Origin of the sequence: Wolbachia endosymbiont (group A) of Tromatobia lineatoria, from assembly GCF_964028565.1 — a bacterium.
GTDB lineage: Bacteria > Pseudomonadota > Alphaproteobacteria > Rickettsiales > Anaplasmataceae > Wolbachia > Wolbachia pipientis.
This window is the reverse complement of sequence record NZ_OZ034791.1, coordinates 1-230,686: the sequence shown is the minus strand read 5'-3', so window position 1 is coordinate 230,686 and position 230,686 is coordinate 1. Positions and strand designations below refer to the sequence as shown.

The 230,686-nt window shown below is 35.0% G+C and carries 212 protein-coding genes, 8 tRNA genes, 2 other RNA genes and 21 pseudogenes (1 of these 243 cut by a window edge); 130 read left to right on the top strand and 113 right to left on the bottom strand.

Annotated elements, in window-relative coordinates:
* On the top strand, nucleotides 1-449 hold the 3' portion of the coding sequence (locus ABWU48_RS01220) for an IS110 family transposase (RefSeq protein WP_353288272.1). Its footprint begins 898 nt before the window's first position; 449 of the gene's 1,347 nt are visible here — the last part of the coding sequence; its start codon lies beyond the left edge, outside the window; it ends in the stop codon at nucleotides 447-449.
* Here the strand turns inward: ABWU48_RS01220 and ABWU48_RS01215 are convergent.
* A pseudogene (locus ABWU48_RS01215) lies at nucleotides 438-1,104 on the bottom strand (IS4 family transposase); the annotation flags it as partial. The gene ABWU48_RS01220 and the pseudogene ABWU48_RS01215 overlap by 12 nt on opposite strands.
* Before the next feature lie 181 nt (nucleotides 1,105-1,285).
* Between ABWU48_RS01215 and ABWU48_RS01210 the strand changes: the two are divergent.
* From ABWU48_RS01210 to ABWU48_RS01180, 7 genes are all read left to right on the top strand, one after another.
* The gene (locus tag ABWU48_RS01210) at nucleotides 1,286-1,450 is read left to right on the top strand and encodes a hypothetical protein (protein WP_162829040.1); all 165 of its coding nucleotides are present in this window, start codon (nucleotides 1,286-1,288) and stop codon (nucleotides 1,448-1,450) included.
* A 412-nt stretch (nucleotides 1,451-1,862) separates the two neighbouring features.
* Nucleotides 1,863-2,516, top strand: coding sequence for a hypothetical protein (locus tag ABWU48_RS01205; protein WP_209472625.1), 654 nt, complete (start codon nucleotides 1,863-1,865; stop codon nucleotides 2,514-2,516).
* Nucleotides 2,513-2,860 carry a hypothetical protein gene (locus ABWU48_RS01200; RefSeq protein WP_010962849.1) on the top strand — a complete coding sequence of 116 codons (348 nt, stop codon included), beginning with the start codon at nucleotides 2,513-2,515 and terminating at the stop codon, nucleotides 2,858-2,860. The genes ABWU48_RS01205 and ABWU48_RS01200 overlap by 4 nt, the downstream gene beginning before the upstream one ends.
* Nucleotides 2,861-2,962: 102 nt before the next feature.
* Nucleotides 2,963-4,231, top strand: coding sequence for a proline--tRNA ligase (gene proS / locus ABWU48_RS01195; protein WP_022626352.1), 1,269 nt, complete (start codon nucleotides 2,963-2,965; stop codon nucleotides 4,229-4,231).
* Entirely contained in the window at nucleotides 4,228-4,599 is a 372-nt protein-coding gene (locus ABWU48_RS01190) for a holo-[acyl-carrier-protein] synthase (protein WP_010082456.1), read from the top strand. The genes proS and ABWU48_RS01190 overlap by 4 nt, the downstream gene beginning before the upstream one ends.
* A gap of 11 nt (nucleotides 4,600-4,610) precedes the next feature.
* Nucleotides 4,611-4,865: a hypothetical protein gene (locus ABWU48_RS01185; RefSeq protein ID WP_010962852.1), complete on the top strand. Its 255-nt coding sequence runs from the start codon at nucleotides 4,611-4,613 to the stop codon at nucleotides 4,863-4,865.
* A gap of 114 nt (nucleotides 4,866-4,979) precedes the next feature.
* Entirely contained in the window at nucleotides 4,980-6,476 is a 1,497-nt protein-coding gene (locus tag ABWU48_RS01180; RefSeq protein ID WP_010962853.1) for a proton-conducting transporter membrane subunit, read from the top strand.
* On the opposite strand, the gene ABWU48_RS01175 is transcribed toward ABWU48_RS01180, so the two are convergent.
* The 5 genes from ABWU48_RS01175 to ABWU48_RS01155 all read right to left on the bottom strand — a co-directional run bounded on the left by ABWU48_RS01175 (nucleotide 6,473) and on the right by ABWU48_RS01155 (nucleotide 10,087).
* Nucleotides 6,473-7,135: a hypothetical protein gene (locus ABWU48_RS01175; RefSeq protein ID WP_010082435.1), complete on the bottom strand. Its 663-nt coding sequence runs from the start codon at nucleotides 7,133-7,135 to the stop codon at nucleotides 6,473-6,475. The genes ABWU48_RS01180 and ABWU48_RS01175 overlap by 4 nt on opposite strands.
* A gap of 68 nt (nucleotides 7,136-7,203) precedes the next feature.
* On the bottom strand, nucleotides 7,204-7,998 hold the full coding sequence (locus ABWU48_RS01170; protein WP_022626354.1) for a hypothetical protein: 795 nt from the start codon (nucleotides 7,996-7,998) through the stop codon (nucleotides 7,204-7,206).
* A 73-nt stretch (nucleotides 7,999-8,071) separates the two neighbouring features.
* Nucleotides 8,072-8,893 carry an AAA family ATPase gene (locus tag ABWU48_RS01165; RefSeq protein ID WP_038199127.1) on the bottom strand — a complete coding sequence of 274 codons (822 nt, stop codon included), beginning with the start codon at nucleotides 8,891-8,893 and terminating at the stop codon, nucleotides 8,072-8,074.
* Nucleotides 8,894-8,910: 17 nt separating this feature from the next.
* Entirely contained in the window at nucleotides 8,911-9,498 is a 588-nt protein-coding gene (locus ABWU48_RS01160; RefSeq protein ID WP_006280292.1) for an L-threonylcarbamoyladenylate synthase, read from the bottom strand.
* A gap of 118 nt (nucleotides 9,499-9,616) precedes the next feature.
* Nucleotides 9,617-10,087 carry a hypothetical protein gene (locus tag ABWU48_RS01155; RefSeq protein WP_010082479.1) on the bottom strand — a complete coding sequence of 157 codons (471 nt, stop codon included), beginning with the start codon at nucleotides 10,085-10,087 and terminating at the stop codon, nucleotides 9,617-9,619.
* 75 nt (nucleotides 10,088-10,162) lie between these two features.
* Here ABWU48_RS01155 and miaA point away from each other — a divergent pair, with 75 nt between their 5' ends.
* A complete protein-coding gene (gene miaA, locus ABWU48_RS01150) occupies nucleotides 10,163-11,056 on the top strand; it encodes a tRNA (adenosine(37)-N6)-dimethylallyltransferase MiaA (protein ID WP_353288419.1) in 894 nt (297 codons plus the stop codon).
* Nucleotides 11,057-11,068: 12 nt separating this feature from the next.
* Here miaA and ABWU48_RS01145 read toward each other — a convergent pair whose 3' ends face one another.
* The gene (locus ABWU48_RS01145) at nucleotides 11,069-11,866 is read right to left on the bottom strand and encodes a hypothetical protein (protein WP_209472619.1); all 798 of its coding nucleotides are present in this window, start codon (nucleotides 11,864-11,866) and stop codon (nucleotides 11,069-11,071) included.
* A 296-nt stretch (nucleotides 11,867-12,162) separates the two neighbouring features.
* Between ABWU48_RS01145 and recG the strand changes: the two genes are divergently transcribed.
* The gene (recG, locus tag ABWU48_RS01140) at nucleotides 12,163-14,184 is read left to right on the top strand and encodes an ATP-dependent DNA helicase RecG (protein ID WP_209472617.1); all 2,022 of its coding nucleotides are present in this window, start codon (nucleotides 12,163-12,165) and stop codon (nucleotides 14,182-14,184) included.
* Nucleotides 14,185-15,007: 823 nt separating this feature from the next.
* Nucleotides 15,008-15,295 carry a hypothetical protein gene (locus ABWU48_RS01135; RefSeq protein WP_007549783.1) on the top strand — a complete coding sequence of 96 codons (288 nt, stop codon included), beginning with the start codon at nucleotides 15,008-15,010 and terminating at the stop codon, nucleotides 15,293-15,295.
* 15 nt (nucleotides 15,296-15,310) lie between these two features.
* Here the strand turns inward: ABWU48_RS01135 and ABWU48_RS01130 are convergent, their stop codons facing one another.
* From ABWU48_RS01130 to walE1, 4 genes are all read right to left on the bottom strand, one after another.
* Nucleotides 15,311-15,769, bottom strand: a complete 459-nt coding sequence (locus ABWU48_RS01130; protein WP_022626355.1) for a hypothetical protein — start codon at nucleotides 15,767-15,769, stop codon at nucleotides 15,311-15,313.
* A gap of 135 nt (nucleotides 15,770-15,904) precedes the next feature.
* Nucleotides 15,905-15,979: transfer RNA gene (locus tag ABWU48_RS01125), tRNA-Gln, on the bottom strand.
* A complete protein-coding gene (gene cutA, locus ABWU48_RS01120; RefSeq protein WP_006279213.1) occupies nucleotides 15,970-16,305 on the bottom strand; it encodes a divalent-cation tolerance protein CutA in 336 nt (111 codons plus the stop codon). The genes ABWU48_RS01125 and cutA overlap by 10 nt, the downstream gene beginning before the upstream one ends.
* Nucleotides 16,306-17,080: 775 nt before the next feature.
* The gene (gene walE1, locus ABWU48_RS01115; RefSeq protein WP_353288418.1) at nucleotides 17,081-18,604 is read right to left on the bottom strand and encodes an actin bundler; all 1,524 of its coding nucleotides are present in this window, start codon (nucleotides 18,602-18,604) and stop codon (nucleotides 17,081-17,083) included.
* A 155-nt stretch (nucleotides 18,605-18,759) separates the two neighbouring features.
* On the opposite strand from walE1, the gene ABWU48_RS01110 reads away from it, so the two are divergent.
* The 8 genes and pseudogenes from ABWU48_RS01110 (at nucleotide 18,760) to ABWU48_RS01075 (ending at nucleotide 27,920) form a co-directional block, all read left to right on the top strand.
* Nucleotides 18,760-18,975, top strand: coding sequence for a hypothetical protein (locus ABWU48_RS01110; RefSeq protein WP_006279848.1), 216 nt, complete (start codon nucleotides 18,760-18,762; stop codon nucleotides 18,973-18,975).
* An 82-nt stretch (nucleotides 18,976-19,057) separates the two neighbouring features.
* A complete protein-coding gene (gene hflK / locus ABWU48_RS01105) occupies nucleotides 19,058-20,092 on the top strand; it encodes an FtsH protease activity modulator HflK (RefSeq protein WP_010962866.1) in 1,035 nt (344 codons plus the stop codon).
* Nucleotides 20,093-20,094: 2 nt separating this feature from the next.
* Nucleotides 20,095-20,967, top strand: a complete 873-nt coding sequence (hflC, locus tag ABWU48_RS01100; RefSeq protein WP_353288417.1) for a protease modulator HflC — start codon at nucleotides 20,095-20,097, stop codon at nucleotides 20,965-20,967.
* A gap of 3 nt (nucleotides 20,968-20,970) precedes the next feature.
* Nucleotides 20,971-22,464 (top strand): DegQ family serine endoprotease, encoded by a 1,494-nt coding sequence (locus ABWU48_RS01095; protein ID WP_353288416.1) that lies wholly within the window; start codon nucleotides 20,971-20,973, stop codon nucleotides 22,462-22,464.
* Between the two features lie 116 nt (nucleotides 22,465-22,580).
* Nucleotides 22,581-23,318, top strand: a pseudogene (locus ABWU48_RS01090) (hypothetical protein); the annotation flags it as partial.
* Between the two features lie 397 nt (nucleotides 23,319-23,715).
* On the top strand, nucleotides 23,716-25,113 hold the full coding sequence (locus tag ABWU48_RS01085) for a hypothetical protein (RefSeq protein ID WP_353288415.1): 1,398 nt from the start codon (nucleotides 23,716-23,718) through the stop codon (nucleotides 25,111-25,113).
* A 325-nt stretch (nucleotides 25,114-25,438) separates the two neighbouring features.
* Complete coding sequence (locus tag ABWU48_RS01080) at nucleotides 25,439-25,654, top strand: hypothetical protein (protein ID WP_353288414.1); 216 nt, start codon at nucleotides 25,439-25,441, stop codon at nucleotides 25,652-25,654.
* Nucleotides 25,655-25,697: 43 nt separating this feature from the next.
* Nucleotides 25,698-27,920 (top strand): hypothetical protein, encoded by a 2,223-nt coding sequence (locus ABWU48_RS01075; RefSeq protein WP_353288413.1) that lies wholly within the window; start codon nucleotides 25,698-25,700, stop codon nucleotides 27,918-27,920.
* A gap of 208 nt (nucleotides 27,921-28,128) precedes the next feature.
* On the opposite strand, the gene uvrB is transcribed toward ABWU48_RS01075, so the two are convergent.
* Together uvrB and ABWU48_RS01065 are read right to left on the bottom strand one after the other, a co-directional pair.
* On the bottom strand, nucleotides 28,129-30,036 hold the full coding sequence (gene uvrB / locus ABWU48_RS01070) for an excinuclease ABC subunit UvrB (RefSeq protein ID WP_353288412.1): 1,908 nt from the start codon (nucleotides 30,034-30,036) through the stop codon (nucleotides 28,129-28,131).
* A gap of 395 nt (nucleotides 30,037-30,431) precedes the next feature.
* Nucleotides 30,432-30,704: pseudogene (locus ABWU48_RS01065) on the bottom strand (transposase); the annotation flags it as partial.
* Between the two features lie 133 nt (nucleotides 30,705-30,837).
* On the opposite strand from ABWU48_RS01065, the pseudogene ABWU48_RS01060 reads away from it, so the two are divergent.
* Nucleotides 30,838-31,651 (top strand): annotated as a pseudogene (locus tag ABWU48_RS01060) (IS982 family transposase).
* An 11-nt stretch (nucleotides 31,652-31,662) separates the two neighbouring features.
* The gene (locus tag ABWU48_RS01055; protein WP_353288411.1) at nucleotides 31,663-31,911 is read left to right on the top strand and encodes a transposase; all 249 of its coding nucleotides are present in this window, start codon (nucleotides 31,663-31,665) and stop codon (nucleotides 31,909-31,911) included.
* A 344-nt stretch (nucleotides 31,912-32,255) separates the two neighbouring features.
* Here ABWU48_RS01055 and ABWU48_RS01050 read toward each other — a convergent pair whose 3' ends face one another.
* The 3 genes from ABWU48_RS01050 to ABWU48_RS01040 are packed head-to-tail and all read right to left on the bottom strand — an operon-like array spanning nucleotide 32,256 to nucleotide 34,014.
* Nucleotides 32,256-32,642, bottom strand: coding sequence for a cytochrome c-type biogenesis protein CcmH (locus ABWU48_RS01050; RefSeq protein WP_015589263.1), 387 nt, complete (start codon nucleotides 32,640-32,642; stop codon nucleotides 32,256-32,258).
* Nucleotides 32,639-33,652, bottom strand: coding sequence for a hypothetical protein (locus ABWU48_RS01045; RefSeq protein ID WP_264705958.1), 1,014 nt, complete (start codon nucleotides 33,650-33,652; stop codon nucleotides 32,639-32,641). The genes ABWU48_RS01050 and ABWU48_RS01045 overlap by 4 nt, the downstream gene beginning before the upstream one ends.
* Nucleotides 33,653-33,654: 2 nt before the next feature.
* Complete coding sequence (locus ABWU48_RS01040) at nucleotides 33,655-34,014, bottom strand: ferredoxin family 2Fe-2S iron-sulfur cluster binding protein (protein WP_155969176.1); 360 nt, start codon at nucleotides 34,012-34,014, stop codon at nucleotides 33,655-33,657.
* A gap of 845 nt (nucleotides 34,015-34,859) precedes the next feature.
* On the opposite strand from ABWU48_RS01040, the gene ABWU48_RS01035 reads away from it, so the two are divergent.
* From ABWU48_RS01035 to ABWU48_RS01025, 3 genes are read left to right on the top strand one after another with little or no spacing between them, the layout of a single operon-like run.
* Nucleotides 34,860-36,413: a Mur ligase family protein gene (locus ABWU48_RS01035; protein WP_007549232.1), complete on the top strand. Its 1,554-nt coding sequence runs from the start codon at nucleotides 34,860-34,862 to the stop codon at nucleotides 36,411-36,413.
* A 6-nt stretch (nucleotides 36,414-36,419) separates the two neighbouring features.
* The gene (locus ABWU48_RS01030; protein WP_353288410.1) at nucleotides 36,420-37,010 is read left to right on the top strand and encodes a COQ9 family protein; all 591 of its coding nucleotides are present in this window, start codon (nucleotides 36,420-36,422) and stop codon (nucleotides 37,008-37,010) included.
* A 4-nt stretch (nucleotides 37,011-37,014) separates the two neighbouring features.
* Nucleotides 37,015-37,308, top strand: a complete 294-nt coding sequence (locus tag ABWU48_RS01025; protein ID WP_010082415.1) for a hypothetical protein — start codon at nucleotides 37,015-37,017, stop codon at nucleotides 37,306-37,308.
* On the opposite strand, the gene rsmD is transcribed toward ABWU48_RS01025, so the two are convergent.
* From rsmD to ABWU48_RS00985, 8 genes are all read right to left on the bottom strand, one after another.
* A complete protein-coding gene (rsmD, locus tag ABWU48_RS01020; RefSeq protein WP_010082416.1) occupies nucleotides 37,305-37,853 on the bottom strand; it encodes a 16S rRNA (guanine(966)-N(2))-methyltransferase RsmD in 549 nt (182 codons plus the stop codon). The genes ABWU48_RS01025 and rsmD overlap by 4 nt on opposite strands.
* A 122-nt stretch (nucleotides 37,854-37,975) precedes the next feature.
* Complete coding sequence (locus ABWU48_RS01015; protein ID WP_353288506.1) at nucleotides 37,976-38,608, bottom strand: hypothetical protein; 633 nt, start codon at nucleotides 38,606-38,608, stop codon at nucleotides 37,976-37,978.
* Nucleotides 38,598-42,305 (bottom strand): type IV secretion system protein, encoded by a 3,708-nt coding sequence (locus tag ABWU48_RS01010; protein ID WP_353288409.1) that lies wholly within the window; start codon nucleotides 42,303-42,305, stop codon nucleotides 38,598-38,600. The genes ABWU48_RS01015 and ABWU48_RS01010 overlap by 11 nt, the downstream gene beginning before the upstream one ends.
* An 89-nt stretch (nucleotides 42,306-42,394) precedes the next feature.
* The gene (locus tag ABWU48_RS01005) at nucleotides 42,395-45,373 is read right to left on the bottom strand and encodes a type IV secretion system protein (RefSeq protein WP_353288408.1); all 2,979 of its coding nucleotides are present in this window, start codon (nucleotides 45,371-45,373) and stop codon (nucleotides 42,395-42,397) included.
* Entirely contained in the window at nucleotides 45,370-47,757 is a 2,388-nt protein-coding gene (locus tag ABWU48_RS01000; protein WP_208571613.1) for a type IV secretion system protein, read from the bottom strand. Before ABWU48_RS01000 ends, ABWU48_RS01005 begins: the two co-directional genes overlap by 4 nt.
* A 9-nt stretch (nucleotides 47,758-47,766) precedes the next feature.
* Nucleotides 47,767-50,331 (bottom strand): type IV secretion system protein, encoded by a 2,565-nt coding sequence (locus tag ABWU48_RS00995; RefSeq protein ID WP_353288407.1) that lies wholly within the window; start codon nucleotides 50,329-50,331, stop codon nucleotides 47,767-47,769.
* Entirely contained in the window at nucleotides 50,324-52,729 is a 2,406-nt protein-coding gene (locus tag ABWU48_RS00990; RefSeq protein ID WP_010962886.1) for a VirB4 family type IV secretion/conjugal transfer ATPase, read from the bottom strand. The genes ABWU48_RS00995 and ABWU48_RS00990 overlap by 8 nt, the downstream gene beginning before the upstream one ends.
* A gap of 9 nt (nucleotides 52,730-52,738) precedes the next feature.
* The gene (locus tag ABWU48_RS00985; RefSeq protein WP_007548615.1) at nucleotides 52,739-53,035 is read right to left on the bottom strand and encodes a type IV secretion system protein VirB3; all 297 of its coding nucleotides are present in this window, start codon (nucleotides 53,033-53,035) and stop codon (nucleotides 52,739-52,741) included.
* Between the two features lie 108 nt (nucleotides 53,036-53,143).
* On the opposite strand from ABWU48_RS00985, the gene ABWU48_RS00980 reads away from it, so the two are divergent.
* Nucleotides 53,144-54,679, top strand: coding sequence for a lysine--tRNA ligase (locus ABWU48_RS00980; RefSeq protein WP_353288406.1), 1,536 nt, complete (start codon nucleotides 53,144-53,146; stop codon nucleotides 54,677-54,679).
* 693 nt (nucleotides 54,680-55,372) lie between these two features.
* Here ABWU48_RS00980 and ABWU48_RS00975 read toward each other — a convergent pair.
* Nucleotides 55,373-56,329: an IS5 family transposase gene (locus ABWU48_RS00975; RefSeq protein WP_209472359.1), complete on the bottom strand. Its 957-nt coding sequence runs from the start codon at nucleotides 56,327-56,329 to the stop codon at nucleotides 55,373-55,375.
* A 34-nt stretch (nucleotides 56,330-56,363) separates the two neighbouring features.
* Here ABWU48_RS00975 and ABWU48_RS06270 point away from each other — a divergent pair, with 34 nt between their 5' ends.
* Nucleotides 56,364-56,558, top strand: a complete 195-nt coding sequence (locus ABWU48_RS06270) for a hypothetical protein (protein WP_410542084.1) — start codon at nucleotides 56,364-56,366, stop codon at nucleotides 56,556-56,558.
* On the opposite strand, the gene ABWU48_RS00965 is transcribed toward ABWU48_RS06270, so the two are convergent.
* Nucleotides 56,509-56,652: a hypothetical protein gene (locus ABWU48_RS00965; RefSeq protein WP_153801319.1), complete on the bottom strand. Its 144-nt coding sequence runs from the start codon at nucleotides 56,650-56,652 to the stop codon at nucleotides 56,509-56,511. The genes ABWU48_RS06270 and ABWU48_RS00965 overlap by 50 nt on opposite strands.
* A 186-nt stretch (nucleotides 56,653-56,838) precedes the next feature.
* Nucleotides 56,839-59,472, bottom strand: coding sequence for an alanine--tRNA ligase (alaS, locus tag ABWU48_RS00960; protein WP_353288405.1), 2,634 nt, complete (start codon nucleotides 59,470-59,472; stop codon nucleotides 56,839-56,841).
* A gap of 165 nt (nucleotides 59,473-59,637) precedes the next feature.
* Here alaS and ABWU48_RS00955 point away from each other — a divergent pair, with 165 nt between their 5' ends.
* The 7 genes from ABWU48_RS00955 to gpmI all read left to right on the top strand — a co-directional run bounded on the left by ABWU48_RS00955 (nucleotide 59,638) and on the right by gpmI (nucleotide 65,752).
* The gene (locus tag ABWU48_RS00955) at nucleotides 59,638-60,081 is read left to right on the top strand and encodes a PAS domain-containing protein (protein ID WP_010962890.1); all 444 of its coding nucleotides are present in this window, start codon (nucleotides 59,638-59,640) and stop codon (nucleotides 60,079-60,081) included.
* A 98-nt stretch (nucleotides 60,082-60,179) separates the two neighbouring features.
* Entirely contained in the window at nucleotides 60,180-60,386 is a 207-nt protein-coding gene (gene rpmI, locus ABWU48_RS00950) for a 50S ribosomal protein L35 (RefSeq protein WP_007548610.1), read from the top strand.
* Between the two features lie 20 nt (nucleotides 60,387-60,406).
* A complete protein-coding gene (gene rplT, locus ABWU48_RS00945; protein WP_006279340.1) occupies nucleotides 60,407-60,772 on the top strand; it encodes a 50S ribosomal protein L20 in 366 nt (121 codons plus the stop codon).
* Nucleotides 60,773-60,784: 12 nt separating this feature from the next.
* Nucleotides 60,785-61,684, top strand: a complete 900-nt coding sequence (fmt, locus tag ABWU48_RS00940) for a methionyl-tRNA formyltransferase (protein WP_353288404.1) — start codon at nucleotides 60,785-60,787, stop codon at nucleotides 61,682-61,684.
* Between the two features lie 80 nt (nucleotides 61,685-61,764).
* Nucleotides 61,765-63,276, top strand: coding sequence for a bifunctional phosphoribosylaminoimidazolecarboxamide formyltransferase/IMP cyclohydrolase (purH, locus tag ABWU48_RS00935; protein ID WP_209472590.1), 1,512 nt, complete (start codon nucleotides 61,765-61,767; stop codon nucleotides 63,274-63,276).
* Nucleotides 63,277-64,126: 850 nt separating this feature from the next.
* Nucleotides 64,127-64,198: transfer RNA gene (locus ABWU48_RS00930), tRNA-Asn, on the top strand.
* A gap of 33 nt (nucleotides 64,199-64,231) precedes the next feature.
* Complete coding sequence (gene gpmI / locus ABWU48_RS00925) at nucleotides 64,232-65,752, top strand: 2,3-bisphosphoglycerate-independent phosphoglycerate mutase (RefSeq protein WP_341820502.1); 1,521 nt, start codon at nucleotides 64,232-64,234, stop codon at nucleotides 65,750-65,752.
* Nucleotides 65,753-65,791: 39 nt separating this feature from the next.
* On the opposite strand, the gene fabD is transcribed toward gpmI, so the two are convergent.
* The gene (gene fabD, locus ABWU48_RS00920; RefSeq protein ID WP_264373760.1) at nucleotides 65,792-66,772 is read right to left on the bottom strand and encodes an ACP S-malonyltransferase; all 981 of its coding nucleotides are present in this window, start codon (nucleotides 66,770-66,772) and stop codon (nucleotides 65,792-65,794) included.
* Nucleotides 66,773-66,900: 128 nt separating this feature from the next.
* Here fabD and rpmE point away from each other — a divergent pair, with 128 nt between their 5' ends.
* The 3 genes from rpmE (at nucleotide 66,901) to ABWU48_RS00905 (ending at nucleotide 69,385) form a co-directional block, all read left to right on the top strand.
* On the top strand, nucleotides 66,901-67,104 hold the full coding sequence (gene rpmE, locus ABWU48_RS00915) for a 50S ribosomal protein L31 (protein WP_007548602.1): 204 nt from the start codon (nucleotides 66,901-66,903) through the stop codon (nucleotides 67,102-67,104).
* 38 nt (nucleotides 67,105-67,142) lie between these two features.
* Nucleotides 67,143-67,937 carry an NAD kinase gene (locus ABWU48_RS00910; RefSeq protein ID WP_070356930.1) on the top strand — a complete coding sequence of 265 codons (795 nt, stop codon included), beginning with the start codon at nucleotides 67,143-67,145 and terminating at the stop codon, nucleotides 67,935-67,937.
* An 83-nt stretch (nucleotides 67,938-68,020) separates the two neighbouring features.
* The gene (locus tag ABWU48_RS00905) at nucleotides 68,021-69,385 is read left to right on the top strand and encodes a hypothetical protein (protein WP_353288403.1); all 1,365 of its coding nucleotides are present in this window, start codon (nucleotides 68,021-68,023) and stop codon (nucleotides 69,383-69,385) included.
* Nucleotides 69,386-69,625: 240 nt separating this feature from the next.
* Here the strand turns inward: ABWU48_RS00905 and ABWU48_RS00900 are convergent, their stop codons facing one another.
* The 6 genes and pseudogenes from ABWU48_RS00900 to ABWU48_RS00875 form a co-directional block, all read right to left on the bottom strand.
* On the bottom strand, nucleotides 69,626-69,790 hold the full coding sequence (locus tag ABWU48_RS00900; RefSeq protein ID WP_080717614.1) for an IS3 family transposase: 165 nt from the start codon (nucleotides 69,788-69,790) through the stop codon (nucleotides 69,626-69,628).
* Nucleotides 69,780-69,944 (bottom strand): DDE-type integrase/transposase/recombinase, encoded by a 165-nt coding sequence (locus ABWU48_RS00895; protein WP_156768661.1) that lies wholly within the window; start codon nucleotides 69,942-69,944, stop codon nucleotides 69,780-69,782. The genes ABWU48_RS00900 and ABWU48_RS00895 overlap by 11 nt, the downstream gene beginning before the upstream one ends.
* An 84-nt stretch (nucleotides 69,945-70,028) precedes the next feature.
* Entirely contained in the window at nucleotides 70,029-70,244 is a 216-nt protein-coding gene (locus ABWU48_RS00890; RefSeq protein ID WP_245836010.1) for an IS3 family transposase, read from the bottom strand.
* 147 nt (nucleotides 70,245-70,391) lie between these two features.
* A complete protein-coding gene (locus tag ABWU48_RS00885; protein ID WP_038198869.1) occupies nucleotides 70,392-70,676 on the bottom strand; it encodes a transposase in 285 nt (94 codons plus the stop codon).
* Between the two features lie 72 nt (nucleotides 70,677-70,748).
* Nucleotides 70,749-71,352 (bottom strand): annotated as a pseudogene (locus ABWU48_RS00880) (transposase); the annotation flags it as partial.
* A 33-nt stretch (nucleotides 71,353-71,385) separates the two neighbouring features.
* A complete protein-coding gene (locus tag ABWU48_RS00875) occupies nucleotides 71,386-71,751 on the bottom strand; it encodes a transposase (protein ID WP_353288402.1) in 366 nt (121 codons plus the stop codon).
* Between the two features lie 33 nt (nucleotides 71,752-71,784).
* Between ABWU48_RS00875 and ABWU48_RS00870 the strand changes: the two genes are divergently transcribed.
* Complete coding sequence (locus ABWU48_RS00870) at nucleotides 71,785-71,928, top strand: hypothetical protein (protein ID WP_353285498.1); 144 nt, start codon at nucleotides 71,785-71,787, stop codon at nucleotides 71,926-71,928.
* Nucleotides 71,929-72,414: 486 nt separating this feature from the next.
* On the opposite strand, the gene ABWU48_RS00865 is transcribed toward ABWU48_RS00870, so the two are convergent.
* Nucleotides 72,415-72,487: transfer RNA gene (locus ABWU48_RS00865), tRNA-Gly, on the bottom strand.
* Nucleotides 72,488-72,667: 180 nt separating this feature from the next.
* Between ABWU48_RS00865 and ABWU48_RS00860 the strand changes: the two genes are divergently transcribed.
* The 9 genes from ABWU48_RS00860 (at nucleotide 72,668) to radA (ending at nucleotide 79,770) form a co-directional block, all read left to right on the top strand.
* Nucleotides 72,668-73,288 carry a ribonuclease D gene (locus tag ABWU48_RS00860; protein WP_353288401.1) on the top strand — a complete coding sequence of 207 codons (621 nt, stop codon included), beginning with the start codon at nucleotides 72,668-72,670 and terminating at the stop codon, nucleotides 73,286-73,288.
* A 116-nt stretch (nucleotides 73,289-73,404) separates the two neighbouring features.
* Nucleotides 73,405-73,728 carry a thioredoxin gene (gene trxA / locus ABWU48_RS00855; protein WP_209472576.1) on the top strand — a complete coding sequence of 108 codons (324 nt, stop codon included), beginning with the start codon at nucleotides 73,405-73,407 and terminating at the stop codon, nucleotides 73,726-73,728.
* 42 nt (nucleotides 73,729-73,770) lie between these two features.
* Nucleotides 73,771-73,847 (top strand) — tRNA-Ile (locus ABWU48_RS00850).
* A gap of 70 nt (nucleotides 73,848-73,917) precedes the next feature.
* Nucleotides 73,918-74,574, top strand: coding sequence for a CADD family putative folate metabolism protein (locus ABWU48_RS00845; protein ID WP_022626367.1), 657 nt, complete (start codon nucleotides 73,918-73,920; stop codon nucleotides 74,572-74,574).
* Between the two features lie 39 nt (nucleotides 74,575-74,613).
* Nucleotides 74,614-75,000: a dihydroneopterin aldolase gene (locus ABWU48_RS00840; protein WP_353288400.1), complete on the top strand. Its 387-nt coding sequence runs from the start codon at nucleotides 74,614-74,616 to the stop codon at nucleotides 74,998-75,000.
* Nucleotides 74,997-76,277, top strand: coding sequence for a dihydropteroate synthase (gene folP / locus ABWU48_RS00835; protein ID WP_209472574.1), 1,281 nt, complete (start codon nucleotides 74,997-74,999; stop codon nucleotides 76,275-76,277). The genes ABWU48_RS00840 and folP overlap by 4 nt, the downstream gene beginning before the upstream one ends.
* Nucleotides 76,274-76,753, top strand: coding sequence for a dihydrofolate reductase (locus ABWU48_RS00830; protein ID WP_209472572.1), 480 nt, complete (start codon nucleotides 76,274-76,276; stop codon nucleotides 76,751-76,753). Before folP ends, ABWU48_RS00830 begins: the two co-directional genes overlap by 4 nt.
* Before the next feature lies 1 nt (nucleotide 76,754).
* Nucleotides 76,755-77,492, top strand: a complete 738-nt coding sequence (locus ABWU48_RS00825; RefSeq protein ID WP_264705944.1) for a putative folate metabolism gamma-glutamate ligase — start codon at nucleotides 76,755-76,757, stop codon at nucleotides 77,490-77,492.
* Nucleotides 77,493-78,426: 934 nt separating this feature from the next.
* On the top strand, nucleotides 78,427-79,770 hold the full coding sequence (radA, locus tag ABWU48_RS00820) for a DNA repair protein RadA (protein WP_264374231.1): 1,344 nt from the start codon (nucleotides 78,427-78,429) through the stop codon (nucleotides 79,768-79,770).
* Here radA and ftsY read toward each other — a convergent pair.
* On the bottom strand, nucleotides 79,757-80,668 hold the full coding sequence (gene ftsY, locus ABWU48_RS00815) for a signal recognition particle-docking protein FtsY (protein ID WP_010962907.1): 912 nt from the start codon (nucleotides 80,666-80,668) through the stop codon (nucleotides 79,757-79,759). The two genes, radA and ftsY, sit on opposite strands and share 14 nt — an antisense overlap.
* A 191-nt stretch (nucleotides 80,669-80,859) precedes the next feature.
* Here ftsY and iscU point away from each other — a divergent pair, with 191 nt between their 5' ends.
* The 4 genes from iscU to hscA are packed head-to-tail and all read left to right on the top strand — an operon-like array spanning nucleotide 80,860 to nucleotide 83,846.
* Nucleotides 80,860-81,243 (top strand): Fe-S cluster assembly scaffold IscU, encoded by a 384-nt coding sequence (gene iscU, locus ABWU48_RS00810; protein ID WP_007548853.1) that lies wholly within the window; start codon nucleotides 80,860-80,862, stop codon nucleotides 81,241-81,243.
* Nucleotides 81,244-81,255: 12 nt separating this feature from the next.
* Nucleotides 81,256-81,669, top strand: coding sequence for a HesB/IscA family protein (locus ABWU48_RS00805; protein WP_209472564.1), 414 nt, complete (start codon nucleotides 81,256-81,258; stop codon nucleotides 81,667-81,669).
* Nucleotides 81,662-82,120 (top strand): iron-sulfur cluster co-chaperone HscB C-terminal domain-containing protein, encoded by a 459-nt coding sequence (locus ABWU48_RS00800; RefSeq protein ID WP_209473383.1) that lies wholly within the window; start codon nucleotides 81,662-81,664, stop codon nucleotides 82,118-82,120. The genes ABWU48_RS00805 and ABWU48_RS00800 overlap by 8 nt, the downstream gene beginning before the upstream one ends.
* Complete coding sequence (gene hscA, locus ABWU48_RS00795) at nucleotides 82,098-83,846, top strand: Fe-S protein assembly chaperone HscA (RefSeq protein WP_353288399.1); 1,749 nt, start codon at nucleotides 82,098-82,100, stop codon at nucleotides 83,844-83,846. Before ABWU48_RS00800 ends, hscA begins: the two co-directional genes overlap by 23 nt.
* A 7-nt stretch (nucleotides 83,847-83,853) precedes the next feature.
* Here the strand turns inward: hscA and lepB are convergent, their stop codons facing one another.
* The 4 genes from lepB to ABWU48_RS00775 all read right to left on the bottom strand — a co-directional run bounded on the left by lepB (nucleotide 83,854) and on the right by ABWU48_RS00775 (nucleotide 87,667).
* A complete protein-coding gene (gene lepB / locus ABWU48_RS00790) occupies nucleotides 83,854-84,600 on the bottom strand; it encodes a signal peptidase I (protein ID WP_010962911.1) in 747 nt (248 codons plus the stop codon).
* 773 nt (nucleotides 84,601-85,373) lie between these two features.
* Nucleotides 85,374-85,505, bottom strand: coding sequence for a hypothetical protein (locus ABWU48_RS00785; protein ID WP_255317428.1), 132 nt, complete (start codon nucleotides 85,503-85,505; stop codon nucleotides 85,374-85,376).
* A gap of 45 nt (nucleotides 85,506-85,550) precedes the next feature.
* Nucleotides 85,551-86,438: an aspartate carbamoyltransferase catalytic subunit gene (locus ABWU48_RS00780; RefSeq protein WP_006280416.1), complete on the bottom strand. Its 888-nt coding sequence runs from the start codon at nucleotides 86,436-86,438 to the stop codon at nucleotides 85,551-85,553.
* A 203-nt stretch (nucleotides 86,439-86,641) separates the two neighbouring features.
* Nucleotides 86,642-87,667: an extracellular solute-binding protein gene (locus ABWU48_RS00775; protein WP_353288398.1), complete on the bottom strand. Its 1,026-nt coding sequence runs from the start codon at nucleotides 87,665-87,667 to the stop codon at nucleotides 86,642-86,644.
* 497 nt (nucleotides 87,668-88,164) lie between these two features.
* Between ABWU48_RS00775 and ABWU48_RS00770 the strand changes: the two are divergent.
* A pseudogene (locus tag ABWU48_RS00770) lies at nucleotides 88,165-88,708 on the top strand (DUF6444 domain-containing protein); the annotation flags it as partial.
* Between the two features lie 7 nt (nucleotides 88,709-88,715).
* Here the strand turns inward: ABWU48_RS00770 and ABWU48_RS00765 are convergent.
* Nucleotides 88,716-89,123, bottom strand: a pseudogene (locus ABWU48_RS00765) (IS4 family transposase); the annotation flags it as partial.
* A 216-nt stretch (nucleotides 89,124-89,339) separates the two neighbouring features.
* Between ABWU48_RS00765 and ABWU48_RS00760 the strand changes: the two are divergent.
* A complete protein-coding gene (locus tag ABWU48_RS00760; RefSeq protein WP_209472550.1) occupies nucleotides 89,340-90,287 on the top strand; it encodes an IS110 family transposase in 948 nt (315 codons plus the stop codon).
* Between the two features lie 193 nt (nucleotides 90,288-90,480).
* Here the strand turns inward: ABWU48_RS00760 and ABWU48_RS00755 are convergent.
* Nucleotides 90,481-91,463, bottom strand: a pseudogene (locus tag ABWU48_RS00755) (IS4 family transposase); the annotation flags it as partial.
* Between the two features lie 25 nt (nucleotides 91,464-91,488).
* Nucleotides 91,489-91,674, bottom strand: a complete 186-nt coding sequence (locus ABWU48_RS00750; protein WP_147155110.1) for a hypothetical protein — start codon at nucleotides 91,672-91,674, stop codon at nucleotides 91,489-91,491.
* Between the two features lie 33 nt (nucleotides 91,675-91,707).
* On the opposite strand from ABWU48_RS00750, the gene ABWU48_RS00745 reads away from it, so the two are divergent.
* The 5 genes and pseudogenes from ABWU48_RS00745 to ABWU48_RS00720 all read left to right on the top strand — a co-directional run.
* Nucleotides 91,708-92,649: an IS5 family transposase gene (locus ABWU48_RS00745; RefSeq protein ID WP_209472548.1), complete on the top strand. Its 942-nt coding sequence runs from the start codon at nucleotides 91,708-91,710 to the stop codon at nucleotides 92,647-92,649.
* Between the two features lie 54 nt (nucleotides 92,650-92,703).
* A pseudogene (locus ABWU48_RS06265) lies at nucleotides 92,704-93,003 on the top strand (tRNA pseudouridine(55) synthase TruB); the annotation flags it as partial.
* Between the two features lie 12 nt (nucleotides 93,004-93,015).
* The gene (gene rpsO / locus ABWU48_RS00730) at nucleotides 93,016-93,288 is read left to right on the top strand and encodes a 30S ribosomal protein S15 (RefSeq protein WP_006279944.1); all 273 of its coding nucleotides are present in this window, start codon (nucleotides 93,016-93,018) and stop codon (nucleotides 93,286-93,288) included.
* Nucleotides 93,289-93,302: 14 nt separating this feature from the next.
* A complete protein-coding gene (pnp, locus tag ABWU48_RS00725; RefSeq protein WP_353288395.1) occupies nucleotides 93,303-95,576 on the top strand; it encodes a polyribonucleotide nucleotidyltransferase in 2,274 nt (757 codons plus the stop codon).
* A gap of 205 nt (nucleotides 95,577-95,781) precedes the next feature.
* Nucleotides 95,782-96,165 (top strand): annotated as a pseudogene (locus ABWU48_RS00720) (IS66 family transposase); the annotation flags it as partial.
* A 28-nt stretch (nucleotides 96,166-96,193) separates the two neighbouring features.
* On the opposite strand, the pseudogene ABWU48_RS00715 reads toward ABWU48_RS00720, so the two are convergent.
* Together ABWU48_RS00715 and ABWU48_RS00710 are read right to left on the bottom strand one after the other, a co-directional pair.
* Nucleotides 96,194-97,004 (bottom strand): annotated as a pseudogene (locus ABWU48_RS00715) (IS630 family transposase).
* Nucleotides 97,005-97,093: 89 nt separating this feature from the next.
* A pseudogene (locus tag ABWU48_RS00710) lies at nucleotides 97,094-97,926 on the bottom strand (IS5 family transposase).
* A 63-nt stretch (nucleotides 97,927-97,989) separates the two neighbouring features.
* Between ABWU48_RS00710 and ABWU48_RS00705 the strand changes: the two are divergent.
* On the top strand, nucleotides 97,990-98,592 hold the full coding sequence (locus ABWU48_RS00705; protein WP_209472971.1) for a transposase: 603 nt from the start codon (nucleotides 97,990-97,992) through the stop codon (nucleotides 98,590-98,592).
* 124 nt (nucleotides 98,593-98,716) lie between these two features.
* Here ABWU48_RS00705 and ABWU48_RS00700 read toward each other — a convergent pair whose 3' ends face one another.
* The gene (locus ABWU48_RS00700) at nucleotides 98,717-101,515 is read right to left on the bottom strand and encodes a WPE palindromic element domain-containing protein (RefSeq protein WP_264329429.1); all 2,799 of its coding nucleotides are present in this window, start codon (nucleotides 101,513-101,515) and stop codon (nucleotides 98,717-98,719) included.
* A 99-nt stretch (nucleotides 101,516-101,614) separates the two neighbouring features.
* Here ABWU48_RS00700 and ABWU48_RS00695 point away from each other — a divergent pair, with 99 nt between their 5' ends.
* The 7 genes from ABWU48_RS00695 to ABWU48_RS00665 all read left to right on the top strand — a co-directional run bounded on the left by ABWU48_RS00695 (nucleotide 101,615) and on the right by ABWU48_RS00665 (nucleotide 110,153).
* The gene (locus ABWU48_RS00695) at nucleotides 101,615-104,713 is read left to right on the top strand and encodes a phosphoribosylformylglycinamidine synthase subunit PurL (protein ID WP_209473246.1); all 3,099 of its coding nucleotides are present in this window, start codon (nucleotides 101,615-101,617) and stop codon (nucleotides 104,711-104,713) included.
* 95 nt (nucleotides 104,714-104,808) lie between these two features.
* Nucleotides 104,809-105,321, top strand: coding sequence for a hypothetical protein (locus ABWU48_RS00690; RefSeq protein ID WP_264705876.1), 513 nt, complete (start codon nucleotides 104,809-104,811; stop codon nucleotides 105,319-105,321).
* 50 nt (nucleotides 105,322-105,371) lie between these two features.
* On the top strand, nucleotides 105,372-105,512 hold the full coding sequence (locus ABWU48_RS00685) for a hypothetical protein (RefSeq protein WP_010962923.1): 141 nt from the start codon (nucleotides 105,372-105,374) through the stop codon (nucleotides 105,510-105,512).
* A 343-nt stretch (nucleotides 105,513-105,855) separates the two neighbouring features.
* The gene (gene uvrA, locus ABWU48_RS00680) at nucleotides 105,856-108,651 is read left to right on the top strand and encodes an excinuclease ABC subunit UvrA (RefSeq protein WP_353288394.1); all 2,796 of its coding nucleotides are present in this window, start codon (nucleotides 105,856-105,858) and stop codon (nucleotides 108,649-108,651) included.
* Between the two features lie 181 nt (nucleotides 108,652-108,832).
* Nucleotides 108,833-109,033, top strand: coding sequence for a hypothetical protein (locus ABWU48_RS00675; protein WP_264705874.1), 201 nt, complete (start codon nucleotides 108,833-108,835; stop codon nucleotides 109,031-109,033).
* Nucleotides 109,034-109,300 (top strand): hypothetical protein, encoded by a 267-nt coding sequence (locus ABWU48_RS00670; protein WP_244663111.1) that lies wholly within the window; start codon nucleotides 109,034-109,036, stop codon nucleotides 109,298-109,300.
* A 121-nt stretch (nucleotides 109,301-109,421) separates the two neighbouring features.
* Nucleotides 109,422-110,153, top strand: coding sequence for a ComF family protein (locus ABWU48_RS00665; protein WP_264329435.1), 732 nt, complete (start codon nucleotides 109,422-109,424; stop codon nucleotides 110,151-110,153).
* Nucleotides 110,154-110,189: 36 nt separating this feature from the next.
* On the opposite strand, the gene ABWU48_RS00660 is transcribed toward ABWU48_RS00665, so the two are convergent.
* The 3 genes and pseudogenes from ABWU48_RS00660 to ABWU48_RS00650 all read right to left on the bottom strand — a co-directional run.
* Complete coding sequence (locus ABWU48_RS00660) at nucleotides 110,190-110,324, bottom strand: hypothetical protein (protein ID WP_256437791.1); 135 nt, start codon at nucleotides 110,322-110,324, stop codon at nucleotides 110,190-110,192.
* A gap of 7 nt (nucleotides 110,325-110,331) precedes the next feature.
* Entirely contained in the window at nucleotides 110,332-111,288 is a 957-nt protein-coding gene (locus ABWU48_RS00655; protein ID WP_209472359.1) for an IS5 family transposase, read from the bottom strand.
* Between the two features lie 85 nt (nucleotides 111,289-111,373).
* Nucleotides 111,374-111,871, bottom strand: a pseudogene (locus ABWU48_RS00650) (competence protein ComEC); the annotation flags it as partial.
* A 62-nt stretch (nucleotides 111,872-111,933) separates the two neighbouring features.
* Here ABWU48_RS00650 and ABWU48_RS00645 point away from each other — a divergent pair.
* A tRNA-Met gene (locus ABWU48_RS00645) sits at nucleotides 111,934-112,010 on the top strand.
* A 3-nt stretch (nucleotides 112,011-112,013) separates the two neighbouring features.
* On the opposite strand, the gene pdxH is transcribed toward ABWU48_RS00645, so the two are convergent.
* The 3 genes from pdxH to ABWU48_RS00630 are packed head-to-tail and all read right to left on the bottom strand — an operon-like array spanning nucleotide 112,014 to nucleotide 113,536.
* Nucleotides 112,014-112,607 carry a pyridoxamine 5'-phosphate oxidase gene (gene pdxH, locus ABWU48_RS00640; RefSeq protein ID WP_209472544.1) on the bottom strand — a complete coding sequence of 198 codons (594 nt, stop codon included), beginning with the start codon at nucleotides 112,605-112,607 and terminating at the stop codon, nucleotides 112,014-112,016.
* A gap of 16 nt (nucleotides 112,608-112,623) precedes the next feature.
* The gene (gene mutM, locus ABWU48_RS00635; RefSeq protein WP_264705866.1) at nucleotides 112,624-113,427 is read right to left on the bottom strand and encodes a bifunctional DNA-formamidopyrimidine glycosylase/DNA-(apurinic or apyrimidinic site) lyase; all 804 of its coding nucleotides are present in this window, start codon (nucleotides 113,425-113,427) and stop codon (nucleotides 112,624-112,626) included.
* Nucleotides 113,393-113,536 (bottom strand): hypothetical protein, encoded by a 144-nt coding sequence (locus ABWU48_RS00630; RefSeq protein WP_187296969.1) that lies wholly within the window; start codon nucleotides 113,534-113,536, stop codon nucleotides 113,393-113,395. Before ABWU48_RS00630 ends, mutM begins: the two co-directional genes overlap by 35 nt.
* A gap of 19 nt (nucleotides 113,537-113,555) precedes the next feature.
* On the opposite strand from ABWU48_RS00630, the gene ABWU48_RS00625 reads away from it, so the two are divergent.
* Nucleotides 113,556-113,628, top strand: a tRNA-Thr gene (locus tag ABWU48_RS00625).
* A gap of 46 nt (nucleotides 113,629-113,674) precedes the next feature.
* On the opposite strand, the gene ABWU48_RS00620 is transcribed toward ABWU48_RS00625, so the two are convergent.
* From ABWU48_RS00620 to ABWU48_RS00605, 4 genes are all read right to left on the bottom strand, one after another.
* Nucleotides 113,675-115,201: an acyl-CoA carboxylase subunit beta gene (locus ABWU48_RS00620; protein ID WP_353288393.1), complete on the bottom strand. Its 1,527-nt coding sequence runs from the start codon at nucleotides 115,199-115,201 to the stop codon at nucleotides 113,675-113,677.
* A 107-nt stretch (nucleotides 115,202-115,308) separates the two neighbouring features.
* Nucleotides 115,309-115,611 (bottom strand): hypothetical protein, encoded by a 303-nt coding sequence (locus ABWU48_RS00615; protein ID WP_231115838.1) that lies wholly within the window; start codon nucleotides 115,609-115,611, stop codon nucleotides 115,309-115,311.
* 24 nt (nucleotides 115,612-115,635) lie between these two features.
* Complete coding sequence (locus tag ABWU48_RS00610; protein WP_223823154.1) at nucleotides 115,636-115,992, bottom strand: hypothetical protein; 357 nt, start codon at nucleotides 115,990-115,992, stop codon at nucleotides 115,636-115,638.
* 32 nt (nucleotides 115,993-116,024) lie between these two features.
* A complete protein-coding gene (locus ABWU48_RS00605; RefSeq protein WP_255324782.1) occupies nucleotides 116,025-116,159 on the bottom strand; it encodes a hypothetical protein in 135 nt (44 codons plus the stop codon).
* Nucleotides 116,160-116,313: 154 nt separating this feature from the next.
* Here ABWU48_RS00605 and ABWU48_RS00600 point away from each other — a divergent pair.
* Nucleotides 116,314-117,457 (top strand): annotated as a pseudogene (locus ABWU48_RS00600) (transposase).
* Between the two features lie 23 nt (nucleotides 117,458-117,480).
* Entirely contained in the window at nucleotides 117,481-117,630 is a 150-nt protein-coding gene (locus tag ABWU48_RS00595) for a hypothetical protein (RefSeq protein WP_155975166.1), read from the top strand.
* A gap of 16 nt (nucleotides 117,631-117,646) precedes the next feature.
* On the opposite strand, the gene ABWU48_RS00590 is transcribed toward ABWU48_RS00595, so the two are convergent.
* The 7 genes from ABWU48_RS00590 to ABWU48_RS00560 form a co-directional block, all read right to left on the bottom strand.
* On the bottom strand, nucleotides 117,647-118,897 hold the full coding sequence (locus ABWU48_RS00590; RefSeq protein ID WP_264706185.1) for a citrate synthase: 1,251 nt from the start codon (nucleotides 118,895-118,897) through the stop codon (nucleotides 117,647-117,649).
* Nucleotides 118,898-118,977: 80 nt separating this feature from the next.
* Nucleotides 118,978-119,247: a 30S ribosomal protein S20 gene (gene rpsT, locus ABWU48_RS00585; RefSeq protein ID WP_012673338.1), complete on the bottom strand. Its 270-nt coding sequence runs from the start codon at nucleotides 119,245-119,247 to the stop codon at nucleotides 118,978-118,980.
* 51 nt (nucleotides 119,248-119,298) lie between these two features.
* Nucleotides 119,299-119,886, bottom strand: coding sequence for a lysophospholipid acyltransferase family protein (locus ABWU48_RS00580; protein WP_010081980.1), 588 nt, complete (start codon nucleotides 119,884-119,886; stop codon nucleotides 119,299-119,301).
* Between the two features lie 193 nt (nucleotides 119,887-120,079).
* Entirely contained in the window at nucleotides 120,080-121,066 is a 987-nt protein-coding gene (locus tag ABWU48_RS00575) for a tyrosine recombinase (RefSeq protein ID WP_353288392.1), read from the bottom strand.
* Entirely contained in the window at nucleotides 121,056-121,226 is a 171-nt protein-coding gene (locus tag ABWU48_RS00570; protein ID WP_007549057.1) for a hypothetical protein, read from the bottom strand. The genes ABWU48_RS00575 and ABWU48_RS00570 overlap by 11 nt, the downstream gene beginning before the upstream one ends.
* Nucleotides 121,227-121,431: 205 nt before the next feature.
* Nucleotides 121,432-122,067 carry a DnaA ATPase domain-containing protein gene (locus tag ABWU48_RS00565; RefSeq protein WP_006280257.1) on the bottom strand — a complete coding sequence of 212 codons (636 nt, stop codon included), beginning with the start codon at nucleotides 122,065-122,067 and terminating at the stop codon, nucleotides 121,432-121,434.
* A 129-nt stretch (nucleotides 122,068-122,196) separates the two neighbouring features.
* Nucleotides 122,197-123,261: an AI-2E family transporter gene (locus ABWU48_RS00560; RefSeq protein WP_353288391.1), complete on the bottom strand. Its 1,065-nt coding sequence runs from the start codon at nucleotides 123,259-123,261 to the stop codon at nucleotides 122,197-122,199.
* Nucleotides 123,262-123,524: 263 nt separating this feature from the next.
* Between ABWU48_RS00560 and ABWU48_RS00555 the strand changes: the two genes are divergently transcribed.
* Nucleotides 123,525-124,718, top strand: coding sequence for a bifunctional 2-C-methyl-D-erythritol 4-phosphate cytidylyltransferase/2-C-methyl-D-erythritol 2,4-cyclodiphosphate synthase (locus ABWU48_RS00555; protein ID WP_209472538.1), 1,194 nt, complete (start codon nucleotides 123,525-123,527; stop codon nucleotides 124,716-124,718).
* 896 nt (nucleotides 124,719-125,614) lie between these two features.
* On the opposite strand, the gene ABWU48_RS00550 is transcribed toward ABWU48_RS00555, so the two are convergent.
* Nucleotides 125,615-126,679 carry a 5-(carboxyamino)imidazole ribonucleotide synthase gene (locus ABWU48_RS00550; RefSeq protein ID WP_010082017.1) on the bottom strand — a complete coding sequence of 355 codons (1,065 nt, stop codon included), beginning with the start codon at nucleotides 126,677-126,679 and terminating at the stop codon, nucleotides 125,615-125,617.
* A gap of 96 nt (nucleotides 126,680-126,775) precedes the next feature.
* Here ABWU48_RS00550 and apaG point away from each other — a divergent pair, with 96 nt between their 5' ends.
* Both apaG and ABWU48_RS00540 read left to right on the top strand, forming a co-directional pair.
* A complete protein-coding gene (apaG, locus tag ABWU48_RS00545) occupies nucleotides 126,776-127,177 on the top strand; it encodes a Co2+/Mg2+ efflux protein ApaG (protein ID WP_007549064.1) in 402 nt (133 codons plus the stop codon).
* 177 nt (nucleotides 127,178-127,354) lie between these two features.
* Entirely contained in the window at nucleotides 127,355-128,260 is a 906-nt protein-coding gene (locus ABWU48_RS00540) for an Rpn family recombination-promoting nuclease/putative transposase (RefSeq protein ID WP_353288390.1), read from the top strand.
* Nucleotides 128,261-128,270: 10 nt separating this feature from the next.
* Here ABWU48_RS00540 and ABWU48_RS00535 read toward each other — a convergent pair whose 3' ends face one another.
* Nucleotides 128,271-129,869: an ABC transporter permease gene (locus ABWU48_RS00535; RefSeq protein WP_353288389.1), complete on the bottom strand. Its 1,599-nt coding sequence runs from the start codon at nucleotides 129,867-129,869 to the stop codon at nucleotides 128,271-128,273.
* Nucleotides 129,870-129,998: 129 nt separating this feature from the next.
* On the opposite strand from ABWU48_RS00535, the gene ABWU48_RS00530 reads away from it, so the two are divergent.
* Entirely contained in the window at nucleotides 129,999-130,826 is an 828-nt protein-coding gene (locus ABWU48_RS00530; RefSeq protein ID WP_264705861.1) for a rhodanese-related sulfurtransferase, read from the top strand.
* Here the strand turns inward: ABWU48_RS00530 and ABWU48_RS00525 are convergent.
* From ABWU48_RS00525 to terL, 3 genes are all read right to left on the bottom strand, one after another.
* Nucleotides 130,814-130,948, bottom strand: coding sequence for a hypothetical protein (locus ABWU48_RS00525; protein WP_255407365.1), 135 nt, complete (start codon nucleotides 130,946-130,948; stop codon nucleotides 130,814-130,816). The genes ABWU48_RS00530 and ABWU48_RS00525 overlap by 13 nt on opposite strands.
* A 56-nt stretch (nucleotides 130,949-131,004) precedes the next feature.
* Nucleotides 131,005-133,455 carry a type I DNA topoisomerase gene (gene topA, locus ABWU48_RS00520; protein WP_209472532.1) on the bottom strand — a complete coding sequence of 817 codons (2,451 nt, stop codon included), beginning with the start codon at nucleotides 133,453-133,455 and terminating at the stop codon, nucleotides 131,005-131,007.
* Between the two features lie 423 nt (nucleotides 133,456-133,878).
* Nucleotides 133,879-135,330, bottom strand: a complete 1,452-nt coding sequence (gene terL, locus ABWU48_RS00515) for a phage terminase large subunit (protein WP_353288388.1) — start codon at nucleotides 135,328-135,330, stop codon at nucleotides 133,879-133,881.
* Nucleotides 135,331-136,189: 859 nt separating this feature from the next.
* Here terL and ABWU48_RS00510 point away from each other — a divergent pair.
* Nucleotides 136,190-136,263 (top strand) — tRNA-Arg (locus ABWU48_RS00510).
* An 8-nt stretch (nucleotides 136,264-136,271) separates the two neighbouring features.
* Here ABWU48_RS00510 and ABWU48_RS00505 read toward each other — a convergent pair.
* Together ABWU48_RS00505 and ABWU48_RS00500 are read right to left on the bottom strand one after the other, a co-directional pair.
* The gene (locus ABWU48_RS00505; RefSeq protein ID WP_010082395.1) at nucleotides 136,272-137,222 is read right to left on the bottom strand and encodes a complex I NDUFA9 subunit family protein; all 951 of its coding nucleotides are present in this window, start codon (nucleotides 137,220-137,222) and stop codon (nucleotides 136,272-136,274) included.
* A gap of 50 nt (nucleotides 137,223-137,272) precedes the next feature.
* Nucleotides 137,273-138,781, bottom strand: a complete 1,509-nt coding sequence (locus tag ABWU48_RS00500) for a UDP-N-acetylmuramoyl-tripeptide--D-alanyl-D-alanine ligase (RefSeq protein WP_353288387.1) — start codon at nucleotides 138,779-138,781, stop codon at nucleotides 137,273-137,275.
* Between the two features lie 183 nt (nucleotides 138,782-138,964).
* Between ABWU48_RS00500 and ABWU48_RS00495 the strand changes: the two genes are divergently transcribed.
* The 7 genes from ABWU48_RS00495 to mdh are packed head-to-tail and all read left to right on the top strand — an operon-like array spanning nucleotide 138,965 to nucleotide 142,685.
* Nucleotides 138,965-139,645, top strand: a complete 681-nt coding sequence (locus ABWU48_RS00495) for a hypothetical protein (protein ID WP_353288386.1) — start codon at nucleotides 138,965-138,967, stop codon at nucleotides 139,643-139,645.
* 9 nt (nucleotides 139,646-139,654) lie between these two features.
* Nucleotides 139,655-139,912, top strand: coding sequence for a hypothetical protein (locus ABWU48_RS00490; protein ID WP_006279579.1), 258 nt, complete (start codon nucleotides 139,655-139,657; stop codon nucleotides 139,910-139,912).
* Nucleotides 139,913-139,915: 3 nt separating this feature from the next.
* Complete coding sequence (locus ABWU48_RS00485; protein ID WP_010082356.1) at nucleotides 139,916-140,284, top strand: HIT domain-containing protein; 369 nt, start codon at nucleotides 139,916-139,918, stop codon at nucleotides 140,282-140,284.
* 18 nt (nucleotides 140,285-140,302) lie between these two features.
* Nucleotides 140,303-140,656, top strand: a complete 354-nt coding sequence (locus ABWU48_RS00480) for an NADH-quinone oxidoreductase subunit A (RefSeq protein WP_006279576.1) — start codon at nucleotides 140,303-140,305, stop codon at nucleotides 140,654-140,656.
* A 3-nt stretch (nucleotides 140,657-140,659) separates the two neighbouring features.
* On the top strand, nucleotides 140,660-141,166 hold the full coding sequence (locus ABWU48_RS00475; protein WP_006279574.1) for a NuoB/complex I 20 kDa subunit family protein: 507 nt from the start codon (nucleotides 140,660-140,662) through the stop codon (nucleotides 141,164-141,166).
* Complete coding sequence (locus tag ABWU48_RS00470; protein WP_006279573.1) at nucleotides 141,159-141,731, top strand: NADH-quinone oxidoreductase subunit C; 573 nt, start codon at nucleotides 141,159-141,161, stop codon at nucleotides 141,729-141,731. Before ABWU48_RS00475 ends, ABWU48_RS00470 begins: the two co-directional genes overlap by 8 nt.
* Nucleotides 141,732-141,734: 3 nt before the next feature.
* On the top strand, nucleotides 141,735-142,685 hold the full coding sequence (gene mdh, locus ABWU48_RS00465) for a malate dehydrogenase (RefSeq protein WP_209472522.1): 951 nt from the start codon (nucleotides 141,735-141,737) through the stop codon (nucleotides 142,683-142,685).
* A gap of 27 nt (nucleotides 142,686-142,712) precedes the next feature.
* Here mdh and ABWU48_RS00460 read toward each other — a convergent pair whose 3' ends face one another.
* The 3 genes from ABWU48_RS00460 to ABWU48_RS00450 are packed head-to-tail and all read right to left on the bottom strand — an operon-like array spanning nucleotide 142,713 to nucleotide 144,575.
* On the bottom strand, nucleotides 142,713-143,480 hold the full coding sequence (locus tag ABWU48_RS00460; protein WP_010082353.1) for a TatD family hydrolase: 768 nt from the start codon (nucleotides 143,478-143,480) through the stop codon (nucleotides 142,713-142,715).
* The gene (locus ABWU48_RS00455; protein ID WP_007548581.1) at nucleotides 143,477-143,923 is read right to left on the bottom strand and encodes an RNA pyrophosphohydrolase; all 447 of its coding nucleotides are present in this window, start codon (nucleotides 143,921-143,923) and stop codon (nucleotides 143,477-143,479) included. The genes ABWU48_RS00460 and ABWU48_RS00455 overlap by 4 nt, the downstream gene beginning before the upstream one ends.
* Nucleotides 143,924-143,957: 34 nt before the next feature.
* The gene (locus tag ABWU48_RS00450; RefSeq protein WP_353288385.1) at nucleotides 143,958-144,575 is read right to left on the bottom strand and encodes a hypothetical protein; all 618 of its coding nucleotides are present in this window, start codon (nucleotides 144,573-144,575) and stop codon (nucleotides 143,958-143,960) included.
* Nucleotides 144,576-144,754: 179 nt separating this feature from the next.
* Here ABWU48_RS00450 and rsfS point away from each other — a divergent pair, with 179 nt between their 5' ends.
* From rsfS to ABWU48_RS00405, 9 genes are all read left to right on the top strand, one after another.
* Nucleotides 144,755-145,072 carry a ribosome silencing factor gene (rsfS, locus tag ABWU48_RS00445; protein WP_006279567.1) on the top strand — a complete coding sequence of 106 codons (318 nt, stop codon included), beginning with the start codon at nucleotides 144,755-144,757 and terminating at the stop codon, nucleotides 145,070-145,072.
* Nucleotides 145,063-145,302 (top strand): hypothetical protein, encoded by a 240-nt coding sequence (locus tag ABWU48_RS00440; RefSeq protein WP_010963049.1) that lies wholly within the window; start codon nucleotides 145,063-145,065, stop codon nucleotides 145,300-145,302. The genes rsfS and ABWU48_RS00440 overlap by 10 nt, the downstream gene beginning before the upstream one ends.
* A gap of 1 nt (nucleotide 145,303) precedes the next feature.
* A complete protein-coding gene (gene tyrS / locus ABWU48_RS00435) occupies nucleotides 145,304-146,554 on the top strand; it encodes a tyrosine--tRNA ligase (RefSeq protein ID WP_353288384.1) in 1,251 nt (416 codons plus the stop codon).
* 398 nt (nucleotides 146,555-146,952) lie between these two features.
* Entirely contained in the window at nucleotides 146,953-147,909 is a 957-nt protein-coding gene (locus ABWU48_RS00430) for an IS5 family transposase (protein ID WP_209472359.1), read from the top strand.
* Between the two features lie 371 nt (nucleotides 147,910-148,280).
* Nucleotides 148,281-148,610: an SWIM zinc finger domain-containing protein gene (locus ABWU48_RS00425; protein WP_353288383.1), complete on the top strand. Its 330-nt coding sequence runs from the start codon at nucleotides 148,281-148,283 to the stop codon at nucleotides 148,608-148,610.
* A gap of 862 nt (nucleotides 148,611-149,472) precedes the next feature.
* Nucleotides 149,473-150,045 carry a Holliday junction branch migration protein RuvA gene (ruvA, locus tag ABWU48_RS00420; RefSeq protein ID WP_209472514.1) on the top strand — a complete coding sequence of 191 codons (573 nt, stop codon included), beginning with the start codon at nucleotides 149,473-149,475 and terminating at the stop codon, nucleotides 150,043-150,045.
* Nucleotides 150,042-151,022, top strand: a complete 981-nt coding sequence (gene ruvB, locus ABWU48_RS00415; RefSeq protein ID WP_264705936.1) for a Holliday junction branch migration DNA helicase RuvB — start codon at nucleotides 150,042-150,044, stop codon at nucleotides 151,020-151,022. The genes ruvA and ruvB overlap by 4 nt, the downstream gene beginning before the upstream one ends.
* 77 nt (nucleotides 151,023-151,099) lie before the next feature.
* Complete coding sequence (locus tag ABWU48_RS00410; protein WP_353288382.1) at nucleotides 151,100-152,017, top strand: hypothetical protein; 918 nt, start codon at nucleotides 151,100-151,102, stop codon at nucleotides 152,015-152,017.
* Nucleotides 152,018-152,077: 60 nt separating this feature from the next.
* Nucleotides 152,078-152,617, top strand: coding sequence for a DNA-3-methyladenine glycosylase (locus ABWU48_RS00405; protein WP_038199418.1), 540 nt, complete (start codon nucleotides 152,078-152,080; stop codon nucleotides 152,615-152,617).
* Here ABWU48_RS00405 and purF read toward each other — a convergent pair.
* The 3 genes from purF to ABWU48_RS00390 are packed head-to-tail and all read right to left on the bottom strand — an operon-like array spanning nucleotide 152,599 to nucleotide 156,633.
* Nucleotides 152,599-153,984, bottom strand: a complete 1,386-nt coding sequence (gene purF, locus ABWU48_RS00400) for an amidophosphoribosyltransferase (protein WP_353288381.1) — start codon at nucleotides 153,982-153,984, stop codon at nucleotides 152,599-152,601. The two genes, ABWU48_RS00405 and purF, sit on opposite strands and share 19 nt — an antisense overlap.
* A 25-nt stretch (nucleotides 153,985-154,009) precedes the next feature.
* Nucleotides 154,010-155,113, bottom strand: coding sequence for a rod shape-determining protein RodA (gene rodA / locus ABWU48_RS00395; protein WP_253303503.1), 1,104 nt, complete (start codon nucleotides 155,111-155,113; stop codon nucleotides 154,010-154,012).
* A 53-nt stretch (nucleotides 155,114-155,166) separates the two neighbouring features.
* Nucleotides 155,167-156,633: a proton-conducting transporter membrane subunit gene (locus ABWU48_RS00390; protein WP_264705939.1), complete on the bottom strand. Its 1,467-nt coding sequence runs from the start codon at nucleotides 156,631-156,633 to the stop codon at nucleotides 155,167-155,169.
* Nucleotides 156,634-156,697: 64 nt separating this feature from the next.
* On the opposite strand from ABWU48_RS00390, the gene ABWU48_RS00385 reads away from it, so the two are divergent.
* The 3 genes from ABWU48_RS00385 to virB9 all read left to right on the top strand — a co-directional run bounded on the left by ABWU48_RS00385 (nucleotide 156,698) and on the right by virB9 (nucleotide 158,438).
* Nucleotides 156,698-157,012, top strand: coding sequence for an NADH-ubiquinone oxidoreductase subunit NDUFA12 family protein (locus tag ABWU48_RS00385; RefSeq protein WP_007548590.1), 315 nt, complete (start codon nucleotides 156,698-156,700; stop codon nucleotides 157,010-157,012).
* A gap of 2 nt (nucleotides 157,013-157,014) precedes the next feature.
* Nucleotides 157,015-157,470: an outer membrane lipid asymmetry maintenance protein MlaD gene (locus ABWU48_RS00380; RefSeq protein WP_010082331.1), complete on the top strand. Its 456-nt coding sequence runs from the start codon at nucleotides 157,015-157,017 to the stop codon at nucleotides 157,468-157,470.
* 185 nt (nucleotides 157,471-157,655) lie between these two features.
* Entirely contained in the window at nucleotides 157,656-158,438 is a 783-nt protein-coding gene (gene virB9 / locus ABWU48_RS00375) for a P-type conjugative transfer protein VirB9 (protein WP_010082330.1), read from the top strand.
* Between the two features lie 3 nt (nucleotides 158,439-158,441).
* On the opposite strand, the gene ABWU48_RS00370 is transcribed toward virB9, so the two are convergent.
* The 5 genes from ABWU48_RS00370 to der all read right to left on the bottom strand — a co-directional run bounded on the left by ABWU48_RS00370 (nucleotide 158,442) and on the right by der (nucleotide 162,966).
* Complete coding sequence (locus tag ABWU48_RS00370; protein ID WP_010082329.1) at nucleotides 158,442-159,038, bottom strand: ribonuclease HII; 597 nt, start codon at nucleotides 159,036-159,038, stop codon at nucleotides 158,442-158,444.
* 6 nt (nucleotides 159,039-159,044) lie between these two features.
* Complete coding sequence (mraY, locus tag ABWU48_RS00365; protein ID WP_209472500.1) at nucleotides 159,045-160,025, bottom strand: phospho-N-acetylmuramoyl-pentapeptide-transferase; 981 nt, start codon at nucleotides 160,023-160,025, stop codon at nucleotides 159,045-159,047.
* 580 nt (nucleotides 160,026-160,605) lie between these two features.
* Nucleotides 160,606-161,148 (bottom strand): demethoxyubiquinone hydroxylase family protein, encoded by a 543-nt coding sequence (locus ABWU48_RS00360; protein ID WP_006279362.1) that lies wholly within the window; start codon nucleotides 161,146-161,148, stop codon nucleotides 160,606-160,608.
* Nucleotides 161,123-161,644, bottom strand: coding sequence for a disulfide bond formation protein B (locus tag ABWU48_RS00355; RefSeq protein WP_010963042.1), 522 nt, complete (start codon nucleotides 161,642-161,644; stop codon nucleotides 161,123-161,125). The genes ABWU48_RS00360 and ABWU48_RS00355 overlap by 26 nt, the downstream gene beginning before the upstream one ends.
* Nucleotides 161,641-162,966 carry a ribosome biogenesis GTPase Der gene (gene der / locus ABWU48_RS00350; protein WP_353288380.1) on the bottom strand — a complete coding sequence of 442 codons (1,326 nt, stop codon included), beginning with the start codon at nucleotides 162,964-162,966 and terminating at the stop codon, nucleotides 161,641-161,643. The genes ABWU48_RS00355 and der overlap by 4 nt, the downstream gene beginning before the upstream one ends.
* A gap of 131 nt (nucleotides 162,967-163,097) precedes the next feature.
* On the opposite strand from der, the gene ABWU48_RS00345 reads away from it, so the two are divergent.
* Nucleotides 163,098-163,307: a hypothetical protein gene (locus ABWU48_RS00345; protein WP_010081834.1), complete on the top strand. Its 210-nt coding sequence runs from the start codon at nucleotides 163,098-163,100 to the stop codon at nucleotides 163,305-163,307.
* Nucleotides 163,308-163,316: 9 nt separating this feature from the next.
* Here ABWU48_RS00345 and ABWU48_RS00340 read toward each other — a convergent pair.
* Nucleotides 163,317-164,460, bottom strand: a pseudogene (locus ABWU48_RS00340) (transposase).
* A 296-nt stretch (nucleotides 164,461-164,756) separates the two neighbouring features.
* Nucleotides 164,757-165,149, bottom strand: a complete 393-nt coding sequence (locus ABWU48_RS00335) for a TraR/DksA family transcriptional regulator (RefSeq protein WP_010963040.1) — start codon at nucleotides 165,147-165,149, stop codon at nucleotides 164,757-164,759.
* Nucleotides 165,150-165,255: 106 nt separating this feature from the next.
* Between ABWU48_RS00335 and ABWU48_RS00330 the strand changes: the two genes are divergently transcribed.
* Entirely contained in the window at nucleotides 165,256-165,903 is a 648-nt protein-coding gene (locus ABWU48_RS00330) for a heme exporter protein CcmB (protein WP_010963039.1), read from the top strand.
* Nucleotides 165,904-166,379: 476 nt separating this feature from the next.
* Here ABWU48_RS00330 and ABWU48_RS00325 read toward each other — a convergent pair.
* The 3 genes and pseudogenes from ABWU48_RS00325 to ABWU48_RS00315 all read right to left on the bottom strand — a co-directional run.
* Nucleotides 166,380-166,700: pseudogene (locus ABWU48_RS00325) on the bottom strand (tRNA (guanine-N7)-methyltransferase); the annotation flags it as partial.
* A gap of 6 nt (nucleotides 166,701-166,706) precedes the next feature.
* The gene (locus tag ABWU48_RS00320) at nucleotides 166,707-168,053 is read right to left on the bottom strand and encodes an IS110 family transposase (protein WP_353288272.1); all 1,347 of its coding nucleotides are present in this window, start codon (nucleotides 168,051-168,053) and stop codon (nucleotides 166,707-166,709) included.
* 268 nt (nucleotides 168,054-168,321) lie between these two features.
* Nucleotides 168,322-168,672: pseudogene (locus ABWU48_RS00315) on the bottom strand (tRNA (guanine-N7)-methyltransferase); the annotation flags it as partial.
* Between the two features lie 139 nt (nucleotides 168,673-168,811).
* On the opposite strand from ABWU48_RS00315, the gene ABWU48_RS00310 reads away from it, so the two are divergent.
* From ABWU48_RS00310 to ABWU48_RS00300, 3 genes are all read left to right on the top strand, one after another.
* Nucleotides 168,812-170,461, top strand: coding sequence for a 30S ribosomal protein S1 (locus ABWU48_RS00310; protein WP_353288379.1), 1,650 nt, complete (start codon nucleotides 168,812-168,814; stop codon nucleotides 170,459-170,461).
* Between the two features lie 29 nt (nucleotides 170,462-170,490).
* Nucleotides 170,491-170,769 (top strand): HU family DNA-binding protein, encoded by a 279-nt coding sequence (locus tag ABWU48_RS00305; RefSeq protein WP_010963035.1) that lies wholly within the window; start codon nucleotides 170,491-170,493, stop codon nucleotides 170,767-170,769.
* Between the two features lie 72 nt (nucleotides 170,770-170,841).
* Complete coding sequence (locus ABWU48_RS00300) at nucleotides 170,842-171,168, top strand: cell division protein ZapA (protein WP_353288378.1); 327 nt, start codon at nucleotides 170,842-170,844, stop codon at nucleotides 171,166-171,168.
* On the opposite strand, the gene ABWU48_RS00295 is transcribed toward ABWU48_RS00300, so the two are convergent.
* Entirely contained in the window at nucleotides 171,143-171,421 is a 279-nt protein-coding gene (locus tag ABWU48_RS00295) for a succinate dehydrogenase assembly factor 2 (protein ID WP_006279484.1), read from the bottom strand. The genes ABWU48_RS00300 and ABWU48_RS00295 overlap by 26 nt on opposite strands.
* A gap of 99 nt (nucleotides 171,422-171,520) precedes the next feature.
* Here ABWU48_RS00295 and rseP point away from each other — a divergent pair, with 99 nt between their 5' ends.
* The 8 genes from rseP to surE all read left to right on the top strand — a co-directional run bounded on the left by rseP (nucleotide 171,521) and on the right by surE (nucleotide 183,674).
* Nucleotides 171,521-172,639, top strand: coding sequence for an RIP metalloprotease RseP (rseP, locus tag ABWU48_RS00290; protein ID WP_353288377.1), 1,119 nt, complete (start codon nucleotides 171,521-171,523; stop codon nucleotides 172,637-172,639).
* 8 nt (nucleotides 172,640-172,647) lie between these two features.
* Nucleotides 172,648-174,984 (top strand): outer membrane protein assembly factor BamA, encoded by a 2,337-nt coding sequence (gene bamA, locus ABWU48_RS00285; RefSeq protein WP_353288376.1) that lies wholly within the window; start codon nucleotides 172,648-172,650, stop codon nucleotides 174,982-174,984.
* On the top strand, nucleotides 174,985-175,536 hold the full coding sequence (locus ABWU48_RS00280) for an OmpH family outer membrane protein (RefSeq protein ID WP_209472492.1): 552 nt from the start codon (nucleotides 174,985-174,987) through the stop codon (nucleotides 175,534-175,536). It begins immediately after the preceding gene.
* A 4-nt stretch (nucleotides 175,537-175,540) separates the two neighbouring features.
* Complete coding sequence (fabZ, locus tag ABWU48_RS00275; protein WP_010082082.1) at nucleotides 175,541-175,972, top strand: 3-hydroxyacyl-ACP dehydratase FabZ; 432 nt, start codon at nucleotides 175,541-175,543, stop codon at nucleotides 175,970-175,972.
* Between the two features lie 45 nt (nucleotides 175,973-176,017).
* Nucleotides 176,018-178,900, top strand: a complete 2,883-nt coding sequence (locus tag ABWU48_RS00270) for an FAD-dependent oxidoreductase (protein WP_264705919.1) — start codon at nucleotides 176,018-176,020, stop codon at nucleotides 178,898-178,900.
* 303 nt (nucleotides 178,901-179,203) lie between these two features.
* Nucleotides 179,204-180,763: a proton-conducting transporter membrane subunit gene (locus ABWU48_RS00265; protein ID WP_353288375.1), complete on the top strand. Its 1,560-nt coding sequence runs from the start codon at nucleotides 179,204-179,206 to the stop codon at nucleotides 180,761-180,763.
* Nucleotides 180,748-182,091, top strand: a complete 1,344-nt coding sequence (ffh, locus tag ABWU48_RS00260) for a signal recognition particle protein (protein WP_095742798.1) — start codon at nucleotides 180,748-180,750, stop codon at nucleotides 182,089-182,091. Before ABWU48_RS00265 ends, ffh begins: the two co-directional genes overlap by 16 nt.
* Before the next feature lie 830 nt (nucleotides 182,092-182,921).
* The gene (gene surE / locus ABWU48_RS00255) at nucleotides 182,922-183,674 is read left to right on the top strand and encodes a 5'/3'-nucleotidase SurE (RefSeq protein WP_010081939.1); all 753 of its coding nucleotides are present in this window, start codon (nucleotides 182,922-182,924) and stop codon (nucleotides 183,672-183,674) included.
* Nucleotides 183,675-183,694: 20 nt separating this feature from the next.
* Here surE and hisS read toward each other — a convergent pair whose 3' ends face one another.
* Entirely contained in the window at nucleotides 183,695-184,921 is a 1,227-nt protein-coding gene (hisS, locus tag ABWU48_RS00250; RefSeq protein ID WP_353288374.1) for a histidine--tRNA ligase, read from the bottom strand.
* A complete protein-coding gene (locus tag ABWU48_RS00245) occupies nucleotides 184,918-185,481 on the bottom strand; it encodes a NifU family protein (protein WP_022626407.1) in 564 nt (187 codons plus the stop codon). Before ABWU48_RS00245 ends, hisS begins: the two co-directional genes overlap by 4 nt.
* A 160-nt stretch (nucleotides 185,482-185,641) precedes the next feature.
* Between ABWU48_RS00245 and ABWU48_RS00240 the strand changes: the two genes are divergently transcribed.
* Nucleotides 185,642-185,902, top strand: coding sequence for a J domain-containing protein (locus tag ABWU48_RS00240; RefSeq protein ID WP_227738613.1), 261 nt, complete (start codon nucleotides 185,642-185,644; stop codon nucleotides 185,900-185,902).
* A gap of 19 nt (nucleotides 185,903-185,921) precedes the next feature.
* Here the strand turns inward: ABWU48_RS00240 and ABWU48_RS00235 are convergent, their stop codons facing one another.
* Nucleotides 185,922-187,451 carry an N-acetylmuramoyl-L-alanine amidase gene (locus ABWU48_RS00235; RefSeq protein WP_223823148.1) on the bottom strand — a complete coding sequence of 510 codons (1,530 nt, stop codon included), beginning with the start codon at nucleotides 187,449-187,451 and terminating at the stop codon, nucleotides 185,922-185,924.
* A gap of 68 nt (nucleotides 187,452-187,519) precedes the next feature.
* Between ABWU48_RS00235 and ABWU48_RS00230 the strand changes: the two genes are divergently transcribed.
* The 5 genes and pseudogenes from ABWU48_RS00230 (at nucleotide 187,520) to truA (ending at nucleotide 191,346) form a co-directional block, all read left to right on the top strand.
* The gene (locus tag ABWU48_RS00230) at nucleotides 187,520-187,690 is read left to right on the top strand and encodes a J domain-containing protein (RefSeq protein ID WP_010082675.1); all 171 of its coding nucleotides are present in this window, start codon (nucleotides 187,520-187,522) and stop codon (nucleotides 187,688-187,690) included.
* Between the two features lie 104 nt (nucleotides 187,691-187,794).
* Nucleotides 187,795-189,024: a cytochrome b gene (locus ABWU48_RS00225; protein WP_006280242.1), complete on the top strand. Its 1,230-nt coding sequence runs from the start codon at nucleotides 187,795-187,797 to the stop codon at nucleotides 189,022-189,024.
* A gap of 347 nt (nucleotides 189,025-189,371) precedes the next feature.
* A complete protein-coding gene (locus ABWU48_RS00220) occupies nucleotides 189,372-190,130 on the top strand; it encodes a cytochrome c1 (RefSeq protein WP_010963022.1) in 759 nt (252 codons plus the stop codon).
* 284 nt (nucleotides 190,131-190,414) lie between these two features.
* Nucleotides 190,415-190,537: pseudogene (locus ABWU48_RS00215) on the top strand (IS630 transposase-related protein); the annotation flags it as partial.
* 71 nt (nucleotides 190,538-190,608) lie between these two features.
* The gene (gene truA, locus ABWU48_RS00210) at nucleotides 190,609-191,346 is read left to right on the top strand and encodes a tRNA pseudouridine(38-40) synthase TruA (protein ID WP_010963021.1); all 738 of its coding nucleotides are present in this window, start codon (nucleotides 190,609-190,611) and stop codon (nucleotides 191,344-191,346) included.
* 79 nt (nucleotides 191,347-191,425) lie between these two features.
* On the opposite strand, the gene dnaN is transcribed toward truA, so the two are convergent.
* The 4 genes from dnaN to ABWU48_RS00190 form a co-directional block, all read right to left on the bottom strand.
* Complete coding sequence (dnaN, locus tag ABWU48_RS00205) at nucleotides 191,426-192,583, bottom strand: DNA polymerase III subunit beta (protein WP_353288373.1); 1,158 nt, start codon at nucleotides 192,581-192,583, stop codon at nucleotides 191,426-191,428.
* Between the two features lie 123 nt (nucleotides 192,584-192,706).
* The gene (locus ABWU48_RS00200) at nucleotides 192,707-193,204 is read right to left on the bottom strand and encodes an invasion associated locus B family protein (protein ID WP_006279310.1); all 498 of its coding nucleotides are present in this window, start codon (nucleotides 193,202-193,204) and stop codon (nucleotides 192,707-192,709) included.
* A complete protein-coding gene (locus tag ABWU48_RS00195) occupies nucleotides 193,197-194,090 on the bottom strand; it encodes an RNA polymerase factor sigma-32 (protein ID WP_010963019.1) in 894 nt (297 codons plus the stop codon). The genes ABWU48_RS00200 and ABWU48_RS00195 overlap by 8 nt, the downstream gene beginning before the upstream one ends.
* A 318-nt stretch (nucleotides 194,091-194,408) precedes the next feature.
* The gene (locus ABWU48_RS00190) at nucleotides 194,409-195,122 is read right to left on the bottom strand and encodes a P44/Msp2 family outer membrane protein (protein ID WP_138264894.1); all 714 of its coding nucleotides are present in this window, start codon (nucleotides 195,120-195,122) and stop codon (nucleotides 194,409-194,411) included.
* Nucleotides 195,123-195,356: 234 nt separating this feature from the next.
* On the opposite strand from ABWU48_RS00190, the gene ABWU48_RS00185 reads away from it, so the two are divergent.
* Entirely contained in the window at nucleotides 195,357-195,479 is a 123-nt protein-coding gene (locus tag ABWU48_RS00185) for a hypothetical protein (RefSeq protein ID WP_261728921.1), read from the top strand.
* Between the two features lie 240 nt (nucleotides 195,480-195,719).
* Here the strand turns inward: ABWU48_RS00185 and ABWU48_RS00180 are convergent, their stop codons facing one another.
* The 3 genes from ABWU48_RS00180 to ffs all read right to left on the bottom strand — a co-directional run bounded on the left by ABWU48_RS00180 (nucleotide 195,720) and on the right by ffs (nucleotide 197,768).
* Nucleotides 195,720-196,052 carry a YbaB/EbfC family nucleoid-associated protein gene (locus ABWU48_RS00180; RefSeq protein ID WP_010963017.1) on the bottom strand — a complete coding sequence of 111 codons (333 nt, stop codon included), beginning with the start codon at nucleotides 196,050-196,052 and terminating at the stop codon, nucleotides 195,720-195,722.
* Between the two features lie 3 nt (nucleotides 196,053-196,055).
* Nucleotides 196,056-197,657, bottom strand: a complete 1,602-nt coding sequence (gene dnaX / locus ABWU48_RS00175; protein WP_353288372.1) for a DNA polymerase III subunit gamma/tau — start codon at nucleotides 197,655-197,657, stop codon at nucleotides 196,056-196,058.
* Between the two features lie 21 nt (nucleotides 197,658-197,678).
* An RNA gene (ffs, locus tag ABWU48_RS00170) (signal recognition particle sRNA small type) lies at nucleotides 197,679-197,768 on the bottom strand.
* 236 nt (nucleotides 197,769-198,004) lie between these two features.
* Between ffs and ABWU48_RS06260 the strand changes: the two are divergent.
* Together ABWU48_RS06260 and ABWU48_RS00160 are read left to right on the top strand one after the other, a co-directional pair.
* Nucleotides 198,005-198,121 (top strand): annotated as a pseudogene (locus tag ABWU48_RS06260) (WPE palindromic element domain-containing protein); the annotation flags it as partial.
* Nucleotides 198,122-198,228: 107 nt separating this feature from the next.
* A complete protein-coding gene (locus ABWU48_RS00160; protein ID WP_010081992.1) occupies nucleotides 198,229-198,882 on the top strand; it encodes a glutathione S-transferase family protein in 654 nt (217 codons plus the stop codon).
* Nucleotide 198,883: 1 nt separating this feature from the next.
* On the opposite strand, the gene ABWU48_RS00155 is transcribed toward ABWU48_RS00160, so the two are convergent.
* Nucleotides 198,884-199,531 carry an O-methyltransferase gene (locus ABWU48_RS00155; protein WP_010081993.1) on the bottom strand — a complete coding sequence of 216 codons (648 nt, stop codon included), beginning with the start codon at nucleotides 199,529-199,531 and terminating at the stop codon, nucleotides 198,884-198,886.
* Nucleotides 199,532-199,781: 250 nt separating this feature from the next.
* Between ABWU48_RS00155 and ABWU48_RS00150 the strand changes: the two genes are divergently transcribed.
* The gene (locus ABWU48_RS00150; protein ID WP_006279425.1) at nucleotides 199,782-200,060 is read left to right on the top strand and encodes a DUF2671 domain-containing protein; all 279 of its coding nucleotides are present in this window, start codon (nucleotides 199,782-199,784) and stop codon (nucleotides 200,058-200,060) included.
* 29 nt (nucleotides 200,061-200,089) lie between these two features.
* On the opposite strand, the gene ABWU48_RS00145 is transcribed toward ABWU48_RS00150, so the two are convergent.
* The 3 genes from ABWU48_RS00145 to ssrS all read right to left on the bottom strand — a co-directional run bounded on the left by ABWU48_RS00145 (nucleotide 200,090) and on the right by ssrS (nucleotide 201,490).
* Entirely contained in the window at nucleotides 200,090-200,794 is a 705-nt protein-coding gene (locus ABWU48_RS00145; protein ID WP_038199341.1) for a DsbA family protein, read from the bottom strand.
* A gap of 54 nt (nucleotides 200,795-200,848) precedes the next feature.
* Complete coding sequence (locus tag ABWU48_RS00140; protein ID WP_010963012.1) at nucleotides 200,849-201,310, bottom strand: type II toxin-antitoxin system RatA family toxin; 462 nt, start codon at nucleotides 201,308-201,310, stop codon at nucleotides 200,849-200,851.
* Between the two features lie 19 nt (nucleotides 201,311-201,329).
* Nucleotides 201,330-201,490, bottom strand: a non-coding RNA gene (gene ssrS, locus ABWU48_RS00135) — 6S RNA.
* Nucleotides 201,491-201,606: 116 nt separating this feature from the next.
* Between ssrS and ABWU48_RS00130 the strand changes: the two genes are divergently transcribed.
* Both ABWU48_RS00130 and ABWU48_RS00125 read left to right on the top strand, forming a co-directional pair.
* Nucleotides 201,607-202,197 (top strand): phospholipid-binding protein MlaC, encoded by a 591-nt coding sequence (locus ABWU48_RS00130; protein WP_010963011.1) that lies wholly within the window; start codon nucleotides 201,607-201,609, stop codon nucleotides 202,195-202,197.
* Nucleotides 202,194-203,483, top strand: coding sequence for a bifunctional folylpolyglutamate synthase/dihydrofolate synthase (locus ABWU48_RS00125; protein ID WP_022626401.1), 1,290 nt, complete (start codon nucleotides 202,194-202,196; stop codon nucleotides 203,481-203,483). Before ABWU48_RS00130 ends, ABWU48_RS00125 begins: the two co-directional genes overlap by 4 nt.
* Here the strand turns inward: ABWU48_RS00125 and ABWU48_RS00120 are convergent.
* Entirely contained in the window at nucleotides 203,451-203,873 is a 423-nt protein-coding gene (locus tag ABWU48_RS00120; RefSeq protein ID WP_353288371.1) for a hypothetical protein, read from the bottom strand. The two genes, ABWU48_RS00125 and ABWU48_RS00120, sit on opposite strands and share 33 nt — an antisense overlap.
* 49 nt (nucleotides 203,874-203,922) lie before the next feature.
* Here ABWU48_RS00120 and ABWU48_RS00115 point away from each other — a divergent pair, with 49 nt between their 5' ends.
* Nucleotides 203,923-204,072, top strand: a complete 150-nt coding sequence (locus tag ABWU48_RS00115) for a hypothetical protein (RefSeq protein ID WP_353288370.1) — start codon at nucleotides 203,923-203,925, stop codon at nucleotides 204,070-204,072.
* Between the two features lie 214 nt (nucleotides 204,073-204,286).
* On the opposite strand, the pseudogene ABWU48_RS06255 reads toward ABWU48_RS00115, so the two are convergent.
* Nucleotides 204,287-204,412 (bottom strand): annotated as a pseudogene (locus ABWU48_RS06255) (DnaJ domain-containing protein); the annotation flags it as partial.
* 624 nt (nucleotides 204,413-205,036) lie between these two features.
* Between ABWU48_RS06255 and recA the strand changes: the two are divergent.
* The 6 genes from recA (at nucleotide 205,037) to plsY (ending at nucleotide 211,176) form a co-directional block, all read left to right on the top strand.
* On the top strand, nucleotides 205,037-206,104 hold the full coding sequence (gene recA, locus ABWU48_RS00105) for a recombinase RecA (protein WP_010963008.1): 1,068 nt from the start codon (nucleotides 205,037-205,039) through the stop codon (nucleotides 206,102-206,104).
* Between the two features lie 187 nt (nucleotides 206,105-206,291).
* Nucleotides 206,292-206,984, top strand: a complete 693-nt coding sequence (locus ABWU48_RS00100) for a phosphatidylserine decarboxylase (RefSeq protein ID WP_007548750.1) — start codon at nucleotides 206,292-206,294, stop codon at nucleotides 206,982-206,984.
* On the top strand, nucleotides 206,981-207,751 hold the full coding sequence (locus ABWU48_RS00095) for a CDP-alcohol phosphatidyltransferase family protein (RefSeq protein ID WP_015589351.1): 771 nt from the start codon (nucleotides 206,981-206,983) through the stop codon (nucleotides 207,749-207,751). The genes ABWU48_RS00100 and ABWU48_RS00095 overlap by 4 nt, the downstream gene beginning before the upstream one ends.
* A 22-nt stretch (nucleotides 207,752-207,773) precedes the next feature.
* Nucleotides 207,774-209,117 carry an alanine/glycine:cation symporter family protein gene (locus tag ABWU48_RS00090; RefSeq protein ID WP_038199325.1) on the top strand — a complete coding sequence of 448 codons (1,344 nt, stop codon included), beginning with the start codon at nucleotides 207,774-207,776 and terminating at the stop codon, nucleotides 209,115-209,117.
* Nucleotide 209,118: 1 nt separating this feature from the next.
* On the top strand, nucleotides 209,119-210,585 hold the full coding sequence (locus tag ABWU48_RS00085; protein ID WP_155969383.1) for an alanine/glycine:cation symporter family protein: 1,467 nt from the start codon (nucleotides 209,119-209,121) through the stop codon (nucleotides 210,583-210,585).
* Nucleotides 210,586-210,597: 12 nt separating this feature from the next.
* Complete coding sequence (plsY, locus tag ABWU48_RS00080; RefSeq protein ID WP_010963004.1) at nucleotides 210,598-211,176, top strand: glycerol-3-phosphate 1-O-acyltransferase PlsY; 579 nt, start codon at nucleotides 210,598-210,600, stop codon at nucleotides 211,174-211,176.
* On the opposite strand, the gene ABWU48_RS00075 is transcribed toward plsY, so the two are convergent.
* From ABWU48_RS00075 to ABWU48_RS00060, 4 genes are all read right to left on the bottom strand, one after another.
* Nucleotides 211,167-213,041, bottom strand: a complete 1,875-nt coding sequence (locus ABWU48_RS00075; RefSeq protein WP_353288368.1) for a hypothetical protein — start codon at nucleotides 213,039-213,041, stop codon at nucleotides 211,167-211,169. The two genes, plsY and ABWU48_RS00075, sit on opposite strands and share 10 nt — an antisense overlap.
* A gap of 52 nt (nucleotides 213,042-213,093) precedes the next feature.
* Nucleotides 213,094-213,990, bottom strand: coding sequence for a cation diffusion facilitator family transporter (locus tag ABWU48_RS00070; RefSeq protein ID WP_006280506.1), 897 nt, complete (start codon nucleotides 213,988-213,990; stop codon nucleotides 213,094-213,096).
* 24 nt (nucleotides 213,991-214,014) lie between these two features.
* The gene (locus ABWU48_RS00065) at nucleotides 214,015-215,361 is read right to left on the bottom strand and encodes an IS110 family transposase (protein WP_264373686.1); all 1,347 of its coding nucleotides are present in this window, start codon (nucleotides 215,359-215,361) and stop codon (nucleotides 214,015-214,017) included.
* 285 nt (nucleotides 215,362-215,646) lie between these two features.
* Nucleotides 215,647-215,719: transfer RNA gene (locus tag ABWU48_RS00060), tRNA-Val, on the bottom strand.
* A gap of 250 nt (nucleotides 215,720-215,969) precedes the next feature.
* On the opposite strand from ABWU48_RS00060, the gene ABWU48_RS00055 reads away from it, so the two are divergent.
* The 4 genes from ABWU48_RS00055 (at nucleotide 215,970) to ABWU48_RS00040 (ending at nucleotide 221,113) form a co-directional block, all read left to right on the top strand.
* Nucleotides 215,970-219,104 carry a peptidase M2 gene (locus tag ABWU48_RS00055; RefSeq protein ID WP_353288367.1) on the top strand — a complete coding sequence of 1,045 codons (3,135 nt, stop codon included), beginning with the start codon at nucleotides 215,970-215,972 and terminating at the stop codon, nucleotides 219,102-219,104.
* Nucleotides 219,105-219,121: 17 nt separating this feature from the next.
* Nucleotides 219,122-219,277, top strand: a complete 156-nt coding sequence (locus tag ABWU48_RS00050; protein WP_153296799.1) for a hypothetical protein — start codon at nucleotides 219,122-219,124, stop codon at nucleotides 219,275-219,277.
* A gap of 368 nt (nucleotides 219,278-219,645) precedes the next feature.
* The gene (locus tag ABWU48_RS00045; protein WP_174517021.1) at nucleotides 219,646-219,789 is read left to right on the top strand and encodes a hypothetical protein; all 144 of its coding nucleotides are present in this window, start codon (nucleotides 219,646-219,648) and stop codon (nucleotides 219,787-219,789) included.
* Nucleotide 219,790: 1 nt separating this feature from the next.
* The gene (locus ABWU48_RS00040) at nucleotides 219,791-221,113 is read left to right on the top strand and encodes a collagen-like protein (RefSeq protein WP_353288366.1); all 1,323 of its coding nucleotides are present in this window, start codon (nucleotides 219,791-219,793) and stop codon (nucleotides 221,111-221,113) included.
* A gap of 1,079 nt (nucleotides 221,114-222,192) precedes the next feature.
* Here the strand turns inward: ABWU48_RS00040 and glyA are convergent.
* The 4 genes from glyA to ABWU48_RS00020 form a co-directional block, all read right to left on the bottom strand.
* Entirely contained in the window at nucleotides 222,193-223,470 is a 1,278-nt protein-coding gene (gene glyA, locus ABWU48_RS00035) for a serine hydroxymethyltransferase (protein ID WP_209472475.1), read from the bottom strand.
* A 40-nt stretch (nucleotides 223,471-223,510) separates the two neighbouring features.
* The gene (locus ABWU48_RS00030; RefSeq protein WP_010081954.1) at nucleotides 223,511-224,731 is read right to left on the bottom strand and encodes an MFS transporter; all 1,221 of its coding nucleotides are present in this window, start codon (nucleotides 224,729-224,731) and stop codon (nucleotides 223,511-223,513) included.
* 135 nt (nucleotides 224,732-224,866) lie between these two features.
* On the bottom strand, nucleotides 224,867-226,096 hold the full coding sequence (locus ABWU48_RS00025) for an MFS transporter (protein WP_010962993.1): 1,230 nt from the start codon (nucleotides 226,094-226,096) through the stop codon (nucleotides 224,867-224,869).
* A gap of 75 nt (nucleotides 226,097-226,171) precedes the next feature.
* Nucleotides 226,172-227,386 (bottom strand): MFS transporter, encoded by a 1,215-nt coding sequence (locus ABWU48_RS00020; RefSeq protein ID WP_174515889.1) that lies wholly within the window; start codon nucleotides 227,384-227,386, stop codon nucleotides 226,172-226,174.
* Nucleotides 227,387-227,874: 488 nt separating this feature from the next.
* Between ABWU48_RS00020 and ABWU48_RS00015 the strand changes: the two genes are divergently transcribed.
* The gene (locus ABWU48_RS00015; RefSeq protein ID WP_006280043.1) at nucleotides 227,875-228,363 is read left to right on the top strand and encodes a hypothetical protein; all 489 of its coding nucleotides are present in this window, start codon (nucleotides 227,875-227,877) and stop codon (nucleotides 228,361-228,363) included.
* Nucleotides 228,364-228,408: 45 nt separating this feature from the next.
* Here the strand turns inward: ABWU48_RS00015 and ABWU48_RS00010 are convergent, their stop codons facing one another.
* Both ABWU48_RS00010 and hemE read right to left on the bottom strand, forming a co-directional pair.
* The gene (locus tag ABWU48_RS00010; protein ID WP_010082012.1) at nucleotides 228,409-229,602 is read right to left on the bottom strand and encodes a pyridoxal phosphate-dependent aminotransferase; all 1,194 of its coding nucleotides are present in this window, start codon (nucleotides 229,600-229,602) and stop codon (nucleotides 228,409-228,411) included.
* 91 nt (nucleotides 229,603-229,693) lie between these two features.
* Nucleotides 229,694-230,644, bottom strand: a pseudogene (hemE, locus tag ABWU48_RS00005) (uroporphyrinogen decarboxylase); the annotation flags it as partial.
* Nucleotides 230,645-230,686 lie beyond the last annotated feature (42 nt).

The window sequence follows — 230,686 nt, the reverse complement described above, 5'->3', positions numbered from 1 at the left end:
GTATACAGGCTATCATTTCAGAAACAGGTATAAATCACAATAAATGGAGGACAGAAAAGCATTTTTCTTCCTGGCTCGGATTAAGTCCTGCTAATAAAATTACAGGAGGGAAAATTATTGGAACAAGAACTCGTAAAGTTGTTAATCGTGCTGCAACTGCCTTGCGACTTGCTGCTCATTGTGTATCAAGAAGCAACACTGCACTTGGTGCATACTGCAGGAGGTTAAAGAAGCGACTAGGGATACCAAAAGCGATCACTGCTACAGCAAGGAAATTAGCATGTATTTTTTATAATATGCTAAAATATGGACAAGAATATGTAGAAAAAGGAATGAACTATTATGAAACACTCTACAAAGAGAGAGTAGTCAAAAATTTGACTAAAAAAGCAAAGGAATTTGGTTATATACTAATGAAAGAGGAGCCGATAGATGAAGAAGGTTCTTAGGAGTTTCTTAGAAGATGATCTGGGACATCGAATGACATAAGCAATTTTTCTTTTTGTAAGGCTAGAAAGAAATTTATAAGATAAATATACAAATCAGTAAGTCATTAGTATTTACAACTTTAAGCATTTCATCTGCTAAGTTAATTTCATGAGTGTTACCTCTATCTAACACTGACCTTATGGCAACATTATTTAGCACATCTTAACAAACCGCAAAGGTTGCACTTGCATAATCACCTAAATCTTTTGGTTTTTGGTTACGTATTTTTCTTGAGCCAAATTCATTTTTTATTTCAACGCTTGTTGGTAAAATGATTTTGGAGGCATCAAGAGCTAACACTCTAAAGCCAAAACAAGTTTTAAATTTTTGGTCTTGGTAGTACAAGGAAACCACACCTTCGTTAATTTCTGAAAATGCACTGTGTTTCATTTTTTTTCTTGCTTGACTAAAAGCACTAGCAGTAACGGTATAGTCTTTTTTCCTATATAAAATAAATTCGTTTAGTATTACTTGCAGCGACTTTACACTTTTTCTTAAAATTAAGATAAATATGTCAATAAAAGATAACTTCCTCTTTCTCATAAAATCTTTTGAAGATGATTTATGGGATTCTATAAATTCTAGACTTGCCAATTCATTTTGAATAAATTTTATTACTGCCTTTTTTACTCATACTACCTTTAAACTTATTGGTATAAATCATTATCCCATAAAATCTATCTTTTTTCCTTAACTTAATGGCAGTGAGACGAGGTTATCGTCATGCCGCCACGAACCGTCATACCGCGATTCATTCGCGGTATCTCTTAGCCGCTAACAAGTAGCTGGATGACGATTGTCAGGGTGTAATCCCAGTGTCCCTATGATGTCATCCCAGTGCCCAGACACTGGGATCCAGGAAAGTTTGCTTGTAAGCAAGCAAACTAGCACAGAAAGTGGTTACAACATTTTCGATGAGATTATATGGAAAACTGGATCCCAGTGTCAAGCACTGGGATGACAAAAAAAGGAGCACTGGAATGGCACCATTTGTTATGTTTAACAAAGTTCGTACTTAGCTTCATGTTAGCCATAAATATTTAAGAAATTTACCAAATGGAAAAAAAGGCAAAAGAAGCCCCATGGTTAACTAGTTCTGACACTGGTTTCCATCCAAGACGGCAGTAGCCCCTTCGGTGTCATTCCAGTGTCAAGCACTGGAATGACAAAGGAGAGCAGTGTCAGCTACTTGGATGACACCTTTTTTCTACTTAGTGTGGGTTATACAAGAAGTCTATTGTATGGCTATTGCTGGTCGTATATTACTTATAGCTTATCTATTCAAATTGCAACTTTGTTTTTCATAATTAATTATTGACAGAAATTATTAATTGGGTTATTATTAAATTATCGTTAACAAGTGAGGCAAAGAAATGATGATATCCAATAATTCTTCATTGCTAAAAGATAGTCAGGAGCTTACTAAAACTAAGCAGACTATATGGAAACCTTTAATTGCTGTTTCATTATTATCTATATTTAGTTTCATATCTGGTCAATATCTTCCTTATGTTATTATAGCAGTTTCTGGTTCTGGTCCTATTGCAGCAGTTCCTTTAGCAATTTTTGCTGTTTCTACGGTTGTTGCACTTATTTCAGTGACATATCTTGTTAAACTGGCTATTTCTAGAGATGATAATAAGAAAGAAGTAGGTCTTAATGGACAGAAATTCGGCCATACTCCATCTCAAGAACCACAAAAATTTGTGTGTAAAAATTGTACTAATCTGGAGAATAAATCAAATGTACCTACTCCTCAATCACCTCCAGTAACGTTTGGAACACAACCAAATCCAAGTGTCAGTGTACCACCGCCGCCACCTCCTCCATTGCCACAAGATGCTGCACTACCACCTCCGCCTCCGCATTTTTTTACAGCTTCCAAGCGTACGGAGCAACCTAAGAATGATGCACCGAAGAAGGCTGGTGAACCTGAGAATAATAATCATTCTACTCTGTTTGAACAGATAAGAGGAGGTACTACGTTAAAAAGAGTGGGCAGCAACAAAATTTTACAAATGAATTGAAAGCAAAATTAGAAAGTAGTGGGGGCACTGACAAAAAAGAAACACCAGAAGAGTTTGCTGCAAGAATAGATAGGGAGCAAGCAGAGAGAAAGAAGTCGGATGATAATGATTCAGATTGGACAAAGAGACTTAAGGAGAGAGCAGCAGTCATGCAATTCTCAGATAGTGAAGAGGAGTCACCGGTACCGCCAAGTTCGTGTGTTGATTCACCACAAGTAAATAATGTTGACTCAGTGGATAATGAGGTGCAAGATTCACCTCCTCTTTCTGTTGAGGATCGCATAGCACAGTTTGGTGGAAAAGCGTTGCGATGCCAAAAGGAAAATGTTGTACAAGGACTATGATAACTATGAAATGGTCAGCCATGCACTTCCCTTCCTTTTCAAAATAAGTTTACCTACAGGTCTGATTGTATTAAGATTACTTAATACAATCAGATCTATTATATGCGCTTATCCAAATATTACCTGCCAACTCTAAAGGAAAAGCCTGCCCATGCTAAAATTATCTCCCATCAATATTCTTTGCGTGCAGGTTTAATAAAGCAGATAGCATCTGGCATCTATACGTGGTTACCACTTGGTCTCTTAGTGCTTAAGAATATTGAAGATATTATCAGAGATGAAATGAACAAATCCGGTGCTATTGAAGCATTAATGCCTTGTGTGCAACCAGCAAGTCTTTGGCGAGAATCAGGGCGTTACGATGATTACGGTAAGGAAATGCTACGCATAAAGGATAGGCATGAGGAAGATATGCTTTTTGGTCCAACGCATGAGGAGATAGCAACTGATTTAATTAGAGATGTGGTAAAAAGTTACAAAGATTTGCCACTTTGTTTATACCAAATTCAATGGAAATTCCGTGATGAGGTAAGACCACGTTATGGTGTTATGAGGGGCAGGGAATTTTTGATGAAGGATGCATACAGTTTTGATGTAGATTACGAAGGTGCACTGAATTCATATAATTTGATGTACAAAACTTACATAAAAATCTTCAAACGCATGGGATTTACTCCAATTGGAGTTCGAGCTGATACGGGGCCAATTGGAGGAAATTTGAGCCACGAGTTTCATATATTGGCAAACACTGGTGAGAGCACTTTATATTATGACAATAAATTTTCTGAACTACTAGAGAGTGAAGATATTGAAAGTTTAAAGAGTATATACGCAGTTGCAGATGATATGCATGATCCTGAGACTTGCCCTATATCACAAGAGCAGTTAAATGTTAGTAAAGGTATTGAAATAGGGCATATTTTTTATTTTGGCGACAAATATTCAAAGCCTATGAAGGCAAGTGTTACTTCTCAAGATGGAAAAAATGTCAATATACATATGGGTTCGTATGGCATTGGGGTTTCAAGACTTGTTGGTGCGATAATAGAAGCTTTTCATGATGATAAGGGAATTATCTGGCCGGAGGAGGTAGCTCCTTTCAGAATTGGTTTAATCAATTTACAAACGAAAGTAACGGAGGCTGCAGATAAAATATACAAAGCTTTGAAGAGCGATGAAGTGCTTTACGATGATACGGAAGGAAGTGTAGGAGTAAAATTTTCTAGAATGGATCTGATAGGCTTGCCGTGGCAAATAATTGTCGGAAAGAAAGCAGTAAGTGAAAATATAGTTGAAGTAAAAAATAGAGCAACTGGAGAGGTAAAGGAAATGCAGATTGAGGAAGCAATAAATCACTTTAGCGCAAAATGATACACGGTATCGGCACTGACATAGTATATATACCAAGAATATTGAGAATATTACAAAAATACGGGGAAAAATTTCTCAATAGAATCTACACTGAAAAGGAAATAGAGCTAAGTAGAAAGTATAATAGTCAAGAAATGCGAGCAAGGTATTTTGCTAAACGCTTTGCAGCAAAAGAAGCTTTTGTTAAAGCACGAGGTAGTGGTCAGGGTATTACAATGAAAGATATAGAAATATACAATGATGTAAGAGGCAAGCCATATCTTACCGTTAGCAAGGATTTTATCTCCAAAATTCATCTTTCTTTAAGTGACGATGGAGATTACGCTACTGCATTTGTTGTAATTTGCGTCTATAGCTCACACAGATAAAGTTTACTCTTTTGTCATCTTATGGCTTACTGTATGAACATTCATTTTTAAAGGTAAACTGCACAGCAAATGGTCAGTGCTTGACACTGTCCTCCTTTGTCATCCCAGTGCCCAGACACTGGTTTTCTGCAATCTCATCGAAAACGTTTTTCTATGCTAGTTTGCTTGCTCACAAGCAAACTTTCCTGGATCCAAGTAGTCAGGGCACTGGGATGACATCTTTGTTGTGTTTAACAAAAACAAATGTTCGTACAGTTGTGGAATGAATCGCAGTATAGCTATAGCATACACAAACGACTAGTTTGCCAAAAAAACATAGCGGTTTTTCTATGATTTTAGTATAATTCTAGCTTTACCTAAACAAAAAGATGAATTATTTAATGGACTGTGTTTTAACGTCTCTTTCCTTACCATTTTCAATTACTGAGAATTATTTATTAATTACTGCGTTGATTCCACTTTTAAGTGCGTTAGTTATTTTTTTTACTGGTAAATGGCCCGGAGTGAACAATAGTATTACTGTCACTTCTTCTGTACTTCTGTTTACGTATACGTGTCTGTGCACTTTATATTGGGTATATGGTGATCATTCTCAATTTATTCTCATGGATTTTGGTAATAATTTGCACATTAGTTTAAAGCTAGAGTCTACCGGAGTAATATTCAGTTTATTAATATCGTTTTTATGGGTGCTGACCAGTATATATGCAATATGTTATATGCAGAATAACTATGCTGATAGCAATCACTCAAGTTTTCTATGCTTTTTTTCAATATCGATTGGCTGTGCAATGTTTATTGCTTTTTCTGGAGACTTGCTCACTACATTTGTCTTTTATGAGCTTCTAACTATTAGTACATACCCTCTGGTTACTTACAACTCAACAAATGAATCAATGATTGCAGGACGCTATTACTTTGGCGTGCTATTTTTCTCTTCTTTGGTATTATTTTTTCCTGCAATAGGCCTTTTATATCATGAATTTCATACTTTAGACTTTGTAAGCGGTGGAATATTCAAATTTGATACTTCACTCATCACTTTCATTGCAGTGTGTTTTGCTATGCTGATTTACGGAATAGGAAAAGCTGCATTAATGCCAATGCATTTTTGGTTACCAAAAGCAATGGTTGCACCAACTCCTGTGAGTGCACTACTGCACGCTGTTGCTGTTGTGAAATCCGGAGTTTTCATCATCATAAAAGTTATATTATACACTTTCGGCGTCGATAATATGCAACGTTTTGTGCAGCAAAATTGGTTTGCTGGAGGGTGGCTTCCGTACGCTGCTGGATTTACTATTATTACTGCATCATTGATTGCACTAAAGCAAAAAGAATTAAAGAAATTGCTTGCTTACTCTACCATCTCTCAATTGTCGTATATTATATTATTCGCTTCAATTTTTAGTGATCTCAGCATGAGGGTTGCAATTTTTCAATTAGTTTGCCACGCATTTGCAAAAATCACTTTGTTTTTCGTTGCCGGAGCAATAATAACGAGAGCAGGTGAGAAATATATAGATAAGATTTACGGTATAGGACGCAGTATGCCAATTAGCATGACAGCATTTGCTATAGGTGCATTGTCTATGATAGGGGTGCCGCCTGCTCCGACTTTTTGGGGTAAATTTCTCATTTTTCAAGCTGTTTTCAACTCTGGCAATGTAATACTTTCTGTGTTTGTAACTCTAGTGTTAATTGTTAGTACTATACTCAACGCTCTGTACTTTTTACCGATAATTTACAACGCCTTTTTCTTAAAACCTTCTCAGAATTACTTTATTAAAAAAACACCAATTCTTCTAGTTTTACCTCCAGTTATTACTGCTATGTGCACTTTGGTTATTTTTTTTAGCTACCAAGTAATATTTTAAAATCTGTATTTATAACCATTAACAATAAATTTAAATGGTATTATACCAGCCAGAGTTGCTTTTATATTCGACAAAGTGAAGCTAATCTCCACAGTATCCTCCTTATTTTGCTCGGTTGTAAAAACTACAGTAGCATTTCCAGCAAATGTAACTAAGTCCTTGGTCGATCGATCAATAGATAATGTTATTACATTTATGTTGGCGATTTTTCTTTTAGATAAAGACAAATTACCAGCTTCATTATTCGTTTTTTCCTGAAAGCCTTGATAGATTTTATGTATAGAATTGTTTCTTATAAAATTTTCTTGGTACTTCGGTTCAACGATCTTAATGGACTCGTATATTTCAATGTATTTACTTATTAAGTACCTCGCTGTGGAAGTGTATTCATCTTCCTTTTTACTGAAACTAAGCTTATGCATTGCAGAGAACTCATCTTCTGTGTGGTTCATATACTTCACAAAATTTAAATCTTTTTTAATAGGAAATAACAGGTATATGTTTAATGTTAATAAACATAAGCATACTAGGAGAAGCGATACTATTAATGCCATCCAAGATCTTTCTGCTACACAAAACAGATACCTATGGCAGTACCATTCGACTGCTTTACTGAAATAACTTTTGTTTTTTACTGATTCAAGCAATTTATCTTCCATAACACAATACTACCAGACCTAATCGGATCATTATAATAACAATAAGCTTAGATACTCTAAAAAAAACTTTAAAATATGTCTAAATTTTCCCAAATAGGATGAATGATTATATCACCTTGTTCTGCAATGAGGTAGAATTTATCGATTTTGCTCACATCTATATTTATCATTTTTACACTGAAATTTTCAGGATCATAAGTATTACTTTCTACACTTTTGTGATAATTATAATAATGTAATTTATTTTGATCATCAAAATAACCAAATTCATCAGCAAAGGTTCCCACTTTTCTACCTTTACCACTTTTGACTAGCTCAAATAGATCAATTACATGGTTTTGGGATCCAGGCTCAATAGGCCCTTCTGCAGCAAAAAATTTAGGTGCATGACCAATGTATTCCTTAAATTTTAGATTATGAGTCTTTTTTACACTACCAAAATCCACAAATTTATATTCATCTGAAATACCAGAATATTGTGGATCATACTTTTTATATTCAAAAAACTCATTACCTAAAAAATTACAAAACGTTAATTTATAATTATCATGATCGGATTTTACGACTTTAAGGTAATGAAAATCTCCAGGAATCTTTACTTCCTCTTCCGTAATATGATTACGTACAACAAGCTCACCATTTAGCATATGATAGCCAATTTTTGGCAAAGTAGCTATATTGATTGTCTTGTTTAGCTTAAAATTTGCTTCATAAATGCCACTTAACAACTCCTTTCCTTTTTCTAGGGTTATGTCTTGATCTGAAGCTATATTCTTAATTAAGCTTAATTTTTTCTGCATGTTCAATATGGCTTTCGTCAAAACTTCTATTGATTGCCATACAGTTAATTTATTATCAGTCAAATTATATACTTCGAGTATTAAATTAACAGAATTTTATCATGAATTTATGTTAAAAGTATTATACTTTGTAAACTTATGTCATGATATTAACTACATTAGCTAAAACATGCTTTTTATCTAAGTGGAGTTGCTTTGCGGCAACGAAAAGTTCATCTATTTTTTTCCACTGACTTAGCAGAATTTCAACACCATTTACCTCTCTCTTTATGCTTTCTAAAATGAAGGCCTGAATTATATATGATGCTAGTTCTAGTTCGATTTCGCTATTAATTACTTTATTAATCATATTGGGATTCTTTAAATCATGAAGAAATTTATAAAAGCATTTGTATGCTTCATAAGCATCACTACTTATTGTATTTATTATCATTCCTGGCATTCCAGGAAATAAAGTAATCATTTCGTCAAACGTTTGATTATCAAATTTACATTGAGATGAAGCAACTTGCTTTGTTTCATCATAAGTTAATGGGAGTAAATTTAGCTGAAAGCACCTACACCGGATAGTGGTTTGTATATCATATGGCTTATGGCTAATTATAAATATCTTAGAATTTTTTGGCGGCTCTTCTAATATTTTCAATATTGCGTTTTTAGCGTTATTAGTCATTGCCTCTAAGCTATCTATTATAGCTATTTTGTGTTCTGATTGAATGGGACTTAAGTGTAGAAAGTTTTTCATTTCTCTGACTTTTTCTATTCCGATAGTATCACCTTCAACAATGTGTAAGTCCAATGCTACTTCATTATAGTTTTTTATGAGTAACCAATTGGAGAAGGATTTTGCAAGTGTTGCTTTTCCTATACCTTTTTTACCACAGATCAGCCAAGACTGAACAGATAAGTTGTTCATTATTTTTTTTTTGGCTTGGTTGTGGCCTATTACTTTTTTCATTCTTTCTCCTATAGATTTTAGTTTGAAAATGCGTTGTTTACTGTTTGTAATGAAATTGCACCTTCCCTTAAAACCTTAATCTTATCTTCGGTTAAGTCAATAATAGTAGATTCTATACCAGAAACTAGTTCGTCATCTTCAATCACTACAGATAAATGTTGCTTAATGGATTGTGGTATATCGTTTGCCTTACATACACTTTCTTTTCCTGAAATATTTGTACTAGTTGCAACTATTGGAACTTTCAGTTTGTTTAGTATTGAAATTGCAATAGGATGCTCAGGAATTCTGATACCTATACTATCTTTAAAGAATTCGTTTGGCAATATGTTGTTGTTTTTAAGTGGTAAAATATAGGTAATTGGTCCAGGAGAAAAGTGGTTTATTAAATCAATATATCTTTCCTTTACCTTTGCTATTTTTGTCAAATTGTAAATATCACTAACAAATATAGACAGTGGTTTATTTTGAGAGCGTTTCTTTATCTGATATATTTTTCCTATAGATTCATTATCTAGTGCATTACAAGCAAGAGCATACACTGTTTCTGTTGGAAAACACACTAATAAATTGTTCTGTATTGCATTTATTATTTTAGATACCATATAGCTAAAAACTTATTCATAACAACTAGATCAGTTTTGTTGCACTGTATCTTATATAGTAACTGCTAGTTTTTGTAAACGTAATGCAACGCAGCTTACCATTTGTTATGCAGATTTGCTACAACCCAAACTCTTCATTGACTTTATCAATTATTGCCTGTGGTGGATCCTCTCCCCATCCTGAATACAAAATCTCTCCATAGTCTGCAACATCTATAGAGCCAGTTCTGCTTTTTGCTAGAAACATTTCTCTTTTCTCTTTATCAACTAATACATAATGCCACGCTGATTTTCCACGATCTTTACCACGGACTAAGTATATAAGATCTGACCTACTTCTTTTTGTTGCATCAGCAAAAGATCTTTCATTGACAGTTCTGCTTTTACTTTTTATGCCGCCACTTTCAGAAAAAGCTTCCTTGGATTCGGTTTTTTTGCCTGCTAATTCAGAAATTTTTCCTTTTTCCCCTAATGCCCGTTCTTTGGTGTTTTGAGACGAATACTTACTGGAAAAACCTTCCCCTGTACCGCCAGGAGTCCTGTTTGTGAAACGCTTAGTAAATGAATTATTGTCGTTGTTTTCTGCCATAAAAATCTCCAAACTTTAGATTGTAGAATCCAAACTTTTACTACACTTTATCATATGTTAATTAAATTAATATAAATGAAAAATAATATAGTAATTATTACAGGAATTACGGCCTCAGGTAAATCAGAATTATGCGATAACCTGAGAGAAAAATATGGAAATATTAGTATAATAAATTGTGATTCAAAGCAGGTATACAAAGAAATTCCCATAATTACTGCTCAACCACTAAAGCAAGAAGAATTTTATAAATTATATGGTTATGTTTCAGCAAAAGAAAATTATTCCGTGGGTCTATGGTTAGAGGATTTAGAAAAAGAAGTTAATCACGCATTAGAAAATGCTCAAATACCTATCATCACTGGAGGAAGCGGGCTTTACATCAGCAGTTTAATCAAAGGCTTATCATCAATGCCACAAATAAGTCAGAAAGTAAGGAAAAATGTAAGCGAATTAAGGAAAAATTTAAGTAAAGAGGAGTTTTACAAATTAGTGCTAAGCAAAGATCCAAGGATTCAAGGTAAAGTATTCATGAATGACTCGCACCGCCTTTCAAGGGCACTTGAAGTTATCACTGAAACTGGCAAGTCGATTTTCGTATGGCAGAAAAATCGACAGCCTCCTTTATTCAATAATTTTAAGATATATACAATTTTGCCTAAACGTGAGGATGTATACCAAAAAATAAATTCTCGTTTTATCAAAATGATTGAAAATGGAGCAATTGATGAAGTAAAAAAGCTACTTAACATGAACCTAGCCCCATATTTGCCAGCTATGAAAGCACACGGAGTGCCAGAAATTATAAAGTACTTGAAAGGTGAGATTACTTTAGACGAAGCGATACAGATTGCTCAAACCAATACAAGACACTACGCGAAACGTCAGTATACTTGGTTTAAAAATCAATTTCCGAGTTCTAAAGTAATTGATTGTGCAAATAAGCTTACAGAGATTGAGATATCTTAATCATTATCAAGGCTAAGTCCTACCCTTATCGTGGGTAAGTGACTCTACACTGTTCACTTTCAGTTGCTTATCCAAGTCATGCTCTATTTTCAACTTAAATCCTAGCTTCTCGCAGAATTCGTAAAAATACTCCTTAATGACATCAAATAAATTTCTGCCATCAATTTTGTAATCTCTCAATTTTCGAGGAACAGTGAGCGACAATTTACCATCTTCATATGTTACATCTTTGTCACCTTGAGACTTAAGTGTGAATTCTAGCGAGCTATCCAATTTACATAATTCTTCTTCCAGTTCTGCAAAAGTGCGAACTGCAATTTTTTCTTCAATTCTGATTGCCGCATGACTTGGATCACTACAATTAATATGTGTTACATGATTAGACTGAAACAATAACCCATATGTTTCAGCTAAATGAAGGATAGGTCCTCCTTTACCATACAATGCACCCACATAAGCAGCCTGGTTACAATTAGTGATTAGTTCTTCTAGAATAGAATCATTTGGAACTTCTGCTTCAGCATATTCAAATAGCTCTGTAAAAACTTGTTTTACAAATTGGCGGTACTTATTTTTGTCATTTGAAATGAGGTTGGTATGTTTATTATATAATTCATCAACAAGCTCTTTTGTTATAACTTTGTTCTGAATAACAAGTTTCATTCTTGGAAGATCTACGTACATAGTTGCACCAGAATTCGCTTCAGCATTATCTTTACCAGCCCTCAACCTGCTAAAACCAAACTTTTCTGCTTGAGCTCTTAGTGTAACTATTGGATTTTCCTTTTCTTTTGGTGTAGAGCTGTTCATCATTAATACCTTGATATAGACTGCTAATGGTATAATAATACATAAAAATGATTAATAAGTTAATAAAATACCTACTATAAGCCCTATGATAGCAAATATAGTTAGGGATAACTTAGGCTTACCGACGATTTTAAAAACAACAAATTCGTCATTCCGTTACGTGTTAGCGGCTAAGATACCGCGAATGAATCGCGGTATAACGTTAGAGAGCTGTGCTAGCTATAGTGCATACCTGACCATAAGGTGACAAGATTTTAAAAAGGCTCTATAACAGTTTTACACATGTATGAATCTCAATGAGCAATCAGATTTTTCTAAATAGCAGGCTGGAGAATATACCTAAATTTCATTCCGCAATATTACCTAAACTTTGTGGTGGGGACAAGGTGGTGGATCTGCTGTTTTATAAGCCACTTAGTTATGTGGATAGAAGCAAGTTACTATCTGATGCTCGAGTTGGAGAATTTACAACTTTCATTGCAAAAGTTTATGAACATCAGTCGCCCACTTTTAGAGGTAGACCATATAAAATAGTCGTTGAAAGTGAGAGTCAGTATATATTCATAGTCTTTTTTAATTACTCAGTTAAGTATTTATATAAACTATTTCCAATTGGAGCGAATGTGATCATCAGTGGCAAACTCGAAAAATTTGCTGAACATTGGCAAATTACTCATCCAGATTACGTGTCGCTTGACATCAACCAATTTAAAGAAATAGCTTGCATAGAGCCAGTTTACCAATTATGCCGTGGCATTACCAATAAGCGCATTGGGAACATAATAAGCTCTAATCTAAAGGAATTGCCTGATTTACCAGAGTGGATAGATGATACATTAATCAAGCAAAAAAAATGGTTAAGTTGGAGGGAAAGCATCATAAAGTTGCACAGACCAAGCTCATTGGCGGAAGCTGAGGTTTGTAGAAAAAGGCTTGCTTATGATGAATTGTTTGCGTATCAGCTAGCGCTGAAACTTGCAAGAAAAAATCATGTGAAAGAAAGGGGAAGAGAATTTATAATATTAAGTAAATACAAAGAGCAAGTTTTAAATGAATTGTCGTTTCAATTAACAAATGATCAAACTCGTGCAATAGATGAGATCTCAGAGAGACAAAAATCCAAGTATCGCATGATAAGCTTGCTGCAAGGTGATGTTGGTAGTGGCAAAACCGTAGTTGCACTTTTTGCAATGATAAATGTGGTAGAAAACAACATGCAGGCAGCTCTAATGGCACCGACTACTATCTTGGCGGAGCAACATTATAATTGGATTGAGGAAGTTTTATCCTGTACCGATATAAAAGTTGCGCTGCTTACTGGTAAAACTTCGCGCAAGGAAAGAAAGATTATCATGAACGAACTTGCAAGTGGTGTTTTAAATATAGTGATTGGCACTCATGCACTATTTCAAGCTAACGTTACATTTAAAAATTTAGGGCTTGCAGTCATAGACGAGCAACAGCGATTTGGAGTGATGCAGAGAAATCGCTTGGTAGGAAAAGGAGAAAATGCCGATATACTTTTCGTTACTGCAACTCCCATTCCAAGAACCTTGCAGCAAGCTATGTATGGTGATGTTGAATGTTCAATTTTGAAAGAAAAACCAAAATCCAGATTGCCAATAAAAACTGTAACTATGAACATTAGTAGGGTGCCAGATGTTATTGAAAAGCTAAAAGGTGCTATAAACAGGGGCGAAAAAGCATATTGGATTTGTCCATATATAGAAGAAAACGAAGAGACCAATATTGCTGCAGCAGAGATGCGTTTTCAGGAATTACAAAAAACATTTCTTGATAAAGTCGGGATAATACACGGAAAATTGACTCAGGAGCAGAAAGATCAAGTTATGTTTTCCTTCAAAAGGAATGAATTTTCTCTGCTTGTTGCAACCACTGTGATAGAAGTTGGTATAGATGTGCCAGATGCAACCATCATGATTATAGAAAATGCAGAGCAATTTGGGTTATCACAATTGCATCAGTTAAGAGGCAGAGTAGGGCGAGGAAACAAGCCATCTTTTTGTGTATTATTATACGATAATTTAAGTAAAAGCTCATCTTCAAAGTTAAAGATCATGTGTGAGTCACAAGATGGATTTTACATTGCTGAAAGGGATATGATGCTAAGAGGCAGTGGAGATATTTTAGGCACAAAACAATCAGGATGTATGGAATTTAAATTTGCTGATTTATATCAGGACAAAGAGCTGCTCAATCTCGCGTATAATAACGCAAAAGGCGCAATGGCTGATTTTGAATTACTGCTTGATATATTTGAATATAGGAGTAGATTACATTTTTCAAAATTTCAGTAGAAAAACCAGGTAGCCCGCAGAAACAAAAAAACTTACTTGACACCCTTCGCCAACCCCCTTATCATGAAACTGAAGCTATTGTATTTGCTTTCGCCAATCTGCAGATTAAAAGGTAAGGATTACTTAATGTATCGGCGTCTTATGTTCAATTTTTTGCAGTATATAGATACTGTATGTCTTTACAAAACTTCATTTACATCTAGATTTTTATCTAAATAAGCTGAACGCGCTTATAAAGCGTTACAAGACATCAAAAAATGCCAATACTCGACAGAGATAGTAAAAGACTAGCTAACTCGGGGATTCTTTGTCTTTTTTTCTGCTTAGTAAATTTCTTAAACATTTGCAGCGTAAGTTAGTTGCAATTAAAAGCGGCTGAATCTCGCTTGTCAAGCGTTTAAAACATAAAAAACGCCAATATTTTAAAGCGGATAATAACCACGGGGCTTCTTTTGCCTTTTTTTTCATTTGGTAAATTTCTTAATGTTTATGGCTAAACGACAACCGTCATCCCGCTGCTTGTTAGCGGGATCTCTTGTTAGCGGCTGAGATACCGCGAATGAATCGCGGTATGACGTAGATTGCTGTCATTCCAGTGCTCCTTTTTTTGTCATCCAAGCAGCCTCCTATGGTGTCATCCCAGTGTCAAGCACTGGGATGACACCATAGGGGCACTGCCGTCATAAAGGAACCAGTGTCAGCTACTTGAATGACATCATAGGGGCGCTGGCCTGACAACCGTCATCCCGCTGCTTGTTAGCGGAATCTGCTGTGGCGACATAAACTCAAATCATTTCAAATTTCAATCCAAAGAGGTATCATTATGTCAAACAACTTCAATTTTAAAGAATTTTTTAACCACTATGAAACAAATAGTACGTCAGATGATATACAAAGGTATTATTTGCTGTGGAAATCAGTAATAGCGCAGGCAATGATTGATGCAGCAAGTCACTGCAAAAAAACAGAAAGCTTGGTAGAAAAACGTAAGGCAATTTCTTGGTTATCAGACTTTAGTCAAGATTTTGTGCACACATGTATATTGGCTGATTGTGATCCGGTATACGTAAAAAATAAAATACAGCCAACCTTAAAAAGCCTTACTAGATAAAGCCTTTTTATATACTTAATGAGGTTTACTCCTTTTACCGAAAAAAATATAATTCAATCTCCTATCTATAGTTGCCTCTATATCTTTGATTAATAGCTGCTTTATCATGTTCACTTTTCGCTTTGCATCTTGAGCTTGACGCTCATTGTTACCACTGTTATTGCTGTAATTATTCTTATCACTATAACTACTGCCACTTGGTTTGCTACTGTTACTGAACTCACTACCCTTTTTTCTTCTTGTGTTGAGTATCTGTATTATCTTTTCCTTTAAAAAGGACTTCCAGCCTGTGCCAAGTAATAATTTATAGAGAAAATGCGGAGTAAGAAACGCCACTAATATTCGAATAGAAATTCCGTAACCGAGATCTTCCCTATTTTCATAATACCACTTGCAATATTGAAACAAACGGTAAAACGCATTTTTGAAAGAGCAAAATTCTACAGCATACCAAAAACCATTGCTGAGAAACATGAGCACAATGCTGAATGTGTAAAGATACATTGTGAAGAGAAACAGTTTCACAATTATATCTTTGAGACTACCTAATATATAATTCAATAATCTTAATTTATAGAAAAGTGATATCATTTCACACCCACTTCAATATGGCTGGGGTGGAAGGATTCGAACCTTCGCGTGGCGGTATCAAAAACCGCTGCCTTACCACTTGGCTACACCCCAATACTACTTACATCAATAACACTATTAGCCCAATTAGTAAAAGATTTATTTGCTTTTTCTATGGGCATCACAGCAATAGCTGGCTGATCATAAGAATGCATTGCTTCGATTTTTTCTACAATTTTATCAACTTGATCATTCCTGCTCTTCATAATTGCCACTACTTCACAACTATTACTAATTTTACCTTCCCATAAATACAGAGAATTCACTTCGGGAAATATATTTACACATACAATTAATTTCTCGTTTAACAATTCTTCAGAAACAGTTTTAGCCTCCTCAAAATTTGAAAAAGTTGTATAAACCAAAACTAAATTATTCATTAGTAGCTACATAAATGCATTGCTACTATACTCTACCGAGATTTATTCATCAAGAGAAAATAACGCCAGCGCGTACTGTATGAACATTTGTTTGCAAAGGTAGTATGTTAAGTGTTATAGCTAGTTTGCCTCAAACGTAAAGGTGTCATCCCAGTGCCCCTGTGATGTCATTCCAGTGCTTGACACTGGAATCCAGTTTTCCATATAATCTCATCGAAAACGTTGTAACCACTTTCTATGCTAGTTTGCTTGTAAACAAGCAAACTTTCCTGGATCCCAGTGGGCTTTGTTGCATCGCTAGCTATGATGGATAAAGATAAAAAAGATAGCGAATATCAGTAGCTTATTATTCTGGTATTTATAACAAGAACGGTCAATGAATACCTAAATTTGAGTAAAAGAAATTTCACTACCATTTACCAATCCGGCTAAAATTCAAGAATTTCAATGCTTTAGCTATTTTCAATAGAATTAAATTTATTAATATAAATAACAAATTACTATTCTTAAATTTGATCAGATTGATTGCAAAAAAACAAGATTTTCAATAGGTTGCTTATAATCCTAACTATAGTTAGCCTTTCATAAGTAGCGATGCAACAAAGCCATCCCAGTGTCAGCTACTCGGATGACACCTTTCCTAGCAGAGAAATCACAATGTTCATACGGTTGTACGCATACCGCTGGGATCTAGGATTTTTCTATAGTTTAAAAACAAAAAAAGGACGTTACTCATTGAGTAACATCCTTTTGGAGAAGGTAGAAGTTTTACTTATTACACTGTTCCTGGAGTTGCTGTAGCTCTTGAGTTGACAGGTTCTGCACTAGGTTGATCTAGAGATGCGCGTCGTTTTGCCAACTTTTCTTCGAGTTCTCTATCAAATTCTTCTTTTAAAGGAAGAACTTGTTTTCTTGTTAGCGTAGAAGAACCAGAACCCATTCCACTATCAGTAGAATTACTGTGAGTGAGAGTTCTGTTACTCAAACTATCCAGGTTTTGCTTCACAATAGGATCACTGAGAACATCTTCACTGAAAGAACTTTGTCCATTTAAGTTAGTCAATGAGGCGCTTCTAGGTAGTTCTGGTGGAGCAACTGGAGTAAGCTTAGGAGTTAAGCTACTAGATGAATTGCTTCTACGGACTGTTGCAAAGTTCTGAGAATCTGAATCAGAGACAGTAGCAGTACTTTCAGTTCCTATAGAATTTAGTGAATTGCTTTTTGACAAGCTGTTAGATTGTTCAGAGCCTTTTCTTCCCAGTGAAGAGAATGATGATGACACAGACCTAGTTAAACTTTTGACAGAAGGCCTGTTAGCTTTTTTCTCTGCTCTGTCAAACATATTGCTTACGCTTGAGTACAAATGATTTTCTCTACATTCTTTAATAACCTTCTTAATTTCATCGTGATGTTCAGAGAAAACACTGTCGATGAAATAACTACCTTTAGGTAATGACCTTTGTGTTAACAAGTTATGCAAGCTTTTTTCATTTAAATTATTAATGAATTCTTTCTGTACTTGCCATCCAGAAGTATGTTCAATCTCCCCTGATTTTGCCTTCTCTGCCATTTTTAAATCAATTTCTGACGATATTCCAGAAAGTATATTTTTCACTAACCAAGAATTATTTCCTTTATCAGCAAAAATTGCTTTCATATCATTTCTTATTTCGTCAGATTTCTTAATTGCATCTGGAGTAAACCTTTTTACCTTATCTAAATAGTCCGTCTCACCAGATGCCTTATGGAACTTATTTGCCACTCCTTCGCCTACAAAACTAGCGCCTTTTTTCAGTGAATCTACTGAATGTTCATAACCTTCTTTCACCTTATCTTTAACATGCATAGCACCATCTCTAACTTTTCCGGCAGCGTATGTTGATGCGTCCTTAACTTTCCCAGCAGTATATTTCGCCCCATCAACTGTTTTTTCTGCTGACCACTTGAGCCCTTTATATCCAGATTGAACTGCTTTTACAGCGACTTTTACAGCGAAATATAAAGCAAGACCAACTATAGCACCCGGTATAGCAAGTGTTGCACCAACTGCCAAAAGTGGTAGTACTGCCGTAAATAACCCACTTGCTGTACTTACTACAAGAATCTTATCTCCTTGTTTCATCTTAGAGAATTCTGTATCTCCTTTTAACAGGTCAGTCATTCTTTCTTTTAGCTTCTTGTGATCATTAGCAATATCTGAATTTGGTAGATTTTGCATCGTTTTATTCAAATCAAAACTATCTTCTGGTTGGTTTTGTTGAGTTCCAACAGAATTTGATTTTTTTTCATTATGTAACATTTTAAACCTCACTATTAATTAAATATATTATATTGTACACCCTCGATTCTTAAGTTAGTGTTAAATTGATTGCCAGTATTTATTTGTCTTCAAATAATTTCGCTTGACGTGTTTTGTGGTAACATAGAAAATTAGGTCAAGAAGCTGCAGCATTTATGAAGTATAGAAAAAGAACACTCATCTTTTTGGCTGTTATAACTTTAATAATAATAGCTTTACTATTTAGATATAATTCCCATTTTCACAAAGACGTAGTGCACTTAAAGAGTGACAACAAAGAATTCAAAAAAAAGCCAGAAAATTCCATAGAGTCGACCATATTACATAGAGAAAAGGAAGTGTACGATCATGTTTTCCATCCTGATGATTAATTTGTAAATAAAATAGCAATTTATGTTTGCATTTTCTTATTAAAGAAGTAATATTAGCGTATTAATTATAGAACCAATCATTATGTTTGATGATAATAATCCTTGGAATCTGGGAAAGAAACCGGTAGGGAACAAAACTCCTAATAATGAAGATATTTTAAGTAAAGCTGTATCTGATATAAGGTTCTTTCTTAATGGATTAACCAGAAACAGGGGCAAAAAACCTTATTTCATCATTTTCATTATTTTGCTGTTCTATGCTTGCACTGGCTTTTATATTGTCCATCCTAGTGAAGAAAGTATAGAACTTACCTTTGGTAAATATTCTAATACAGAAACACCTGGTTTGCGTTATCACTTCCCCTACCCTATTGGCAAGGTTTTTAAAGTGAACGTTAAGGAAGTAAATCGTGAAGAAATTGGGGTAAGTAGTTCTTATGGGCGAGATACAGATCGCGGTGAAGGCGTGATGCTAACTGGAGATGAAAATATAGTCAACGTTAACTTCGAGGTTCAGTGGCGCGTTAGAGATGCTAAGGACTATTTATTCAAAGTGCGGGATTACAAACCCGGTTTCAGTGTTAAAAATGCTGCTGAAAGTGCCATGAGAGAAATAATAGGTAAAAATACGATCTCTTTTGCACTTGGTCAAGGCAGACCAGAAATTTCTAGAGATACTAGAATTCTATTGCAGCAGATTCTTGATGGATACCAAATGGGTATAGAAATTTTATCTGTTCAAATGAAAAAAATTGATCCACCAGAAAAAGTAATCAGTTCGTTTAGAGATGTACAAAGTGCTCGTGCAGACAAAGAGCGTACTATAAACGAAGCATATGCTTATAATAATGATATTATACCTCGAGCAAAGGGTGAAGCGATAAAGATAAAATTAGATGCACAAGCATATGAAAATGAAATAATAAATGAAGCAAAAGGTAATGCAAATCGCTTTTTATCTCTTTATGAGGAATATAGACAGAATCCTTCTCTCGTTAAGAATCGTATTTATCTTGAAACTATGGAAAATATTTTCAGTAAGGTAGACAAAGTTGTTGTAACTGATGATCTGAAAGGTATGTTTTCTTATTTACCTCTTACAAATTTAGGAAAATAACCATGAGTAGTAATATTAAAATTGTTTTTGTTTCTGTATTTGTTGTTTTATTGATTGTTTTATTTAATTCAATATTTGTTGTGCAAGAAACAAAGCAAGCGATAGTTATACAACTCGGTAAAGTTGTAAGGGATGTTAGGGAAAGTGGCTTATATTTTAAGTTGCCATTCATAAATAGTGTAGAGTTTCTTGATAAAAGAGTTTTAGATTTAAGTCCTGATAAGATCCCAAGGGAAGTGATAACAGCGGATCAAAAACGTATTATAGTAGATGCATATGCAAAATATAAAATAACAAATCCTGTTATTTTTTACCAGGCTGTGAGGAATGAATCAGGGCTGGTTAGAAGATTATATCCGGTTATAGAAGCACACATAAGAGAAAATATAGGCAGATTTTCGTTGATTAGCTTGTTGAATGAAAAAAGATCAGAGGTTATGCAATTGATTCAGCGTGGAGTTTATTCTGAAGCTGAAAAATTTGGCATAGAAATAATAGATGTAAGAATTAAGAGAGCAGACTTACCAGAAGAAAATAGTTCTGCAATATTTCGCCGTATGCAAACTGAAAGGGAAAAAGAAGCAAAAGAAATTAGAGCAGAAGGAGAGCAAGCTGGGCAGGAAGTTAGATCAAAAGCTGATAAATTAAAAAGGGAAATTATCTCTAGTGCAGTAAAAGAATCGTACGAAATAAGGGGCCGTGGTTATGCTGAAGCAACTAGAATTTATAATGAGGCATTTAAGGTCGATGAAGAGTTCTTTAACTTTTATCGCTCTATGAGCGCTTACAGTAAATCATTTGTCGAAAATAATACTAAATTTGTACTTTCACCAAACAATAACTTTTTAGATATTTTAAATAAGGGGTGGAAATAGTCTATGAAAAGTAAGGCATTTATTTTATCTATATTTGCATATTTTCTAATTGCGTTTTCTTCGTATGCTAATATGTTTGATTGGAATGCAAAAAAGGTCGTTGATGCTAGCACTACTGCATGCAACTGTAATCAAGGACTTGCCGATTTAGTGGAAGAACTCATTCCTGCGGTTGTAAATATTTCAAGCGAACAAATCATCAAACAAGAAAATAACAGCAGAACTAGAGTTCCATCTATGCCAGGAAATAATTTTTTTGATGATTTTAGAGAGTTTTTTGAGCATTTTGATCAGTTTTTTATGGATAGGGGCCCTAGTGTTAACAAAGAGGTGGTGTTGCTTGGTTCTGGGTTTATTATAGATAAAGGTGGAACTATAGTAACCAATTATCACGTTATTAAAAACGCCAAAGATATCACAGTTACTATGAACGATAATACTTATTTCAAAGCAGAAGTTTTAGGCTATGATGCAAGAACTGATCTTGCTGTGCTTAAGATTAATTCTGATAAAGATCTTTCTTCTGTTGCATTTGGTGATTCTGATAAAGCAAGGGTTGGTGATACGGTTATGGCAATAGGTAACCCATTTGGTTTGGGTGGCTCTGTAAGCACAGGAATTATATCTGCAAGGTCCAGGAACATTAGTATTGGCACTATGAATGAATTTATTCAAACTGATGCTGCAATTAATAGGGGTAATTCTGGAGGACCGTTATTTGATTTAAATGGAAAAGTTATAGGTATTAATACTGCTATCTATTCTCCATCTGAGTCTGGCGGCAACGTGGGTATAGGTTTTGCCATACCATCTAATTTAGCTATGTCAATTATTGACACATTAAAAAGTGGCAAAAAAATAAAACATGGTTGGCTTGGTGTGCAAGTTCAGCCTATAACGAAAGAATTTGCTGAGTCCTTGGGTTTAAAAGATATAAAAGGCGCATTGGTTGCAAGTATAGTAAAGGATAGTCCTGCAGAAAAAGGTGGGATTAAAGTAGGTGATATATTATTAGAATTTGACGGTAAAAAAATCGATAGAATGACACAATTACCTCAAATGGTTTCAAGAGCTGGACCTGAGAAAAAAGTGCAAGTTAAGTTACTTAGAAAGAGCAAAGAGGTTAATATTAAAGTTGTGATCGGAGAATCTACAAATGATGGCCAAGATAACAATCAAGAAGAAAATAAATCAACATCTGATTATGTAACCGGTTTAACTGTTTCAAATCTGCCAAAAGAATCAAAAGAAAGTAAAAATAATGTACCTACAAAAGGTGTGATAGTTACCAATGTAGATAGTAACAGTAATGCCACGTTGCGTGGTATTAAAAAAGGAGACATTATTATCCAATTAGATGGAACCGATATAGAAAATACTAATGATTTTCAAAAACAAGTTGATTCAGCAGTAAAGAAAAACGGTAAAGATTCAATAATGTTGCTCATTTACCGCAATGGAAATCAATTCTTTACTTCGATAAAGTTGAAGAAATAGCACTCGTAGGTTATTTACTAAATTAGCAGCATTGTAAGCCTGTCACTGTAACACCTCAATCTTACAAGACAAATCAAAACTATTAAAGTCTACATTCCATTCACTAAAATACACATATGGATAATATAAATTTTCTAAAATTCATTGAACTGTGCTTTCAAACAGTGGTGCCGGGATGTGAGTATAATGATTATCAGTACATAAAAGTCATAGCAGACAGGCTGGAAGCAGCGAATGCTGGCGAAGTAAGGCGCATAATATTCAATATGCCTCCGCGTTCAATGAAGTCCATATGTATGAGTGTTGCGTGGCCCGCATGGATACTGGGAAATCAGCCAACTGCAAGAATAATAGTTGCAAGTTATTCTAAGTTGCTTAGTGAAAAACATTCGCTTGATACCAGGTGCATAATGCAATCTGATTGGTATAAAGAACTATTTCCAGAGGTAGAACTATCCAAAGACCAGAACACTAAATATAAATTCCAAACAGTGCAGAGAGGATACAGAATCGCAACATCAGTTGGAGGAACATTAACCGGTGAAGGTGGTGACTCTATTATTGTGGATGATCCGCTTAACCCTGCTCAAGCTTTGAGTGAAACATTTAGAAAACGTGCCACAAACTGGTTCGATCAGACTTTAGTAACGAGACTCAACGATAGAAAAAAAGGAGTAATTGTGCTTGTGATGCATAGGCTCCACCTGGAAGACTTAACTGGGCACCTCTTATCTAAGCCAAAAAACATATGGCATCACATTTGTTTGCCAATGATTTCTGAAAATAAGGAGGTTATTTATTCAATTAATAACCATACTGGTGTCATTCCACCCCCCCCTCCTGTCATCCCAGTGCCCAGACACTTGTATCTGGGATCTCGTTCCTTAACTTTATAGTGTAAATTATTTCAAATTGTGTCTAGCTGCAAGTATAATAATTTCCATTTATAGATAAAGTATGTTGCAAATGTTATGCCAAAGAGTATAATAAAATCTATATCAAATACTTTACAAGAAAAAGTGGGATAGAGGCAAAAGCAAATATTAATAAGGATAATTTAAGAAAAGCGCATGCTAGAGTTTGAAGAAGCAGTAAAAATAAAAAATATTATTGAAAGGTTAAATAGCACATGATACAATATATATATATAGTGTAAAAATGTAAATAATTTTATTGACATCTTTACATTAATAGTTCTTAAATATTTAGTACTGTAGAATTAAATTATTAAGTTTTATGAAGGAAGTAAAAATGGTGGAAAGCTTTTCAGATAATAATAGAGATAGTAATTTTATTGAGGGAGCAAAAATAATGGAAAATTTTTCAGATAATAACGAAAACGGTAGCTCGATCTTCCAAGGAAAAATCAGGGAGCAAGATTTCTCTGCAGAGCAGAAGCTAAATGAACTAAAAGCAGCCATAGAGGAGCTCACCAGACAAGATTTGCTCAGGAGGCTCGAGTGTGAGCGTCAGGCTTCTAGTTGTATCGATGAAATGTCATCTCAAGCAGAGCTACATATCGGAGAAGGTGATGATAAGGATTACTTCACTGGTGAAAGAAGAGTACTCGGAGATTTCTGGAATTTCTTTGAATCTCTCTTCAACCTTTTTGAAGTAGATGTAGATGATCCGAAAATCTACCAAATGCTCAAAGAGAAGAAAGAAAAAAATTGGCTTCTTTCGATGATTAAATTTATGTGTGACAAGCTTAAGGAGTTAATCAAGAAGATTTTTGCACGCGATTTAAGTTTCAATCAGAGGTTGGACAAAGAGATAAAAGAATTGCAGGAAAAATTAGGCAGTGGTGAGTTATCAGAAGAAGAGTTTGCAAGGGCGTTAGAAAGATTAACTGCATTGCAAGATCTGAAACTCAGGTTACACATGGCCGTTGTCGGATGGATTGTTACAATGTTCGCAGAGATGTTTGGAGTTGAGTTGGCGGCTGCGGTAGAGGCATCTACAGAAAAAGAAGATAAAAAAGCAGAAAAAACATCATTAGAAGCAATTAAAGAAGTTCATAAAGACGTAGAAATCAAGGTAGATGAAAGAGAAAAACCTAAAGTGCCAGTTTTCCTTTTTGAAGTTTCACCAGGATTTGTAAGACCGGTTGTTCTGAGCAAACCAGAACTTGAAATTGCGTCAGATCCTTTGAAACATCTATTGCGTCTTACTGAGCTTGAAAGAAAATATCATGAAAATTCACAAAAACCAAAAGTGGAAGAAGAGAAAAAAGCGAAGCAGGAGGAACCGAAGAAAGAGGTGTGTCCACCTGCTCCAAAAACTGCAACGAATACGACGGGGACGGGGCAGAGGAGACAGGATGTTCAAGGATGCAATAGTAGTAAGGAAAGAAAGAAAAACCACGATGAAAATAATAATAAGCAAGCTCCAAACCAACCTACTCAAGGCTCTGTTCCTAACGGAAAAGCTTCGAACCAACCTATCCCAAAATCTATGTCTGACAGAAAGGCTTCAGAGCAATTTGTTAAAAATCCTGTTGCTGATTGTGAATATGATCTTACAGTTGGTTTTTGGAATGGTCCTGAGAATGAAGGTTCTGTGAGTAATGCTCAACCACCAAAAGAATTGACTAATGATGTAAAAGTTGAGAAATGTGCAGAAGGTCAGTCAGTAGGAAAGACACCATAGTGGGGATAGCTAATACTTAGATGACAAAAAAGGGTGTCATTCCAGTACTGGAATCCAGGGGCATATAGATAGATGTCGACAGTTCGTCATTCCGCTACGTGTTAGCGGAATCTATGCTTGAGATACCGCGAATGAATCGCGGTATGACGTAGGGAACTTAGGGTTGCCAATGACTTGTCATTCCAGCGCGTGACGCTGGAATCTTGAAATTTGTGTTTTATGAAAAAGAGTGAATAAAATTTTTTGAAAAAAAATATAAAAAAGTGCTTGCACTTAATTTTATTTTTAGTATATTAATTACATAATATTTTTACTGGAGGGTAATATGCCGAATGATAATGGTAAGGAAAGTTTTAAGGGAGAAAAAGAGTGGGATCTCCGGAACAAGGGGCTAGGTGGTGGAATAGTGACGCATGTTAAAGGAGCAAGGATTGATGATCATCGTGATGCACTTAAGGACGTGCGAGAGAAGCTACGTCAGCCTAGCAGTTCTATGAGCGGGTCAAGCTCTAGTAGAGTTGGTAGCGGTAATAAAAGGTAGTAATAAAAAATAGTTGTTGTAATTTAAAAATGGGGAGGTTGGTATGCCTAATATAGAAACAGTAAGGGCGTTGATTAACGCTTTTAATGTACATAATTATTTTTCTAATACAGTTAAAACTAATTTTAAGCTGCAAAGGGAGGGCAAGAAGAACTATATCGTAGTCTCATTTGATAAGAGTATGGATACGTATCAGTGTAGAAGATATCTGGACAGTATAAAAAGGAAGATAATACATGAATTCTACGGCATTGAGGAAAGTAATGATGCAGAAATATTGGATACAGCTAAGCTAATTTTTGATGTTAATTCTTTTCCGTTTGATATCAATGATAGAGACTGGTCTTGGGATGAACAGCATGGGTTTAAGTTTGTAACACCTGTAGATAAAGGTGTAATTTTTAATCTAAAGTCTCACTTAGCTTCTTCACTTAAAAAAGATGTTCTAGAAGGTATGCCAACTTGTAGCATATTCACTAATGCATTTGACAAGAAAAAATATTTATGGTGCGGTGAATTTGATAATGAAGAATTAAGTCAGCAATTTAAGAGTAAGTTTTTATCAAGGATGAGAGAAAGATATAAAAATGTTCCTAAGAGCCCTCTGAAGGTTGAAGGTAATGATGTATATATCAAAGATGTTTTTGATGACGCTCGTTTTATTGATAGTGTAACACGGTATAAGGCATGGCTTACAGGTATGGACCTTGGAGTTGGCAATGATGTTGATCATAGTGTGAAGTCATTTAAAAATATGATAATAAGATCTATTTATTCGGTGACAAAAGTGATGGTAGATGGTTTTATACTTGCTCCTCCTTTAAATGGGAGAGTAGTTTCAATTCTTACACCTATTACACAAAATGGTAAGGGGATTAAATTGTTAACAAAAGAAGAGGTACGTGCTATAAATCGTGCATTTAATCATGCTGTACTTGATGATATTAGTGGTAGAACTCAAGCAAAATTATCAGTGAATGGAAGCAGTGGAATATATGGCATAGACTTTTCCAATCCGTACATTTCTCACTGTGTGATAACCAAAATAATAAAAAACTCTGTAATCAACAAAGACCATGAACTGGCCATTGACCCTGAGCTTCGTTTTCGAGCATTGTCGCGATCACCATCGACTGAACTGTCAGATATGAAATGGGAGTCTCCCACGCGGAGTCAGGGTGGAGTAAAGGATTCTCCCAGGCAAGGATCAGAAAGAGAGAAAGAAACAGAGCCTTTTCGGGGGGTGCTGGGGGAAGAGATAGGTCAGGCTAGTACTTCTTCTCAGCAAACGGACATGCCATCCAGTTCATACACGTACATAGATAAACGAGATGAAAGTATGCCAGAGGATTCGTACTTTTTGCCATCAACGTTAACTTCTTTTCCACGTGTTATAACTCCTCCAGTTCATTACACAATATCGACGAAACCAATTCTACTTACGACAAAGAATGATCAAAAGTCCTCAAGTCTTGAGTTTTCTGCACGTTCTCCATGTTTGAAAGATGTGAACATTTTGGGTATGAAATCTGAAGAACATGATAAAAGCGAGCAAGGGGCTTGCTCACAGGTGGGTGTGAGAGCATTGGAAGGTGATCAGGCAGATGATGAAAGTATGCTAATAAAGATTCAGGGTCAGCAAGTGAGCTATAGGCCATCATTGACTCCTTTTCCTACAGCATGGGATAATTCAACATTCTTAAATCTTGAGGTTTCTAATGAGGAATCTGAAAAACAGCAAGTTACTGATAAAAGTGATCGAAAAAGTAGTAATGAGTGTTTTAAAGCGAAGCCACAAAAGAATGAATCTTCGAAGCAACATGGGGGTGGTGTTCAAAAAATGAAAAAATGGCTCTCTTCAACTTTTAGTAAGCAATATGACGTAAACCTTAAGCAACATGATGAAGGGCGTGGTACAATGCGAAGTACTCCTGAAACTTCTGTAACTAAAAAATTACCTGTGTCTAGATTATTTTCTTCATTGTCAGATATAGTAAGAGCAGAAAATAATTCACCCTCAAAAGAGACTTCTCTTGTAAGTTCTCTAGATGGTGATCCAGGCCCGTCACAAGGTACTATTTCGGGGAAAGGGGAGGTACTACCTGTAGAGCATAGATCTGATAACTCTAGTTCTAAAACAGCAGTTGATAGAGATAGTGGTTTTTGTTCTACGGGTTCTCCTGCTGCGCAACATAAGGGAAGTGTCTCTTCAGAGCTTAAACATCTGCAACAGGTAAAGAATATATCAGAAGCTTTGAGGAAATAAATTTAGGTTTTTAGATATATCTTAACCATCTAAATGGTTTATTAGGGTTGGGGCCAAAGTCCCTGACCCTGAAAGCACTGGTGTTAGTTTTTCTCATCCATTGCAGATATTGCGCGGTACTAAATGTTTAAAAAGTATTAATATAAAGATATCAATAAAATTATTTACACTTTCATGCTATGCCCATAGCATCATATATTACTTAACCTTACAATAATTTTTTTATTCTTGCTGCTTCTTCAAACTCCAAATTTTTAGCATGCTCTATCATTTGCTTTCTCAAATCATCCTTATTAGTATTTACTTTCGGTTCTGCTATTGCCCTCTCTTGTAAGGTGTTTGATATAGGTTTTATTATAGTCTTCGGGATAATATTGTGCAATATATTATGTTCTTCTTGTTTTTTTCTTCTTCTTTCGGTCTCTCTTAATGCACGGTCCAGAGAACCAGTGATTTTATCTGCATACAAAATTACTCTACCTTCAGCATTACGCGCAGCACGACCGATCGTTTGAATTAATGAAGTTTCCGATCGCAAAAATCCTTCTTTATCAGCATCCAAAATTGCAACCAACCCACACTCTGGAATATCAAGACCTTCCCTCAGCAAGTTAACACCTACTAAAACATCGATTTCTTTAGATCTCAATTTGTATATAATTTCTATTCTCTCCAGCGCAGCAATATCAGAATGCAAATAACTCACTCTCATATTCAATTCACTCATATATTCAGCTAAATTTTCAGCCATTTTTTTCGTCAATGTAGTGATTAAAACACAAAATCCCTTCCCTATTGTCACTTGTGCCTCATGAATTACATCATCAATTTGACTCTCTATTGGTTTTACAATGCAGATTGGGTCTATAAGCCCTGTTGGACGGATAACTTGCTCTATAAATACATTACTGGTCTTTGCCAACTCATACTTTCCGGGAGTGGCTGAAATGTAAACAGTCTGCGGCCTAACTCCCTCCCACTCTTCAAATTTTAATGGACGATTATCAAAAGCGGAAGGGAGCCTGAAGCCATAGTCGATCAATTTCTTTTTACGCGCCTCATTACCACTATACATCTCACCAACCTGAGGAACGGTGACATGACTCTCATCAACAAATAAAATTACGTCTTTGGGTAAATATTCAAACAAAGTAGGCGGTGGATCCCCAGCTTCCATTCCATAGAGATAACGCGAATAATTTTCAATACCTTTACATATTCCTGTTGTTCTCATCATTTCGATATCAAAATTAGTGCGTTGCTCGAGGCGCTTTGCTTCAACAATTTTTTTCTGTGAATAGTAATAATCCAAGCGTTCATGCAGCTCTTTTTTGACTAGTTCAATTGCCTGCAACAAAGCCTCACGCGGGGTTATGTAATAGCTATTTGGAAAAATGGTGATTTTATTTACGCCTTTGGTAACATTGCCCGTTATAGCATCAACTTCAGAAATTTCTTCTATTTCATCGCCAAATAACGATAAACGCCAAGCTTTATTTTCATAATGGGAAGGAAATATATCAACAATATCGCCGCGCACTCTGAAATATCCTCTCTCAAACCTGGCATCAGAGCGCTTGTATTGAAGATCAGTTAAGTTGCTCAGGAAATCATTAATACGAATTTTATTTCCAACACTAAGCGGTATGATCATGCTGCGGTAGCTCTCAGGCGAACCAAGACCGTATATGCAGGAAACACTGGCAACTACGATCGTATCCCTGCGCTCCAAAAGGGAGCAGACGGTGGAATAACGCAGCATCTCAATTCTTTTGTTAATTGCAGAATCTTTTTCGATATAAGTATCAGTTTGTGGTAAATAGGCTTCAGGTTGATAATAATCATAATAAGAAATGAAGTATTCAACAGCATTATGGGGAAACAATCCTTTCATTTCCTCATAAAGCTGTGCTGCTAAAGTTTTATTGTGTGCCATAATTAATGCAGGCCTGTTTGTCCTTGCAATAACATTTGCCATAGTAAAAGTTTTCCCAGAACCAGTAACTCCAAGCAAAACCTGATCTCTTTTATTGCTATTTAGCCCTGCAATTAAGCTATCGATTGCCTGTGGTTGATCCCCAGCCGGTTGAAAATGTGTAGCGATTTGAAATTCCATAGACTTTACTTACTATCTTTGATTCATTGTATAGTAAACACTATATTGCTTTTAAGATAAGTTGTATAGCTATCGTAAAGCCATAAAATATTAACCAACAATGTCATGCAAGTAGCTGACACTGGAATCTTGTTTCAATGTTAAACAAAATACCATAGAATTCAAGAAGACAATTCCTAAAAAATCCCTACATCCAAAAAAAGGCAAAATGCTGCTTGAATAAGCTAAATTTTTTTAGATGCAAAAACAATAAAACATAGTTGATACTAAAGTTATAGTACTCCTATGACAACGTTACAAAAATTAAGGAAATGGATAGCTCTGATCAATTGGAATAGTATTTTCAGGTACCGGTGGTCAATATGACATTTTTAAAATAAAGATTTAGAACCTGTTTAAAATCTTCTCAATAGAAGAGAAATGAAGGAAAGAACGACCATTTGTAGGCTAGTGTTAAGTTTTCGCTCGCAATTTTTCCACAATCGTCTGCATTTTTCTAACCAAGCGAAAGATCGCTCTACAACCCATCTTTGTGGCAATACAGCAAAGGAATGTAATTCACTTCGTTTTATTACTTCTACAGTTGCTCCAATAATCGTTTTTATTTGAGTTGCAAAATTTTCTCCTGTATAACCTGCATCAACCAGTATATTTTTAACTTCCGAGAGGTTTTCTTTTGCGCTTTCAACCATTCTCACAGCACTGCTAACCCCAGTTGTAAATTAGAAAAAATAGAAAAGGTAAGGAAATAGGGTAAACTCCGAGGTATTTGATATTCATTCCTAAAATAGGAGGTTACCAATGAAAGAGAAAGTAACAGAAATCTTTTGTATAGTCGATGATTTTTGCAATACAGTCGATGAAAATTTTGCAGAAAAACTTCTACCAAGTGGTAAAAAACCAACCAGGACGCCAGAGATTACGCATTCAGAGATTTTTACCATAATATTGCTATATCAAGTGCGACAATTTTAAAATTTTCTATGTGCATTATTTGAAATTATTATACGAATCAGCGTTTCCAAAATTGCCATCCTATAGTAGGTTTATCAGGCTAAAATCGCGGGTTTTATGGTATTTAGCGCTCTTAATGCAATGGTTTTGCGAACAGTCAAAAGTGACAGGGATTTCGTACATAATCTATCGCTGTTTGCCATCCAAAAAGGACCTCGAGAAACAAAGTTTTCAAAGGGTTGGCAAAGATTGGAAAGACTACTTATGGGTGGTTTTTCGGTACATCTAGTAATCAATGAAACTGGCGAAATTCAAGGGGTTACGGTGATAAAAGGCAACGTTGATACCTGTGCCAAATTTAACTAAGAAATTGACTGGATTATTGTTTGGAGATAAAGGATATATCAAAAAAGATCTTTTTCACGAATTATTCGATAGAGGGTTAAAGCTTGTAACCAGTATAAAAAAGGGTATGAAAAACTCATTAATGGCGCTAAATGAGAAGATTTTGTTAAGAAAAAGATCGATTATTGAGACAGTTTTTGGCTCTCTGAAAAACAAATTTGAGATTGAGCATACTCGCCACAGATCACCGATAAATTTTTTGGTACACATTTTTTCTACGCTTGTTTCATATTCCATGCAGCCGCTGCATTTCTAAGCTTTACTTCGTTGGCTAATCCGCAACTGGGGTATATAGGGTTGACACCAAGGCAATATTCTTCTGGAGAAGTTGATCGGCATGGCAGCATATCAAAGATGGGACCAGCGGAATGTAGAAGTATGTTATATGAAGCTGCACAAACAATGCTTACAGTTACCAAGAGGACATTTAAATTAAAAAACTGTGGTTGCGAAGAAAAAAGGAATGAAAAAAGCAATTGTAGCAGTAGCAAGAAAATTAGCTGTAATTATGCATAGGATGTTGGTTGATAAAACAGAATTTTATTATCAATAAACATCAAAAGAGCATAGGACAATAATTTTATTGAAAATAAAGATAGCAATGCCGATGGAAGGGACAAGCAAGAACTTAGTTAGACTTCGTGGTAAACATGTTGCCGTCCACTTCCGCCTAACAAGTATAATGCGGCTTGACAAATTTATTGTCATCTCAGACCGCGGAGAGAACCATATGCTACTTTTAACTTATGTAAAATTACCAAGGATTATGGAGAAGATATGCTGTTTTGATTTGTGTGAAAATTATTGTTGACTTATGTGCAATTAGAGAACCTAAGTCACTTTAGCTATATATAAAAGGTTTAAGTGGTTGTATTGATGTATCTTTGTATTAAAAAACACCCAATAAGCAGAGTTGTAAGTGGAATAAACCACAAAATGTAAGTGCTAGATTTTATAGGCGGTACGATTATAATTGAATTGCCGTAAGAATTTTTTAACTCTGAGATTATCTCTTCATCTGTGTATCCATCATTGATTTTTTTACGAATTGCTTCTCGCATATCATACGCGATCTGAGATCCAGATTCAGACAATGATTCGCCAGAACATATTGGACACCTTATTATTTCAAATAAACTTGTTGCTCGTTTTTCCATGCTTTTATCTCTGAGTTTATTATCCAGAGTAAAAGCATTTACGCCTGAGTGAAATATCAATATGAAAAGTAAACTAACTACTGCTCTCATCCTTGGTTAATTGGGTTGAGTTGGTTCATAAAATCAGTGATGGATAACTTTCCAATAAAGCTTGACCCTACATCATCATCGTACTTTATTGAAAATTGAACGCTGTCATCAGTTGTTTTTTCCGATAAGGAAGATATTAATTTTTCGAACGCATCTGAAATTTTTGAGTCATCAGTCATAACCGAGATTAATTCTTTATAATTTGATATGGCCACGTTAATCTTGTCTTGAAATGAAGACGTAACCAAATTGTAATTTTGCACTCCACCATCTGCAGCAAGAGAAAAATTATTACTTTGAATTAAAAATTTTTCTATATTGAAATTAATTCTGGAAGCTGAGATGTGGTTTACAAATTCAAAATCAAATTTAGTGTTGATACAACTTTCAGGACTTGCAGTACTTTTATACCGATAAGTATAAAAATCAAATCCTAGCTTAATATTTCCATTCAGTTCTTTATTGAGATGAAATTGAATGTAATTACTTTTATCATTCACCTCGGTTATAACACTTTGCTGATTTTCTGAAACATCACATTGTAATCCATAATCTTCGTAACGAAGTGTATCTATATAGTCTATTATTGTACTATTTCTATCAAACCTTAGCGAAGATGGTAAATCATTTAGTCTAACAACAAAGTGGCTGCTATCGTTTGTGTGGCATTTTATATTCTTTTTCTCATCACCATGAACAGTAATATCAACTTCATTACTTGGTGTATAAATATATACTGATTTATCAAATAATCTATTTTTTATCAATAAAGCATCAGATGAGATGGTTAATTGCTCATTGGAAAATTTTGGGTTTGTCACACGAAAAATTAGGTTAGAAGGAAATCCACTAAAATCATGTGAAATATCAAATTTTTCGTCGTTAATGTATAGTATTGTTTCAGCTAAAAGATTTTTTACCTTACATGCAGAAAAATACCAAAAACCACTATACGCTACAGGAATAAACAAAAGTAAAGAGATGATAATATAGATAAAAATCTTACGCATAGCTAATCACTCCCCTGTTTATCCAATGATATATTTCTTGTACCCCTTGGTATGGTTACACACAAGCCGTCGATATCTTTTGTGATTTTTATTTGGCACCCAAGTCTTGATGTCTCTGTTAAGCCGAAAGCTAGGTCTAACATATCATTTTCCTCATCAGATATGGGATTATGCGTTTCTACAGCATCATAAGATTTTGGATCAACAATCACGTGGCATGTAGAACAAGCAAGAGAGCCTTCACATGCACCTTCAAGCAGATCTGGATCACTTCTATGGGCTAAATTGAGCAGAGTTTCTCCCTCTGCAGCTTCATAGCTTTTCTTACTCCCATCAGGTAAAATAAAAGTAACAGATGGCATATTATTCCTATTAAAATCCTTACTAATTTCTCTATATCCTACAGGTAATAACTAATATTTGCAAACTCTTTACAATTCCAGTGCCTATTTTTTGTTATCCAAGTAGCTGACACTGGTTTCCATCCAAGACGGCAGTGCCCTCTTCTTGTCATCCTAGTGCCTTCTTCTTGTCATCCCAGTGCCCAGACACTGGGATCCAGGAATTTTATTAAGTTAGTAAGCATAAAAGTATAGCTAACGCGAGCTCTACGTCATACCGCCGCGGTATCTCTAGATCCCGCTAACACGTAGCGGGATGACGGTTGTTGTTTAGCTACAAACGTTAAGAAATTTACTAAGCGAAAAAAAAGGCAAAAGAAGCCCCGTGGTTGGCTAATTACTTACATTATACTTTCAAGTATGGCGTTTTTTTATTCTAAACGCTTAATAACCGCGATTTAGTTGCTTTTAAGCCGCAACTAATCTAAATTATAAACATTAAGAAATTTACTAAACAGAAAAAAAGGCAAAAGAAACCCTAGGGTAGCTAGTTATTCACTATCCATTTTTTAAATCGGCGTTTTTTGATGTTTTAAATGCTTTATAAGCGCATTTCAGCTTATATTAGGTAAAAACCTAGAAATTTTATAAAGACATAAGGTGCACATAGTGCAAAAAATTAAACATGGGACGCCAGATACGTGAGTTTTTTTGTCATTTAATCTGTACAGAGAAGATAAATAAATAGCTTCAGTTTCATGATAAGGGGGCTGGCGGAGTTTGTCAAGTAAGTTTTTTGTTTCTATTGAATGACAGTTGTAACCTACGAAAGAAGTCTGTTGTAATTTGTACGATATCTTTATAAAATGGTTCGCATAAGTTATCTAGCAGTGCAACTAAACAAATACAAAAATCAAAACGTCGCGGTTTTTGGTCTTGGTAAAACTGGTTTATCCGCCATTAACGCTCTAACAAAGAGTGGTGCAAGAATATATGCATGGGATGATCATGAAGAGCAAATAGCAAATGCAAAAATGATGTATAAAAAATGTAATTTTATTCATCCCAAGGAATACAATTGGCATGAGATCAGTGCATTGGTTTTAAGCCCTGGAGTGCCAACAGAGCCACATTGGATAGTAAAACTTGCAAGGAGATTTGATTGCAAAATAAAATCAGACATTGAGCTATTTCTTGAAGCTAAAACTACGAACCAGAAGGTAATAGGCGTCACAGGAACAAATGGTAAATCAACCACTACATCACTAATAGGGCACATATTAAAATCTGCAGGGAAAAAAGTAGCTATTGGTGGAAATTTAGGCGTTCCTGTTTTGGATCTAGAAAGAGATGCAGAAATTTATGTAATCGAACTCTCCTCTTTTCAATTGGAGTTGATGAATGAAATTAACGTGGACATTTCAGCACTGCTCAATATTACACCAGATCACATAGATAGGCATGGAAGTATGGAGAACTACATAGCAACTAAATTAAAACTGATAAACGGTAGTGAGGTTGCCGTAATAGGATGTGACAATGAGATTACTGCTGATATATTCAACAAATTCACTGGAGACAAAATTCCAATCTCAGTAACATATTCCCCGATGTCATTCCAGCGCGTGACGCTGGAATCCAGAAAAGAAAAACCATTGCCAACTACTCAGATGACAGAGGGTGGTGCAAGAGATCTAATATCATTGGCAGGTAACAATTTGCTTGATTATAGTGAACAGATTACTGGTATAGATCGAAATTATCTGGATCCCAGTGTCAGCTACTTGGATGACAAAAGGGGCACTGGGATCCAGAAGATCTCGTTAAAACTAGAGAATCATAGCTTATCAGTAAGCGACGTGAAAATAAACCTAATATCCAACGCAGAAAACATAGCAGCCACATATGCCGTATGTAAGGTACTTGGAGTAGATAGCAACACTATTATCAATGGAATCAAGTCCTTTTCAGGACTGAGGCATAGGAATGAACTGCTTGGCAAAATAAGAAATGTGTTTTTCGTGAACGATAGCAAAGCAACTAATGCAAAATCGAGCGAAAAGGCGATCTTATCTTATGAAAACATAAATTGGATCGCTGGTGGAAGAAGCAAAAAAGGTGGAATAGAATCATTAAGCAAGCATTTTACAAGGGTTAGAAAAGCTTTTCTTATTGGAGAATCAACCGAAGCTTTTGCAAATGTTATGGAGAATAAAGTAGATTATGTTAAATGTTGCAATCTAGAAGATGCATTCAGATTGGCTTTTGAAGAGGCCTTAAATAGCGCAGAAGAAGTAACAATATTACTTTCTCCCGCGTGTGCTTCTTTTGATCAATGGAAAAATTTCGAGGAACGTGGTGAAGCATTTTGTAGAATGTTTGAAAATCTCAGGTACAATCACACATGCTGTTTAGTATGATGTTGCGTGGAACAAAAGTTAATAATAGATAAGCTAATTAGGGTTATTCCATTTGAAGGGATAAGCGATGAAACCCTATTAAAGGTGTGCACTGACCTTAATCTAGCTAATAGCTTTTGCAAATTTCAGAATGGAATATATAGCGCTTTGGAGCACATAGCAGAGGACTTAAATAGCTCAATGGAAGCTGAATTAAGAAATTCTAATTTAGAAGATATGAAAGTGCGAGAGCGAGTAAAGTTAGCTATTCAAATACACCTTTCAAACTATGCTAAGCTACCGAATTATAGAGAACTTTTAAAAAATGTTTTATCATTCTCCGTATCACCAAAAAATACATATTTTTCTAGTAAACTTTTATACAGAACTATTAGTGCGATTTGGTATGGCATTCATGACCAATCAACAGATTTTAACTACTATACAAAAAGAGCAATATTAGCTGGAGTGTACTTAAGTACGATACTTTTTTTTATCAATGATTATTCAGAAGATTTTGTGGATATTTTATCGTTTCTTGATAACCGTATCAACAATGTCATGACATTTCAAAAATTCAAAACTCGCTTAAAAGGAATCATAGGAAATTTCTCATAAGCTATTGATTGTTGGTAGAAAAGTACTTGAGCACGATCCTGAAAAGGTTTGTGAAAATAAAAATATTCATGCTGATCATAAAGAACATTTAGTTTATTGTGAGGATAATAATGGTACAACAAAATACACCAGTTACGAAGAAAAAGAAAATAAATTTATTGAAGAAGCACATGAATATTTAATAGACTCTGAATTTAATAAAAATTTTGATCTAGGGCAGTACAGAATAAGTAATTTCTCCGGAAACTTGACGAAAATAGAACTGGAACTCATCAATGAAAAGTATATGCAAGTTTAAGTTGATAGAGAAAGAAAAATTATTCTTGCTATACCGTAAATACGTTCCAAGATTATACTAAAGTCTTTATTGCACTCAAAACCTTCGTTTTTCCTAATCTCTAGAATTATCAATGCATCATCACTTAACCAGCCTGAGTTAGCTAGTCCATTCAACGTTGATTCAACTAGATTGCTATTGTAAGGTGGGTCTATAAAAACTATGTCGCATTTTGAAATAGGTTTTGGTAAGCAGTTAGCACTGCAGCAAATTAGCGTAACATTGTCCGTAATTCCAAAATCTTCTGCTGTTTTTTTAGGCAGTTGCAAATTGTAATAATCTGAATCCACCATGAATGCATGTTTAGCGCCGCGAGAAAGCGCTTCAAATGAAAAAGAGCCACTTCCGCAGAACAAATCAAGTACATTCAAGTTATAAATAGGTTTTCTTGAGGAAAGTATACTAAATATTGCTTCTCGAACAATACTCATAGTTGGTCGTGCAGCTAAATGCTTACCTGTAGTTATTTTTCTTCCGCGATATTTGCCTGCAATGATGCGTAGCATATTAAATAAGCTCCAAAATAATTAATTATTTATACTATATGATTAATGTCAATATGGCTTTAGCAGTTTAATAGAGAGAAGCTATCGAGTCGCTTGTAAGAAAAACACAAACACAAGACTCATCAGTTATCTTTTTCTGATTTGCCTGCTGCATTAATTGCTTGACCAATCTCATCTTGTAAATCATCATAATCATTTTTTTCATCATGATTTAGCCCTTCAATTCTGCTTTCTAACTCTAACTTAATTATAGTATTGATTTTATCTATATTATCAAGAAAGCCTCTACATTCTTCTTCACTATACTCTTCACCAGATGCTTTTTTTTCAATAAATAGGTTTTTAAATCCTGCTAGATCAGAATTCTGATCGGTATTTAGTACAACATTTCTCTCTATGAAGCTAAGATCTGACAGCAGTAAGCTAACCTCTAACAGATCTTCACTTTTCACGCTTTTAAGGTCTTCAAGACTTTCTAAAATACTAAACACCTTAATCCTTTCTTGTACAATCTCTTTGTCTTCCTTATCAAATTCAGACAATAAACTATGATTATCTACAAATTTCTCACTCAAAGCTTTATTCAATTTAGCAAAATTGACATCCTTGTCAAGTGATGTGTTATCCCGCAACAAGTCTACCCTTGCCCTACGCGCATTTAAAATGTCGTCGTAGTCATTTAACTTTATGTTGCCATCTTTGTCTTGCTGCAATTTATAATAATCAAGGCCTTTGAAATTTTTATTAGTCTTCATCTTCAATCCTCTTCTCATCTCCTTTTGCATCTGGTTTCCTCATTGGTTCCGGTAATTTCCTTTTACTGTCTTCTCGATTTCTTTTTTCCTCTCTTTCAGCACGTTTTTTTATAGCTTCCTGGGTATTCATTTCAAAAAGTGCCTTAACGTACTCTTCTGGATTTTTTGGTTCTTTAAATAAAGGCTTAAGATTATAAACTTCGTCTTTTCGATCTCTTTCTTCTTTTCTTCTAGCTCTTTCAGCACGTTTTTCTACAGCTTCTGGAGTGTTCATTTCAAAAAGTGGTGAGAGGTTGTAAACTTTATCTTGATTTCTTCTGCCTTCTCTTTCAGCACGTTTTTCCATACCTTCAAAAGCAGATCCAAAATCATCAATTTCATCTGAACCTTTTGGTTCCGTGCCTAAATTTCGTGTCACTTCATTTGATTGATCAGGCTTATCTTCTTCTGTTGGCTGATCATGCTGTAGTTGATTAGGCTTGTCTTCTTGTTCTGTGCTTAGTTCTCGTACTACCTTATCTGGCTGACCTCCCCCTCGTAGTCGAAGAGGGTCGCCTTCTTCTAGTGGCTGATCATGGTTATCTCTTACTAGTTCCGTGCCTAACTCTCGTTCTACCTTATTTGATTGATCAGGATTGTCTTTTTCTGGTTCTCTCTTACGGCCGATAGTATAATCATGAAGCTTCTCTAAGAAATCTCGCCTATATTCTTTTGCTCTATAGAGTAGGTTATGATCATAGCCATGCTTTCCTATAGAGTCAAGACCATGCTCCCAAGTAAACTTCATAGCATCTTCTATTGTATAGCCCAAATGTGATCCTACGTATCCTTTATAATAATCTAAATATTTACCGATCCTTCTGTGTGTAATATCTTCCTTATCAACTCCAAATGCCCTGTAAATTTTTTCCTCGAGCTTATCAACATCATTTTCAGGCGATGTTGCAAACTTCGTTGCTTCAATAGTAGCACCTACAAATTTACGTGGCACATCAATAGCGTATTTCAGCACTCCTCCAACTCTTGGTACTCTCCCCAGCAGATTAGCTGCACCTCCGGCTAATCTATCCGGTAAATGAGTAGCCCAACTGCCTAAAGACTCAAGTCCTCTACCAGCAAAATTTTGCCACTGCTGTTTGAATCCTTCCATTATGCCAGTCAAAGGCGATGCCTGATACATACTAGATATATTGTAAACGCTGAATCCACCACCAGCGATACTTGAGCCCATTTGTTGTACGAACGTGCGTAAGGAGAACATTAAAAATGAAAGCAAGAATAGTATAAAGATTTCCCCTGCATTGATTAAATAACCTCTCTGTATGTCTTGCACCCTTTGGTAATCGCTATTTTCTTGATAATTTTTGCAATCCTCACAATCTTTACATTTCTGACAGTATTCACTGTTGGGATCCTTATATAAATCATGAAGTTTCAGTATTCTACAACCTTGTTTTTCTACCGCACTCCGCACTAAAGATCTTATTTCATTAATTATTTCCCTATAACTATTGCATTTATTTATATCTTGACAGTAGCGTTTTATTATTTCACTAACATCACCTATCCTTTTCTCTATATTGTTGATCAGTAATATAATGTCAGCCCTCTCTGATGCATGAGATAAACTATTTGTTAAGCGCACTAGATCCTTTTCACTACAGCCATTACTAACTACCATATCACTTTCTGCAATATAATGGTCTGCTGGATTCTCTTTAGTACCAGGAATTGGGTTAAAGAAAGGATAATCTATATAACGAAACCCTTTTTCAATGTAATCCGGTGGAAGAGGGATATACCCAGCACCGCCAGTAAATTTTATTGTACCACCTTCTCTGCTTATCTTTTCTATACCTTCTATGTTCTTATCTACGTTCAGCGGAGAAGCTTCTCCAAGAGTGTAAGGTACGAAAATTTGCCCTGGGGTCCAACCAAAGTACTGCTTATCAACGATACAAAAACCACCAAACACCCATTTTGGAGCACATAACCTTACCTCAAACCATTTATTGTAGCATACAGTAAAACCTAACTGCCTATAAAAGGTATTCATTATAATGGAAGCCAGTAATGACAAGAGAGCAAATATCATAATCGACTGTAAACAAAAGCTGATGCAGAATTTTATCCAACCTTCAAATAGACTTTTCAGCGGTGAAAATAAAATAGAAATTAGAAACAGTGGCATAATGGCTATAAGAAAAGCTATACCCATAAAACCAGAGAGAAATATTATGTAAGCATATAAGCACAGCAAGAAGTATAGCACAATCCCTATGAAAATTGCCGGTATCATAAGAAGGCTTGCCCACATTTGGTAATGTAAAAACGCTGCAAACTTTTTCCAAACAGAATAAGCAAAAAACTTATTGAACATGTCCTCCATGAAGCTAAACAACTTAGCTTCATCTCCTTGAGCAATACTTCCGGTGTTCATGTTGGGAGCAAAATTAGTAATTATACTTATCAATTGTTCAAGACCTTTAACGAATAAAACAAGAAAATGATCATAGAAAAATCTAAAACTTCCAGGAGATATAAGCACTATTACTAGAGTGATTTTCATCATTCTGATGAGCATATCATGCTTAGTTTCTTGTATCATGCCAAAAAGATAAAGAAGCGATGAAATCATTACAAATAGAACAAGCAAGGAAAGAACAAAATTGTGAAAGCTCGTACTTTTTTCAGCTATATTTTCGAACATAGCTTGTGCAACTGCAGGATCATTGCTATTAAAATGTTCTTTGCAATTTTCGTTAATCAATAATACACATTTTAGATAGTTATAAATGTAATCAAAAAACCCAAAACTACTTGGCTGCTGCACTCCACTTAAGAACTCAAAAGAGTAGCCACCTACATTATCTAAGTAATATCTATCTAATATTTTTACATATATTTTCCATCCCTTTTTTAACTTCAACTCATTACAATTTCTGTCCTTTAATTTAGTGTTATCTCTGTCTAAAGTAAAAAATCCATTGTCGCCCTCTGCTGTGGAGTTATAACCTAGATGTACAGTAGGATATTGAGGATCGCGCATTAACTTTAGATTTTCGTTAGGATCATCTTTCCCCGTTTGAAACAAAAGATAAGCACCATGACCATTGGTAAACCAACATGGAGCACCACGTGATACTGTATTTGCGCTATCATCTTCATTAATGCACTTGCAATTTACAGTGCAACTTGTATCAGACTTACTTGAAAATTTTTGTATGCTAGGTTTATAATCATTACAAACTAAGTGAAAATTAGGTAAACTATTATCACTTTGTTTACCTTCAAATTTAGTTGCATATTTTAACTGCTCCAAGCTTTGTAAGGTATAACTGCCTTTTTTAGATTCCTTCTTGTTATTATTACTCCAAGATGTCCATGCACCATTAACTCGCACTTTTAAACTATCTCCATTGGTTTCGAGTCCGGTATCCTCCCACTTCACCACTTGGTTATGGTGAAAACCATAATTAATTTCGCCAGTTTCAGGATCAATAACTTCTCCATCTCCTGGAATAAACGCATCGTGGTCGCTTGAAAAATGAGCGCTTACTGCAATAGGTTTAGGACCAAAATAGTCAGCAGATATACACCTTGGAAAAGGCATATCGTTTTTACTACAACCTGTGATCAGCACATAAGCTGCAAGAAGTAATACCCTAAACCAACATTTGCCTAAACGTGATTGCATATCTAAACTTTTTCCAAATACAGAATAAATTTCTAAAACTTTACTTAAAATATCTTTTTAATTAGTTACTCCATAATATCATTTATATCTTACTCCTCTCCATTTTCTTCCTTGTTTTTAGCTTTAGCACTAGGATCACTTCTTATTGTTTCATCAGAATTTTTTTGCTGATCTGATTGTTTTAATGTTTTAGGTCTATCACTCGTTGTTTTATCAGAACTTCCTTTAGAATCTTCTTTTTTGTCTGGTTGCTTTGGTGTGTTAGGTAATTTAGCCTCAATTTTTCCCCGATCTTTACTCATTTTCTGCTTGATACTCTGTATCATACTTTGGGTCTTATCATCAAGGCCAACGGTTGACAGCATAGCTTGCGATGCGCTCTTAGCAACTGTACCAACACCGCCAGTAACTCCATAACCAGAGCTAAATAGTGTTTGTACCATAGTTTCCGATATAGAAACAAAAGTTTCCATTGCACCGGCAATAATGAGGTATATAAACGCCTGGATTAGGTCTATAGGTAATGCTGCAAAGTGTCCACCAGCCCTTTCTCCGGTACTGAGTGCAACATCAACGCTAGTGCCAGGACTGTATCCAAGAGGCAGTATTGATTTCATCAAGCACAGATCATACGATAAGAAATTTACGCTAATTAAACATTGATAGCATGCAGAAAAATTTGTGAGGTTATATAAAACTGAATACATCAACTGATTTAAAAGAGATAAAAATGAAAATAAAATGACTGGTTCTAATGAAACATGAGCCAACGTTTTTATCCAATTATCAAACAAGGGTTTAGTCTTTTGAAATAGAATAAATACGATAAATAAAGGTGTTAATGACAGTAAAAACGCCACTAGAACAGTAGATATTACATATTTAAACGTAGCGCTAATAATGCATTTTAAGAACATAAAAGTAGCATAGAGTATTGCCAAAAATGCAATAAAGCCAAAAGGACCAGAGAGCATCAACGATAAAAACTTTAGCCAAGTTTCTGTTGTGAATAATACTCCTGCTGTCAAGTCTAAGAATGCAAATTTTCTCCCCCCTTCCCCTATATAGCCAGAAAAGCTATCAACTAAATAAGTGCTACCATCTACAAAAAGTCTGGATAAAGTTGTACCAAAGAGTTCCCAGCTTCTATCGCTAAAGGCAAAAGCTATAAATGCTATCTTGAACATCCTTACAATGAAATCAAATTTACTTAGCTGTATTGTTCCAAGCATATAGCCAATGACAGTAAATATAACGTATAGAGTAAGTAAAGCTCTTACCCCCTGAAGAAGACCTCTTGCATATCCTTTGTATGAATCTTTAACGCTGTCCCCAATTACTTCTTCTTTTATAAATTTAAATACCCCGTTTACATTCGATGAAATAAAATCATTAATTTTTCTTTTGACAAATAAAGTTACACTATACTTATTGTTTTCGTAATATTTGCCATTTTTGTCCGTAATGTCATCTTTCTCTACGTTGCTTACATTGATGCCGAAATATATCTTCTTAGGTTTGCATTCATCTGTTATAGGTTTTTTGTCTTTGCATTCATCTGTTAAAAGACCTCCATCTATTATATAATATACCTTATCCTTTGTTTTATCTAAGTGCTCTACTTTTTTGAAATCATTAGTCTTTGGAGCAGATGGATCCCCTGGCGGGTTATCACCCAAATACACATACAGTTTTTCACCATTGATATATTCACACGATCTAGTCACTTTAACATGGTACCCGCCCCTATTAGCTCCATAGTAACCATAATCTGCTATAGCAAGCATCACACTACTACCATATTTTACATTGTCATTTACTGCATAGTCACTATTTAATTTCAGAGAAAAATCCTCGAAATTGTCACTAATTTGCGAACACACATTATCCTTTCTTGCACCTACTTCATTATCTGGAAGACATTGCATACCTTTATCAGTATCTTGATCACCAAGATCACCAATTTTTGCAACAAGAGCCTCAGCCCAAGATTTATCATCTTCAGTAAAACTACCTGCTTTAACATTCCCTTCCATTTTTTCTAGATAAGAATACATATCACATTTATTTCCTTTATCGTACTTCTTATACCTTATAGAGGAGACACAGTTCCGTTCTCCTGCTCGACCTGAATCATAGCTCCATATACCTTTTCTAGTATAGCATATATTCTGATAGTAACAATTAAGCTCATAAGAACTGTACTTTTTTTTCTCATCCAAACTACAGTTTTTTCCATCACATAACTCATTCAATCCTATTTTAGCTCGGCGTAAATCGAACAGCGAGCCATGTATCCATGGTTCGTTGTTTTTAACATAACCTTTATTAAAATGTACCTTATTATCATATGGAGTGTACCCATTGCCAACTAGCACTTTGCTTTCCTTTGCTTTTGTTTTATCAAGAGGTAAAAATTTTATTTTATTTCTCTTTCCATCCTTGCCCTCACAAAAAAATTCCTCTCCCTCTTGCTTGCTAACATTCAATATTTCACTTGCTGACACTTTTTCACCTCCTTCTTCAGCTCTATAACAATTGTCATCAAAGCTGATACCTTTCCCTCCTGGATTGTCATAATCAATTGTTATTTTTCTGGGAACTAAGCTAAAGCTTAACTTATCACCAGGATTTACTTTAATTCCAGTGTCTACATAACGTCTATTGCTGCCAAATCCTTTACCACCGCACAATTCGTTTTTATTTACGCCTTTTTCATCAACGCCATAATTATTAGGCACATCGTTAATATTTGCAGCTTTACTATAATTTGGTTCTGAGCCATCAGCACAAAAGCTAGCTGGCACAAGTACTTTCCTTGGATTTTTGTCTTCTTTAAAAGGGCAAAAATTTACTGATCCATCGAGGGTGAATTTGATTTCCTCACCCTTACTAATTACTTGACCAGAATCAACCCAATGAATTTTAACTTCTTCACCAGCTTTATGAACTGGAACATCCACGTTAACACTAGTGTTTCTGCTCTGCAACCCAGGTTCGACACAATCCATGTTACAACCAGTGATTGCAAGACACAGTATCAACAATAGTGATCTTTTACTTATCATTGCTGTCTTCCTGGTGGTGGTATCTGAGGCGTTGACCTTTGAGTCCCTTGTGGTATTTGAGGTCTTGACGTACCTGACTGTTGAGAAGCACCTCCTCTTTCTCTTCTTTGAACGCTTTGTTCATCTAACCCTACTGTTCCCATTAAGCTTTGTTGATACTGTCTTCCAGGTTCGCTTGCTACATAAGCACCAAACAACGAGTCAGATATTGTCGAAGAAGCTTCAACTAAAGCTTTCATAGCGTGTCCCAAAATAACAAAAGCCATCATAGCGGTAATATTAGGTGTATATTTGGAAGCATAACCATAAAAAATACAAGGGTTAAAAATCTTTAAGTTAATATTAAGTATACATGTAGAGCAGACCTCAAAATCAAATACTGAATACACAATATAATCCATAACCTGGCTTATCAGTGATATAAAAATTAAAAGCACTACTGGATGAATCGCAAATCTTGCTAAATTTTTAACCCAGTTGTGAAACATCTGCCTAGTATACGCAAATAAAAGACAAATAATAAAAATAGGTGCTAAAGAAAGCAATAACGCAACTATTGCTATAGATGTAATAAAAGAAAATAAGGCATTAAAAATAGATAAGCTCACTGTGATTAAACCCCAAATCACCAAGCAAAAAGATACAATGCCCAAAGGGCCAGAAAATATAAGAGATACTATTAACAATACTGAATGCGATGACAAGAACCTATTGAGCGGCAAATCAAGAAACTCAAAAACATTTGAAGTAGTGCCTCTAAAATTTGCTATTTCTATTAGTTGTTTTGGAGTGTTAATAAATATAGAGAATGCGTTGTTATAAAAAAAGTCCCAGCTATTATCCTGCAATAGCTGGGCGATGATTCCTATCTTTACGCATATAATTAAAAACTCATATATAGAAATATGAGTTAATCCAAAAAAGTAATAAAGAGTATATAAGATTATATATAGTACTAATAGTGATATTATAGTAGATCTAATGGTATTTGTTCTGCTTGATTTTATAAAACTTTCGTAAAGAGACTTTACAGGACTAGTATCAGAGTGAATTGCGTTAGGGTCTTTATAATTAGAGCCGAAAAATGCAGTTTTCACTTTTTCATCAAAGAAATTATATATTGCACTAAAAGTTTTTGTAGGTGGCTCTTTAGTTGTTAGGTTAATACTAAATTGACCTTCATTTTTGTAATCGCAGCCATGGTCTCTTATTCCGTAATATATGGTGCCTGTTTTGTCTTTTAATTTTCCTTTCAAGTTTTCCATGTCATGAACTTTGCTGATATCTACAGATATATCTGCTTGATTTTCACCAGGCTTATGCTCAGGGAATTTATCGGAAACACTTATATACAAGCTATTTTCCAGACTATGGTTCTTCGTTACTCTTATGTTGAACCCGCCTTTGTCATTTGTATTGTAGCAGCTCTTGTCATTTCTGCTACATAGACTAAAAGTTAAACTTGGTATTTGATGGTCATTCTCCATCTTATGATCACAACTAGTACATAAACCACCACCTGGAATGTGTTCAAGAGTTTCATTATCCATACCAACTTTTAGAAATGTAATGTCAGTTTTTACCTGTTTTCCCTTTAATACGTTACTAATAATTTCAGCAACAACAGATTCACCACTAGAATTTAAAGCATTGAATAGCTCAATTTCTATATTATTATATTCAATATACACGCAATCCTCGCCTCTACGACCAGAAGAAAATTTACATATACGTCTACAGAGTGAATTTAAAATGTGCGTATCTATCTTACTTGCACTGCTCTCTGAAAGCTTACTGCAATCTATATTCTCTCCTTGTTTTATAGAGTTAATAATATTTTCAATTTCCTTTTTTCTTTCATCTTGATCTAACTTCGAAAACCAGTACTCTCTTCCACTCAACCATTGCGCATCGCCTATTATATATTTATTAGGACATATCCCATCCTTGCCACCTTGGCATTTCTCTTGATTTAAAACATGTGCAAAATGTTCCGTTTCTTGCTCGCTACACTTTTCGTCGATTTTCAAATACCTGATTTTTGTCTCACTCTCTTTATCTTTACACACTTTACTTCCAATCACACTAAAGCTTATCGTATCGCCTTTTTTAAGTGCAAATGGTAATGCAACGTCATTTCTCCCAGGCCCAATTGCAAAATCTGCATACTGCTTAGGACAAAAATTAACCTTACTAGGCACTATATCAATCTCTGTTACTCTTATTCTATCTGAGATATTAACACCAGAATCAACCCATTTCTGCTCTGTTGACACTATATCTAGTTTTTCACGCAAACCTGATAAATTTTCTGGCTTAATACAGTGATGTTCCCCGCAGCCTGACAGAAAAAAAAACGGTATTATCAGCAAAAATTTTAGCATAAATCCAACTCATTCAGTGCTTTTGTTAACACTCTCGGAGCTACTAGAACCAGAACCTCGAGATTTACTCTTGTCTCCACCACTCAACTTCTTAGCAGCAGCACCAGCAACTCCAGCAACACCCCCAGCAGCAGCTTTGGCAGCAGATAAAGCTTTGCCCACCATTTGTCCAGGTGTCTGACCTGAGCCAAGTGCTGCTCTATGGTTACCAGCAAGTTCAGCAGCCATGCCAGGAAGAATGTTTAAAAAGTGGTAAAAGAGGAATAATACTAAACACAATTTTAATAATTCTCCGATGAGAGAGCTGCCAAACTCCATGTATGTAAAGTCGAATAGACCAAGTATGCTGCTCTTTTTAAAGCTATAATTTTGCATCATACATGCAAGAGTAGTTTCATTTTTATCACATTCCCCATCTTTCAATTTAAACCACTGTTTTTTCTTACTATATGAGATTTCTGCTTGTTTCTTTTCATATGACTTGTCCGGTTGTTCATTTTTATATGACTCGTCCAGTTCAAAATTTAAATTTTTAAAATAGATTTTATCACATGCTATGAACATAAAGGACAAAAACGCAAAAAGGATAACCGGGTATAAGCTATAGGTAATCAACTCTTTCACCCAGCCTTCAAAATATCCTTTGGTGTGTTGGAATAAAACCATAGGAATGAACAAAGGTGATAAAATGATGATTACACTTAAAGCAACTAGAGATAAAATAAATACATAGCACAGCCACAAAATAACCATCATCATCAGAACGGCCATAAATATACAGACAAGAGCTACTAAAATTTGTCCACCAGCAAAAATAATACCGATTACCGAACCTGCAACTAATAAGACAGGAGCAGCACCAAGCAAGACTGCTAACGTTGCAACACCTCCAGTACCAATTTTGCCACCAATTCCATCTAAAGGGGCACCTAAATAAAATAAAATTCTGCAATCAAGCCTATCCCAAGGTGCAAGATAACTGTAAGATACCCTCTTTCCTGCACGAGTATATTCATAATCTGTACCTGCTTTATAATTACATATGCCTTTACTTTCAGATGATGCTTTTAGCACTATCTCTGACAAACCATTTGAGAGACGAGTTAATTCTCCATAATAATGAGACATGGTACTGCCTGTTGTGAAGTAAATCACTAAAGCGAATTTTATGATCAACATATACATTTCTTGAGGCCTCTGAACTCCACCAGACATGGCTTTTATAGAGAACAGTATTAAAGCTAAAACTAAAACAGCAGTTACAGTGTTTTTCAGCCTTTTCTGTGCTACAGATATAAAACTCTCACCATTTGGTGCACCTTTACCTGCAACTAAATTATCTAACGATTCCTTAATGCATTGCACTATCATAGAAGTTACGGGAATAGGAGCTAATGATTTACTCCCTGCCTGGTTATAACAAGCTTCAGAAACATACGAGCTAAAACAGCCAGCATTATCATAACCTACAAAAATTTTCCCCCCTTGTCCGTTGAGTCTTTTTTCTTTAGATCTGATAATAGTTTTATAGTCATCATCATTACCAATAGGAACTTTTTCCTCTCCTGTACCATCTTTATTTTTGAATATCATCACAGATTTTTCACACATAGGAGCAAGTGGGTCAGGTGGCAATTCCGTGCACCCCATATCAACCCCTTGCGGCCAAGGAGTCATTTCGATACCAAGCATGCTAACACTGGCTAACTCCACACATAATCTGCCCGTTTTTCTCACTGCTTTGAATGTAGCTCCATGTATGGGTTCGCTCTGTCCTGCTTTGAGAACTCTACATTCCAGACCACCATCAACCTTCGAGGACCATGACCCATCTACGTATCCAGTGTCTTTCTCCCTGACATCAAAGTCTATGTATCCAGGTTTTCCTCTGGAATTAAAGTCTACCTTATTAAAAAGATTACCAAAAGTTAAAGGGTTTCGATGACATACTTCTATATATTCACTGTATTGCACACCATTTTTTGGCCAGTAATAACTCTCTGTACTCTCCTGAACGTTAGAATTTAAGGCTTCTTTTTCTGCTCTTTTCCCGTCATAATCTTTTTTGTTCACGTCTTCCCGAGCTTTATTTTGCAAACAAGAAAAATATTCCTCTTCTGTTTGGTAATTTTCATTGGTGCAGCCACTATAACCTGTGTCTTCTAATTTAAAATTTTTGTATTTTCCATCATGATCACGTGCAACTGGGTGTTTAACAAAACTATGTTCACAAACAACAAGCCCTCCTATCGCTTTCCAGACTCCAACAATTGCAGCTATCATTCCAACAATAACAAGAGCGGTAAACAAACCAGCAGAAGAAACGATCAAAACAATGCCAGTAAATATTGCGCCAACAGCAATCGCTATTCCAGCAAGTGCTGCAGCTGTTTTAAACGCTCCACAATCAGGATTAGAGGCACGACTAAAACTGCCAGTGGAATTAAATCTGCTAACAAATTCTGTCTTGTCAGTACCACTTACTCCATCTGCAAGCACTGGATATGAGAGTAAAAAGTCTATATTTAGTAAAAATATCGCAATTAATAGCAATGACAGCTTAGTCTTAAACATTTTTTACCTTCTGATAAAATATAGGCAACCATACTTTTGGGTTGTCCCCAACTTCATTTAATATATCGTGTAACAATAGAACACTTTCTGCACGTCCGGATAATACGTTGATTATATCATCCAGGCCTTTTAAGTCTATTCTAGCTACTACAGCATTGACTCCTTGTTTCACCAAAAAGAATCTAGTACTCGGATCTGTGTGCTTAATTAATATATATTCACGTTCAGTTAACATAAAAACATCCCGATAGACACTAGTAGCTTTCAGATTTGGTAAAAAAATCTGTGTCGCTGTTTGTTGTACAAGCGTATCGCTAATAGTACTTTTACTTGCATCCTCAACACTCTGAGTAGCAAAAATCACAAAAGCATTTAGTTTTCTCAGTACCTTCAACCAGTCTTTTATCTTGGGTGCAAAAACTGGATTATCTATTAACGCCCATGCCTCATCAAGAACGATAATAGATGGAGTGCCATCAAGAGATATACTAATCCTATGAAATAAATAAATCAAGACCGGTCCAAGAGCAACAGGATCTTTGAGCAAGCTAGCCATCTCAAAACCAAATACTCTTGCTCGTGAAAAATCTAGCAAATCTTCTTTATTGTCAAATATTGCAGCATGAGAACCATTATCATGCCACATAGATATTGCCCCAGCTAGAGTATCAGGACCTGCAAGCCCTAAAAACGGTACGAGGTTTCTCAAGAATCTGTCTTCTTTTCTTAATTTAAAATTTCCTTCAATTGCATCATTAATTCGTGCAATATCTTCTGAAGTAAATTTATCATTATATACCGAAATTAAAGACTTTATCCACTCCATTAAAAATGTTCTATTATCAGAGGTATCATCAAGTTGTAAAGGATTAAAATTTGTTTTAGTTCTTGGTTCTATTACAGTATAGATACCACTAAGTGCTCTTAAGAAAATCTCTGCACCGCGATCTTTATCAAAAAAGAATATCCTTGGAGAAAACTTCATCGCTTGGGCACACAGGAAATTCATTAAAACAGTTTTACCAGCACCAGTTGGGCCAATTATCATAGTGTGTCCAACATCCCTTATATGAAAGTTGAAAAAAAATGGAGTACCAGATGTCGTGTCAAAAACTGTAACGGCATCTCCCCAGTGGTTATTGAATTTATTACCAGTAGGATAATTATGTTGAGATGCAAATCCAGCCAAATTAAGACTACTTATTGTAGCTTTTCTCACTATATAATCGAAATTACCAGGAATTTGCGCCCAAAATGCTGGTTCAAGGTTAACTCTCTCACGTATAGGGTAAACACCGCAATTAGAAAGCTCTGATTCTACCAACGACAGAGCGTTATCCAATGATTTAGGACTTTTTTCTATACATAAAATAGTCAGGTGATGTTGACCAAACGCAATCTTACCACTCATTGCGTCATCAAGCGCTTGAGAAATTTCTGCTATTTGAGAAATAGCTTTATCTGCAGACTGTATCATTCGATTTTGCTGTATCTGCATTTTTCCAATCGCCATTTGCCTGTTTATAAATTGAAAAGATTGCGTAATTATAAACTCGTAAGGAAGTTGTAAAAACGAATCAAGCATTCCTGCAGAAGTATGATTTCCATATTCTTTGATACTAATTATTCCAGCATATTTACTCTCATTATGAGTCACAACCTGTATCATCTTACGGCCAAAGAATAACCTATGTACTGGTAAGTATCTTGATATTTCAGTTCTTAGCGGAAAAAGCGTATTTGTAACGAAGCCACAATTTACGATTCTAGATAGAAACTCCATTATTTCGCAGAACAAACCATCTGGAGTTTCTTTTACTCCAAGAATTTTAGGCGAATAATTTCTAAGGCTTGTCACTACACGATTTGTCGTTTCCTCTAAATCTTCATACGTGGCACGTATATCACTTTCCCAAGCATGTTTTGAAGTTACATGTCCGAATTTTTTTAGTAGATGTGACAAAAATTCTACTCCTTTTGTGTCCGCTCTACGGATAATCGTAATGTATAGGTCATTAATAAATGATTGCCTTGTTGCGTGTTTTTCTCTCCATTTTAGATTTACGTGATTAGCGAAAAAATTCGGCAAACCTTGACTTGCAAATTCATCAGAAAAAATATTTTTCTTACGTCTGATAGTATGAAAATACAAACTAAATGCCGGAGATGAAATGCTTCTTAGCATCTGATTCCTGATGTTGTTCTGTATGACTAAATCCTCGTCATCGGCAGTTTCAAATGCAAAACCACTTAATTTTATAACCTTAACCAACCAATTTTCTTTTGTCATCAAGGTTGTGCTATTCCAATAGCAAGAATAAGGAATAAATTCAGCAGCGTGAACTTCCCTGTTCAGAGTAGATTTATTCTTTGATTGAATAGCCCTAAACCTCAGCATCACACAACGTTAAGCAATATCATAAGAATTGGCTCCATGGTAAAAACGATTTAAACATTTCGAGCACTTTCCCAATTTTACCATAAATAATTCAATAAACAACGGTTCTTTTGCAGAAGCTATATAACCAAGTCCATGTATACCTGGTAACATTAAGAGAATCACTCTTAAATCATTTGAATTAATGAAAATTAGCATGCAAATCAGGACGTTTAATATTGCAAACATATAACTCACACCAAAGAGCATTGCAGGTCTTGTAAGACCTTTAAATAATTGATCTGTTTGTATACTACCTGTGGACATATCTTTAACCTTCTAATAATAGCTCTAACACTAATACTATATCATTATATTAAAAATCCATTGAAACTAGTAGCACTTTAAGTTAAGATACATTATTTAATCCCGATAATGACAAATTGGCCATTTCAAGAAGCAGAAAAAATATTGCAAGAGTTTCCTAATAAAAAAGAAATAATATTTGAAACTGGTTATGGACCCTCTGGTTTACCCCACATAGGAACCTTTGGAGAGGTTTTCCGCACTACAGTTATTGTAAATGCATTAAAAAAAATAGCTCCTGGTATAAAAACCAAAATCATTGCAGTTTCAGATGATATGGATGGTTTGCGAAAAATACCAGATAATGTGCCAAATCAAGAGATGCTAAGAGAGCACTTAAATAAACCATTGACTATGATACCTAATCCATTTGGCACTCATCAGAGTTATGGTCATCATATGAATTCATTGTTGTGTAAATTTCTTGATATGTTTGAATTTGAATACGAGTTCAGGAGTGCAACAGAGTGTTATAAATCTGGCGTTTACGATGAAAAACTTTTACTCTTACTGAAAAATTATGATAAAGTGATGGACGTAATGCTTCCATCATTTCGGGAAGAAAGACAGCAGACTTATAGTCCATTCTTGCCAATATGCCCAAAAACTTCTCAAGTTTTACAAGTTCCAGTAATTGAAACAAATACAGAGAAAGGAACAATCACATATGAAGACCCAAACGGGGAAAAAATAGAAGTTCCAGTGACAAAAGGAAAATGTAAACTGCAATGGAAACCTGATTGGGGAATGAGGTGGGCCGCATTTGGAGTAAATTACGAAGCTCACGGAAAAGATTTAACTCCATCTGCTGTGCTTTCAAGTCAAATATGTGAAATACTTGGAGAAAAGCCACCACTTCTGTTTTGCTACGAGCTTTTCCTTGATAAAGAAGGAAAGAAAATATCAAAATCAAAAGGAAATGGCATTTCAATTGAAGAGTGGCTAACTTACGCACCAACAGAGAGCTTAGCATTGTACATTTTTCAGAGTCCTAAAAAAGCTAAACGTTTATATTTTGATGTGATACCAAAATCAACTGATGAATATTTAGAATTTGTAAAGCGTTATCATGAGAACAAAGAAAAGGATATAAATAATCCTGCTTGGCACATTCACCAGGGCAATGTTCCCAGTATAGAAACTTCAGGCATAAATTTCTCACTACTTTTAAACCTAGCAGCAGCTTGTAATGCTGAAAACAAAGAGATCCTATGGGGTTTTATATCCTCTTATGCACCAAACGTTACACCAGAAAATAATAAAATGCTTGATAGACTTTCAGACTTTGCAGTAAAGTATTATCACGATTTTATCAAGCCAACAAAATCATATAAAACTCCAAATGAAAAAGAAAAAGCAGCGTTACTAGATTTGAAGGACACTTTACATTCTCTATCTACAACTGCTACTGCTGAAGAAATTCAATCTCAGGTATTTTCTATTGGAAAAAAATACGATTACACCAACTTACGTGACTGGTTTCAGCTATTATATGAAACGTTACTTGGCCAAAAAACCGGTCCAAGAATGGGATCTTTCATAAAGCTTTACGGAATAGGTAATACGATTTCTCTCATAGAAAGCGCTACTAAATGTATACTTTAGAGTTTACCTCCTTTCATTTGAGCTCTTTAGTTTTAATAAGAATTCCTTGACAAACTCCGCTAGCCCCCTTATCATGAAACTGAAGCTATTGTATTTGCTTTCTCCAATCTGCAGATTAAAAGGTAAGGATTACTTAATGTATCGGCGTCTTATGTTCAATTTTTTGCAGTATATAGATACTGTATGTCTTTACAAAACTTCATCTACATCTAGATTTTTATCTAAATAAGCTGAACGCGCTTATAAAGCGTTACAAGACATCAAAAAATGCCAATACTCGACAGAGATAGTAAAAGACTAGCTAACTCGGGGATTCTTTGTCTTTTTTTCTGCTTAGTAAATTTCTTAAACGTTTGCAGCGTAAGTTAGTTGCAATTAAAAGCAGCTTAATTTCGCTTGTCAAGCGTTTAAAACATAAAAAACGCCAATATTTTAAAGCGGATAATAACCACGGGGCTTCTTTTGCCTTTTTTTTCATTTGGTAAATTTCTTAATGTTTGTGGCTGAACGACAACCGTCATCCCGCTACTTGTTAGCGGGATCTCTTGTTAGCGGCTGAGATACCGCGAATGAATCGCGGTATGACGGTTCGCGGCGGCATGACGATAAGGTTTATACCTTGTCATCCCAGTGCTTGACACTGGGATGGCTTTGTTGCATCGCTCTTCGGATAGTAGGTAACGCACAATAAATTTATGAAGCTATCTCAAATTTAGCCATACCAATATCAGTGAACTTATTGAGCAAATAGCATTTAACAAGTAGTTCCTTCTCTCTATTTGTCTCAGATTTATTCCTAAAACTAAACCCGAATGTTTGTTTCAGTCGCGAGAAAAAACTTTCTATATAAGATCTTTTTCCATAACTCATCTCTTTTTTCCACTTCTTTATACTATCTTCATCATATGACTTTATGAGCTTGACTGCAGAATTTCTCTCAGCCATATAGTCTAACTTTGGATGCTCTGCTGCGTTGTTTTTCGGAGGAATTTTCGTTTTTATACCATATTGATTACACAGCTTATAGAGCTTTTCTCTGTCATATGCCCTATCTGCATATAGTACTTTTATGACATACTGAAAATCGACTTCTTTTAGCAAATCACAAGCTCCATAGTGATCAGAGTAGACACCGTTACTGTATTTTACAGCTATGGCTTTTTTGCTGTTTGTATTCAACATTACATGCAATTTTCTTGTCTGTTCATAGCTGCGATACTTTCTATCTTCGCTATTTTCTTTGCTATGACCAGGAGTGTTGTTGTATATACTAATTCCTGTACTGTCTATAGCAATTTCGATATCTTCCATATTATTTTTATCAATTCTGCAATCATTGATCTTAATATTGAGTTTCTTAAACCTTCTTGATGATTGTGAATAGCTGATAACTTGCAAATTTTTCCCAATTTGCTCAAGGTATCCTGCTATAAACCCAACTGTTTGCCTCAGGCCTATTCTAAATAAACAAGTTATTATGTGCACCAAAATTACAACTTTATCGCTATAAATATTGTTGCCACCTGGTATTTTTGGACCATTCTCGTACCACTTTTCTATGGCTTCGTTGATATAATGAAAAATATTTCCTCTTTTTTCTAGAAATTTGTTATATTCGCTATGGTTACTGACCCTCATTTTTTGTGGCATATTTTTTCTTTCAAGGTTAAATGGCTATTTTATAATGAATTTTGTCAGTAGCCACCAGATTTTTTCAGTTGCTATGCAACAAAGCCCACTGGGATCCAGCTTTCTTTATAAATTCACCAAAAGTGCTTCATTCTATAACGCAAAACCCATACTCACCAAATCCAATGCATTACTTGCAATTAAGTTTCCTGGATCCCAGTGTCTGGGCACTGGGATGACACCATCATAAAGGAATCAGTGTCAGCTACTTTCATGACACCATTCTTTTTCCTGGATCCAAGTAGTCGAGCTACTTGGATGACAGCTAGCCTGACAACCGTCATCCCGCTACCTGTTAGCGGGATCTATGCTAAGAGATACCGCGAATGAATCGCGGTATGACGGTTTGCAACGGTATGACGGTTCACGGCGGCATAGTAATTCGTCATCCCGCTGCTTGTTAGCGGGATCTCTTGTTAGCGGCTAAGAGATACCGCGAATGAATCGCGGTATGACGGTGTAGACGATGGTTAAGTATCCCGCTGCTTGTTAGCGCCGCGGCGGTATGACGGTTCGTGGTGGTATGACGTAGAGTGCTTAGAAGCTGTTATTTTGCTATAAATGGCTGTAATGGCATCATCTATTTTATTGCTATCACAGCCTGTTTGTGCAAGTTCAGCATTCCCACCACAGTTCTTTTTAACTGCTATGGATATTAGTTCTTTTGCGCTAATCTTATTGATTAAGTCTTTACTTACTTTAATAATCAAGACTGTTTTATCTTTTTCTGTTGCCGTAAAAGCTATTACCGTTTTTGGTTTTTGTTGCTGCAAAACAAACTCTCTTATTACATTTGCTGGAATATCAGTGAAAGTGTGGCTTATAAAATTTATTCCATTTATTTCGGTGCTTTTTATATTCTCTGCACTCACAAGCTTTTTATATAGGTTTTTTATTTTGGTTTCGGATTTTTTGTGTTCTTGACTTAAAATACTTAATCTGCTTGTTATTTCACTCACTGGCGCTTTTACGAATTCTGCAACTTTTTTTAAGTTAATTTCATTATCACGTACATAATTGATTGCTTCCTGACCAGTTAAAGCTTCAATTCTCCTCACTCCAAAAGCAACAGAACTCTCTGTTACTATCTTAAATAAACCGATTTCTCCAGTATGTTCAACGTGCGTGCCACCACACAGTTCCCTTGAATCTCCAATCTTCACTACTCTTACTTGATCGCTATATTTTTCGCCGAATAACGCCATAGCTCCTTCGTCTATTGCCTGATTCATGCTTTGAATTTTTGTAGATGCGGAAAGATTTTCTCTGATTAGAGAGTTTACCATATCCTCTACCCAAAACAACTGATCTTGAGTCATTTGAGTGTTATGGCTGAAGTCGAATCTCAGTCTATCTGGTGCAACTAGGGAACCTTTTTGAGTGACATGATCACCTAGAATTTTTCTGAGTGTAAAGTGCAGAAGATGTGTAGCTGAATGATTTCTTCTTAAGGCTTGCCTTCTTTCCTTATCTATGCTTGCTGTAACTGTGTCACCTTTACACATTGAGCCAGATTTAACTATGCATCTGTGCAAATATAGGTCATTAACCTTATTGGTATTCTCGACTATAATAATACTTCTACCAGGTTTGATCAGACTGCCAGTATCTCCCACTTGTCCACCTGACTCGCCATAAAAAGGTGTTTTATCAAGTATAATGGTTATCTTTTCTTCCTCCTTTGCAGAATCAATTACTTCATTTTTAGAGGAAACTATAGCTAGTATTTTCGCATCACTTACTTCATTGAACTCATAACCAACAAATTTTGTTTTGCCAAATTTATTGATCAAATCAAACCATACTTGCTCAACAGATTTTTCACCAGATCCAGCCCATTTAGCACGTGCTCTCTCTTTTTGTTCTCCCATTGCATCATCAAAACCCTTCTGGTCAAAATTTATTTTTTTCTCTTTTAAAATATCAAGTGTAATATCCAAAGGAAATCCGTAGGTGTCATATAGCTTAAACGCTGATTCTCCAGGCAAAGTATCGCCCGATTTTAAATCTGTAGTGAATTTCTCCAGGAGATTGATACCTTTCATCAAAGTGTCTTTAAAGTTTTCTTCCTCTGATTTTAACGTCGTTTCTATTAAGCTTTTAGCTCTGACTAATTCAGCTCCCATATAAGCCGAACTCGTGCTATCTATCAACACTGGAAAAATACGATGGAGTAGGGAATCATTATATCCAAGCAGGTGAATATAACGTGTGGCTCTCCTAATTAATCTGCGTAATACGTAATTCCTGCCCTCATTTCCAGGAAGCACTCCTTCTGCAATGAGAAATGCAGCCGCGCGAAGATGATCTGCTATGATCTTATGCGCTATTTTATTTTCCGTTCTTCCACAGTACTCTTGTGATTTACTTATCAGAGCAGAAAATAGATCAATATCATAGTTATCATGGACGTTTTGCATAACAGCCGCTATTCTTTCAAGGCCCATTCCAGTATCGATGCATTTTTTTGGCAATTTGTGTAAATTACCTTCTTCATCTTTGTTAAACTCCATGAATACCAGATTCCAGATTTCAACAATTCTATCGCCCTCTTGTAAATTAGGACTCCCATGGTCATAAAAAATTTCAGAACATGGACCGCACGGACCAGTGCTTCCCATACTCCAAAAGTTATCATCCGTTGTAATTCTTATGATTTTATCACTTGAAAAGCCACTTATCTTACGCCAAATCTCGTACGCCTCATCATCAGTATGGTAGACGGTTATGGATAGTCTGTTTTTATCAAGAGATAACTCTTTAGTGATAAATTCCCACGCAAATTCTATCGCAGTTTCCTTAAAGTAATCACCGAAGCTAAAATTTCCGAGCATTTCAAAAAATGTGTGATGCCGAGTTGTATAGCCAACATTTTCCAGATCATTGTGTTTACCGCCTGCTCTTAGGCACTTTTGACTTGAGACAGCACGTTTCATTTCAGTTTTTTGAGCACCAGTAAAAATATTTTTAAACTGCACCATACCAGCATTTGTGAACATGAGCGTTGGGTCATGTTCTGGAATCAAAGGAGAAGAAGAAACCTGCTCGTGGTCATTATTTACAAAAAATTTTATAAATCTTTCTCTGATTTCGTTTAGCTTCATCGTTTTTATTGAGGTTATCTATAAATAATAAGTTGTAATGGAAATAAAATCAATACCACTCTCTAGATCTCAGAACTTCTAGTAACATGCACCTTGTGGTAAGAAAAAATCAATATATTCACGATAAATTTACCTCATATCTGTGTTTTATATGTGGAAATTGGAATGGAAATTTATGTAGGCAAAGAAAAAAGAATAGCAAATGTGGTGACTCAACACTGGAATGACATAAAAGGATCAGACAGAGATTGGCCAGAAAGGCATGAAATAGACACTGCAGAAATAATGGAATCATGGCAGCATTGTTTTGTCATTGAAGTCAAGGATCAAGGTTATATTTGTGAAAATGCAGGAGAAAAGGCTGTTGAATTCTATGGTTTTGAGAAAAAGACGCGCATTGATAATAAGTATGCAATTGATGCACCATTTTTGCGACTATATAAAATAGATGCAGTTATTGATAAACTTGATACTGTAATAGAGAGTAAATGCCCGATCAATGAAGAGGAAGAAAGTGAAAGTGTTAAAATGAGGCAAGTATTGTTGCCACTTGGGAATAAAGAAGGTATAACACACATATTGGGCGTAATTACTTTTAAACTCCTTTAATATACAATTTTAATTTGATTCTTTAATAAAATTATTTATACTAATGCTTAATTACTATTAAAGAACTCAATAGTAGTGCTTGTAAATTTATTTGGAATATGAAGAAAATAAAATTAAAAACCAAATCTTCTGTGAAAAAGCGCTTTCACCTTACAGCTAAGGGTAAAGTTATTTCTACTCAGTCAGGCAAAAGGCATGGCATGGTAAAGAGAAGTAAATCTAATATTCGTAATCAGCGCGGTACAACGATTCTTGGTAAATCTGACTCGCGTATAGTTAAGCTTCATATGCCTTACGGTATTTAACAAAATGGAGGTAAAATAAAATGGCTCGGGTAAAACGTGGAGTCACTACTCACGCTCGTCATAAAAAAATATTGAAACTGGCAAAGGGTTATAGAGGGCGCGCAAAAAGTTGTTATAGAATTGCATTACAAAGAGTTGAAAAAGCACTGCAATATGCTTATAGAGACAGAAGAACCCGTAAACGTGATTTCCGTAGCTTATGGATAATACGTATTAATGCAGCAGCAAGAGAGCATGGGCTTACTTATGGTAGGTTTATGCATGGTCTTACACTTGCCGGCATTGATTTAAATAGAAAAATTCTTGCTGAGATGGCAGTTAATTATAAGGATGATTTTGCCAAATTAGTAGAAACTGTAAGTGGTAAATTAGCGGAGAATTCTTAAAGCAAAAACACCATGAGAATTATTTTCATGGGATCACCAGGATTTGCTGTTAATTCTCTGAGCTTGTTACTGAAATCAAAGAGCGAAGTGGTGGCAGTATACACCAAGGCTCCAAAACCTTCAGGGCGTGGACAGAAGCCAACGAAATCTCCAGTACATGTTATCGCTGAAGAAAGTAACATAGAGGTATGTACTCCTATCTCTCTAAAGTTCTCGGCAGAGCAGGAAAAATTTAGAAATTTCAAACCAGACGTTGCAGTTGTAGCTGCGTATGGATTGATACTTCCAAGAGAAATTTTGAATATTCCAAAATATGGTTGTATTAATATTCATCCTTCATTACTACCAAGGTGGCGTGGTGCAGCCCCGATACAGCACACAATTTTAGCAGGAGATCAAGAAACCGGGGTTAGCATTATGCAATTGGATGAAGGATTAGATTCCGGCCCTATTTTAAAACAGGAAAAATTTCTTATCGAAAAGAACGATAACTACAAGACATTGCATGATAAATTGTCTAAATTAGGCAGTGATTTACTGCTTGAGGTGTTAAATGAAATTGAAAAACAGGTTCCTATAGAGCAGAATGATAATGATGCATGTTACGCTAACAAAGTGGAAGACTATAAAATTTATGCAAGTGATGCCTGTGAAGTTGCTTATAGAAAGGTTAAAGCGTTTTACCCAAAAGCGTTCATCAAGATAGAGAATAAACGTATCAGGATACTTGATGCTGACTTTGAAGCTCTCGCTTCAGAACAAGGCAAGATCGTTAATGATAATATGCACATAAGTTTAAAAGGTGGCACTTTAATTCCTAAAGTTGTACAAATGGAAGGGAGAAATCCTTGCAGTATTGAAGATTTTATTCGTGGCTTGAAATCAAGCATGGTAAAAAAATTTATAGAATAGGCTGCTTTAAATTAGTGTAGAAATGTAATAGCTAAATTTCCTTTTCTTAGATATAATCTTAAAAAACTTTCCATATAAAAATGAAAATAAAAAGAGCTTTAATATCAGTATACGATAAAACGAATATAATTGATCTTGCATCGTTTTTAACGCAGCAACAAATAGAAATTCTTTCAACGGGCAATACTTATAAAGTGCTATCTAGTGCAGGAATAAAAACACAAGAGGTCTCAGATTACACACAATTTCCAGAGATACTGGGTGGTAGAGTAAAAACTTTACACCCTAAAATTCATGGAGGCATACTTTGCAATAGAGAAAAACACAAAACGGAAATACAAAATCTAGGTATTGAGCCAATAGACCTGCTTATAACTAACCTATACCCATTTTGGGAGACAGTAAGTAGCAGCTCAAATGAAGAGCAAATTATAGAACAAATTGATATCGGCGGGGTGGCGTTAATTAGAGCTGCAGCAAAAAACTTTCGTTTTACTTCAGTTATTTCTAGCATTCAAGACTATGAAGCACTAAAAGCTGAGATGATAAAAAATAACAATGAAACAACATTGGAATATAGAAAATATTTAGCAACCAAAGCATTTGCTCTCACTGCACACTACGATTCTAATATTCACAGTTGGTTTTTATCCCAGAGTAAAAATAATGAGTTGCCAGAGTTTTTCGCACTATATGGGCATAAAGTACAAGAACTCAGGTATGGTGAAAATCCCCATCAAAAAGCTGCATTTTATAGTAATCAATTTACAGAATATCCGTTGGAAAAACTACATGGAAAAGAGTTGAGTTATAATAATATAGTAGATATAGAGTCCGCACTTAACATAATTTCTGAGTTTAAAGAGCCTGCAGCAGTGATAATCAAGCACAATAACCCATGTGGCGCTGCTGTTAGTAATAATGCTTTGGAGGCATATGAAAAGGCTCTATCATGTGATGAAGTAAGCAGTTTTGGTGGCATAGTTGCCTTAAATCGGGAGATAGATTTAAAGCTAGCAGAAAAATTAAACGAGATATTTTTGGAAGTAGTGATAGCACCATCGGTAAACAATGAGGCACTAAAAATTTTACAAAGAAAGAAAAATTTAAGAGTGATTATTCATAAATCTTTCCAACAAAATGTGAAATACCAAATTAAAAATGTTGTTGGTGGGTTTTTGGTGCAAGAAAATAATGACCACACAATAAAAGCAGAACAAGTAACAAAGTGCACTACAACAGAAAAAGAAAAGGAAGATCTTATTTTTGCCTGGAAAATATGTAAACATGTGAAATCCAACGCAATAGTTATAGCAAAAGATGGTTGTGCTATTGGCATCGGCGCAGGGCAAACAAGCAGAATAGATAGTGTGAACATTGCAGTGAAAAAAGCAGGTGAAAAATGTAAAGGTGCAGTGCTTGCTTCAGATGCATTTTTTCCATTCCCAGATAGCATAGTAGAAAGTGCAAAACATGGAATTACAGCTATAATTCAGCCCGGCGGCTCGCTAAAAGATCAAGATGTGATAAAAGCTGCAAATGAAAATAAAATTGCTATGTTTTTCACTGGCGTTCGCAGTTTTTTCCATTAGGCTTTGTGTCTTATCGTCATACCGCCACAAACCGTCATACCGCGATTCATTCGCGGTATCTCTCAACATAGATCCCGCTAGCGGGATGACAAATATACCGCCGCGGCGCTAACAAGAGATCCCGCTAACACGTAGCGGGATGACGGTTGTCAGCCAAGTAGCCCCCTATGATGTCATTCCAGCGCCCCTATGATGTCATCCCAGTGCCCCCTGTAATGTCATCCGAGTAGCTGACACTGGGATGACACCCTCCTAGTAGAAACGCTTTTGTAATTGCAACATTCGTGCAATCTTTAGCCATAAACATTAAGAAATTTACCAAACGAAAAAAAAGGCAAAAGAAGCCCTGGGGTTATTATCTGCTTTAAAATATTGGCGTTTTTTATGTTTTAAACGCTTGACAAGCAAGATTTAGCTGCTTTTAATTGCAACTAACCTATGCTGCAAATGTTTAAGAAATTTACTAAGCAGAAAAAAAGACAAAGAATCCCCGAGTTAGCTAGTCCTTTACTATCTCTGTCGAGTATTGGCATTTTTTGATGTCTTGTAACGCTTTATAAGCGCGTTCAGCTTATTTAGATAAAAATCTAGATGTAGATGAAGTTTTGTAAAGACATACAGTATCTATATACTGCAAAAAATTGAACATAAGACGCCGATACATTAAGTAATCATTACCTTTTAATCTGCAGATTGGCGAAAGCAAATACAATAGCTTCAGTTTCATGATAAGAGGGCTGGCGGAGTTTGTCAAGTAAGTTTTTTTGTTTCTATGGGTCAGTTGGACTTCAAGTCTACACAAAAAACGTTTACAACCAACGTTCAACATGGTAAATTAAAAACGGTTTATTCCTCGGTAGCTCAGTGGTAGAGCAGTTGGCTGTTAACCAATTGGTCGCTGGTTCGAATCCGGCCCGGGGAGCTTTTCTCTGTGAAATTCTAGTGTTGATTTTATATGAACATTAAATCAGTGGTTTTATGTATACTAGATGGCTGGGGAAATGGAGTAGAAAGCAGTAAATACAATGCTATTAGCAACGCAAATCCACCCTGTTGGCAATATATTAGCTCTAATTATCCAAAATGCAGTTTATCCGCCTGTGGAACTGATGTGGGGTTACCTGGTGGTCAAATAGGTAACTCAGAAGTTGGCCATATGAATATTGGCAGTGGTAGAGTGGTAATACAAAGCCTTCAGCGCATTAATCAAGAGATTGGAACAATAGAAAACAATGTAAATCTACAAAGTTTTATTAATGATCTAAAAAGTAAGAACGGAGTATGCCATATAATGGGATTGGTGTCCGATGGTGGTGTTCATTCGCATCAAAAGCATATTTCAACTTTAGCAAATAAAATATCACAGCATGGAATAAAAGTGGTGATACATGCATTTTTAGATGGCAGAGACACATTGCCAAATTCAGGAAAAAAATGCATTCAAGAATTTACAAAGAGTATAAAGGGAAATGACACAAGAATTGCTACTGTTTCTGGGCGTTACTATGCTATGGACCGTGACAACAGGTGGAAGAGAACAATCGAAGCTTATGAGGCTATCGCATTTGCAAAGGCACCTTGTCATGATAATGCAGTATCGTTGATTGAGAATAACTATCAAAATAACATAACTGATGAGTTTATCAGGCCCGCAGTAATAGGTGATTATCAAGGTATAAAACCAGAAGATGGAGTGCTGTTGGCTAACTTTCGTGCTGATCGAATGATACAATTAGCAAGTATTTTGCTTGGCAAAACAGATTACGCTAAGGTAGCAAAATTCTCTTCAATTTTAAGTATGATGAAGTATAAAGAAGATCTCAAAATTCCTTATATTTTTCCTCCTACTTCTTTCGCTGATACTCTAGGACAAACAATAGAAGACAATAAATTACGACAATTACGTATCGCCGAAACCGAGAAATACGCTCATGTGACTTTCTTTTTCAATTGTGGAAAAGAAGAACCTTTCTCTGGTGAAGAAAGAATACTCATTCCCTCACCAAAAGTTCAAACTTACGATTTGCAGCCCGAAATGTCAGCCTTCGAGCTCACAGAAAAGCTTGTAGAAAAAATTCACTCCCAAGAATTCGCACTGATAGTTGTAAATTACGCTAATCCTGATATGGTAGGGCATACAGGTAATATAAAAGCAGCCGAGAAAGCTGTGCTAGCTGTAGATGATTGTCTTGCGAAAGTGCTGAATGCTGTTAAAAAGTCAAGCAACACCGCATTAATTGTTACTGCAGACCATGGTAACGTGGAATGTATGTTCGATGAAGAAAATAATACACCTCATACAGCACACACTCTAAATAAAGTGCCATTTATTGTGTCTTGCGATAATCTAAAACTAAGAGACGGAAGGTTATCTGACATTGCCCCTACTATTTTACAGCTACTTGGAATTAAAAAACCAAACGAAATGACAGGCAGTTCGTTGATTTCTTGCATTACCCTCTGTCATTCCAGCTAGGCAGCGTTATGCACCGGAATGACATCAAATAGATGTGTTTTAACTTAATCCAACTTTTAAATTTTTCGCTGTTAGTACTAATGATTCATTAAAGAAGCTGTCAATATCACCAATACTATCTATATTTTTTGTACTGATAGATTGGTCAATTCTTTTGACCAAATTAGATAAAACTTTATTAGGGCCAATTTCAACAAATTTGTTAATGCCACGGCTTGACATATACAAAACCATTTCTCTCCATTTCACTCTGCTTACAACTTGCTTGGCGAGTAAAGTTTTTATAACTTTGGGATCACTCTCCTCTTTAGCTGTAACATTTGATATCAAAGGAACTATAGGACGGGTTATTTTAATACCCTTCAAAAACTCCAAAACTTTTTCATCAGCAGGTTTCATAAGAGATGAATGAAAAGGCCCACTAACCTGTAATTTAATTAGTTTCCTCACACTCGAGTTTTTGAATAAATCGGGTAACATTTCAAGAGCTTCTCTAGTGCCACTTATAACCACTTGTCCGCCACCGTTATCGTTTGCAATTTCACAAATTCCGTCAATTTGAACTGATTTCAATATATCTTCCACTTCATTTATCTCTGCTCCAAGCAACGCAACCATTCCGCCTTTACATTTCAGTGAAGCTTCATGCATTGCTTCGCTGCGAACTTTCAGCAGCTCGATTGCAGACTCAAGCGTTAACGCTCCTGCAGCACACAGCGCTGTATATTCGCCAACTGAATGCCCACAAACATATTTAACATTGTGATCAGTGAAAAGAGATTTGCCAAACACATGCTCCATAACACGTAGCATTGCAATTGATACTGCCATTATAGCTGGCTGAGCGTTTTCTGTAATGGTTAATTCTTCAATAGGACCGTTGAAGATTAAATGAGACAGCTTTCCATCCAATATGCTATCTACTTCATTAAATACTTGTCTTGCAACAGAAAACTCACTATATAAGCTCTTTCCCATTCCTACAAACTGAGAGCCCTGACCGGGGAAAGCAAAAATCATGATAGTTATTATTTATTCCTTATTAAATATACTACTTTATTTATTTTTTGTCAATATTTTAGAATAATGATTGACTTAGTGAATTAAGTTCACTAGAATATTAGCTGACTAAAAGTTTATAAACAACAATGAATTATCATAAAATTATTATAGTTATGACAGACGGTCAAGAGTTTGAAACTCGTTCCACTTATGGAAAGGAGGGAGATAGGGTAAAACTTGATAGAGATCCTCTTACTCACCCTGCATGGACTGGAAGTTTGACAAGCGGGTTAGCAAGTAAAACTAGCAAATTAGCTAAGTTTAACGATAAATATGGAAGCATTTTCTAATTCTCCTCCTCTTTAAGTGTTAGAGAGTTTACTGAAGCATGCATAAATACAAAAATATAGGCTATGTTGCTTCTCCATCACCAAAATCGCAGGAAGTATCTAAACTATTAAAGAAACTTAATTTTATCAATATAACAGAAGAAAATAAGTCCGAAATCGATCTATTGATAGTTGTTGGCGGTGATGGCTTTATGCTACGCACTTTGCACAATTACGTCATAGAAAATAAAAACATGCATGTGTATGGGATAAACACTGGCAATGTTGGGTTTTTGATGAATAAATGCTTTAGCTGCAGTGAAGATTTAATTGATCATATAGAGCATGCAACTTCAACTCAGTTAACTTTGCTAAAAATGGAAGCAACAGACACAAGTGGCAAGAGATATCATTACATAGCAGTAAACGAAGTATACGTTTTTAGAAAAGCGAACCAAATAGTAGAGATGAATATTACTATTAATGATAAGCTAAAAGTAGAAAAATTTAGAGGGGACGGAGTAATATTATCTACCCCCACAGGCAGCACTGCATACAACTTCTCTGCCGGTGGCCCAATCTTGCCGCTAAATTCAAATTTACTTGCACTCACTTCTATCAATAGCTATTACCCAAGGCATTGGAATGGAGCGTTAATATCAAACGATACAATCGTACAAATTGACATTAACGACACAAAAAACCGTCCAGCACTTGTAGTATCAGATTACAAGGAGTTTCATAATATATCACAGATAAAAATACAAAAAGACCATGAAAACACAATAACTTTGCTCTTTGACAAAGATTACCCTCTGAATGAAAGGATCTTTGATAGACAATTTCTATACTAATAATTATCCGTAAACTGGTATTTACTACATCTTAATAACTATAGCGTAATCAATGCAGCATAGTAATTAATTTTGGAGCAGATATGCATGGATTAGAAAACGGAGATAATGTCACACCAACTTCTTATACAAAAAAGGATGAAGATGGCAAGAAAGTACTGCTGACACCAGCACCTAGAAGCACAGTGCCACGAACAAACGATAAAAATGAAATTTCACACTCTACAAGTCCGTTTGATGGCGAGTCTGATGATAAAGAAACAGCAAACTTAAATATGGAAGGATCAGTTGGTGATGGATCAGAAGAACCTATTTATGCAACTATAGACCCAGATACAAAATCTTCGAAAAAGAGTTTAGACAGTGGAATAGATGGTCAAAATTCAATTCCAAGCAGACCCCCTTCTCAAGAGACAGTATTTGATGATCCTGATGATCTTGATAAAACATTAACACGTTTAAGCAGAGAATCAAGTAACAAACTTAGCAATGTACCTTCAACTTCTCCACCATCATATAAGACAGATGACTCTGAAGAGTCTTTGTCACTAAATTCTGATGTAGGTGGCACAACAAATAAAAAAACAAACAGATTCTTGCCAAGAGCAAAGTATTCCATGCAGCAGAAGGGCTTTATAATTTTTACTGCAAGTGCTATTATACTCAGTATATCTGCAGCTTTATTATATTTACAAGATAAAGCAAAATTTATTGCATTTTTTACAAACAGCCCAAAATATATCACTATACCAGTTATCGCACTTGCTGCATTGCTTGCAATTGGTCCAATATTTTTTGCAACAAGGCAATTTATAGATACTGAAGAACATTCCATTCAAAAAAAAGATGCGGATAAAATTTTAGCTGAGGTGTTGGAGCACCAGCCAAAAGATAAAGCTATAAAATCTGTAAGACTGGAATATAGCAATGGCACTCATTCAAATTTTGTACTTAATGCTTGGGAAGCTAAACAAGGCTTCACTAACATTGACGAAAAAGTAATTACTAGAACTAATAAAATAAAATCAGTAATTAACGACAGACCAATATTTACTGCATTATTTACTGGTGTAGTTGCTGCAAATATAGCGTTTCCTCTAGGGCTACTTGCAACACATGGTGTTAATGGTGTACAAAAATTTTACCAAAACCCTTTGACTAATAACATAGGATTATCATTACTTATAGGTTCTGGTATACTTGCATTATCAATTATATGTCTTGGCGTGCATTATTATAGAAAAACAAATTGCACTAACCTTATATATTCTGAAGAAGAGATTGATCCTAAAGATGTTAATGGGAAATTCATTGAGGAAATAAAACGAGAAAGAACAAATGTTCTTGGGGAAAATCACAGTAAAGACGCTAAACGCAGCAGCTTAACGCTTGAGCAAGTTGTGGTTCAATCTCATAATTGTAAGGATATTGTTTATAGTGTCGGTTAATAAAATGCATGATATAGCTAGTGCAGCCCTACGTCATACCGCTGCAGACCGTCATACCGCGATTCATTCGCGGTATCTCTAGATCCCGCTAACACGTAGCGGGATGACGATTGTCAGGGTAGCACCTCCCTCCCCTGTCATCCAAGTAGCTGACTGACCTTACCCAGAAAAAGTGGAGAGAAAGTTTGGAATGTTTTTCACAAAGAGAATGATGAATCAAAATGCTCAGGAATGCAATAGTTAATAGTGACGTTGTTTGTTATAAAAAATTTCTATGTATTCAAATATTGCAGTTCTAGTTTGTTGAGCAGAGTGTTGTGAAGTATCAATAAGTATTTCTCTTTTCAATGAGCTAAAGAAGCTTTCCACAACAGAATTGTCGTAACAACAACCTTTATGACTCATCTATGTTTTTTATGGATAAGAGATATTGATAACCTTGCGAAGTATATTGTGAACCTTGATCACTATGTAATAGTAGATTTTTGGCAGGTTTACGCTTGTTAACGGCCATTAATAAAGAGTCCATAACCAATTGTTTATTTATTGAACTGCTCATTAACTACCATGCGTGAATATAGATCGATTATTGTTGCCAAATATAGCCATCCTTCTTTGGTTTTTATATAAGTAATCCCATACTTTATTTGGTTGATCGACAATAAAGTTTTGGTCTAATATATTGGGAGCTACTGTCCGTTTGTTGTTTCTTAATTTTAAATTTTCTTCTCAATATAGCCTGAATACCATTTTTCTGCATAATACTTTGCACTGTTTTTAAGTTGCAACTTTTACCCAAAGCCTTTAATTCAGCATGAATTTTAGGAGCTCCATATCTACATTTAGAAGCTTGATATATTTTTTGAATATCTGCTAATAACTCTTTATTTGCTGATTCTCTACTGCTTATTTTCCTTGTAGTCCACTTATAGTAGCCACTAGCAGAAAACCCTACATAATTCCTGCACTTTATAGTGTTTACTATGCTCTTTTATGAAAAAATATTTTACTCTTTTTGACTGGCCAGGGCTTTTTTTAAAATGTCTCTTTCTCTTGTTACTTTTGCTAACTCTTTCTGTAAATCAAATCTCTCTTTGTCATAAGGTGCTACATCTGGAAATGCATTTGCCGCTGACTTTTTTTCGTTATATTTCTTCATCCATTTTCCTAATACACTATCCCTTATTCCTAGATCTCTTGCTACTTTTGCAACTGGTTGACCTACCTTTCTTTGTTCATTTGCCAGCTTAACAGCTTCCAATTTGAATTCTGCCGTGTATTCTCTTGCCATTTCTAATCCTCCAAAATTTTATTTTACCCGAAAAAACTCCTTTCTTTCTCTCCACTTTTTCTGGGTAAGGTCAGTCTGTCCAGGTTCCAAGATCGGTGTCAAAAATTGCTCAAACCATCCATTAAAAACATCCATATTACAGTGGCCTTCAAAGGTTAACGGAACAACTATCTTTCTTCCACTTAAGGCTGCAACCATACTGATTCGTTGAGTTTTCTTTCCAGATTTTAAGGCATAAAACCGCTGTCCTTTCTGGCAATATCCGTAGTTCGGTGTTATCAATGCCAGACTCATCTATATACACTAAGTTTTTAGGTTCTTTTGTCGCTATAATTTTCAAAAATTCAGCACGTTTTTCTTCGTTTCTTTCCTTGTATCCATATGTCTTTTTTTGCGCGTAAATCCAATTTTTTTAAGGGCTCGATAGATCGTTTGGATACTAACGTTGTTCCAAAGTTTAGCCATTTCCGATAGAGTCTTTCCTCCGTGTTCTCTGGCAAATTTGGCAAAGGTATCCCAGTCGGTAATTTTGTGATTGTAACCCCCATTTCCAAGTTTTTTTGATTGAAAGTCTCCTGTTTCTTTTCTTCTTTGCTGCCACTGTTTCTCTGCTTTCTCCTTCGTCTAGCGCTTCCATTGCTTTTTTTCTTAAATCATAACTATATGCTGCTGGCATTCAACCTCCTTATCATCATCTACCCTTATCCTATCACATCCGGACTTTTATGGAAAGAGCTATATTTTTATCAATTCTGCAATCATTTATCTTAATATTAAGTTTCTCAAACCTTCTTGATGCTTGTGAATAGCTGATAACTGCCAAATCTCTTCCTATTTGTTGCAAATACCCTTTTATAAACCCGACTGTTTGTCTTAAACCAATTCTAAAGAAACTGACGATTATATGCACCAAAATCACAACTTTATCACTATAAATATAGTTGCCGCCCTGCATTTTTGGACAATTCTCGTACCAATTTTCTATGGCGTCATTGATATAACAAAAAATGCTTCCTCTTTCTTGGAGAAATTTGTTATATTCATGGCAGTTACTGACTCTCATTTTTTGTGGCATATTTTTTCTTCAACAGTTAAATGGCTATTTATAATGAATTTTGTCAGTAACTGCCAGTTCTTTTCACTTGAGCGATGCAACAAAGCCATCCCAGTGTCAAGCACTGGGATGACATCATCCTTTTTTTGGGATTCCAGCGTCACGCGCTGGAATGACACCTCTCTTGGGCTCTCTTAGCTATAAATATTAAGGAATTTACCAAACGAAAAAAAAGGCAAAAGAAGCCCCGTGGTTGGCTAATTACTTACATTATACTTTCAAGTATGGCGTTTTTTTATTCTAAACGCTTAATAACCGCGATTTAGTTGCTTTTAAGCCGCAACTAATCTAAATTATAAACATTAAGAAATTTACTAAACAGAAAAAAAGGCAAAAGAAACCCTAGGGTAGCTAGTTATTCACTATCCATTTTTTAAATCGGCGTTTTTTGATGTTTTAAATGCTTTATAAGCGCATTTCAGCTTATATTAGGTAAAAACCTAGAAATTTTATAAAGACATAAGGTGCACATAGTGCAAAAAATTAAACATGGGACGCCAGATACGTGAGTTTTTTTGTCATTTAATCTGTACAGAGAAGATAAATAAATAGCTTCAGTTTCATGATAAGGGGGCTGGCGGAGTTTGTCAAGGGATTTTTGACGAAATGATTTTGAAAGCAAAGAGCGGGAGAAGGGGTTCGAACCCTCGACCTCAACCTTGGCAAGGTTGCGCTCTACCAACTGAGCTACTCCCGCAATTAAATTAACCTAAATTTACTTAATTATAGGCATATACAGCGATTTGTAAACCCCGTGTACACGAAAAATGTGAGAGCCCATAAATTTGCGTGGTTCCTTCTATGATCTTTTCGTATACTTAAGACTCATTTTTGATTATCATAGGTTTTCAATTGTGCCAAAAAATGTATTAATTTTATGGGAATATTTTTATATAAAGACGACTTGCCAGCTAGTTCAATACCAGATGATATAAGGTCTATAGCTGTTGATACCGAGGCAATGGGGCTACTTCATAGCAGAGATAGATTATGCCTTGTGCAGCTCTCTTTTAATGATGGCAACGCTCACTTAGTTCAACTCAAGAACGATTATACAGCGCCAAATTTAAGAAAAATATTAGAGGATAAAAATATAACTAAAATATTTCACTTCGCGCGATTTGATGTGAGCATAATACGTTATTACTTGGAAACTTGGGCACTTCCGTGCTATTGCACAAAGATAGCTTCACGTTTAGTTCGCACTTACACAGATAATCATAGCTTAAAAGAGTTGTGCTTAGAGCTGCTTGATACCAAACTAAATAAGCAGCAGCAATCTTCTGATTGGGGAAATGAAAATTTAACAGACAAACAAAAAAGTTATGCTGCATCTGATGTTTTGTATCTCCACAGGATAAAGGAAAAGCTAGACTTAATGCTGGAACGTGAAAATAGAAAAGAATTTGCCCAAAAGTGCTTTGAATTTCTTCCTACTCGTATTGAGTTAGACTTAATGGGTTGGGAAAACGTGGATATCTTTAACCACCAGATGTAATAGAAGTTTTTTGTTTGTGCAAAACACTTTAGGGCAATTTTTCAAGCTCTGCGGTAAGAATTTAGTTGATTAACTGCTAATAGATACGCTATATTTTACAAAAATTTAGGTATTTTATGAGTGATGATATTACATCGGTAAATGATCAAAATTTCAAATCTGAAGTCACTGACTATAAAGGGTTTGTTCTGATAGACTTTTGGGCAGAATGGTGTGGGCCATGTAAAAGTCTAATGCCACGTATCGAACAATTGGCTAAAGACAGAAAAGGCAAGATTAAGATCTGCAAATTCGACATAGATGAAGGGACTGAAGTGCCAAGTAAGTATGGGGTTCAATCTATACCTACTTTGATTATATTTCAAGATGGTAAGGAAATTGCACGCAAAATTGGTGCAACAAATGATCTGCTAAGTTGGGTTGATAGTGAAATAAGCTAATAGACAAATTTGCTTTTGTGTGTATTATAAATATTGATAAAAGGGATTGTAGCTCAGTCGGTTAGAGCAGTTCGCTCATAACGAATTGGCCGTAGGTTCGAGTCCTACCAATCCCACCATTGTTAGCATGATCGTAACAATGAGAAAACTATAGTATATGAACTGTATATTAATGTAATGGGGGAAATGATGGAATTTACTAAGTCTCTAAATAACAAGTTAGATGAATTGCACTTACTAAATCATCCATTTTACCAGTCATGGAATACAGGAAGCTTAAGCTTGCAAGCTTTACAAACCTATGCTAAAGAATATTATCACCACGTTGCTGCGTTTCCTCGTTACATCAGTGGTATACATTTTCTGTGCCCAGATCTAAAAATGCGACAGGTTTTACTTGGTAATTTAATAGAAGAGGAACAAGGTGATGAAAATCATCCAGAGTTATGGAAACGTTTTGCTGAAGGGCTTGGCGTTGCACGATCTGATCTTCGTGAAAGTGCACAGATTAAGGAGACACAAGAATTAATTGATGGTTACTTTGACATTGTAAGATCAGGTTTTGCAGCAGGTCTTGGAGCCTTGTACGCTTACGAACGTCAAACTCCAGAGGTTTCCAAGTCTAAAATTGAAGGTTTAAAAAAACACTATTCAATAAGTGATGAGCGTTCTCTTCAATTTTTTACGGTCCATATGCATGCTGATGAATGGCATTCTGAGGAATGTGCAAATCTTATTGAAGATCTAGATGAAAAAGAGCAAGATAAAGTTATGCAGGGTGCTCAAAAGGGAGCAAGGCTCTTGTGGGGTTTTCTTGATGGAATGATGAATGCTAGCGTGTGTTAGTAGTTGTAAGTAGCTTAAACTCAGTGATGTTGGAATGCAATGTCTGCATGTAATCTTCTTATATCTGACTTACGGCTTTGGGTTCATTTAGGCTATAGTGCAGAAGAGAAGTATCATTCTCAATTAGTTAGTGTTAATATTGATTTTACCTTTAAATCCCCCCCTTTAGGACTTACAACTGACCGGCTTGAGGATACTATATGCTACTTGGAGGTAGTTCAGAGTATTCAATCTCTCGTTCAAAGCAAGCAATTCAACTTAATCGAGCATTTAACTTATGATATATACAGGACCATTAATAACCTTGTGATGCAAAAAAAGCTTATTATTTCTTCTATAGGCGTAACTATTCACAAAGTTGCACCACCTGTCCCCAGTGTGCATGGAGGTGTTTTCTTTACTTATCGTAATGCGTTGCAAGAATGATTTACATTTCTATTGGCTCAAATATGGGGAATCGCTTTTCCCATTTACAAAAGGCTGCTCAGTTACTGCAGGAACGCTATTTTAAAAATTTAAAATCTTCAATTATTCTGGAAACTAAGGCTATTTTACCAAATGATGCTCCACCTCAGTGGAATAAGCCATTTCTAAATATGGTTGTGTATGGAAGTTGTTCTTCTTCTCCTGAAGAGCTGTTAAAGGGCCTTAAACAAATTGAGTGTGACATTGGCCGCCCGCAGGTCTATGAAAAATGGGCACCTCGCGTTATTGATTTGGATATTTTGTTATGGGATGACCTGACACTTGATACACCCTACCTTAAGATTCCTCACCCAGAATTGATAAACAGACCATTTTTGCTTCACTTGATGGCAATGCTGAGTCCCATGGCAGTAGTTAACAAAACGTTTGGTACTATTAACCCTAACATTAAGGATTGCTTTTTAAGGAGTTTTACGCTTTCACCAGAGCTTGTAGGTATTGTTAATATTACTCCTGATTCATTTTCAGATGGTGGTCTTTATTATGATGCAGATCAAGCAACCAAGCAGGCACTGCGGCTGTTATCAGATGGTGCAAGCATAGTTGAACTTGGTGCTCAATCAACAAGACCTGGCTCCTCAATACAAACTCCAAAAGCAGAATATGCACGCTTAAAACCAGTGCTTGATGACCTTAATCAATATATGAAAGTTGGTGACATTAAAGTCAGCATTGATAGCTTCTGGTCAGACGTTATTTTAAATGTTTTGGAACACTACAACATTGCCTGGGTAAACGATCAGAAGGGAGATCTAGATGATAATACCTTAAAAGCGATTGCTAGCAGTGGATGTAGTATCGTTATTATGCATTCACTCTCCATACCACCACATAGTGACAACATTATCCCAAGTGACATTGATCCAATTGATACCATAAATAATTGGGCAGAAAAGAGCATTAACAGGTTACTTGCCCTAGGTTTTGATCAAAGCTCGATCATTATTGATCCTGGTATTGGTTTTGGCAAATCTATGTACCAGAATATCCAGATTTTACGCAGTATAGAAACGTTACAAAATTTTGGCTGCAAAGTTCTGGTTGGTCATTCTAGAAAGTCATTTATTTCTTCTTTTTCTACAGAACCTGTCTTTAACCGAGATTTAGAAACAATTGCTTTATCATCTGCATTGCACAACAAGGTTGATTTCCTTCGAGTGCATAATGTGCGTGATCACATGCGATTCTTTGTAGCTCAAGCTGCTTTACAGGGATGATAGTTATCGGAATTATGGCTGTTGATCCCAAGGGGGTAATTGGAATAAATAATGGATTGCCCTGGCATTATCCAAGTGAGTTAGATCATTTTCGTCAGGTGACTGACAAACAAGTTATTGTTATGGGAAGAAAAACATTTGAAACTATGTCTCAAAACATATTAAAGGATCGTATCCCTGTTGTTTTTTCTCGTAACAAATTAAATTCTTGTTTTAACAGAGGAGTAAAATGCACTATTATTTCTTCTATGCAAGAGTTTTTGTCAATCCAAAGTAATTCTAAAGTCTTCATGATTGGTGGAGCACAAATAGCGCATCTTTTTTTGGAGTATGATCTAATCTCAGAATTTATCATAACAGAAATTCACAAACCCTATAAAGGTGATGTATATTTCAACTTAACACTTCTTGATGGATGGCATAAAACTATTCTCACCAAAACGAAAGATTATACTATATGTAGGCTAATACGTTAATATGCATGTTAAAGCAATTTATACCCACCGCATTGAATGTGGGGAAGTATTAGAGCAGGTTCTTGATCGCTATGTTTCAGAGTTGCTAGGAGAGGAAGTTGTTCTTGCTATCACATCAAAAATCATTTCTATTTGTCAAAAACAAGTGGTTTGCAAAACTGCTTGTTCTAAAGAAGAGCTAATCAAAAGAGAAGCTGATGCAATTGTTGATGTAGACCATAATTCTTACGGCATCTATTTAACAATCAAAGACAATATCTTAATTCCATCTGCTGGTATTGATGAATCAAATGGTAATGAAATGTATATTTTATACCCAAAGGATGTTCAGAAAACAGCTCTATCAATATGGAACTATCTCAAGACAAAACACTGCATAAAACATCTTGGTATTTTGATTACAGATAGTAACATAACACCTATGCGCCTTGGGGTTACGGGCGTTGCTCTTGGTTGGTGTGGATTTGAACCATTTTATTCCTATATAGGCAAGCCAGATCTTTATGATCAACCACTGCAAGTAACACAAGTCAATCTTCTTGATGCGTTGGCAACGTCTGCTGTTTTAGTTATGGGAGAAGGGGCGGAGCAAACACCAATGGCAATAATTAGTGGTGCACCAAAGATTCACTTTCTTACTCGTCCGCCAACTACAGAAGAAGAAAAAAGTGTGAAGATATCTATGGAAGAGGACCTTTACTCTCCTCTCCTCATGCGAGCCCGCTGGTTAAAGAGTTAAAGAGGAACTTAAAAATTTGCTATTAGACTTCTTACATAACCATATAACATTGGGAATAGAAACAAAAAACTTACTTGACACCCTTCGCCAGCGCCCTTATCATGATAGTGAAGCTATTGTATTTGCTTTCGCCAATCTGCAGATTAAAAGGTAAGGATTACTTAATGTATCGGCGTCTTATGTTTAATTTTTTGCAGTACATAGATACTGTATGTCTTTACAAAACTTCATCTACATCTAGATTTTTATCTAAATAAGCTGAACGCGCTTATAAAGCGTTACAAGACATCAAAAAATGCCAATACTCGACAGAGATAGTAAAAGACTAGCTAACTCGGGGATTCTTTGTCTTTTTTTCTGCTTAGTAAACTTCTTAAACATTTGCAGCGTAAGTTAGTTGCAATTAAAAGCAGCTTAATCTTGCTTGTCAAGCGTTTAAAACATAAAAAACGCCAATATTTTAAAGCGGATAATAACCCCAGGGCTTCTTTTGCCTTTTTTTTTCATTTGGTAAATTTCTTAACGTTTGTAGCTAAACGACAACCGTCATCCCGCTACGTGTTAGCGGCTAAGAGATACCGCGGCGGTATGACGGTTTGCGCGGTGGCATGACCTCGTCATCCCGCTACGTGTTAGCGGGATCTATGCTTTGAGATACCGCGAATGAATCGCGGTATGACGGTTCGCGGCGGCGTGACGATAAGCTCGTCATCCCGCTACTTGTTAGCGGGATCTAGAGATACCGTGACGGTATGACGGTTCGCGCGGTGGCATGACCTCGTCATCCCGCTACGTGTTAGCGGGATCTATGCTTTGAGATACCGCGAATGAATCGCGGTATGACATAGGGAACCCTTTCTTGGGTTAGCTATAGATTTACTTCGCATATTCAGCTAATTTTTATTACAATTACAACAAAATAATTTTGGCTTTGATGAAAACTGTATATGTATGTCAATCCTGTGGTCACAGCACTGGTAGGTGGGTAGGGAAGTGTATTGCATGTGACAATTGGGATACAATTGTTGAGGAAATAGCAGTAAAAACGGGCAAAAGAAGTATATCTGCGCCAATTTTAATAAAGACGTTATCAGGTAGCGAAATTATCACTCCAAGTCGTTTTCTAACAGGAATAGAAGAATTAGATAGAGTTTTTGGTGGGGGTATCGTTCAAGGTGCTAGCATTTTAATTGGAGGCGAACCTGGAATTGGGAAATCCACCCTTTTGCTTAGAATTGCAGCTAATGTTGTGCAACTTTCCTCTTTTGAATGTCTTTATGTATCCGGCGAGGAATCTTTAGAGCAAGTGAGTCTCAGAGCAAAGCGTCTTAAGATAAATGAACCTAAAATTAAGCTTTTATCTACAGTGTCTTTAACTGATGTAGTAGCAACAATAAAGGAAAACAAAAGTATTAAATTCTTAGTAATTGACTCTATACAAACAATGTATGATAGCAGAATTACATCAGCACCAGGAACTGTAACTCAGGTCCGCACTTGCGCACATGAATTAACCATTCTTGCGAAACAATATGGTATTTCTCTCTTAATAGTTGGTCATATAACTAAGGATGGACAAATAGCTGGACCTAAAACTTTGGAGCATATGGTGGATACGGTATTATATTTTGAAGGTGAAAATAGCAATCAATATCGCATTTTGCGTACTATTAAAAATAGATTTGGCCCTGCAAATGAAATTGGTGTTTTTGAGATGTCTGAAGCAGGACTTGTGCCTGTTGATAACCCATCATCATTGTTTCTGATGGCCCATGACAGAGAAGTAGTTGGCAGCGCCGTATTTGCAGGAATTGAAGGTTCAAGACCAATTTTAATGGAAGTTCAAGCATTAATAGCAGGAACTAATATGGCAACCCCAAGAAGGGCAGTAGTTGGGTGGGATATTAATAGATTGGCTATGATCATCGCGGTGCTAAATGCTCGTTGCAAAATGTTTTTGCATGATAAAGAGGTATACCTAAACATTGCAGGGGGGCTCAAAATACAGGAACCATCGGCTGATCTTGCTGTTGCTGCTTCCCTTATTTCAAGTATAGTAAATTTACCGCTGCCAACTTCTTCAATAATCTGCGGTGAAGTTGCACTTTCAGGAGAAATTAGGAACATCTCGCATGCTGATCTCAGACTAAAAGAAGCACAAAAGTTAGGATTCAAAAAAGCAATTATGCCTAAAAATGGTAACTATTCTTCTCATGATATTGAAATAATCAAGCTTGGTCACGTAAGGGAATTAAGAGAAGTCTTTAATTACAATTAAATAACGCTTCAGCAAATTCTTTGCTAGTAAACTCCCTTAAGTCCTCTATATTTTCGCCAATTCCTATAGCATGTAACTTTATCTTATAAGCTTCTGCAAGTCCAATTACCACTCCGCCCTTAGCAGTGCCATCTAACTTTGTTACGATTAGCCCGGTAACATTAACCATTTTGCTAAATGCTTCTAATTGGCTATAAGCATTTTGGCCGGTAGTTGCGTCAAGAACTAAAATAACGTCATGAGGGGCAGTGTCATCCAATTTCTTTATCGTTCTATATATTTTTGATAACTCCTCCATAAGGTTCACATTATTTTGCAGCCTTCCTGCTGTGTCAATTAGAACAACATCAACGTTATCTTTTATAGCTTGACTTACAGCTCTATATGCCACACTTGCAGAGTCGCTACCGTACTCTCCAGTAACAATCAAGCAATCAGAACGTTCTGCCCAAATGTTTAATTGTTCACTAGCAGCAGCTCTAAATGTGTCGCATGCAACAAGCATAACGGATTTTCCCATTTCCTTATATTTATATGCGAGCTTACCTATAGTCGTGGTTTTACCGTTACCATTTACTCCGCATACCATTATTATATGTGGTTTTTTGTTTAAAATTAGCGGTTGCACAGCAGGGTTCAATATCGATTCTATTTCGCTCATTAGCTGCTGTGTGATGGTATTATACTCAACTTCCTTGTCAAATTTGATGCTTGTGAGCCTATCGATAATCAACTTGGAAGTTTTATGACCAATATCCATGCTAATTAGCAATTCTTCTAATTCATCTAAAAGCGACTGATCTAATTTTTTTTTGCCAGAAAAAATACTTTTCACCCCGTCGCTAAAGCGAGAAGAAGTTTTTAACAGGCCCTGATAAAGGTTACTAAACAAACTCAAGGGATACTCCTTTTTAAATTATAAACTTAATTACAATATAAAGAATGACATGCACTACGTGAATTTGTAAAGTAAAATACACTCAAAAACTACAATTTTACCTTACAAAAATTACACTTTTTGAGTGTATTTTACTTTAGTTTTTAACCTAAATATGTTATAATGTAGAATAGCGGTTCACAGGTAATTTTATGAGTTATAATGAGAAAATTTTAGATCATTACGAAAATCCAAGGAATGTTGGCTCTCTGGATAAAAATGATCCAAATGTTGGTACTGGCCTAGTTGGTGCACCATCGTGCGGTGATGTAATGAAATTGCAGATAAAGGTCAATGACAAAGGTGTTATTGAAGATGCAAAATTTAAAACTTTTGGTTGCGGTTCTGCCATTGCTTCAAGTTCCTTGTTAACAGAGATGATAAAGGGAAGAACCATCAGTGACGTTACACAGATAAAGAATACTCAAATAGTGGAAGAGTTGTCTTTACCTCCAGTGAAGATACACTGTTCGGTACTTGCTGAAGATGCTATAAAGGCTGCTATTCATGACTATCAAAGTAAACAAAAGAATTAAGAAGCTACGAACATGGGTGAATATCAAGAAGTAGGCGGAGGTGAAACTGTAAAAAAGAATAAAAAACTTATCACTATAACTGCGGAAGCAGTAGAAAGGATAAGGTATTTATTGGATCAAAAAAAGCATGCTAACCTTGAGAAACCGGAAGAAGCAATAGGAATAAGAGTGCTAATTAAGCAAAAAGGATGTTCTGGTTTAAAATATGATATTGAATATGCATATGATACTCGTCCTTTAGAGTCGATAATTGAGGAAAACTGTAGTGATGGCCAAAAAGTTAAAGTGTTAATCGATCCAAAATCCGTCATGTTTATTCTTGGCTCTGAAATGGATTATGTAGAAGAAAAATTTTCATCGGGTTTTGTTTTCAAAAATCCTAATGAGAAAGGAAAATGTGGTTGTGGAGAGAGTTTTCATGTCTAGCAACTATTTTGCATTGTTTGAAATTGAACCAGCTTTCAATATCAGCTTTGATGAGTTAGAGAAAAAATATATCGAGCTAAGCAGGACTGATATAAATGAAAGACAGTCCCAAAACATGGAAAATATTAACAGAGCTTATCAGATACTAAAGTCACCGCTAAAGCGTGCTGAGCATTTGCTGGATTTTTTTGATGTGAAAAGCCAAAAGGACCACTTAAATTCTGAAATATTAAGTGAATCAATGGAAATAAGAGAGTATTTGCTGGACTGCGACGATCTACAATTTGCAAGCAGGATGATTGATGAAAAAATAAAAGATTGCGTTAAAAACCTAATTAACACTTTTGCTGTAAAGAATTTTGATGGAGCTGCTACACAAGTCTTAAGATTGAAATATTTATATAAGTCATTTGAGGAGGTGAAAAAGAATGCAACCAATTCAAATTTCTGAACCAAATTCAAGTGAAGTAGTTTTTGGTATAGACCTTGGCACCACCAATTCTTTGATTGCTATGGTAAATAAAGCTGGCAACGTGGAGATATTTAAAGATGAACAAGGAAGAGAACTGCTGCCTTCTGCTCTTTCATATGAAAATAATACATTGAAAACTGGCTACGATGTCGGTCAAAATGCAATCTACTCAATAAAGCGTTTAATGGGTAAAAGTGTTGAAGAATTAAATAAAGAAGGCGTCAATTTTGAAATAGATCATGAAAGCGAAAAAGTTATTAGAATAAAATGCGCAGAGGAAAAGTATCTTACTCCTATTGAGATTTCTGCTGAGATATTAAAAGCTTTATGTGAGAGGGTAAAAAAGTCTAAGGGGCTGGAAGTAAAAAAAGCAGTGATTACTGTGCCAGCTTACTTTGACGATTCAGCACGTAACGCAACCAAATATGCGGCAAAATTAGCTGGAATAGAAGTTCTTCGCCTCGTTAACGAGCCAACCGCTGCAGCGCTTTCTTACTCCATTGAAAAGAACAATAGCAGTGGAATATATGCAGTTTATGACCTTGGTGGCGGAACGTTCGATATTTCGATATTGAAATTGCACCAAGGAGTGTTTCAAGTCCTTGCGGTTGGTGGTGACACCAAACTCGGCGGTGATGATTTTGATCATTTGCTGAGTTCAATTGTGATTGATAAGTATAGAGAAAAGACGGCTAAGCAACTAAATTCCTTACTTATCGAATCACGCTCTGTGAAAGAGTACCTAAGCAATCACACTATAGGTATCTTTGAATTTAATGTTAACGGCAAGCCATTTGAGTGCGAAATTACCAGAGAAGAATTCGAGCAGGCAATCAGTTCTTTGGTCAATAAGACTATCAATATAGTCACTCGTACTATAAGCAACATAGATCTTAAAATTGATAATATAAAAGGAGTAATTTTAGTTGGTGGTGCAACTAGAACACCATTGGTTCAAAATTCACTAGTCAAACTCTTTGGAAATAAAGTACTAAATGACGTGGATCCAGATAAAGCAGTTGCCATTGGGGCAGCTCTGCAGGCTCATGATTTAACTTCGAGCTCAAAAGATAGGAATATTCTCCTGGATGTTTTACCTCTATCACTTGGCATAGAAACTATGGGAGGCATAGTTGAAAAAATCATACCAAGAAATACGCCACTGCCAGTTTCAGAAACAAAAGAGTTTACAACTTATATTGATGGGCAAACAGCAATGAAAATTCATGTTTGTCAGGGAGAACGTGAAATGATAGAGGATAACAAATCTCTAGCGCAGTTTGAACTAAAAGGTATACCTCCACTGCCTGCAGGTTCTGCAAGAGTTGAAATAGAATTTACAGTTAACGTTGACGGAATCTTGACTGTTACTGCAAGAGAAAAAACTACTGGAATTGAGCAGACAGTTAAAGTAAATTCAAGTTTTGGCTTGAGTGAAGCTGATGTTCAAAATATGGTTAACCAGTCAATAAACAGTTTTGACGAAGATATGAAGGCTCGTTCCCTTGCAGGTGCTAAAATTAATGGAAATAAACTCATACACTTGGTTGAAAACAATAATAACCTTTCCACTGATCAAAAGTTGAAAAACCTATTACAAAATGCAAAAAACGCTTTACAAGGCAATGACTTGAATGAAATTAACAACACTATCGCCGAGTTAGAAAATTCTTCTTTAGAGTTGTGTGAATTAACAAATAGGTAGAAAAAGCTTACACAACCTTGTGCAATACCCTATTTAATCTCAAAGCAACAGGTAACCTGAAATTAAATGGTAACCAATCGACCTTTCCTAATTTAAATGATAAACCAACTATGCTTACACGCCCAATGATATTTTCCATTGGTACAAAACCAACTTCAGGAAACCTACTATCTAAAGAATTATTTCTATTGTCTCCCATAACGAAAAATTGATCGTTAGGTACATAATAAACCGGAGTGTTATATGATAGCTTATTAGAAATGTCATCTACCAAAATCTCATGTTCCTTGCCACTTAAAAGCGTTTCTATATATCTTGGTATGTTACGATTTGACTCATAATCAAAAAAACTTTCAATTTGCCTTCGCTCTACTTTCTGATCATTTAGGTATAATTCTCCCTCTATCATTTGCACTTTGTCACCTGGTGTTCCTATTACTCGCTTAACAAACCTGATGCTGTCATTTCTTGTGGGTTTGAAAACTACTATGTCGCCACGCTTTGGAGGGGTATAAAAAATCCTGCCGCTAAAAATGTTTGGAGAAAATGGAAAGGAGTGTTTACTGTAACCGTATGAATATTTACTAGTAAAAATGTAATCCCCTTCAAGTAGGGTGCTTTTCATTGAACCAGAAGGTATATGAAATGGCTCGAATAAAAAACTACGTATTGATAGCGCAATCAACAGTAAAAAAAACAATGAAGATAAAAATCTTCCCGTTCTTATCACCCAGTTTTTGCTTAGTTCTTCCAACTTTTCCAACTTTGTTTTTCTTATAGATTAAGCTTATTATAATACATAAATTAAAAAATGGTAATATGAAATTTTACTTGTGAATGTTATTCCTCTATTCAAAACAATTTTGAAAAGGCGGTTCATTTCTTTCAACGGTGTCATCCAAGTAGCGTGACACATAACTGTACGAACATTGCAATTTGCAGGTGGCAGATGAAAGTAGCTGATGCACATCTGTACGAACATTTGCTTTTGTTAAGGTAATATGGTGTTATGAAAGTAGCTGACACTGGAATGGCTTTGTTGCATCGCTACTTATGAAAGGCTAACTATAGTTAGGATTATAAGCAACCTATTGAAAATCTTGTTTTTTTTGCAATCAATCTGATCAAATTTAAGAATAGTAATTTGTTATTTATATTAATAAATTTAATTCTATTGAAAATAGCTAAAGCATTGAAATTCTTGAATTTTAGCCGGATTGGTAAATGGTAGTGAAATTTCTTTTACTCAAATTTAGGTATTCATTGACCGTTCTTGTTATAAATACCAGAATAATAAGCTACTGATATTCCCTATCTTTTTTATCTTTAATCCATCATAGCTAGCGATGCAACAAAGCCCACTGGAATCTAGGTTGTAACCGTTCACGGATTGTGAGAATGAATAAAGAACTAAGCAGTCGTAACTTTTGGAAGGGATTTTGGCCATTGAGACGTGATGTCAAAAATATCGACAACATTCTTTCCACAAATCTTTCTCCATGTTCCGACCAGGTGAAAAAGCTGTTTTTACGATAGCCGTCTAATTTGCCGTTCTGCAAGGTTGTTGATTGACTTCAGGCTTTCGTAAAAACTTCCACACCATATCCTCGGCCTTAACATCTTAATGGCCATTCTCAAACCATTTACAAGCCTTGTCATTTCATGCCCCCCCTTTTTGCATTAGTTGTGTAGCATCTTTTAATATTAGCAAGGCCTATAATAGTGCAACACTGCCTTACGTATTGCCAATCCAAATTCTACTTGCTGTAAAATAACACAATCTGCTACATCGCTGCTAATCTCAATCCCTCTGTTTATTGGCCCTGGGTGCATAACAATCGCATCTGGTTTTGCGTATGATAGCTTTTGTGAATCAAGTCCATACAAATAAAAATATTCTTTCTCTGAAGAACTATTATTCATGCGCTCTTTCTGCAATCTCAAAAGCATAATTACGTCAGCATCCTTTATACCTTCAATTAATGAATAATGGACTGAATCTACTTCAGGAAAATGCTTACAAATCAAAGTTGGTGGTGCGACCAAGTTTATCTCTGCTCCAAACATTTTTAGCAATCTTATATTTGATCTTGCAACTCTACTGTGCAGAATATCTCCACATATCACAACTTTGAGGTCCTTTATTTGCTTTTTGTGATTGCTGATTACAAGATAGTCTGCAAGAGCTTGAGTTGGATGTTCACTACTTCCATCGCCTGCATTGATTAGCGAGCAGTTAACATACTTTGCCAGTGTATTAATGATACCACTACTTTTATGCCTGATTATTATGTAATCAGGATTCATTGCATTTAATGTTTTGATCATGTCTTTTAGATCTTCTCCCTTGTTAATAGAAGAAGATCTTATTGGCAAAGTTACAACATTTGCTCCAAGGCTTTTTGCTGCTATTTCAAAAGACGCAAGTGTACGCGTTGAATCTTCAAAGAATAAATTTATTACTGTCTTATTTTCCAAGATATGACTATTTGCAACTTCTTTTTTAAGGTACTGGTTGGCCAACTTAGTTATATTTTCTACATCATCGACTGTAAGGTCTGAGATGTTTAACAAATTCCTTCTCTTGTTCATAGTTTCCTTTTCAACTACTTGAACCTATTCTACTTTCTTATTACCTTTTTTCAATAGACTTCTTGTGCAGCAATTGTTTTGGTGAAAGAACGGAAAAAGATAGTAAAGTCAAAATTAAGTTAGAAGGAAGAAAAAGTTCAGCGAGTCAAGAGTAAGGTATATTAGCATAAATCTTTCATCCCAATGTTTAGTGGCGCTGGGGATTACTTCCACTTACACTCATCCGCTATCATAACAGCCTCAAAAAGATGCTTCTCAAGTTCACTTAGAGGCAAATCACTTTGTGAATAATTTCCCCAAGATTTTAGTATATCGGAAGTCTCAACGCCTTCAATAATAGGATATTCTTGGTTTTTTTTAGCGTATAACTCTTGAGCCTGCTTGCTTACTAAAAATTCCAATAAGACTATAGCATTTTCCCTGTTTTTTGCGTTTTTTGTTACTGCTGCACCACTGATGTTTACCATTACACCGTGATCGTTGCGATTAGGAAAAAAAGCCCCTAGCTTGTCTGCAACATTCTTTTTATTTTCTGATGAAAGAATTCTCGCAAAGTAGTAGCTGTTTACTATTGCAACATCTCCCTCACCCGCTGCTACGGCGTAAATTTGATCAGTATCACCACCACTTGGTTTTCTTGCCATATTGTTCACAATTCCGCTTACCCATTCTTTCGTCTTTTCAAAACCATTATTTGCAATCATAAAAGCAATTAACGATCTGTTATATGGACTTGTAGAAGAACGCACTAATATTTTTCCTTTCCATTTTTCATTTGCTAAATCTTCATAAGTACTTAAGTCCTTAGGGTCTACTGACTCTTTATTGTAAACCAATATCCTAGCTCTTTTTGTAAGACCAAACCAATAATCTTCACTGTCTCTAAATCTTGCAGGTATAACACTTTTTAAAACCTCTGAATCTACTTGAGATAAAAGTCCTCTTTTTTTTGCTAGAATTAAGTTGATTGCATCAGCAGTCAAAAATAAGTCAGCTTCACCACCGTTTTCCATTCGTGAAAGTAGCTGAGAATAATCATCAATGATGTAACGTACTTTAATACCTGTATTTTTCGTGAATTCATCAAACAAAGTACGTACTAATTCTTCTTTGCGCGATGAATAAACATTTACCACTTGTGAGTCATTAGTTCCGTCGTTTCTGTATAAATAAGTAATAACTATCAATATAATTGCTATTAAGGATGTGAATATAAAGGCTTTTTTCATATTGGATAAAAAATAACTTCTTTCAGTTAAAGTTACCAAGATGGTACAACTTTAGCAAGTGTAAAGTTCGTTAGATAAATCATAAAAACTTCCTTGACAAGCTTCGCCAGCCCCCTTATTATAACACTGAAGCTATTTATTTATCTTCGCAATCTCTGCAGTGGATTAATGACAAAAAACTTAATGTATTTGGCGTAAATCATGCTTAATTTTTTGCACTATGTGCACCTTATGTCTTTATAAAATTTCTAGGTTTTTACCTAATATAAGCTGAAATGCGCTATTTAAAACATTAAAAAACGCCAACTTAAAAAATGGATAGTGAATAACTAGCTACCCTAGGGTTTCTTTTGCCTTTTTTTCTGTTTAGTAAATTGTATCCGTTCAGCGGAGTGGTAGAATAAGGTAGACAAAGCAAGATAATAAAGATAATCATAGAGCAAAAGTGAGGTAATGTGGTAAACCTTTGAGAACTTTGCAAAAATTTACAGCAAAAAATAGAAAAACTGAAAGCAGAGATAGAAAACTTAAAAGCAGAAAATAAAGCTTTAAAGATAGAGAACGCTGAATTAAAGGAAAGGCTCGGTTTAAATTCAAAAAACTCATCCCTGCCCAGCTCAAAAGAGCTATACAAAATAAAAAAGGACAAGCCAAAAAGCGAAAGGAATGTTGGCGATCAGGTTGGGCATAAAGGAAATTTTCATGCCACAATGGAAGCGGATAAAGTAGTAAAAATAGAGTTGCCTAATATTTGCGAATGCGGAGGAGAGCTTGTAATATGCGAAAAACCTTATGTTCACCAAAAAGTTGATCTTCCGGAAATTAGGCCTTATGTAGTAATTGGAACATGGTCGTTGTTGGAGATGCAGAAAAAGAAAAAGTAGCAAGTTACCAGAAGGTGTTACGCCAGATACATTTGGTCCAAGGGTTAAGTCTATAATTGCAGCACTCAGCGGATTTTACAAAAACTCAAAGCGTGAAGTGGCTAGTATCATAAATGACATTTTTAATTTGAACATAAGTGTTGGCAGCATATCAAATCTTACTATTACCCACAAATATGAGGTTCGTGAGCAAGTCGCCATCCTTCTGCTAAATCAAAGAGACGTTTATATCCTTTCCAAAGAGTAATTGGTCCTGGTTTTGGGTCATTTTTTCTTGCTAAATGGCCTCCAAGTTCATGAAACAGCTTCTTTTATGTTGGGAACTACACTTGGACATGGTTTTCTGTGTATTTTAACGTATAAAACTTTCCATTCTTCTTCAGCTAATAAGGTAGTACATGGTAATGTTGGGTTAGCTCTTGCAATTGATGTAATAAAGAAGATCCTCCAAGCAATAATACTCATAACTGTTAGATATCTCATTAGTCTTTCTGCTATTCCAAGCCTACATTCTTCAACTTTGAGACCGGATTTAAAATTTTATGTAATATCTCTATTTTCCATCTAAGGCAATTGTAAGTTAAAAACGTGATATAAAAGAGATAAGAGAGAAAGATAACCCTGCTCACTAGGAATAGCGGGCGTGCGCGACCGAAAGGAAATTGGTATTACAACCGTTGGTATCAAGGTACGCTAGCCCTATCTCTCGATACGTTTGAATAGTTGCTTGGGACATATATATGCACCCGTTTACAATCTTAAATTAACTAAAACTATCGAGGTTTATTATGGTTACATCTTATCAAAATTTTATTGGCATTGACATCGGAAAATTTAAAAATGTCGTTGCAATTCACAAACAGAAGAATGCTGTCGAATTTGATAATAATGCTTCTGGTTGGCAACAATTATTTCAAGAGTTTTCAGATATTCTACCTAATGCTTTAGTGACTTTAGAAAATACAGGGAAATATGAGCTTGGCTTATCACATTTTCTTACCGACAAAAATATTGCCGTGCATCGAGCTAATACTCGTAAAGTAAAAAGCTTTATTTTATCTCACGGAACTTTAGCAAAGTCTGATAGATCAGATGCAAGAGCTCTTGCTCAATATGGATTTGAACGCCATAGAACTATCTCTCTATTTGTACCTACCTCTACAGAACAATCAACTTTGGCTGCACTTTGTCAACGTCGTGATGATATTACGCAAATGAGAACTCAAGAAAAATGCAGACTTGAAGCACCGGAAAATGATCATATAAAAGAAAGCTGTCAAAAGACCATTGAGTTTTTCGATAGTCAAATAAACGAACTCAATGATACTATACAAAAGATTATTGATGAAAGCCGCGAATTACAACAACGCCAAAAAATTCTTAAAACAGTTCCTGGAATAGGTAAAAAGTTATCACAAGATTTTTTGTGTTTAATGCCAGAGCTTGGTTACTTAAATAGAAAAGAAGTAGCAAGTCTTGCCGGAGTTGCACCGCATCCAAAAGAAAGTGGTAAAGCTGTTGGTTACCGAAGGATTACAGGTGGTAGAAGTAACGTTCGTTCAAAGCTCTTTACAGCCGCTATGGCTGCTACAAGGTCAAAATCTATACTTGGCGCCTTTTATTCTAAGCTTGTTGAAAGTGGTAAGAAGAAGATGGTGGCTATAACAGCCCTAATGCGTAAAATTATAGTAATTGCTAATACAAGACTTAAAGAAGCAATTAATTTGCATACTTAAAAATCTTCACAACGGTAACTGAAATTGGCTAATGAATATGTGCGTCCACACAGACTTAAAGCACATATTCATTAGCTTAAGCAGAAATTGCTGTGGTAGCTGTTTGATATAAAATTCTATTTCTATGACAAACGGGTTTTTATTGCCCATATAATTTGCAAAATTACACAAATAAAAAAATTTTTAAAAAACATAGTTGATACCAACTAATTTTTTCAACAGCTTCATCGAAAGTATTAACTGAAAGATTCGTTAATAGCATCCATTCTAGCGGTTTTTTTTAAGGGAAGGGGAGTTTTCTCAACAACATAAACTGCATAAAGTGGTAATTTAGGTAGTTCTTCCGTCTTATGCCTAATATTATTCTTAGATGGATTCATCATAAACTTTCCAAATCTAACTTCCAAACGTGCTGTTCTTTTTGGCTTATTATCTTTTACAGGAACTTCAACTTCTACCGTACCTGCACAATGAGAGGATTTAATAAATGCCCATAACTTCTGCTCACCTTTTTCAGGATATCGAGATTTTCTATTTACTGCTCTATCTCTGCATGCTCTAACTAGCACTGCCGAATTAAGATTATGTGCAAGCTCAAAAAAGTCATATATATCTGCTTCTCTATCGCATACAGTTATAGTCTCAGTTTGAGTTGGATCAATAATATTATTTGTTTTTCTTAAAGTTTCCAACCACTTTACGCTTTCTTTATCTTCAATGCGATCGCTCTTTTTTTTAAGGTTCTCAGTTTCTTCAGGTCTTGAATAAACTTTTTGATCTAGTATCCCTAGTACCAAACCTTCTATACTAACGGCAAGAGCTGTATGCATTATAATACCTTTTGCAGTATCATAACTGGACAAATTTGCTAATCCGCTTGTTTTTTTATGGTTATTATATACAATGTAACTGGTATCTTGAATGACAAGAACCCTCTTGTGAGCTTTTGTTCTCTCAACCGTCTTATTAATATGTGTAGCTAAAATATCACTTTCTTTTACATTCTCATTTTGAAAAAAACGTTATGCTGTTTTTGCTTCTGACCAACTTTCACATGCTTGATTAATCTAACTTTCAGGTAATTTTGTCAAACATATCAGCAATCTTTACTAATCGCTCAGTTAACCTTTTATCTCCAAATTCATTTTTAGCCCATTCACTACTTTTACTTGCCATTTTACACCCTCAATATTTGCAAACTTTAATATTGTAATATTTTACTTTTTAGTCCATTTATATTTGTGGGTAATAGTAAGGAATGACACCGTCTTGGATGGAAACCAGTGTCAGCTACTTTCATGACACCATCACAAGGTGAAACTGGATCCCAGTGGGCTTTGTTGCATCGCTCAAGTGAAAAGAACTGGCAGTTACTGACAAAATTCATTATAAATAGCCATTTAACTGTTGAAGAAAAAATATGCCACAAAAAATGAGAGTCAGTAACTGCCATGAATATAACAAATTTCTCCAAGAAAGAGGAAGCATTTTTTGTTATATCAATGACGCCATAGAAAATTGGTACGAGAATTGTCCAAAAATGCAGGGCGGCAACTATATTTATAGTGATAAAGTTGTGATTTTGGTGCATATAATCGTCAGTTTCTTTAGAATTGGTTTAAGACAAACAGTCGGGTTTATAAAAGGGTATTTGCAACAAATAGGAAGAGATTTGGCAGTTATCAGCTATTCACAAGCATCAAGAAGGTTTGAGAAACTTAATATTAAGATAAATGATTGCAGAATTGATAAAAATAATATGGAAGATATCGAAATTGCTATAGACAGTACAGGAATTAGTATATACAACAACACTCCTGGTCACAGCAAGGAAAATAGCACTGACAGAAAATATCGTGGCTATGAGCAAACGAGAAAATTGCACGTAATGTTGAATATAAACAACAAAAAAGCCATAGCTGTAAAATACAGTAACGGTGTCTACTCTGATCACTATGGAGCTTGTGATTTGCTAAAAGAAGTTGATTTTCAGCATGCCATAAAAGCACTATATGCAGATAGAGCATGTGATAGGCACAAGTTTTATAAGTTGTGTAACGAATATGATATAAAGACAAAAATTCCACCAATAAACAATGCGGCAGAACATCCAGAAATAGATTATATGTCTGACAGGAATGCTGCTATTAGGTTAATAAAATTATACGGTGAAGATGGCATGAAAGAATGGAAAAAAGAAGTAAATTATGGGAAAAGATCTTATATTGAAGGGTTTTTCTCAAGATTAAAGCAAATATTCGGATTTAGTTTTAGGAATAAATCTGAGATAAATCGAGAAAAAGAACTAAATGCTATTTGCTTAATAAATTCACTGATATTGGTATGGCTAAATTTGAGATAGCTTCATAAATTTATTGTGCGTTACCTACTATCCGAAGAGCGATGCAACAAAGCCATCCCAGTGTCAGCTACTTGGATGACAGAGGGGGGTGGGATGACAGAAGATGATGGAGTGACAGGGAGTAATACAAAAAGTTTCGTCATCCCCATTGAATCGGCTTGAAAATCGATGTTCAAAGTTGAAATTTCCCTAGAAGATGCGGGGAAAATCAGAAAAGGTCAGGAAGTTGTATTAAATAACTTGCGTAATTTAAAGAATCATGATATTTGTTGTACGGTGGTGGGTAGTGTACCTATTGCAATCTGCAGTTTTATTTATGGTTGTGTGAAACCTATTCGTGTTTTTAATATTTAAAATGAGGTTTAGATGTCGATAACATCCGAAAAGAAAAAGAGCTTGATAAATATATATGCAATTAAAGAAGATGATACAGGCTCATCTTTTGTACAATGTGCAATTTTGACTGAGAGGATCAGTAACTTAACTGAGCATTTTAAAGTGCACAAGCATGACCATCACTCTAAGCGTGGTTTACTTATATTGATAGGTAGAAGACGCAAGCACTTAAATTATATAAAGCGTAAATTTGGTAATGAAGCCTATCAGGAATTAATAGAGAAGTTAGGCATTAGAAAATAATCGAGGAATTTAATATGTTTAAAATTATAAAAAAATCTATAGAGTGGGGTGGTCGTGCCTTATCTTTAGAAACAGGAAAAATAGCACGCCAAGCTCATGGTTCAGTAGTTGTAAATTACGGTGATACTTCTGTTTTAGTAACTGTTGTACGTAAAAAGAAGGAAGAAAGCGTTGATTTCCTACCTTTAAATGTGCAGTTTATCGCAAAAAGCTATGCCATGGGTAAGATCCCTGGCGGGTTTTTTAAAAGAGAAGGCAAGCCATCTGATAGAGAAACTTTAATCTCAAGAGTAATAGATAGAAGTATAAGACCACTATTCCCAGAAGGATTTCATGATGAAATTAGTGTGGTGTGCAATCTATTAACTTATGATACAGTCAATCCTCCTGAAGTGCCAGCATTGATTGGTGCTGTTGCAGCTCTTGCAATTTCTGGTGTTCCCTTTCACTTTACTATAGCTGGAGTGATGGTTGGTTGTGATGAAAATAATAACTATATACTCAACCCTTCTGTTCAAGAGATGAAAGCAAGCAGCTTGGATCTGTTTTTGTCTGGTGATGAAAATTCAATTTTAATGGTTGAATCAGAAGTGAAAGAGCTCTCTGAAGAAAATGTTTTTAATGCAATAAAATTTGGCCATGAACACCTTAAGCCTGTCATTAAGCTCATAAAAGAGTTTGCTGATACAATTGGCAATAAACCTGAGAGCTTTGCCCCTATTGATGCATCAGATATAACACAAGAGCTCGAAAAATACGGTAAAGATTTTGAAAAAGCATATTCGCAAACAGTAAAACAAGAGCGAGTTCAAGCTCTAGAAGCGATCAGAGAGAATATATTGAATACTCTTAAAGAAACTGGAAAAGACGAAAAGTTAATTACGTATGCAGTAAAAAACTTTGAAAGATCTTTAGTACGTGAAATAATTAGGAAGAAAAGTGTAAGGATAGACGGTCGTAAGCATGATGAGATACGTCAGATAGAAGTTGAAGTTGATATTCTGTCCAAAACTCACGGTTCTGCACTATTTACAAGAGGCAATACTCAGGCACTGGTTGTTACTGCTCTTGGCACCACTCAAGATGAGCAAATTGTGGATGATATTGAAGGGGATAGACGTGAGCATTTCATGTTGCATTATAACTTTCCCTCATTTGCTGTTGGAGAAACTTCTGCTGCGCGTGCACCAGGAAGAAGAGAAATCGGTCATGGCAAACTTGCTTGGAAAGCAATTCATCCTGTTTTACCCGATAAGTCTGAATTTCCTTATACAATAAGAGTAGTGTCCGAAATTTTCGAGTCTGATGGTTCTTCTTCTATGGCAACAGTTTGTGGGACTTCTCTTGCTTTAATGGATACGGGTGTGCCAATAAAGGCCCCTGTTGCTGGAATTGCTATGGGTCTCATCAAAGATAAAGACGAGTATGTAATACTTTCCGATATACTTGGTGATGAAGATTATCTTGGTGATATGGACTTTAAAGTAGCAGGAACTAGTGAAGGGGTTACGGCGCTACAAATGGACATGAAAATTTCTGGTATAAGCTTTGAAATTGTTGAAAAATCTTTAGAACAGGCAAAAGCTGGAAGATTACATATTTTAGAAAAAATGAATGCAGTGATTTCAGAACACAGTGATGATGTCAAAGACCATGCACCAAGGATGTTATCATTTTACATAGATAAAGACAAAATTTCTGCTGCTATAGGTTCTAAGGGGAAAAATATACGCAGTGTGTGTGAAAGAAGTAATGCAAAAATTGAAATAGGAGATGATGGTAAAGTTTCTGTTTTTGCTACGAGTGGCACTGAAGCTGAAATTGCAAAGAGTATGATGATTGATTCAATAACAGAACTAGAACAAGGTTCTATAGTTGATGTCAAGGTTGTAAGAATAGAGAAGTCTATTGTAGAGCTTGAATTTCTTAATGGCAGAAAAGGAAAAATGCACATAAGTGAAGTAGCTAATGAACATATAGATTCTATAGAGAGCGTACTTAAACAAGATGATACTTTCAAAGCACTAGTAATTGACTTCGAAAAAGGTGGGTGTCCAAAGTTGTCAAGACGTCGGGTTGATCAAGAGACGGGAGAGTTTTTTGAAGGTGAGCTTTACAACGAGGAAAGGAAAGATGGTCCAAATGACAGGGATAATTATTACAATAATTCATTTAGTAGAAAACCTGGAGGAAGTCACCATAAGAGGCCTCCTCGTCCTCGTTCTGGTTTCAGCAACAGAAATAGGCCGAAATTTGGTAATAATGATTCATCATCAGGTTTTTATTAAGAGTAAACTTCTTGCGTTACCTCTCGTCATTCCAGTGCTTAACACTGGAATGACACCCTTTCTGGTGAAGGTTGTTCTCAAATCACAATGTTAGTACAATTGTGGTGTTAGCTATAGCTAACCCAAGGTATCCGTTCAGCGGAGTGGTAGAATAAGGTAGACAAAGTGATCTAAAAAGATAATCATAGAGCAAAAGTGAGGTAATGTGGTAAACCTTTTAGAACTTTGCAAAAATTTACAGCAAAAAATAGAAAAACTGAAAGCAGAGATAGAAAACTTAAAAGCAGAAAATAAAGCTTTAAAGATAGAGAACGCTGAATTAAAGGAAAGGCTTGGTTTAAACTCGAAAAATTCATCTCTACCGAGCTCTAAAGAATTGTACAAAACAAAAAAGGACAAGCCAAAAAGCGAAAGGAATGTTGGCGATCAGGTTGGGCATAAAGGAAATTTTCATGCTACAATGGAAGCGGATAAAGTAGTAAAAATAGAGTTGCCTAATATTTGCGAATGCGGAGGAGAGCTTGTAATATGCGAAAAACCTTATGTTCACCAAAAAGTTGATCTTCCGGAAATTAGGCCTTATGTAGTATAGCATTTCTCATAATAGTCCGAACAGGTCATAGGAAGGCAGAATCAACAGCACGACGAAAGGATTCGAATAGAGGAATGTTTTTCCTGGCTCTGTTTTTTATAGCAAACCAATGATGCTCAATTTTGTTGAAATCTGGAGAATAAGGCGGCAGATACAAAATTTCTGCACCAACCCCTTTAGCAAGCTCGATAATCTTATCAGACTTATGAAAAGTAGCATTGTCAAGAATGACAGTCTGTCCAGGTTCCAAGATCGGTGTCAAAAATTGCTCAAACCATCCATTAAAAACATCCATATTACAGTGGCCTTCAAAGGTTAACGGAACAACTATCTTTCTTCCACTTAAGGCTGCAACCATACTGATTCGTTGAGTTTTCTTTCCAGATTTTAAGGCATAAAACCGCTGTCCTTTCTGGCAATATCCGTAGTTCGGTGTTATCAATGCCAGACTCATCTATATACACTAAGTTTTTAGGTTCTTTTGTCGCTATAATTTTCAAAAATTCAGCACGTTTTTCTTCGTTTCTTTCCTTGTATCCATATGTCTTTTTTTGCGCGTAAATCCAATTTTTTTAAGGGCTCGATAGATCGTTTGGATACTAACGTTGTTCCAAAGTTTAGCCATTTCCGATAGAGTCTTTCCTCCGTGTTCTCTGGCAAATTTGGCAAAGGTATCCCAGTCGGTAATTTTGTGATTGTAACCCCCATTTCCAAGTTTTTTTGATTGAAAGTCTCCTGTTTCTTTTCTTCTTTGCTGCCACTGTTTCTCTGCTTTCTCCTTCGTCTAGCGCTTCCATTGCTTTTTTTCTTAAATCATAACTATATGCTGCTGGCATTCAACCTCCTTATCATCATCTACCCTTATCCTATCACATCCGGACTTTTATGGAAAGAGCTATAAGAGGTTGTCCGGAAACTAGTAAATTCAAGCATATTCCCTCTTTAACATAACCCTACTCATAGCTAGGTATATGAAATTCTCAGTGGATGTTGTGAGTAAATCATACTCCTTCGATAGCCTTCTATTCCTATTAACCCAAGCAAAAGTCCTTTCTACAACCCATCTTCTTGGCTGTACTTTAAACCCTTGTTCTCTTGTTGGTAGTAGCTCAGGTGGCGTATCTTTGTGCACCCAAAATCTACATGGAGGCCTTTTAACAATTTCAATATCTATGTCATATTCTTCCTTTATGTGATTCTTTAAATTTCTTCCTTGGTATCCCATGTCAGCCCACATTTTTTTAACTTTAGTATATTTTGTTCTCATATTGTTTAATGCTATTTTAATACCATCTCTATCATTTTCGTTAGCAGCGCCTACGTAACAACCTAGTATAAAACCCTGAGTGTCTGTAATTATATGCCTTTTTCTACCCTTTACTTTTTTACTTCCATCATAGCCTTTGATCCCCCCTTTTCTGTAGTCTTTACAGATTGACTATCTACTATACAGGCACTCGGCTGCTCATTCCTTCCTATTTTTCTTCTACTATATTTTGTAATTTCATAATTCATTTTCTCAAAAATTCCCTGCTTCTTCCATTGCCTGAACTGCTCATACACAGTCTTCCATAGCGGAAAATCATTTGGTAAATACCGCCATTGACACCCTGTACGCAATACATAGAAAATTGCTTCTAATATTTCTTTTTTGCTATACTTTGGCGGCCTTCCTCCTTTCTTGTATGATACTCTGAAGTGTTTTTCTATTCTTGCCCATTCCCTTTCGCTTAGATCTGTTGGATACTTTTTTCTCATCTTTACCCCGTACTAAAATTTCAGATATTATAGCCTTTTACTTGTTTCCGGACAACCTCTAATATGGAAGATATCGAAATTGCTATAGACAGTACAGGAATTAGTATATACAACAACACTCCTGGTCACAGCAAGGAAAATAGCACTGACAGAAAATATCGTGGCTATGAGCAAACGAGAAAATTGCACGTAATGTTGAATATAAACAACAAAAAAGCCATAGCTGTAAAATACAGTAACGGTGTCTACTCTGATCACTATGGAGCTTGTGATTTGCTAAAAGAAGTTGATTTTCAGCATGCCATAAAAGCACTATATGCAGATAGAGCATGTGATAGGCACAAGTTTTATAAGTTGTGTAACGAATATGATATAAAGACAAAAATTCCACCAATAAACAATGCGGCAGAACATCCAGAAATAGATTATATGTCTGACAGGAATGCTGCTATTAGGTTAATAAAATTATACGGTGAAGATGGCATGAAAGAATGGAAAAAAGAAGTAAATTATGGGAAAAGATCTTATATTGAAGGGTTTTTCTCAAGATTAAAGCAAATATTCGGATTTAGTTTTAGGAATAAATCTGAGATAAATCGAGAAAAAGAACTAAATGCTATTTGCTTAATAAATTCACTGATATTGGTATGGCTAAATTTGAGATAGTTACATGAATTTACCATAAATCACCATCTCATAAAGTGTGATGCAACAAAGCCATCCCAGTGTCAAGCACTGGGATGACACCCTTTTGGATGGAAACCAGTGTCAGGTACTCGGATGACACCATTTACAACCACTCTCCTACCCTTTCTAGCTGTTTATAGCTGTTAAATCTCAGGAATTTATCAAAATATGGAGAGGCAATAAAGGGTGTGGAATTACTTAAATAGTTAGATAAAAAACCAGGCAGATCATTTTTTAATTCTTGCATTTTGTATCTATAATTTTGTATAGAAATAACTTTTATTTTATCATAATCAAGTTTCCAATAAGCAAGTTCTGAGACTTCTCTTTTTGTTATATGTTCTACCGCTAAGGCTTGTAAAATTAATTGCGGAAAAAATCCCGACATTACTTCTTCATTGGAAGGTGGTGTACCAAGCTTATAGTCTATAATTGCCACTTGCCCACTTGGTAGATACTCAACTCTATCACATCTTGCTATCAGTGAAATTTCTTGTGGCTTATTTGTCATCCAAGCAGTTTCATACTGATCACAAGAACCAGTGTCACGCGCTGGAATATGAAATATCGGACAGGAAAAGTTCTTTTCCAACTCAACATAATTGCTTCGAGTTTCATCAAATTCGACAAAAGATTGAATTATCCTTTGCAGTCTTACCCACCACATATTTGAAAAATTAAACTGACTAGTCGAGAATGCTTTTCGTGCAATGCTCATTGGCGATTTTTTGTTGCGTAAATATCTTGCAAGAATGTTGTGTACCATAGTGCCAAATTCCAATATCGATGGCTTGAAATTCAAGTCTCTTAATTGTTTAAGACCCAGTATATATTCAACGTAAAATGAATAAGGATTACGAATTAGCTTTTCTATTGCACTGCAAGACATCACCTGCATTTTTTCTTTTCTAACTTCGGTTTGAGGTTTTGGCATAGGCTGAGTACATGGAACAGTACATTCAGGCGTATTTAATATCCTTAGCCAATCACGATACGGCTGCTTCCCCTCCTTGAGTAGAATTTCCAAACGCTGCAATAGAATTGGCTTTCTATGGCTTAGCGATCTTGTAATATAAACCTTACTTGCACAAAACAAATTGTGTAAAGTATAAAAAAAATACCCCTGCTCTTCTTGCGCAGAAGGAAGATTAAATTTTTCTCTCGTAAGTGCATTCAAAAGCGGACTTTGAAAGCTTGGCGCTTCATTAAATCCAGCAAGTATTACAACTTTGTTGTGATATAAGCTGAATTTATTCAAGTCACTTGCTACAAAGAAAAACTCTTTCTCTAAAAATAAGGTCAGAATTTGGCTATATAACTCTAAGGAGCATTTAATTCCTACACCCTCACATGCATTTGAGAAATTACAGGTAAAATTACCTATTTCACTATTTAGCTCTGAAAAATTTATACCAGATAATATATTAATACACTGCAAATGAGTTGCTACCACATCGAAAATAGAGCAATTTATAGAACGAAGTAAAGGATTAAATATAACCTCTAACTTACTGATAATAAGTAATATATCTTCTTTGTATTTTAGCTTTTTATGGGCATTGATAGCATTTATAATATCGCTCAGACCATTTGTACTAAAGTTGCGTAATATCTCTATTTCAAATTCAGATAAAATCCGAGTGTACTCTTCTTGAGTGTAACCAAAAGTCACTAGCCTATGTTTAAGGAGCGAAAGTAATGACACACTGCTCCAATTTGAGGTCAAAACTTCGATACTATAAAGCAGAAGCGTTATATAAGGGTAATTTTCCGGTATGGCACTGTGTTGCCTTGATAAACATGCTATACGAGCTGCAAGTAATTTATCAAAGACGACCAAAGAAATGTTTTCATAACCTTCATTTTCTATAATTAATGATGTCACTTGTGCTTCTTCCTCTCTGGAATCACAAGTGATGACTTCAATATTGCCAACATGTCCACTACTAACTTTGCTTAGATCGGCAGTTGTATCAAAGACGTAATCTAGATATTCCTCAGGACTTCCTGTTATCCCAGCCCTTTCTTCTGTCATCCAAGTAGCTGACACTGGGATCCAGTTTTCATTATACAGCCACCTGGTGCGCTCATTTAAAGTTAAGTTTTCTGGATCCCAGTGTCTGGGCACTGGAGAACACGCTTCTGGCAGAAAACTAACATCCCTTCTATCCACTTTTAAATAATCGAGCAGATCTTTCAGGCAATATTGATAATGTTTTTTATCAAGCGATTTCCAGTCTTTCTCTTTAATTTTCAAATTCAAGTTAGGCAAAATTATTTTTCCAAATGGCAGATCATATATAGCCCTAATTAACGACTTATCCTTTCCAATTCCAACAAAGATTATATATTGGTCTTTTTGTAAAGAGATTATCATATTGTTTATGTAATCACTCTTATGTTTTAATATATCTACTACTTCTAAATCTTTTAAAGTTTTACTCCAAGTCTCAGTGAGTAAGCTTATGAAATTCTCTATTTTTTTTGAATGTTCATCAAATTGATAACAATCCGTTGTTTGGGTAGATTGAATTTTATCAAGCAGTGATGGCAGGCTATAAGCTAAATCAATTGGAAAATTATCATTATTTTTTCTATTCCACTCCAATATGAATTGAATGAGTAGCAGTGTCCTTTTTGTTGGCTTGATAACTTTAACCCTATCAAGATTTAATATTAAATCTTCCTCATCAATATTCTCTAGCGAAACTATCTCTGGCAAAATTATGCATTTTTTAGCGTTATGATTCTTGAATGCACTCAGCAGCGCTATCACATCCCTCTTGCAAGGAAGTATGATTTTTACTTCAGGAATTTTTTCTCTTTCATATTCAGAAAATATGTGCTGAACCAGCACATCAAAAAGAGATTCATCCACATTAACGGTAAAAACTCTTCCCACTAACAGTAACAATTAATACAATATTTTATTGTATAGAAATTATTCAAAATATAAACGTGCTTGTATGCTATTATATATTAAAATTTTTTATAACATTACATGGCAAACATTAGAATAGAAGTTTTAAATAAATGCGAGCAAATTGGCCGCAGATGGTTAGTCAACGTTTACTCGATTTACATACGCAAAGGATTACCATCCAAATTATATGAAGAAATTTGCGGGCTATTTTATAATAAAGTCATACAAGACTGCCGTTATTATTCCTACAATGAAAACCTTGAAGAAGTTCCGTATGATTTCATAGAACCACAAGCAAAGTGGGGCTTGGAAATAAGCTTCCTACCTGGCATGACCGATAATGTAGGCAACACAGTGAAACAAATTGTTAGAGAGTATTTAATAAGCAAAGGCTATATCGACCAGCCTGTCATCCCAGCCCCTTCTTTTGTCATCCCAGTGCTTGACACTGGGATCCAGAAAGAGAAAACGCAGATTCCAGCGTCACGCGCTGGAATGACACCGATTGAGATCAAAGCAAGAAGTTCAAAATTGATTCTAAGTCAAGGAGATTTACCAACCGAAGATGATATAAAACAAGAGTTCAACCCCATCACTGAGTATTGCACACTTATCTGTAAAGAAAATAATAACTATAGCTGGAAATATTATGGTAAATATAAGTCATTAAATACCCACTCCGGTGTCATTCCAGCGCGTGACCAGGAAAAAAAAGAATGGATCCCAGTGTCAAGCACTGGGATGACAGAAAAAAAGGCTGGGATGACAAAAGAGAGCACTGGAGTGATATCAAGTAGTAATGGGGCTAAATCTGTTGATTTAAATGTAAGTGACCAAGAACTTGAGAAAATCAGCAGAGATGGAATCGATGGTAATGGCACTTTAGGGCTCTCGCTGGCAGCAATGAAAGCTATAAAGGATTACTTTAAAAAACTTGGTAGAAATCCATATGATATTGAACTTGAGTCTCTGGCACAGACTTGGTCTGAACATTGTAAACACAATATTTTTTGCTCCCCTATTGATGAAATAAAAGACGGTCTATATGCTCATTATATTAAGCGTGCAACGCGTGAGATAAATTCTGACATATGCGTGTCAGTTTTCTCCGACAACGCAGGAGGAATAATTTTTGATGACGATTACTTGATTGTAGATAAAGTTGAAACTCACAATAGCCCTTCAGCTCTTGATCCATTTGGTGGAGCAATGACCGGAGTGCTTGGAGTTAATCGCGATATAGTGGGTTTCGGGAAAGGCGCAGAGCCTATAATGAATACCTATTACTTTTGCTTTGCCAAAGAAGCAAAAGGCAAATTTTATAGGGATAAAGAGCGCACTGATGAGATCTTACCGCCAAAATATATAATGAAAGAAGTGATTCACGGTGTTAATGTTGCTGGTAATTGCTCTGGTATTCCAACACAACTTGGATCGGTATATTTCGACGATAGATTTTGTGGCAAGCCATTAGTTTTTGTCGGAAGCATTGGAATTATTCCACGCAATATAAATAATGCACCTTCACACATTAAAGGACCAAAAAATGGCGATAAGATTGTAATTATTGGCGGAAGAGTTGGAAGAGATGGAATTCACGGTGCAACGTTCTCTTCAGAGGCTTTATCGGGAAATAGCCCTTCAACAATTGTGCAAATTGGTGACCCTATAACACAAAAAAAATTATCCAATGCCGTCATAAAAGCAAGAGATCTTGATCTTTATAATGCAATAACGGATAACGGAGCAGGTGGGCTGTCGTCGTCTATTGGTGAAATGGGAAAAGACGGATTTGAAGTTGATTTGAGCAAGGTTCTCCTTAAAAACGATGGTATGGCTCAGTGGGAAATATGGATATCAGAATCACAAGAGAGAATGACCTTAGCAGTGCCAGAAGAAAATCTCCCTATGTTTAAGCAAATCATGAAAAAACATGATGTGGAGGTTTGTGTGATTGGAGAGTTTAATGAGAGTGGTAAAGCTGTTGTTAAATGTCCTGAAGGGACAGTAATAATGGACATCGAAACTGAATTTCTGCATGATGGTAATCCCAAAGTGCATTTACAGACGAAACCGTGGTCTAAGGGGCTTCCAGCGCTATGCGCTGGAATGACAACAAGTTCGCCTTCTTTAGCAATTGAACTAAAAGAAATGCTGAGCAGACCAAACATTTGCAGCAAAGAGTTCATAGTGGTGCAATATGACCATGAGGTTCAAGGGTCGTCAGTGCTGAAACCACTGCAGGGCAAGGGAAGAGTGTGCAGTGAAGCTATTGTTTCAAGGCCAATCCTTTCTTCAAATAAAGGTGTTGTAAAATCGCAAGGATTTGGCTCAAGTTATGGAGAAATTGACACCTACCACATGGCAGCATGTGCAATTGACACCGCGATACGCAACTATGTAGCCGCAGGAGGAAATATAAATCATCTAGCGTTGCTCGACAATTTTTGTTGGTGTGATGCTTATAATCCAGAAAGGTTGTGGCAACTAAAGAAAGCTGCAGAGGCTTGTTACGACTTCGCAACTGCATTTAAAACACCATTCATATCCGGAAAAGACAGTATGTTCAATGACTTCAAGGGATATGATGAAAATGGCGAGAAAGTGATAATCTCTGCACCACCTTCATTACTCATCTCAGCAATTGGAATTATAGAAAATATTGAAAATGCGGTATCGCTTGATGTAAAAATGCCAGGGGACTTGATATATGTGCTTGGAGAAACACTTGATGAACTTGGTAGATCTGAATATCAGTTATATAGTGGAATAGGTAATAACAACGTACCAAAAGTTGATGCAAAGAGCGCTAGGAAGTTGTATGAGCGTTACAACCAGGCAATAAAAGATGGCATAATTGCCTCTGCAATTGCACCAAACTTAGGCGGATTAGTTATTGCTCTGGCAAAATCGCTAATTGCAGGAGACCTTGGTGCTGAAATCGATCTTTCACTAGTGCCAATAGGAAAAATACAAAATACAGACATAATAAACAAGATAATAATGTTTTCTGAATCGCAAAGTAGAATTTTGGTTACTATTGCACCACAAAATCAGAAGAGGTTTGAAGAATTGTTTGAAGGTGCAGTTTATTCATGTATTGGCAAAGTAACAGAAAAAAAGGTGCTAAACATAAAGGATGTTTTAAAAGTAGATCTGAAAGATGTGGCATGCTAATATAAAATATTTTTCTTATTATGCTAAATAACTCTTTTACTATATGTAATGTTTATTTAGAATGAATGTATGTTATTAATTTTGGGTAGGTAATTATGTCTATTTTATCGATACTCCTGTTTATCAGTCTTTCTTTATTCAACACTTCAAATAAATTGATGATATGTGCTGCCTTATTTGTGGGAGCTGCTTTAGTTGTAAATTCAATGGTTGAATTTTATGGCAGAAGCAAAGCTACGTACAACTTAATAGTGTGTACAGCGCTATGTTGTGTTTTTAAATGGCAAAGTTTTAATTTGATGATATTGATTTCATATACTGCAATTTTAGTATCTCTTCTCTCAAGCATAATTATTTTTGAAAAATTAAAGTCCAAGTTGAATTTTCATATGGCAAATTTCATTACTTTAATTATAGCATCAGTGGTTGATAGTGCCGTTGTATGTGTTGGATTACTATACAAATTTTCTGCAGGTAAATGCCTATCAATATATACTAGAGACTTAATTTTTAAGTTTTCTTATGCGTCAGTATTGAGCATCTGTTTGTTTGTAGGAATGTATTTATTTTGCTTGGCAAACAAGAAGTATTTTAAGATTTCCACATAACCTGTTTTCTGATATAGCTAAACTGACTTTGGGTCCTAGGGGTGTATTTGGTGCGTAACAACAGTTTAGAATTTATAGGTAGCCTAAACCCACAACTGTACAAACATTATGATTTGAGCCTATCAGGGGGGTGTCATTCCAGTCTGGAATCCAGAAAAAAGAATGGTGTCATCCCAGTGCTTGACACATAGCTGTACGAACATTCATTTTTGAAGGTAAATTGCACAGCAAATGGTGTCATTCCAGTCTGGAATCCAGAAATTTTGCTTATAACTGAGCTGATGAGCTAAAGGTAGTTGTCTTACGCTAAAACAAACGTTTTTAATTAAGTTGCATAGAACCAGTGTCTGGGCACTGGCCTACTTAACCGTCATACCGTCGCGGTATCTCAGCCGCTAACAAGTAGCGGAATGACGATTTATCAAACGCTGCCTAATTTTCCGTAACAGTTGAAAAAATCAATAGAAAATCAATATATCACTATAAATTCACGTATTTTGAGGCTATAATGGTTAATACGTTATATGGTATAATATGGACGATTTTATCAGAGTTAAGGGCGCAAGGGAACATAATCTGCAAGGTGTAGACGTCAATATACCGAAAAATAAGCTAGTTGTTATAACTGGGCTAAGTGGTTCTGGCAAGTCTAGCCTTGCATTTGATACGATTTATGCAGAAGGCCAACGCCGGTACGTTGAAAGCCTGTCAGCTTACGTGCGTCAATTTCTCAACATTCAGGATAAACCAGATGTTGAGTCGATTACAGGTCTCTCTCCTGCAATATCTATCAACCAGAAATCGATCTCAAAAAATCCAAGGTCAACAGTTGGAACTGTTACCGAAATTTACGATTACTTGCGCTTAGTATATGCACGAATAGGAGTTCCTTATTCACCTGCAACTGGATTACCAATAACAAAACAAACGGTGTCTCAAATTGTAGACACTATAATTGCGTTACCTTTAGAAACTAAGATATATATACTTGCCCCTGTTGTGCGTGGTAGAAAGGGAGAACATCTTAAAGAGATATTGGAAATTAAAAGACAAGGTTACGTAAGGTTCAAAATAGATGGTGAAGTGTACAATGTAGATGACTTGCCTAAACTCGATAAGAACAAGAAACACGACGTTTTTGTGGTTGCAGATAGAATATCAATATTGGGCGATATAGGAAATCGACTGCCAAGTAGTATAGAATCCGCACTAAAACTTGGTAATGGTCTAATGTATGTAGAAATAGTAAACCTACCTGACAACCATAATTCCGAGTATAAAAATGGTCAAATTCTGACTTTTTCAGAGAATTTTGCATGCCCCGAGTCTGGTTTCACTCTTGAGGAAATAGAACCAAGATTATTTTCTTTTAACAGCCCTTACGGTGCATGTGGTTCGTGTAATGGGCTTGGTAAAAAACTAAGTGTTGATATAAAGCTAATAGTACCGGATGAAACTCTTTCAATATCTGAGGGTGCTTTAAAGCCAGTGGGATCAATGTTCCGCCAAGTGCACACAGGTTATGGATTTCTAAAAAGTGCAATTCTATCACTGGCTGAAAACTACAAATTTAACCTTGATATTCCGTGGAAGAACATAGATCAAGAAGTAAAAGATATGATACTCTTTGGCTCTAATAAATTTCAAGGTTTGATCAGTATCTTGGAGAACCAGATGGATTATGATGAAACACTTGTTGAGCGATATTGCTCTGTCACTCACTGCAGAGAATGCACTGGCTATAGATTGAGAAAAGAAGCGCTTACAGTAAAAATTGATAGCAAACATATAGGTGAAATATCAGGGCTTAGTATCGATGAATCCCTTAAGTGGTTTGAAAATTTGCCAGACAAGCTCACAGAACAACAGAAGCAAATCTCAAATAAAATACTAAGTGAAATAATCAAGAGGCTAACATTTTTAAAGAATGTAGGGTTGAATTACCTAACGCTTGATCGAGAATCTAGCACTCTCTCTGGCGGTGAGAGTCAGAGGATCAGACTTGCTTCGCAAATTGGCTCAGGATTAACGGGGGTTTTATATGTTCTTGATGAACCCTCGATTGGCCTTCATCAATGTGATAATGATCGGTTAATTGCCACACTAAAAAACTTAAGAGACATGGGTAACACTGTAATCGTTGTTGAGCATGATGAAGATACAATAATGGCTGCTGATTATGCGATTGATATTGGTCCTGGAGCTGGCGTAAATGGTGGAAAAGTTGTTGCAGAAGGAACACCAGACCAGGTGCAAAGAAATTCAGGGAGCATAACAGGGCAATATTTGAGTGGAGAGAAAAAAATTTTAATTCCAAGGAGAAGAAAGAAAGCAACTCAGTTCATAAAAGTAATAAATGCATGTGAAAATAACTTAAAAAATGTGAACGTTAAATTTCCTATAGGGAATCTTATTTGTGTTACTGGAATATCAGGAGGGGGAAAATCAAGTTTAGTCATAGAAACGTTATATAAATATTCAGCACATAAGGTACATCACTCGTCTGCACGGTATGGTCGGTGTGATAGAATAGAAGGCCTTGAATATATAGATAAAGTTATAGAAGTTGATCAGTCGCCAATTGGTAGAACTCCAGCGTCAAATCCAGCAACATATGTTGGTATGTTCACTCATATAAGAAATTGGTTTGCTGGTCTTCCAGAGTCAAAAGCAAGGGGATATAATATAGGCCGGTTTTCATTTAATACCAGAGGGGGAAGGTGTGAGGCTTGTAAAGGTGATGGGCACTTAAAGATAGAGATGCATTTTCTACCGGACGTTTATGTGAAGTGTGAGCAATGTAAAGGGCGAAGGTATAATCGGGAAACATTGGAAGTTACTTATAAAGAAAAATCAATCTCTGATGTGCTTGATATGACGATAGATCAGGCTTGTGATTTTTTTGAAAACCTTCCAATGGTAAAAGAAAAGTTGGTTTCTTTGCAGGAAGTAGGGCTTGGCTATATAAAACTCGGACAGTCGTCAACAACGTTGTCTGGGGGTGAAGCACAACGAATAAAGCTGTCCAAAGAGCTATCAAAACGATTTACCGGAAGAACATTGTATATTCTTGATGAGCCAACAACTGGATTACACTTTGAAGATATAAATAACTTACTAAAAATACTCCATAGATTAGTCAATCTGGGAAACACTGTTATAGTTATCGAGCACAATTTGCACGTTATAAAAACTGCAGATTATATAATAGACATCGGACCAGAGGGAGGAATAAAAGGCGGAGAAGTGATTGCTACTGGAACTCCAGAAGAAGTGGCAAAAATTCCAGAAAGTGTTACAGGCAGGCATCTTAAAACATATTTATTATAAACTATTTCTTAATTATATTAGGCTAGGTTGCATATTTATGATTTTGAGATAAGAATATCGATACTTTAGAAGGTACGTTGAATATGGAGTTGTACCTGCTAAGAAAGCAGAAGATAACACACTAGTTCCAGAAAATAGTTTCTATAAATCTGTACGTTACGTTGATAATGTGCTAGGACCTGTGAAAGATGTAATTTGTGGAGTTGAGAGTAAAGACAATTATAACAAGTATTATCAAGATAATGATAAATGTGAATACGTGGGCCACAGAGCAGAGGGAGTGTATTCATTGTGTACACTGGGTGCTGTTTTAGCAGCCAACATAATATTGCAACCTTTATTTTTGATAGTGGCATGTTTGTCATACTTTCCAGTCAAGTGATTGTCAAAAATAACAGGGGACTATTGTTTAAAAGCAAGTACAAAGTCATTAGTTGATCATTCAAATGCATTTTTAAGTGCTGGGCAAGATTGTGCTAATGCAGTAGCTAGAGTATTTAACAAGATTGTAAGTTATGCTTGCGCTGCTATCGTTTGGGCTGCCGCGTCAATCATAACGCCACTTGTGTGGGCTTGTGACAAAGTGCAAAGTAAGTTGAGTGAAATACAGGAACCAGAAAAATATCAGCGTTTATCTACTGAGTTATAAGTTCTGCTTTTTCAGCAGTGGCTTAGTTTGAACTATATTGAGATGAAATAAAAAGTGAAAGAGTGTAAGCACAAGTTACTTTAGCTATACTATATAAATTTTATAATATATTTAATGAATTGTGAACCTTCTCTTACTAAACAAAGCTACAAATCTCATATTTCCAAACGTATGCGTAAGTTGCGAGTGTATCATTGATGAAAATCTTAATCTGTGTAGTGAATGTAACAAAAAAATCAATTTTCTAACTAAGCATTACTGCAATGTTTGTGGCGTAGTAATCTTAGACAATATTTATACGTGTGGTAAGTGCATCATCAATCCTCCACCGTTTAAAGTATTAAGATCAGTTTTTGCTTATGATCAACATAGTAGAAACATGATTATAAATTTCAAATTTTTTGATAATTTGAATTACGTAAAAATCTATGCAAAGTGGATACACCAAGCTAATCAGGATACATTTCAGAACGCAGAGATCATAATCCCTATACCGTTACATAAAATGCGCTTGTTTAAACGTAAATATAATCAAGCAGCACTGCTTGCAAAAGAATTGAGTAAGTTGTCCAATTTATCATATACGCCATTTGCAATAAAACGCCTTCGCCATACTGCGCCTCAAGCTGGTCTTTCACTTAAACAGCGTGAAAAAAATTTAAAGAAGGCTTTTAAAACAAGCAACAAGAAAATTATCGAAAATAAAATCGTGATATTAGTTGATGATGTGGTAACAACCGGAGCAACTGTAAGATCTTGCTCTCAGGAAATTTTAAACTCCGGTGCAAAAGAAGTGAGAGTGCTATCACTTGCAAGAACGGTGAATGATTGGACCTCTTGCATAAAAAATTAGCAGTCAGTATCATCCAAGTAGCTTGACTACTTGGATCTATTTTTTTCTAGATTCCAGCGCCAGCGTCACGCACATAGCTGTACGAACATTGTTTGCCAAGGAGGGTGTCATCCCAGTGCTTGACACTGGGATGGCTTTGTTGCATCGCTCTTCGGATAGTAGGTAACGCACAATAAATTTATGAAGCTATCTCAAATTTAGCCATACCAATATCAGTGAACTTATTGAGCAAATAGCATTTAACAAGTAGTTCCTTCTCTCTATTTGTCTCAGATTTATTCCTAAAACTAAACCCGAATGTTTGTTTCAGTCGCGAGAAAAAACTTTCTATATAAGATCTTTTTCCATAACTCATCTCTTTTTTCCACTTCTTTATACTATCTTCATCATATGACTTTATGAGCTTGACTGCAGAATTTCTCTCAGCCATATAGTCTAACTTTGGATGCTCTGCTGCGTTGTTTTTCGGAGGAATTTTCGTTTTTATACCATATTGATTACACAGCTTATAGAGCTTTTCTCTGTCATATGCCCTATCTGCATATAGTACTTTTATGACATACTGAAAATCGACTTCTTTTAGCAAATCACAAGCTCCATAGTGATCAGAGTAGACACCGTTACTGTATTTTACAGCTATGGCTTTTTTGCTGTTTGTATTCAACATTACATGCAATTTTCTTGTCTGTTCATAGCTGCGATACTTTCTATCTTCGCTATTTTCTTTGCTATGACCAGGAGTGTTGTTGTATATACTAATTCCTGTACTGTCTATAGCAATTTCGATATCTTCCATATTATTTTTATCAATTCTGCAATCATTGATCTTAATATTGAGTTTCTTAAACCTTCTTGATGATTGTGAATAGCTGATAACTTGCAAATTTTTCCCAATTTGCTCAAGGTATCCTGCTATAAACCCAACTGTTTGCCTCAGGCCTATTCTAAATAAACAAGTTATTATGTGCACCAAAATTACAACTTTATCGCTATAAATATTGTTGCCACCTGGTATTTTTGGACCATTCTCGTACCACTTTTCTATGGCTTCGTTGATATAATGAAAAATATTTCCTCTTTTTTCTAGAAATTTGTTATATTCGCTATGGTTACTGACCCTCATTTTTTGTGGCATATTTTTTCTTTCAAGGTTAAATGGCTATTTTATAATGAATTTTGTCAGTAGCCACCAGATTTTTTCAGTTGCTATGCAACAAAGCCATCCCAGTATCAAGTACTGGGATGACAGAAGAGGGCGCTGGGATGACAGAAGGGAGCACTGGGATGACAGAGGAGGATTCTGGAATGGTGGAAGGCTTTGTAATAGAAAGCAGAAATTGTTTGTATGAGCCCCTGTCATTAATATCCTTCACTGTGGCAACGATATTTTTTACATACCTCTCTTTATCAAGAATTTGAGTATCAACTAAAGCTGTTCTTAATTTACTGGCTGTAAATCCTATGAGCACTGCAATTAAAGCAATGCATAATATTGCGTACTTTCTGTATAATATTGCAATCAAAATTAGTGTGGGTAAAAGCAAAAGAAAAATAGATATGCAGCTTGGTTCAAAACTTAGGGAAAAATATGTTAAAATTCCTGCACACTGAAGAACAGGAAACCACAGTATCAAGTTATATTGTTCATTGCGCAGATTGTTACGTATATAACTAACTATTATGTCAAGAAAAGTTAATAAGTGTGTCGATATTTGCATGTGGTGAAATTTTATTTTTCTTTTTTCATTATTTGTATATATAATAACTAAATAAGCAACGACGCGGGATGGAGCAGCTCGGTAGCTCGTCAGGCTCATAACCTGAAGGTCGTAGGTTCAAATCCTACTCCCGCAACCATTTTTAAGGATATAGTTGTTCCACTTTCCAATCGCTTCCCTCAACAAGAGTGTATCTAAATCTAATATGCTTCCTATATTCACCTTCTTGCCAAAATTCAATTACTTTTGGGATTACGCAAAATCCCACCCAAAAATCAGGACGAGAAACTTGTGTATTGTGAAATTCTTTTTCCTTCAATTTTATAGCTTGCTCAAAATCTTGCCAATCTTTCAGAATGCTCGATTGTTTTGAGCACCATGCGCTAATTTGACTACCCAGCGCTCGAGAAGAGAAGTATTTGTCAGTTCTTTCATCGTTTAGAAGTTTAACCTCTCCTTCAATTCGCACTTGCCTAGCAAATTCTATCCAATGAAACACTAACGCAGCTTTGGGGTTCTCAGTCAATTCTTTCCCTTTTTTACTGTTTACGTTAGTGAAAAACACAAAACCTTCTTTGCTATATTCCTTTAGTAATACTACTCTTGCAGATGGAATGTAGTCTTTGCTACAAGTTGCTAGCGTCATTGCAGTTGGTTGTTCACACGGAGAATTAAGTACTGCTTTGTACCACTTTGAAAACAAATCAAACGGATCTTTTTCAGGTGAGAATGTCATATCTAAAAATAAAATCTTAATTCTGGCACGCGTTGCAAAAATAAGTGCTACGGCCATTTTGTCGTATAAGTGTTATGATATTATTGCAAATCTTGCAAGGTTTTTGAACTTTACCATATACGTAAAAGTTATTTTGAAAGTATCCAGCAGATCCAGATGGCTGTGCATAATCTTTCAGTGTTGAACCGCCTGCAGCAATTGCATCACTCAGAGTATTTTTTATTTCAGCAGCAAGTTTTTCGCACTCTCTATAGGTCAAGTTTTTTGCTGACCTGAGTGGTGATATACGGGCTCTAAACAAGCTCTCAGAAGCATATATGTTGCCTACGCCAACTATTGATTTATTGTCCATTAACGCTGATTTGATATTCACTTTTTTGTTTTTCAGCAACTCCTGTAAATAGTCTCCACTGAATTCATCCGTGAGGGGCTCTATTCCGAAACCGTCAAAAAAATTTATTTCTTGTTCTTTGCTTAAAATAATAACTAGTCCAAATCTTCTTGGGTCATTAAAGATTATTGAAGTATTATCGGAAAATAAAAATACCACGTGATCGTGCTTATTCCGCACTTGAGCATATATAAGCTTTCCGCTCATGCCAAGATGTATGATTACAGCCATACTATCTGTATTCCAGATTATATACTTACCTCTACGCTTGATATCGTTTATAACTTTGCCCTTTAGCAAATCATCAATATTTTTTGTTACTGGTACACGCAAATTCCAATTATTTACTGTAACACTGCTTATTTGCTTGTTTTTAATTTTATCAAGCAAAAAATTAGAGATTACTTCCACTTCCGGTAGTTCTGGCATCTTGTCTACTCTGTTGCTGTTTTTTTCTTTTTACAATATTTTGCTTTAAAGCTTTTGCCAATCTTTTTCTCTCTTCTTCTTTTTCCTTATTCCTTTTTGTGTTATTCATTATCATAATATATAAGACTGCCGTTGTAGCTCAGGTGGTAGAGTACGTCATTGGTAATGACGAGGTCCCAAGTTCGAATCTTGGTAACGGCACACTCTTACAATATTGCATAACTTGCAAGCAAGGCTTAAAAGAAAGTTACAGAGGCAGGTTATCATGCTTTTTCCATATCCTTTCTACTTTCTTGTTTTTGAGTAGCTCTAATGCTTTGTGAAAGTGATGCCTTGTTTTACTTGGCACTATAATGTCATCAATGTATCCATGTGATGCAGCAAAAAATGGATTAGCAAATTTTTCTTTATATTCTTTAATTAACGTTTGCTGATCTTTTTCGTGTCGAAATATAATCTCAACTGCACTTTCAGGGCCCATCACAGCTATTTCAGCAGTTGGCCAGGCATAATTTATATTACCTTTTAGATGTTTCGAATTCATAACAATGTATGCACCACCATACGCTTTTCTAGTGATAAGGCTAATTTTCGGCACGGTCGCTTCAGCGTAAGCGTAAAGCAGTTTCGCTCCGTGTTGTATTATATTATTGTATTCTTGATTTGTACCCGGCAAAAATCCTGGAACATCAATAAGTGTGATGATCGGAATGTTAAATGCGTCACAAAATCTTACAAACCTCGCAGCTTTTCTTGAAGAATCAATATCCAAACATCCTGCAAGGTGCATAGGTTGATTTGCAACAATACCGACAGTATTTCCTCCAATTCTACCAAAACCAGTTATGATATTACGAGCAAAATCAGGTTTCAGTTCAAAGAAATTCCTTTCATCACAAACTTTTTCAATGAGTTCATACATATCATAAGGAGTATTAGGATTGCTAGGAATCAGAGTATTTAAAGATTCATCAATCTCATTAACATCATTACAGATTGGTGCAGATTTTGGTGATTCTTGATTATTTGCTGGTAAGAAAGTAAAGAATTCACGCATTTTTAGCAGCATTTCAACATCATTATTGAATGCAAAATCCGCTACTCCTGTTTTGCTTGTATGAATTTTTGCTCCACCAAGGTCTTCGAAACTTACATCTTCGTAGGTAACATTTTTTACTACATCTGGTCCGGTTATAAACATATATGAACTGTTTTTCACCATGAAAGTAAAGTCAGTTAATGCTGGGGAATAAACTGCACCTCCTGCACATGGGCCCATAATTAAAGAAATTTGTGGTATAACACCCGATGCATTTACGTTTCTTTGAAAAATTTCTCCATAACCAGCAAGAGAATTTACTCCTTCCTGAATTCTGGCTCCACCAGAATCATTTAGTCCGATAATTGGAACTCTGGCATTAATTGCCATATCCATAATTTTGCATATTTTTTTTGCATGTGACGCACCAAGTGAACCACCAAAGACAGTAAAATCCTGAGAATAAACAAAAACTTTTCTGCCATAAATAGTACCATGACCAATCACTACCCCATCACCTAAAAAATTAGCATTTTGCATGCCAAAATCATTTGCATGATGTTTTACGAATTTATCGTATTCTGCAAAAGAACTTTCATCGAGCAATATACTGAGCCTTTCTCTAGCAGTTAATTTCCCTTTTTCATGTTGTTTGGTAATCCTGTCAGAACCGCCTCCTTTTTCAGCTTCTAGTGCTTTGGTTTTTAGATTTTCTAGTATTTTAAAGTCTTGCATACAATAAAGTAGTTTTCAAATTAGTTGTAGACTTTATTAAGTTTACAAACCCTACTAACTATACACATACACTATTGCTATATGCAACAATGTATGTATGATAATTGTTAATGCTCTGGTGATTCATGGTCACTACTTTGAAAATGTTGCGATGTGTCAACACTTTTCATATTAGAAAGAGGTGGACTAACTGCACTGCTTTTCGTTTGTGCAAAACTTTTAGCAGCTTCAACAACCTTGCTTATACGAGGTTCTTTTTCTAGCTCTTTTAGGTACTTTGAGAAGATTTCACAACTTTTGTCATCCATATGTACCATTATTTTACCAAAACTTTCAGCTTTTTCAGAAGATAAAATCATTTCGATCTTTTCATCGCCTACCCTAAAGGTCATTTTTACTTTGCCTTGCATATCATGATATTGCCAGCTTTTTATTCAGATTAGATTATCTCCTTCTCCTATTCGCAATGCACCATATTCTAAGTCCTTAAATTCCGGGGAGTTCATAAATTTTGCAGGAGTGATCACACTTTTTTCTGGACACTGTACATAATAAAATTTATTATCTCTTTCTACTACAATTCCTTTTTTTTTGTCATTTTCAATACTATCACTTACAATTTGTTTTAGACGTGACAAATATTCGCCGCGTTCTTTCAGTATATCTTCTGGCAATAATCTCCGAACTTCTTGGCTCACATCAGTGCCTGTTGAAACTAGATTAAACATTTCTAACATAAGAGGCCGTAGTTTTTCTTTTCCAGTCTCAGTAACATTTTTATCTTGCTCCATGAGGTGGTATAAGATCAGTATCGAATAATCTATTATTGATGACTTTTTTCTCCTTGGAATACATCAACACTAAACATGACCTTGTGCTTTTTTGCATCGTCTATAGATTTTTGAAGTCTCTTTGCTATGTTTTCGATAGCTTCATCATTAGGTAAGTGTTCAGGCAATGGCGTCAACTTAAGGAAAAATATCAGCGATAGTGTATAAAATTTCTCTCCAAATTTTTTATCATTAAATTATCCAAAGAGTGCAAGGGACAGCACTTTTGTTTCTGTTTTATTTCAACAAAGAAGTCTAAAATGTGTCCTTTTTAGGTGAAATATGCAAAAAGGAAAAAACCTTATTCTACAAATTAAAAATATAATATACTCGAAAACTTTTCAGAAAATCCATTGTGTTGAGTTTTACACGAACAAGAAAACTTCCTTTTTCGACAGTATTTTCTATGATTTTAAAGTTAGTTAAAAAAAGTTTGGGAATAGAATGTGAACTTATGGAGCCATTGACATGTACCCTCAAAGCAAGCTTTTTCTAAAGCAAGATATAAGATTTGCCATACAGGCTTTCAAGAATTTAAGCATCCAAACAGCCTATCAGGATGAACCTGAGTTGGAGAGGCTATAGACTTATTGCAGCAGATGGTTCTGGTATGAGATTACCCAGCTCTGGGGAAATTGTATCCGAGTTTGAACCAAATGGAACAACAGGCACCATTGGCAATTTGTTTGTTGATTTGTGTACTTCATTGATTTGCAGTGCTCGTCTTGCAGCTTGGAATATAGGTGAACAAACGTTGGCGGCAGAGCAATTACCCGAAGTTATCACTCAAATGCGTTTATTAAATCAAGAGAAATTATTATTTATCTATGATCGTCTTCAGTAAAATTCATTCAGCAGCATTATAATTTGGAAGTAGATTTTATTTTTCGCTTGCAAAAAAGAAATTATAGTAAGCTATGGGAACGCTGGCGAATTAGATTTTGATTTTATATTAGAAAATGAAAAGCTAAAAAATAAAATGAAAGGACAGAAAGTAAGAGTTATAGTGCTGACATTAGCCAACTGAGAAACAGAGTTTTTGACCGAGACTTTGGAGCAAAGCTTATGTGTTAAGGTGGCACATAGAGGAGTGCTATAAACGACTCAAAGTAGGAGCAGAGTTAGAGAATTTTTCTGGAGAGGCTGTATTACAAGAATTTTGGGCAAACTTGGTCATGTGCAATATATTATCGCTTCATATATGTGATGCACAAGGGCCTTGGAACCCAGATCAAATTACTGAGTATCGTTTAAATTTTTCAGTTTTATTTAGTGTAATGAGACAGAAACTCTATCAGGTACTTATTGCGCCAAAAAACTTTCAAGCCCTTTTTAAGTATACGCGCTAAAGTTAAAATCCGACCGGGACAGCCGCAATAAAGTAGATAAGCCTAAACGCCATCATGTCTTTAGGAGAGTTTGCTAATGAAAGTTCTTAAGTTGACGCCATTGGCTGAACGGATACGGAATGACACCATCCTTTTTTCTGGATTCCAGACTGGAATGACACCTCTGGACACTTCCGTCGTAAAGGAACCAGTGTCAGCTACTCGGATGACACCTTTTTTCTACTTAGTTTGGGTTATGCAAGAAGTCTAATGAAGTGAAAATAAATTTATTTACCAAAATAGAGTTGCCTTGGTCTACAGATCTTAGTTTCTTTATCATTTATCATTTCATACCACTGAGTAACCCAACCAGTGGTTCTTGCAAGTGCAAAAATAGGCGTGAACATATTTGAGGGGATATCAATAGCATTCATTATTATACCTGAGTAAAAATCAACATTTGGATATAACTTACGCACGATAAAATATTCATCCTTTAAAGCTATTTCTTCAAGTTTTTTTGCAATTTTAAGCAGTTCATTATTTTGTTCTAGTTTACTTAGAACCTCATGGCAAGCGCCTTCCAATATACGCGCGCGCGGATCATAATTTTTATAAACACGATGTCCAAATCCCATCAATTTAAATGGATCTTTATCATCTTTAGCTTTTTCGATGAATTTATCTATATCTCCACTTTGCTCTATCTCTTTTAGCATATTTATAACTGCCTCATTAGCTCCACCATGTGCTGGTCCCCAAAGTGTAGCAACTCCTGCAGAGAGGCTTGCAAACAGATTAGAACCAGCCGATCCCACCAATCTGACAGCCGCCGTAGAAGCATTCTGTTCATGATCAGCATGGAGAGTAAATATTTTATCCAGAGCTTTTGCAAAAAGGGCGCTTTTATCATTATCAACAGCATCGCCAAATATCATCTTTAAGAAATTTTCACTGTAACTTAATTCATTGTTAGCATTTATGAATTCCTGATTGTTGATATGCCTATAAATCATTGCAATAATTGTGGAAACTTGCGCTATTGCAGAAATTCCAAAATCTAGGTCTTCACCATTGACATTGTTGCCATGCTTTTCATGATAAGATGCTGACAAACTTGCAAAACATGCAACTAAGATTGACATAGGGTAAGCAGTTTTTGGAAATGCTTTAATTACATTTGTAACTTGCTCTGATACTTTGGATGATTCTTGTATTTTGAGAAGAAATTTTTTGTGTTGCTCTGAACTGGGTAATTCACCATAGAGCAATAAATAAATCACAGCAGTAAAATTATTATTCTCTGCCAAATCAGCTATATTATGTCCCCTATATTTAAGAACTCCTTCATCTCCATCAATGAATGTAATTGTAGAAGAGCATGAAGCTGTAGAAACAAACCCTGGATCGTAAGTGAATAATCCTGTCATCTTATATAAATCCTTGATATTTAACACATCAGGACCTGTTGTTCCGCTTAATACAGGTAGCTCGATTTTTAATCCATTACTTAGTTCTAATAGCACTTTTTTATCCATCACTTAAGCTACTTAAATTTTATACAGAATATACAAACTGAGGAGTATATATTAATACAGTTAACTTTACATTAACCGTATTAAGCGGTCATCAATGCTTTTACTTTTGCATTTAAGCGACTTATTTTACGCGCAGCAGTATTCCTATGAATAACACCTTTATTCACACACTTGTGTAAATTAGATTCAGCATTCCGAAATGCCAGAACAACATTTTCTTTGTCGCCAGACTTGATTATATCAACCAATTTTCTAATAGAGGTGCGAGTTTTACTTTTCCGCATCTTATTTATTAAAGTGCGCTTTGCTATTACCTTTATCATTTTTTTAGCACTCTTATGATTTGCCATATATTAATACCTAAAATACTGTACTTTTCTTTTAATTATAAAGTTTTTTTGTTAATTTGCAATATCAGTTTTTCCTATGGTTAATCTACTGCTTCTCTCTTCAATAATTTTTTCTAAACTTTGCAAGAATTCATTTTTGTTTAACCCAGGATATATTGGGGGCAATATTTCTATTACTGCCTTTCCGGGATTCTTTCTCAGAGAAAGTATGCTTTTTGGCCAAAACAAACCAGTGTTTAAAGCAACCGGTAACACAGGAACAGATAATACGCTATATAAAGCAGCAATACCTGGTTGATATTTTATATTTTGGTTTATAGTTGTTCTTGTACCTTCAGGAAATATTATTATGCTTCTATTTTCTTTTATACGCATTTTTGCTAGTTTGATTATATGGCGTATAGAACTGATACCATCTGAACGGTTAATAAAAATCATTTTCAGCGCTATAAGATGCAAACCAATGAATGGAATCCATTTCAATTCACGTTTTAAAATAAAAACCGCTTTTCTAAATAGTAGTATAAAAATAAATGTTTCAAATGGAGATTGGTGTTTAGATGCAATGATAAAAGGTTGCTTAGGGATGTTTTCCATTCCCCTCACTTCATATTTAATGCCACATAATAAACGCAGCATGAATAATACAACTCTCACCGAACAGACGAGGAAAATGGTTATTACACACTCAGAAAAGAAAATTACAGGGAGAGTAATGAAAGTATAGAATACCTCCCATAATATAAGAAAGAAATTAAACAATAAACTTGAAATCACAAACTCACATAAATTTATTTAAATTTAACTTTATTACAAATTAAAAACAATAAATTTAATTATTGATCATCTGAGTAATAGGATGCGAATCAGCTAATTTGTCCTTTAACTTTTCGTTAGCAATATGAGTATATATTTGTGTTGTAGAAAGGTTAGTATGGCCAAGAACTTTCTGTATCAACACAATATTTGCTCCGCTATTTAGTAGATGGGTAGCAAAAGAATGCCTAATCACGTGTGGAGAGATCTTATTTTCATCAATATTGCATTTTCTTGCCAACTCCTTCATTAATTGACCGACCCTCTGCCTTGTAATTGGTTTATTAGGTTTATCACCTGGGAATAGCCAATCGGATTCCTTTTCTTTAGAGATCAGATTATCACGAACTGATAAATAATTTCTAAGGCTCTGCAATGCTTGTTCATTAAAAAGAATTTGCCTCTCTCTACCACTTTTTCCTTTTATTATTATATAGCATTCTTTGTTATTACTGTTTATTAAATGTGACACTTCACATAATTTCATACTAATTAGTTCAGAAACACGCATTCCAGAAGAGTAAAGGATATCTAAAATCGCACATAGCCTTTTACTGCTTATCTCTTTATTCGATTCGCTTGCTGATTTTCTCACTGTGTCCATTAGCAAAAATATTTCTTCGACACTTAAATACTTAGGCAAAGGACGAGAAACTTTTGGATTCTTTAATTCAGCATCATTATCCGGCGCTGGATTAAAATCTATTATTCCGTCATTAAATAGACACTTGTAAAAATTTTTCATAGCGGATATTTTTCTTGATATAGAGCTACTTTTATATTTTTTTTGTGTACATAAAGATTTCACATAATCTTTAATATTGGTTTTGTTTACACCAACCAAGGTAGTGCCGCTTTCCAATAAAAATTCTTCAAACTGGTGTAAATCCGAACGATAACTTTCCAGAGTATTTTGTGCAGCGGACCTCTCTGAAGCTAAAGCATCTATGTAATATGTTATGTAAAGATTTTCTTTTTTATTTTGCGACTGTTTATTTTTCATTATCAGTTCCTATATTTATTTCTTTGGCTATAATTTGATTAGAAGTGTTCCCTGTGTTTCTTATGAGAAAATATGAGACAAATAAAGCATTTATCAATAGAGTGAACATCACAAACTTTTGCTTTAACCTTTTTCTTAAATTTAATCTTACTCTTATCATAGTTAAATTATAACGTTAAATCTATAAAAAACACCTTATAAAGTGAGCTCTACTATAAATATAGAATACTTCTTAGCTGTATCTATCTATATTTATTATAACATAACATTGATTATAATTCTAACATGGACAGATAGAGATTCCAATTACGTTAGTGTTATGGGTGTTAATAAATTTTTAATATACACCTTTACAAAAGAAGAAATCAAATGGCATCTTTTTTTAATAAAGTGCTAATAAAAGGAACGGTCACATTTGACCCTATAGATTCATTATCTATCTTTTCTATAATTTTATCAATGCTATAGAAAGAACGTTCTATTCTTGCTAAAATATAATTAATCACTTTTAAATCAATTTTTAACTGTTTATCTGAAAATCGTTTTATTAGCATAATTCTTAATAATTCCTCGCTTGCAGGCAAAATTTTTACGCTGATAGTTGATAATATTCGAGAACTTAAATCTCTTAGTTTGAAGTTAAGCTTTTTTGGTGAAATTGAAGAAGTGATTAGCAGCCTCTTGTCGTTTTCTTTCATGTAATTGTAACAATGTAATAACATTGCTTCATCTTTAATGTTTTGTACGTCTTCTAAAATAAAAGCATCGCTATACCTAATCTCGCTTACGAAGTTATTCACATTGATAAAGATTGCATCGTTTATTGATTGCCAAATATGAGCAAGATGAGTTTTACCGGAGCTTTTAGGTCCAAAAAGAATCAGACATTTCCAAGATAAATCATTAACTACCGAATTATATACGTGCTTATTTTCATCTAAGATGATGTAATTTTGCCGGCTATAATCAGCTTGATTGTTGTTAAATAAATTTAATTGCACGTTGAACCTCTTACGTAACCTCTTTCTGGTAGTAATTTTTGCGCAGAAATTTACTTACGCTCCTCAAATGTGTCAGGTATTCTGGGCTCATTTCTCCTCTTACCATAAATTGATTATGCAAAAGGTCTGTTAGCCGTTTTTATAAAGCTCACTTTTAAAATATTTATTGATTGCATATTCTACTGATACATTGAACATTGCTATTATTGGAATAAAAAGTAATATACCTGTAAATCCAAAATATGAAGCGCATATAGTAATTCCCAGAATAATTACAGTTGGATGTATATGAACTTTTTTTCCTATTAATAAAGGAACTAATATGTTTGAATCTATTAATTGTCCAACACCAAATAATAGCAAAACAGCAGCACTTTCAAACCATCCACTAAATTGAGTGATAGCGCTCAAAAACCCAATAATGGTATATAATAATGGCCCTACGTAAGGTATGAACGTTAACATTCCTGATAAAATTCCAATAACAATAGAGTGTTCCAATCCAATTATGCTCAGACTCACAGAGTAAAAGACCATCATGACAATACATACATTTACCTGCCCCTTTAGATAATTAGATATAATGAAATCCACTTTGGAAAAATAATCTGCAATTTTTCCTCTGTAAGGAATAGGGATTAATTTACCAGCTTTTTCTATAATTAAAGGCCAATCACGTAATATATAGAAAAACACTACAGGAGTAATCACCATTAATGATACCGTGTTAAAGCTTGAACTTAACACTTGGATTATAAAGTTACTAGCAATATCAAGAGCATTCATGAAATAAGATACATAGTTGCTGTAATTTTCTGCTAGATTTTTAGATAAATGATCAAATAAGCTATCCTCGATTTTCATATTAAGAAATTCTAATACAGAGGGGATTACTTTAAACTTTAATGAAGGCACTTTACTCACTAAGAAATTTAATATTGAAGTAATTTGAACATATATAATAGGTAAAACAAATGTTATGACTAGTATAAAAGCTATTAATAAAATAAGTATTATAAAAATTACAGAACATGAACGTGGTATTCTATACTTTTCAAACTTGACTACTAGCGGATTAAACAAATATGCAATAATAATAGATATTAAACATGGAAAAATCATAGGACGCATCAGGAATAACATCCCTATTATAAAAAGCAGTATGAAACAAATAGTTATATGACGTTTTTGCATGTGTTTAGCATAGCTAATTTACTGAAAAATATGCAATTTATTTTTCCTATGTTGAAAGTATTTTACGATTTGTAATACTATCATTTTTTACTAAAATTTAGTTGTTTAATCCGCAGGCAAAGATAGATTTTGAGCTCTCTAAATATCTCTTTTGCTATTATAATTATGCTAGTTAATAGGGGAAGTAACTTTTATATGATGTCAGAAATTTTATTTTTCGGAAAGAATCTTGGATAGAGAGGAAAGCTTCTACAAAAAGAAATATGTGCGCTAAGAAATACAAAATAGCAGCATTAATAGTTGCAGCGGGAGTAGGCAGTAGATGCAATTCTACGATTCCTAAGCAATATATAAAACTGGCAGGTAAATCTGTTTTATTTCATACAATTAAAAGATTTCTGGCTAACCAATATATAGATTACATAAGAATAGCAATTAATAGAGACCATGAAAGTTTCTATGAGAAAGCTATATCACTAATTACAGACACTAAATTACTAAGCCCTGTATACGGAGGAGAAAACAGGCAAAGTTCAGTTAAACTAGGGCTTGAAAGCTTACAAAAAATTAACCCAGATTTTGTAGTTATACACGATGCTTGTAGGCCTTTTGTGTCAGATGTTCTGATAGATAACTTGGTTGAATCTATGATTAATGATCAATATACAGGAGTAGTTCCAGCAATAGAAGTTGAAGACACTATGTCATTGGTGAGTAATAGTTTTATTGAATCTACGATTTCAAGAGGAAAGCTCAGAGCCATACAAACCCCTCAAATTTTTAATTTCAAAGAATTATTATCATGCCATCAATCAGTCAAAGAATTTACTGACGATTCATCACTAATGGTAGAGCACAAAAAACATGTTGCGATTATTAAAGGTGAGAAAAGCAATTTTAAGTTAACCACAAAAGAGGATATCAATATGGCAAAGCTTCTTTTTGAAGAGCCAAAATTTCGTGTCGGAGCCGGTTATGATATACATAAGTTCATTAAAGTTCAAAATGGTGCTGAAAGCTTTATAAAAATTTGCGGTGTGAAAATTGAACACAACATGGCAATAGAAGCGCACTCTGATGGTGATGTTGCAATACATGCAATCGTTGATGCAATACTCGGAGCACTGGGATGTGGCGACATAGGAGAGCACTTTCCTCCTAGTTCCTCTGAATGGAAAGATTGCAATTCATCTCACTTTCTTGACTTTGCTGCTAAAAAAGCAAAGGAAAAAGGGTACAGCGTGTCTAATTTAGATATTACTATAGTTTGTGAAGAGCCTAAAATATCGCCTTACAAAGTAGAAATGAAGAAATTCATATCAAAAGCATTAGAAATTGATGATGAATTTGTAAATATCAAAGCAACCACTGCAGAGAAATTAGGTTATATTGGAAGAAATGAAGGAATAGCAGTGCATGCTTCTGTGTTATTGCATACAAACTTTTATTGGGAATAGAAACGAAAAAACTTACTTGACACCCTTCGCCAGCCCCCTTATCATGAAACTGAAGCTATTTATTTATCTTCTCTGTACAGATTAAATGACAAAAAAACTCACGTATCTGGCGTCCCATGTTTAATTTTTTGCACTATGTGCACCTTATGTCTTTATAAAATTTCTAGGTTTTTACCTAATATAAGCTGAAATGCGCTTATAAAGCATTTAAAACATCAAAAAACGCCGATTTAAAAAATGGATAGTGAATAACTAGCTACCCTAGGGTTTCTTTTGCCTTTTTTTCTGTTTAGTAAATTTCTTAATGTTTATAATTTAGATTAGTTGCGGCTTAAAAGCAACTAAATCGCGGTTATTAAGCGTTTAGAATAAAAAAACGCCATACTTGAAAGTATAATGTAAGTAATTAGCCAACCACGGGGCTTCTTTTGCCTTTTTTTTTATTTGGTAAATTTCTTAATATTTATGGCTAAACGACAATCGTCATCCCGCTACTTGTTAGCGGGATCTAGAGATACCGCGGCGGCATGACGTAGGACTGCTGTCATTCAAGTAGCTGACGCTGGAACCCAGCCTTGCTGTAATCTCATCAAGAACGTTGTGTTTTAACATAAGATCAGCCACTTTTATGCTTACCAACTTAATAAAATTCCTGGATCCAAGTAGTCAGGCTACTCGAATGACACCTTCATAAAGTGAAATGAGATCCCGCTAACAAGCAGCGGAATGACGGGAAAAGAGGTGCTGGGATGACACCTTCACAAAGTGAAATGAGATCCCGCTAACAAGCAGCGGGATGACGGGAAAAGAGGTGCTAGAATGACACCGTTTACTATGTAACATCTCATCATATCACAATGTTCGTACAGTTGTGGCGGTATGACGTAGAAAAACTGTTAACTTAAATCTATATTGACATGTCCCATTTTACGCTTATCCCTAACCTCTTTTTTCCCATATATGGTTAAACTAGCTTTTTCGTTGCTCAAATACTTATGAGAATCATATATATCATTACCTATTATATTTTTCGTCATACAAGGAAAGCGTAATACTACTTCCTGCATAGGTAGCCCGCATATTATCCTAACTAGCTGTTCAAATTGACTAACGTTACATGCATCCAAGCTCCAGTGGCAAGAATTGTGAGGTCTGGGAGCTAGTTCATTAACTAACAATTCGTTATCCTTAGTAACAAAAAATTCAATAGCCAGAATTCCTATTACATCAAGCGCATTTGCTATTTTCTTTGCAGCTCGTTGTACCTCTTGAGTTAATTTACTATCTATTTTAGCTGGCACTGTTGAAGTATCAAGTATTCCATCAACGTGGTAATTTTCTGCTATAGGAAAAAAAGCTACTTTACCGTTTTTATCTCTTGCAACGACTATTGAAACCTCTTTCAGTAAATCAACACTTGCTTCAAGAATGTACTCTGTATTCCAATCAAAGGAAGCAAATTGCTTCACTTCAGAATCATTCTCAAGCACATATTGCCCTTTTCCATCATAACCCATTTCTGTTGTTTTCAGCCTTGTTGGATAGCCAAAAGCTCTACTGCTTTTCAGTAGCTCATTATAATTTTGTATACTTTTGTATTCAGCAGTTTTTATACTCAAGCTTCTAATGAAATCTTTCTCTCTAAGCCTATTTTGCGCAATGTGTAACGCTTTTTTACCCGGATAAAAATTTACATCGATATCAATTGCACTACATGGAATATTTTCAGACTCAATAGTGACCAAATCCACACTCTGTGCAAAAGATTCAAGCGCTTTCTTATCAGAGAAATCTGCTATTGTGAAATCATCAGCAATAGAACAAGCTGGATCGTCTTTAGCACTGGCAAAAACATGTATTTTTTGTCCAAGTTTTGTTGCAGCGATAGCAGTCATTTTACCTAATTGTCCACCACCTATTATTCCTATTACTTTTTTGCTCAGCGCATCTGGTTCATTCATACTATAAATTGATATTTCCTAATTAAAGTATACTTGAAAAATCTATGAAAAAAGTATATAATTAAAATACTATTTTCTTATCATGAATATTTTATAATGATAGAATACACACTAACTACCAACTTTGTTGAAGTTACAGTTTTACCAATTTATATTGAAGAGCAATCCATTCCTTATGAAAATTGCTATGTATGGATGTATAACGTTAAGATAAAAAACAAAAGCCAATCAACTATTCAATTGTTAAGTCGTCATTGGCAAATAATAGATTATAAGGGAAAAGTAAATGAAATTGCCGGAGTTGGTGTTATCGGAGAACAACCTGTGATAAAATCTGGAGAGGTATTTAAATACACAAGTGGAACATACTTAAATGTACCGTCAGGAATAATGCAGGGTAAGTATGAATTTCTGAATGAAGAAAGCATAAAAGTTTTTGAAGTTATGATACCACCCTTTTCTTTGGATAGTCCATACATCAAAACTAGACCCCATTAACTGTCAAAATAGTTTATTTGTAACCAGACTGCATTCTGTGATTTTTAGCAAAGCACGATCTTTCATTTGAGCTTTCTTCAATTTAAAATAAATACAGAAACTAGCTATCTTCAAAAATATGGTTGAATAATTGTTAATAATAGTGTATAATTATTAATATTTTCAAGCATTTTTGCCATGGCTCTTTCAAAATTTCTCGATCCTCGCAATGATTTGTGTTTCAAAAAAATCTTTGGAACGGAAAAAAATAAGAATATCCTGATCCACTTTTTGAACGATATTTTAGGGTTTACTGAGATAAATGCAATACAAGAAGTTGAGTTTCTTAGCACTATTATGGATCCCGAAGTTGCCTCTGATAAACAAAGTATTGTTGATGTTCTCTGCAAGGATTCTCACGGAAATAGATATATAGCAGAAATGCAGCTCGCTAGAGACAAGGGCTTCGAAAAACGCGCTCAATTATATGCCGCTAAAGCCTACTCAAGACAATTAGATAAATCTGGCAACTACATTGATTTAAAGAAAGTCTTCTTTATTGCTATATCAAATTGTAACTTACTTCCTGAAGAAGTTGATTATATTTCTACTCACAATATACGTGATATAAAAACTAACGGCCATTACTTAAAAGATTTTCAATTTATCTTTATAGAATTGCCCAAATTTTCAAAAAGTAAAGTAGAGCAGCTAGAAAGTACAATAGAAAGGTGGTGTTTCTTTTTTAAATATGCAGAAGAAACAACAGAAGAGGACTTAAAAGAGATAGCAGAAAAAGCACCAATAATAAAGCTGGCGTATGATGAGTTAGACAAGTTTCGTTGGAACGAAAAAGATTTAGTAGCCTATGAAGAAAGGATAATGGATCTACGCAAAGAAGAAGCCATTCTTGAATACAGACTTGATCTTGCTACTGAAAAAGGCAAAAAAATTGGTAAAGAGGAAGGGAAAATTGAAGGGAAAATTGAAGGGAAAATTGAAGTCGCAAAAGCAATGCTGGCTAATAATGTTGATGTCAACACTATTGTCAAGTTTACTGGCCTTTCTATTAGTGAGATTGAAGAATTAAGTGGAAATCTGTGAACGGTTACGTTTATTTTTTATCCTTATCATCAAGTGTAAATAAGGTTATTGTAGAGATTAAGCCTATTATAACTATTATTAACGAAAATGGGGCAGCTTCTCTATAGCGCTCATCGCTTACAAGTTCATATATTCTAGTTGATATAGTTTCAAAATTAAATGGTCTTATAATAAGTGTTGCTGTGAGCTCTTTGATAGTATCCATAAATACGAGCAAAAATCCCGATAATATACTCTTCTTGATGAGAGGGATATGAACATTCAAACATGTGGAAATAGGTCCATGACCCATAGTATATGCAGTCCACTCAATTTCATTTGGTGTTTTTTTGAGCCCTAACTCTACCGCCTTGAAAGATATAGCAAAAAAACGAAATAAATATGAGTAAACTAATGCGCCAATAGTTCCTACCAAGCTAATTTCCACAATATATTGAGTAATGAAAGAGGATATTCTGCTTAAAAATATTATTATGCTAATTGCGATAATTGCATTTGGAATTGCGTAGCCTAAAGAAATGAGACGTGCTACATTATTGATTACCTTATTTTTACGCGCCGTATATCCAATAATTATTGCAATGCTAATTGAGATTAGTGCAGTGATGAATGATAAACTAACGCTATTTGCTATTATGTTATAGAATCTTGCTTCATATATGAAAAACCCCTTCTCTATGCTCCAATATATGAGCGGAATCATTGGCAAAATAAAACCTATTAATATCGGCAATACACACATAAGATAAGCAAAGATCAATGGTATAGTGCCACTTATACTCCGTTTGTTGTGATAATCTGAATTGGTATTGATTGAAGAGTAGGATATTCCTTTTTTTTGTAGTTTTTTTTCGATAGCTATTAGTGTTGCAACGAAAATCAACTCTGCAACTGCTAAAACAGTAGTTGAATATTTGTCATGCAGTAAAAACCAGGTGCGATATATTCCTGTTGTGAAAGTATCGATAGCAAGAAACTGTGGTGTGCCGAAATCTGTAATTACTTCCATTAGTACCAAAGACAACCCAGCTATAATTGATGGGCGTATGGAGGGTATGATGACAGAAAACAGGCTCTTCAATGAGGAGAACCCAAGTGTTGAAGCAATAGTGACTGAGTTACTAACATTCTTTAGACTTGAGCGGACTAACATATAAACGTATGGATATAGGCTGAATCCCATTACTAATATTCCACCACCTAGGGATTTTATTTCAGGAAACCAATAGTCACCTTTGCTCCACTCTAAAATGTCTCTTAATGAGCTCTGCACCGGACCTGAAAACTCTAGTGTATTTACATAGACGAACGCTACTATATATCCAGGAATCGATATTGGAAAGAATAAAGCAATCTCAAAAATTTTACTTCCAGGAAATGAAAAAAATGTGGTGAGCCAAGCTGGAATTACTCCAAATATGAAAGATATTCCCCCTACTCCTACCATCAAAATTAACGTACTCAGTATATATTCAGGAAAAAGTGTACTGATTACCCATTCGGAATTCGCTGAATCTGTAAATAAGATTGATATTAACGATAGTATAGGACAGACGAATAATATACTTACTAAAAATAAGAATATATTTTTAAATACTCTTAAAAACATTAATTTGAATCTATATTTTATATTAAAATGTTATATGTAAAAACTGAAGATATCCAGTAATTAACAGCCGTACTATTGAATATCTTTATAATTTTGTATATCATGTTTTTAGTTGATAAGTGAATAATCATGAGCTTCGTCATTGCAACTTTCTATCACTTTGTAGAACTCTCTAATTATTATGACATGAAAGACGAAATAAAAGCTGCATGCAACAACGTTGAGTTAAAGGGCACTATACTCCTTGCAGAAGAGGGTGTTAATGCAACAATATCTGGTGAAAGAAACGCAATTGATAAAATATTCGATTTTCTACGTTCTGATTATAGGCTAAGGGACCTTACATGGAAAGAGAGTGCAGCAGAATATCAACCATTTAGCAAGATGAAGGTAAAATTAAAAAGAGAGATTGTGAATCTTGGTGTAAGCAATCTTGATATTTCCCTTAAGGGTAAATATGTTGATCCAGAGCATTGGGATGATTTTACTTCTCAACCTGACGTTTTAGTAATAGATACACGAAACGAGTATGAAGTGAAATTAGGCAAGTTTAAGGATGCAATTAATCCACACACACAATGTTTCCGTGAGTTTCCTCAGTGGACAGAGTCATTTTCTGAGAGTAAAGACCTGAAAGTGGCTATGTACTGCACTGGTGGGATTAGATGCGAAAAATCTACAGCATATATGAAAAGCCTTGGATTTAGTGATGTTTACCATCTTAAAGGCGGCATTCTTTCTTACCTTGAAAAAACTTATAATAAAAATGGTAATTGGAAAGGAGAATGTTTTGTTTTTGATGATAGAATTGCTGTTGATAACTCACTTACTCCAAGCAACACAATAAAATGCATATTCTGCTCAAATCAAGTTTCAACTGATAAACTGAAATCAGTTCCACGTGGCCAAGTGGTTTGTTCTGATTGTAAACTTCAGTGTTATAGCTATAATAAATAAAACATCATACTGCTGCAGTTGTATGCACGTTGTGATTTGAGAGCAACCTCTACCAGAAAGGGTGTCATGCCAGTGCCCAGACACTGGCATCCAGGTTCTTTTTTTCTAGATTCCAGCGTCACACGCTGGAATGACAAAAAAGCTGATTTTTAACGTAGATAATGGTTATGCAAGAAGTCTACTTCTTACCCTTAATCAACTCTAAAGCCTTCTCCAGATCTATACTCTCAATATCTGCACTCTTGCCCAAAGCAACGTTTGTTTTACCGCATTTTATATAGAATCCGTACCTACCGTTGCAGATAAAAACTTCTTTTCCCTTTTCATTAACCCCGAGAGATTTTAACTCTTTGCGTGGACTGTTTGCAATAATTTGTACAACTTCGCTCAATTCTGTATTCAGCACCTCTTTGGAGCTTTTCTTAAGAGAAAAGTATTTACCATCATAGAAAATATAGTACCCAAATCGTCCAAGGCCTATTTTTACTTCCTTTCCGGTTTCAGGGTGTTCTCCGATTACTTTTGGCAAGGAAAGTAACTGAGTAGCGGTGCTCAGATCAATCTCATTAACATTTATATCTTTTGGTATGGAAACCGTTTTTTTCTTTTTTAACTCGTTATTAAACTCCAGATAAAGTCCAAAAGGACCCTTTTTGATCATCACTTCTTGGTTTGTTATATCATCTATACCTAAACTTTTTGGATATTCTGAATTGTCGTTACTACCTGTAATTTCTTTTGTATGGTTGCATTCAGGATAGTTAGAACATCCAAGGAACACCCCGGCTTTTCCAAAGTTCAATTTCAATATGCCACCTAAGCAAGCAGGGCATTTCGTATTCACCTCTTTTCTTCCTTCTTCTGAACAAAACCAATCGATTACCAAATCGTGAATGCCGCTGAAAACTTCATCATGCGTCATTTGCTTGACAGAGTTTACATGACCAAAAAATGGCACCCAAAAGTGGCCTAATTCTTTTTTCCAATCTGCATGTCCATTTGAAATTAAATCAAGCTTCTCTTCCATTTGTGCTGTGAAATCATACTCTACACAACGCTGAAAAAAAGTTTCTAAAAATATAGTAACGATTTTACCGCGGCTGCTTGGAATAAACCTTTTGCTATCCAATGAAACGTACTCACGATCTTGTAATACCGAAATAATTGTTGCATAAGTTGATGGTCGACCTATACCGATTTCTTCCATTTTTTTTACGATACTTGCTTCACTATAACGAGGTGGCGGTTGAGTGAAATGTTGTTTTGGCTCAACTGAAATCAGCTTACACGCTTCCCCTTCCTTCATGGCAGGTAGCAGGCCTTCATTTTCGGCTTCTATGTTATCTTGGTAGACTCTATAAAAACCATCAAAGAATATACTTGATCCACTTGCTCGCAGAATTACTTTCTGGTCAGTAGAACTAATTTCGACTACCACTTGATCAAGAATCGCCGACTCCATTTGACTTGCAATGGTCCTTTTCCAGATTAAATCATACAATTTAAATTGCTCTGGCGTTAAGTAATCCTTAATACTACCCGGCGTTCTATTGATATCAGTTGGACGAATTGCTTCATGTGCTTCTTGAGCATTTTTGACCTTTTTTACATATTTACGAGGAGACTGCGGTAAATATTTATCACCATATAATGACTTAATTGACCCTCTAATTGAGTTTATAGCCTCATCTGCAATATGAAACCCATCTGTACGCATGTAAGTTATCAACCCTACAGTTTCACCACCAATATCGATACCTTCATATAAATTTTGCGCTATGCGCATAACACTTTTCACATTAAAATACAGTTTATTCACTGCATCTTGCTGAAGACTTGAAGTAATAAACGGAGGAAGCGGGTTTCTCTTAACTTGCTTGCGTTCTACTGTGCTTACAGCATATTGCCTTGATTCAATCTCCCTGACTAAGTTCTTTGCTTCTTCTTCATTCTTAATATCAAATTTTTCTAGCTTTTTATTGTCATAGTGGCTTAGCATAGCAAAAAAAGCCTCATCTTTGCTATTTTGCATTTCTGCTTTTATGCTCCAATACTCCTGTGTTATAAATTTACTAATTTCATCTTCTCGTTCGCATATAATCTTTAATGCAACAGACTGCACTCGCCCTGCAGACTTGCTTCCCGACAATTTTGTCCACAGCAGTGGTGACAAACTAAATCCAACTAGATAATCCAAAGCTCTACGTGCTTGTTGTGCACGCACTAAATCCATATTAATTTCACGTGGATTTTTTATTGCTTCTTGTACTGCTCTTTTTGTTATCTCATTAAAGACTACTCTATAAATGTTGTTTTCATTACTGATTGCTTTCTTTTCTTTTAATGTCTCTATCACATGCCAAGCCATTGCTTCCCCTTCTCTGTCTGGGTCTGTTGCAAGATATATATCTGATGTTTTGCTTGCGGCTTTTACTAGCTCTTTTATATACTTTTCTGCTTTTTCAATGGTTTCATACTTTATAGCAAAATCATTATCCGGATCGACAGAACCGTTTTTTGCTGGAAGATCCCTCACATGTCCAAAGGATGCAGCTACTTTGAACTCTTTACTCAAATATTTACCTATTGTCTTTGCTTTCGCAGGTGATTCAACTATTAATAATGCCATATTGTTAATTATTTTAGTACTTAAAGATAATATGTTGAGAAATATACAATGAAAAGTAAAAAAATATTTTAATGGTTCTTGTGAATTTTACAAAGTAGACGGTGTCATGAAAGTAGCTGACACTGGAATGACAGCAGTCCTACGTCATACCGCGATTCATTCGCGGTATCTCATCCGCTAACAAGAGATCCCGCTAACAAGTAGTGGGATGACGAGCTTACCGTCATGCTGCCGCGAACCGTCATACCGCGATTCATTCGCGGTATCTCATCAGCTAACAAGCAGCAGTTCTACGTCATACCGCCGTGGTATCTTTTAGCATAGATCCCGCTAACACGTAGCGGGATGACGGTTGTCAGGGTGTCATGAAAGTAGCTGACACTGGTCTCCATCCAAGAGGGTGTCATCCCTAGTGGATTCAAATCACAATGCTCGTATAGCTGCAACCCTGGAGGTACTGTTTCTCACCCACTGGAGATATTGCACGGTACTATCTACTTGATCATCGTGTCGAGTTTCAGGAAACATTAAAATTTCATACTCAAAATCATTTAGCCATACTGCTTGATGCGGCAAAATAATCCTGCCAGACTCTATCATCGGAGCAATCCGGTGGAATCGAGTGAGCTTACCATCATGTGGCACTATTTCGATAATGGGCAAATGACTGTTTGCCTTCAGCTCTTGTGCTAATTGCTGACCACTTGTTTTGGCTTCGATCAAAATCGCGTGTGGTGACCATCTTGCAGCTAGTGATAAAACTTGTTCTTTAAGCTTTGGATACTCAAGCTTTGCGCGATATACATCAAGTAAATAGAATTTATTATCTATTTTTGCCCAGGTGGTGCAGACACTAAAGTTGCTCATGTCGCTTGTTGAAACCGCAGTATCCCAACTTTGTGTTACATGCGAGAGATTATCAGGAACATTTTTATAGCGCTTTAGCCACTCTCGTTTGACTATACCACTTGAAAGCGGCAGAGGGTTTTGTTGATATTGCGCAGCAAAAGCGTAACTCCCAAGTTCAGCTTTTATTATCTCAACTTCTTCTTTTCCTCCATCGAGGGGATATAGCAACTGACCTTCTTCTCTTGAATATAATATCCTTACAGGTGACGCTGGTTTATTATATAATCGCCTGGTCGCACAGTGCTGAGCTACTCGGATGATAGGAACGGGAGGTATTGGCTTTTTGATTGAATAAATAACCTGCTTATTTTCAGAAATCATTGGCAAACAAATATGATGCCATATGTTTTTTGGCTTGGAGAGAAGGTGTCCAGTTAAGTCCTCCTGGTGTAGCCTGTGCATTACAAGAACGATGACTCCTTTTTTTCTATCGTTCAGCCTGGTTACTAAAGTCTGATCAAACCAGTTTGTGGCACGCTTTCTAAGCGTTTCACTCAAAGCTTGAGCAGAACTGAGCGGATCGTCCACAATGATAAAATCACCACCTTCACCAGTTAGTGTTCCACCAACTGATGTTGCGATTCTGTATCCTCTCTGCACTGTTTGAAATTTATATTTGGTATTCTGGTCTTTGGATAGTTCTATCTCTGGAAATAGCGCTCTATACCAACTAGACTGCATCACGCACCTGGTGTCGAGCGAGTGCTTTTCGCTGAGCCGCTGAGAATAACTTGCAACTATTATTCTCGCAGTTGGTTGGTTTCCCAGTATCCATGCGGGCCACGCAACGCTTATGCACATGGACTTCATCGAGCGCGGAGGCATATTGAATATTATTCGTTTCACTTCACCAGCGCTCGCTGCTTCCAGCCTATCTGCTATGACTTTTATATACTGATAATCGTTATACTCACACCCCGGCACTACCGTTTGAAAGCACAGTTCAATGAATTTTAGAAAGTTCATGATATAATGTTGAAACCAACGCGTGACGCTGGGATGACAAAAAAAGGAGCACTGGAATGACACCCTACTTAACCGTCATACCGCGATTCATTCGCGGTATCTCTTAACATAGATCCCGCTAACAAGCAGCGGGATGACGAATTACTTAACCATCATCTACACCGTCATACCGCGATTCATTCGCGGTATCTCAAAGCATAGATCCCGCTAACACGTAGCGGGATGACGGTTGTTGTTTAGCTATAAATATTAAGAAATTTACCAAATGAAAAAAAAGGCAAAAGAAACCCTGGGGTTATTATCCGCTTTAAAATATTGGCGTTTTTTATGTTTTAAACGCTTGACAAGCGAGATTCAGCCGCTTTTAATTGCAACTAACTTACGCTGCAAATGTTTAAGAAATTTACTAAGCAGAAAAAAAGACAAAGAATCCCCGAGTTAGCTAGTCTTTTACTATCTCTGTCGAGTATTGGCATTTTTTGATGTCTTGTAACGCTTTATAAGCGCGTTCAGCTTATTTAGATAAAAATCTAGATGTAGATGAAGTTTTGTAAAGACATACAGTATCTATATACTGCAAAAAATTGAACATAAGACGCCGATACATTAAGTAATCCTTACCTTTTAATCTGCAGATTGGCGAAAGCAAATACAATAGCTTCACTATCATGATAAGGGCGCTGGCGAAGGGTGTCAAGTAAGTTTCTATATAATATTTTCTAAAATAAATAGACTTCTCGCATCCAATTTTGGCAGCGCGCGACACACAACTGCAATGACAAGGTGTCGCAAGATAAACATCATATTCACACGAAGTACTTGACTTCACTTGTACTAAGAAGCATTTTATATATGTTGTGTGCCCGTAGCTCAGCTGGATAGAGCAACAGCCTTCTAAGCTGTGGGTCGTAGGTTCGAATCCCACCGGGCACACTCTTTTATCAATACTTTCTATAAATCTTCAAGTACTCTGGCACCACATTTTCAATTGCTAATGGTCGAACCTTCATTGTTTCAAGGTCAACTGACTTTTCGATTGAACTATTCATCATAACTTTCACCTGATCTTGAGTAAGCATAGGGTTCGTATCTCCGGTTATTGGTTTTAGCAGCATAGAAATAATTTTATTTTCTAAAAAGAAAGCTATTAACTTTGCCATTGGAAAAGATACATTGATCAACAAACACTTTCTGTTAGTAACATTCAGAATAAACTTCAATAAGCTTTTGAAAGAGTAAACCTTTGGTCCACCCATGTTATAAATTTTCTTGTCTTGCTTATTAAAACTGATAATACGATATACCACTTCAGCTAAGTCTGTTACACATATTGGCTGAAATTTAGTTGTTCCATTGCCAATTAGTGGTAAGAAAGGAAGAATAGTTGCTAATCTTGCAAATTTATTAAAGAAGTTGTCTTCTTTACCAAATACAAGGCTTGGCCTAATTATTATTGCTTTTTGAAATGCTGAAGTTACAGCTTTTTCACCTTCCAATTTACTTTTGGCATATTTTGACAACTTGCTATTTTCTATTCCCATAGCAGAAAAATGTATCATCATAGGTACATTTTTCATTTTTGCAGCTTTTGCTATCCTTTCAGCTATTTTAACGTGAACAGCGTAAAAATCGTGCTTTTTTGCTTCATATAATATTCCCACTAAGTTTATAGCTACATCACATTCTTCCATACCATCCAGAACTGATTTTTCATCAAAAAAATCGCCTTTAAATATTGATATTTGTCCTAAATTGCCACACAATTTTAAACAAGCAGCTTTTTCCTGATTACGAGTGAATATCTTTATTAAATATCCTTCTGCTGCCAAGCGTCTTACGATGTGTTTCCCTATAAACCCCGTTCCACCAAAAATAATTACACGTTTTGTCACAATTAAAGTTCCTAATAATTTGTTACTGTAAATTAATACAATGATTTCGCTTAATATTTTATTACGAATTCCCGTACAATAAGATCCATTTTCATTCCTCGTGAGCCTTTAACTAGAATTGCGTCATTATTCTGAATAATGTTAGCTAAATCACTTTTCAATTGATTAGAATCATTAAAATGCGTGCCTCTTATATTATCTGGCAAAAGCTCATGCAATTCTAACATAAATTTACCAACTGTATAAACTTTATCTATATTATTTTCTGTGATAATCTTAACCAAATCTGTATGAAACTCTATGCTTTCATCACCAAGTTCCAACATATCACCAAGCAAAGCTACTTTTCTCTGATTAGAATATGTACTCAAAGTTTTTATTGCAGTTTTCATCGAAGCAGGGCTGGCGTTATAGGAGTCATCAATTAAATGTATATATTTTTTATTGCATTTGACCTTATGAATATTGCCTCTACCTTTCGCTACACTAAAATTCTTAAGTGCAAGTGGTAATTTTGATAAATCAAGTCCGAGGCTTTGCACAACTGCTGCAACAGCAAGTAGCGAATAAGCAAAATGCTCACCTTGTACACGTAAATTACAGTTTATAATTTGATTATCACTCAGCCTGATTTTTAAACTTAATCTATTAGCAACTCGGTTTGATGTCATTCCAGCGCGTGACGCTGGAATCCAGTCTTTATTATACAACCGTCTGATATGCTCATTTGCAATTGAACTTCCTGGATCCAAGTAGTCAAGCACTGGGATGACAGAAGATTCATCGTTTCTTATTAAGTTTAGTAAACAAACTTCAGCATTTTTATCTTTACCGAAGCTTATTACATTTCTATTGGCGTGTGATGAGAGATAATCATAATATTTATTATCTCTGCTTAAAACCAAAGTACCGTTATTTTTCATACCATACAGAATTTCTAACTTCGCTTGTGCAACGTCAAATAGTGATGAAAAATTTTCAGTATGTGCAGGTTCGATGTTGGTAATAACTGCAATATTCGGATTACTAATTTTTGATAATTCTTTTATTTCACCAGCTTTATTCATTCCCATTTCAAGAATTAAGTACTGGCAGTTTTTTGGAGCTTTCAGAATTGTCAAAGGCAATCCTATATTATTATTTAAGTTACCTTCGTTTGCATGGGACACTCCATATTGCGATAAAACAGTATGCAGCATATCCTTTGTAGTGGTTTTCCCGACACTGCCTGTAACTGCAATAACTTTAGCATCAATAAGAACATTTCTAATGTAGTATGATGCCATATCGTGCAAAGCTTTCAGGGTATCTTGTACAATCATGAGAGGGAAACTTTTATATTTACCCTCACTCACTATTGCAGCGACAGCCCCTTTTAAAAACGCTTCATGCAAAAAATTATGGCCATCAAAATTCTTTCCCTTGAGGGCAATAAATAAATCACCTTTTTTTATGCTTCTTGTGTCCGTTGAAATATTTGAGCTATGTATCCAATTACAACCATTTACGTCTCTTCCGCCAGTTGCATCAATGATATTATTTGTGTTCCATTTAAACATAATTTAGAGTATTCTTTATAATAAATTGAACAATAAAAGTAGCGAAAATACTACATGTTTTAGACAATGTGCAAATAATGGTTGCAATCCCTATAATTCTATCTTATAATGGATATAGGAGTTTAAATTTTTTCGTCTATAATTAAAATGTATTTAGTTATAGAAACTACCTTGGAGGTATGTATGGCAGAATCTATTTGGGCTAAGATAGGCGGAGCAGTTAAAACAGGTGTAGAAGCTACAGGTCGGGTGTTTGCTCTTGTGCCTAAAGCACTTATTTACCCTATAAAGAAGCCGTTTGCTTCAACGGGTGAAATGAAACATGATGCTACAGTTTCGTTAAAGAAAGCTGTTGGTATAGATGTACCTGAAGAAGAAAGGGAATATGATCCACCTATAGAAACCACACAGGCTAGTAAGGATCTTGGTGTACAAATAACAGAGCAAAAGAAAGGGATAGGAAAGGTAAGTTTTTTAGTGTCAAGAACTCTGACGGGAGATATACCTTATTTGAATGATGAACAATTGAATAAAATAAAAGCACTAAAAAGTGAGTATTCAAACATCACTATACATAGAGAAGAAAATAAAATTGTAATTGAAGTTGATGTTAAAAAAATAATTGAAGACATTAAAACTGACTATAAAGGAAAGAGTCCAGAGGAGATAAAAAAGCTTGCTATTGAAGAAATTAAACAAAAAGTTGACGGTAACCTTAAAGATCTAGCAAAAATTACTGGTGGAGAATTTAAAGTTCACACAGACTTAAAATTGCTGTATGGTATTGCAGAAAAATTGTATAAGGAATATGATAATCAAAAGCAGTCATCAGACAAAGTTGTGGAATGCAAAAATAAGTTATAGGGGAGTATTATGAGTGAAGCTAAAAAAATAGAGGAAAGACATCATAGTCTAACTGTTCCTGGGGATATGTATCACTTACAACCAGGAGTTATTACTGGAAAAAGGGTAAGTGGAATAGAACCCTTTTTGAAAGAACAGCAGGACATGGTAAAAGTAAGGGAACTTGTAAGCTCTTTAAATCTTGAAGATGCTTCTGGTGAAGCGATAAAACCACTATCTACACCTAATGTAGAGAAAAACGAAGAAAGAGGGAAAGGTCGCTCTTAAAATATGAGCAATGAAGTTTATGATAGCGATAACATCTTTGCTCAAATATTAAGAGGTGAGTTACCTTGTGAGAAGGTACATGAAAATGAAAATGTACTAGCTTTTCATGATAAGTACCCTGACGCACCAGTTCATATTTTAGTTATATCAAAAAATCAATATATTTCATATGATGATTTCATTCTAAAAGCTCCTGAAGAGGAAATAGCGGATTTCTTCAAAACTGTAAGAGAGATAGCACACAAATATAATCTAGAAAAAACAGGATATAGATTAGTCACTAACTACGGTGAAAATGGAGAGCAGGTTGTACCACACTTTCACGTGCATATTTTAGGTGGTAAAAAGTTAGGAAAGCATGTAAACTCATAGTGTTATATGTTTTGTTAAATGAGCGAATATTTAACCATAGTAATCTTTATCTGCGTATCAATTGTAGTATCTTTTGCTTTAGGTATATTGCCTATGTTTCTTGCAGTGAGTAAGCCAGATGGTGAAAAGCTTTCCACATATGAGTGTGGCTTCAATCCACTATCCAGTGCAAGGAAAAATTTTGACATTAAATTTTACCTAGTTTCAATATTATTTATAATATTTGACTTAGAAATTGCTTTTCTTTTTCCTTGGGCTGTTTCTTTATCTAAGATAAGCTATGGTGGATTTTGGTCTATGATGGTATTTCTTGCAATACTCACTATAGGTTTTATCTATGAATGGTGTAAAGGTGCATTAGAGTGGGAGTAGTTTATGACAAATCAAATTCTATCTAATGATGACTGGGGTCGTTATAAAAAAGAAGGGTTTCTTGTCACTAAATTTGGTGATTTAACAGATTATGTAATGAATTGGGCAAGGTCTGGTTCATTGTGGCCAATGACATTTGGTCTTGCATGTTGCGCAGTTGAGATGATGCATACTGCATCCAGCCGTTATGATCTTGATAGATATGGTATAATGTTTCGTGCAAGCCCACGTCAATCAGATGTGATGATTGTTGCTGGCACACTAACTAATAAAATGGCAGCAGCATTGCGCAAGGTTTATGATCAAATGGCAGACCCGAAGTATGTTATTTCCATGGGAAGTTGTGCAAATGGTGGTGGTTATTACCATTACTCTTATTCAGTAGTCCGAGGCTGTGATAGAATTGTGCCAGTTGACGTGTATGTCCCTGGATGCCCACCAACCGCTGAGGCGTTGCTATATGGAATGCTATGCCTACAAAACAAAATAAAACGGACTCGGAATGGATAAAACTGCAAAGTATATACAAAAAAAGACCAAATGCGAGTGCATTCAAAAAGATGATGGCATTATTGTAATATATTCAACTTTAGATGAAATTGAAAAGTACCTATTCTTTCTACGTGATGATGAAAAGTGTAGGTTTGAACTATTAGTTGATATTTTTGGGGTTGACTATCCAAATAGAGAGAAGCGTTTCGAGCTAATATACAATCTGCTCAGCATTGTGCATAATATTAGAGTACACATAAAGCTTCAGTTATGTGAAAGCGACATGCCTCCAAGTGTAGCGAAGATATTTAGTACGGCTTTGTGGTTTGAGCGTGAAGTGTTTGATATGTATGGAATAGAGTTTTCTGATCACCCTGATTTGCGTAGGATTCTAACAGACTATGGATTCAAAGGTCATCCAATGTTAAAAGATTTCCCTCTCACTGGTTATGAGGAAGTAAGATATGATATAGAGACAAAAAAGGTTGTGTATAATCCTATAGATTTACCGCAAGATTTTCGTATGTTTGATAGCTTATCGCCTTGGGAAGGTAAAACCATAAAAGTAAATACAAAGGAGTAGAAAATGACAGTACAAAGAAAAAAAATATCTTTAATCGGTGCAGGAAATATCGGTGGAACTCTCACCCATATGATTGCACTAAGGGAACTCGGTGATGTTGTTTTACTTGATATTAGTGATGGAATACCACAAGGTAAAACACTCGACATAGCAGAATCATCCCCTATTGATGGATTTAATGTCAATATTACTGGCACAAATAGGTATGAAGATATAAAAAACTCCGATGCAATTATAATAACCGCTGGCATCGCTAGAAAACCTGGAATGAGCAGGGATGACCTCCTGCAAACCAATGCTAAAGTAATGAAGGAGGTTGGCGAAAATATTAAAAAATATTCTCCAAACGCGTTTGTAATAGTGGTTACCAACCCTTTGGATGCCATGGTTTCAGTGGTGCATAAATTTTCAAACCTTCCAACTAATATGATTGTTGGCATGGCAGGAGTGCTTGATTCTTCCCGTTTTCGTTACTTTCTTGCAAGTGAGTTAAATATCTCAGTTGAAGATATATCTGCTTTTGTGCTTGGAGGACATGGCGACACTATGGTACCACTAATCAATTGTGCTTCAGTTGCTGGAGTTCCACTTACTCAAATTATCGATATGGGTCTTATCACACAGAAAAAAGTCGATGAAATAGTTGAACGCACTCGCAATGGCGGTAAAGAAATAGTTGATCTGCTTAAGTCTGGATCTGCATACTACGCTCCTGCATCTTCAGCTATATGCATGTTAGAATCATATTTAAAAGATAAGAGGCGCATATTACCATGTGCTGCTTACCTTAATGGTGAATATGGTGTAGAAGAGTTGTTTATTGGTGTTCCTGTAATTATTGGAAAAAACGGAATTGAAAAGATCCTAGAAGTTAAAATGAATGATAGTGAACAAGAAATGTTTAATAAGTCTGTAAACTCGGTGAGAGAGCTGGTGAAATCTTTAGGTTCATAAGCAAATTAATGGTTTTATAGAGCTTCTTTATAGCTCAAACAGCCTAAAAAAGTTGCTTGTGGTTACCTTCGCTACTTGTTCTGGTGACTCATTCCACAACTCTGCCAAACAATCAACAACGTATTTCACCATTGCTGGTTCATTCTTTTTTCCCCTATAAGGCTCAGGTGATAGATATGGTGCATCAGTTTCGACTAAAACACGCTCGCGTGGTACATTTTGTGCAATTTCTCTGAGTAAGCTCGCATTTTTAAAAGTAATAATTCCAGAAAATGAAATATATAACCCCAAATCTATAGATTGATAAGCAAGTTCTTTAGAGGAAGCAAAGCAGTGCATTACTCCACTAAAAGCACCGGCTTTCATTTCTGACCTTAACATATCGATCATCTCATTATCAGCGCTTCTTGTGTGAATAACTAAAGGTAGTCCAGTTATTCTTGACGCTTCTATATGTAATGCAAAACTTTTTTTCTGATTGTCTTTGTTGTCAGATTTATAAAAATCTAACCCGGTTTCACCGATACTAATTACCTTTTGGTTCTTGGTAAATTCAACTAATTCATCAACATGTATACACTCACCGTTTTCTATAGCAGCATCAAGCGGATGTATACCAACAGAGGAGTAGACCTGATCATAGGATGAAGAAATTTTTAATAACTTAGGAACATCGTCAATGCTTACGCATATGTTATGCAAAACCTTTACACCATTTTGCTCTGCCCTTGAAATTACTTTTGGTATTTCATCGTCAGAAAAATAAATCAAGTGGCAATGAGAATCTACTATCATGAGCTTATTGTTGAGGCTTTTATTATAGAAGAAAACTCTTCTATCACTGTTTTATAAACTTCTTTTTTAAATGATATAGCACTGGCTACTAAACTATCTATACCTTGCCAACGCCACTCTTTGAACTCTGGATGACCAGTATAATTAATATCAATGTCCTCATCCTCTCCGCAAAACTTCATTAAGAACCACCTTTGCTTTTGACCAGAATATTTTCCATTCCAGCATATTGGTATAACTTCTTCAGGCAAGTTGTAGTATATCCAATCCTTGCTTTTAGTTATAACCTTTACTTTATTAGTACCAACCTCCTCTAGCAACTCACGTAACGCTGCTTGTTCCAGTTCCTCACCATCATCAACACCTCCTTGTGGCATCTGCCAGTAAGAATCGCTATCAAAGCGTTTTCCAATAAAGGCATGTCCTTGTCTGTTAAATAGCATTATGCCAACACAAGGACGGTACTTATCTTTCTGCTCAACCACGAGTACGCTCTGTTTTTAAATGATTTGTTACAGAAGTTTTAATTAATTTTCCATTTTTTTCTTTCTTCATCTCTTCAACAATTTTCTTTGCAACTTCCTTTGCACTCAAGTTCGAGTTATCAATTTCAAGCGAACCCTCAGGTATAAATAGCCTTTTCCCTTCAATTTTCTTTATAGCAAAATCCGGATCAGTAATTTTATTTTCCTGATATCTCTCTTCTGATTGGACACGTCTTACTAGTTTTTCATTATTACAATGTAATACTACAGAAAAAATTTCCATGTCCATTTTTTTACTTAAATTTACCACTGAGTTATATAATCTTTGGTCATAGGGATCACCCTCTATCAATTCATTTGTAAATATATAATGTTTTGATTTTACGTAGTGTTTTTCCAGTATTGCTAATACATTTTCCCTAACTGCAAAAATTTTTTCCCATAGGTCATCTGGAACTTCAGCGTTTTGTAATTTAACAATATCAAATATAATATTATTGAATAGATTATTGCTTACTATTACTGCACCAATGATTTTACACAGTTCCTTTGCAGTAGTAAACTTACCACTGCCTGGAAAGCAGATTAAGTAGATGAGAGTCTTGCCCATAATGAATACTAGTAAAAAGCTATTTTCAATTATATAAAAAGTATATACATTGTACATGCTAAAAACATGATGATAAAATAGATGCAGGTAATACCTTTAACAAGTAGTTGCGTTGAAAATAGTTCATATTTAGAAATTTTGAGTATATAATTATAAATGAATCATATAACCTGTAAACAATGCTTAGCGATATGGAATCGATAAGAAGTACAATTGAAGAGATAATAGATCAAAATAAAGGTCATGATATAGTAACTTTTGATGTGCAGAATAAAACCGTTATTGCAAAATATATGATTATTGCATCTGGTGATTCAAGCCGTCACGTTAAAGCTTTAGCTGAGCACGTAATAAAAAGCCTCAAGCCACATGATAAAATAGATGTAGAAGGTATGGATGAAGGCAATTGGGTAGTTTTGAATTTTCAAGGCATAATGGTTCACATATTCAGGCCGGAAGTAAGGGAGTATTATAAAATAGAAGAGTTATGGAACTGATTGCCTGGATAGCTGGTGCACAACTGCACAAACGTTGTAATTTTGAAGGCAACTCCTGCACAGGTAGTGGTGTCATGAAAGTAGCTGACACTGGAATCCAGTTTTTCATGCAATTTCATCGGAAACGTTGTATAGTGTGCTTGTTTATAATTAAGTTCCAGTGTCTGGGCACTGGCTTCTCTATTAGGGTTACCTTCGGCATTAATGATAGGATAGACTGGGGTTTATAAAATGAAACACGCATCTGAATTTTTAAATTTCATCCAAGGAAGAGGGTACCTATACCAATGCACAAACATTGAAGGACTAGATCAATTATTATTGCAGAGCAATTATATAGTTGCATACATTGGGTTTGATTGCACAGCACCAAGTCTTCATGCTGGTCACCTAATTCAGATTATGATGCTCTGTCACCTACAAAAATTTGGTTATAAGCCGATAGTCTTACTTGGAGGTGGCACAACAAAAATTGGTGACCCATCCTTCAAAGATAAAGCAAGAAGCATCTTGCCTGTAGAGAACATCAATCAAAATACATCCAGTATAAGGAGAATATTAGAGAAAATGGTGTCTTTTAATGACAGCAAGACTGGTGCAATGATAGTAAATAACGCAGATTGGTTGGATAACATAAAATACATAGATTTTTTGCGTGATATAGGAGCTTATTTTTCTGTAAATCGTATGCTAAGTTTTGATAGTGTGAAAACCAGGCTGGATAGAGAGCAAACCTTAAGCTTTCTAGAATTTAATTACATGCTATTGCAAGCTTACGACTTTATTGAATTAAACAAAAAATATGATTGTCGTCTGCAGATTGGAGGGTCAGACCAGTGGGGAAATATAGTAAACGGAATTGAACTTGGAAAAAAGTTGAATTTACCTGAGCTATTTGGCCTTACCATGCCTCTTTTATTAAATGCACAAGGAAAAAAAATGGGCAAAACTGAAAGTGGAGCAGTGTGGCTTGATGATAATATGCTAAAGCCTTACGACTACTGGCAATATTTTCGCAACGTTGATGATCAAGATGTTGGACGTTTTTTAAGATTGCTCACTGATGTGCCAATTGATGAGATTAGAAAATTAGAGTCTTTAAAGGATCAAGAAATAAATGAAGCAAAAAAGGTCTTGGCAACAGAAGTGACAAAAATATGTCATGGTGACAAAGAAGCGGAACTTGCACAATTTGCTGCAATTTCTGCTTTTGAGAATGAAGATAGCTCACTACTTCCTGATTACATCATAAAAAAAGAACAAGTTGCAAGCGGCATATCCTTAGTAGACCTACTACATGACACCGGTTTTGAACCTTCAAAAGGCGCTGCAAAGCGTTTAATACAGGGCAACGGATGCAAGATTAATGATAATGTTGTAAACAATATTGATCATGTAATAAATTTCGAAAGCTTTAAAGATCAGCCATTTATAAAATTATCTGCAGGAAAGAAACGCCATATAAAAGTTGTGGTAGATTAGGTCTCGAAGTAAGAAAACAAATTTTATACAAGTGAGAAATTAGATATGGAGCAAATTTTCAAAATTCGAGAATTATGTATAAAACAACTGGAAAGATAGTAGAAAGCGAAATTCTATTATATATAGCTAAAGTGGCTTAGGTTTACCTACAATTTGAAAAACAACAAATTCGTCATTCCGCTACTCATTAGCGGAATCTATACCGCGAATGAATCCATAACTGTACGGACATTGCAATTTGGGCCTACCAGGAGGGCAATGCCTCTTATCCAAGTACCCTCTTCTTGTCATCCCAGTGCTTGACACTGGGATGGCTTTGTTGCATAGCAACTGAAAAAATCTGGTGGCTACTGACAAAATTCATTATAAAATAGCCATTTAACCTTGAAAGAAAAAATATGCCACAAAAAATGAGGGTCAGTAACCATAGCGAATATAACAAATTTCTAGAAAAAAGAGGAAATATTTTTCATTATATCAACGAAGCCATAGAAAAGTGGTACGAGAATGGTCCAAAAATACCAGGTGGCAACAATATTTATAGCGATAAAGTTGTAATTTTGGTGCACATAATAACTTGTTTATTTAGAATAGGCCTGAGGCAAACAGTTGGGTTTATAGCAGGATACCTTGAGCAAATTGGGAAAAATTTGCAAGTTATCAGCTATTCACAATCATCAAGAAGGTTTAAGAAACTCAATATTAAGATCAATGATTGCAGAATTGATAAAAATAATATGGAAGATATCGAAATTGCTATAGACAGTACAGGAATTAGTATATACAACAACACTCCTGGTCATAGCAAAGAAAATAGCGAAGATAGAAAGTATCGCAGCTATGAACAGACAAGAAAATTGCATGTAATGTTGAATACAAACAGCAAAAAAGCCATAGCTGTAAAATACAGTAACGGTGTCTACTCTGATCACTATGGAGCTTGTGATTTGCTAAAAGAAGTCGATTTTCAGTATGTCATAAAAGTACTATATGCAGATAGGGCATATGACAGAGAAAAGCTCTATAAGCTGTGTAATCAATATGGTATAAAAACGAAAATTCCTCCGAAAAACAACGCAGCAGAGCATCCAAAGTTAGACTATATGGCTGAGAGAAATTCTGCAGTCAAGCTCATAAAGTCATATGATGAAGATAGTATAAAGAAGTGGAAAAAAGAGATGAGTTATGGAAAAAGATCTTATATAGAAAGTTTTTTCTCGCGACTGAAACAAACATTCGGGTTTAGTTTTAGGAATAAATCTGAGACAAATAGAGAGAAGGAACTACTTGTTAAATGCTATTTGCTCAATAAGTTCACTGATATTGGTATGGCTAAATTTGAGATAGCTTCATAAATTTATTGTGCGTTACCTACTATCCGAAGAGCGATGCAACAAAGCCCACTGGGATCCAGGAATTTTATTAAGTTGGTAAGTATAAAAGTAGCCGTTTTATGTTAAAACACAACGTTCTTGATGAGATTACGGCAAGGCTGGATTCCAGTGTCAGCTACTTTCATGACACCATTTGCTGTGCAATTTACCTTCAAAAATGAATGTTCATACAGTTATGGAATGAATCGCGGTATGACGTAGGGAAACCTTTCTTGAGTTAGCTATAGCACTATAAAATTGTCCGCAGGGCCATATAAAAGTCGTGGTGAGTTAATAAATTTTTATGGAAGAAAGGATATATTAGAAAATTGAGGGTTTTAAAGGAGGTAAAAATGAGACTGTATTATAAAGATATCACAGGTCTTATCAAAGAACCCTACCGCTCCAGAGGAAGGGATTATTTTGACAAAAGAAAGGTACAGATTATATCTGTTAATGAATCTCAAGCTAAATCAAAGGTAGTTGGATCAAATGTATATCGAGTAACACTAAAGCACGATGGTCCTCTTTTGAGTGGAACATGTTCCTGTCCTGCATTTGTGTATTATTGTCCATGTAAGCATATGGCTGCAACAGGTTTTGCTTTGGTTGCACTTGATAGAAAGGAGTATCGATCGTCTGCGCGCCCAGATGAACAGACTCTCTTTGAAAGGTTTTACTAAGAAAAACAAAGCAAGAGCTAATTTCAATAATTACTCGTTCCAGTAAACATTATCCTGAGATTTTTGAAGAACTAGAGGATAAAGAATATGAGCAATTTATTCAAAGTGAACTTTCAAAATCCGAGAATTATGTATAAAACAACCGGAAAGATGGTGAGATCAGGTAATCTATGGCTAAGACGTCATACCGCCGCGGTATCTCTTAGCCGCTAACACGTAGCGGGATGACGAGATGCCACCACGAACCGTCATACCGCGCGATTCATCCGCGGTATCTCTTAGCATAGATCCCGCTAACAAGCAGCGGGATGACGGTTGTCGTTTAGCTATAAACATTAAGAAATTTACCAAACGAAAAAAAAGGCAAAAAAAGCCCCATGATTGGCTAATTACTTACATTATACTTTCAAGTATGGCGTTTTTTTATTCTAAACACTTAATAACCGCGATTCAGCTACTTTTAAACCGCAACTAATCTAAATTATAAACGTTAAGAAATTTACTAAACAGAAAAAAAGGCAAAAGAAACCCTAGGGTAGCTAGTTATTCACTATCCATTTTTTAAGTTGGCGTTTTTTTATGTTTTAAATGCTTTATAAGCGCGTTTCAGCTTATGTAGGTAGAAATTTTATAAGACATAAGGTGCACATAGTGCAAAAAATTAAACATGATACGCCAGATACGTGAGTTTTTTTGTCATTTAATCTGTACAGAGAAGATAAATAAATAGCTTCAGTGTTTATGATAAGGGGGCTGGCGGAGTTTGTCAAGTGGTTTTTTAGCCACGTTTCCCTGTTATAATGTTCGTTTGCTTGACCTAAGATCCGGGAGTATTTAAACTGAACTCTATATAGTGTTAAAAATGATAGGAAATCTAAGCGGAATAGTTGATGAAGTGCGCAGTGATCACATAATCCTGAATGTGAATGATGTTGGCTATATGGTGTATCTTTCAGCCAAAACTTTAAGTGCTTGTGCAATTGGAAGTAGAATCAAATTACTTATCGAAACCTATGCAAATAACAGAGAAAACACTACTCAGCTATATGGTTTTATAAGCGAAGAAGAACAGCAGTGCTTGAGGTTGCTAGTTAAAGTAAGCGGCGTTAGCTATAAAACTGCAATGTCAATTTTGGGCAAATTAACTCCAGAACAGCTATTTTTGGCAATTATGAATGAAGATAAAGTAGCACTCAAGATGAGCGGACTTGGCCTGAAACTCATAAATCGAATTATCACTGAATTGAGTGGCAAAGTGAGTAAACTAGAAATAAATAACAATAATTTTCATCCAATTAATGAAGATGCCCTTTCAGCATTGATCAATCTTGGGTATGAAAAAATGAAAGCTTATGATACGATAAAAAAATACAGGCCAAATCTGGACACTAAGGATATTATTCGCATGGCGCTTAAGGAGCTTTCAATACTATGAAATCAATATCGTGCGGTAAAGAATATACTGAAGATGTGCACAATATCAACATCAGGCCTGAACAACTTGATGATTTTGTCGGGCAAAAAGACTTAATACAAAATTTAAAAGTGTTTATAAACGCTGCACAGACGAGAACTGAAGCTTTAGATCACGTTTTATTATATGGTCCTCCAGGGCTTGGCAAAACAACTTTAGCACAAATTGTTTCTAAAGAATTAAGAGTTAGCTTTCGCGCAACTTCTGGTCCTTTACTTAGTAAAGCTGGAGATTTGGCCGCAGTGCTTACCACTTTAAATGCAAAAGATGTTCTATTTATCGACGAAATTCATAGATTAAATCGCAGCATCGAAGAAGTTTTATATACTGCTATGGAAGATTTTTGCCTGGACATATTAGTAGGTGAAGGTCCATCTACTCGCACTTTAAGGATAGATCTACCACCATTTACGCTAATTGGAGCAACAACACGGCTTGGATTACTTTCTGCGCCACTCAGAGATCGTTTTGGCATTCCTTTGCATCTTGAGTTTTATTCCTTTGAGGAGCTGGTTAATATTATAAAAAGAGGCGCAAGAGTTCTTTCTGCTGAAATTGAAGAGGATGCAGCACGGGAAATTGCCTGCCGTGCGCGCGGCACTCCAAGAATTGCTTTGAGGTTACTCAGAAGAATAAGGGATTTTGTTGAAGTGAAAGATGATAAAAAAATTACTTATGAAGTCGCTGATTCTGTATTACTAAAATTGGGTGTAGATAAAATGGGACTCAATAAACTTGATATGAATTATCTAAGATTTTTATTCAACACTTCAGGCCCTGTTGGAATTGACACCATATCTATTGCGCTATCCGAAGATGTTGGCAATATTGAAGAAACAGTAGAACCTTATTTAATCAAAATTAGTTTTGTAAAGCGCACACCAAGAGGGCGCGTTCTAACCGATCAAGCAAAGGAGTATTTGAGCTTTCAACATTAAACATCATAATTTATATTGACTAATTGGCGTGGTATCTATATGCTAACATTTATATATTAAAAATAATGGAGGCATATATGTTAACTAATAGCACTGAAACTGTATCTTTAATTGAAACTTCTTCTAATCTAAATATCAGTCCTTCTGATAATAATTCGATTTCGGATACTAAAAATGTACCTAAATCAACACTAGATGAGAATGTACCTAAATACGTCACTCTTAATAATGCAGAAGAATGGAATGAGTTCTTTATAATGCAGAACAACACTTCTACTAATACCACTAATAAAAAGAAACCAAAACCTTATATTCATAAGGATAGTAATGGTATATGTACATATAATGCTCGGGATGAGAATAAATATGGTGGTAAGAACATTATAGGCAAAATTGCTGAACAAATTAAAGAAGAGATATCTAAAAATATAGAAAATAATGATATAGAATTTATAAAACTTAAAGAAAGCAAAAATGAAGATAATATTATTGAGCCTGCCGTAAGAATTGCGATAGGTAGTAATACAAAAGAAATAGGCATGAGTGACATTCTAAATAACGATTTGTGTAAACAATATGGCGTGAAAGCAATTACATTATTGCTACCTCAAAGTAAAGCAAGGGGGCTACGTTGCCGGGTTGATGAACATGGAACAAGAATTTATGAAGTAGCTAATGGGTCATATCAAATGACTTTAAAGTGGAATGCTCAAGGAAAAGAATGTAATATTAAAATTAATATTCATGATAATGGCTCCGTAGAACTTATTGAGGGTAATGGTGTTACTATGGAGCAATTAGCTGCACATAAAAAAGTAAAAGTAGGAAGGCAATATGAAGCAAAGCCTTTACATGAAGTGTTAGCATCACAATTGCCACAAACACAATTACAACAAAGCTCTGAAGAAGTAAAATTTTTGGAGCAGCATTCAACAAATGTAGAAGACTTGAGCGGCGCATCACAAAAGCATCAAGCTCCTGCTGCTTCAAAATAGGTAAAGTAGTGAAAATTCAGTATAAGTTGCTTGCATCTGCAAGTAACTTATACTTTTATGATGAGCAACACAATACTACCAAGAAATTTCTACGAGCGGCCAACTTTGGTTGTAGCCGGGGAGTTACTAGGAAAGATGCTGAAATTTTCTAACTTTAGTGGAATAATAACCGAAGTTGAAGCCTATATAGGAATGAGTGACCCAGCTTGTCATGCAGCTAAGGGTTATACTAACCGAACCTCAGTAATGTTTGGTATGCCGGGGTTTTCATATGTGTACTTTATATATGGAATGTATTACTGTTTAAATATTGTAACAGAAGCAGAAGGGTTCCCAGCAGCAGTGTTAATACGGGGATTAAAGCTCATTGAACCGCTTGAGGCAAATTTAGGTGGGCCAGGAATATTGTGTAAAAGATTAAATATTACAAAAGAACATAACAAACAGGACCTTACTATAAGCCACGAATTTTGTGTTTATGAATCTCACCTCAAACCAGATTATGTGTGCACTCCGAGAATCGGAATTAGTAAAGGCCAAGAGAAATTTTGGCGGTTTAAAAACTTAAGATCTTGCGTAGACTATTTGCCAATTGGATAATCACCAGTGAAACAAGCATCACAATATTGTGGTGTAGCATTGTTACGCACTTCTCCTTTAACAGCCTGATATAATCCATCAATACTCAAGAAGGCTAGGCTATCTACTCCTATAACTTCCTTAATTTCCTCTACAGATTTATTTGCAGCAATTAAATCTTTGCACTCTGGCGTATCTATTCCATAAAAACAAGAATGCTTAATTGGTGGGCTTGAAATTTTGAGGTGAATCTCTTTTACTCCTGCATCCTTTAGCATAACTATTATATTTGTTAACGTACTACCACGCACTATACTATCATCTATTAAAATTATGTTTTTACCTTTCAAAGTGTGCTTATTAGCATTGAATTTTAATTTTATTCTAACTTTACGTACTTCAGCGGTTGGTTGTATAAAAGTTCTTCCTATGTAATGATTACGAATTATTCCCAGTTCCATAGGTAATCCTGAATGCTTTGCATATCCAATAGCTGCAGGCATTCCAGAATCAGGTATTGGTACAACCATATCTACATTGTTTTTTGGTGGGCTCTCTTCTGCAAGTATTCTTCCTATTTCTTTTCTTGTATCGTATATAGACCTATTCTCCATTATGCTGTCTGGTCTTGAAAAATAAACGTATTCAAAAATACAAAAACTTGATTTTTGCTGTGGGAAAGGAAACATTGAGGCTAGCTTACTACCCGAACTGATGGTAACTAATTCGCCTGGTTCTATTTCTCTAACAAACTCTGCATTTATTATATCAAGAGCACAAGTTTCAGATGCAAGAACGTAAGAACCGTTTAACTTTCCTAAAACAAGAGGCCTGATTCCAGATGAATCACGTACTCCAATAACTACTTCTTGATTGATTGCAACAAAAGAATAAGCACCTTGTATTTGCTTTAATGCATATATAAAACTCTCTAAAAAGCTATCTTTTTCACCGCTTGCTGTCAGATGCACTACTACTTCTGTATCAATATCTGACTGAAAAACGCACTCTTGTTTAATCAATTGTTCGCGTATCGGAGAAATATTAATTAAATTACCATTATGTGCTATGGCGAAATCCCCAAATTTTCCACTTTTGCTAAACATGGGCTGCACTCCAAATTTATTACCACTTGTTGAGTATCGAACATGACCTATTGCACAATCTCCAGGTAAGGATTTCTTTATTTCATCTATATCATCAAATACGCTGCTCACTTGACCTTGAAAGTGATAAGAGTGCAGCTTATCGTTGTTACTGGTTACTACGCCAAAAGACTCTTGACCTCTATGCTGCAAAGCGTGGAGAGCAAGTATAGAGTTAAAAGCAGCACTTTGGTTGCAACTTATGCCAAATACCCCACATTCCTCACGCATTTCATCTAGCATAAAAACTATTAAGTAAAATTTAATTTTACTTTAGCATAGGTAAAATACAAGCATTTTGTTGTTCATCTGCTTTTATTGCCAGCAATAATCCTATGCATATTAAGCTTGCAGCAGTTGTACTTCCTCCATAGGACAGAAATGGCAATGGGTCGCCTATCACAGGTAAGAGGCCCATTGTCATTCCGATGTTTATAAAGAAATGAGCACTAAAAAAGGCGAAAATGCCGATAGATACCGACTTAGAAAAATAATTTTTCGACCTATAAGCGATAGAGAAAATTATGCCAAGTAATGAGGTATAAAGCAAAATTAAAGCCATGCTACCTAAAAATCCCCATTCCTCACTCAGCACTGCAAAAGCAAAATCTGTACGTTTCTCCGGCAAAAATCCAAGTTGAGTTTGACTTCCGTTAACAAAGCCCTTACCAAGCAAACCTCCTGAACCAATAGCTATCTGAGATTGCTGCGCATTATAACCTATTCCAAGTGGATCCACTGATGAATCCAAAAACGACAATATCCTTTGCTTGTGATAAGGACGTAAAAAAGGCCAAATAGCCGGTACTGCAAAAATGCCAAGCGTTCCACATATTACCGAATGAGATCTTTTTATTATTGCTGTGAATATAATTGATATCCCTATAAATAACATTATCACAGCTGTGCCTAAATTAGGTTGCTTTAACACCAAGAACACGGGTAAGAAAATAATTATAAGTGCCTTAAGCAATCTTTTAAATTCCATCATTTTATATACACTCTGCTTATCAAAATAGCGAGCAAGCGCAAGTATTAAGCCTACTTTTGCAAATTCTGATGGTTGCAAACTAATTGATCCAATTCTTATCCACCTTGTTGCACCCATTATGTGTGAGCCAAAAAAATTCACTACTAATAGCGAAATCACTGCTGCTACATAAAAAAAGTAGGCGTGCTTCAAATAAAAATCTAGCTCTATGAATGACATAGCTATAGCAAGTAGGAAAAAGAAGGAGAATATGACCAGTTGGTGAATCGCAAATGGCACCCACTTTCCTCCAGCAGAAGAGTATTGAACAACAATGCCAACGCAAAACAGCGCTATCACGTTAATGACTAACAACCAATGAATCTTCTTCAGTCTATCCACAATAAAGACCTTATAACCTTAAAGTATAGTAAAATATGAAACAAAGATAAAAATCAAAAAACCAACTTCTCAACTACTAACCGAATTGGAGTGCTATATATTCCAGTTACTACTGTTAAAACTGCCATAAACAATAGACAGAAAAGCATAGGAAATGGCACATCATTAATTTTGTCCGGTGTCATTCCAGTGCGTGACGTTGCATCATTTTCAAAATACATTTTCTCTACCATCTTCCACATATATATCAATGCAAGGAAAGAGCCAGCAGCAAATGTTACAAGGGAAATCCACGCATGAGATTCGATAATTGCTTTCATTATATACCACTTGCTTACAAAGCCATTTGTTAAAGGCACACCGATTAATGCTAAACTGAGTAGAGTGAACGCAAGTGCTGTATAAGGCATTGATTTCTTGAGTCCCGATAAATTCTCTATTTTTGTTGTATCAAATTTGTAAGAAATACATCCTGCAGCCATAAATAAAGATGTTTTTATTATGCTGTGGTTTACTATGTGAAGAATTGCTGCAAATACACCTGTTTTTGAGTTAAAACTCAGTGCTAAAATTATATAACCAATTTGGCTAATACTAGAGTGAGCAAGCAGTCTTTTTATGTCTTTTGCGGTTATTGCAAATATCGACCCAAATATAACAGCGCAAAGTGCGAGGATAATTATCACGTTGCTTAGTGATGGTTTAAATAAGAAGAAATTTTGATGAAAAACAGTATAAAAGATTCTGATGAAAACATATATCATCACTTTTGTCACTGTGCCTGAAAAGAATATGCTAATGAAACTTGGCGCCTCACTATATGCATTAACCAGCCACCTGCTTAATGGAAACAGTGCCATTTTGATTGAGAGACCAATAAAAATGAACAACGTGCCAAGTTTTATGATGTTGTTATCGTGTAATGGAACTATTCTTTCAGCCATGTCAGACATATTGAGCGTTCCAGTCATTGAATACAAGAGCCCGATGCCAAATAAATAAAATGTTGCGCCTATTGTTCCACTAATTAGATATTCAAATGCTGCAACCAAGGCTTTTTTATCCCTTCCCATTGAAACTAATACATAAGAAGAAAGAGATGAAATTTCCAAGAAAACGTAAAGGTTAAATATGTCGTTTGTTACTAGAATCCCGAACAGTCCGCTTAAGCACAGTAGAAATAGAGAGTAAAAACCAGTGATTTTGTTTTTGCTAATTTCTTTTTCGTTAATATAAAAGCTATAAAGCACGCTAATCAGCGCTATAAAATTCACCAAAGTTAGAATCAAGGAGTTCAACACGTCGATTCTTAACTCTATGCCGTACGGGGGAGCCCAATCCCCAAGGTGATAAGTTATAATTTCGCCTTTATATGTTTTAATGAGTAGTATTGATGAAATGATAAGAGTGATTGTTGTTGCAATAAAAGAAATAAACCAAGATACCTTGTGTTTCTTGGCAAGAAAGCAAAACATTGATGCAATTATTGGGATAATAACTTGTAAAATTGGTAATTGCATTAAATTGTTGTTAATATATCGTTAAAGTATTAGTATATATAATACTTTTTGTTTTAATACCCTTATGTTATCTAAAATTTGTAACGCAATAAAACGCCTATTACGAAGAGAAGATAAATTTGTAGGAAGAGATGAAAATGGAAATTCTTACTATGAATCAAGTAAAGGAAAAAGGTGGGTTATGTATAGCAGTGTCTCTGAGCCTACAACAGTGCCTCCGGAATGGCATATATGGCTTCACTATACTGATAATGTAGTACCAGTTAATAATAAAAAAAGAAAAGTAAAACATACTCCTAATTTAACGGGTACAAAAGATGCATACTATCCAAACCAAAAAGTGAAAAATTACTATAAAAGCTGGAGTCCTGATAACTAAAGATGCGAAGGTCAAATATACTTGAAATAACCGCTGGATTATTTGTATTAATTTTCACTATTTTTCTGATTTTCTTTGCTATTGATAAGCTATCTTACATAAAGAAAAACTATAAGGATTGCAATAAAATATATGGTCTTTTTGCTAACGCTAACGGTATAGGAGTTGGTGATAGTGTCAAGATCTCTGGTGTAGATGTTGGAAGCATAACTGGTGTATCACTTGACAAAGCTACCTACGTAGCACGAATCGATATGTGTATAAGCAAAGACATAAAATTGCCAATTGATAGTTCAGCTCTGATCACTAGCAGTGGAGTTGTTGGCAGTAAATTTGTTAATATATCACCTGGATCAGATATTAAACTAATCTTGCATGGTGGTAAAATAGAGTATACTCAAGCTGAAGCAAATATGGGTGGAATAATGGACAGAATTCTTGGTATGTTTACAAAGTGAAAATGGCAGGATTCCAAGTATATCCGTTCAGGTAAAGCCTCCTGTAGTTCTAAAGTATTTAAGGAGTTTGCCTTATTTCTTGCCTTTTCTACCGCTTGCTTTGGGGTTTATAGTATAGAAAGTGCCTTAATAGTTGCAGTGCATGTCTATCAATGATAAAATGAAAATTAATTTATTTTGATATTATGATTGGTTTACTGTTTGCCGTACTGTTGTTCCTCTGTGGTAGTGATGCACTTGCAAAACAGGAGCCACGTTCAATAGCTGGAGATAATCACATAAAGGTGATAAATTATAACCCACAAGCTATACATAAGTATACGGGTTTTTATGGTTATCAGTCCAGTATATTGTTTGAACCAGGGGAGGTAATACAAAACCTTTCAATGGGTGATTCAACTGGTTGGCAACTCCTTCCTCAAGGTAATAGATTGTTTATTAAGCCTATAGATGATATTGCCGATACTAATGCAACTATAATTACCAATAAAAGAGTTTATTACTTTGAACTTCATGCTGAAGAAGCAACTGGACTAGATGATCCAAGATTAGCATATGAAGTAAGGTTTCTTTATCCACTATTTAGCAGTGATGAGATTTACACAACAAATAACGGTGATATCTTCGAACAAGCTAGTCATACCATTATTCCTGATATCAATGATATTGAAGTTGTAAAGAAGGGATTAAATTTTAATTATTCCATCTCGCACGTCAAAGGTAGTCAGTCAATAATACCAATTAAGGTTTTTGATGACGGAAAATTTACATATCTACAATTCAATAAAATAAACTCTGATTTTCCGGCAGTTTTTATGGTTGATTCTGCAGGATATGAGTCTTTAGTAAATTTCCGTACAGTTGATAACTACCTGATAATCGAAAGGGTAAGTTCAGTGTTTACCTTAAGGAATGGATCGAGTACAGTTTGCCTATTTAATGAAACCATACCTTTCAAAAAAGGGTAAAGGCTATAATGCCCGAGATATGGGTGCAAAATTTTTTCTATGATGTTCTGTAATTCCATAAAGGCCAATAGCGTTAAGGTGCTCTTTTGTCCCATATCCTTTATTTTTATACCAATTATATTCAGGATGCTTATTATGCAATTCTTGCATAAGCCGATCTCTCGTAACTTTTGCAACGATTGAAGCTGCTGCAATTGATGTACTCAAATTATCACCATTTACTATGGATTTCACTTGCCATTTCACTTCAGGTGGTTGATTACCATCAACTAGTACATAATCTAATTCTAGGTCCAAGTCTATCAACGCACGTTTCATTGAAAGCTTTGTTGCTTGCAAGATATTGTATGAATTTATTTCTTCTACGCTTGCCATTCCTATACCAAATTTTGCAACGGATGTTATTTTTTCATATAGGACTTGCCTACATTGAGGAGTCAACTTTTTCGAGTCGTTGATTCCATCAATAATTGTATTTCTATCAATAAACACTACGGCTGCGGATATTACTGGACCAGCTAGCGGACCTCTTCCAACTTCATCCACTCCTGCTATCACTCCTGATAATTTATTTTCTAATGTAAAGTCTGGGTATTTCATAGGTTTTTATAATAAGAAAGTTATAGTAAAAACTGAACAGATAATAGAAATTATCCAAAATTTCATAACGATTACATTTTCTGACCATCCCTTCTTCTCAAAATGATGATGTATTGGTGCCATAAGAAAAACTCTTTTTCCTTCTCCATATTTAAACTTTGTATATTTAAAATATGATATCTGAATAATAACAGATAGAGTCTCTATTACAAAGATTATTCCAATAATGGCAAAAAGCATTTCTCTTTTAATTAGGACACTAGTTAACCCTAAAGCCGCACCTACCGACAAGCTACCAACATCACCCATAAATATTTTTGCTGGATGTGTGTTAAACCACAAGAAACTTAGAATAGCTCCTATAAATGCAATGCAGAATAAAGTAATATTCATATCTGCCTGAGTTATATATGCAATTAGCCCCAAAAAAGCAAAGGAAGTGATAACTTGAGTTGCAGCAAGGCCATCCAAACCATCTGTGAGATTCACAGCATTAGAAGAGCCGACAATTACAAACGCAGCAAACGGAACATATAGATAGCCAAAATCTATTATTACTCCTTTAAATAGGGACGTTTTTGTAAAACATTCAGCAGAGTATAGCTTAAGTATAAACACACCAACCAGAGCAACAATAAACTGAATAAGTATTTTGGTTTTTGCACTTAAACCTCGATAGTGATTTGTCTTCAATTTTAAATAATCATCAATAAATCCAAGTAGAGCAAAAAATAGAGTTATCAATATCAGCAGCAAAATTTCTGGTGTTAACTGAGCCCAGAGTAAAATTGGTAATAAAGAAGAAATCAGTATTATTATTCCGCCCATAGGTGGTACATTCTTTTTTGTTATTAAATGACTTTCTGGTCCACATGATCTAATTGGTTGCCCATCTTTGCTTATTTTTTTTAGAAGCTTTATAAAATAGGGAAAAAGAATAAACCCAAAAACAAATGAGGTAAAAAATACTTTTGTAGCTAAGATCATCTACTTACTTAAATTGACTAAGTGTCATACCACCTATAGCTAATAAAGTCAACTTCTGTCATCCTATAGCCTGACCCACAACTGTACGAACATTGTGATTTGGGCCCATCAGTAGGGTGTCATCCCAGTCTGGAATCCACAACTGTAGGAACGTTGTAGTTTGGACCACCAGTGGGGTGTCATCCCAGTGCCCAGACACTGGTTCTATGCAACTTAATTAAAAACGTTTGTTTTAGTGTAAGACAATTACCTTTAGCTTATCAGCTCAGTTATAAGCAAAATTTCTGGATTCCAGACTGGAATGACACCATTTGCTGTGCAATTTACCTTCAAAAATGAATGTTCGTACAGTTGTGAACCTGTGGCAGGTATTACATAAGAGCATTTCCCTCTTCTAAATTAAAACGCACTTTTGCCTCCTTTGCAGTCTATACTTTAGATGTATTTAATTTACAAATACTAATTATTTATTAATAATGGTGATATGTAAATATAGTTATAAAATAATTGTTACACTTGAATTCCTTCCTGGTTTCTGTTGTTATCAGAACATTTAAAACACTTTAAGAAAGCTGCTTAGTTAAATTAACTTAGACAAGTAAATAGCAGTTTTGCAGCCTGTTTTTATGAATGATGATAAAATGTTGTAGCCAAATGCGCTTTCAGCATTGTGCTGAATTGCAATATCTTTGTGCTCTAACTCCTCGTCGCGAAATTTACTTATAGTTTCTCTTAATTCCCCATCTTCTAAATGTGAAACTTGCTCTTTGTAGTGCTCCCCGATAACTTCTTCAACTGCAGCAGTGCAAGCCATAGCAGCTTTTTTGCCCATAATGGCAGTTGCAACGCCAAGCGACACTCCTAAAACACGCCAAACAGGCAACAAAACAGTAGGACGAACTTTTTGCTCTTTGATTTTCTCATTAAAATAGTGAAAATGCTTTTTTTCCTGCTCTTCCATTTCAATTATTTCATTGATTATAGAAGATTTCTTAAGAATAAATTTTTGACCAGAATAAATGCAAATAGCTCCATATTCTCCAGCGTGATCTACTCTAATTGCCTGTTGCAAGAACTGATTGTTGCTGTACCTTAAATTATTTAGATTTCTTTCTTTCTCCACAATACACCTTACCTGATACGAACAGAGCTACTATGAGATAAATTAGATTCCATGTTGCTAAGGAAACACCTAGAACGTAATGAGGTCTGTCACAAGATGGAGAGTAATTAGGATTTAGTAGATTATTTCTGAGCTCTTCTATACTAACGTTACTACTTGCTTGCTCTGTACAACCTAAAACATCATGAAATAAGTGGAGTTCAAGACCTATATGATAAAAAGATATTACTGCACCTATGAGGTAGCTGCAAAACATTGCATAGATTAGAATTTTGTTGTCTTTAAGCATGCACGCTACTGCAAGTAATCCAGCGATATAGTAAACTATTCGCTCGTATGTACATAACTTGCATGGCAGCATGTTGAAAAAATATTCTAGCACATATGCAAAAATTAGAGCAGCGGCACTCGACAGCAGAAAGATTGCAGGAATTCTGGAATTATTACACATAACTTTAAGTAAATTATCCCTGAAAGTATAAAGCAGAGTATTCATTTTACATAGGGATTTTTATTTTTTTTCAAAAGCAATCTAACTGGCACACCGTCTGCAAAGAAATTTTTTCTGAGATCGTTAATTAAATAGCGTTCGTAACTTTCATCAACACTTTCAGGTATGTTACATATCAAAGAAAAAGCTGGAGGTTTAGTACCAATTTGAGCGATATACTTCATTTTAACTGCTTTGCCTTTTACAAGAGGGTGAGAATGTTTTCCTACAGCATCTATGAGCCACTTATTCAGTTTTGCAGTGCTGATCTTCTTGTTCAAGGATTCACTCACTTCAAGACACTTATCTATCACATCACCGCAGCGCATGCCTTTTAACGCAGAAATTGTTATAGTTGGCACTTCCAAGAATAACCTGGTTACTTCCTGTTGTTTGACAAATTTTATTAACCTGCTTCTGTCATCCTTACCTATTAAATCCCACTTATTTAAAACAACAATAATCCCTTTCCCTCCCTTAATTGCAGCTTCACCAATTGATAAATCCTGCTGCTCAATACCAACTAGGGAGTCTAGCATTAAAACTACCACATGAGAGCGCTTGATTGATTCCATGCTTTTCTCAACAAATCTTGATTCTAAGCCATCTACAACATTCGCCTTTCTGCGGATTCCGGCAGTGTCAATTAGAGTAATTAACTCTCCATCATGATCATATGTAATATCCACAGAATCACGTGTGGTACCTGGCTCTGAACTTGTTATTAGTCTGTTTTCTGCAAGTAAACCATTTAAAAAAGTTGATTTTCCAACATTCGGACGGCCGATGATCGCGATCCTCAGCCTACTCAGTTCATTGTTAGGTAACTCAGTGTTCTCGTTAAAATTTTCAATAACACCAGCTAATGCATCATAAAGATCAACCATGCCAAGATTATGCTCGGCAGAGATATACACCGGGCCAAGAAAATCAAAAAACTGCAAATAATCAACATTTTCGGATTTATGACTCTCGCATTTATTTGCTACTAGTATTACAGGTTTATTTATTTTTCTCTTCAGCCACTTTGCAAACTCTTCATTTCGCTCATTTTGCACTTTTGCATCAACAAGAAAGAAAATTATGTTTGAATTGGATAAAGAAAATTCGATTTGTTCAATAACTTGTAGTGAAAAATTAGTTTGGTCGTTCCATCCTCCTGTATCTATAACTTTAAACTCCAAATCGCTAATTCTCCCCATTCCCTCTCGCCTATCCCTTGTCACTCCTGGAATGTTACTCACTACTGCTGCTTTTCTTCCTACTAATCTGTTGAATAGGGTCGATTTTCCAGCATTTGGTAGGCCTACTATGGCGATTTTTAGCATAATTCAAGGGCATGTTCTATATGAAGTAAATTATAACCGAAACTTTTCAATTTAACTATTGACTTCGTAGATTATATAAGCATACTACAGTTAGAATTTTTTTATTTCGTTATGTAAAATATGGGGTAGTTATGCTAGTGTCAGAGCAAATAGAGAGTGTAGATAGAGAAGAATTAAAGCAACAAAATCATATACATAAAGATACAGAGTATTCGGAAGAGACGACAATATATGGGCATATTAATCAACATATGGAAAAAAACATCTCAAATACATTGCATGAAATATATGATGCTCTTATGTCATATAACGAATCGGAACAGCCAATGGCGTCAACTTAAGAACTTTCATTAGCAAACTCTCCTAAAGACATGATGGCGTTTAGGCTTATCTACTTTATTGCGGCTGTCCCGGTCGGATTTTAACTTTAGCGCGTATACTTAAAAAGGGCTTGAAAGTTTTTTGGCGCAATAAGTACCTGATAGAGTTTCTGTCTCATTACACTAAATAAAACTGAAAAATTTAAACGATACTCAGTAATTTGATCTGGGTTCCAAGGCCCTTGTGCATCACATATATGAAGCGATAATATATTGCACATGACCAAGTTTGCCCAAAATTCTTGTAATACAGCCTCTCCAGAAAAATTCTCTAACTCTGCTCCTACTTTGAGTCGTTTATAGCACTCCTCTATGTGCCACCTTAACACATAAGCTTTGCTCCAAAGTCTCGGTCAAAAACTCTGTTTCTCAGTTGGCTAATGTCAGCACTATAACTCTTACTTTCTGTCCTTTCATTTTATTTTTTAGCTTTTCATTTTCTAATATAAAATCAAAATCTAATTCGCCAGCGTTCCCATAGCTTACTATAATTTCTTTTTTGCAAGCGAAAAATAAAATCTACTTCCAAATTATAATGCTGCTGAATGAATTTTACTGAAGACGATCATAGATAAATAATAATTTCTCTTGATTTAATAAACGCATTTGAGTGATAACTTCGGGTAATTGCTCTGCCGCCAACGTTTGTTCACCTATATTCCAAGCTGCAAGACGAGCACTGCAAATCAATGAAGTACACAAATCAACAAACAAATTGCCAATGGTGCCTGTTGTTCCATTTGGTTCAAACTCGGATACAATTTCCCCAGAGCTGGGTAATCTCATACCAGAACCATCTGCTGCAATAAGTCTATAGCCTCTCCAACTCAGGTTCATCCTGATAGGCTGTTTGGATGCTTAAATTCTTGAAAGCCTGTATGGCAAATCTTATATCTTGCTTTAGAAAAAGCTTGCTTTGAGGGTACATGTCAATGGCTCCATAAGTTCACATTCTATTCCCAAACTTTTTTTAACTAACTTTAAAATCATAGAAAATACTGTCGAAAAAGGAAGTTTTCTTGTTCGTGTAAAACTCAACACAATGGATTTTCTGAAAAGTTTTCGAGTATATTATATTTTTAATTTGTAGAATAAGGTTTTTTCCTTTTTGCATATTTCACCTAAAAAGGACACATTTTAGACTTCTTTGTTGAAATAAAACAGAAACAAAAGTGCTGTCCCTTGCACTCTTTGGATAATTTAATGATAAAAAATTTGGAGAGAAATTTTATACACTATCGCTGATATTTTTCCTTAAGTTGACGCCATTGCCTGAACGGATACAACTTAATTTTTAATCTGCAGGAGTCAAGTTGAGAATGTCCAATTTTCCACTTTCTTTATAGCATAACATACTTCAGCGCCTCTTGCTCCTATTGAAGTCCAATGGGCTCACCACTTATGTGTAAATTAATCGTTAATGTTGTACACGTTCTTTTCTTTTTCTACTCTCTCTTGCTCTTCAATACAATATATAGCAAGCGGATTAGCTTTAAGTCTTTCGACTCCTATTTCTTCTCCTGTTCCATCGCAGTAACCATAAGTGCCTAATTTTATTTTTTCTAACGCCTCCTTAATTTTTTCTTTTCTATCTTTTCGACGCTTGATTAATTCCTCGTTTCCACTATCTTCATCAGAATAGTATGTATCAATACTATTATCTTCTAGTTCTTGTTTCTCTAACTCAGCGAGTATTGATTGTAACTTTAAGCTGAAGTATTCCAGTTGTTTTACGCTCATATATTCTTCATCTTCTGAAGGAGTGTAATCTTCTGGTGACTTTATTTTTGGTAACTTTTCCATAATTGCATTATCAAAAAAATAATAAAATCTATATAATTTATGAACAAAAAATTATACTACCTCAAAGTAAACACTATAATTTATAATAAACATTTAAAAGCCTAGTATGATCGACTCAGTAAAAAAATTAGTAATAGATGATAAGAACTTTACCTATATAGTATGCATTTTTATCATAATGTTAAGTTTATCTTCATTTACACTTAAAAACAACAATAAACAAGAAGTTATGTTAACATTAACATGGATATGTGCTACATTTGTTTTGCAGATTTCTACAAATAATTTGTTTACATCTGATTATCATGATGGAATATTAGAGCAAATCTTTGTACAGCCACTCTCTTCTAGGCTTATAGTTGCTTATAAAATTTTCGCTCACTGGTTATTATTTGGGTTACCGATTTCAGTAATTTCTTCCATATTCAGCTTTGCAATTCTAGGCAATAGTATTGAACACTCAATAGCAGTTGGAGTGTCTTTATTATTTAATACGCTGATAATCACTAATATTTCAGCTACTGGAAATGCATTGATGATTGGTCAAAACAACTTAGCATCAGGAGTATCGCAAATTCTTGTTTTGCCAATGATAATGCCAACCTTTGTGTATTTTAAAATGCTAACTCAATTTGAAAATTTATCCTTGAATATTTATACACTACTAATCACCATCTTAGTTTTTGTTATTTTGATTGTTAACAGCACCATAACTACTCACATGGCACTAAAATTTGCTGTGGAACAGGATTGAAAAATCTTACTGTTATTCAGTAGACTTCTTGCATAACCTAGAAAAAAGGCAAATAGTTATTATAGATTTAGGTTTATCGACAATTTGAAAAACCTTCATTCCAGCATCCTTCCCTGTCATCCAAGTAGCCCTTCGTTGTCATCCCAGTGTCAAAAACTGGGATAACAGCTAACCTGACAACCGTCATCCCGCTACTTGTTAGCGGCTAAGAGATACCGTGACGGTATGACGGTTCGCGGTGGCATGACGATAAGCCTCATCATCCCGCTACGTGTTAGCGCCGCGGCGGTATGACGATTCGCAGCGGCATGACGAGAAAGGGGCTACTTGGATGATACCTTTTTTCTACTTAGTTTGGGTTATGCAAGAAGTCTATTCCTTCATAAGGAGAAGTAGTTAAAGGAATTTACTCTATTTCTCCCTCTTTTTTTATTATTTTTAATCTATAGTTAACGTAAAAGAGATATGCAAAAACTCTATTGATCCATAGTCTGCAAATTATTAATAACACTTACTTTAAAAAACCTCACTTTACGCTGATCTTTGAGCGCTCTTCTGTGGTATTTTGTAAGAGTATAACTTGTGAAATCGTCTTCCCTATAGATTAAAGAGTTACACTGCTTGATATGTGATGCTATCCACTCTGCATAGTCCTGATGATCGTTTGCAATGAATATTTCCCCTGTTATAAGTATTTTTTTTGCTAATAAATTTAAAAATTCCGTATTAATTAATCGTCTTTTATTGTGACTTCTTTTTGGCCATGGATCTGGAAAGAGAATAAAGAATCTTCTAAGAAACTCCTAAGAACCTTCTTCATCTATCGGCTCCTCTTTCATTAGTATATAACCAAATTCCTTTGCTTTTTTAGTCAAATTTTTGACTACTCTCTCTTTGTAGAGTGTTTCATAATAGTTCATTCCTTTTTCTACATATTCTTGTCCATATTTTAGCATATTATAAAAAATACATGCTAATTTCCTTGCTGTAGCAGTGATCGCTTTTGGTATCCCTAGTCGCTTCTTTAACCTCCTGCAGTATGCACCAAGTGCAGTGTTGCTTCTTGATACACAATGAGCAGCAAGTCGCAAGGCAGTTGCAGCACGATTAACAACTTTACGAGTTCTTGTTCCAATAATTTTCCCTCCTGTAATTTTATTAGCAGGACTTAATCCGAGCCAGGAAGAAAAATGCTTTTCTGTCCTCCATTTATTGTGATTTATACCTGTTTCTGAAATGATAGCCTGTATACTTAATACATCAAGTCCTGGAACTCTAGTAAAATCCATCCCCGTTATTCGATATAAATCTTCATCTACGGCAAAATCTGGACTATTCTTCTGTTTTCTCTTTCGTGTCTTATTCAATGCCCTGTTCTCATTCGACTTTGTTTCAAATGTTTTATAGTAATTTTCTATACTTTTATCACATCCCGTTATTTGCTCTTGAAAAAAAGTATATGCTGCATATTCTTGTTTTAGCACAAACAAGTGTTCCTCTCTATAATCACCAGCTAACGCTTTTGCTATAGTAGACTGATCATTTTTTATTCGTGCATCCCTGAATTTAGCCAATTTCTCAGGATCTCTTTCGCCTTCAATTATAGCTTCAATGATTTTCATACCAGTTATCCCAGTAATATGACTAATAACCTTGTGTAATTGAATATTCATTTGAATTAGCGCTTTTTGCATACGTTGAGTATGTTTAGCTGCATTTTCAATTAGATTAGCACGTTGTCTAACGTAACTACGCAGTACACACATTTGATTATCCGGTCTAAATGATCCTTGAAGCAGTCCATAGCTGTGCAATTGTTGCAGCCATTGATAATCTTGAACATCAGACTTTCTACCAGGCACATTTTTGACATGTCGCGCATTTACTAATTTTACTTCAAATTTATGTGATTCTAATATTTGAAATAAGGGAATCCAATATACTCCAGTTGACTCCATGGCTACAGTTCTAACCTGACACTTTTTTAACCACTTTGCTAAGTTGTGTAGATCTACTGTAAAGCACCCAAATTTTTGGATACGTTGTTCATCTCTTCCTTCAGGTACACATACATAATGTACAGTCGAGCCAATATCAATCCCTGCTGCATCAAGGTTTATTGTTTTTAATTTACTTTTTGCTTCTGCCATATAAAATCCCTCCTATATTATTATGATAAGAAGCACTTCAGCTTGGGACGGTTAGGTTATACAATCTTCTAAACGAGGTAGCCCAAAAAGAACTCCATCAATGGTTTTACCATTTCCCCCAAAACCATGCTTTCAAACGGGCATTTATAGCACCATTGATTGTTTCGGTTATAGCTGCAGAAGCGCTTCTTCATAACACTATACCCAAAGAACATAAAATAAAGAGGGAGTTTCTTTTTGGTTTTACAGATTTTATCTGTTCTGGGCTTTCAACACTGTTATCAGGAAAATTTGCAATCAATTCTCTTGCATCTTCTGTCCACATTAAAATATTTTTTATGTTCTGTATTTCTATGTTTGTTAGCAAGCGAGAAACCCCCTTTAAGTAGGGCTCACATCCTATAAATAATAGATCAGGTTCATTGAGCACCTGGTAAAGCATATTTTCACCGTTGCCAAAGCCTATTTCTACCCATATTCTTTTTTGTGAATTTACAATTTTCTCTATAGATTCCTTGCTGTTTTGAATAGAATATTTTTCCAATATTTCATCAACATCAGGTTTTAGCCTGGACCTTCTGGAGAACGATCTAATCCACTTGCTATTCTTAAATAGCATATTCTTGATACATATATAATTTTCTCACTATATTTTATATAGCTTAAACAATTCTCGAAATGAGTTAATGAAAAATTACTTGTCAATAATTGTTAATATTATATAATATATGAGTTCTAATAAAGTTTAAGTTAAAGGTATGAATAATAATCCAGTCGTAAATCTACCGGTTACTATCAGAAAGCTATCATCAAACAAATTTATAGAAGAGATATGTCAAGGCCAATTTGAGGATCAAGATAATACCTTGTTTGAAGATTCTTTTGTTAACAAAATTAAAGAAGGAGATGTGGTAGAAGGTGTAATTACAAGAATAAACCCTAACGACGTTGTGGTTGATATTGGTTTAAAATCTGACGGGAGAATTCTGATCAAGGAACTCGGTTGTAATGATGAGGTCATTATTGGCTCGAAAATCAGAGTTTATGTGGAAAGAATTGAAGATTATCATGGTAATGTTGTTCTTAGTCGTGAAAAAGCAATTAGGGACGAAAAATGGAATAAGTTGGAAGAAGGTACAGTTACAAGGGCTGAAGTAAGCGGAGTTATTAAACGCTCAATTAAATGTGGCTTTATTGTTGATCTTGGTGACGGAATAAGCGCTTTTTTACCGCTGAGTCATGTGGATTTCAAGCAAGTAAAAGATGCGAAGCACCTTATTGAAACTGAACAAAAGTTCATCGTGCTTAAAATGGATAAGAAGCAGGGCAATATTGTAGTATCAAGAAAGCTGGTGTTAGAAAAATTGCACGCTGGTGAAAAAATTAAATTTTTAGAATCTTTAAATGAAGGCGATATAATAGAAGGGAAAATAAAAAGTATCACTCATTACGGTGTATTTGTCGGTATTCATGAATCAGATGTAGTGGGAGTTATAGATGGATTGTTACATATTACAGATATCTCTTGGAGTAGGGTAAGTCATCCGTCTACAGTTTTTACTTGTGGTCAGACTATAAAAGTTAAAATTATAAAAATAGATAAGGAAAATGCTAAAATTTCCTTGGGTGTGAAGCAGCTAGAAGATAGCCCTTGGCAAGATGCAGAGTCAAAATATCCAGTTGATAGTGTGCATAAGGGTTATGTAACAAGCATAGAAGATTATGGATTATTTGTTGAGCTTAGACCTGGAATTGAAGGTTTAGTGCACTCGTCAGAAATAACTTGGGTTAAGAGTAATTTACCAGTTAGTAGTCTCGTAACAAGGGGACAAGAAGTATATGTAAAAATTCTCAGTATTGACATTGCTAAGAGTAGGGTGAGTTTAAGCATGAAAAGGTGTGTAGACAACCCTTGGCAAGTATTTATCAATAAATATCCTCCTGGTTCTATTGTTTCTGGTGAAGTGAAGAATAATACCGGCTCATATGTATCTGTTGCTTTCGGTGATTCTGAAATAGATGAGAACGTAGAAGGGACAATATATGTGAAAGATTTTAGTTGGTCTAAAAATGGTTCAGATGAGATAAAGAAGTATAATGTAGGTGATAAAATAGAAGCAAAAGTAATAAGGGCTAACGTGAATCGGGCAAGAATTTATCTTGGAATAAAACAAATAGAGTATGATCCTCTTGAAGAACTGATAAAGAAAGTTAAGGTAGGTGATAAAATACAGGTTATTGTAGGTAAGAGAGAAGATAATGGACTAGTCGTTGAAGTTGAGAACGATGTAACCCTTCTAATAGATCAAGAGCATTTACCAGAGAATAAAAAATTCTCTATATCAGAAAAAATAGAAGTTGAAGTATTGGGTGTTGAAGAATATAACATAGCATTATCTGCTAAGTGATAAGGTTTACTTATTTTGGCTTCATATAAATGGCAACAAAGTCTGATATAATAGCGAGGGTAGCAAAAAGACATCCTTTTTTAGATAAGATTGTTATAGCAGCTATAGTTGATAGATTTTTTGGGATACTTTCAAGCACATTGAAACATCATAATAGAGTTGAAATTAGGGGGTTTGGTTCTTTTTCAGTTAGAAGTTATAACTTGAAAGAAACAAGCCATTTAATGTTACAGAAGTTTACAAAGAATCAATACTTTAAAACATATTTTCGTAGCAGTAAAAAATTATCTGATTTGATAAATGAATAAAAATTTATACCATAAATAAGATGAAAGTAGGGGTTTGAGTTTATACTGTACGATAGAAATTTTTAGCACCATATGCAAGTAGTAGAAATAGTTATACGTAATAACACATATAAAATATCTTGCGAAAGTGGGAAGGGGAATCATTTATTACGCCTTGCTAATAGTTTTGACAAGTTAGTTAGTTCTGTATCTCAAAAAACTGGAGGTAAGGGTTCGGATGCATTAAATTTCTTACTTGCAGCACTAATTCTTGAGGATAAAACTTTAGAATTAACAAAGCGATTAGATGAAGTAAATCAAGAGCGCGAAAAGTATAGAAACGAGAAAAGAATAGAATATACTGAGGTACTAGATAAGGTAAATAAGATTATCACTAATCTTGAGTGCATAAAGGATTAGCTTCAATAAAGCAAGCAATTAAATTGACTATCTGACTATTCAAGCCAGGAGGGAGGTTTGTCTTACGAGTTATGTAACAATATAATTCGTAATCATCAAGATCAACTATTTTTTCGTATTCGATTAGTTCGCTTAAGGAAAATTTATCAAGATATTTCAATGCGAAATGCCCTAAAAGTATATCGGTTTCTTTGCAACCCCTATGCCAGCTTCTATATATTAATTTTCTTCTGAGTAGTGAGGTATCTGTCATTACAATTAAACTTTTTTTAATTTAAAAGTTAAACTAAATACTTGTCAAGCGAGGCGCATTTTAATATACTTAACATTTTGTTAAGATCTAAATATACAGGTGGAATTAATTTCTAATCTTATCCATCAATTTAGCGATGGAATATATTATTTTTTATCATTTTCTTTAATAATTTCTGTCATAGTATTCGTGCATGAATATGGGCATTATGTTGTTGCCAAAGCATGCAAAGTTAAAGTTGAATCTTTTTCCATAGGTTTTGGTCCTGAAATTTTTGGTTTTAACGATAAGTCTGGAACTAGATGGAAATTAAGCGTTGTTCCATTGGGTGGTTATGTTAAAATGCTAGGAGATACTAATGCAGCGAGTGTCCCAGCTGATCAACAAGAATTAACGGAAGAAGAAAAATTGTATTCATTTCATACAAAACCGCGTCATAAAAAAGCAGCAGTAGTTTTTGCAGGGCCTTTTGCAAACATGGTATTTGCTGTTATAGCTTTTACAATATTTTTTAGCATAGCAGGTTATTATCGCACTCCACCGGTGATTGAAAATGTAATCGAAGGTAGTGCAGCTAAGCAAGCTGGTTTGTTGCCAGGTGACACTATTACACAAATCAATGAGCATAAAATAAAATACTTTGAAGATATTTCACGTGTGATAATGTCGAATCCTAAAACAAGAATGGAGATTGAGTATAGCAGAAATAATGAGAAGCACAGGACCAGTTTAACTCCATTAATAATCAAGGACAAAGACGTTTTTGGCAACACAATAGAAAGAGAAACTATAGGGATTATTTCAGTCAATACATTAAAGCAGTTGTCTTTTCTTGGGGCTGTGAGCTTATCAGTAAGTGAAACTTACCACACTATGTGCTTAACGATTAAAGCTATCTTTCAAATTATTGTTGGTAAGAGGAGTGCAAGTGAAATAGGTGGACCAATAAAAATCGCAAAATATTCAGGACAATCAGCTAAAAAGGGATTTATTATGGTTCTATATTTTATGGCAATCATTTCAGCTAATTTAGCTGCAATTAACTTGCTGCCAATACCACTGCTAGATGGTGGGCATTTATTTCATTATATCATAGAAGCGGTTATACGTAGGGATTTAAGCTTGAAATGTCAAAAATATGCAGCTATTTTTGGTGCTTTAGTGTTGTTTTTGCTTATGGCAACTGGAATGTCAAATGATATTAGGGATCTTTTTTGAAATAAAATATGAAAAAGCTATTTTATATACTGGTAGTGGTTTTTATTTCTTTTCCTGCCCTGCTTGTTGCTTTAGGAACTGCGGAAAAAGTGCAGGTGAAAGATGTCAAATGTATTGGTAATGAGAGGGTAAGCAACCAGACAATAGGGTTCTATATAAAACTAAAATCTGGTGATTATATAAACGACGATGATATAGACTCAATTATAAAAGATCTATATAAAACAAAGTTATTTGCTAGTGTTAATGCTTACATAGATGATAAAAAAAATTTAGTAATAAAAATTCAAGAAAATCCACTGATTAACAAGGTAGTGTTAAAAGGCAATAAGTTATTTAACAGCAAAGAGCTGCTAAGTAATGTGATTCAATCAAAGTCGCTAACTATTTTAACTGAAATAAAATTGCAAAACGATTTAGTGAATTTAGTCACTACTTATAGAAATAACGGTAAGATTGGTGTTAAAATTGAATATGACCTGAATAAGCTTGATGGCAATAGAGTCAATCTAATTTTTAAAATAAAAGAAGGCAAAACCTCTAAAATTAAGGATATAAGATTTATAGGCAACAAAAACTTTTCTGAAAATGAGCTAGAGCAAGTTATCAAAAGACATAGTAATGACATATTTAGTAAGTTATTTAGAGCTATTTTTAAAGGCGGAAATCATTATTCACCGCAATATCTATTGATTAACACAGAATTGCTCGATCATTTTTATTCATCTAAAGGATATATTCAAAATAATATTCAACCAATTGTTGAGGTTGATAATAACAATCAAATAGAGTTAACTTTTTTGATTGACGAAGGACAGCAGTATTTATTTGGAAATAATGAGGTTAATATTGAAACTGAAATTCAGGATTTGAGCCTAAAAGAAGAAATATTGGATTTTATAACAGAGGAAAACGATAAGATATTTAATAGAGTTAAAATTAATAATACAGTAGAAAAAATAAACAAATATTTAAATGAGAAAGGATATATATTTGCAAAAGTTAATCCAGAGTATGCACAACGTGACAATGTTGTAGATGTAACCTACAGAGTGCTGCCGGGTAAAAAGATTTATATAAATCAAATTACAATTGATGGTAACGATCGCACTTTAGATAAAGTGATCAGAAGTAAGCTAAGTGTAGCAGAAGGTGATGCGTACAATATATCTGAGATTCAAAAGTCACGTAAAAAACTAATGAGTAGTGATTTTTTTGAAACAGTGAAAGTAAATAGTTATGCAGTTAATGATAATGCAGTAAATCTTGACTTAAGTGTTAAAGAAAAAAACACTACTTCGTTGTATTTGGGAGGAGGTGTGTCTCTTCCTGGTGGAGCATTGATTAAAATTGACCTCAAAGACCGTAATTTATTTGGTACTGGAAAAGAGCTCTCTTTTGCTCTTGAAAAAAGTCAATACGTATTTTCTACTGATTTAGAGTTTGTTGAAAATAATTTTAACGATTCTGATACGTCACTAGGCATGGGTGTATTTTATGAAAAACAAGATAAACCAAACACTACTTTTGATAGTTGCGATATGGGATTTTTTACAAAGTTATCATATAAAGTCACAGAGAACTTAACTAATTCCCTTCGCTATTCTTATAAGTATAATCATATACACATGGATAATAAGGGTGGACAAGACACCGATATCTCTGAAATAATACTGGACCGAAAAGGTAAACATCAGATTTCATCAGTGGGATACACGTTGGCATATAATAAACTGGATAACCTCTATACTCCAAAAGAAGGGTATTTACTGCGCTTAAGTCAGGATATTTCAGGATTGGGAGGAAACGTGAATTTCCTGAAATCTGAATTCTTATCTTTTTATACGCACCCTATATTAAGCAAAATTGACGATGATATAACGCTACGCTTTAAGATGGCGGCAGGTCATATTTTTTCTTATACTGATGAAAATCTAAACATTGGCCAGCACTTTTTTAAAGGGGGTAATGAGATTAGAGGGTTTGACCTTTCCGGTATTGGACCAAGAGCAGAAGACAAAAATAAAAGCTCATTAGGAGGCAAAACTTATTTTAATCTAACACAGCAAGTGGATTTTCCTCTACCAAAACTATATGACTATGCTGGTATCAAAGGCTCACTATTTGTTGACTATGCAACACTTTTTGGCTTAGATGATAAAAATAAGAAGTATGAAGGGAAATACTATGATAGCAAGCTTGTGAGAGTGTCACCAGGTTTTGGCTTTTCAATGCTTTCTCCTTTTGGTAGACTTAGATTGGATTTCGGGTTTCCTTTAGTAAAGGAATCTTATGATATAATACCATCACCAAATGTTAAATTTTCTATTGAAGCGGGGATTTGAATGAAATATATACAGTTATTTATATCAGTTATTGCCTTAATTATTTCCTTATTTGTGGGGTATAAGTTTGTAGGATATCAACCTCAGAACACAAAGGCTGCAATTATCGATAGTGACAAAGTCATCAATGAATCTCTTGCTCTGCAAAATATACAACAACAAATAAAGGAGCAGAATTCTAGATTACAACAAGAATTTGAAAATGAGTTAGAAAAACTTAAGCCATCAAAAGAAGAATTTGACCTTTTGTCAGAAGAAGCAAAAAAGGAAAAGACAGGACAATTTAATAAGCACACTGTAAATGTTAGAGATAATTATGCTAAAAAAATGTTACATTTAGAAGAAAGCTATAGAGAAGCAGTAGAGAGTGTTTTTAACAAGATAAAAGAAGTCGCTAAAAAAACGGCAGAAAAAAACAACATAGATTTGGTACTATTTATTTCAAAAAAGAACCAAGTTTTATACTCCATGGATGAAGTTGATTTATCAGATGTGGTATTAAACAATATAAACAAGGAAATACCTGAATTTGCTTTAAAAGGCATTGAATAGACTTATGCAATTTAATATCAGTGATATTATAAAAACACTACCACATTCTTATCCGTTTCTCTTAGTAGATAGAGTTATAGAGTGTGATCCTGGTAAAAGTATAAAAGCAATCAAAAATGTGACTTTCAATGAGCCATTTTTTATTGGCCACTTCCCTGGTCATCCGATAATGCCAGGAGTCTTGATAATTGAATCTCTAGCTCAGGCATCTGCTATATGTGTTCTAGGTAAAGAAACAATAGAAAATAAAGTTGTTTACTTGAGATCCATTGAAAATGCAAAATTCAGAAAGCTAGTTACTCCAGGGGACACATTGATTCTTCAAGCTAACATTCAAAGTGTGTGTTTAGGTGTATACAAATTTAGGTGTATTGCATCTGTTAGCGAAGAAAAAGTTGCAGAAGCAACAATCTCAGCAGTATTGCAAAATAAATAAAATCTTCATCTGTAAGAAACAGCATGTACACTTTATAGTATAGCAATGAAGCTGAATTTCAAAATCTCATTTTCGAATCTATATACTCGCAATGGATTAACAAAATTAGATGAGACATTTTTGAATTATATTAAATCATGTGATGAGAGCTTGTTTTGTTCATTAATTGAAGCAAGAGAAAAAGCAGCTTCTTCTTCGATGTCATCCCAGTGTCACCTCCCATCATCCCAGTGTCACCCCCCGTCATCCCAGTGCTTGACACTGGGATCTAGAAAACAAGAAGAACGGTCAGCTACTTGGATGACAGATAGCCAGCTCATTATAGACCTTTCGTACTTACTTGATGGATTTATTGCAAAACTTTTCAATATTGAAAAAGAAATAGAGGAGCTAAAGAAAAAGCACAACGACTTTGCTGTAATATATAAATGCAAAAGGTTATTTGTCCAACGCTATGCATTGAAGAAATACACTAATGTGGCGAATATAAATATTACTAACAAACTAAGTCCTTTTCTCACTTTGCCAACAACAGAAAAAAATTTCGCTGAGCAGGTGATGCATTGGTTTGAAGATAAAGAAAATCACAAAGAGGAAATAGAACTTGCGGCACAATATGCAGCGTGGAGAGTGAAAAATAAACAGAGCATATTATTTAGCATACATAAAAAAATTGACCACGAAAACCTCATACCATTTTCTAAAAAAGAAGTAGACAAAGTTGAAGTGCTGTATTCAAATGAAGTAAAAAGACGATACGGTTTTGACCTAACAAGTGAAAAGGCTAGTTTAGATAAAGCATTGGATAATGCTCACTACTGCATATTTTGTCATAAGCAAAGTAAGGATAGCTGCTCAAAGGGGCTAATTAATGATGACAATACTTTCAAAAAGTCTCCACTTAGAGTTGAACTGCACGGCTGCCCACTAGAGCAGAAAATATCAGAAATGAATCTGGTGAAAAGCGAAGGGTACAGCATAGCAAGTCTTGCAATTGTGATGATAGATAACCCATTATGCGCGGCTACTGGACACAGAATATGCAATGACTGCATGAATTCGTGCATATATCAAAAACAAGAACCCGTAAATGTGCCAGCAATTGAAACAAGGATTCTGGATGATGTGCTCAGTTTACCGTACGGATTTGAAATATATTCTCTGCTCAGCCGTTGGAATCCTTTAAATTTTCAGCGTTCATTGCCAAGAGGAAACACTGGAAAAAACGTTCTAGTTGTAGGCCTTGGTCCTGCTGGTTTTAATTTAGCTCATCATTTGTTGAATGATGGGCATAACGTTATTGCCATTGATGGACTAAAAATTGAGCCTTTGATCGATAATTTCCAGCTAATTAAAGATTTCAAACACGAAAAATTGAGTGAACGCACGGCAGGAGGGTTTGGTGGGGTGGCAGAATATGGCATTACTTCTCGGTGGGATAAGAATTACTTAAAGATTATTAGATTACTGCTGGAAAGACGTGAGAATTTCGTACTTTATGGAGGCATTCGTTTTGGTGGCACGATTAATGCTGATGACGCGTTCAACTTGGGTTTTGATCACATCGCCCTAGCACTTGGCTCTGGTAAGCCACGAATGATCAAAATAAAAAACATACTAGCTCGTGGAGTACGCATGGCATCTGATTTTCTGATGTCGTTACAACTGACTGGCGCTCTTAAATTTGATTCTATAGCAAATCTGCAAGTTCGTATGCCGATAGTTGTCATAGGGGCGGGGCTTACTGCGATTGACACTGCCACTGAAGCTTTAGCGTATTATCCAATTCAAGTAGAAAAATTTCTTCTTCGTTATGAGATATTAGTTGATAAGTATGGAAAGGACTGTGTTGAAAAAGATTGGACAGAAGAAGAGCGCGAAATTGCGAATGAGTTTATATCGCACGCACAATTGATCCGAGAAAAGCAAAAGTTAGCAAAAAAAGAGAATAGAGAAATAAAAATATTAGAGTTAATGCAGAGCCTCGGGGGAGTGAAAGTTATATATAGAAAAGAGCTAAAAGATTCACCGAGTTATCGATTAAATAGCGAAGAGGTGCAAAATGCACTGTCAGAAGGAATTTACTTTATTGAAAACTTAGAGCCAGTTGAAGTTGTGACGGATAAATATAACCATGCTGAGTCAATAAAACTGATAGACACAAAATCCGGCGAAATCAAACGTATAAAAGCACGTTCTATTTTTATAGCAGCAGGTACTGAGCCAAATACAGTTATTGCAACAGAAGATAAAAAGCATTTTAAATTAAGTAATGGGTATTTTACTCATTTGAATTCATCAGGAAAAGAAATAGACCCAATATTTTCTCCTAAAATGCAAAATAAAGATAGAATATTAGTGTATAAGCAAGGCAATAAAACAATCAGCTTTTTTGGTGATCTTCACCCTTCGTATAGTGGCAGCGTCGTGAAAGCTATGGCAAGTGCTAAAAACGGCTACCCTATTATTTCTCAGCTTTTGAGTGGAGTTAATAGCTTCGTTTCTGTCATTCCAGTGTGTGATGTTGTGGGCCAGAAAAAAAATGCGTGGTCAAGTGTTGAAGACCTGGCTAATAAAGAATTATTTAATAGAATCAAAGAGCAATTCACTGCAAAGGTTATAAAAGTTCAATATTTAACAGACAAAGTTGTGGAAATAGTGATCAAAGCACCACTTGCGGCAAAGAATTTTAAGCCTGGGCAATTCTTTAGATTGCAAAATTTTGAAACCAATGGCAGAAAAGCCAATAATACAAACCTTGCTATGGAAGGTATAGCCGTAACCGGCACTGAAGTAGACAAAAAAAAAGGAATTATTTCCACTATTGTGCTGGAAATCGGCGGCTCCACTAATTTATGCAGACACTTAAGAGAAGGCGAGCAAATAATTCTTATGGGCCCAACTGGCAGACCTACTGAGGTTTACTAATTCTCAATATTAAAGTGATGCCAAATTTTATTTCAAAAAGTAAATAATTTACTAACGCTCGTGCACAAATTAAAAATAAATTATGCACGAGTGTAGCGTTATGAATTAGGAGTGCTATATTAAAGCTTACCTCACTATTAAAGCTATCGGTCAGATTAGATTAAAAACCTAATCTGACCGGTTTCTCTATAACCCTCTAAACTCTGATATAATTATATGATAATTAGTTTAATTAGTGGTTAATATGCAAATTGATTTTATTCATATATTGAGATAGCATAAACCATATTGGTTTTAATTATTGTGCAACTTTATAAATCGTCACTGTTACTTCTACTGACTGTATTAATAGTTATAGTCCTAAAATTACCTGAAAATTTGAGCATTGCAGTAAATTGGTCTCTCCCAATTCTAGATTTTGATTTATCTTTTCGTACCATACTAATATCTTTTTTATCAGTTGCATTTTTAGCTGTTCTACCAGCACAAAATTTGACTTTTTCAGAGATGCTATCTTTTGCTGCTTACACTATTAGTTCACTTTATGCAGTTTTATCTGAACATATGATATTGGTTATAATATTCTGTGAATTAATGACCATCAGTGCATTTTTTATTATCGCAGCTAGCTGTAGAGATAGTGGACCTGCAATAAGGTACGCTTGTGTACACTTTTTCGTTGGAGTTATATTAATAGCAGGATTGGCACTTCAAAGCACTAACCTGATAATTTTGGGTTTATTGATAAACTGCGCTTGTTTTCCTTTTTCATTTTGGGTTGTTGATGCATATCCTGCTGCATCGCTACATGGCACCACATATCTCTCTTTATTTACCACTAAAGTCTCTTTTTTAGTGATGCTTTTACACACTTATAACCTATGGCAAGATTGTACTGAAATATTAGCGCTTGTAGGCGCCATCACTGCAATTTACAGCATTATATTTGCTTCTCTTGAGCAAAATATTCGCAGATTTTTATGCTATAACGTTGTAGGACAAATGGGCTTGCTGATTATTGCAGGAAGTTTGCTCAGTCCTTCGGAAAAAGCAATACCAATTTTGATACTGCATATAATCTTCTCTCTTGTTTATCAATCATTATTGTTTGTGGTCAGTAATTCGATTATTTCACAAACAAAAACAATTAGTTTTAATGGAGTGGGTAAACTGATGTCAGTGGAAGGCATGTGTGCTATAATCGCAATACTTACAATGGCTGCATTTCCTGGAACCGTTGGATTTATCAGTAAATCATATATCACAGCTGAAATTGAAATGAACACTGTTGCCTTAAAAGGGTATAAAAATTTATATAAGCTTCTAAATTTGCTGCTTCATTTAAGCGTGGGGCTAAAGTTTCTTTATTACTTATTTATTGCAAAAAGTAAGTCAAAACCTTTAGCAGAGAGAGGAAGCAAAATGACTATGATTATTTTAGCATTTATATGCGTAATCGCTGGCAATCTTTACTTACCTATTTACAATAAACCTTCGATTTTCGATTTTGTGTACAACACAAAAAATATTTGGTCGCAATTTAATTTATTACTATGTACCACTTTATTGTTTATTCCTTTACGCAAGTTATTTTACCCGAGAGTAAATTTTAAAATGGATGTTGATTGGATTTTTAGAGCTTTCATACCCTATATTATCTTGCTGTTCAATCAGTTAGTCTCTAAAACTAGAGAAATGTTTGCCAGCGTAGTGCAAAACTTGACTAATCCACTTGTTGGTTTATACTTTAATAATATTACTAAACTTAAAGAAGTGCTGAGTTATAACTCAGTGAGTTTTGTTTCAGCTTCTTCTCTCTTTTTAATGAGTATTCTACTAATGCTATTATGTTTAAATCGTTAACTGAAAGTTTAAATTCTGTATTTAGTAAACTGAGAGGAAAGTCAATCATTTCTGAAGATGATTTTAATCTTGCCATGCGTGAAATACGCATAGCCTTAATTGAAGCTGACGTTTCACTTGAAGTTGCAAAAAAATTCATCAACGACATTAAAGATAAAGTGATTGGGGAAAAAGTCATAAAAAGTGTTTCTCCAGCACAAATGATAATTAAAATTGTACAGGATAATTTAGTTGCAGTTCTCGGATCAGAGAAAAGTGACTTAAATCTAGCAGTTAAACCCCCTGCTGTGATTATGATGGTGGGCTTACAAGGTGCAGGTAAAACAACTACCTCAGGAAAGCTTGCTTTAAAACTAAAAAAGCAAAAGAAAAAAGTGATGCTTGCCTCTTTAGACATTTATAGGCCTGCTGCCCAGAAACAACTTGAAGTGCTAGGTAAACAAATAGATGTGCAAACTTTACCTGTAGTAATAGATGAGAAGCCCATTACAATTACAAAAAGGGCAATAGCAATAGCAAAGAACGATAATTATGATGTATTAATACTAGACACTGCAGGCAGGCTTCATATTGACAATAATATGATGAATGAGTTGAAAGCCGTAAAGGAAATAGCTTCACCTGCAGAAGTTATTTTAGTAGCCGACGCAATGATAGGCCAGGATGCGGTCAACATTGCCAAATCATTCAATGAGGTAATAGGTGTAACCGGCATTATTCTCACCCGTGTTGATGGTGATGCACGTGGTGGTGCTGCTCTTTCTATGAAAATGATCGCCGATTGTCCAATTAAATTTATTGCTTGTGGTGAAAAATTAAGTGACCTCGATGATTTTTATCCCGATAGAATTGCAAAAAGGATACTTAGCATGGGTGATGTTGTCTCATTGGTTGAAAAAGCTGCTGAGATTGTTGGTCAGGAAGAAATTGATAAGTTACAAAAGAAAGTGAAAAAAGGTAAATTCGACCTAAACGACCTAGTGGGAATGTTAAAAACTCTGAGTAAAATGGATGGCATTAGCAACATAATGAAATTCATTCCTAGTTCATTTACAAAAAAGCTAAGTAGCAGTGTGCCAGATGACAATAAAGTGAAAAAATATATAGCCATCATAAACTCAATGACTGAAAAAGAAAGGCAAAATCCAGATATTTTAAATGGCAAAAGAAGACTTAGAATTTCTAAGGGGTCCGGAACAACTGTAACTGACATTAATCTTCTAATTAAGCAGTATAATCAAATGAGCTCTATGGTAAATAAGTTCAGTAAAGTTGACCATAGTAAACTCAAAGAATCTGATTTGATGGATATGCTAAGCAGAAAGTAAGTCAGCAGGTAGTGGAATGAGACAAATCATCAGTAAACCTTTAGCTATATCAAAAGCGGCTTAGGTCTCGCAAAAAAATTTACAGCTTCTTGCTAGCCAAGAAATTTATTATTAATTTTAAGAAATACTATAGCTGACCCAAGCAACACGTCATACCGCCGCGGTATCTCTAGATCCCGCTAACAAGCAGCGGGATGACGGTTGTCGTTTAGCTATAAATATTTAAGAAATTTACTAAACAGAAAAAAAGGCAAAAGAAGCCCCGTAGTTGGCTAATTACTTACATTATACTTTCAAGTATGGCGTTTTTTTATTCTAAACGCTTAATAACCGCGACTCAGCTACTTTTAAATGCAACTAACCTTAGCTATAAATGTTTAAGAAATTTACTAAACAGAAAAAAAGGCAAAAGAAACCCTAGGGTAGCTAGTTATTCACTATCCATTTTTTAAGTTGGCGTTTTTTTATGTTTTAAACGCTTTATAAGCGCGTTTCAGCTTATGTAGGTAGAAGTTTGATAAAGACATAAGGTGCACATAGTGCAAAAAATTAAACATGAGACACCAGATACGTGAGTTTTTTTGTCATTTAATCTGTACAGAGAAGATAAATAAATAGCTTCAGTTTCATGATAAGGGGGCTGGCGGAGTTTGTCAAGTAAGTTTTTTCGTTTCTATTGTAATGACAGTTATGGCCTGTGCAAGAAATCTATTGATTTACAGCAGGTTCTTTGTTACAGTCCACAGTTATGCAAAGAAACTTAAAGCCTCATGAGTTTATTTACAGCCAGTGGTTTACATAATTTGGAGCTGTATAGCTGAGTATTGTATATGATAATATTGATAACAAACGATGATGGCTTTGGAAGTGAAGGAATAAAATTACTCAAAGAGGTTGCACGGAATTTTGCGTCAGAAATATGGATAGTGGCACCAGATACTGATAGAAGCGGAGCTGCAAGATCTCTTGATTATCCAGTGAAACAATCTATTGGAATAAAACAACATAGTGAAAGGGAATTTAGTGTGTCTGGTACTCCTGCAGATTGTGTCATTATTGCGCTAAATAAAGTTATGAATAAAAAACCAGACTTAATATTGTCCGGAGTAAATATTGGATCAAATGTCGGGGACGATATTTGTTATTCAGGAACAATTGGTGCTGTAATGGAAGGTGCTGCAAGGTCTATACCTTCTATTGCGCTAAGCCAAGTTTATCATGATAAAATAGACTGGCACAATACAAAGGTTTTTGCACCAAAGGTTATTGCCAAGCTAGTTAAGGTTGGTTGGCCTAAAAACATAGTGATGAGTGTAAATTTTCCTGCTACGGAAAAAGTAAAAGGAGTAGAATTTGCTGAACAAGGTGAATATAACATTGATGGGGATTTAACTTTTACTGAAAATTCGAATGGCTCTTTTAGCTTAAATTGGTCTCGAGAGCACTCAGGCAGTGGTAGTATAAATAAAATAAAAGAAGGATTTATTACTATTACACCGGTAAAATTAGATTTTACAGATTATGATACTTTGAATACTATGAAAAATTCTTGTGCAGACGAATTTTCTTCTATAGCTGACTGAGAAAAACATTTGCATTGCTCCTAATAGATATTTTCTATTGTGTTATCGCGAGCAATTATTTTTTCTTCACCTGTATCCATGTTTTTAATCTTTAAAGTTTTACTACTCAATTCTTCATCGCCAAAGATTAAAGCAGCTTTAGCATTTGCTTGATTTGCTTTTTTCATTCGGGTTCTGAGCGTTCCGCTATATTCATAGATTACATATAAACCATTTCTGCGCAATTCATTTGCAAGTGTTAAAGCATGTTTTTCAGCCTCTCTACCGATTGGAATTAGGTAAATAGGTCGCTCTTCTTTCGCAGAATAATTGATTAACTCCATTATGCGCTCAATACCCCCTGCAAATCCTATTGCTGGAGTGTGTTTTCCACCTACTGAAGATACTAAATTATCGTATCTTCCACCGGCAAAAACTGCCCCTTGTGCACCTAAATCCTCTGTAACAAACTCAAACACTGTGTGGCAATAATAATCCAAACCTCGAACTAGTTTATTGTTTACGGTATAAGGTATATCAAGAATTGTTAATCCATTTAGTATTTGTTCAAAGAAATCTGAGGACTCTTTCGTATAATAATTGCTGATTTTAGGCGCATCAGAAATTATTGATTTATCTTTCTCATCCTTGGAATCCAGTATTCTGAGTGGATTTTTGATCAACCTATTTTTGCTATCTTCTGATAGATCATTTTGATACTTTGTAAAGTATAAGATCAAAGCTTCTCTATATTTAGTTATTGTTTCACCATCACCTAAAGAGTTGATTTCCAGCTTTACATTTTTATTGATGCCAAATTCAGTTAGTAAGTGCTGAGCGAGTGATATCAATTCAATATCAGCTTTTGGATCTTCTATGCCAAAAACCTCAAAATTTATCTGATGAAATTGCCTTTGTCTTCCCTTTTGCGGTCTTTCATAGCGAAATGCAGGTCCTGTTGAGAATAATTTTATCGGTGTTTGCAGTTTTTTTTCAATGAGTAGCCTGACAATCGCTGCAGTGAACTCAGGACGTAAAGTTATGCTCTTTCCCCCTTTATCATTGAAGCTATACATCTCTTTAGTGATGATGTCTGAGCTATTACCTAAGGTTTTTGTAAAAACCTCCGTGCACTCAAATATTGGAGTTTGGGCGGGCAAAAAGCCGTATAAACTTGAGATTCTGTTTGCTGTTTGCTCTATGTATTTAAACTTGTACCATTCATCAAACAGGAGATCTTTTGTTCCTCTAACCGTTTGATTAGTCATAGTGTGGTCTCTATACCTGCAATCTCTGGTATGTGGTAGCTCAGCATATTTTGCACTCCTTGCTTTAAAGTAATTGCAGCACTTGGGCATCCAGAGCAAGCTCCTTGCAACTCAACATAAACTATTCCATCTTTATAGCCACGAAATTTGATATCGCCACCATCTTGAGCAACTGCAGGTTTGATATGACTTTCCATCAATTCTTTTATTCTATTTACAATTTCTATATCATTTTTATCAAAAAATTCTTCATCTGGATCATTCACTTCTTCTTTATCTAGTGCTTTTCCACCAGAAGTAAAGTGATTCATGATTGTAGTTAAAACTTCTACTTTTAATATATCCCAATTAATTCCATCCAATTTTGTTACTGAAATAAAATCATGACCGAAAAATACTCTTACCACATGCTCTATTTGAAAAAGATTTGCTGCTAGTTTAGAATTTTTTATCTCATTCGCATTTGAAAAATCAGCAGTTTCTCCTTCGTTTAAAATTTCAAATCCAGGAAGGAATTTTAGCGTATTTGGGTTTGGTGTTTCTTCAATCTGGATGAACATGTTATTTACCATGACAATTATAATTGTTACTATTTAATCATAAAATGATAAAAAAATATACATGTCATTCATCTTTTTTCTTTTTTTAGTATTCATAGTAATTACATTTGTCTTGCCTAGCGTTGTTATATTTTTTCTTTTCCTGACAAAAAAAAATAATATGAGTTTCATGATGAACTCTATATTGAGTAAGTTTTTGAACGAATTTAGTAGCAGTAGAAGTTATACTGAAAATTACACTGGTGATAACATGTCCAAGGATGAAGCATTAAAGATACTGGGGCTGAATCCTGAGGCAAGTCAAAATGAAATCAATAAAGCATATCAAAATTTAATGAAATTAGTTCACCCAGATAAGGGAGGCTCGGAATATTTTGCGCAAAAGCTAAATGCGGCACGTGATAAATTGTTAAAAAAGTGATCTTAAAAAAAGTTTTCGTTTAACGAATTTCTTCCTTTGCTTTTTCTAAATACTCCAATATTGCTTCATGTAGTGCAGTCCATGTTATCTGTTCTTCCAGGGAAGGTATAAATTCTTGTCTCCAAGCATTCTTAAACTCCTGAAACCACTGTTTTTCAAAACCCTGAAATTCTAAAGAAATATCTACTTTAAAGCTATCAATTAAACTGGAAACTTCTGCAGCTTTAGAGCTATCTAGTGATTTTAAAGATAACACTCCACTCTTTAAAATCTCTAACTCTTCCAATACATTAAGCTTAAATGGTTTATAGAGTGAAGACCATATGCGATATCTTAAATAAGAATCATAGTATAACTTAATTTTGTACATTAAAGTGGTAGATGCATCAGGAGAAATGTTATTCTCATATTGTGCAAGAGAAGATAATAAATTCTCATAATCTACTTTGCTTAAACATGGTTGTAGAGTCGATTTAATTTTTTCACTAAAGGTTAGATAACTAGAAGAAATGCCATGACTATATTCACTAAAGAATTCAGGAAATATATCTGCTTGTTCTAGTTTAAGAGGTAGATCTTTTCTAATTTCTCTTGGTAAATTATGTATTGAAAACTGATAAATAACCCATACAAAATTCTCATCAAACTCATCTGAGTAATCAGCATTATTATCAGGAAAAATTACATTACCTTTCTTATCATTCCAAGGTTCTATCTTATAGAAAAATCTGTTCAGCCTTTGTTTTAATTTCAAAATACCTTCATTTCTATCACCTGCTTTATACAATGTTTTGCCCATTTTGTGTTTAGCATCTTTAGGGTTTATTCTGTCACTTATGTGCAATCCAATTTCATTTTTCTCTAATAACTCCCAATCAAACAATTTGTGTGGATCTGGTTTACGCATTGTATAGCCAAGCTCTGGATCATACACTATAGTTCCTATTTCAGAATGACTAAATATCATATCCCTTTTAATTTTAAAACGCTCCATAAGGTATAAAATCAGCTCTTTAACAGATCTCATTTGCTCTTCCGGAAAAGGCTCAAGTCCTGTGTTTACAATTTCAATACCTACAGAATAGTTGTTAAGCTTCCGTAACTCTTCAAGCTTACTATCTACCTTAACTCTTGCATAACTAATACCAGCATGCCATGCTTCTTTCTCTAATGGAACCATTAAGGTGATGCTGCCATCCCTATCGACAATAAAATGAACTGACAATCCTCTAGCATTCAGCGTATCTTTTGTACCTTTTAGTGTTGATGTTTCAGTATGGTGAACTATAACCATTAACACTTTTTTACCTGCCCTATCACCATAATTTAAAGCTGAAGCTGGATCTAAAAATAACAAATCCTGATCTTTCAATAATGGTAATTTTTCTTGTAAATCTTGAAAATCATTCTCGATATTGCTTGAACTGGATACTTGCCCAGATATGAGAAATGCTGAGACAGTAATCAGTAAAACTAATAAATATTTGTTGACTTTAGATAGTTGGATTTTCATACCATCTTCATAAACACTTTGTAGATAATTTTTCATTATATAGTTAGAATAGGGTTGTTGAATAAATTTACAAGACAAAATCATACTAGTCTGGTAGTAGTAACATGTTCAGAGATGGAGCATTTAAAGTGCTAGGAATAGATTCTGGAGCGAACCAAAATGAAATCAATAAAGCATATCAAAATTTAATGAAATTAGTTCACCCAGATAAAGGAGGCTCGGAATATTTTGCACAAAAATTAAACGCAGCACGTGACAGGTTGCTGAAGAGGTAATTAATATTGCTTTAAAGTTTTTATTTGTGCGTAAAGGATAAGTTGCTACAATAAAAAAATAAGATAAAAGTAGCAATGGACATGTGTTCAGAAAGGTTTAAGTTATGCAGGAAGATAACAAAAAAGAAACAATAAAAGAAGAAAAAGGCATATTAGGATGGATAGAATATAGATTGCCTATATTTTCTTTTCTAAGACACACTGCTTCTTACCAAGTGCCAAAAAACTTAAATTATGCTTGGAACTTTGGCTCTTTGGCTGGTATAGCGCTGATTTTACAAATAATAACAGGTATATTTCTTGCTATGCACTACACTCCGCATGTTGATTATGCGTTTAATAGTGTAGAGCGCATAATGCGAGATGTGAATTACGGGTGGTTAATACGCTACACTCACGCTGTTGGAGCATCGCTCTTCTTTATGGTAGTCTATGTTCATATAATGCGTGGATTATATTACGGATCTTATAAAAGACCGAGAGAGATGGTGTGGTTTATTGGAATATTTATATTTTTTGCAATGATGGCAACTGCCTTTATGGGATATGTATTGCCTTGGGGACAAATGAGTTTCTGGGGTGCAACAGTTATAACCAACTTATTTTCTGCTATACCTTTAATTGGCAATAAAATAGTTATATGGTTATGGGGTGGTTTTTCAGTGGATAACCCAACACTTAACCGTTTTTTCGCTCTGCATTATCTTCTGCCTTTTGTTATTATTGCTTTAGCTATGCTTCATGTGATAGCTCTGCATAGGTTTGGCTCTGGTAACCCAAGTGGAGTGGAGGTAAAATCAGATAAGGATACCATCCCTCTCTATCCTTATTATATAGTCAAGGATTGCATAACTTTTGGTCTGTTTTTTGTAGTTTTGTTCGCATTTGTTTTCTATGCTCCCAATTATCTTGGGCATCCAGACAATTATATAGAAGCTGATTCTATGGTCACTCCGGTACATATAGTGCCAGAGTGGTATTTTTTACCTTTTTATGCAATGCTACGTTCAATTCCAGATAAACTTACTGGTGTGCTTACCATGTTTGCGTCTATTTTAGTGTGGTTTTTGTTACCTTGGCTTGATAAATCAAAAGTTAAAAGTGGTGCTTATCGCCCGGTGTTTAAGAAATTTTTTTGGGTTTTTGCAATAAATTTTGTACTTCTTGCCTGGCTTGGAGGACAAGAGGTAAAAGAGCCTTACATCACTATGAGTAGGCTATCTACTCTTTATTACTTTGCATACTTTGTGATAGTTTTACCACTGCTTAGTAAGTATGAAAAGCCAAAAGAACCACCAAAAACCTTAAGTGATTCTGTGCCGGAGATGAGGTGATGTCAATTCAAAGCAGATCTCTTACAAAATTCTCTGTCATCCCAGAGCCCTCTTTTGTCATCCCAGTGCTTGACACTGGGATCCAGAAAAAAAATAAATGGATTCCAGCATCATGTACACAATTGTATGAACGTTGTATACAACACACAGTGTCATTCCACTATCTTCCGTTGTCATCCCAGTGCTTGACACTGGGATCCAGGTATAAAAATACTTACAAATCATGCAATGGACAACAGATTCTAGGAGTGCATGATAACCATAATGTCAGTGATGAAATAAGCTGGATTCCAGTGTCAGCTACTTGCATGACATCAATTCGAAATTTACTAAAACAGTGGTTATGCATGGGATCTAATGTATTTGCAATCTTCTGCATGTTATTTCTATCTAGTCTTATATCTGCAGAAGAATTTAAATCATCACCAAATAAGAAAATAGACTGGAAATTTGATGGAATTGTCGGATCTTTCGATAGAGAGTCAATTCAGCGTGGCTATAAAGTGTATAAAGAAGTCTGTGCTGCTTGTCATTCAATGAATAGGGTAGCATTTCGTAATTTGCAAGATGTCGGTTTTTCTGAAGAAGATGTAAAACAAATAGCAGCTTCTTATCAAGTTAAAGATGGTCCGAATGATTTGGGTGAAATGTTTGACAGACCTGGAGTACCTTCGGATTATTTTATTGCGCCTTTTGATACAAAAGAAGCAGCTGCAGCAAGCAACAATGGTGCAGTCCCACCAGACTTATCATTAATTATTAAAGCAAGGCATGATGGTGCAAATTATGTCTATTCATTGTTAACAGGCTATCAAAACGGCGAACACGATGAAAATGATTTATATTTTAATTCGTATTTTCCAACAGGCAGATTAGCTATGGCGCCACCACTTTCTGAAGGAATGGTGGAATATGATGGTGCAAGGCAAGCCACAGTTGAAAATATGGCGTATGATGTGATAAATTTTTTACAATGGGCAGCAGAGCCAGAATTAGAGCGCCGGCATAAACTTGGATTAAAAGTAGTGGCGTATTTTATAATTTTAACAGTGTTTTTTGTATTAACTAACAACAAAGTTTGGAGCAAGCTCTATAAAAAGAAGTGATAGTCAATTTTGCCTCAAGCACAATGGTTGTCATCCAAGTAGCTAACACTGGTTCCTTTATGACGGTGTCATCCGAGTAGCTGACACTGGGATGGCTTTGTCGCATCGTACCTTATACGGTAATAATTTACGATAAATTCATGTAGCCATTTCGAATTTAGCCATACCAATGTCAGTAAATTTATTAAGCAAACAGCACTTAATGAGCAGTTCTTTTTCACGATTTATAGCTCTTTTCATAGAAGTCCGGATGTGATAAGGATAGATAATGATAAGGAGGTTGAATGCCAGCAGCATATAGTTATGATTTAAGAAAAAAAGCAATGGAGGCGCTAGACGAAGGAGAAAGCAGAGAAGCAGTGGCAGCAAGATTTAAGATTGGACGAACTACTTTATGGGAGTGGCAGCACTGTAGGCTTGACCATAAATTATGTTAAGATAGAAAATGACTATTTTAGATAGAGCTTGATGTAATGCAGTGCGATACAAAATAACGGTAGAATATAATGGTAGTAATTTCTCTGGTTGGCAAAAACAGCAACACTCTGCTAACTCAATCCAGGAGAAGATAGAAAATGCTATATTTAATTTTAGTGGTGAGAAAGTTACTTTGTACTGTGGTGGCAGGACTGATGCAGGAGTTCATGCTTTAGGACAAGTTGCTCATTTTGATATGGAAAAGGAATTTGAGCTTTATAGAATAAGGAATGCAATAAACTATCATTTAAAATCAATTCCTATAGTCGTGCTTAATGCAGAAGTTGTAGATGATGCGTTTCACGCACGGTTTTCAGCAAAAAAAAGATATTACGAATATAGAATAGTTAATCGCTATGCTCCTGCCGCTCTGGAGACGGGTTATGTATGGCAAGTGTTTAGCCCACTTGATGTAAATATTATGCGTGAAGCTGCTAAACATCTACTTGGAAAACATGACCTTTCAAGTTTCCGTTCAAAAGATTGTCAAGCCGCAAATCCGATAAGAACAATTGATGATATCGATATAATACAAAATGGGAATCATATACACATCAAAATATCTGCTATTTCCTTTTTACATAACCAAGTGAGGATTATTGTGGGTACTTTAGTTGAATTTGGAAAAAATAGAACCAATCCGCAAGAAATGCTAAATATATTAAACCAATGCAAAAGAAGTGCCGCTGGAGTTACTGCACCACCTTTTGGCTTATATTTGGTAAAGATAGATTACTAATTTAATAAAAGCTAGTGAAATAAGTGCCATACCGCCACGGTATCTCCAGATTCCGCTAACAAGCAGCGAGATGACGAGTTTAAGTTCTCATTGGCATTACTACATATAATGCACTTGAATCGTCTTCATCAGTGATAATTGTAGCACTATTACCATCGGCTAAGCTAAACTTACATTTATTTTTTATGCAGGATAGAACATCAAGTAAATAACGCGAGTTGAACCCTATTTCTATATGGGCTTCATTGTAGTCCACTTCTATGGATTCAGTTGCATCACTGCACTCTTGGGAGTTTGAATGCAGAGTTAGCAGCTTTTCTTGTAGTGAGAATTTAATAGATTTTACTTTATCAGATACAACAACGGAAACTCGATCTATAACGTCTGAAAGTTTTTTACTTTCAATAATCATATGCTTATCTTGAGATGCTGGAATAACTGCTTTATAATTTGGAAAAGTTCCATCTATTAATTTTGATATTAGAATATATTCACCGCATGTAAACTTGATTTTTCTGTCTGAGAGTTTTACTTTAATTTCATTACAATCGTCCAATATTTTTAACAGCTCCATAACAGTTTTACGTGGAATGATCACACCAAATTCGCCATTGATGTTCCCAGGCTTTGGCCTCTTTATACATGATAAACGATGGCCATCAGTTGCAACGCAGTACAGAAATTGCTCATCTGTATGTAGATATATTCCATTTAAATTATACCTTGTATCATCTAGTGATACAGCAAATTTTGTTTTAGTTAATAAGTCTATCAGGTCTGTATTTAGTAGAGTAAAATCATGTTTATAATTGTCTTCTTCAAGAGCAGGAAAGCTGCTTGAAACTACATTCGGTAAAGAAAAGTTTGCATTTCCGCAAGACATCAATAATTTTCCTTGGTTGTTTACTTCAAAATTGACATCCAAATCAGCGGGTAACTTCTTCACTATGTCATGTAAAGTATGCGCTGAAATTTTTACTTCTCCTTCTGTTAATACGGTTGCAGCAAGTGAGGCAAACATTAAAATGTCAAGATCAGTTGCCATTAATTTTATGCTGCCGTGTTGTGCTTTGATATTTATACACGCCAAAACATCTATTGCATTACGCCTTTCAACCACTCCACTTACTCTGGATAATGTATTTAAAAGACTTGTGCGGCTCACGCTAAAACGCATCTGCTCGCACACAGAATTTTGCTTTTTGATTTCTGTATCTACACCTGCAACCTCTGACATTGCTAACTCTCAAAAATATATTTTAAATGATATCCACATCCCATATAAAGTAAAGTGCTATTTATATTTCCATTGAAAGAGTAGTCTAGTTTATACTATAGCTGGGTATTCTGTTACAATAATTTACTTTGTATGGCATAAATCATGCATTTTTTGATACGCTTTTTGAAAACCAAGTAGGGAATAAGTATCATCAATGGTCACTGTTTTTGTTTTTCCATTAACTACCATTGATAATCCCTGCTTCATTTTTAGAATGAGATCTTGATCTATTTTTGTATGCTCTGCCCACGCAAAACTTCCCTGTATTATGGGCAGTGTATATTTAATTTTTTTGTCGATATTGAGAGCTACAGGCTCCTTATCATACTGAAAACCAGAGGTAACGCTTACCTCATCTGCTTTTTTATCAACATAACTAACCATTACATACGGCTTGCGATTGGTTGTATAATATTCGCTTTTTTTTTTAGGATAGGATACAATATAACATACTTTCTCTCCATCTTCCAATGCAGTATACACGAGCCAATCTTTATATTTTTCCTTCAATTGTACATCACTAACCGATGCAAAAGCGCCTATCGAAAAAAATATTAGAAATATAAAAAAACTACGCATGCAAACCAAATTTCAAACTTTCAGATTGTATATATTGTTTTACCTTAGCCATCGCCTGCTCAGCCAACTGCCTTATTCTTTCTCTTGAAACACAATATTTTTTACTAAGTTCATCCAGAGTTTGAATGTTTTCAGACAAATATCTACTGATAAAAATGTCTCTTGCCCTTTCGTTGAGACTCGCTAGTGCATTGTTTAAAATTGTTTCTTTTAATTCTTTTTCTTCATGATTCTGATAGGTTACTTCTTGACTGACCAAGTTACATGGGATCATATCTTGCAACTCCCTTTTAGAGTCATCACCTATTTTTATGCAATCGTTTAGCGACTGATCCTTACAAGCCATACGGTAATTCATCTGCAGAACGTCTCCTTCGGATACAGAAAGCTCATTAGATATTGCTTTTATTTCTTCATTATTTAAAGTTTCCCTGTTTGTATACTGTAAAATTCTTTTTTTTATTTTACGTAAACTAAAAAACAATCTTCTTTGTGCTTGCGTTGTACCTATTTTCACAAACGACCAAGATTTCAATATAAAGTCTTTTATTGAAGCTTCAATCCACCACACTGCATAAGTTGAAAAACGAAACCCTAAATCAGGATTAAACTTTTTCACTGCGTGCATTAAACCCATATTTCCTTCCATAACCAGGTCCATCAACAATAGCCCATAATTTTTGAATTTCATTGCAATTTTCACTACCAAATTCAAATGGCTGGTAATCAATTTATGAGCAGAAGAAACATCTTTATATTGGTTCCAATTTTTTGCTAATCGTACCTCTTCCTCTTGAGACAGCATAGGAAATTTTTGCACCCTAGCAATATATTGCATGAGATTGGTTCTGCTATCGACACATAAGTTTGCCATTGAGGTCAACATAACAACTTAAATCAAAACTTCATGCATATAATATATTGATTTTCGAGCAAAAATTCAAGCTTTGATTTGAAAAAAGTACAAATTTTCCATCTAATTTCTTGGAGACAGTAGGCCGCAGTGTTAGCTAATTGGATAACATTATGTAACCTTAGATGATATTCTACCAGTACAATGGTAAACGTCATAGCTTAAACACATAGCAAATAGTGTTATTCCAGTGCCTTGACACTGGAATCCACATTTCTTTTTTCTAGATCCCAGTGTCATGCCACTTAGATGGCAAGAAAAAACTCACTGGGATAACAAGACTGAGATAGACTAGAAATTAAACGCTACTCCAGCTTCTGCACCAACAGTGCTGTAAAGAACTTTGTATGCGCCTGCATCAGTAACCTGTCTGGTTGAATCTTTAGGATCTGTTTTTTTTCCATCAAAATTAGCACCATAAGAACCGAAATAACGAGCTCCAGCATAAAGTTTGACTTCTGGAGTTACATCATAACTAACACCAGCTTTTACTTGACCAGCAAAACCAAATTTACTTTTTTGATCATTCACAGCGGGTTCCAAAGGAGTGCTAATATACGCTGCACCAACACCAACACCAATGTATGGAGTGATAGGCATATCTTCAATTGCTATATCGTAATACACGTTCACTAATCCTGAAATTGCTGTTACACTGTCTGCAATAGTATTTGCTGGGTCAAATGTTACATCTTTAACATCATTTTTGTTTAGGTATGAATAAACTCCTTCAACATCAACCCTGATGTCGTCCATTTTGTAACCAAATGCACCACCACCAGCTATAAAAGATGGTTTTAATGGACTGTAATCACTCTTGTCTTTCTTATAGGTAATACCATCAACTTTTGTGAAAAGAGGTAAAAATTCACCGTTGTATTGCAAACGAACGTAGTAGCTAGTTTCTTCATCACTTATTGGACCAACAGGATCTGAAAAAGCAGAGTTTGATAAACTTAGCAACGTTGCTAAAGCGGCTGCTGAAAAAAACTTTTTATAATGCATAATTGTCCTCGTAAAAAAATTAAAATTCCACTTTAGCAGTCTAAGTAACAACTAAAGTTAAGTCAAGTGCTAACTTAATAACACAAAATATTCTACATTTTAACTAATTTTTAGGAGAAGACAAAGATTTTATTAATGAATAAATACGACTTTTTTACTCTTGATTTTTTGGTATAGCTAACACAGGTAAGATTTACTATCGAAAGACCTCGTCATTCCGCTGCTTGTTAGCGGATGAGAAATCCACAACTGTACGAACATTGCAATTTGGGCCTACCAGGAGGGCAATGCCTCTTATCCAAGTACCATCTTCTTGTCATCCCAGTCTGGGATCCAGGAATTTTATTAAGTTGGTAAGCATAAAAGTAGCCGTTTTATGTTAAAACACAATGTTCTTGATGAGATTACGGCAAGGCTGGATTCCAGACTGGAATGACATCGTTTACTATGTGCCATATTGCAATGTTTGTACAGTTGTGGAATGAATCACGGTATGACGTAGGGCTATGCTAGTATAGGTACATTATATGAAGAAGTACTAGCGTTGGGAATATTAGAAAAAAAATACTTACACTAAAAGAAACTTCAGTAGTAAATTCAAAAAGGAAGTTTAAACCCAGATGGTAAACCCATCATACCTGCAAGATCAGAAGTTGCATTCGCCATATCTTCTTCTGCTTTTTTAACGGCATCATTAAACGCTGCTGTTACTAAATCCTCTACTATATCTTTTTCCTCATTTCTCATAAGTTCTAAGTCTATGTTCACCTTTTTAGCTTTATAGCTACCTATTTTTATGACTTCCACTAATACAGAAACTTTGCCACCACCAGAAATACCTTGAAACTCTTTTCCAACATATTTTTCTTGAGCTTCTGCAAGCTTTTTTTGCATCTCTTGCGCTTGTTTCATTATTTGACTAAAATCCACAACTTACTCCTTATTTTCTATATTAACTACTTTTGCACCTTTAAACGTGTCAAGGATATCCTTAACTGCAGGTGCATAATTTAAATTACTCACTTCCCTGTTTATATAACCTGTATCAACTGCAACAACCCACTCTTGCTGAGTCACCTGGTTTAAGTAATTTTTTAAATCATTGCAAAAATTACTATCCAACTTAGATACAGCTTTTAATTTTAAATATCCAGGTTTACAATCTATTAATTGTAGATTATTACACAGTTGTTTGTAAAGATAAATTTGGTTACTTCGCCTTAATAGTTGCAAAATCTTATCAAAATCGTAATTTTGTTGTTTATTTTCCACATGGATCCCAGTGTCACGCACTGGGATGACAGAGTGGGGTTGTTGTTTACTTTCCACATATTTTTTTGGATCCGAGTAGTCAGCTACTTGGATGACAGAGGGGGAAGGTGCAACAGGTCTGCCCTGTCTATTTCCTTGCTCTACATTCTGCGAAAGAACTTTTTTGATCACCTGTTCCGGAGAAGGCAGATCAGAAAGATAACAGAGGCTAATTAACATCATTTCAGCAGCAACATCGTTGCATGTTGAAGTTTTTATATCTTGAATACCTTTAAGCAACATCTTCCACAATCTCGAAAAAAATATTAAAGATCTCTTTATACTTAAATCTTTTATCCTATTCTTTTCATGCTCTGTAACTGCATTATCAATCTCTTTTGTAATCAAAAAACGGCATACTAACTGAATTGTTTCCAATAGACCTTCAAAAATACTAAGTGGGTTTGCTGTTTTTACCGCCTTGTCAAACACTGATAGAGCTTTCTGTAAATCACCTTCTAATATTGCCCCTAATAGATCGAATATAATATCTTTATCCACTAGGCCAAGTATGTCTGTCACATTTTTAGTGGATATTGCACCATCTTTGCTATATAGCACTGCTTGATTCATCAAAAACAAGGCGTTACGCATTGAATTTCCAGAGTGTCGTGCAATTAATTCTAATGCTCCCTTTTCAATGGAATAACTCTCTTTTTGTGCAACATCATTTAAACGTTCCACTATTTTAGCTACAGGAATGTTGTGTAAATCAAATCTTTGACAACGTGCAATAATAGTTATTGGTATCTTTTTTATTTCCGTAGTTGCTAAAATGAACTTTACACTAGATGGTGGCTCTTCTAGGGTTTTAAGTAATGCGTTAAATGCACTGCTAGATAGCATGTGTACTTCATCTATAATGTAGACTTTGAATTTAGAGCTTATAGGTGAATAGCAAATATCTCCCAGGATTACTTTAATATCGTCAATGCTAGTGTGACTTGCTGCATCGATTTCAATTACATCTGGATGGCTTGAATTTTTTATTGCTAGACAATTTTCACATGATCCGCAAGGTTCAAAAATTGGCCCCAGGGAACAATTCAAACATAAAGCTATTATCCTTGCAGTGGTGGTTTTACCAACTCCACTACTACCAGAGAGCAGTATAGATTGTGGGATTTTGTTTAAAATAAAAGCATTTTCTAATACACGCACTAATATATCTTGACCTACTAGATCTTTGAAGCTACTAGGACGATGTTTTAATGCTATATTCATAGCCTCGGATAAAACAAATAATGAAATAGGTATGCAACCCAAAAAGGTTCTGATATGGCTGCTTCATTTCTGATCTGACCAAATTACAGAGTTTTTGCCTGCATACCTTATAAAATATTATACTTTTTTTTTTATTTAGCAAGGTATATCCTATATTAGCTCTATAATTTGATATGTTAAATTTTTTACAGTGCTATTTTGAAGTAAACAAAAAGTTAGTTGTCATGCAAGTCACTACAAGATTGTCACTCCAATGTTTATTTATGTCATTTCAGCGCTTATTTATGTCATCCCAGTGCCTAGGCATACAGCTGTATGAATGTTGTGATATAAGAGCAATTTTTACCGAAAAGGATGTCATCCCAGTGCTTGACTACTTGGATCCAGAAAACTTAACTGTAAATGAGCGCACTAGGCAATTGTATAACAAGAACTGGATTCCAGTGTCAGCTACTTGCATGACACTACCTGCTACGCAAACTTCTGTGGACTACAAAGAAAGTTCGTACAGTTGTAGGTCAAGCCATAGAGTAACAAAAAAAGGATATTGGTATAACAAAAGAGGAACATTATGATTTTATATCATTTTCCTCTTTGTCCATTTTCACGAAAAGTTAGAGCTTTTCTAAAAGAAAAAAAATTAGGCTGTGATCTAGTGTATGAAAATCCGTGGGAAAAGCGGAATGAATTTATGGAGATCAATCCAACCGGGCAAGTACCAGTGTTAATAGATAATAACTTTGTAATAGCGGATAGTAATGCCATTTGTGAATATATAGAAGAGACTTACAATAGCGACGTCAAATTACTTGGTTCATCCACTATTATTAAGTCTAAAATACGCGCTCTAATCAATTGGTTCGATAACAAATTTTACAATGAAGTTACTAAGTATATTATGAATGAAAAAGTAATTACTAACCGCAGCCCTGACTCTAGATTTCTTCATGCAGCTCAGCATAACCTGCCTTGCCATATGGAATACACCGAACACTTAATTAACAAGAACGTTTGGCTTGCAACTGATAAGTTCACTTTAGCTGATATTACTTTAGCATCGCATATTTCCGTAATGGATTATGTAAGTAGTTTTCCATGGGAAAAAAGTAAAATTTTAAAAGAATGGTACTCCATTGTTAAATCAAAGCCTTGTTTTCGTGAGATATTATTAGAGAGGATTTCTGGTTTAATCCCTCCTAAACATTATGCTGACCTTGATTTTTAACTTATGTTAGCTTTAAAGCTACAGTCATTCCTTCATCAGTTGGAATCAATATAGAGAAATATTTTTTTTCATCTGATAATCTATTATTAAACTCCCTCATGGCATGCCATGATTTTTCTGATACTTCTTTTGGAGGCGATTCTAAAAATACTGTGTTAAACAGTAGAGTGTTATCTGCAACGATTAGCCCATCTTGTTTAATGTATGACTCTGCCCAATCTAAATACTTAGGATAACTACTTTTGTCAGCATCAATAAATATCATGTCAAATGGTGCTTTTGCTGATAATTCATTAATTTTTTCCAGTGCATCGCCTTCTATTAGAGTAATTTTATCACTTAGATTAAAAGCACTAAAATTTTTTTTTGCTATTCTTGAGTGTTGAGGATTATTTTCTATTGTATATATATGACCGTCTTTTAGTAGAGCTTTTGCCATGCAAATCGACGAGTAACCGTATAACGTGCCAATCTCAACAATACTTTTGATTTTTTGGATTTTTATAAATAAACTTAATAGCTTTCCTTCTTCAGGGCCAATTTGAATATGTTGCTTTTTTTCAAGAATACAATATTCTTCTATTTTTTTATATTCTTTTGCAAATAGATTTCTTATGTATGACAATTTTATACTAAAATTATTACGCATATATTATAAATTAGGGAGACTTAATTCATACACAATTTATAAATATAATAATATAGTTTAAAATAATAAAAACATTTATTTTAAGTTATTATTTCATAGTATAAAATTTTAAGTGACAAAAATTATTATATATCGTACTATAGTTAACTAGTATAATAAACAGTCGATTATTATGCTAGAATTAAAGGGATTGTTTATGCGCATTTCTCTTTTTAAAATATAATTTTTATAATCAATTAGAGGGGGTTATATGTCTTATACTATTGCTGGTGAAGTTGAAACGTTAAACAAAAAATCTAACAAGAATGAAGGGGTTATGTTACTACATAATCCAGCTTATCGTGAAAAGTATAAAGAACGTTTTGATGAAGCTCAGAGAAAAGTTATGGATATGGTTCAGTTTTATGATGGGACAATAGTATTAATAGAGAATAAAATCGCTATGTATTACTACACTTGGCACAGTAAAAAAAGAGAGTTTGAGCGTAAAAAACAACAAACAGTAGTGAAAAACAATGACTCAGCATAGAGTCTTTTATATGGTAAGCTACAGTGGTATTACTTCACTATAGCTTTTCCATATAATTTATCTATCACATTAGTGAAATATTTCAGCTCTTTATACCCTCCATGTTTAACTTTATTATGCTCTATATATGATTTATCATCGTTAAGCTTGATGAAAAATATTGGAGTGGCTGTGATACCAAGTTTATTAATTGCCAGTGATTTATCATTTACGATTTTATCCATTATTTTCTTATCATTAATGCATTGGTTAAATGCATCTTGCTTTAAGTTGCTTAGTGCAGCAATTCTTTGTAGTAAAGTCAAATCACTTAAATTGTAGTAATTCCACGAATCTATTGAGTTAAAAACAGCTTTGTTAAAATTAAAGTAGTCTTCTTGTTTTTCGTAGCAATGACTTAGCATTGCAGCCTTTAGCCCTCTGTAATCCAAAGGAAAATGACGAAATATATATAACATCTTACCTGTGTCTATATATTTCTCTTTAATTTTAGGAAAAACATTCCTATGAAAAAGAGAGCAGTGATAACAAGTTAATGAAGCATATTCTATCATTAGAATTGGTGCTTTTGGATCTCCTAATAATTTATCATTAGGTAATGGCGATAATAGCTCATTTGATGTTATTTCATTGGGTTTTTTTTGAATGTATTGGTTATCGGATAAATCTTGCTTAACAACTGCATAAGAATTAACACTTATGAAAATTAATAAAAACAATAGTCTAAAAATCATTACAATATAAACACTTAACTTACTAAAAAAAATTATACATTTATATTAATAATGTCAAGATAACTTTTGTTTAGCAAGGCTTTCAGCCCTATCTTTAAATGCAGCAATTATTTTACTTTGTGTATACTTATATACTGAGTTTAATAAAGTGGAAAATGAGTTGGACTTAAACTTAAACTCTATATAAAACTTTACCATAGTTTTATTTTCATCTATGGGAATGAATTGCCATTCATTGTATAGATGTTTAAATATTCCATTTGATGATACAGCTTTTATCCAACCTTCATTTGTTCCACTTGGAGAAAGAGAAGTAACTTCTGATGTATATCTACCTTTAATTCCATGAAAAGCTGCGAGGAGATCCACAACCATTTGGTTGTTAATTTTTTCTTTTATATAAACGGCTTTGCACCAAGGAACAAAATCAGGATACCTTTCAACATCAATTACAATTTGGAATACTTCATTAGGCAAACATAGGAAAACACCCTGTTCTTTGTATTGATGAAGCATAAATGTTAAACCAATCAAAATAGGATCCGTATCTACCGTCAGCCTTAGTAGATTCCTGAGACTAAAGTTAAGGTGGGCATCGCGTATCAATTTCAACGAAATTAACAGAGGCAATTCCCTTGACTAGAAATTATCGCTCGGGAAATTTAACTTAACTCATAACGCATAGAACAGACCCTTAATTAATTGTAGATGATTTATACAAGGTGTGTCTATAGATATATTAAAGCTAGCGATTATTATTTAATCTTTATTAAACTTTGCATTCTAAGTATCATAGCTAATAAATATATCTTATGAACATTACTAAAGTTTTAACTATCATTGTTTTTATTGTAATTTCTTCAAGTGCTTACACTAATTGTACAGATCACAAAATTTTTGTGCATACTATGAAGCAACAAGTGGATGGTATATCTACAAAGGAGAATAAAAAAAACCGGGAATGTGTGCAAAAAAAGCTTCAGGAGGTCATTCAAAACAATGTTAACCTCAAAGGAATATCGCAATTCGTCATAGGAAAACATTGGGCTTTAGTTAAACAAAAAGAAAAAGAAGATTTTTTAAGAGAGTATGAAGTGTATCTTACGCGTTTGTGCGTTAAAATTTTATATAAATACATGCATGATAGTGAAATGATCATAATGAGTACAAAAGCAGTTGACGATGAAACTTGCTTAATTGGTACAAGATTTTCTTACGGTGATGAAGAATTTACAAATATTGATTTTAAAGTTACTAAAAATAACAGTTCTTTCTTGATAAGTGATGTTGTAATGAGTGGAATAAGTATTGCTATTAATCAACGTTATCAATTTAGTGAAAAAATCGACACGCATGGCATAGCAAGCGTTATAGCTGAATTAAAATGCAATAACAATCCATGATATATATGCCTCATTGGCCTAAGCCACTTGGTAGCAGGCCGAATGATTTTTCTCTTGATCGCATAAAAGGCTTTCTTAGCAAACTAGATAACCCCGAGAAAAAAGTGCCTCCCGTAATTCATATAGCTGGAACTAATGGGAAAGGCTCAACACTAGCATTTATAAGATATATAATGCAAGCAGCAGGGTATAAGGTACACGCATACACTTCTCCACATTTAGTGAGTTTTAATGAGAGGATAGTGATAGCCGGCAGCTATATCGACGATAATGAATTATATAGCTTATTAGAAGAATGTCGTGCAGTAATTGCAGAACAACCTATCACTCTGTTTGAAGCTGCAACTATTGCAGCTTTTTTAGCTTTTTCTCGTCATAAAGCCGATATAACTTTAGTTGAAGTGGGTATGGGTGGAAGGCTTGATGCAACAAATGTTATAGATAATCCGATTTTAACAATAATTACTTCCATTGCACTTGATCATACGGAATATCTTGGCCCTACTGTAGAAATTATAGCAGGTGAAAAGGCTGGAATAATGAAACCTAATGTTCCTTGCGTAATAGCACCGCAAGAAAAATCTATAGTGAACACGCTAGAACACCACGCAATAAATAAGAAATCTCCCTTGTATAGAGGAGGTCTTGAATGGAATTGCAAAAAAAAGAACAACAAAATGGTTTTTCAATCAGCTATTCAATCAATAGAATTTCCTTTGCCATCTTTAAAGGGTGATCATCAGGTGATTAATGCAGGCAATGCTATTGCAGCATGTAGTATTTTAAGTGGAAAGTATGAATTTGATATTGGAGAAGAGGATATCACTTCAGGTTTACAGTGCACTTATTGGCCTGCACGGCTAGAGTCTATAAAAGAAGGTAATTTAATTTTCCTACTACCGAAAGATTGGCAATTATTTTTAGATGGTGCACACAATAATGATGGTGCTAGAGTACTATCTCAGTGGGTAAAAGATAATTTTGCTGAAGGTATTTATATGGTTTTTGGTGTTACTAGTAACAGAAATGTGGAAGAGTTCTTAGAGCACTTAAAGCCATATATCAAGCTACTATGTGCGGTTTGTGTTAAGTCTGAACCTAAAGCAACAAATACAAATTTGATTAGGGAAAAAGCCAATAACATAGGAATAAAAGCAGTTGAATGTGAATCAATTGGCGATGCAATATCAAATCACATATTAAAAGCCTCTACCCAAAACGTCAAAACCATACTAATCTGTGGCTCATTGTTCCTAGCTAGAGACTTCGCTATGGAGAATAGCTAACTTTGATGATATTAACTGACCGATGGGGAAATAACTTTGATTGCTCATAGTACTGCTTGGCTTTTCGTTATCGACTTCTATAAACTGATCATCACCTTTAAATTGCTCCTCAATTGAATTTATAGCTGTCTTTTTGAGAATATAATTACTTGCAGCATTTAAAATAGGTGAAGTAACAATTAAAAGCGTGAATGGTAATGAAAGTAATAAGCCGGATAACATCATAGAGTTAGTTATACCAAAGCCGTTGGCAACTAAATCTAATCCCATACCGAAAAACATTAAAGATGTACAGATTGTGTTGCTCAAAATAACTGAATTTTTTAGCCACTTTAATTTAGTCCTATCACTCTTTGAAAAATTTTCGCATTCTTGGTCAAAGTTAAACAATAATAAAATATTAGTCTGATGATTAAACTCTTTCCCATTTCTAGTATAAATGCTCTTAACAGCTAGATTTAAAATAGATCCTGCTAACAAGGGAGCAAGAAAACCTACTGCTATTGGTACATTAGAAGAAATACCATTAATTATTAAAAATGCAATTGATGTGAAGGATACTAAAAGAACTCCTAAGAGATTTGAATAAGAAGAATATTTTACATAAGCAGTACATTATTGTTAATTGACTGCTGCTTATTATAGAGTTTATTTCTGCACTTATCATCTAAGTATTTTTGCAATTCTTCATAACTGCGACTCCACAACTTACCGCGTAATTTTTTTATTAAATTATTTCTTTTATTGAGACCTTTCTCCAATGGCTCTATTATAAATTCTTCAAAAAATGGCTTATTTAATGCAATAACCTTAAATTTCTCCTCCGCTTCTTTATCGTTTGGGTTTTTATCTGAGTGATATTTTAACGATAATTTACGGTATTGTTGACTAAGCTTTTTCTTAATATTCTTAATGTCAGAATTTACCACATCCTCCTTTTGAATATTAAATGTTAAAAACAACTGCTTTAAAGCGTGGTACTCATTTTCATTCAAAACATTTCTAGCCACATTATACCTACAAATTAACTAACTATTAATGTTCTATAATATACATATTTCCAAACTATGTCAATTATTTCATAAATATCTTTGGTAAAAATTATTTCTGTTATGACTAGCATGATAAGTGTATGAAGCGACTAAAATTGTCATTACAGCGCTTAGTGTACGACAGTGCTCCAACATTTAGGGTTGCAGTTTTCATGGCAGATCTGAGTAGCTGACCCATCTAAGAGGTGTCATTCAAGTAGCTGACACTGGAATGGCTTTGTTGCATCGCACCTTATACGGTAGTAATTTACAATAAATTCATGTAGCCATTTCGAATTTAGTCATTTCAGTGTTGGCTACTTGGATGACACCACCTGCTATGCTGCAAATTGCAACGTTCGTACACTAAAGTATAGTGTGTTACTAACGAAGGCAAACAAATATCTGCTTTATGAAAACGTTAATATTTTTCATTGAAATAATACATAAATACTAGAAAAACCTTGGCAGGTTATTCGCGTTTGATTATCATAGAGAATTATATAAATTAATAAATGATCTATGGCAAGTAACCCAGAAGAAAGAAATAGTGATAAACAAAAAGCGCTAGATAACGCAATAAGCCAGATTGAAAAAGCATTCGGTAAAGGTGCAATAATGAAGTTGAAGCAAAACCCTGTAGAAAAAATAGACACAATATCCACAGGATCAATTGCGCTTGATTCGGCTCTAGGTGTTGGAGGTCTGCCAAAAGGGCGTATAATTGAAATATTTGGCCCCGAGAGTTCTGGTAAAACCACTCTTGCCTTGCACGTGATTGCTGAAGCACAAAAAAAAGGAGGATCATGCGCATTTATCGATGCAGAACATGCATTGGATGTCTTATATGCTCGTAAACTTGGGGTAAGCACTGATGATTTAGTGATTTCACAACCAGACACTGGAGAGCAGGCGTTGCATATTGTTGAGTATTTAGTGTGTTCTGGTGCGGTTGATGTGATAGTTATTGACTCTGTCGCAGCATTAACTCCAAGAGCTGAAATTGAAGGTGATATGGGTGATCAACATATGGGGCTGCAAGCAAGGCTTCTAAGTCATGGGCTACGGAAACTAACCTCTGCCGTTTCAAAAGCGAACTGTATATTGATATTTATTAATCAAATTCGTATGAAAATAGGAGTAGTGTATGGAAATCCTGAAACTACCACGGGTGGAAATGCATTAAAATTCTATACTTCTGTAAGGCTTGATATAAGAAAAGTTGGTGTAATAAAAGACAAAGAAAATATTACAGGTAATGAAACAAGAGTTAAAGTTGTAAAAAATAAAGTTGCTCCTCCATTTAGAGAAGCAAAATTTGATATAATGTACAATGAAGGTATATCAAAACTCGGAGAAATAATAGATATGGGAGCAAAGCTTGGTGTGCTTGAAAAAGCAGGCGCTTACTATTCATATAACAACACACGTCTTGGGCAAGGAAGAGAGAATGTAAAAACTTACCTAAAAACAAACAAAGAAGTCGCAAATGAAATAGAAACGAAAATCAGAGATTTACTCAGAAATCATGATAATTCTATCATAATAGACGAGGATAGTGAGCAACTTTTAGAAGAATCAGTTTTCTGATCTAAACTTAGGCATTAGATTTTGTGTTGGACGGGTTGTTACAGTATGACGGTAATTCTATGTGCTAATATAACAATCTGTAATGTTACCTTGTATCAAAAAGACTTTGCTGAAGCAGTTAAAAAAAGCTTTTCATGAGAAATTATAAATGATAAATTGTTAACAATAGGTTATTGTTAATAAGATTATGTGTTTTGGTTTACCTAATATAAACAGGGAAGGTTATTCATTTATAGTAGTTTCCTTTATAGTAACGTGTATAGCATTCTCTATATCTTGGGGGTTTGGCGTTACGTGCTTGTTTCCGACATTATTGTGTACTTATTTCTTTCGTGATCCAGCAAGAGCTGTGCCAAACAATAAGAATCTTATATTAAGTCCTGCTGATGGTGTGATTTCAAAAATTGAAGAAGTTAATTATCCTTTATCAGCAGAAAACGGAGAGGAGAAGAAGTTTACGCTTGTTAGCATATTTTTAAGTGTTTTGAACGTCCATGTGAACCGTATACCAATATCTGGTACGATAAAGGAAATGAGTTATAAAAAAGGCAAGTTTGTATCCGCAATGAGCAATAGGTCTAGTAATGAAAATGAAAAGCAGGTTATTGTAATTGAATACGAAAAGGGGAAAGAAATTATTGTGGAGCAAATAGCTGGATTAATTGCACGTCGTATCGTTTGTAATTTAGGAATATCCCAGAACGTAAAAGCAGGTGAAAGGTTTGGAATTATAAGGTTTGGCAGTAGAGTGAATATCTATGTTCCTGCTGATACAGAAGTCAGAGTTTCAGAAGGGCAAACTGTTATTGGTGGTGAAACAATTATAGCAAACTTAAATAAGGAAAACGTTCAAGAGAAGCTTACTTTTGACGTTATATGAATAACGATGGAAGTAACAGTAGATTCTTACCTATTACTAAATTATTCCCAAACTTTATAACTTTATTGGGTTTATGTTCTGGTCTCACTTCACTTAAATTTACATTTAATGAACAATGGGAATTCTCAGTAATTTTTATCATCATTGCAGCAATAATAGATGGAATGGATGGCAGAATAGCTAGAATTCTAAAATCAACTAGCGATTTTGGAGCCCAGCTTGATTCTTTTGCAGATTTTCTAAATTTTGGTGCAGCGCCTGCATTTCTTTTGTATTTTTGGAAGCTAAACGAAATCAAAGTCATAGGTTGGATTTTAGTAATGATATACGTAATCTGCATATCAATAAGACTTGCAAGATTTAATGTTTCGCTACACTCAGAACAACCATACTGGGAAAAATTTTTCTTTTCTGGTGTTCCAGCTCCAGTGTGTGCTTTACTTTCTTTGTTACCAATAATTATTACCTTTCAATCTCATGAGAGTGAATACTTACTTCTCATAGAGCGATTTTTTAACACAAGAAACGTAGCTTGTTACTTTCTGGCCATTTCATTTTTTTCGATAAGTCACATTCCAACTTTCTCTGCAAAATATATTTATATTCCCAAAAGCCTATCCTATATATTTGTGTCATTTTTTGGAGTACTTATTGTATTTTTCATCAGTAAGCCCTGGATGACTCTACCAATTTTAGGTATAGTGTATACACTTACTATTCCAATAAGCATCGGGTTTTACATATATTTTACATATAAAACTCGTTAGCTAACAAAAAATAGAAAACTGCATGATTTTGAAGATAAGTGAACTATTAAATTCATTTCTGTATATAAAGATATTCAACATTCCATTTATAATTATTTGGGTAATTGCAACTGGAATCTTTTGTACTGCCCAGTTCAAATTCATTAACTTTAGGTTACTTAAATATGGAATACAGACGCTATTCAATCTAAAGTGTAATAACAGCAACAATGGCATAATCACTCATATTCAAGCGTTTGCAACAGTAATTTCAGGAACAGTTGGTCTTGGAACAATATCAGGAGTTGCAATAGCTATCACAATAGGGGGCCCAAGTGCAGTTTTTTGGATGGTAATTACCGGAATACTTGGTATGTCGATAAAGTTTGCCGAGGTGGTGCTTGCATTTACTTATCGCTCTGAAAATACAACTGGCGGGGCTTTTTATTACATGAAGTACGGGCTTGCAAAAATTGGATTTGCAAAAACTGGTAGATTTCTTGCCTTCACTTATGCGATTATGCTACTTATTGCAATGATTTTGGGCGGTATACCATTTCAAGCAAATCAAATAGCAGCACTATCAAATAACCTCCTAGAATACAACGCATCCATTATTATATCCCTGCTTGTCTTTATTGTAATATTGGGAGGAATAAAGCGCATTGCTTTCGTTTCAACGAGCTTAGCACCAATTATGATAGTGCTATATGTGGGTATGTGTATATATTTAATTTATGTAAACGGAAGTAATTTGCTGAATGCTCTATCCATAATATTCCAAGATATCTTCAATAAATCAGCTATAGGAAGCGGAGTATTGAGCGGATTAATAGCCGGAGTGAGAAGATCAGTGTTTGCTAACGAAGCAGGTACCGGAACAGCAGCTATAGCACATTCAGCTGTAAAAGAAGAAGATCCAATTAAAGTTGGGTGCGTTGCAATGATTGCACCACTTATAGACACAATATTAATCTCATTTTTGACTGGTATTGTGATAATTATCACTGGTATGCATAGCACTGATAACGTGGGTGATATTACACTAATTAGTTCGATATTTTCAACAGCTTTGCCCTTGTTCAGCAAGTTAGTTTTTCCGCTAATGATGTTTTCCTTTGCATTTTCCACAATAATAGCTTATTGTTACTACTGTGAAGTTGCTTTGCTGTATTTATTTGGTAGTAAAAAAATACTGATACCGTTCCAAATTCTTATAGTGGTTTCAGTGTATATCAGCTGTATGTCAAAGAATATAGAATTTATATCTTATCTAGGTGACAGTTTGTTTATGTGCCTTATGATTCCAAATGCTGTTGCAATATATCTACTAAGAAGGGAAGTTTTGAATACAATAGATTCTTATTACAATTCTAAAGGGTATTAACATGATTTATAGATTGCTTTGTATGGTGTTATTTTGCCTATTGTTTAATGATGTGTACGCTGCTTCAGGTTTTTACGAAAGTTATGACGCTGTGTTGAATGGAATAAATAACTTCATGAATGAAGTACTGTTTTTCAAGATCCTTTACGTGCCATTTATAATCCTTCTACTAGTTTTTGGTTATGTGTTTCTAACATTACGTTTTGGATTTCTCAACATAAGAATGTTTAAGCATGCGTTTGCTATTTTATGTGGAAAATATGACACGAATCACCATGATGGTCATATTACGCATTTTCAGGCATTTATGACTGCACTTTCAAGCACAGTAGGCCTTGGAACTGTTGCTGGAGTCGCAATTGCAGTTTCAATGGGTGGACCAGGAGCGGTGCCTTGGATGATGATTACAGGTTTTTTTGGTATGTCAGCAAAATTTGCTGAGGTAACGTTGGCGTTTAGACATAGAACAGAAGATCAGGACCAATTGTTTAGTGGTCCCTTTCAGTATATAAGGAATGGTCTGGAGGAATTTGGATTTAAAAAACTTGGTATTGTGCTGGCTGCCATGTATGCAGTATTCTTTGTATTATCAGGTCTTGGTGGAAGTGTAGCGTTTCAAACCAACCAAATGGTTTCAATATTATCTGGCTATTCAAGTTGGGTAGATGGTCACTCTTGGTTTCTTTCTTCCATAATTTCTGCGCTGCTTGCTCTAGTGATTATTGGCGGAATTAAAAGGATAGCTAGAGTATCTTCTGCACTAGTGCCTATTATGTCACTTATATATATCTTTAGTTGTATTATTATTATTGCATTTAATATTCATAACCTTGGTTATACGTTGAAAATATTATTTTCCACTATGATAGATTTCAATGCTGTTGGCGGAGGGATGGTAGGAGCATTTGTTGCTGGAATTCAAAGGGCAATCTTTGCCAGCGAAGCAGGTGTTGGTTCTGCTTCAATTACTCATGCAACAACTAAAGATGAAGAACCAGTAAGAACTGGACTAGTCGCTATGATAGAACCATGCTTTGACACAATGTTAATTTGCTGTTTAACAGGAATAACAATAGTAATAACAGGTGCATACCAAACAGGTGTTGGTGAGGGAATATTAATTACTCACAAAGCATTTGAGACAGTTTCTCCATGGTTTCCTATCCTTCTAACAGTAGCTGCTCCTTTGTTTGCATTTTCTTCAGTAATTTCGTTTGTATATTGTTGTGAAATGGGGTGGCTATATTTATTCGGTGCAAAAAGTATAGTGATATACCGCATAGCGGTAATAATTGTGGCGTTTTTCTCTGGTCTTTCTAAAGATATAATGGCTATTGCCAATATCGGTGGAACTTTATTCTCTTGTTTAGCTCTCATCAACATGACAGCGCTTATACTGTTTAGTAATCAGATTAACGATGAAGTTCAGTGCTACCTAAAAAGGCTGAGGAATAATAAAATTAATTAGGTTCTTGGTATAATGGAAAAGTATGTAGTCCTTATACTGTCCTACATACTCGGTTCAATACCGTTTAGCTTAATCATTACAAGAATAAAAGGGATAAACTTAAGAGAAGTAGGTTCAGGAAACATTGGTGCTACAAACGTTGCAAGGACGGGAAATAAATTTCTTGCTGCTTTGGCATTATTTCTGGATTCCTTTAAGGGATTTATTGCCGTTTATATAGCACAACAATTTTGTGATAATAACGATTTTTATATATATGTATCTGCAATTTTAGCAGTTTTAGGACACATGTTTCCTATTTGGCTAAAATTCAGTGGAGGAAAGGGCGTTGCAACCACTCTAGGGATACTGATAGCATTTAACATCGATATTACTTTAGTATTCGTAATAATTTGGATAATAGTCTTTCTTGCCTTTAGATACTCTTCCCTTGCTTCACTCAGTGCTACTTCAACGGCTGTAGCATGGTCCTTTTTTTTTCAGAGGAATTTGTTCTTAACATTACTAATTATAGGAGCACTGGTCTTCCTAAAACACCACAGAAATATTGTGAATCTTCTGCAAGGTAAAGAGTATAAATTTTATAGATAATGTACTGCCAAATTATTGACACTTAAACTACGAGACAAATTGCTTGACGGTATGATTTTGTCCTCTTTGTTTAAGTCTATGATTTTTGCTTTTGTTATATTCTCTACTTCTTGAGGTGTTAAAAGACCATCTTCAATGAATTCCTTTTTTGTTTCTCTTATTTTTTCATAAAGTTGAGTAACGTGATCTTTATTTCCTTCATATACACTTTCAATTTCTAACTCTAGCTTATGTGAAGCTCCTTTTTTTAACATTTCATCCATTGCTGCTTTTGTTACTTTTAACCTTTCTTGCAAAATTTTCTTTATTTTTTCCTTATCATTTTCGTTATTTTTACTGAGTTCTACATATACCCTATAACATCTTTTTTCTCTTGGGAGCATTCTTAACCCATCTAACATGCTAATTATCTGACCTTCAATAGTCTTCTCAGCCTTTAATTTAAATTCTGCTACTTCTTCTATTATCTTATTAGCTATTCTCTTAGCTCCATCCAAAGATGAATCCTTGAGAGAAAAATCTGTCTCGAGTAGATCTCGATTTAATAGCTCTAAGAATACTTTTTTTCCGATGTTTTCGAGTAAACTTTCTTGGTCATCTAAATCATGCTCCTGCAGTTTATTTCTCATGTGCTGAACCAGCTCACAACATTGTAATTTATTTAACTTTATAGAGCTAATATTTTTCACTAACGTCAGCACAATTTGTTCACTATATTGAGAAGTAATACTCAATAATTTTCTCATTAAAGGAATACTTACTTCTGAAATAAAATCATCAACTATTTTTTGACTTTCATCGTCTTCATAACCATTTTGAACGTCATACCAAGCCTTAAGAATTTCTTTATTGTTTTTCTTGTTTTTTAACCTGTCTAACATAAACTCACGTGCTTTATTTTGTGCTTCTGAGAGCAACATTTCCCTTGGGGGAGTAAATCTAATTTCTGGATCAGGATGAATACCCTCTAGCGTGCTTAACATTCTATAGATAATACCGGTGAAGCAAGTGTTAGGAATTTGCTCTTTTCTAGAGAAAGTTTGGCTATCAATTAAATTAGAAATCAATGCATCCTTTTTACTCTTAACGGCTTCTCCGTCTCCATCATTGCAAGCCCTTAAAACTAAAAGCAGAACCTGCCCACCTGTAAAGCCGGAGCTATGCTTTTGATCATCTTTGCAAAAGTCATCTAAAAATGCAATTACTCTTCCTTTATCCTCATCACTAAACTCATATGAATTGTTTATATATCCAATGAATTGAATATATTCATCATTTTTGATTACGTCTTCAGGTACTTGTTCACTATACTTACCTTTTAATTTATCAATATTTTTAATGATATCATCATTTAATTGATGGGGCAGTAAATGTTCAAGCTTAACATCAAAACTATTAACCATACCACGTAAATTCTCTTTTATACCTTCCAAAAAGAAATTTATAGAAGCTTTAAGAAGCGTAAATGGGTTAAAATCTTTTGTCCTTAGTTCACTCTGCAATAAAATTAATAGCATTGTAAGTGGTATAGTTCCCAGTAACGAAATAAGCAAGAAAGTGGTAGTGAAAGTTAGATATGTTATGAAAGCAGAAAACAAGAGGAAGGCTGCTACCTTGATTGTATTGTTTTTAAAAAATATTTCCCAATATTCCCTTTTGCTCATTTTTTGCTGTTTTGCCGTTTTTATTTCTTTGTAGATATAAAGAGTTTTAATTTCAGACCTGAAGAAGATAGTACCAAGAGAAAAAAGAACATTAACAGGATTAGTGATAATGCTTAACGAGACAAAAGCTCCAAAGTAGCTAACAAATTTTAGCTTACTAGAATCCTTTGAAAGAAATTGTATTTGAGAAATACCTATCATAGCTTACCTTCAACATCATTACACTCTAGTAATAGCATAATAATTTAAAACGTCAATGTTTAAGTATCTTATTATCCGCACACTCATCGTATTCGATCTCGACTGTAGAGTGTGCTATCTCGAACTTATCTAGCAATATTTTTTTTATTTCATATAAAACATTGGTGTGCTGCACATTTTGCTTTATTTTAGCATGCATGGTAATTATAAAATAATTATCAGACAGCGACCATGTATGTATGTGGTGCACATCTATCACTTCAGGTAATTCTGATGTGATCTTACTTTTTATCTCTTCAGCAGATATACCCTCAGGCGTACCTTCAAGGAGTATATGGCAAGAATTTTTGAGAATTTTATAGCCGCTATTTAGAATTATCACACTAACAAATACTGATAAGATTGGATCTACTATTTGCCATCCAGTAAGCATGATAATTATAGATGCAAGTATAGCAGCTACAGAACCTAAAATATCTCCTATAACGTGTAGTACAGCACTTTTTATGTTTATATTGCTCTCGCATTTACTATGTAATATAAAAAAGACTATTATGTTAGAGACAAGACCGAGTGTAGCAATTATTAACATTACTTTCCACTCAACATTGACTGGAAAAATAAACCTCTTTATTGACTCAATTATAATGATTACTGCAATGAGGAATAGAGTTAAACCATTAACAAATGCTGCAATTATCTGCAACCGATGATATCCGTATGATCTCTGCAAATCGGATTTCTTAGCTGAAAACCTATGTGCTAACCAGCTTAAAACCAAGGCAAAGAGGTCAGTGAGCATATGCCCTGCATCTGATAATAGAGCAAGCGAATGTGAAATTATTCCACCTACTATTTCCATAAACATTGTTATCGCAACTATTATTATGGAATAGATTAAGCGCTTGGACTGCGCTGCTGAGTGTTTACCGTTATGCACTGCTGTCATATAAAATCTTCTTCTAAGAAACTCCTAAGAACCTTCTTCATCTATCGGCTCCTCTTTCATTAGTATATAACCAAATTCCTTTGCTTTTTTAGTCAAATTTTTGACTACTCTCTCTTTGTAGAGTGTTTCATAATAGTTCATTCCTTTTTCTACATATTCTTGTCCATATTTTAGCATATTATAAAAAATACATGCTAATTTCCTTGCTGTAGCAGTGATCGCTTTTGGTATCCCTAGTCGCTTCTTTAACCTCCTGCAGTATGCACCAAGTGCAGTGTTGCTTCTTGATACACAATGAGCAGCAAGTCGCAAGGCAGTTGCAGCACGATTAACAACTTTACGAGTTCTTGTTCCAATAATTTTCCCTCCTGTAATTTTATTAGCAGGACTTAATCCGAGCCAGGAAGAAAAATGCTTTTCTGTCCTCCATTTATTGTGATTTATACCTGTTTCTGAAATGATAGCCTGTATACTTAATACATCAAGTCCTGGAACTCTAGTAAAATCCATCCCCGTTATTCGATATAAATCTTCATCTACGGCAAAATCTGGACTATTCTTCTGTTTTCTCTTTCGTGTCTTATTCAATGCCCTGTTCTCATTCGACTTTGTTTCAAATGTTTTATAGTAATTTTCTATACTTTTATCACATCCCGTTATTTGCTCTTGAAAAAAAGTATATGCTGCATATTCTTGTTTTAGCACAAACAAGTGTTCCTCTCTATAATCACCAGCTAACGCTTTTGCTATAGTAGACTGATCATTTTTTATTCGTGCATCCCTGAATTTAGCCAATTTCTCAGGATCTCTTTCGCCTTCAATTATAGCTTCAATGATTTTCATACCAGTTATCCCAGTAATATGACTAATAACCTTGTGTAATTGAATATTCATTTGAATTAGCGCTTTTTGCATACGTTGAGTATGTTTAGCTGCATTTTCAATTAGATTAGCACGTTGTCTAACGTAACTACGCAGTACACACATTTGATTATCCGGTCTAAATGATCCTTGAAGCAGTCCATAGCTGTGCAATTGTTGCAGCCATTGACAATCTTGAACATCAGACTTTCTACCAGGCACATTTTTGACATGTCGCGCATTTACTAATTTTACTTCAAATTTATGTGATTCTAATATTTGAAATAAGGGAATCCAATATACTCCAGTTGACTCCATGGCTACAGTTCTAACCTGACACTTTTTTAACCACTTTGCTAAGTTGTGTAGATCTACTGTAAAGCACCCAAATTTTTGGATACGTTGTTCATCTCTTCCTTCAGGTACACATACATAATGTACAGTCGAGCCAATATCAATCCCTGCTGCATCAAGGTTTATTGTTTTTAATTTACTTTTTGCTTCTGCCATATAAAATCCCTCCTATATTATTATGATAAGAAGCACTTCAGCTTGGGACGGTTAGGTTATACAATCTTCTAAACGAGGTAGCCCAAAAAGAACTCCATCAATGGTTTTACCATTTCCCCCAAAACCATGCTTTCAAACGGGCATTTATAGCACCATTGATTGTTTCGGTTATAGCTGCAGAAGCGCTTCTTCATAACACTATACCCAAAGAACATAAAGTAAAGAGGGAGTTTCTTTTTGGTTTTACAGATTTTATCTGTTCTGGGCTTTTCATAAACAAAAACGTGGGTAACACTGGGTTCGAACCAGCGACCGCTTGCACGTCAAGCAAGTGCTCTACCAACTGAGCTAATTACCCATCGTGGTTTTAGTATAGTGCTTTGGTGGAATGAAAGTCAATAAACCACTTTGCTTTTGTCCTTGTCCAATGTGATTCCGGAATATAGCTGTATAGAATTTCAGCCATATTCTAAATTTTACATATTAAGTTAACTATCTATACTTTATTTATTAAGATATAAATTATATTAATACAGGGATTTACGTTTTTTTTAGGGAAATTACTTTATGCTTGATATTGAAAGATCAGCAAATTAGAGGTTAAAATTATGACAATTAGTCAACAAGTAAATAAAAATATAACTAAAGCAGAATATTTCAACAATAACGGCAAAGGGTTTAATTCGCCACATGTTATAGAAGTTGAAGATTTAAATATTAAAGTAGAGGTTTATTCTCACAATTTAAGAGCAAGTAAAGTTGCTAACATTGAAAGTGAGATAAGAGAAACAGCTACTAATTTTAAAAACGCATTCGAGTTAGAACGCGGCAGTTCAGAACAAACATTTAAAATTTACATGTTTGATGACAAGGATGATTACACTCACCTTGGCGGAAGCGAGCGTTTCGGTTCTTACCTTGGAGACGAAGGTGGTAAATGTTACTACAAAGGGAAAGCTGACGTTTTTGCTGAAATGTACGTCTACCAGCAAGGTGGCATTCATAACCTTCAGCATGAATTTGCACATGGTTTAACTTACTTGGCTACAGGAGGCAAATCTTTACCTACAGTATTAATGGAAGGAATTGCAGACTACTTTGAGCATCATTCAGATCATAAATTCAATTCTCAAGGATCAAGTATCGACAAAACTGAAGCTGCAAATTTGGATTTAGATAAAATTTTAAGTTTAGAATACTCAAAGGACAGCGAAGCAAATAGCTTGGTTTATAAAACAGGTCATGCGTTGATAATGTACTTACAGGAAAAAGATCCTAGTTTATTAAGAGACTACCTAGATGCTTTACGTCAAGGTAACTCAGATGAGTCAAAAAGTTTCTTGAAAGACATAAAAGGACACGATACTGACTTCAAAAGTTGGCTTGCTGAGAATGATACAGAAACTGCAATGGAACATCTCAACGCTTTGCAAGTTACAAAAGGAGATTTCATAGCAATTGGTCAAGAAATAGTGGGTGGAGAAATTAAAAACGTATCCTACTATAAAGCAAATATAGAAAAAATGGATGGAGAAAACGTTGGAAGTTTTTCTCCTGTAGAACACGTTGCATTTTATGATGTTGCTCGTGCTATAAATAGGGCAACAAATGATACACTTGATATATCAAAGGAATATCATTTCCTCAAGGTAGTAAAAACTTCCGATGGACAGGATAAACTAACTTACTCTGACCAACAAGGTAATGAATATCGAAACAGTCAAGAGTATAAAAATCAGGCTTTAAGGATATTATCAAAATATGATACAGAAATTAAGAATCAGGTAGATGAATTTGATAATTTGAATAAAGAACGTGGTGAAATGTATCAAAAATATCATAAAGGAGAGATTACTATTGAAGAGTTACGTAATGAGGAAAATACAAAATACAGACCAGCATTTTTAAAGTTTGATCAACTAAAAAACAAAGCTGTTGATAAGATTGAAAATAATTCCCAAGCAGCAAAAATATTAGATGGGCTGGTCAATATCGATCCAAACTTAATCAGAGGTACTCATATTGATCTACAAGAAGGTAAGATTTTTTCTATGCAAGCTCATGGTCAAGGAGATATGGGTGCACTGTCTATATATGACGGAAATACAAAGCTTGGAGAATTATTGAGCGAATCAGGATTTTTTAAGCAAGTTGAAGGCCAAACTAAAGAAACTTTCGTTTTTGAGGATATATTACACAACTTAAATGTTTCATACGAAGGTGGTGCTTACATGGCAGTTACAAAAGAAAACGGTCATTATAAAGCTTCCCTAATAGATGGCAGAACAGTTGAACGTGATGAATACTTTGATGAGGCGCATTTACATGAAAATGAATTGTTGCATCCTAGCACTGGACACATCCAAAAAGATTTAGATTCTCTGCTCCTTAGAGGTACCAAAATTTTGAATCATCAGGATTCAGAGCATGCCCAATATTCTGATGAGCAAAAGGCAAATGGAGTAATCGTAGAAAAAGGAAAACTACTGGATAATAAGGGAACAGATAGGACAGACGACGATGTACACGAAGCGGTTGTAAAACAAGGAGGCGAAAATTTACATACATTCAAAAATATGGGCTTTTATATTACCGAAAAAGGTGATCTATTTATTCATGACCATATAAACTTAGAGAAATATGGCTCTGGCAAACTTTTTGCTATAAAGTACGACCCAAATGATTATCACATACAAAGAAACTCCAGCGGTGAAATAGTTAGAATAAAAGATCAAACATATTTCACTAAAGTAAAATTGTTTGATGGTGATGAAGAAATTGGAATGTTGTCTAATAACTTTCACAATTTCAAAGGGAAAATATTCTTTTCTGCTGACTACAACTACAGTTATAACGATTTCCTAGCATCTGTTTCTCCTCAAGTTGAAATTGAAGATATGGGAAATGGAAGTAAAAAAATAACTTTTGATCAAGGCAGTGGCGATATCGGTGATACTAATAGAGGCTACACGGACTATCAGAGAATATTTACAAAAGAGAAACAAACCGAAAGTCCAAAAGGGCAAGTAAGTGAAACTAAGACAGAAGTTCATAGTACTACTAATGTTGTTGCACAAGCTGCTGAAGAGAAAACTGCATCAAACGACAATAGTGAAATGCAGTCTGATCAGCCACAAATTCCAACAAGGGCAAAAAGGTCAGCTTCAGTGGAGGAGAAAGAGCAAGAACAGGTAGTATTAAAAGACACAATTCTCAAAATAGAAAAGAGCTACGAGCAGGACTCAGAAGGGAAGCATAAGGCAAATGTAACGATAAATTATAATGATGTGAAAGCCTTGTATGATAGAGCGGAAGGAGCAGAAAAGCAATCTGTGTTAGATTTTTGGAACAAACTGCACACATCAGATTATAAGGTTGGTGCTTTGCCGGAAGACAAATACTATTTTGAAAAAGGCAAATTCGTAATCCACGATAGTGGCACAAAGAAGCTTATAGTGTTACCTGAAGATAAGGTGTCCATCAAGATAATGAAGGATGGTGATAGTTATAGTTTAGCTATATCAAGTGGTAATGGCAAAGTAATAAACAGCATTAGTAAAATAGATAATCCAAATTACGAATTGCTGTCAGATTCAAGTCATTTCAATTCAGGGGAGCAAGATAATATTGTATTATCAGATCAACATCACGAATATAATCTTTATCTAGAGAATGGTTTTGTGAAAATGTTCGATTGCGCAAGCGATCACATTTATCACGACCACAACTCGGCCTATATCTAATACATACAAGGAGGGCAGTGCCCTCTTCTTGTCATTCCAGTGTCAAGCACTGCCGTCTTGGATGGAAACCAGCGTCACGCCCTGGAATGACAGGGTTTGTCATCCGAGTAGCCCCTTCGGTGTCATCCCAGTGCCCAGACACTGGGATGGCTTTGTTGCATCGCTACTTATGAAAGGCTAACTATAATTAGGATTATAAGCAACCTATTGAAAATCTTGTTTTTTTGCAATCAATCTGATCAAATTTAAGAATAGTAATTTATTATTTATATTAATAAATTTAATTCTATTGAAAATAGCTAAAGCATTGAAATTCTTGAATTTTAGCCGGATTAGTGAGTGGTAGTGAAATTTCTTTTACTCAAATTTAGGTATTCACTGACCGTTCTTGTTATAAATACCAGAATAATAAGCTACTGATATTCTCCACCTTTTTTATCTTTAATCCATCATAGCTAGCGATGCAACAAAGCCCACTGGGATCCAGAAAACTTAACTTTAAATAAGTGGCTGCATAATAAAGGCTGGATTCCAGACTGGAATGACATCATCTGCTACACACTTGAATGACAAGAGAAGAATTCTGAAACAACAAGTTTCAAGGAAATCTTATGTAAAATCTAACATTAACGAAAATTATACTATTTTCATGCATGCTATGGTTTTTGTAATTAATGGAGGGTGATATGGCGTTGAGTGAAAAATTGAGTACAATAGATACAATAGAAAACCTTGCAACTAACAAAAATTTTTTAGGAAAATTGATAGTGGAACTCAATAAAGGTGCTAATGATAAAGGTATATATACTAAAAAAGGTGTGGATGATGAGTTGAGAAAGAAAGCTAATACTGCAGATGTTTACACTAAAAGAAATGTAAATGATGAGTTGGCAAAAAAAGCTGACAAGAATTACGTCGATGCTGAGCTAGGAGAGAAAGCTGGTGCAGCTGATCTAGCCAACAAAGCTAATACTGCAGATGTTTACACTAAAACTGATGCAGACACTGCTTTTGTCAAAGCTACAGAGCTTAAAACAAAAGCTGCAGCGAAAGATGTCGTGGATGCTATAATTGCTTCTACTGATTTTACCGATAAAGTATACACTAAAAATGATGCAGATACTGCGTTTGTTAAAACTGCAGATCTTGCAACAAAAGTTGCAAAAAAAGCTGTTGTGGATGCTTTAATACCAGAATTAGCAAAAGGTGATGATGATAATGGTATCTATACTAAAAAAGGTGTTGATGACACGTTTCTTAAAACTGCAGATCTTGGAACAAAAGTTGCAGAAAAAGCTGTTGTGGATGCTTTAATACCAGAATTAGCAAAAGGTGCTGATGATAATGGTATCTATACCAAAAAAGGTGTTGATGATGCATTTGTTAAAACTTTAGGACTTACAGATACGCTAAAAACAGAAGTAGTAAAACAGCCTGTTGTGGATGCTATAACTGCTTCTCCTGATTTTACAAATAAGGTATATATTAAAGCTGCTCCAGCCGATGAAGTTTACACTAAAACTGCTGCAGAGACTGCTTTTGTTAAAGCTACAGAGCTTAAAACAAAAGCTGCAGCGAAAGATGTCGTGAATGCTATATTTGATGCAAAAGACGGCGACAAATCAATTTTAGTGGATAAATTAGGAGGATTTCTTGATGCTACTGACACAGCGTATGGTGACAAAAATGATCAAACAGCAAAGGTGTTCTTAGGAGGTAAAGGGCTAAAAGGGGAGACAGGAGCCACTGGTCCTAAAGGAGCAGATGGTAAAGATGGAGCTCAAGGCCCACAAGGGGAGACAGGGGAGACAGGGGAGACAGGGGAGACAGGAGCAGATGGTAAAAGTCCAACAGCTGCTGAAATAGCTACTGAGAAAGCCTTACAAGAGCATGTAACAAAGATAAGCATACAAAGTCCAGAATTTAAAAGAGCTGTGCAAGAGGAAATGTCACAACCGTATTTTGAGCCTCCAACAAGTGATGATGCTGCACTTAATTGGACTTGGTAATACAGCTTAGATCGAAGTAGTCACGCTACTTGGATGACGTCATATGGTCCTCTGATGACGGAAAAAGGACTCGGATAACACCCTACAATGTCATTCCAGCGCGTGACGCTGGAATGGCTTTGTTGCATCGCTACTTATGAAAGGCTAACTATAGTTAGAATTATAAGCAACCTATTGAAAATCTTGTTTTTTTGCAATCAATCTGATCAAATTTAAGAATAGTAATTTATTATTTATATTAATAAATTTAATTCTATTGAAAATAGCTAAAGCATTGAAATTCTTGAATTTTAGCCAGATTAGTGAGTGGTAGTGAAATTTCTTTTACTCAAATTTAGGTATTCACTGACCGTTCTTATTATAAATACCAGAATAATAAGCTACTGATATTCTCCATCTTTTTTATCTTTAATCCATCATAGCTAGCGATGCAACAAAGCCCGCTGGAATCCAGCCTTTTCATAATCATTAAAATGTTGTATTTTAACATAAAACGGCTACTTTTATGCTTACTAACTTAATAAAATTCCTGGATCCCAGTGTCTGGGCACTGGGATGACACCCTACTAGCAGAAGTTACTCTCAAATGTTTGTTCATGTTAGCTACAAACATTAAGAAATTTACCAAACGAAAAAAAGGCAAAAGAAGCCCCAGTCATTGTCTATTTTCAGTATTGGCGTTTTTTAAGTCTTAAACACTGCAATTTAGCTGCTTTTAAATGCAACTCATCTTAGTTTAAATGTTTAAGAAATTTACTAAGCAGAAAAAAAGGCAAAAGAAATCCCGTATTAGCTAGTTGTCACTCTCTAATCCTGCAAATTGGCGTGCTATACTGTCTTAAACGCTTTATAAGCGCGTTTCAGCTTATATAGGTAAAAACCCAGAAATGTTGTGAAGACGTAGGGTGCGCATAGTGCAAAAAATTAAAAATAAGACGCCAATTACGTAATACTGTTGTCGTTTAATCTGCACAGATTGAAGATAAATGAATACCTTCAGTTTCATGATAAGAGGGCTGGCGAAGGGTGTCAAGTAAGTTTTTTCGTTTCTACCAGCTACTTGGATGACACCACATAAATTAATAAATAGGAAAATTACTACAAATCCTTTCAACTTTAGCTTTTACTGCTTTTTCGACACTTGAGCTATTTCCGCTGATTAATCCTTGAATTACTTCATTTATTAGACCAGCTATCTCTTTAAAATTTTCTGCCTCAAGTCCGCGTGTTGTCTCAGCAGCGGTTCCAAAACGGAGCCCTGAAGTGATGGTCGGCTTTGCTGTATCAAATGGTACAGAGTTTTTATTACAGGTAATACCGGCTCTCTCAAGGCTATCTACAACGTCTTTTCCAGTTAATTTCTGCGATCTTAAGTCAACTAGCACTATATGAGAGTCAGTGCCACCGGTTATAATGTCAAGTCCATGCTTTTGCAATTCTTGAGCCAGCACTTTCGCATTTTCCACGACTTTCTTGCTATAAGTCTTAAACTCTGGTGCTAATGCTTCTTTAAATGCAACAGCTTTTGCAGCTATCACATGCATAAGTGGCCCGCCCTGCAATCCTGGAAAAACTGCGGATTGAATTTTTTTGTGTAATGCTTCATCATTGGTCATCACTATTCCACCACGAGGACCACGCAAAGTTTTGTGAGTCGTGGAAGTCATAACATGTGCATATTCAGCAGGGGATGGATATTCGCCCGCTGCAATAAGCCCTGCATAGTGAGCAATGTCTGCAAGCAAATAAGCACCAACTTTATCTGCAATCTCGCGAAAGCGTTTGAAGTCCATTTTTCTTGGATAAGCAGAAGCACCAGCTATGATCAATTTCGGTTTATGCTCCAGCGCCAGCTTTTCTATCTCATCCATATCCAGCAAGTAAGTGTCTTTATTCACTGTATATTGAATTGACTTAAACCATTTACCAGAAAGGCTTGGTGCCGCACCATGAGTTAGATGCCCACCGCAACTCAGTGATAATCCAAGTATTGTATCGCCTGGAGTAAGCAGTGAAGCAAATACCGCCTGGTTTGCCTGAGAACCAGAATGAGGTTGAACGTTTGCAAATTTAACACCAAACAACTTACAAAGTCTTTCTATAGCCAGACTTTCAATTTTGTCCACATGCTCACAACCACAGTAATATCTTTTACCTGGATAACCTTCTGCGTATTTATTAGTCAGAAAAGAGCCTTGTGCCTCCATTACCGCTTTGCTTGCAAAATTTTCTGATGCAATTAATTGCAATTGTGATTTTTGGCGTTGTAATTCTTTTTCTATAGACTGATAAACCTCGTTATCAAAAGACTTTAAACTATTTTTAGAGCCACAGATTTTTTTTAAAACACTCATCATAGATCAAACCTCGCTTTAATTTTAAGATGCACAAGCAATTTTAAGACTGCTTATCCTGCTTTTTTAACCATAAGAGCCCAAAAACAGCTATCAGCAAACATACAGGAATAATAGATGTTGCTTTTATCAGCAATTCAGCACTATACACAGGATTTCCTTGTATCACTGTCCTATCCCAACACAAATCTATTATTTTTGCGATCCCAGTGTGAAAAAAATAGCCAAAAACCATGACTATCATATTTGACACAGCTGTAGTTAATCCTATTAAGTTATTATTTACATAACTTAATGCTTTGTACAGTGTTACTATTTGATATCCAGAAGCGAAACCTATAACAAGAAGTGCAGGCAATACAATATACAATCCGCCAGCCTGTGTAAAAAGTAAAAGGAAACTAGCAATCATTGCAAAGGAACAGACAATAATAACTTCATAATGTCTATTTGGATATTTTTCTAATATGTGAGCAAAAGAGAGCAATCCAGCTGCAAATCCTACATATATAACAGAAGAAATTGAAGACGCTAGATCACCGGCCATTTGATATACCTCACATAAAAAAGCTTTTGTCCAAGCATCAGCAAAACCTTCTAGTGGACCTACCATTAAGCCACCAAAAAAACTAATTAGAATGATATATTTATTGAAAAGCACAGTTTTTAGATCCTTCATGCTAATTTTTTCTTTTCGAAAGTCGTAAGCATTGTAAGGAATAACTAAAAATAAAGATAAAGCGAGTAAGAAACCAAACCCTGAAAGAATATAAATTACGTAATTCCAACCAAACTCATCAAGCAAAAGTTCTATTGGTAGACCACCATATATTGCCCCTAATAGCCCTATAATAACAGATATGCTTGCCATTTTTGCTGATTTTTCTCGCGGAAAATACATACTGGCAACTTTAAATACTCCTATTACTGACGCAGACGAGCCAATCCCAACAATTATTCTACCTAATACTGAATAATACCACTCATCAAAGCACACAAGAGGTAATGTTCCAATAGATACCAAGACAGCACAAATAGGTAAAACAATTTTTGGACCGAATCTATCAAAACAAAGACCAACAGGGATATGAACTAGTGTAAATCCCACATAGTAGAGACCATTAAATTGCCCTAAATCTGCAATGCTTATATTAAATTTTGTTATTAATACAGGCGCAATTATGTTTGGCATGACACGTAACACATACTGGTATGCATAGAAAAGAGATACTATCAACCATACAAAAAAATTACTTTTCGACATACCTACCACCTAATAAAACCCAATTACAATTAAAACAAAAATATCAAAGTAAAATAAAGTATTATATTTCATAATAACAAGAGCCTTAAATTAGTACATCTAACGATTTTATCATACGAGCCTTCGATAAATTATCTACTTATTACAATCAACTTCTCTAAAATCTTTATTTTTTAACCATAAGAGCCCAAAAACAGCCACCAGCAAACATACAGGAATAACTGATGTTGCTTTTATCAGCAATTCAGCACCATACACAGGATTTCCTTGTATTATTGTTCTATCCCAACACAAATCTACTATTTTTGCGATCCCAGTGTGAAAAAAATAGCCAAAAACCATAACTATCATGTTTGACACAGCTGTAGCCAGGCCTACTAAGTTATTATTTACATAACTTATCGCTTTGTAAATGGTAACCACCTGATATCCAGATGTGAAGCCAATAATAAAAAGCGTAGGTAATACAACATACAAGCCACCAATCTGAGTAAAAAGCAAAAGAAAACTAGCGATCATTGCAAATGAGCATGCAATTATTACTTCATAATGCTTATTTTTATATTTTTCCAATAAATAAGCCAAAGAGAATGATCCTGTTAACATTCCTATCAATATTACGGAAGAGAGAGAAGATGCCAAGTCTTCATTCATTTTATATACTTCAAAAAAGAATGCTTTCACCCAACCATCGGCAAAACCTTGCATTGGACCGACCATGAGTCCACCAAAAAAGCTAATTAGAATAATATGCTTGTTGAAAAGTATGTTTTTTAAGTCTCTAATGCTAACTTTTTCCTGTTGAGCATTGCTTTCAGGCGTTACTAAGAACAGCAACAGAGCAAGTAAACACCCAAATGCTGAGAATGTATAGATAACATAATTCCAGCCAAATTTATCGAGTAAGAAGTCTAAAGGTAACCCGCCACATATCCCTCCCAAAATTCCTATAATTATAGATAAGCTGGCCATTCTTGCTGATTTTTCTTGCGCAAAATACATGCTTGCAACTTTAAAGATTCCAATTGCCGAAGCGGATGACCCAATTCCCACAATTATTCTTCCAATTATTGAATAACTCCACTCATCAAAGCATATAAGCGGTAGTGTTCCGGTAAATGTCAAAACGGTACAAGCAGGTAAAACAAACTTTGGTCCAAATCTATCAAGGAAAAGACCAATAGGTATATGAGCTAGCGTATAGCCTACATAGTATAACCCACCAAACTGGCCAACATCTGCAATACTTATGTTAAATTTTGTTATTAATTCAGGCGCAATTATGTTTGGAATTACGCGTAATATATATTGGTATGCATAAAACAGTGACGTCAACAACCAGATTAAAAAATTCCTCTGCAACATGAATCTCAGCTAAAATTTAGGATTATAGATACTTTAGTTATAAAAAACAATACTATATTAATCATCTAAATCTGCTTAGCTCTTTTTACAGCTTATAACTTTAAGTAACCAAAAGCCTATCATTCCTATTAGTAGGCATATAGGTATTATTAACATAGACTTAACCATTACATCAGTTCCATAAAATGGCTTTCCATCGATAATTTCACCGTTCCAATAAAAATTCATTATATTTGCAATAATGACGTGAAAAAAATAACCAAAACTCATAACTATGGAATTACCTACAGATCCTGCACTTGCTACTGCTTCGTTTTTTACACAACTTACAACTTTAGCAGTAAAAACAATTTGGTATGCAGAAGCAAGACCAATAATGAATAGTAATATACATGCCAGGAGTTCACTAATATTGCATATAAAAAGTAATAAGAACACAATTATCATGGCCATAGCACAAGAAATTATTATTTCATAGTGCTTGGTTGGATTTTTTGCTAATATGTAAGGAAGTAATAAATGCCCAAAGCCAAAGCCTATTAGTATCCATTTTGAAATGCTATATGCAATGTGTCTATCTATAGCGTACATCTCATGCAAGAATGTTGCGGACCACGCATCTGCAAAGCCTTCTAATGGTCCAACCATAAAACCGCCAAACAAACCTATCAATAAAATATCTTTATTAAATATAACTTTGCTTAAATTTTTAATATTTAATTCTTCGTCTGAGGTGCCAACTTTAGGTATAGATATAAAGGTAGTTAAAGCAAGCAATAATCCAAGCATTATACACACAGTAAATAAATAATCCCACCCAAACTTATCAAGTAAGACATGTAATGGTTTGGTGGCAAATACACCACCTGAAATGCCAATAATAACCGATATGCTGAACATCATGGCAAATTTTTCTCTATGGTAATAGATTCTTATTATTTTAAAGAGTCCAAGTACTGAAGCAGAGGATCCAATACCAGTAATTATTCTTCCAATAATAGAATAACTCCAATCATTAGAACTGACTAAAGGTAAAGCACCTAAAGATGTTAATGCAATACAAATCGGTATAACAACTTTAGAACCAAATCTATCTAAAAGAATACCTACAGGAATATGTGCTAACACATAACCTACATAATACAGTCCACAAAATTGTCCTATTTCTGTTGTTCCTATATTAAACCTTACTACCAATTCAGGAATTATAATATTTGGAATTACGCGTAATATATATTGGTATGCATAAAACAGTGACGCCAACAACCAGATTAAAAAATTCCTCTGCAATACTTTACCCCAAAGCTAGCGTTATAGATACTCTGTTTATAGAAAACAATATTTTTATGAATACTTATTTTAATTTACCGGAATTTTATACAGTTGAACTCATAGCCAACATAAGTAGTTTATGCATTAACTAAATTTTCCAGGTTCAAGTTTGGATGATGGAAAAAGTTCACTTTTTCTATTTTTAAAAGAGACCTTTTATTTTACTTATAATTTTTTCTACCATATCTACAACTGGCTCATGAATAAGGTATATGAAAAAAATTACACCACAAATGATAAGTATATTTATGATTTTACCCTTATTCATCTTTATCTTGAGCTTCACTTTTGTTACAAGATCCATTTTATTTATGTTTTTATTTCATGCTGACAATTATATCTTAAATACCATAATTTTCAGTAAAATTTGACTTCAGAAGTATTCTATTAATTCAATATTAACCTTTTTATGTGTAAAATAGTTAATATAATATTAAAGCAGGCTGATGAATATAAGCACGATAGATAATACGCTGCAAAATTACATAACAAAATACATTGAACAAACATTCGCTACACACGTGCTAGGCAATAGATACGACAAATTGTATAGGAAACTTCTAAGTGGTATAGAAGAGATAATAAAGCTTGCTGTAAATGAAGCAAAACACTACGATGAAAATTTAGAAGATCTATATAACGATTCAAGATTTAATAAGAAATTTATTCAAGCTGTTGCTAAACATCAGGTGTCGGAATTTTTAAATACTTATCCGAAAAGAAAAGAAATTGTTGCAGAATTTTACAATGAACATCACATTAACGAAAGTGATTTAAAGACTCTGGAAAAGGGGAAAGATTTAGTAAATAAAATAAATAACATTAACTTACTGCAACAAAATGAAAAAAATGAGGAATTCAATATTAGAAAGACACTTGCTCAATCAATAAAAATGCCTTCCATAGAAAAACACAAGTTAGAACATTCAAAATAACCTTGGCGAAGTATGGCAAAATATACAACTTATGGATAGTCTATTTCATTTTAACTCCTGGCACGCTTTAGTAATACTATCACATCCAATTTCTAATTGTTCCTGAGAGGTTGCATAAGAAATTCTGATAAAATTTTCTAGACCAAATGCAATTCCTGGAACCACAGCAACCAAATGATCTCCCAGTAAGTATTCAGTAAAATCTAAATCATTATTTATTATCTTACCACTTTTTGTGCTTTTACTGAGCAATCCTTCACATGAGACAAATAAATAAAACGCACCTTGTGGAACAGACGCTGATAATCCCGGGGCAGAATTTAGCTCTTTCACCATAAAATCTCTACGACTCTTAAAAATCCTTGTTCTTTCTTTCAAAAAACTATGATCACCGTTTAATGCTGCTGCTGCTGCTGCTTGTGCTATCGAATTTGGATTAGAAGTGCTTTGAGACTGCAGCGTAGAGATAGCTTTTACCACATCACTTCTACCTGCAATATACCCTATTCTCCAGCCTGTCATTGCATAGGCTTTTGATACTCCATTGACTACAAAAACTCTATCATAAAGCTTCGGCTCAACCTGAGCGATAGTAAAAAACTTTTCGTCGTATATTATATGCTCATAAATATCATCTGTAACGACATTCATATGTGGATATTCAAGCAATATTTGTGCTATGTCTTTCAATTCATCACATGTGTACACAGCTCCTGCAGGGTTGTTCGGTGAGTTAAGAATTAACCATTTAGTTTTTTTAGTTATCCTGCTTTTCAATAATTCCGCTGTCAGTTTAAAATTTTGTTTGCATTCTACTACAACTGGCAAGCCGCCAAAAAGACTTACCATATCAACATATGAAACCCAATAAGGAGCTGGAATAATAACTTCATCTCCAGAGTTAATTGTTGCCATGAACAAATTGAATAACACCTGCTTAGCACCTGTACCAACACAGATTTGGTTAAGCGTGTACTCGAGGTTATTATCCTTTCTTAACTTATTAATTATTGCTTCTTTCAGCTCACGCGTTCCATCAACAGCAGTATATTTAGTCTTACCTTCACTTATTGCTTGAATAGCTGCTTTTTTTATATGATCTGGAGTATCAAAATCCGGTTCTCCTGCAGCTAAAACACAGATCTTTTTTCCTTCATTTTTCAACTTATTTGCCTTATCAGTTACAGCAATCGTAGGTGATGGTTTTATTAGGGACATTCTTTTTGCAAGGTCTGACATATCTTACTGAAGCTAAATTCAAATGATAAACCCCGTACAACAAAAAAGCTAGAATTTTGTGTATTGTATTAGTAGCTTTTTACCAGGTTTACCAATGCAGCAATATTTTCAACTGGAGTATCAGGGAGTACTCCATGTCCGAGATTAAATATGAAGGGTAAATCTCTAAAGCAATCTATTATACGTTTTGCTTCTTTGATTGCTTCCGTTTTATTATAGGCTAAAAGATTAGGATCAAGGTTTCCTTGTAGAGGGATGTTTAGATTCGCTTTCGCCCATTTTATTGGAACATTATAATCTATACTTACTGCAGATACACCTGTTTGTTCGCAGTAATCTTTATAAAGATTTCCAGCAGACCTTGGAAAACCTATTATTGGAAAATCAGAAAATCTATCCTTTATTGCCAAGATAATTCTCTTTGTTGGTTCGATAACATATTCTTTAAACAATGGTTCCGATAACGCACCAGCATTACTGTCAAATAGCTGAATAACATCTGCTCCAAATTCTATCTGTTTAATTAGATAAATAATCGTTACTTCCGTTATTCGTTCAATTATTTCCTTCAAACACGAAGGATAAAAATTTAATACTTTGGAAAAAGTTTTGCTGCTCCTACCTTCTATGATGTATGAGGCTACTGTCCATGGTCCACCAGCAAATCCTATGAGAGATTTTTCTTTTGGTAATTGGCTTCTGACTTTTTTTACAGCGTTTAGAATTGGTAAGGTTTTAGTTTCAATTTCTTGTGGACCCTTCAATTCCTTAGGACTTTCCACGGGTTTTATTATTGGACCTACACCGCGTACGAAATTCACGTCACAACCCAAAACATCAGCTATTATTAAAATGTCTGAAAAAATTATCGCCGCATCCATGTCAAATCTTGTCACCGGCTGTAACGTCAATTCTGTCACTAAATCTGTGTTGTAGCATATCTCCATAAAATTATTCATATTTTCTACTGCTTTGCGGTACTCAGGAAGAGACCTGCCAGCCTGACGCATTAGCCAGATAGGCACTCTTCCACCCGGCTCATTTCTCTTAATAATTTTCGCTATTGTTGTTTTGCCGCTTTCCA

Coding starts and splice junctions, on each gene's coding strand:
- ABWU48_RS00475 (WP_006279574.1), top strand. CDS start 140,660: ATGACAAATCAAATTCTATCTAATGATGACTGGGGTCGTTATAAAAAA.
- ABWU48_RS00390 (WP_264705939.1), bottom strand. CDS start 156,633: ATGCAATTACCAATTTTACAAGTTATTATCCCAATAATTGCATCAATG.
- ABWU48_RS00905 (WP_353288403.1), top strand. CDS start 68,021: ATGCATGGATTAGAAAACGGAGATAATGTCACACCAACTTCTTATACA.
- hscA (WP_353288399.1), top strand. CDS start 82,098: ATGCAACCAATTCAAATTTCTGAACCAAATTCAAGTGAAGTAGTTTTT.
- ABWU48_RS01145 (WP_209472619.1), bottom strand. CDS start 11,866: ATGAACAGCTCTACACCAAAAGAAAAGGAAAATCCAATAGTTACACTA.
- ABWU48_RS00910 (WP_070356930.1), top strand. CDS start 67,143: ATGCATAAATACAAAAATATAGGCTATGTTGCTTCTCCATCACCAAAA.
- ABWU48_RS00630 (WP_187296969.1), bottom strand. CDS start 113,536: ATGAATAACACAAAAAGGAATAAGGAAAAAGAAGAAGAGAGAAAAAGA.
- fabZ (WP_010082082.1), top strand. CDS start 175,541: ATGCAATTTAATATCAGTGATATTATAAAAACACTACCACATTCTTAT.
- ABWU48_RS00955 (WP_010962890.1), top strand. CDS start 59,638: ATGGAAATTTATGTAGGCAAAGAAAAAAGAATAGCAAATGTGGTGACT.
- ABWU48_RS00235 (WP_223823148.1), bottom strand. CDS start 187,451: ATGAAAAATTATCTACAAAGTGTTTATGAAGATGGTATGAAAATCCAA.
- ABWU48_RS00070 (WP_006280506.1), bottom strand. CDS start 213,990: ATGACAGCAGTGCATAACGGTAAACACTCAGCAGCGCAGTCCAAGCGC.
- ABWU48_RS00385 (WP_007548590.1), top strand. CDS start 156,698: ATGTTATCTAAAATTTGTAACGCAATAAAACGCCTATTACGAAGAGAA.
- ABWU48_RS01000 (WP_208571613.1), bottom strand. CDS start 47,757: ATGCTAAAATTTTTGCTGATAATACCGTTTTTTTTTCTGTCAGGCTGC.
- ABWU48_RS00990 (WP_010962886.1), bottom strand. CDS start 52,729: ATGCTGAGGTTTAGGGCTATTCAATCAAAGAATAAATCTACTCTGAAC.
- recA (WP_010963008.1), top strand. CDS start 205,037: ATGGCAAGTAACCCAGAAGAAAGAAATAGTGATAAACAAAAAGCGCTA.
- ABWU48_RS00075 (WP_353288368.1), bottom strand. CDS start 213,041: ATGATAGGTATTTCTCAAATACAATTTCTTTCAAAGGATTCTAGTAAG.
- dnaX (WP_353288372.1), bottom strand. CDS start 197,657: ATGAATATAGCATTAAAACATCGTCCTAGTAGCTTCAAAGATCTAGTA.
- miaA (WP_353288419.1), top strand. CDS start 10,163: ATGAAAAATAATATAGTAATTATTACAGGAATTACGGCCTCAGGTAAA.
- pdxH (WP_209472544.1), bottom strand. CDS start 112,607: ATGACATTCTCACCTGAAAAAGATCCGTTTGATTTGTTTTCAAAGTGG.
- rpmI (WP_007548610.1), top strand. CDS start 60,180: ATGAAGAAAATAAAATTAAAAACCAAATCTTCTGTGAAAAAGCGCTTT.
- ABWU48_RS00370 (WP_010082329.1), bottom strand. CDS start 159,038: ATGAAATACCCAGACTTTACATTAGAAAATAAATTATCAGGAGTGATA.
- iscU (WP_007548853.1), top strand. CDS start 80,860: ATGAGTTATAATGAGAAAATTTTAGATCATTACGAAAATCCAAGGAAT.
- ABWU48_RS01155 (WP_010082479.1), bottom strand. CDS start 10,087: ATGGCAGAAAACAACGACAATAATTCATTTACTAAGCGTTTCACAAAC.
- fmt (WP_353288404.1), top strand. CDS start 60,785: ATGAGAATTATTTTCATGGGATCACCAGGATTTGCTGTTAATTCTCTG.
- ABWU48_RS01045 (WP_264705958.1), bottom strand. CDS start 33,652: ATGCGTAAGATTTTTATCTATATTATCATCTCTTTACTTTTGTTTATT.
- ABWU48_RS00380 (WP_010082331.1), top strand. CDS start 157,015: ATGCGAAGGTCAAATATACTTGAAATAACCGCTGGATTATTTGTATTA.
- ruvB (WP_264705936.1), top strand. CDS start 150,042: ATGAAATCAATATCGTGCGGTAAAGAATATACTGAAGATGTGCACAAT.
- ABWU48_RS00760 (WP_209472550.1), top strand. CDS start 89,340: ATGGTTACATCTTATCAAAATTTTATTGGCATTGACATCGGAAAATTT.
- ABWU48_RS00030 (WP_010081954.1), bottom strand. CDS start 224,731: ATGTCGAAAAGTAATTTTTTTGTATGGTTGATAGTATCTCTTTTCTAT.
- proS (WP_022626352.1), top strand. CDS start 2,963: ATGCGCTTATCCAAATATTACCTGCCAACTCTAAAGGAAAAGCCTGCC.
- rpsT (WP_012673338.1), bottom strand. CDS start 119,247: ATGGCAAATCATAAGAGTGCTAAAAAAATGATAAAGGTAATAGCAAAG.
- ABWU48_RS00345 (WP_010081834.1), top strand. CDS start 163,098: ATGCTAGTGTCAGAGCAAATAGAGAGTGTAGATAGAGAAGAATTAAAG.
- ABWU48_RS00230 (WP_010082675.1), top strand. CDS start 187,520: ATGTTCAGAGATGGAGCATTTAAAGTGCTAGGAATAGATTCTGGAGCG.
- ABWU48_RS00750 (WP_147155110.1), bottom strand. CDS start 91,674: ATGAATTTTGTCAGTAACTGCCAGTTCTTTTCACTTGAGCGATGCAAC.
- ABWU48_RS01135 (WP_007549783.1), top strand. CDS start 15,008: ATGTCAAACAACTTCAATTTTAAAGAATTTTTTAACCACTATGAAACA.
- ABWU48_RS00705 (WP_209472971.1), top strand. CDS start 97,990: ATGGAAGATATCGAAATTGCTATAGACAGTACAGGAATTAGTATATAC.
- ABWU48_RS00225 (WP_006280242.1), top strand. CDS start 187,795: ATGCAGGAAGATAACAAAAAAGAAACAATAAAAGAAGAAAAAGGCATA.
- ABWU48_RS01130 (WP_022626355.1), bottom strand. CDS start 15,769: ATGTTTCTCAGCAATGGTTTTTGGTATGCTGTAGAATTTTGCTCTTTC.
- ABWU48_RS00335 (WP_010963040.1), bottom strand. CDS start 165,149: ATGGAAAAGTTACCAAAAATAAAGTCACCAGAAGATTACACTCCTTCA.
- ABWU48_RS01085 (WP_353288415.1), top strand. CDS start 23,716: ATGGTGGAAAGCTTTTCAGATAATAATAGAGATAGTAATTTTATTGAG.
- ABWU48_RS00460 (WP_010082353.1), bottom strand. CDS start 143,480: ATGATAGTAGATTCTCATTGCCACTTGATTTATTTTTCTGACGATGAA.
- ABWU48_RS01165 (WP_038199127.1), bottom strand. CDS start 8,893: ATGAAAAAAGTAATAGGCCACAACCAAGCCAAAAAAAAAATAATGAAC.
- ABWU48_RS01075 (WP_353288413.1), top strand. CDS start 25,698: ATGCCTAATATAGAAACAGTAAGGGCGTTGATTAACGCTTTTAATGTA.
- ffh (WP_095742798.1), top strand. CDS start 180,748: ATGTTTAAATCGTTAACTGAAAGTTTAAATTCTGTATTTAGTAAACTG.
- ABWU48_RS01160 (WP_006280292.1), bottom strand. CDS start 9,498: ATGGTATCTAAAATAATAAATGCAATACAGAACAATTTATTAGTGTGT.
- ABWU48_RS00140 (WP_010963012.1), bottom strand. CDS start 201,310: ATGCTTCATCAATACAAAGAACAGGGTGTTTTCCTATGTTTGCCTAAT.
- ABWU48_RS00320 (WP_353288272.1), bottom strand. CDS start 168,053: ATGGCAGAAGCAAAAAGTAAATTAAAAACAATAAACCTTGATGCAGCA.
- ABWU48_RS00085 (WP_155969383.1), top strand. CDS start 209,119: ATGATTTATAGATTGCTTTGTATGGTGTTATTTTGCCTATTGTTTAAT.
- dnaN (WP_353288373.1), bottom strand. CDS start 192,583: ATGTCAGAGGTTGCAGGTGTAGATACAGAAATCAAAAAGCAAAATTCT.
- ABWU48_RS00575 (WP_353288392.1), bottom strand. CDS start 121,066: ATGAAAAATAAACAGTCGCAAAATAAAAAAGAAAATCTTTACATAACA.
- ABWU48_RS00450 (WP_353288385.1), bottom strand. CDS start 144,575: ATGGGCAAGACTCTCATCTACTTAATCTGCTTTCCAGGCAGTGGTAAG.
- ABWU48_RS00240 (WP_227738613.1), top strand. CDS start 185,642: ATGAGTTTCATGATGAACTCTATATTGAGTAAGTTTTTGAACGAATTT.
- ABWU48_RS00895 (WP_156768661.1), bottom strand. CDS start 69,944: ATGAGCAGTTCAATAAATAAACAATTGGTTATGGACTCTTTATTAATG.
- cutA (WP_006279213.1), bottom strand. CDS start 16,305: ATGAATAATTTAGTTTTGGTTTATACAACTTTTTCAAATTTTGAGGAG.
- ABWU48_RS00160 (WP_010081992.1), top strand. CDS start 198,229: ATGATTTTATATCATTTTCCTCTTTGTCCATTTTCACGAAAAGTTAGA.
- ABWU48_RS00015 (WP_006280043.1), top strand. CDS start 227,875: ATGAATATAAGCACGATAGATAATACGCTGCAAAATTACATAACAAAA.
- ABWU48_RS00965 (WP_153801319.1), bottom strand. CDS start 56,652: ATGACGGTTGTCAGGCTAGCTGTCATCCAAGTAGCTCGACTACTTGGA.
- ABWU48_RS00775 (WP_353288398.1), bottom strand. CDS start 87,667: ATGAAAAAAGCCTTTATATTCACATCCTTAATAGCAATTATATTGATA.
- ABWU48_RS01005 (WP_353288408.1), bottom strand. CDS start 45,373: ATGATAAGTAAAAGATCACTATTGTTGATACTGTGTCTTGCAATCACT.
- ABWU48_RS00490 (WP_006279579.1), top strand. CDS start 139,655: ATGAGTGAAGCTAAAAAAATAGAGGAAAGACATCATAGTCTAACTGTT.
- surE (WP_010081939.1), top strand. CDS start 182,922: ATGATAATATTGATAACAAACGATGATGGCTTTGGAAGTGAAGGAATA.
- ABWU48_RS01015 (WP_353288506.1), bottom strand. CDS start 38,608: ATGAAGACTAATAAAAATTTCAAAGGCCTTGATTATTATAAATTGCAG.
- ABWU48_RS00485 (WP_010082356.1), top strand. CDS start 139,916: ATGAGCAATGAAGTTTATGATAGCGATAACATCTTTGCTCAAATATTA.
- ABWU48_RS00010 (WP_010082012.1), bottom strand. CDS start 229,602: ATGTCAGACCTTGCAAAAAGAATGTCCCTAATAAAACCATCACCTACG.
- mutM (WP_264705866.1), bottom strand. CDS start 113,427: ATGCCAGAACTACCGGAAGTGGAAGTAATCTCTAATTTTTTGCTTGAT.
- folP (WP_209472574.1), top strand. CDS start 74,997: ATGATTTACATTTCTATTGGCTCAAATATGGGGAATCGCTTTTCCCAT.
- hflK (WP_010962866.1), top strand. CDS start 19,058: ATGTTTGATGATAATAATCCTTGGAATCTGGGAAAGAAACCGGTAGGG.
- ABWU48_RS00130 (WP_010963011.1), top strand. CDS start 201,607: ATGAACATTACTAAAGTTTTAACTATCATTGTTTTTATTGTAATTTCT.
- rpmE (WP_007548602.1), top strand. CDS start 66,901: ATGAATTATCATAAAATTATTATAGTTATGACAGACGGTCAAGAGTTT.
- ABWU48_RS00090 (WP_038199325.1), top strand. CDS start 207,774: ATGATTTTGAAGATAAGTGAACTATTAAATTCATTTCTGTATATAAAG.
- pnp (WP_353288395.1), top strand. CDS start 93,303: ATGTTTAAAATTATAAAAAAATCTATAGAGTGGGGTGGTCGTGCCTTA.
- ABWU48_RS00295 (WP_006279484.1), bottom strand. CDS start 171,421: ATGACAGATACCTCACTACTCAGAAGAAAATTAATATATAGAAGCTGG.
- ABWU48_RS01110 (WP_006279848.1), top strand. CDS start 18,760: ATGAAGTATAGAAAAAGAACACTCATCTTTTTGGCTGTTATAACTTTA.
- ABWU48_RS00355 (WP_010963042.1), bottom strand. CDS start 161,644: ATGAATACTCTGCTTTATACTTTCAGGGATAATTTACTTAAAGTTATG.
- ABWU48_RS00245 (WP_022626407.1), bottom strand. CDS start 185,481: ATGTTCATCCAGATTGAAGAAACACCAAACCCAAATACGCTAAAATTC.
- ABWU48_RS00195 (WP_010963019.1), bottom strand. CDS start 194,090: ATGTTGACCTCAATGGCAAACTTATGTGTCGATAGCAGAACCAATCTC.
- ABWU48_RS00495 (WP_353288386.1), top strand. CDS start 138,965: ATGGCAGAATCTATTTGGGCTAAGATAGGCGGAGCAGTTAAAACAGGT.
- ruvA (WP_209472514.1), top strand. CDS start 149,473: ATGATAGGAAATCTAAGCGGAATAGTTGATGAAGTGCGCAGTGATCAC.
- ABWU48_RS00830 (WP_209472572.1), top strand. CDS start 76,274: ATGATAGTTATCGGAATTATGGCTGTTGATCCCAAGGGGGTAATTGGA.
- ABWU48_RS00695 (WP_209473246.1), top strand. CDS start 101,615: ATGGCAAACATTAGAATAGAAGTTTTAAATAAATGCGAGCAAATTGGC.
- ABWU48_RS00980 (WP_353288406.1), top strand. CDS start 53,144: ATGACAAATTGGCCATTTCAAGAAGCAGAAAAAATATTGCAAGAGTTT.
- radA (WP_264374231.1), top strand. CDS start 78,427: ATGAAAACTGTATATGTATGTCAATCCTGTGGTCACAGCACTGGTAGG.
- purF (WP_353288381.1), bottom strand. CDS start 153,984: ATGCTAGATGAAATGCGTGAGGAATGTGGGGTATTTGGCATAAGTTGC.
- tyrS (WP_353288384.1), top strand. CDS start 145,304: ATGAAACACGCATCTGAATTTTTAAATTTCATCCAAGGAAGAGGGTAC.
- ABWU48_RS01175 (WP_010082435.1), bottom strand. CDS start 7,135: ATGGAAGATAAATTGCTTGAATCAGTAAAAAACAAAAGTTATTTCAGT.
- ABWU48_RS00975 (WP_209472359.1), bottom strand. CDS start 56,329: ATGCCACAAAAAATGAGGGTCAGTAACCATAGCGAATATAACAAATTT.
- ABWU48_RS00745 (WP_209472548.1), top strand. CDS start 91,708: ATGCCACAAAAAATGAGAGTCAGTAACTGCCATGAATATAACAAATTT.
- der (WP_353288380.1), bottom strand. CDS start 162,966: ATGCTAAAAATCGCCATAGTAGGCCTACCAAATGCTGGAAAATCGACC.
- ABWU48_RS00330 (WP_010963039.1), top strand. CDS start 165,256: ATGATCGACTCAGTAAAAAAATTAGTAATAGATGATAAGAACTTTACC.
- ABWU48_RS00185 (WP_261728921.1), top strand. CDS start 195,357: ATGAGAAATCCACAACTGTACGAACATTGCAATTTGGGCCTACCAGGA.
- ABWU48_RS00560 (WP_353288391.1), bottom strand. CDS start 123,261: ATGCAAAAACGTCATATAACTATTTGTTTCATACTGCTTTTTATAATA.
- ABWU48_RS01010 (WP_353288409.1), bottom strand. CDS start 42,305: ATGCAATCACGTTTAGGCAAATGTTGGTTTAGGGTATTACTTCTTGCA.
- ABWU48_RS00115 (WP_353288370.1), top strand. CDS start 203,923: ATGCTCTTAACAGCTAGATTTAAAATAGATCCTGCTAACAAGGGAGCA.
- apaG (WP_007549064.1), top strand. CDS start 126,776: ATGATAGAATACACACTAACTACCAACTTTGTTGAAGTTACAGTTTTA.
- ABWU48_RS00620 (WP_353288393.1), bottom strand. CDS start 115,201: ATGCAAGACTTTAAAATACTAGAAAATCTAAAAACCAAAGCACTAGAA.
- uvrA (WP_353288394.1), top strand. CDS start 105,856: ATGGACGATTTTATCAGAGTTAAGGGCGCAAGGGAACATAATCTGCAA.
- ABWU48_RS00785 (WP_255317428.1), bottom strand. CDS start 85,505: ATGACAAGGCTTGTAAATGGTTTGAGAATGGCCATTAAGATGTTAAGG.
- ABWU48_RS00470 (WP_006279573.1), top strand. CDS start 141,159: ATGGATAAAACTGCAAAGTATATACAAAAAAAGACCAAATGCGAGTGC.
- ABWU48_RS00065 (WP_264373686.1), bottom strand. CDS start 215,361: ATGGCAGAAGCAAAAAGTAAATTAAAAACAATAAACCTTGATGCAGCA.
- uvrB (WP_353288412.1), bottom strand. CDS start 30,036: ATGGAATTTCAAATCGCTACACATTTTCAACCGGCTGGGGATCAACCA.
- topA (WP_209472532.1), bottom strand. CDS start 133,455: ATGGCATTATTAATAGTTGAATCACCTGCGAAAGCAAAGACAATAGGT.
- ABWU48_RS00155 (WP_010081993.1), bottom strand. CDS start 199,531: ATGCGTAATAATTTTAGTATAAAATTGTCATACATAAGAAATCTATTT.
- virB9 (WP_010082330.1), top strand. CDS start 157,656: ATGATTGGTTTACTGTTTGCCGTACTGTTGTTCCTCTGTGGTAGTGAT.
- ABWU48_RS00305 (WP_010963035.1), top strand. CDS start 170,491: ATGGCAACAAAGTCTGATATAATAGCGAGGGTAGCAAAAAGACATCCT.
- trxA (WP_209472576.1), top strand. CDS start 73,405: ATGAGTGATGATATTACATCGGTAAATGATCAAAATTTCAAATCTGAA.
- mdh (WP_209472522.1), top strand. CDS start 141,735: ATGACAGTACAAAGAAAAAAAATATCTTTAATCGGTGCAGGAAATATC.
- ABWU48_RS01205 (WP_209472625.1), top strand. CDS start 1,863: ATGATGATATCCAATAATTCTTCATTGCTAAAAGATAGTCAGGAGCTT.
- ABWU48_RS00570 (WP_007549057.1), bottom strand. CDS start 121,226: ATGATAAGAGTAAGATTAAATTTAAGAAAAAGGTTAAAGCAAAAGTTT.
- ABWU48_RS00125 (WP_022626401.1), top strand. CDS start 202,194: ATGATATATATGCCTCATTGGCCTAAGCCACTTGGTAGCAGGCCGAAT.
- bamA (WP_353288376.1), top strand. CDS start 172,648: ATGAAAAAGCTATTTTATATACTGGTAGTGGTTTTTATTTCTTTTCCT.
- ABWU48_RS00885 (WP_038198869.1), bottom strand. CDS start 70,676: ATGGCAAGAGAATACACGGCAGAATTCAAATTGGAAGCTGTTAAGCTG.
- ABWU48_RS00875 (WP_353288402.1), bottom strand. CDS start 71,751: ATGCCACAAAAAATGAGAGTCAGTAACTGCCATGAATATAACAAATTT.
- ABWU48_RS00550 (WP_010082017.1), bottom strand. CDS start 126,679: ATGAATGAACCAGATGCGCTGAGCAAAAAAGTAATAGGAATAATAGGT.
- rplT (WP_006279340.1), top strand. CDS start 60,407: ATGGCTCGGGTAAAACGTGGAGTCACTACTCACGCTCGTCATAAAAAA.
- rsfS (WP_006279567.1), top strand. CDS start 144,755: ATGCTTAGCGATATGGAATCGATAAGAAGTACAATTGAAGAGATAATA.
- ABWU48_RS00870 (WP_353285498.1), top strand. CDS start 71,785: ATGAATTTTGTCAGTAACTGCCAGTTCTTTTCACTTGAGCGATGCAAC.
- ABWU48_RS00270 (WP_264705919.1), top strand. CDS start 176,018: ATGAAGCTGAATTTCAAAATCTCATTTTCGAATCTATATACTCGCAAT.
- ABWU48_RS00190 (WP_138264894.1), bottom strand. CDS start 195,122: ATGCATTATAAAAAGTTTTTTTCAGCAGCCGCTTTAGCAACGTTGCTA.
- ABWU48_RS00040 (WP_353288366.1), top strand. CDS start 219,791: ATGGCGTTGAGTGAAAAATTGAGTACAATAGATACAATAGAAAACCTT.
- ABWU48_RS00145 (WP_038199341.1), bottom strand. CDS start 200,794: ATGATTTTTAGACTATTGTTTTTATTAATTTTCATAAGTGTTAATTCT.
- ABWU48_RS00985 (WP_007548615.1), bottom strand. CDS start 53,035: ATGTCCACAGGTAGTATACAAACAGATCAATTATTTAAAGGTCTTACA.
- ABWU48_RS00805 (WP_209472564.1), top strand. CDS start 81,256: ATGGGTGAATATCAAGAAGTAGGCGGAGGTGAAACTGTAAAAAAGAAT.
- ABWU48_RS00430 (WP_209472359.1), top strand. CDS start 146,953: ATGCCACAAAAAATGAGGGTCAGTAACCATAGCGAATATAACAAATTT.
- ABWU48_RS00690 (WP_264705876.1), top strand. CDS start 104,809: ATGTCTATTTTATCGATACTCCTGTTTATCAGTCTTTCTTTATTCAAC.
- alaS (WP_353288405.1), bottom strand. CDS start 59,472: ATGAAGCTAAACGAAATCAGAGAAAGATTTATAAAATTTTTTGTAAAT.
- ABWU48_RS00045 (WP_174517021.1), top strand. CDS start 219,646: ATGACATCATCTGCTACACACTTGAATGACAAGAGAAGAATTCTGAAA.
- ABWU48_RS00610 (WP_223823154.1), bottom strand. CDS start 115,992: ATGGAGCAAGATAAAAATGTTACTGAGACTGGAAAAGAAAAACTACGG.
- ABWU48_RS01050 (WP_015589263.1), bottom strand. CDS start 32,642: ATGAGAGCAGTAGTTAGTTTACTTTTCATATTGATATTTCACTCAGGC.
- fabD (WP_264373760.1), bottom strand. CDS start 66,772: ATGATTTTTGCTTTCCCCGGTCAGGGCTCTCAGTTTGTAGGAATGGGA.
- ABWU48_RS00455 (WP_007548581.1), bottom strand. CDS start 143,923: ATGCTATTTAACAGACAAGGACATGCCTTTATTGGAAAACGCTTTGAT.
- purH (WP_209472590.1), top strand. CDS start 61,765: ATGAAAATAAAAAGAGCTTTAATATCAGTATACGATAAAACGAATATA.
- ABWU48_RS00580 (WP_010081980.1), bottom strand. CDS start 119,886: ATGCTGCGTTTATTATGTGGCATTAAATATGAAGTGAGGGGAATGGAA.
- ABWU48_RS00220 (WP_010963022.1), top strand. CDS start 189,372: ATGGGATCTAATGTATTTGCAATCTTCTGCATGTTATTTCTATCTAGT.
- hisS (WP_353288374.1), bottom strand. CDS start 184,921: ATGACTAATCAAACGGTTAGAGGAACAAAAGATCTCCTGTTTGATGAA.
- rsmD (WP_010082416.1), bottom strand. CDS start 37,853: ATGCTACGCATCATTGCAGGCAAATATCGCGGAAGAAAAATAACTACA.
- ABWU48_RS00405 (WP_038199418.1), top strand. CDS start 152,078: ATGAGCAACACAATACTACCAAGAAATTTCTACGAGCGGCCAACTTTG.
- ABWU48_RS00840 (WP_353288400.1), top strand. CDS start 74,614: ATGTCTGCATGTAATCTTCTTATATCTGACTTACGGCTTTGGGTTCAT.
- hflC (WP_353288417.1), top strand. CDS start 20,095: ATGAGTAGTAATATTAAAATTGTTTTTGTTTCTGTATTTGTTGTTTTA.
- ABWU48_RS00310 (WP_353288379.1), top strand. CDS start 168,812: ATGAATAATAATCCAGTCGTAAATCTACCGGTTACTATCAGAAAGCTA.
- ABWU48_RS00200 (WP_006279310.1), bottom strand. CDS start 193,204: ATGCGTAGTTTTTTTATATTTCTAATATTTTTTTCGATAGGCGCTTTT.
- ABWU48_RS00095 (WP_015589351.1), top strand. CDS start 206,981: ATGAATAACGATGGAAGTAACAGTAGATTCTTACCTATTACTAAATTA.
- ABWU48_RS01040 (WP_155969176.1), bottom strand. CDS start 34,014: ATGCCATCTGTTACTTTTATTTTACCTGATGGGAGTAAGAAAAGCTAT.
- ABWU48_RS00995 (WP_353288407.1), bottom strand. CDS start 50,331: ATGTTTAAGACTAAGCTGTCATTGCTATTAATTGCGATATTTTTACTA.
- ABWU48_RS01035 (WP_007549232.1), top strand. CDS start 34,860: ATGGTTCGCATAAGTTATCTAGCAGTGCAACTAAACAAATACAAAAAT.
- ABWU48_RS00025 (WP_010962993.1), bottom strand. CDS start 226,096: ATGTTGCAGAGGAATTTTTTAATCTGGTTGTTGACGTCACTGTTTTAT.
- ABWU48_RS00800 (WP_209473383.1), top strand. CDS start 81,662: ATGTCTAGCAACTATTTTGCATTGTTTGAAATTGAACCAGCTTTCAAT.
- ABWU48_RS00100 (WP_007548750.1), top strand. CDS start 206,292: ATGTGTTTTGGTTTACCTAATATAAACAGGGAAGGTTATTCATTTATA.
- plsY (WP_010963004.1), top strand. CDS start 210,598: ATGGAAAAGTATGTAGTCCTTATACTGTCCTACATACTCGGTTCAATA.
- mraY (WP_209472500.1), bottom strand. CDS start 160,025: ATGATCTTAGCTACAAAAGTATTTTTTACCTCATTTGTTTTTGGGTTT.
- ABWU48_RS00440 (WP_010963049.1), top strand. CDS start 145,063: ATGGAACTGATTGCCTGGATAGCTGGTGCACAACTGCACAAACGTTGT.
- ABWU48_RS00555 (WP_209472538.1), top strand. CDS start 123,525: ATGTGCGCTAAGAAATACAAAATAGCAGCATTAATAGTTGCAGCGGGA.
- ABWU48_RS00540 (WP_353288390.1), top strand. CDS start 127,355: ATGGCTCTTTCAAAATTTCTCGATCCTCGCAATGATTTGTGTTTCAAA.
- ABWU48_RS00590 (WP_264706185.1), bottom strand. CDS start 118,897: ATGGATAAAAAAGTGCTATTAGAACTAAGTAATGGATTAAAAATCGAG.
- ABWU48_RS00300 (WP_353288378.1), top strand. CDS start 170,842: ATGCAAGTAGTAGAAATAGTTATACGTAATAACACATATAAAATATCT.
- ABWU48_RS00535 (WP_353288389.1), bottom strand. CDS start 129,869: ATGTTTTTAAGAGTATTTAAAAATATATTCTTATTTTTAGTAAGTATA.
- ABWU48_RS00655 (WP_209472359.1), bottom strand. CDS start 111,288: ATGCCACAAAAAATGAGGGTCAGTAACCATAGCGAATATAACAAATTT.
- ABWU48_RS00410 (WP_353288382.1), top strand. CDS start 151,100: ATGTTAACTAATAGCACTGAAACTGTATCTTTAATTGAAACTTCTTCT.
- ABWU48_RS01190 (WP_010082456.1), top strand. CDS start 4,228: ATGATACACGGTATCGGCACTGACATAGTATATATACCAAGAATATTG.
- ABWU48_RS06270 (WP_410542084.1), top strand. CDS start 56,364: ATGAATTTTGTCAGTAGCCACCAGATTTTTTCAGTTGCTATGCAACAA.
- ABWU48_RS00425 (WP_353288383.1), top strand. CDS start 148,281: ATGAGACTGTATTATAAAGATATCACAGGTCTTATCAAAGAACCCTAC.
- ABWU48_RS00780 (WP_006280416.1), bottom strand. CDS start 86,438: ATGAACAAGAGAAGGAATTTGTTAAACATCTCAGACCTTACAGTCGAT.
- ABWU48_RS00480 (WP_006279576.1), top strand. CDS start 140,303: ATGAGCGAATATTTAACCATAGTAATCTTTATCTGCGTATCAATTGTA.
- ABWU48_RS00055 (WP_353288367.1), top strand. CDS start 215,970: ATGACAATTAGTCAACAAGTAAATAAAAATATAACTAAAGCAGAATAT.
- terL (WP_353288388.1), bottom strand. CDS start 135,330: ATGAACTTTCTAAAATTCATTGAACTGTGCTTTCAAACGGTAGTGCCG.
- rpsO (WP_006279944.1), top strand. CDS start 93,016: ATGTCGATAACATCCGAAAAGAAAAAGAGCTTGATAAATATATATGCA.
- glyA (WP_209472475.1), bottom strand. CDS start 223,470: ATGATGAGTGTTTTAAAAAAAATCTGTGGCTCTAAAAATAGTTTAAAG.
- walE1 (WP_353288418.1), bottom strand. CDS start 18,604: ATGTTACATAATGAAAAAAAATCAAATTCTGTTGGAACTCAACAAAAC.
- ABWU48_RS00280 (WP_209472492.1), top strand. CDS start 174,985: ATGAAATATATACAGTTATTTATATCAGTTATTGCCTTAATTATTTCC.
- ABWU48_RS01095 (WP_353288416.1), top strand. CDS start 20,971: ATGAAAAGTAAGGCATTTATTTTATCTATATTTGCATATTTTCTAATT.
- ABWU48_RS00500 (WP_353288387.1), bottom strand. CDS start 138,781: ATGTTTAAATGGAACACAAATAATATCATTGATGCAACTGGCGGAAGA.
- ABWU48_RS00530 (WP_264705861.1), top strand. CDS start 129,999: ATGAGCTTCGTCATTGCAACTTTCTATCACTTTGTAGAACTCTCTAAT.
- ABWU48_RS00825 (WP_264705944.1), top strand. CDS start 76,755: ATGCATGTTAAAGCAATTTATACCCACCGCATTGAATGTGGGGAAGTA.
- gpmI (WP_341820502.1), top strand. CDS start 64,232: ATGAACATTAAATCAGTGGTTTTATGTATACTAGATGGCTGGGGAAAT.
- ABWU48_RS01080 (WP_353288414.1), top strand. CDS start 25,439: ATGCCGAATGATAATGGTAAGGAAAGTTTTAAGGGAGAAAAAGAGTGG.
- ABWU48_RS00860 (WP_353288401.1), top strand. CDS start 72,668: ATGGGAATATTTTTATATAAAGACGACTTGCCAGCTAGTTCAATACCA.
- ABWU48_RS00150 (WP_006279425.1), top strand. CDS start 199,782: ATGTCTTATACTATTGCTGGTGAAGTTGAAACGTTAAACAAAAAATCT.
- ABWU48_RS00845 (WP_022626367.1), top strand. CDS start 73,918: ATGGAATTTACTAAGTCTCTAAATAACAAGTTAGATGAATTGCACTTA.
- ABWU48_RS00900 (WP_080717614.1), bottom strand. CDS start 69,790: ATGAGTCATAAAGGTTGTTGTTACGACAATTCTGTTGTGGAAAGCTTC.
- ABWU48_RS01180 (WP_010962853.1), top strand. CDS start 4,980: ATGGACTGTGTTTTAACGTCTCTTTCCTTACCATTTTCAATTACTGAG.
- ABWU48_RS00615 (WP_231115838.1), bottom strand. CDS start 115,611: ATGCAAGGCAAAGTAAAAATGACCTTTAGGGTAGGCGATGAAAAGATC.
- recG (WP_209472617.1), top strand. CDS start 12,163: ATGAGCAATCAGATTTTTCTAAATAGCAGGCTGGAGAATATACCTAAA.